Source organism: Mucilaginibacter sabulilitoris (assembly GCF_034262375.1).
Classification (GTDB): Bacteria; Bacteroidota; Bacteroidia; order Sphingobacteriales; family Sphingobacteriaceae; genus Mucilaginibacter; species Mucilaginibacter sabulilitoris.
Genome location: NZ_CP139558.1, coordinates 6,743,422 through 6,974,107 on the forward strand (window position 1 = coordinate 6,743,422; position 230,686 = coordinate 6,974,107).

A 230,686-nucleotide genomic window follows, 5' to 3' on the forward strand; every position below is an offset into this window, starting at 1 on the left:
GCACAATTTGATGCATACAATCAAAAAGACCCCAATACTTTTACCTGGGAAAAGATCGCCTATCCACAGGAGTATTTTTTAGCGCTCAAACTGTATGACTGGGTAAATAAACTTGACACCAATGCGAGCGAAGAACTGCTGCTGGCATCCCGGAGCCAGCACATTGGCCGCTGGGAAATACCCCGTGACACCTATCCCGTGGGCAGGGAAGCTTATTTAAAATGGCGTAAAGACCTGGCCCAGTACCATGCTGAAAAAGCCTCGGACGTCATGGAAACTGTTGGATATTCTCCTGAGCAAATAGCGAGGGCAAAGCAAATTATCCTCAAGCAAAAGATCAAGGTTGATCATGATGTACAAACCATGGAAAACGCCCTGTGCCTTGTTTTCCTACAATTTCAATATGAAGATTTTTATCCAAAATATGAACCGGATAAAGTGATCAATATCCTCAAAAAGTCACTCCTGAAAATGGATGCTCACGGACACCAGTTTGCTTTGAGGTTACCGTATTCTGAAACCGGACTGCATTATATACAAGAGGCCTTAAAATTGATAAGTTAGCATATCAACCAACGGTATATTAATACAGGAGCTTAAGTAACAATTTACCTGCAGTTTACAACTATAAGCTTTATATACAAACAATTAGGCGTTACAAACCTTTATTGTTAAATTATTATTATGCCAAAGTGGTTAAAAATAATACTGAAGGTTACAGGCGGCATTATAGCTTTGGTTATAGTTGCGTGTATTGTTATATCTGTTTATATAGCTTATAACAAGCAAAAAGTACTTAACCTTATCACTACCGAACTTAATAAAAACCTTAACGGCACACTCACCATTGGCAATATCGACCCCACATTTTTCAAGGGTTTCCCAGGTGTATCTATTGTGCTAAAAGATGTTATGATAAAGGATAAGCTTTGGGCTAATCACCGCCATACACTGCTCAACGCCAAAGAACTTTATGTTTCTGTAAACGCTATGGCGCTGCTCAAGGGCACAGTTGATATCAACAAAATTGAGATCAGTAATGCCGATATTGACTTGTTTACCGATAGTACCGGATATAGCAATACTGCTGTTTTTAAGGCTAAACCTAAAGACAATAACAAACCCGAAGATAAAAGCAGCTCAACTGCACAACTTAAACGCTTTGAATTAAGCAACGTGAATTTCACTGTAGACGACAGAAAGGCTTTTAAATTATTTAAGTTTCAGGCGCAGGATGTAAACGGTCGTATGGATTACCCTGCCACCGGCTGGAATGCTCATCTCAAGTTAAAAACCATGGTGAAAAGTTTTTCATTCAATACCCAAAAGGGAAGTTTTATGAAAGACAAACTACTTACAGGCCCGTTTGACATTAGGTATGATAGTAAAAGTAAACTTATTGTAGTGGCGCCCAATAAACTTGGCATTGGTGATGATACATTTACAATAGGCGCCAAATTTAACCTGGCTAAAGGCCCGGCAGATTTTACCATAAACATTGTAAATGATAAAATACTATGGACAAGCGCCGCTAACCTTTTAGCCCCCAATATTACCAAAAGCCTCAACATGTTTAACATTGATAACCCAATTGCTGTAACCTGTGACCTCAATGGTAGCTTTGCCGGTGGTGGCGATCCTCTAATTTTTGTTACCGCCAAAGTAAAAAACAATACCGTGACTACTCCGGGCGGCAAAATTGATGATTGCAGCTTTAACGGTATATTCTCCAATAATTATATTAATGGCAAAGGCTTAAATGACGACAACTCCATTATAAAACTGTATCATTTTAACGGAAAATACAAGCAAATCCCGTTTACTGTTGATACCGCATTTATAAACAACCTGAATGTTCCTGTGGCTACAGGTATATTTAAATCGCATTTTGATGTAGCAAAGCTTAACCCCGTAATTGGCGAACAGAGCCTTAAGTTTACCAAAGGCACTGCTGATCTTAAACTGGCTTATAAAGCTCCCCTGATAAATTTCAAGTTAAACAAACCAATACTAAGCGGAACTGTTAATATTAAAAATGCCGATGTAAGTTATTTACCACGTAACCTTCATTTTAAAAATACAGGTATCTCCCTGAAATTCGCAGGAAATGACCTGCTGATGAACAACATCCGTTTGCAAACAGGTAATAGTGTAGCCTATATGGAGGGCCGCGTAAACAATTTCTTAAACCTGTATTATACCGCTCCCGAAAAAATACTGATTACCTGGCAGATAAATAGTCCGCAACTGCATATAGCTGAATTTTTAGGTTTTTTGAACGCCCGCAAAAGCGATGCGCCGATAAGGAGTAAAAGCGGCAAGGTTAATTTACACAGCCAGCTCAATACCGCTTTTGACAAGGGTAAGGCCGAACTTCACCTCCGTGTAGCTAAAGTTTATTATAAAAAGTTTCTGGCTACAGATGCAACTGCCGATTTGCTACTGGCCGATAATAGCATACGGGTGCAAAATGTGCGCGTAAAACACGCGGGCGGGTCATTAAAGCTGGCCGGTAATATTATTCAGAAAGGTACCGTGAACACCTTTTTGCTCAACACCCAAATAGATAATGTAAATACCAGTAACTTTTTTTATTCATTTAATAACTTTGGCCTAAAAAGCTTTACTTATCAAAATTTAAAGGGCTTTCTTTCGGCGCAGGCTCACATTACGGGAAGTATAAATAATGAGGGCAACGTTGTGCCAAGGTCAATAAACGGGGTAACAACATTTGAGCTCAAAAAAGGCGCATTGGTTAATTTTTCGCCTATTCAAAGTGTAGGTAAATTCGCTTTCCCGTTCCGCGATCTGGAGAATATTACCTTTTCAAATCTTAAAGGCCAATTTAATATTAATGGCGATAAAATTGTGATCAGTCCTATGCAAATTAATTCAAACGTGCTTAATATGGATGTAGCAGGTGTGTACTCCCTGTCAAAAGGAACCAATATAGCGCTTGATATACCACTCAGAAATCCTAAAAAAGATACAGCCATAGTTGACCAAAATGAACGAAACAAAAAACGCATGCGCGGCATTGTATTGCATATATTAGCTACTGATGGCGAGGATGGTAAGATTAAAATAAAGTGGAACAAGAACCGACCGAAAAAGGAAAAACCAAGCACAGAAGTGGCTGATTCAAAACAATAAAAATGAACAAAAAAACAGCTTGTAAATACACGTATTTGTGACACAATAATGGCATAGAATTGCGTATCTTTGTGCATCCATTTAAGAGATCATATATTGATTAAACATTTATTGGTTATCAACACCACGCTTCGTACAGCATTAGCAACATTAGCCAGCCCTCGTAATTACTATTCCGGGTATTGAAAAATTTACTGAAGCAAAGTTTAATTTAATTTATTATTTAACATCGTCTGGTTAAACCAACCGGGCAAAATCTTATCGGACTGTTTAATAGCTTGAAAAAAATCTATTCAAAAAAATGAGACAACTTAAAATATCCCAATCCATTACCAACCGCGAGTCTCAGTCGCTTGAAAAGTATTTGCATGAAATAGGCAAGGTGGATTTAATTAGCGCGCAGGAAGAAGTGATCCTGGCACAAAAGATTCGTGAGGGCGACCAGGCAGCATTAGAAAGGTTAACAAAAACCAATCTTCGTTTTGTGGTGTCAGTAGCAAAACAATATCAAAACCAGGGCCTTACTTTAGGCGACCTTATAAACGAAGGAAACTTAGGATTAATTAAAGCAGCCAAACGTTTCGATGAAACCAAAGGGTTTAAATTTATTTCTTACGCTGTATGGTGGATCCGCCAGTCAATATTATCGGCTGTTGCTGAGCAATCACGTATTGTGCGCTTACCATTAAACCAGATAGGTTCATTAAGTAAGATACACAAAGCGGCTTCAAAATTAGAACAGGAATTTGAAAGGCAGCCAACACCTGAGGAACTGGCTGAAGACCTGGAAATTTCTGTTGATAAGATATCTGATTCGTTAAGCAACGCCGGTCGCCAGATTTCCATGGATGCTCCGTTTATTCAGGGCGAAGAAAATACACTACTTGACGTACTGCAAAGCACCGATGCTGCAACTGATACCGAACTGATGATGGATTCATTATCGCAGGAAATTAAACGCTCATTAGGTATCCTTGCCGAACGTGACCGCGAGGTTATCATTTTATTCTTTGGTTTGGGTGGTTATGCCGCACATTCATTAGAAGAAATTGGTGAGAAATTTAATCTTACCCGTGAGCGTGTACGCCAGTTAAAAGATAAAGCTTTGATGCGTTTGCGTCATAACTCAAAATCAAATCTGTTACAATCATATTTGAACTAAGTTACCTGCAGAGTGCAAACACTCTATATAATTAAAAGAGCCGGTGGTTAACCGAGGGCACTGAAAAAGTCCCGGAAAATCCGGCAAAAATGAAGGGGTTGTTCAATAAGCACGAACAACCCCTTTTCCTTGTCTTATAGGCCTACAAGTCTCATCGCCGAGTCGTATAAACGATTCTCAACGTATCAAATTGATTTTTTTAAGCCCTCCTTTTTACCTCACATATTAATTGGACTTTTTCAGTGCCCTCGGTTAACCACCGGCTCTTTTTTTGTGCCCGCTTTTACCTGGGAAAACATGAGCACAAAAAAAGCATCTGCACGCTGTGCAGATGCTTGTACGATTATAATAATAGTTATTTAACCTACTTTTACATTTACCGCATTTAAACCTTTTTTGCCTTGTTCTACATCGTAGGTAACACTGTCGTTTTCACGGATGGTGTCGATAAGGCCTGAGGCGTGTACAAAAACTTCGGCACCACCATTACTTGGTACGATAAACCCGAATCCTTTGCTTTCATTGAAAAATTTTACTGTTCCTTGCATTCTATATTTTATTTAATGAAGTAAAGGTACGGTTAAAAATCAACAATTAACTATAAATAAGGCAATTAAGTAATAAAATTAATTTCTACATCAAAAGCAGTCACATAAAAGACAGTCGAAAAACAACTCAGACACCCTTAGCATAAGCTATTTAGCATCAATGATAGTGTATAAAACACACGGTCTTATTTTCCAGATTTATTTCAATAAGTTATAAACTAATTAAAATAATGCTTAGCATTGTTATTATTTAGATTCATTATTAATTGAACCGTATCCTTGCCACTCTCATGCTCGCCGTTCACCTGTTTAACATAGGTGGTTACCTGCTGCTGAACCAATATCTGGTATATCGTTCAAATAAATTTGCAACAGAGCAAATTAGCCGTGGCAAATACGATGTTAATAATCTTATCCAAATAAAAATAAAGCAGCACCTGCCTCAAATTCACGACTGGCAAACGTATGTACGTGTATCGGGCCAAATTCAGTTTAATGGCCGTGCTTATAATTATGTTAAGCTCAGAATGACACGCGACACCATGTTTGTGCAATGTATACCTAATTATGAAACCACTCAGCTGCTAAACGAAAATATTATATGTGCAAAACAGACTAATGACATCCCTGTAAGTAAAAAGGCACATGAATCATCAGGCAAAAAAACCGGAGTTGATAACAAATACAGTTTTCCGATAGTTGATTATACCTTTTTCGCTACTGCTCCGCCTGTTGAAAAACCCTGCACTTTTATACAAATCAATATAAAAAACCCACCGGCTACTATAGCAGGCAGGCCTCCCGAATCTATTGCCTGATCCATCGTAATTATTAAACAGTCAAAAACCAACGCAGGCCGATAATATGCGTGTGCGTTGTGCAATGGATTATTATATCCCTATCATTTTATCAATTTAAAATCAATGAATAATTTTTATAAAATATTTCTGTTTGTGCTGTTTGCTTTAAGTACAGGCTACAGCTACGCACAACAACAAAGTGTTAAAGACACCTTACAGCTTGACAGTGTTATTGTTAAAGAAAACAGGCTCAAACACTTACCCAATGTTACCGGCACTTATATTTTTGCCGGCAAAAAAACGAATCTGCTATACCCTGATGCCGGCAAAGCTAATTTAGCTAACAACAATGCCCGCATGACACTTGCCAAAATACCGGGAGTTAATTCATGGGAAATGGATGGTGCTGGCCTGCAAATCAATATTGGCACGCGGGGTACCGATCCGCATCGTTCTATTGAGATGAACATGCGCCAAAACGGCTATAACACTAACTCCGATGTATTTGGATATCCTGAAAACCACTATAATGTACCGTTTCAGGCCATCAGCGAAATTCAATATGTACGGGGTTCCGCGGCATTGCAATTCGGCAGCCAGTTTGGGGGCATGATGAACTACAAAATTAAAGAAGGCGACAGCACCAAGGTATTTGGTTTTGAAACAGAACAAACCGGGGGTTCAAACAGGTTTTTTAACTCCTATAATGCTATTGGTGGCAAGGTTGGCAAGGTAAGCTATTATGCCTTTTACTCTGCCCGCAGTGGTGACGGCTGGCGACCAGATGCTGCATTTAACTACCGGGCCTATTATGCCAATATTAAATACCAGTTTAACAGCAAAGGCAGCATAGCCGTTCAGTTTTCACGGTCCGACTACCGGCAGCAAATTGCAGGTGGTTTAACCGATGCCCAGTTTGATGCCAATAATCGCCAGTCAACCCGTTTCCGTAATTTCTTCAATCCTGAAATAAACATCCCGGCCCTGTTGTTTAATTACGCTTTCAACAGCAATACCAGACTGGAGGTAACATCGCACGTATTGTTTGGCCAGCGTAATAGTGTGCAGTTTATTAATACACCCAACATTCCGGATACAGTTAATACCAGCTTAAAAACATACAACCCGCGCCAGGTTGACCGTGATTATTATGCAGGTTTTACTACCGAGGCCCGATTGCTGCATATTTATAAGCTGGGTACCTTAAACAGCACTTTTACCACCGGGGTAAGATATTTTGAAGAAACAACCAAACGCAGGCAAAAGGGTGTTGGCACCATTGGTACCGATTTTGACCTAAGCCTTGTGAAACCCTACGGAATTGATTTAAGATTACACAGTTTAAACTATGCAGCTTTTGCCGAAAATATATTCCAGATAACTCCGGAATTTACAGTAACACCGGGTGTACGATATGAGGTTATTAAAACCACCACTTCGGGTGTAATCAATAATGCCACCTTCCCTATTGGTTATAAAGGCAATCGCAATTACCCGCTTTTTGGTACTGGTTTACAATACCAGTTCAGTAATGGCAACCAGCTCTATGGCAATATTTCGCAGGCTTATCGCCCTTATTTATACGCGGCTGTTACTCCCGCCGATCAGCTTACTATTATTGACCCTAACATTAAGGATAGCCGTGGTTATGACATTGACCTGGGTTATCGCGGGCATATCAGCACCGTATTTAATTTTGATGTTAACGGCTTTTATGTACGCTACAATAACCGCGCGGGAACCTTAACCCAAACAGATGCCAATAATGTAACCCATTTATTTGCCACCAATATAGGCAACGCGGTAGCTAAAGGTGTTGAAGCTTACACAGAAGTGTCATTATTACGATCATTTAACGAGCATTCCGGCAGCGATATTCGTCTGTTTAACTCCCTTGCTTATACCCACGGTCGTTATATAAGCGGCTCTATCAATCAATCGGGCAAGAATATCAGCCTGAAAAACAACCAGACCGAAAATACTCCTGATTGGATAAACCGCACGGGCCTAACTGTTTTAAGCAATCATGTAAGCACTACTTTGCAATTTAGCTATACCAGCAAAAGTTTTAGCGATGCTAATAATACGATAGCCAACCCAACCGGAGCTACAGGTATTGTACCAGCCTACCATGTTTTTGACTGGGCTTTTAATTATACATTCCTCCGGAATTATCATATTAATGCCAATGTTAACAACCTGTTTAATGCCAAATACTTTACACGCAGGATCAATATGTACCCGGGCCCAGGTATTTTACCCGCCGATGGCCGAACATTTAGTATCGGTTTAGGAATGAAATTATAAATTAAAACGGCCTTTCAGTATATATTGAAAGGCCGTTTTATTTAGAAATAAAATTATTTAATGTGCTTTTTAACTACTTCCACCAATTTGCTGATGTCAAACGGTTTTCTTAAATAACCATCGGCATCCCCGGCTTCAGCAATTTCTTTTATATTACTAACTGCCGAAATTATGATCACAGGGATGTGTTGTGTCGCAGCATCACTTTTTAAAGCTTTGCTCAGCTGCTGCCCATTGGCATCGCTCGTCCAGTCAGAAAGCCAGTTATCCAGTAAAATCAGGTCTGGGTTAAAATCACTTATTCTTTTCAGGATCTTAGCGTCTTCTGAAGCAATAACCTCATAGTTCTCCTCTTCAAGCACATAAACAATACTTTCCCTGATGTCTTTATCATCCTCTATCACCAAAATTTTTTTAGCCATAAATCCTCAAGTTATAAGAACGGACCACAATTGAGGCCCGTTTAAACAAATAACATCCGGATTACTACCTTTTGTTTTGAAAAACAGGTATTTAGTAAAAAAATTACAGTGAAGTGGTCTTAACTATTATAGCAATTGCGGCAACGGGGTTCATAACTTTCCTTTTCGCCTAATAGTATTTTAGCATTATCAGGTACCAATCTGTATGAGTAAAGCGCAGGATTACCGCATTGAACACAAACAGCATGCAGTTTGGTAACTGATTCGGCAATAGCCATTACAGCCGGCATCGGTCCAAAAGGGCGGCCTTTAAAATCCATATCCAGGCCAGCAACAATTACACGTATACCTCTATTGGCCAGTATATTGCAAACTTCTGGAAGTTCGTTATCAAAAAACTGCGCTTCATCAATACCAATTACATGGGCGTCATTACTTAACAATAGTATGGCCGATGCGCTGTCGACAGGTGTTGAAGGAATAGAGTTGGCATTATGCGATACGAGGGCATCTTCTACGAAACGGGTATCAGCTTTTGGGCTAAAAATTTCCACTTTTAACCTGGCAATACGAGCCCGGTTAAGCCTCCTTATCAACTCTTCGGTCTTGCCCGAAAACATTGAGCCGCAGATTAACTCAATACTGCCGCCGAACTCACTTTTACGCTTAAAAACCTCCTCGCTATATACCATTTCTAACTTTTATGGAGGGCAAATATCAGAATTTAATCCTATTTTTGGCAAGCATTTTTCATAACATTGGAAGCCATGAAGCAAATGGATGTATTTAAAAAGATTGGTGGTATTTTAAAAGAGCTTAATGACCAATATGATTACCTCGAAGCTGAAAGCAGCGATTTAAATGAGCTTGAACTGGAGCTTTTTGTTGCCAACGCTCATTTTTTAAAAGACCATGCCGAAATATTGCGCAGGTTACACGAGCGTAGTGCACCAACCCATCAGGCTCCGCCTGCCGAAACACCTGAACCTGTTACCGAAAAAAGCAAACCCGAACCGCAAGACGGAAAAAAGACAGACTCTATTCATGAACAGCGCTATTTTGAGCCTGTGGTGCAACAGAAACTAACTACAGAAACCAAACTTGAACTAACGCAAGAAGCCGAGCCGCCAGTTCATGCTCCATATAATCCGGTTAAGACAGAGCCGCTTGTTCAGATAACCGAAGACCAGCAACCTGTGCCGCAAATTAACCTGGATACTGAAAAGACTGATGACTCCTATTCATTTGAACGTCAGGAACCCGAACTTGTAAAACAGGAACTGGAAATTGAAGACACAACTGATTGGGATGAAGATGGTGACCAATTTGAACAGGAAGAACTAACCGAGCAATTACCACCAATAACTGCCGAGAATCAAGGCATTGTCGAAACACCAGTTGAAGAGCCTGCTATACCAGAACCGGTTATAGCTAAGGCCGAGACCAATGGACAAGCTGATAATGAAGACAGAGTTTTAACAATCAACCAAAAAATATCTGCCTTAAAGGCCGAAAAGGAAAAGGCTGCAACAGCATCGCCTGCTAATGCCCTGCCTATTACCGATCTTAAATCGGCAATAAACCTCAACGATAAGCTATTATATATAAAAGATTTGTTTAACGGCTATAGCCTGGCTTACAGCGAAGCTATTGAAATAGTGAACCGCTTTAACTCCTTTGAAGAGGCTGAACGCTTTTTGAAAACTAATTATGTGGTAAAAAATAACTGGGATAGCAAACCCACAACCACCGAGAAATTTTATACACTTCTACGCCGCAGATATCCTGCAGGTTAAATAAACAAAGAAGCCGGACTATATAGGAGGGCACTGAAAAAGTCTAAATAGGCAAAACGGGGTTGAAAAATCAGTTTTTCAACCCCGTTTTTTGTATCTTGAAGTGTCAAAAGAAAGCCACTACAAGATGCTCGTTCAACAACAAAAGATCCATTTTAGCGCGTTTTTGGGCTTATATGAGCTGATCGTTCCTAAAGACAATCTTCTTCGGAAGATCAATGACCTGGTAGATTTTACATTTATCTATGAAGAACTGGTCAGCAAATATTGCATGACGAATGGCAGGACAGCTGAAAGTCCCGTGCGGATGTTCAAATATCTGTTGTTAAAAACGATCTATACGGTTTCAGATGTAGATGTTGTTGAGCGTTCGCAGTATGATATGTCTTTCAAATATTTCCTTGATATGTCGCCGGAAGAAGGAATTATCGATCCGAGTTCATTGACCAAGTTCAGAAAGCTGCGGCTAAAGGATAATGATCTGTTAAACCTGCTTATTGGTAAAACGGTGACCATAGCTATTGAAAAAGGGCTCATCCGCTCAAAATCCATTATTGTTGATGCTACCCATTCCCTGTCGAGATCCAACCCGTATTCAGCATTGGAAGTATTGCGGGAACGTTCAAAGTTACTCCGCAAAGCTGTTTATGCGATAGATGAAGATATGAAGGCAGGCATGCCCGAAAAGAACACAGCCGACGAATTGGAAAAAGAACTGGCTTATTGCAGTGCATTGGAAAAGTATATTGAAGCCGATCAACCGTTATGCCAGATACCTGCGGTAAAAGAAAAACTGAATCTATTGAAAGAGACAGTAGCAGATACTCAGGAGCACTATACGCTATCCAAAGACAAGGATGCTAAAACAGGCCATAAATCTGCAGATAGTTCCTTCTTTGGTTATAAGACGCATTTGGCGATGACGGAGGAACGGATTATTACCGCTGCGGTGGTCACTTCGGGAGAAAAAGGCGATGGGCCGGAACTTCCCAAGCTTCTGGAGATCAGTCAGAACAACGGCATTGAAGTAGAAAGGATCATCGGCGATTCGGCTTATTCAGGAAAAGAGAACCTTGCGTTAATGAACGGACAGGATATTAAGGTGGTAGCCAAACTAAACCCAACCATTACCCAGGGGTTTAGAAAAGAAGAAGATAAGTTCGATTATAACAAAGACGCTGATATGTTCGTTTGCCCTGCAGGGCATTTGTCCATACGAAAATCAAGACAGGGAAAAAAGAACGTTGGAACAAATCAGACAGACACGTATTACTTTGATGTTGAAAAATGCAAAATCTGCCCATTTAGGGAGGGGTGCTACAAACCTGGGGCAAAAACCAAGACCTATTCTGTAAGCATAAAGTCAGACCTGCACCAACAACAGATGGCTTTTCAGGAAACGACACAATATAAGGAAAGCATCAAACACAGGTATAAGATCGAAGCCAAAAACAGTGAACTAAAAAACGTTCATGGTTATGACCGGGCGATAGCTTATGGTATCGAAAACATGCAGATGCAGGGCGCATTGGCCATCTTTACTGTCAATCTGAAAAGGATCATCAAACTGATCGCCTAAAAAACAATAAAAAGAGGTATTTAGCCGTTTTTTGCACTCCCCAAACTCCTATAGGCCCGTATTATCCACATTAAATCACCCACACAAAAGCAATCAGAACAAAAAAGCGACCAAGTAAAAGTTGCCTTTTCTCTTGATCGCTTTTCGTAATTCGTTTTATTGCACTACTTTTTCAGTGCCCTCCTATATAGCCCGGCTTTTTTGTTTATTGTTTTAAGATCGTACTATTAGCTCAGACTATATTTTAGTTTATTGTTGTGGCTGCCTTGTTCTACAACTATACCTTTATCCAGTACGATGATCTTATCTGCATTATTAAGGGTGCTTGAGCGGTGGGTGATCACTATAACGGTTTTTTGGGCTGCCTTTAGTATTTCAATCATTCGTTGTACATGCTTTTCTGATACGGAATCAAGGGACGATGTGGCTTCGTCAAGGATAAGGATCTCCGGGTCACGGTATAATGCCCGCGCAATCGCTATGCGCTGTCTTTGTCCCCCTGATAGTGTGGTGCCATTTTCGCCAAGATAGGTTTGGAAGCCTTTTGGTAATGCTTCTATAAAACCAATCAGCCCAAGTTTAGAGGCAATATCGATTATCTTTTGCATATCCGGTTCAGCATCGCCAACGGCGATATTATCAATAACATTGCCCGCAAACAGATCAATTTGCTGTGGCACAACGGATATCATCTGGCGCAGAGATGAGTTCCTGATATATTTTAAATCATACTCCCCTATCCGCACATTACCTTTTTGTATCGGATAAATATTTTGGAGTATAGACATCAGCGTTGATTTACCTGAGCCGCTTTCGCCTACAATAGCCGTGAACTTACCTCTTTGGATTATCAAACTCAGATCTTCAAAAACGGGCACACGCGTTCCATACCTGAAAGAAACATTTTCAAAATATATATCGCCTATTTTATCGGGTGTAAGCTCAATCTGATTTTCGTCGCTTTCCCGTTCCAGATCCATAATTTCAAATAACCTGTCGGCGGCAATTACCGCGTCCTGTACGGTTTTATTCATGCCGATCAAGGTAGAAACCGGGCCGGTAAAATAACCAATCAATGTATAAAACGACAGCAATTCGCCGGGTGTAATTTGATTATCCATTACATAACCTGCACCAACCCAAAGCAAAACAATGGTTAACACACGTGAAACCAGCTCTGATGATGTGCCAGAAAAAACGGAATTTACGTTTGATTTATACCCGGTTTTCAATAACCTTATAAAACGGGTTTCCGTTTTTTCATCAGCGTGATCTTCCAGCCCAAAGCGTTTTATGGTACCTACCGCGTTTAAGCTTTCTACCAGCTGCGACTCCAACTCGGCCGAATCTTCCATCAGCTTCCGCTGCGCTTTTTTGTTGAGCTTATCGGTTATATAATAAATAAGCGAATACATGGGGATTACCGTAAGCATAATGAGGGCAAGCTTCCAGTAATAAGTAAACATCATGATAAATGAAAATACCACGATGAATATATTTACCAGGAAATTAATACTCACATCATTTAAAAAGGTGCGGATCTTCACGGCATCGTTAATCCTGGAAATGATCTCGCCTACCCGCATGGTATCAAAAAACTGCTGCGGTAATCTTAACAAATGTTTGTAATAACCTAATATAAGCTGGGCATCAATCATCTGCCCGGTTTTTAGGGTAAATATGGTTTTGGCTGTCCCGATAAATAGCTGAACCGCTAAAATAACCATCATTGCTACCCCCATAAGATTAAGCAAGTTTCGGTTACCGTCAACCAATACAAAATCAACCAGTTTTTGCACAAAAACAGAGGTGGACAAACCCAAAATGGTGTACACAACGGCACCAAACAAAGCCTGGAACAAAATGCTTTTATGCGGGCGTATCAGGTTCCAGAAACGCCCCTGTACCGATTTTTTTTGATTACCGGTTTCAAACTCATCAGATGGAAGCAACAACACCAGTGTACCGGTCCACTCTTTTTTAAACTCATCATGTGTTTTGCGTACCAACTGTCCGTCTACAGGGTCCATTACCTCAATAAACTTATCAGTTGCCTTATAAATTACCACATAATGCTGCAGGATATCTTTAATAACTACGTGTGCTATTGCGGGTTTAGGTATTTTAAATAAGCTATCAAAAGGCCCTTTCACACCTTTTGCATCGAAGCCCAACTTCTGGGCTGCTTCTACCATACCCAAAATATTAGTTCCTTTTTTATCTGTACCGGCAAGCTGCCTGATACGGGCTACCGCAAGGTCTAATTTATAATGTGATGAAACAGAGGCTAAACAAGCCGCGCCGCAATCCGTTATATCCCGCTGTTTTATTTTAATGCTCATTGCTTTTCATTATTTGCTTACATTAGGATTTACCCAGTCATCAACCTTATCATACAGTAATTGATATAAGCTGCGGTTGGTTACTTTAAAACGGGCGGTAAAATCCATCCCCTTTTTCAGATATCCTTTATAACCGTTTTTCAGCATCAGGTAGTTTTGCGCCAGTGTACATTTTACCTTAAATACAGGTTCGTTGTTATTTACAATAATGATGTCATCAGAAATATCGGTCACCTTGCCCATTACCAGGCCCCATTGATTGTAATTAAAAGCATCTATTTGAAAGCGTACCTCCTGCCCTTTTTTAACAAGCCCGATATCCGCGGGCCTGATATAACAAAAGGCGGTTAAATTAGAGTCGGGTGATATTTCGCCGATTTTTTGATTAGCAAATACATAGGCGCCGTTTTGCATGCCTGTAATGTTCTGTACCGAGCCATCAATTGGCGCCCTGAGTATATATTGTTTTTTTTGTTCGTCTAATTCCGCTTCCTGTCCGTTTAACTGGCGCAATTCATTCCTGTATCCATTGGCTTCGGTTTGCCATTGCGTTTTATATTTTGCCAGTACCATTAAGTACGCCGACTTGGCCTGATCATATTCAAACTTATATTTTTCGTACTCGGATATGGTGAGCACCTTATTTTTATACAGCTCATTGTAACGGTTAAAGGTACTTGCAGCCTGCCTTTTTGCTAAGGCTGCATTTTGCAATTCCTGTGCAAATTGCTGCCAGGAGGCATTATATTGGCCTGTTTGTAAACTTGGATTAGCCAAACCATTATTTATCCTACCTAAAAGCTCACTTATATCCCGCAGAAACTGGTTTATCTGGCTTACGCGGTTTTGGGCAAGCGCACTTTGCTGTTTTGGTACAGAGGCGTCAATTACCAGAATGGTATCGCCCTGTTTAATTTTTTGATTGTCGGCAAGTTTAAGCATGATTAACCTGCCGCTAACGGGTATGGTGAGCTCAGTTTTTTCAATAGATGATTGTAAAAGACCGCTGCCTTTTATACTGATGGGGGTTTTAATAAATGGCAGCGCCACAAAAGTTAATAGTATAGCTACAACCGTAACCAGGTAAATCAGCTGCGTGCGCATGCTGATTTGAGAACGGTAAACAATAGAAGTTTCAGAAATGGTGTCTGCCGAGTAGGTAAATAAAGCCATATATTAAATATTAAAATAGCCGTGACCCCAGGATTTTGGGATAACGGCTATCTTATAAATTTTTCTTATAAGCCTTGCAGCAATTGAAAAATAGCGCCTAACTGTTTAGTAAGGAAAGCACCGGTATCGTTCAATAAACCTGAAACAAGTTTAAAAACAGGCTCCAAATTAATATTGATAAAGATGTCGCCTAAGCCACCGCCGTTAACGTTGGTCATTTCGGCTGCGTTCATTTCCTGAACGCCAAGTTCTTTTAATTCTAAGTTTTTCATAATTATATTTTAAAAATTGAGTTTTTACTTTTTTCAGTTTTGCACAAACCCCTAATTAAATAGCCGTTGAGCCAACAGGCCAACGGCTATTTAACTTCTTCTTATAAGTTTTGAAGGGCTTTAACAATTAAGCCTAATTGAGCGCCAACAAAAGCAAAAGTTTCATTTACTGTTTGTTTAACTGCGTCAAGCAGAGGAGTAAGGTTTAAGCCTAATAAACCACCATCAACATTGGTCATTTCGGTAGTATTCATTTCCTGAACACCAAGTTCTTTTAATTCTAACTTTTTCATGTTAATATTTTTATACATTATTCCTTACTCTGTTAGGGCTTTTCAGGATACGCCCGGTAATTAGCCATACGGCCTGTAATAAATTAACAACGTAACCACAACATCGCCAAGCTGTCCGGCCATGTTAGCATATTAACCTGCAGGAAATACGGCGGTTACAGAAACTGTTTTGGGAAATAGTTAAATGGATTAGCTTAAAATAACTCCTACCAGTTTGTTAACTGTGTAACCAACAAAAGAAAGAGCATTGTTTGCCAAGATAGAAGTTGTGCCTACAACAGTAGCAAGCGTGTTAGAAAGCAGGTCGCCTAATAAACCTCCGCCTTCAACAGTAGTTAATTCGGTAGTATTCATTTCCTGAACACCAAGTTCTTTTAATTCTAACTTTTTCATGTTAATATTTTTATACATTATTCCTTACTCTGTTAAAGGCTTTTCAGGATACGCCTCGGTTCGGCCAAACGCTTAAAACAAATATAATATATAACAATAAATACTTAAACAATGCATCATAAGGAGAGAGGCTTTTGGCTGCAAAAATGATGTCCATATTAGCTAAAAACATGGTTTTTAGCTAAAAACGTACTTTTTGCCGGCCGTATTCAATTCATTCATTTTACTATCCGAAGAGTTTTGAGATACCTTATCAATTATTTAATAAAACAAATCAACAAAATGGAGGAGTGAAGAACAGCACGCCAAATCTGCTTTATAATTAACACAATTGTTGAAAACTCAATAGATTAACTTATATTATAATAAATTACCTGAAAGGAATTTAAAGATTTATGCGTTTTATTATCCACTTTTTGTAATTCGTAATATTACTTGATTATTATTAATATTAAAATAACTATATTTTAACACCTCATATATAACATAGGCAACAATAAGCTATCACTCTGTACAAATCTTATTCCGGAAATTATTTATAGGATATTATTAATATTATAAGTGCTGTTGTTTTATGAAATTGGACAGCTAATAACTAAACAATGCCCATTCGATTGGAGTCGAGCTTGACAAGGATAAACAACAGAATAGTAAAGCTAAGCAACGAAGAGCCACCATAACTTATGAAAGGTAGCGGGATACCTATTACCGGCATTAAGCCAATAGCCATAGCTATATTGATCACCACGTGAAAAAATAGTATCGATGCAACACCATAACCATATATACGCGAAAAAGGGGCACGCTGCCTTTCGGCTATCATTACAATACGCAATATTAAAAAAAGATATAGGCCCAATACAACTACAGAACCAGCAAAGCCCCATTCCTCGCCAATGGTGCAAAAAATAAAGTCGGTGCTTTGCTCAGGAACAAAAGCATATTTGGTTTGCGTTCCCTGTAGATAGCCTTTACCCCATAACCGACCCGAACCAATAGCTATTTTTGATTGATTCTGATTGTAGCCAACTCCCCTGTTATCTTTCGTAAGCCCGAGCACAATATCAATACGCGCCCTTTGATGCGATTTTAGTCCATGATTATACAGTGGCTTGGCTATTAATACAAACGCTATACTGATCACCGCGCCAGCAATTATTTTAAAAACAAGTGCGCGGTTCCTTTTAATAGTAATGGCAAACAGACCGGTTATTACAGCTATTACTGCAATAATATAAAGTTCATTAAAAACCTGTGAGGTTAGAAAAAGGGTGATGAGTATGCCTATAATTATCAAAAAGTATGAGGACAAACCTTCGCGATATAGAACAAAAATAAGTGAACAGAATACCAGTGTAGAGCCATCATCAGGTTGCAGCTTAATGAGCACCATAGGCAACAAAATGATACCGGCGGCTATCACAAATGATTTTACTTCGGTTACCTTTACGTTAACAGAGCTCAGGTACCTGGCAAGCAGCAAGCAGGTTGCAAACTTGGCAAATTCCGATGGCTGCAATCTAAAACCCCCGCCTATATTTATCCAGGCCTGGTTACCGCCCACATTACGGCCTATCAACAATACTAAAATGAGTAACAGTACGGTCACTACATAAAAAGCCGGGGCAAGTGCAGTTAGAAAACGATTTTCGAGCAATAATATAATGATAGCAATTACAATAGATACATTGATGTAGATAAACTGCTTGCCATAATTAGTAGATGCATCAATAATACTTGGATGACTTTCGTCAAATACTGCCGCATGAATATTAAACCAACCAATAACGCACAAGGCCAGATAAAGGAGTACCGTTAGCCAGTCAACATTAAAAAAGAAACTGCGTTGGTTACTCATGCTATTTAATAGTCCTCCTGCCTGCTAAAAAATCACCAAAACTACTTGATCTATTATTTTTCGCCGTTTTTGTTTGGGCCGCCTTCTTTATAGAATCGGCTTTGACTTTTTTTATCGAATCTATCCTTACGCTCCGGATACTATCCCTTCTACGCTCTTTTTGTAAATCGTGTTCATAAAGGCTCAGATCGGGCAGGCGATTGGCATTGGCAAAATAGTCAACAGTAATTCCTGATTCACGCGGGGTGATCTTACCTTTCAAATATTTTTCAACTATAAAACTGGCTATAGGGGCAGCCCAGTGCGCCCCTTCGCCAGAGTTTTCTACTACTACGGCTATCGCTATCTTCGGGTTTTCACGAGGCGCAAAGGCTACAAATACCGAGTTATCTTCGCCACGCGGGTTTTGCGCTGTCCCTGTTTTTCCGCACATCACAATATCAGGTATTTTTGATCTCCGGCCGGTACCATTATCAACTACGGCCTGCATACCGTCAATAACAGGTTCAAAATATTGCGGGTCTATCCCCACATAATTTTTTTCGGTATATTCTTTCTTAATAACGTTTTCTGCACCAATGGCTTTAATCAGGTGCGGCTTATAAAAAAAACCATGATTGGCGATAGTACACTCCAGGTTGGCCATTTGCAGCGGTGTGGCTAAAAGCTCACCCTGGCCAATGGCCAGCGGAACAATGGTGCTTGAGCGCCAGCCGCCTTTGTGGTAAATGTTGTCATAATGTAAAGGCGTTGGTACATTACCTCGGCCTTCGGCAGGCATGTCAAGATCTAATCTTGCGCCAAGACCAAACTTCATTACATTGGCCCGCCATGCATCAAAATTCGCCTCTGTCCGTTTCACTCCGTATCGGTCAACAATACGCTGAAAAACCATTGAGAAGTAACCGTTACATGATTCGGCCACAGCCCGGGCCATATTTACCGTACCGTGTGCTTCACCATGGTTACAATGTACAATTCGGTTGCCCGCCCGATAATTACCAGTGCAATAGAAAGTTTCATTAGGGTTGATGATGCCTTCCTGCAAGGCTATAAGCGCGCTTAAAGGCTTAAATGACGAACCCGGAGGATATTGAGCCTGGATAGGCCTTATAAAAAATGGCTTATATGGATCATTATACATTTTCGCCGCGTTATTGCCACGCTCCCGACCTACCATCAAATTAGGATCATAAGTAGGGCTGCTTACATAGCACAGAATTTCGCCGCTTGATGGCTCAATAGCCACAATACTGCCCAATTTGTTTTGCATCAACTTTTCGCCCAGTTTTTGCAGATCAATATCGAGCGATGAAGTAAGCCGTTCGCCTGAGCGGGCAACAGTATCAAAAGCGCCATTGGCATAAGACCCTTTTGGTACTCCCCGCGAATCGACCATCATGTTTTTCACACCACGCTGTCCGCGTAGAACTTCTTCATAGGCCTTTTCAACGCCGGTAACACCTATATAATCACCAGGACGATAATATCCGCCAGAGCGTTTAATATCACGATCCTGCGCCTCACCTATAAAACCCAAAAACTGCGCCGCTACCGAATCGGGATAAGTACGCACCGTACGGGGCTGAACATAAAAGCCGGGAAACTCAAATAACTTTTCCTGGAACGATGCATACAGTTCAACCGATAGTTGTTTTTCAAATATGGATTCGCGGTTTGGTGAGTACTTTACAGCCTTGGTAAACCGCTTGTCGAACCCGGGTTTATCAATACCTATCAATTTACAAAATGCAAGCGTATCAAAAGGTTTTACCTCCTTGGGATTAACGGTAATATCATATATAGGCTCATTCTGTACCAGTATTTTACCATTACGATCAAGTATAGGGCCGCGTGCTGGATACAATACAAACTGGCGGATAACATTTTTGCTTGCGTACAGCGCATAACGGTCATCAACTATCTGGATGTAGTAAAGCCTTGCCAGAAGCGCCAGAATTATAGTGATGAAAATACCTGTTACAACGTAGCGACGCTCAAAAAATTTGTTCATTTACGTTCTTTCCTTCTGAAAAATAGTAATCCCGAAACCAGCATCAAAAATACTGTAAATAATGAACTCAAAACCACGCGGCTTAGTGTGTACTGTATTTCTTGAAAACTAAAAACTTCTAAATTAAGCAGGAAAAAGTGATGAAACAAAGTAAGGATCAGGGCATAAGTAAAAAACCACCGGAAACCCATAATACTCAAAGTTGGCTCGGGTTCGTTATCAAATCCCTCTTTTTGTACGGTAATGCTGATAAATAATATACGCACCAACGCCAGCACAACACATGCCGCCGCATGCAAACCCGGTGTATCATAAAAAGCGTCGACCGTTAAACCGAGTACAAAGGACAGTATAAATAATAATATATTGGGAACCTCAAAAGGTAACAGTAAAATAAATAATATGTACAGGTACGGGGTAGACAGGTTATAAAAGGTTATGTTTTTTAATAAAAACACCTGCATAAAAACCAGCACTATAAACCTGATGGCATTAACTAAAATAGTCCTACTCATTTTTGTTTTGCACGGCCTCCAGTCCCGCCTGTTCTTGGGCAAATTTATTGTTTACCACATAAACATATTGCAGCTTGCTAAAATCAACGGCAAGCGCCACTTCCACATTAAGCAATAACCCACCACCTTTAGCATGCAAATTGGTTATTTTGCCAAACGGTATACCTGTTGGGAAAAGCGAATAACCCGATGTAACTACCATCTCGCCAAGTTTTGGCTGCGCATTATTTTGTATATCAATCAATAAACCCTTTGTAGGGTCAAGATCAGTACCCCATATAAATGAGCCAATTTCTTTATTATTAACCAGCATGGCGCTAAACCTCGTGTTTTTATGCAGCACCGATTGTACAATGGCCAGATGCTCAGAAACATCAATCACCTGTCCAACTACTCCAGCTCCGCAAATTACTCCCATATCTTTGGTTATGCCTTCTTTACTGCCCCTGTTTATAGTGATATAGTTACTGCGCCTGTTGGTAGAGTTATTAATCACTTTAGCAACAATGTAACTGTACTGCTGCTTGTAAACAGTATCTTTAACCTGGTGTTTCTCAATCGTATCTACATAACTGGATGATTTGAGCAGGCCACGGAGATAAGCGTTTTCCCGTGCCAGGCTGTCATTCACCTCTTTTAACGAAAGATAATCATTAAGCTGGCTTACCTGGGTAAACAACGTGCCGGTAACCTTATTGGTAGAGTTTATAAAAGTAGCCTTTTGAAAAGAATTGTATTTTATATAGATAAGCAGCGAACTTATCTCAAAAATCAGGAATAAAAAAAACGCGTTATACTTAGTGATAAAAATCAAGAGGTTACGCATTGGGATAGTGAGTTGTGAATGGTGAGTAGTGAGTAGTTAACAAGGAGTGTAAGTAACCATTCCCTATTAACTACTCACCACTCACTAAACTATTGCATTAAGAATTTAAAATTACCTATATTTTTAAGTGCGGTTCCTGTTCCGCGTACTACAGCGCGCAGCGGATCTTCGGCCACGTGAACGGGTAGTTTTGTTTTGGCTGCAACACGTTTATCAAGGCCACGTAACAAAGCACCGCCACCTGTTAAATAGATACCTGTTTGGTATATATCAGCCGAAAGCTCTGGTGGCGTAATTTCCAGTGCTTTTAAAATAGCTTCCTCAATTTTTGAAATGGATTTATCAAGACAGTGTGCAATTTCGGTATACGACACCATGATCTGTTTAGGTACACCAGTCATCAGGTCACGGCCCTGAACGGCAAAATCAGCCGGTGGATCTGCAAGCTCAGGCAACGCTGCACCTACCTCAATCTTAATTTTTTCGGCAGTACGATCGCCTATCATAATGTTATGCTGACGGCGGATATATTGTACAATATCTGAGTCGAAGTTATCACCCGCAACACGGATAGACTGGTCGCAAACAATACCCGACAGGGCTATAACGGCAATTTCGGTTGTACCGCCACCAATATCAATGATCATGTTGCCCATTGGTTCCTCCACATCAATACCAATACCTACCGCGGCAGCCATTGGTTCATGTATCAGGTAAACCTCTTTTGCTCCGGCAATCTCGGCCGAGTCGCGTACAGCGCGTTTCTCCACCTCGGTAATACCCGACGGGATACAGATTACCATACGAAGTGATGGGAAAAACCAGCCTTTACCCTGGTTTATCATTTTGATCATACCGCGTATCATGTGCTCAGCTGCGTTAAAGTCGGCAATTACACCATCCTTAAGCGGACGAACCGTACGGATATTGTCGTGGGTTTTACCCTCCATTTGCATAGCCTGCCGGCCAATGGCGATAACTTTATTGGTTGTTCTGTCGAACGCCACGATAGACGGTTCATCAACAACAACTTTATCATTATGTATAATGAGGGTATTTGCGGTACCTAAATCGATAGCGATTTCTTGTGTAAAAAAATTAAATAAACCCATCTGGTATGTCTTTCAAATAATCTGCAAAGTTTATAAAAATACGCTTAAAAAAACTACATAGTTGCAATTAAAAGCGTTAAAATTTCATATTTATTGTTAAGATAAGCTGATTAAATTGAATTATATTGATTAGGCTGATTGAATCATAAATCTGCTCATATTTTTCAGTCCCAAACTCACATAATCCAGCTCAATAAGCCCCTCTCAAGCTAAAATTTAATGTTTAAAATGACGAACACCGGTAGTAACCATTGAAATGTTTTTTTCATTACACATGGTTACAGACAGTTTGTCATTTATTGACCCACCTGGTTGCAGTATAGCAGTTATACCTGCTTCGGCAGCCAGCTCGGCACAATCCGGGAACGGAAAAAAGGCATCGGATGCCATTACCGCCCCTTTAAGATCAAAGCCAAAACTTTCGGCTTTTATAACAGCTTGCCTCAGCGCATCAACCCTTGATGTTTGGCCTACCCCGCTTGCCATTAACTGGTTGTTTTTAGCAAACACAATAGTATTTGATTTGGTATGCTTTACCACCTTGTTGGCGAAGAACAGATCATGCAGTTCATGCTCTGTTGGCTGCCTGTTGGTAACCGGAGTCATTTGAGCCGGACCTTCAATAACGGCATCTTTATCCTGCTCAATAACACCGTTCAATAAAGTTTTGAATTGTTTGGTTGGCAGAGCAACAGGCTGACGAACCAGGATAATGCGATTTTTCTTTTCCTGTAATATGCTAACGGCTTCATCGGTAAAAGCAGGGGCTATCAGCACTTCATAAAATATCTTGCTTATTTCGGTAGCTGTTTCAGCATCAATCTCCGCATTTGCGATAATTACACCGCCAAAGGCCGAAACCGGGTCACATGCAAGCGCATCTACCCAGGCTTCTTTAATAAAAGAACGAGAAGCGATACCACAGGCGTTAGTATGTTTTAATATCGCGATAGTTGGCTCGGTAAATTCATCAATAAGGGCAACCGCTGCGTCTACGTCAACCAAATTATTGTACGATAGTTCCTTACCATGCAGCTTGGTGAACATGGCATCCAGATCGCCATAAAATACACCACCCTGGTGCGGATTTTCGCCGTAGCGTAATACCTGGCTGCTTTGTATGCTTTGTTTAAACACCGGTAGCGGATCTTCCTGGTTAAAGTATTGGAATATGGCACTATCGTAATGTGAGGATATATTGAACGCTTTATGGGCAAATGAACGGCGTTGGGCAATAGTTGTAGCGCCTTCCTGTGTTTTCAGGATCTCTTCCAATGTACCGTAATCATTTTTTGAAGCCACGATCACAACGTCTTTAAAATTCTTGGCTGCTGCGCGGATCAGTGAAATACCGCCAATATCTATCTTTTCAATAATATCTTCTTCAGAAGCACCGGATTTTACAGTTTCTTCAAAAGGATAAAGGTCAACAATCACCAGGTCAATTTCAGGTATCTCATATTGCGCAATCTGCTCTTCATCGCTGCCAAAACCTCTGCGGGTTAAAATGCCACCAAATACCTTAGGGTGCAATGTTTTAACACGTCCGCCTAAAATAGACGGGTATGAGGTAAGGTCCTCAACAGGTATAACATCAACACCTAAATTGCGGATAAAGGTTTCGGTGCCACCGGTTGAATAGATCTTAACACCAAGGCGATTTAACTCCTGAATAATAGGCTCTAAATTATCTTTGTAATAAACGGAAATTAAAGCGTTTTTTATTTGAACAGACTGGCTCATGTACACGTATTTTTTTGAGCCGCAAAGGTAGTGATATTTAGTTAATTGATGATTAGATAATTGGAGATAGTTTTATAAAATAATGTAACTGTAGCGTAGCAGTGATGCTGTGCGTAATAATTAAAAACCAAATTTATGAAACACTTTATCCTCATTTTATTTGCAGCGGTTGCAATCCAAATTAGTGCCTGCAAAAAAGATAACAAAACAAAGGCCGACACTACCTTAACAGGCAAATGGAAGTTAGTACGGAACAAGATAAGCAGCGGCGGCCCCATGTATTGGGTAAAAGCTACCAATGTAAGTTACGCACTATTCAATACCGATGGAACATTGGACGGAACGGCTTTCAACGATTTTAAATTTTATACACTAAAAGATAGCGTAACCCTCACTTTAAACAAAGCAGATAAAACCGAATACGAAGATTACAGGTATAATATAAAAGGCGACTCGCTGACTATGAGTCCGCTTGGACCTGTGATTTGCATAGAAGGCTGTGCCATGCAGTTTATTAAAGAATAAAGAGTATGATTTTCTTTGATGGTGTTTTTGATATTAATACAATAAAAAAACTTATCACTAACTTCACCGCCCGAAATCATATACTCAAATTATGAAATTATTAGAAGGAAAAATCGCGCTTATAACCGGTGCATCAAAAGGTATAGGCCGTAAAATAGCAGAAAAGTTTGCCGAACACGGCGCCAATGTAGCTTTTACCTATTTATCATCAGTTGAAAAAGGCCAGGCCCTGGAACAGGAGCTGCAAAGCTTTGGCACACAGGTTAAGGGGTACCGTTCAGATGCATCTAAATTTGACGAAGCCGAGAAACTGATCAATGACATTGTAGCCGATTTTGGCAGCTTACATATAGTGGTTAACAACGCAGGTATTACCAAAGATGGTTTATTGATGCGCATGACCGAGGAAAACTGGGACGAAGTACTGGATGTGAACCTGAAATCGATATTTAACGTTACCAAGGCTGCTTCTAAAATCATGATGAAAAACCGCCAGGGGGTGTTCATTAACATGAGCTCAGTGGTAGGCGTTCAGGGTAATGCGGGGCAAGCTAATTATGCTGCTTCAAAAGCCGGTATTATTGGTTTTTCTAAATCGGTAGCTAAAGAGTTAGGCTCACGTAATATCCGCACCAACGTGGTAGCGCCTGGTTTTATCAAAACCGAAATGACCGAGGTGCTTGATCCTAAAGTGGTTGAGGGCTGGGAAGCTAATATCCCGCTTAAACGCGCTGGTCAGCCTGAGGATGTGGCCAATGCCTGCGTTTTCCTGGCATCAGATATGGGAAGCTACATCACCGGGCAGGTAATCCCTGTTGATGGCGGAATGCTTTAATTTAAGTTAAAATTCAAATACCCGATATTTGTCATCCTGAGCGATAGCGAAGGATCTTTTTGCAAACTATGCATATCGGCTAATAGATGCTTCACTCTGTTCAGCATGACAAATTAATATTTATAAAGACTTACGAAGTTTTAAAAACTTCGTAAGTCTGAAACGGTACACATACGGGGTGTTCGTTTCTTGAAATTGCGAACACCGCGAACACCCGCGAACGGGCACGAACAGTCGCGAACGCCACCGAACGGGCGCGAACACGACATATAATCACTTTTAAAAAATTCTCGAATAACATGGTTATTCCTTAGATTAGGAATAAGATAAATATCGATCTTTAATCCATGACAGGCCGGAACAAAATATCTCTTATAGCTATAATTGTAACTTTCCTTTCATGTTTTGTTATTAACAATAGCTTTGCTCAAAATAGCAAAAACACATGTAAAGGTAAACAGGATTCTATCCTTCATAAATTTGTTTATACAACAGTTGATATAATGCCGGAACCCCAAAACGGATTAAAAACTTTGAGTGATTCTCTAATGAAACACTTAAAATACCCCACCAATAAAGGAGATTTTCAAGGCAAAGTTATTATAGCATTCGTTATTGAACCTGATGGAAAAATTGATGGGCAAAGAGTAATTCGCAATCTTTTTGGAAGCGACTTCACTTTTAGCCAGCAACTCTTTAAAATTGTAAAGAGCTTTAAATGGGAACCCGGCTTATGCAAAGGCAAACCTGTACCAGTCCTGTATCCTCTCCCCATAAATATTGGTATTCAGGAATAGCAAACTTATTCCCCTCATTTCACAATAATTTCGCATTTTGCAGCTGAGCGTAAAACGTGTTACGTAATACTTACAACGTATAATAAAAATGTTTTCATTAACATGGGGTTCAGTTTCGGGATGGTGGGTACCTGTTTGCCTTATACTTGGTGTGCTGTACGCCTGGCTGCTGTACCGTCAACCCATAAATCTTGATAAACGTTTTCGGGTTGGGCTCGCAATCCTTCGCGCGGTTGTAGTATTTTTTATCGCTATGCTATTGGTTTCGCCGTTAATAAAAACGGTTAAATACACGCCTCAAAAACCATTGGTTTTAATTGCGCAGGACAATTCATCATCTGTTAACACTTTTAAATCTCCGGGTTTTAATGCCGCGAATTTTTTAAATGATCTGTCGCGTCTGAAACAACAGCTTGGCGATGAGTATGACGTGCAGGAGTTTAATTTCAGCAAGAACCTGAACAATGGCCTGTCCAACAAATTCACAGGCAAACAAACCGATATTGCCAATGCCCTGCGCCAGCTCAACAACCGTTTTGTAAACCAAAACATAGGTGCATTAATTTTAGCAACAGATGGTTTATACAACCAGGGGAACGATCCGCAGTACGAAGCCAAAAACATCAAAACCAGTATTTATACCATAGCCCTGGGCGACACCGTTGCCAAACGCGACCTGCTCATTGGCAACGTAAGCTATAACAAAACTGCCTTTTTGGGTAACGACTTTGAGATAGAAGTTTTGGCCACGGCCTACCAAAGCAAAGGCGAAAACATGCGGCTTACCGTTACCGAAAATGGCAAACAGGTACACACCCAAACCATTGCTGTCACATCCGGCGATTTTAAAAAAGCGGTCTCCATAAAGCTTACCGCCGATAAAAAAGGGCTACGGAAGTATAACATTAGCATTGCTCCCGTAAAAAACGAACTGTCGACCCAAAACAATACCGAAACTATTTATGTGGAAGTGCTTGATGCCCGTCAAAAAGTATTGGTGTTATACCAAAGTCCGCACCCCGATATTACAGTTATTAAACAGGCCATTGAAACTAATAAAAACTTTGAGGTAAAAACTGTTTTACTGCCCGATATGACCGGCACTAAACCTGCCGACTACAGCCTTATTGTGCTTTATCAAACATCAGCGGCAAGCTCGGCGGCTATAAAAAGTTTCATAACCAAAAGCAAAACACCTGTTTGGTACATCATAGGTTCGCAAAGCGATCTGCCTTCATTCAACACCGAACAAAACCTGGTAAAGATCAGTTCCGGGCGCACAGAATTGCAGGAGGTGTTCGCATTGCCCGATGCTGACTTTTCGGCTTTCACTTTATCCGATTCTTCAAGCAAAAAAATCGCGGCACTCCCTCCGCTCCTGGCTCCGTTTGGTAATTACGGTACATCGCCGGGCACGTCGGTTTTATTAAGGCAAAAAATAGGCGTGGTACCTACGGCCTATCCTTTACTGGCCTTTGGCGACGATGGCGGCAGGCGTACCGCTGTTTTAGCCGGTGAGGGGGTGTGGCGCTGGCAACTGGCCGAGTACCAGAACTATGGCAGCCGCAACGCTACCGACGAATTACTGAGCCAAACCGTGCAATATTTAACCGCCAATGCCAACCGCCAGCGTTTCAGGGTTTACCCCGCCCGCAATGTTTTTGATGAAGGGGAAAATGTGATCGTCAACGCCGAACTCTACAATGACGCGCTGGAGCTCATCAACACGCCCGATGTAAAGATCGACCTGAAAAATCAGGCAGGTAAAAACTATAGTTTCCTGTTTAGCCGGAGCGGACAAAGTTACCAGCTTGATGCCGGTGCATTGCCTGTAGGCGAATATACCTACACTGCTGTCACTAAAAACGGCACCCAGCAGTTTAAAGCCGGCGGACCATTAACCATAAAGCCCCTCAACCTCGAAACCCGCCAAAGCGCAGCCAACCACGGGCTGCTTAACACCATTGCTAAACAAAGCGGCGGTAAAACGCTATACCCCAACCAAATTAATCAGTTGTCCAACCTCATCCGTAAGAATGACAATATCAAAACCGTGGTTTATGAAGATAAACACTACAGCGATATCATCGACGTAAAATGGCTGTTTGCGCTGATATTATTACTCCTAACCGCCGAATGGTTTTTACGAAAACGCGAAGGGGAGATTTGAGAAAGGATACAAGAGTTAAGACATAAGAAACAAGAAGCATAGCCCCAAATCCATTTTTTAAAAATCAACTTCAGAATTTAGTTTACAATTAATTTCAATAAATTACAGGGGAAATTTGTGATAAAATTCAATGCATTCCTCCACCTTCAATAACCTGGCAAGCACTTCCGAAAAACATAAACTATTAGGGTTAGACCATCTTAGGGCGTTGGCTATTACCTATGTTTTATTATTTCATTATCAACTGTTCGGGCATCCCGATTGGGTTAACAGCGTTGGAGGTTTTGGATGGACCGGAGTAGACCTGTTTTTTGTTTTGAGCGGTTTTTTAATTGCCGGCCAACTTTTCGGCATTGTTAAAAAAGGCCGGGCTATTTCCATGAGGGAGTTTTTTATTAAACGCTTTTTCAGAATAATTCCGCCTTATTTGGTCGTACTTGGATTATATACATTCGTTCCGTTTTTACGCGAGCGTGAACACATGGCTTCGCTTTGGCGATACTTAACCTTTACGCTTAATTTCGGGTTGGATTTAAGAACTACCGGAACCTTTACCCATGCATGGTCCTTATGCGTTGAGGAGCAATTTTATTTGATATTGCCTTTAACATTTTGGGTGATAACTTATTTAAAAGCCGGCAAAAAAACTATTTACATTCTTCCGGGCATACTCGTCCTGGGTTTTATCGTAAGATATGCAAGCTGGCATTATTGGGTTCAACCGCATTTATCTGACGAGCATTTTGGCTCGATATGGCATACGTTTATTTATTACCCTACCTATTGTAGATTAGATGGATTGCTTATTGGAGTTGGCATTGCAGGTGCATATACTTTTTATCCGCGGGTAAAAGAATTGGCAAATAAGTATAGTAACCTATTAATGTTTTTGGGCTTAATAGTTTTAATAGCTGCATATTTTATTTGCAAACCTGAGAGCAGCTTTAATACCGGTATTTGGGGCTTTCCGGTTGTCTCCCTCGGATATGGAATTATCGTAGCCGCTATGGTATGCCCCTCCAATGTTCTTTTCAATCTCAAATCAATTATTACGGCTCAACTGGCAACACTATCTTACGGTATATACCTGTCACATAAGCTGGTGATAGCCTTTATGCAAAATGTGCTTGAAAAAACAGGAATAGCCAGAGACAGCAATCTGATGATGATGTTTTGCATAACAGGCAGTATTGCAGGCGCCTTAATTTTAAGGTATGTTATAGAAAAGCCATCACTAAAAATACGCGACAAAATATTAAACAAATGGAAGTATAATAAGACACATAAACCTGTTGAAACGGCTATATTATGATATCAGGCTTTAATTTTAACATCCACAAAAAAGCGATGAGTAAACTACCCATCGCTTCATATATCTTGTTTCCTGACTCTAAAAGTCTTGTCTCTCTCTTAAAGCCTATTTGTCTTTTTTCTCGTGTACTATTACAAAAACATCCTCATTATCTTTTTTCATGAGGTATTTTTCGCGGGCAAATTTCTCAAGTTGTTGGGGGTCTGAGGTTAATTCGTCAAGCTCTTTGTTAACCTGGTCAGTTTCCTTTTTATAAAAATCACGTTCCTTTTCAAGCTTGCTTACCTGTTTGCGATATTCATATTGAGAGAACAGATCGTTACGGTCAAAGAATATCATCCACACTAAAAAAGCCAGGGTAACCAAAAAAAATTTATTTTTTAAAAGGTTTATGAGGCGTTTCATTGATATGGGCTCTATAAATTTCATTTAAAACTATTTAATTTTTTTTAGTGGCACAAATATGCTTATTAACTTATTAACAATGAAGTTTTATTATTATTGCCGCTTACTCTTATTTATTCACATAAATTAAAATACAAAAAGGCAGCCTTATGAAGACTGCCTGTATATTTTATAAAGCGACTATAATAACTTAACGCCGGTTTCCGCCAGATGAACGGCTGGCACCACTCATACCGCTGTTACCGCCCGATTTATTGCCGCCTTCGGAACGTTTGTTGTTGCCACCGCCTGAACGGTTACTCCCGCCGGAGCGCCTGTTGCCGCCACCACCTCTACGAGATGACGAACCATTGCGCAGATTTGCATTGGCAGTACCTTTTTTAGCTGCCATACCGGCGGCTATAGCAGCCGGGCTAAGCGGATATGGATGTGCGTCTTCAACCGGGATTTCCTTGGCTATTAGCTTGTGTATATCCTTTAAAAATTCAAGTTCATCCTCATCGCAAAAAGAAAGCGCTATACCGTTTGCCCCAGCGCGACCTGTACGACCGATGCGGTGCACATACGTTTCCGGAATATTGGGTATTTCGTAATTAATAACGTGGGTAAGCTCATCAATATCAATACCACGGGCGGCAATATCTGTAGCTATAAGCACGCGAGTGGTGCGGTTTTTAAAGTTTGTTAAAGCCCGCTGACGCGCATTTTGTGATTTATTACCGTGAATGGCTTCTGCAGTAATGCCTACGCGCGTCAGGTCTTTCACCACTTTATCAGCGCCATGTTTGGTGCGGGTAAATACCAACACGGTTTTAATGTTCTTATCTTTTAATACGTGTATCAGCAACGATTTTTTATCGCTTTTATCTACATAAAAAATAGATTGCTGAATAGTATCAGCAGTTGAAGATACCGGAGTAACTTCTACCTTTTCCGGGTCGGTTAGTATGGTATCTGCCAGTTGTTGTATCTCTTTAGGCATAGTGGCCGAAAAGAAAAGCGTTTGCCTTTTTGCAGGCACTTTGGCTATGATCTTTTTAACATCATGAACAAAGCCCATATCCAGCATACGGTCAGCTTCGTCAAGCACCAGCATTTTAACATGCTCCAGGTGCACGTAGCGCTGGTTAACCAAATCGAGCAAACGGCCCGGGGTAGCTATCAAAATATCAACACCACGCCTTAAGGCATCAACCTGCGGGTTTTGTGATACCCCGCCAAAAATAACCAGGTTTTTCAAACCGGTATGCTTGCCATAAGCGGTAAAGCTTTCGGCAATCTGGATAGCCAGTTCGCGGGTTGGGGTTAATATTAATGCTTTAATTGTCTTTTGCTCTTTATGAGCAATTCTGTCTTGGTGCAATAGCTGCAATATGGGCAATGCAAAGGCGGCAGTTTTACCGGTTCCTGTTTGCGCACAGCCCAGCAGGTCCTGCCGTTGTAATATGATTGGGATGGCTTGTGCCTGTATTGGAGTAGGTGTGGTATATCCCTCAGTTTTTAAGGCCTTGAGTAAGGGCTCAATTAATTTTAAATTTTCGAATGACATGTATTGATTGTATGTATTGTGCTATCGCCAAAAGCATAAGCGGATCTGAAGAGTTTTCGGTGATCAAAACCGTAGGCGAATGAGTATTTTTTCTGCAAAGATATGTTTTTTATATCAGATGTGCAGATATGCAAATTTAGCTATACAAATAATGACAACAGGCAAATTAAACAGATACGTTTTCGGCCTTGCTTTTTTTCGATTTAATGTCTTTCATAAACGACTGGATCAACAATAAACCAACACCTATCATAATAGACACATCGGCTATGTTAAAAACCCCGGTTTGAAACCATTTATACTTAATAAGCATAAAATCGGTAACACTATTGTACACTATTCTGTCGTATAAATTGCCCATACCACCCGCCAGTACCAGGATTACACCGAGCACCGTAAGTTTAGGCAGATTGGTTTTTAAAATAATATAACCCAGTCCAAACAAGAGTACCGCAGCGGGCATCAGGGTAAGCAGCATAAACCGCCAGGGATTTACGAGCGAATCGCCCAGGCTTAAAAAGGCACCCGTGTTTTCGGTACGTGTTATCAGGTAATGGTAATTGTATTTAAAAGGAAGTATTTCTTCGTGATAATAAAAATTGTTGCGGATATAGTTTTTCGATATCCTATCCAACCCAATATCAACAACCAGGATCAGTAATATTACCAGTCCCCTCAAAACCTTCTTTTTGTTCATTAATATAATTTATGAGTAGTTATTGTGGAATAAGGTGGTTGCTAATGGTTTAATTATTGGGAATTTGTTGTTTGGGCGGCGGATACTGCCCCATAAAGCCTTTTTCAAGTTTGGTTTGCTCCCAGTTATCGGTATAGGCAGCCAGCCAGTAATCATATATTTCAAAATCAAATTCCAGGCTGGTATAGGGCTTTAAAAAGGTGGCATCAACAGGTTCAATCTGGTACATATCAAATATCGGATCGTCCTGATCAACCTCAAAGTAGTTTTGAAGTATAGAGAGTTCAATGGGTGCGAGATCATCCTGGCCGGCAAAGGAATCGTCGGTCTTATTAAAGTACTGTATCTCCCGCTTTAACCATTCCGGTTGTTTATTCCTGCTCATCTATACTTATTAAAAAAGAGCCACCTGTTTTATGCAGATGGCTCTTTCAGGGTTTTTAATTATTTTTTGTAGAATTTGAAATCCTTACCGATGAAACGGGCGTTGCTGCCCAGTTCTTCTTCAATACGCAATAACTGGTTGTATTTAGCGATCCTGTCTGAACGGGAAGCTGAACCGGTTTTGATCTGACCGCAATTTAAAGCTACAGCTAAATCGGCAATGGTTGCGTCTTCAGTTTCGCCAGAGCGGTGGCTCATTACCGAAGTAAAGCCATTAGTTTGTGCTAAAGTAACCGCATTGATGGTTTCAGTTAATGAACCAATCTGATTTACCTTAACCAGGATAGAGTTGGCAATACCTTCGCTTACGCCTCTTTGTAAACGTTTAGTGTTGGTAACAAACAAATCATCACCTACCAGCTGTACTTTGCTGCCAATTTTGTCAGTTAATATTTTCCAGCCATCCCAGTCATCCTCAGCCATACCGTCTTCAATTGAAATAACAGGATATTTCGCTACTAATTGGGCAAGGTAATCAGCTTGCTCGGCGCTGGTGCGGATAGCACCTTTATCACCTTCAAACTTGGTGTAGTCATATTTGCCGTCTTTGTAAAACTCAGAAGCCGCGCAGTCAAACGCGATGAAGATATCTTCACCTGGTTTGTAACCGGCTTTTTCAATTGCTTTTAAAATGGTTTCAACTGCGTCTTCAGTTCCTTCAAAAGTTGGAGCAAAGCCACCTTCGTCGCCCACTGCTGTTGAAAGACCGCGGTCATGCAGAATTTTTTTCAGGTTATGGAATACTTCTGTACCCCAGCGTAATGCTTCAGAAAAAGATGGTGCGCCAACCGGCATGATCATAAATTCCTGGAAAGCGATAGGAGCATCAGAGTGTGAACCACCGTTGATGATGTTCATCATTGGGATAGGCAAAGTGTTTGCGTTTACGCCACCAATGTAGCGATATAAAGGCTGGCGGCTCTCTTGCGCAGCAGCTTTAGCAACCGCTAAAGAAACACCTAAAATAGCGTTCGCGCCAAGTTTACCTTTATTTTCGGTACCATCAATTTCAATCATTAACGCGTCAATAGCATTTTGATCAAAAACATCAACACCTTTTAATTCAGGAGCTAAAACATCATTTACGTTGGCAACGGCTTTTAACACGCCCTTACCCATATATTTTGATTTATCGTTATCGCGAAGTTCAACGGCTTCGTGAACACCGGTTGATGCGCCAGATGGCACAGCAGCACGACCGAAAGCACCGTTTTCTGTTAATACCTCTACCTCAATAGTAGGGTTGCCGCGCGAATCTAAAATTTGGCGGGCATGTACGTCAATTATTAAGCTCATAGTTTATTGTCAGATATTTGTAATTTGTAAACCGCGGGCTAAGTTAATAGCAAAATCAAGAAATCGCAATTAGAATTTTGCATTTGTGATGATTATTAATCGGTTGTTGTTGGAACACGCTCGCTTTGACCGGCATTTTTGCGAATTATACGATACATTAACATAAGCATAATATTATTTTTACCACTGCTTTGTGTTGTTGTATAGTTACGCTGGTTTATCCAGCCTGCCTGTGCAATCCATTTTTTATCAAACTGGTAACCTAATGCCGCAGATATACGGTTACGTTCAAAATTTGGCGCCTTATTGTTAAAGAACACCTCGTCAAAGATGGAGATAAACCAGGTTTTAGCTACTATCTTCGTGTTATTCAGCGGAATAAACATATTTAACCTGTACCTGAAACGGTTGCGATAATCACCGTTAACCCATCGTTGCTCTACGCGGTAACGGTGTTCAAACTTAAGGCGGTACAGGAACTGGTTAACCGTCATCTGTTCCCACACCCTGAATTCATTGGTATTGGGACCGCTGCCCAGATCGGCGTAATCATAGGTATGGTAGGTACCTGTGCCTATTAAAGCGGTAAAATCTTTGTTAAGGTCATAACTCACGCCTGCCTTAGCTTCATAATACTGAAACTGCGTAAACGGTCCGTTAGTACGTACTTGTAGCTCGGAGTAGCCGCCCCATTTGTGGCTGCTGTCGCCGGGTAGCACCACTGTTGCGATGCCCCAGGTACCGGTTTTTGAATCCTGCGCTTTAGCTTTAAAAGCGCTTATTACCAACAAAATAAAAGCTAAAACTATAATATTGAAACTTCTGGACATGTTACAGGGGATTAACTGCGCAAATGTATTTCCCTAATATTACCTAAATGTTAATTTAATAATGTTTAATGTTACTATAATGTTAAGCATCTTGTTTTTTATCTCTGCCACTATTTAAGTCGACTGATTGAATAATCGTTCTTGTTTTTTAAACAAAGCCAGCAGTCCAAGTACCGGTCCTATGGCAAGAAACATATAAATATACCGGGCATTTTCTTCAGTTCGCAGTGCGTTAATTAACTGGATACTGATAATAGTAATAGCAAACCCTATACAATTTACGATGGTAAGTGCGGTACCCTTTGATTCTTCGGGCGCTCGCTGAGCAACAAGGGTCGAAAACATGGGTGAATCGGCTATGACTGCTAAGCTCCAGATAAAAAGGAACATTATAAATAATACAACCGAACTGTTAAGTAGCAATAAAGGAGAAATAACACAGCATACGCATGACAAAGACAGCGCTATAACAGCAGTCCGTTTTGCTCCCAGGCGCTGAGATATTAATCCGCTAAAAACACAGGAAACACTGCCTGCTACTATAATCAGGAATGATAGAAGCGAAACATTAAGACCACTGCCCGGGTGATGATTGTTATAAGTTGTTAATATTACCGGAACAAATACCCAAAAGGCATATAACTCCCACATATGCCCAAAATACCCAAACGCGGCTGCACGAAACCCGCCATTGCGGAAGCTTTTAAAAAACCCGTTTATGTTTATTTTTTGGCCCGGCTTACGATAAGGCCCATCAGGTACCGCAAAAAACATAGCCATGCCACCCGCGGCAGAAAGAACTGAGGTCGAGAAAATTACATAGCGCCACGGTAAACCGGTCATGACACTTTTCAAAAAATGGGGAAACGCCGTTCCGATGACCAGGGCGCCAACTAAAAAACCTAATGACTTGCCAAGCCCTTCCCGGTAATAATCTGAGGCTATTTTCATTCCGACAGGATAAATTCCGGCCAGGAAAAATCCGGTCAAAAAACGGAGCAACATTAGCACAGGTGTGTTAATTCCGTTGATGCTCACACCCAGATTTATCACCGCTGCTATTATAGCGCAGGAAAAGAATACCAGGGAAGGAGAAAACCTATCGGATATGCTAAATACAGCAAAAATTAGCGTTCCGGTAATAAACCCGGCCTGTACCGCGCTGGTAAGATAGGCCAGGTAAGTTGACTCCAGATGCAATTGCCTCGCAATATCGGTCATAACTGCATTCCCGGCAAACCAAAGTGAAGTGCAAAAAAATTGAGATATAACTATTACAGGTAAGATCCTGTTCATTTTCTTATACCTGGCTTATTAGAGAAAGGCATAACAATGATAGTTCACAAATATGGTAAATTCAAGCGCTTTTTTAGCCGGTGGAATTAATGCTCTTAATTCTTGATTCTATCCTCCTGATTCTATAGTTCTACTCCCACTTAAAGGTTTTAACCGCCACGGCGTATATAATAACAAACCATATCAGCAGTATAAGTAATTGGTGGGTAATATCACTCAAACCGGCGCCTTCAAAGGCTACTTTACGCATGGCATTGTTAAGGTGGGTTAGCGGCAGCACATTACTAATTCCCTGCAGCCATTTTGGGAAAGCCGTAACAGAAAAGAAAGTCCCAGATAATAAAAACTGGGGTAGGGTTATGATATTGGAAAGCGGCGGAACAGTACTCTCGTTTTTAGCAATACCGGAGATGGTAAATCCAAAACCCATAAAAATAATAAGCCCGATGGCCGAGAGCACCAGCATGTTGAGCACCGTGGTTACGCCGTGTATTAAGGTAAAACCAAACATGTAGTGCCCCACCAGTATAATAAATAACGAGCCTAATAATGAGAAAACAAGCCTGGCCAGGGTTTCTCCTAAAACAATACTGTAGCGCTTAACCGGCGTAGCAAAAAACCGTTTAATAACCAGCGTTAAGCGCAAGCTTAAAAAGACGAACGCCGTACCAAAAACGCCGCTGCTCAGCAGCGAGAAGCCCAACTGCCCCGGCAGTATAAAATCAATGTATTTGTATTCGCGGCCTTGAACGGTAGCCTCCCGCAATTCCGCCACAGGAGGTGCATCTATATGGGCATTATTATTAATGTTATAATAGATATTGCTGAGTACGGAACGCAGTATATTCCCTTTTTCGGCTGATGCCTTGGTGTATTGTACATTAATGGTAAAGGGTGGCCTGCTATTGTTTCTCTTAATGTTGATAATAGCATCAATACTTCCCTTTGACAGGTTACTGTTCATTTCCTCGGCCGACTGATCCGTCACCAAATTAACAACCTTTACATTTTTTAGCGCCTGATAAACCGGCCCCACGGTATCACACCCTTTTGCAACTCCAACATCTACCGTAACGCCACCACCACCAATATTGGCAAAAACAATAATAAATATAAGCGGAAAGGCGAGTGTAAATACCACCGCCGATGGGCTGCGCAGTATTGACCGGAAACTGGCTTTGGCAATGGCCAGAGTTGCGTTAGTGTTGCTGTATGGTTTTGGGTTCATTAGTTCAATTGTTTAGCCTCACCCCGGCCCTCTCCAAAGGAAAGGGGGTAAAGCCGTTCTTTAATTTGTATTTTGGGAAACGTCAACATATTTATAGCCCTCTCCTTTGGAGAGGGTTGGGTGAGGCACTACCCTTCCCGCCACTCTTTACCGGTGAGGTTGATAAATACATCCTCCAGGTTGGCCAGTTTAACCTGCTTTTTACGTTCAAAGCCTGAGGCTACCAGCTCGTCGATAAAATGATCGGGAGTATCAATACCGATGATATGGCCGCCGTCTACAAAGGCAACGCGGTCGCACAGTACTTCGGCTTCATCCATGTAGTGGGTGGTAATGACTACGGTGGTACCCAGGTCGCGGATCTCGCGGATCAAATCCCAGAGGTTACGGCGGGCCTGCGGGTCGAGGCCAGTGGTTGGCTCATCCAGGAAAATAATGCGCGGGTTATTAATTAATGTAGTGGCTATAGAAAATCGCTGCTTTTGCCCGCCCGAAAGATCCTTGTATTTGGCTTTTGCCTTATCGGTTAGTGCCACCTTTTCCAGCATTTCCATAGGGCTTTTGTCAATGCCGTATAAACCGGAGAAAAGCACAATCAGTTCGGAAAGGTTAAGGTTTGGATAATAGCCTGCCGCCTGCAACTGTACGCCAATCCGTTTTTTAATACTATCGGCATCGGTTTCAATATCAAAACCATCAACAACTATACGGCCCGAGGTTTTTTGGCGCAGGGTTTCAATAATTTCGAGGGTTGTGGTTTTACCTGCCCCGTTAGGACCAAGCAAACCAAAAATTTCGCCCTCATACACTTCAAAACTAATGCCTTTTACGGCTGCAAAATCGCCATAGTTTTTTACCAGGTCGGTTACAGTGATAATGGGTTGTTTTGTCATAGGGTAAAAATGCGTTACTATAATGAATTAACCATGAGTTTTTATCTGTATTGCAGAATTTTTACAACCCACATCATCGCAAATTGCTACTTCTTTTTGTGGGAGTGCTTAGCAACAGATAATTCGCTTTCAGATTTGAGCACTTTGCTGCCATCCTCCTGCTTAATTTCATAGGCAGGCTCATCTTTGCTGGCATTGCGTTTTACTTTTGCGCCTTTTATGGTTTTGGTAATGGGCTCTTTATGTTCTTTAACAATTTTGCCTTCGGCGGTTGATTTGCCCCACTTCCAGCTAACGGTATCTCCATTTTTCATAATAAAATAGGTTTGATGTACTGATATTAACAGGAGATACCGCATAATGATTTGATTTATATTATTTTATCAAATGACCGATGGAGTGCAGTATTGATTCGGCATGCTCGGCTGCCTTAATCAACAGATGAATAATTTGTACAGCAAGTAAAGTTTTCATGGCTTAATGTGATTTTATAGTTCAAATGTGCTAACAGAATAATTTTTTATGTAATGCTTTTAGGCGAAGCCGCCAAAACTTCCGGTAAACAGCCGGAAAATACCGATGAAATGCTCCGGCTTTAATGCAAGCTTTAACAACCATTGGTTTTAAATGCAACAGGCCTTTATCAGGTAAACAGGTTGGCCATTAATTGGGTAAAGAGTGGAGAATGCTCCTGTAAATAAACTATTAATGATATGATTGGAGTAGCTAAAGTTTTCATACTGATGTTGTTTTTTTATCAAAAATGCTTTGCAGGTCACGTCATTGAAAAACCTTTTTGATGAAGCTTCAGAAATTCTCGGTGAACGGCGGAAAACCGGGGATGAACGGTTTTTACCGGTTAATGGCTTTAGCGTAAATCAGGACTGTACGAGGTTTGGCATCCTAAACCTAAAATCGTATCATTGAATAATGAAGAAATTGTTATCAAACCTCACCTTTCAGGTTCTTGTCGCTATTGCTTTAGGTATCATCGTCGGGTTAAATTTTAAAGGCTTCGGACCAACCGCCGAAATTATCAGCAAAATGTTCATCAGCCTCATCACCATGCTTATTGCCCCCATTATATTTTTTACCATTGTATTGGGTATTGCCGGCATGAGCGATATGAAAAAGGTAGGGCGTGTAGGAGGCAAGGCTTTACTTTATTTTGAGGTGGTAACCACCTTCGCGCTGGTTATTGGCGTTACAGTGGCCAACATTATTGGTCCCGGCAAAGACTTTGTAAACCATACCGCTGTTGACACCAGTAAACTGGCTACCTACCAAAAAGCGGCCGAAGAAATGCACTGGGGCGACTTTTTCACCCATATTATACCTGCCAACGCTTTTGATGCATTTGCCAAGGGCGATATTTTACAGATACTGTTTTTTGCCATATTGTTCGGCTTTGGTTTGAGCCGCATGGGCGAAACCGGTCAATCAGTTATCCAGCTGTTTGATAAGCTGTCTAAAGTGTTTTTCAATATTATGCGTATTGTAATGAAGGTGGCCCCCATCGGCGCTTTTGGGGGGATGGCTTTTACCATCAGTAAATATGGCATCAAAACATTGCAGCCGCTGGCCTTGCTTATGGGCTCGGTTTACCTTACCATGTTCCTGTTCATTTTTGTGGTATTGAATATTATCTGCTACCTGTTTAAATTCAGCCTTTGGCAATACCTCAAGCATGTTAAGGAGGAAATATTGATCGTACTGGGTACATCTTCGTCAGAGTCGGCCCTGCCGGGGATGATGGATAAGCTGGAAAAGTTCGGCTGCTCTAAATCTGTTGTGGGGCTGGTGATCCCTACCGGGTATTCTTTTAATTTGGATGGCACCACCATTTACTTGTCAATGTCGGTAATATTTCTGGCGCAGGTTTTCCATATCCCCTTATCCATATATCAGGAGCTTACTATTATCGGCATCCTCATGATCACCTCCAAAGGTGCGGCGGGTGTTACCGGAAGCGGATTTATTGTGCTTACCAGCACGCTGGCAGCCATTAAAGTTATCCCGGTAGAAGGCGTGGCTATACTGCTTGGCGTTGACAGGTTTATGTCCGAAGCCCGGGCTATCACTAACGTAATTGGTAACGGCGTAGCCACAATCGTGATAGCCAAAAGCGAGAATGAATTTAAGCCCCCCGGCCCCCTGAAGGGTAATAGCCAATGAAAAGGTAGACAAAAATGAGGTATCAAGGTGTATTTGAACGCAGGCAAAGACTCACCCCGACATCGCTGCGCTTGTCGGCCCTCTCTTCAGCTTCGCCGGAAAGAGGGCAAAGAGTATAATAGTAATTTGCGACCTTCAAATCCCTCTTTGCGCCACAGGTGGAGGGTGGTCCAGCGAAGCGCAGATCGGGTGAGTCTCCGACATTGCGCGCAGGCAGGGAGGGTTCCATCTAAAGAATCACTAAACCCCTTCCTCCTCCTTCCCCAAGGAAGGAATCGCTCCGTGCCCAGCTTTTAAGTTATCAGCCAACCCAAAGCAGAAAAAGCGAAAGATCACAAAACCTTTCGCCTTTTACCTTTACCCTTTCACCTCTTTACAGCGTACAAATCACTTTCAATTTCTTATGGTAATCCGGGTTCAGCGGCTCGTTGGTTTGGGCCAGGCGCTGGGCGCCTACGTTGGCCGGGCAGGCAATGCCGTTAGGGCCATCATATATTAAACCCGGTTTTGAATCTACCAGTTCTTTGGGCACATATATCTGCGTGGTGGTTTGCTGGTATCCGTGCGGTATAAAGCGAATATAATAGCCATCAGGGTGTAACGACCATATACCCGACGGCACTTCCGGATCGGGCTGCGGAGCCAAACCGGCAATCATGGCGTACTTTTCCATTTCTTCATAAGAAGCATTACCTGACGCTGCCAGCTGGCGGATATTGTTCTCGGCTTCAAAAATACTTTGCGCGGCAGGCGGCAGCTGGCTTTTAGCCTTGTCCATCACACTGGCCGGCAATACGCCCAGGGCGCCGCCCTCCAGCATCAGCAACTCGTTTGGTGATAACAACCTGGTGGCGGTTAGTTTAATATCAGTACCAAAATCGGCAAATTTGGTGCGGGCAATTATCGCCCATAATAATATCTGTATACTGTGCTGATTAACCTCAGGATGTGTTTCGCCATGTTTTAATATCAATATCACCACGTCGCGCTTGGGGCCAATCACGGGTGCAAGCATATAGCCGTCGCCGCTGCTGGGGCCGCGGGTGCCGGCATGCAAACAATAGCTTTTATTGGTCATTTCGTAATAGCCGGCACATAGTTTATAAGCACCTTCAGGTGTCTTGGGTAAAAGATACAAAGGCTCAGGTGTCTGTCCGTCCATAAATGATGGTGGTTTGGAGCCGGTTTTATTTACATCTTTAAAGCTGGTGCTAATGGCCTGTGGCTGTTTCAGTATTTTGTTGAGTCCACCGCCCGACACCATATCGGAGCCTTTGTCCAGGAGTTTTTTTCCAAATCCGCCAAACTGCGCCTGCGCGGCCGGGGTACAAAACAGGCATATTATAAGCCATGCAATAAGGTTTTTGTTAATGTTTTTCATAGTAATAAGTAAGTAGTAGGTTGCTAATTTAATTAAAACAATGTAAATCAGCTAAACACAGCACGAACGTTTTTTGATTAATAAAAAGTCACTTTTCTGTTAACATATAAAATTATTGCCCCTTTAAGGGTTTAAGGGGTTTGACTTTTGCGCAAAAACTTTAGCTTTGCCGTACTAAACGAAAAAAGCCAATGAGTGTTCTCGTAAATAAAGATTCTAAAGTTATTGTACAGGGTTTTACAGGTAACGAAGGTACTTACCATGCTACACAAATGATTGAGTATGGAACCCAGTTGGTTGGTGGTGTTACGCCAGGCAAAGGTGGTCAGCGTCATTTAGACAGACCTGTTTTTAATACCGTTAAAGATGCGGTTAACCAAACAGGCGCCGATGTATCTATCATATTTGTACCTCCTGCTTTCGCGGCCGATGCTATTATGGAAGCTGCAGAAGCTGGTATAAAAGTTATTGTTTGTATCACCGAAGGTATCCCGACAAAGGATATGATTTTGGTAAAAGAATATTTAACCGATAAGGATGCGCGTCTTATTGGCCCTAACTGCCCGGGCATCATTACTGCCGATGAAAGCAAAATTGGCATTATGCCAGGCTTTATCTTTAAAAAAGGTAACGTAGGCGTGGTTTCAAAATCAGGAACTTTAACATATGAAGCGGTTGACCAGGTGGTTAAAGCCGGTTTAGGTATCACTACCGCTATTGGTATTGGTGGCGACCCTATCATTGGTACCCCTACCAAAGAGGCTGTTGAACTGTTAATGAACGACCCTGAAACCCATGGCATTATTATGATTGGCGAAATTGGCGGAGGCATGGAAGCCGATGCAGCTCGCTGGATCAAAGAAAACGGTACTAAACCGGTTGTAGGCTTTATTGCCGGCCAGACAGCGCCTCCGGGACGCCGTATGGGTCATGCCGGTGCTATTGTTGGTGGCGCTGATGATACAGCTGCCGCTAAAATGAAGATCATGCGCGAGTGTGGTATTCGTGTAGTTGAATCACCTGCCGAAATTGGCGCTGCCATGGCAGAGGAATTAGCTAAGTTGGTAAAAGCTTAATTTAAGGTAAAAAGCGAAAGGTTAAAGGCGAAAGGCTTTTAAAATATATAGATCCCGGTCAATTGGCCGGGATTTTTTTGTTAACTGCATGTTAGGTAGTTCCTATAAAAGCAGATCCTGTCTTTTTAAATCAGCATCTGCACATCTGAAATCCGCACATTTGCACATCTCCTCCCCTTGTCAAACCAGTGTAAATAAGCCTTTGGCAAACATTTAATGCGCCCGATTTGTCGTATATTTAAGTAAATAAATGGATCATTTTAATCATTAATTCACTAATTCAACAACTCAATAATTAATAAATGGAATATAACAAATTAACACCCGATGAAGAAAGGGTAATATTATACAAGGGAACTGAAAGACCATTTACCGGTGCATTGTTAGACAATAAAGCAGAAGGGTTATACCTGTGCAAACGCTGCGATGCGCCGCTTTACACTTCCGAATCGAAATTTGAATCGCATTGCGGCTGGCCGAGTTTTGACGACGAAATACCGGGCGCTGTAAAAAGGGTACCCGATGCTGATGGCAGACGTGTGGAAATTGTGTGCGCCAATTGCGGCGCACATCTGGGCCACGTGTTTGAAGGAGAATACATGACCCCTAAAAATATTCGCCATTGCGTAAACTCGGTATCAATGAAGTTTGTACCGGCTTCGGAGGTAAAATAAGGTTTGAAACATTAACAGATACCCGGATGAAAGATCATTCGTCCGGGTATTTTATTTTCCACATTGTCGGTTTGGAGATAATTTTCTGTCGGATTTAAAGGTTGATAATGGCGCTAAGTAAAGTGATTGTGGAGTTGGCAAAAATTGTCTGTGTTAAGTCAAGTAATTTATAATGTTAAATTATCGTTTTCTCCAAATATTTAATGGCCCGTTTTGACGTGAATATTTTAATTAACTGTAATCAAGTTCATTAATTTTTCTTTCACTATTAATTACTTGTACAAGTGTTGATAACTATGGGCTTTGTTAAAAACTAACACTAAAATCTTAAGGCCTCAAACATTAACTTTGTTTTATAAGGTATTCGAAAGACAGCAGGATGTGTTCCCTATCCTACATATAAAAACTTAGCTGTCAGTAAGTTACATACAAAAACAAGCAACGGGTCAAGCCGGTTGCTAAAACATCAAAGCTTTATTATTTAGTAAGGCTGGCTTTCGTGTCTGATGACATTAAGTAAAGGAAACGATAATATAAAATACAGGTATCTATGAAACAGGACGACGAAATATTACTGAGAGAGAACAAGGACAGATTTGTGATACTACCTATTAAGTATCCTGCCATTTGGGAAATGTACAAAAAAGCCGAAGCCAGCTTTTGGACTGCCGAAGAGATCGACCTTTCGGACGATATGAAGCATTGGGAAAATCTGAATTCGGGTGAAAAGCATTTTATTTCGCACATCCTGGCATTTTTTGCAGCGAGTGATGGTATTGTGAACGAAAACCTGGCCGTAAACTTCATGAGCGAAGTTCAGCTTCCTGAAGCCCGTTGCTTTTATGGTTTCCAGATCATGATGGAAAACATCCACTCAGAAACCTATGCCCTACTTATTGATACTTATATTAAAGACCCCGCCGAAAAGGACCGCTTGTTCCACGCTATTGATACCGTACCTTGTGTAGGGAAAAAAGCAGAGTGGGCACTGCGCTGGATAAACAACGGCAACTTTGCCGAGCGTTTGGTAGCTTTTGCCGCCGTTGAAGGTATTTTCTTCTCGGGCAGTTTTTGTTCTATATTCTGGCTTAAAAAACGTGGCCTGATGCCTGGGCTTACCTTCAGTAACGAGCTCATATCGCGCGATGAAGGTTCACACTGCGAATTTGCCTGCCTGCTGTACAAAATGCTTAAAAACAGGCTGAGTGCGGAGCAGGTTACCAAAATTATTACCGATGCGGTAGAAATTGAGAAAGAATTTGTTACCGATGCCCTGCCGGTTGCCCTGATAGGCATGAACGCCAAAATGATGAGCCAGTACATTGAGTTTGTAGCCGACAGGTGGCTTGGCGAACTGGGTTATGAAAAGCATTACGGCGCTACCAACCCGTTTGATTTTATGGAAATGATTTCATTACAGGGTAAAACCAACTTCTTTGAGAAACGCGTAGGCGACTATCAGAAAAGCGGCGTAATGAACACTGCCGAAAGCAAATCGTTCTCATTGGATGAAGACTTTTAAAAAACAGATTTGAGATATGGGATTTGAGATTTGAGATAGCAAATCAAAATCGAGTTAATCTCTAAATCCTACGAATCAAGGTTCAGACAAAGATAATTAACACTATATATACACAAGTTGGCCCGGGTATTGCTGCCTGTAACAACCACTAAATACTTTGAAAAATGCTCGTAGTAAAAAGAGACGGTAGAAAAGAGTCGGTAAAATTCGACAAGATCACAGCGCGTATTGAAAAACTGTGCTATGGGTTCAATTTAGTTGACCCTATTGATGTGGCAAAAAAGGTAATTGAAGGCTTATTTGACGGTGTAACCACCTCCGAGCTTGATAACCTTGCTGCCGAAACCGCGGCTTCGTTAACAACAAAGCATCCTGACTACGCTTTGCTGGCTTCACGCATAGCAGTATCAAACCTGCACAAAAACACCATCAAGTCGTTTTCAGAAACCATGCGTTTACTGCATGAGTATGTTGACCCTAAAACCGGCAAGGATGCTTCGTTAATTGCCGATGACGTTTGGGAAGTAATTGAGCAGAACGCCGAGTTACTGGACAGTACCATTATTTACGATCGCGACTTCGGTTTTGATTATTTCGGTTTTAAAACCCTTGAAAAATCATACCTGTTAAAAATAAACGGTAAAATAGCCGAGCGCCCGCAGCACCTGTTTATGCGCGTATCTGTTGGTATCCACAAAAACGACATCGACAGTGTTATTAAAACTTACCATTTAATGAGCGAGCGCTGGTTTACACACGCTACTCCTACTCTTTTTAACGCTGGTACACCAAAACCACAAATGTCATCATGCTTTTTATTAACCATGAAGGATGATAGCATCGACGGTATATACGATACTTTAAAACAAACCGCCAAAATATCACAAAGTGCAGGCGGTATTGGCTTAAGCATACACAATGTAAGGGCTACAGGCTCATACATCAGTGGTACAAACGGTACCAGCAACGGTATTATACCGATGTTGCGCGTGTTTAATGATACCGCCCGTTATGTTGACCAGGGCGGTGGTAAACGTAAAGGCGCCTTTGCTATTTACTTAGAGCCATGGCATGCTGATATTTTTGAATTCCTTGACCTGCGCAAAAATCATGGTAAGGAAGAAATGCGTGCCCGCGATTTGTTCTATGCCCTTTGGGTATCTGACCTGTTTATGCAGCGTGTAGAAGCCAATGAAGACTGGAGCCTGTTCTGTCCGCATGAAGCACCGGGGTTAGCTGATTGCTTCGGTGCTGAATTTGAGGCTTTGTATACCAAATACGAAAAAGAAGGCCGTGCGCGTAAGGTGATCAAAGCCCAGGACCTGTGGTTTGCTGTGTTAGATGCGCAGGTGGAAACCGGTACACCATATTTGTTATATAAAGATGCTGCCAACAGCAAATCGAACCAGCAGAATTTAGGTACTATAAAAAGCTCAAACCTTTGTACCGAAATTATGGAGTATACTGATGCCAATGAAATAGCTGTTTGTAATCTTGCTTCATTAGCATTGCCACGTTACGTTATTGATGGCACGTTTGATCATCAGAAATTATATGATGTAACTTACCAGGCTACTATTAACCTTAACCGTATTATTGATGGTAACTACTACCCGGTTGCCGAAGCGGAATATTCAAACTTAAGGCACCGCCCTATTGGTTTAGGTGTACAGGGATTGGCCGATGCGTTTATCCTGCTGCGTATGCCGTTTGAAAGCGAAGAGGCTAAACAACTGAACAAAGAGATATTTGAAACCATCTACTTTGCAGCCATGACCGCTTCAAAAGATCTGGCCATTGCCGAAGGTCCGTACGAAACATTTAAAGGTTCGCCGCTGTCAAAAGGTAAGTTCCAGTTTGATTTGTGGAATGTATCGCCGGCCAGCACCCGTTGGGATTGGGAAAACCTGCGCCTTGATGTAATGAACCATGGTGTGCGTAACTCCCTGTTAGTTGCTCCAATGCCAACTGCATCAACCTCACAAATACTGGGTAACAACGAGTGTTTTGAGCCGTATACCTCAAACATTTACACCCGCCGTGTATTGAGTGGTGAGTTTATTGTTGTAAACAAATACTTACTGCGCGATCTGGTTAACCTTGGCTTATGGACCCCGGCCATGAAAGACAAGATCATTTCAGCAAACGGATCGATCCAGGATATTGCCGAAATACCTGCCGATATCAAGGAACTGTACAAAACCGTTTGGGAAATAAAAATGCGTAACATTATTGACATGGCTGCCGACAGAGGCGCTTATGTTTGCCAGTCGCAGTCATTAAACTTGTTCATCAACTCGCCAAACGCGTCGAAATTGACTTCAATGCACTTCTACGCATGGAAAAAAGGTTTAAAAACCGGCATGTATTACCTGCGTACACAGGCCGCTTCGCAAGCTGTTAAGTTTACGGTTGAAAACCAGGGCGGTTCAAACATGGAACCGGTAATACCGTCAGTAGTTGATGCCGTGGCCGACGAAATACCTGCGGGCCCAAGCTGCTCAATGGAAGAAGGTTGCGTAACCTGCTCGGCGTAAGCTTTAGACTTTGGAACTATAGGACATTTGGACTATAGGATGAAGGACAAAAGACAAAGGACTCCATAGTCTAAAAGTCCATGAGCTGCGGTTCATGGACTTTTTTCATTAATGACATTTATATTTTATAAGTCATATCAACTTTAACTACTTTCGTTCATAACAATGCATACCAAACACGAGATCATCCGTTGCGAACGCTGCGAGGCCCCTTTTGAATGTAAAGCCAATTCATTCAGCAAGTGCCAGTGCAGCACTGTGCAGCTTACCCTCAACGAGGTGCAATACGTAAGCGAACTGTACGAGGGATGCCTGTGCGCCAACTGCCTGCTGGTTATTCAGCAGGAGTACAGGGAGAGCATGGGGTTGGCGTAGGTGTTTGTCTAAACCACGATTTCTCAGGATTTATGGATCAACATGATTTTTTTAGCTGCTTGCCGTGGAGATTCTCCCAGCGTCATCCCGAATTTATTTCGGGATCCCACAGTACAGGTAATCATCATGGTTTGCAGCATAACATGTGAGATGCTGAAACAAGTTCAGCATGACATTAAATATCCCCCATTAATCCTTTTCATCTTAATCAAGTCAAACATGTATAGTCTTTAATTAGACAGGTACACATTAATGATTATCACCATGAAAAAGAGATTTGCAGTATTCGCATTATTAATATTATCGGCAGTAACAATGTTTTCAAGCTGTTCGGTAAATGAAAGATATAGTTATAGTCACAGGCACCATCATGACAGGTACCGTAACGGATATAATAATGGCTATAACAACGGTTATGATCATGGCCATTATGACCGGGGTTATTAAGGTTTTTTGTAAGTGAGTTGATTTGATAAATGATGAAAGGGCGGTGAGTGATCACCGCTCTTTTTTGTTCGAGGCATTTATTTCACGACTTTGAATAATAATAAGTTATACATATTTCACCCTAAAAATCACACCTTTCACCCCGCTCTACCCACTCCCTCAACTCCTTATAAAAACTTTTTCGCGCAACCGCTTGTAAATCAAAAAATAGTAGCTACCTTTGCAGTCCTTAAAATAAGGATAAAACTGTAAATACAAAAAAGGAAAAATGCCTACTATTCAGCAATTAGTTAGAAAAGGTAGAGTAGCTCTGGTTGACAAGAGTAAGTCGCCAGCGTTGGACAGCTGTCCACAGCGAAGAGGCGTATGCACCCGTGTGTATACCACTACCCCTAAAAAACCAAACTCAGCAATGCGTAAAGTTGCCCGTGTGCGCTTAACCAACGGAAAAGAAGTAAATGCTTACATCCCGGGTGAAGGTCACAACTTACAGGAGCACTCAATCGTTTTGATCCGCGGTGGCCGTGTTAAGGATTTACCAGGTGTACGTTACCACATCATCCGTGGTGCTTTGGATACATCAGGTGTAGCCGGTCGTAACCAACGTCGTTCTAAATATGGTACTAAACGCCCTAAACCAGGACAAGCTGCTGCAGCCCCTGCAAAAGGTAAAAAGAAATAACTAAGGAGGATAGATAGCAATGAGAAAGTCAAAACCAAAAAAGAGAATTATCCTTCCTGATCCAAGGTTCAATGATACTTTGGTAACAAGGTTTGTTAACAACATGATGTATGACGGTAAAAAATCTACCGCGTACGCTATATTTTATAACGCAGTTGACATTGTTGAAAAGAAAACCAGCGAAAATGGTTTAGAAACCTGGAAAAAGGCTTTAAACAATGTAATGCCTGCTGTTGAAGTTAAAAGCCGCCGTGTAGGTGGTGCTAACTTCCAGGTGCCAACAGAAGTTCGTCCGGAGCGTAAAATTGCTTTGGGAATGAAATGGCTGATCAGCTATGCCCGTCGTCGTGGTGAAAAAACCATGATGGAGAAATTAGCCGGCGAGATCATCTCAGCAGCTAAAGGTGAAGGTGCAGCAGTGAAGAAAAAGGAAGATACGCACAAAATGGCCGAAGCCAACAAAGCGTTCTCACACTTTAGATTCTAATAAAAGGATTACACCGATTTAATATACGATTACACCGATTTTGTTATGATTGCAAAATCGGTGTAATCATTAAATAATCAGAGCAATCAAAAAAAACAAAGAATGTCAAGAGATCTAAGATATACAAGAAACATTGGTATTGCCGCGCACATTGATGCCGGTAAAACCACCACAACCGAACGTATCCTTTATTACGCTGGTGTTAGCCACAAAATTGGTGAGGTACACGAAGGTGCTGCAACAATGGACTGGATGGCACAGGAGCAGGAACGTGGTATTACTATCACTTCTGCGGCTACAACCGTAAACTGGAAATACAGAGGCCACAACTATCACATGAACATTATTGATACGCCAGGACACGTGGATTTTACCGTTGAGGTAAACCGCTCACTGCGTGTATTGGATGGTTTGGTGTTCCTTTTCAGCGCGGTTGATGGTGTTGAACCACAATCTGAAACCAACTGGAGGCTTGCCAACAACTATAACGTTGCCCGTATAGGTTTCGTTAATAAAATGGACCGTTCTGGTGCCGACTTTTTAAATGTTGTAAAACAGGTAAAAAGCATGTTAGGCAGCAATGCAGTTCCGTTGCAATTACCTATTGGTGCTGAAGAGCACTTTAAAGGTGTTGTTGACTTAATTAACTGGAGAGGTATTGTTTGGAATGAGCACGATAAAGGTATGACCTTTACTGAAGTGCCTATCCCTGAGGATATGATCGAGGAAGCAACCGAGTGGAGAGAAAAATTACTGGAATCAGTAGCTGAGTATGACGAAAGCCTGATGGAAAAATTCTTTGACGCTCCTGAAACAATTACTGAGCGCGAAGTATTGGACGCTTTACGTAAAGCTGTTTTAGATGCTAAGATTGTTCCTATGGTTTGCGGTTCATCTTTCAAAAACAAAGGTGTACAAACCATGCTTGACTACGTGATGGAATTATTGCCTTCACCAATGGACGTTGAAGGTATCATCGGTACTAACCCTGATACTGGCGAAGAAATCCTGCGTAAACCAGATGTTAAAGAACCATTTGCAGCTTTAGCGTTTAAAATCGCGACTGACCCATTTGTAGGTCGTTTGTGCTTTATCCGTGTCTATTCCGGTAACCTGGAAGCTGGTTCATATGTACACAACATGCGTTCTGACAACAAAGAGCGTATCAGCCGTATATTCCAAATGCACGCTAACAAGCAAAACCCTATCCCTAACGTAGGTGCAGGTGATATTGCTGCAGTAGTAGGCTTTAAGGATATTAAAACAGGTGATACCCTTTGCGACGAGAAACACCCGATCATTCTGGAGTCAATGAACTTCCCTGAGCCGGTTATCGGTTTAGCTATTGAGCCTAAAACTCAGGCCGACGTAGATAAATTAGGTATGGCTTTAGGTAAACTGGCTGAAGAAGATCCAACCTTCCGTGTAAACTCTGATGAAGAAACCGGCCAAACTGTAATTTCAGGTATGGGCGAGCTTCACCTGGATATCATCATGGACCGCTTAAAACGTGAGTTTAAAGTTGAGGTTAACCAGGGTGCTCCGCAAGTAGCTTACAAAGAATCTATCACAGGTACTGTACAACACCGCGAAACATACAAGAAACAAACCGGTGGTCGTGGTAAATTTGCCGATATACAAGTTATATTGTCACCAAATGACGAAGGTAAAGAAGGCTTACAGTTTGTGAACGAAATTAGCGGTGGTGCAATCCCTCGCGAGTTTATCCCATCTGTACAAAAAGGCTTTGAAGCTTCAATGGTAAACGGTGTATTGGCCGGCTATCCATTAACCAGCTTAAAAGTACGTTTAATTGATGGTTCGTTCCACGCGGTCGATTCAGACGCGCTATCTTTCGAGTTAGCTGCTAAGATGGCTTACCGTGAAGCGTTGCCAAAATGTAAACCGGTATTGCTTGAGCCGATCATGAAAATCGAGATTCTTACCCCTGAAGAAAATATGGGTGATGTTATCGGTGACATGAACCGTCGTCGTGGCCAGCTGTTAGGTATGGATTCACGTGCAGGTGCACAGGTTATTAAAGCTACTGTACCACTTTCTGAAATGTTTGGTTATGTAACGCAGTTACGTACCATCACATCAGGCCGTGCTACTTCAACCATGGAGTTTGATCACTATGCTGAAGCACCACGTAACGTACAGGACGAAGTAGTAGCCAAAGCAAAAGGCAAAAAAGCTGCTGCTAACGCGTAAATAAATCTTTGATTACACCGATATTTTTGTGATTTCACAGATTATCGGTGTAATTAATAAATAATCAACAGAATCACACCTAATAAATAGCTCTTAGGTTGATTAATTAAAAATCAGTGAAATCGCCTATAAATCGGTGAAATCACAAAAGTAAAATAACATGAGCCAAAGAATCAGGATCAAATTAAAATCTTACGATTACAACCTGGTAGACAAATCTGCCGAGAAGATCGTAAAAACAGTAAAGCCAACAGGCGCTGTAGTTAGCGGACCACTTCCGTTACCAACCGAGAAAAAAATCTTCACCGTATTACGTTCACCACACGTAAACAAAAAAGCACGTGAGCAATTCCAACTTTGCTCATACAAGCGCTTATTAGACATTTACAGCTCTAATTCAAAAACTGTAGATGCCCTGATGAAGCTTGAATTGCCAAGCGGTGTTGAAGTGGAAATCAAAGTTTGATAGACGCCCGGCCCACTGAAAGGTGTGGGACAACATAAAAAAACACCATCCACTTTCGGATGGTGTTTTTTTGTTTAACAAAGCGGGCTTGCGCGATTCCCTCCCTTGGGAGGGTGTAGGGAGGGGTTTCATCAGCCAGTGTTGTTTATCTTCGCCAATGTTGGTGTTGTCACCAACATTATACTTCATTGTTAAAGTTGTTGGTGACAACACCAACAACGGCAAAAAGATTATATTTAGGTATGCGAAATGGCGTATTCATATTATTTGTCCTACTATTGGGTTTGGGCTGTTCCCAAAAGCATAGAATTCATAAAACAGTCCAAGCCATAGTTAAATGTAAAAGCAACTGGCAATACTTTAATTTAGCCCGTCCAATTAAAGGAATAGTATTATTGCATACCAAAGGATATTGCGGATATGCTCACGTACATGCCAACACCATTATTATTACCAATAATGCCGACACTATACGTGTGGATGGACCGTGCTACACAACAAATACCAATACCTCAGATTCTGTACTCGTTAAACCTTATAAAACTGATCTTAAGGATGCAACAATAGGCGATCTCAAATATGATTGTACTATCAGGAAAACCTGTTATGGTATAATCACAAAAATCAAATAGCTCGCCAATGTTGGTGTTCTCACTAACATTATATTTCATAATTAAAGTTGTTGATGATAACACGACAACGGCGAAAGGGATCAGGATGAGGCCGGAGCTCAGGCTGACAGTCCACCACGGGAATGTCGTAATCGCACCTGTTCGGTGAAGTTCGCGACTCGCCAATGTTTGTGTTGTCACCAACGTTATACTTCATCGTTACAGTTGCCATAATCACTTGTGTGCTCAAATCTACAAAATACAAACAATTGATTATCAAGCGTTCACTAATGTTCATGGCGTCGTGAACATGAACATAACTTCTTAATGAGTTAAATTTCACTTCGAAGGGGCGTCAAATAGCTCGGCCAGTTTGCTGTTCAGCCCCTCTCCCCTCAGATCCTTAGCAACTATTTTCCCTGCGGGGTCAACCAGGAAATTAAAAGGCACACTGCGTACGCCATACTGCAGCGCTGCCATATTATCCCAGCCCTTAAGGTCAGATACCTGTGTCCAGGTTAGTTTATCATCGGCAATAGCTTTCGTCCATGCGTCCTTTTTGCCCTGATAATCAAGCGATACACCCAATACATTAAAACCCTTTTCTTTATACTTGTTGTAGGCGGCAACCAAATTGGGGTTTTCCTCGCGGCAGGGACCGCACCAGCTTGCCCAAAAATCAACCAATACATATTTGCCTTTAAAGTCCGATAATTTCACGGCTTTGCCATCGGGAGTATTTTGTGTAAAATCAATGGCAAAATCGCCAATCTTGTTTTTTGAAGATGAAGCCAGCAAAACAGGGATACTTTTCCCAATCTCCGTATTTTTCAATTGAGCCGAAAGATTATGATACGCCTCAGTTGCCGCTTCGGTGGTTTTGGCACCTGCTGCTCCCTGTTTTATAGTCAAAAGGCTCAGGTACGAATTTGGGTGTGTCTTAGCAAATTCCACTCCTACTACATTCAAATCCTCCATGTATTGCTTTTCCTTCATTATCATGGCCTGAACAGTTTGGCCGTCGCCTTTTTGAGCATCTGTTAACCCTGCATATTCTTTATCCAGTGCAACCAATTTATCTTCAACGGGCTTACGCAAAGCCATCCATTCGGAATTATCTTTATTAATAGGCGAACCAATAATCGTAATATGCTTAAGGGAATCTGCAGCTTCAAGGTTTATTTTACCGGCCTCCACATAAAACCGAAAGATGTCCAGTATCTCACCCTTAACGGCTTTATTTACCATTGGATTTTTGTTCAGATACAAGGATGCCTGAGCGGGATGAGTTAAAGCCCCCGTAAAATGAAAGCTACCGTTCTGCACACTGGCAGAGTCGCTCAGAATTTGATTATCCGGCTGGTAAAACAGGTAAACCTTATCTCCGCTCTTTAAACCTTTTACCTTACCATTGATATTAAAAGTTTGCTGCGCCATTACTGACATGGGCAGAAAGCAGATGAGGAGGCAAAGATTTTTCATCAGTATTTTTTTTAGTAAATATACTTTTTCCGCTTTAGTACAAAATTAAAAAGTAACATTGGCCGGCGGACCAATGTTACTTTTTAATATCAGATAACCAACATATCTGTTTACACAAGCATATTGGTTAATAGATTCTGGCTCAGAATGACCAAAGGAGGTATAAAAGCCCCCCTTTAGGGGACTGGGGGATTACATTTGCTGTGGCACGGCACTCATATCCATGTAAGCAAATTCCCACAGGTGGCCGTCAAGATCCTGGAAACCGTGCCCATACATCCAGCCGTAGTCCTGTTTCTCGTTTGGCACAGTGGCACCCGCGGCTACAGCCTTACGCACCATCTCATCAACCGCTTCCCGGCTATCTAATGAGATACAATTGATGGTTTCGGCTACCTGGGTAGCATCAGCGATCCCTTTTTTAATGAACGATTGAAAGAAAGGCTCGGTTAGCAGCATAAAAAATATGGTATCGCTGATAACCAATGATGCGCCCTGCTCATTGGTGAACTGCGGGTTAAAACTATAACCCAGACTGGTAAAAAATTCAATTGATTTGTTAAGGTCCTTAACCGGTAAGTTTACAAAAATTTGAGTTGCCATAATGTTTTTCGTTTTAATTTGTAATACAAACTTACAGGCATTTATAAAAACTCAGGAGCTGTAAAAGCGACAAATTAGAGGCAAATCAAGACAGTCGCTTATAAGCTACAAACCTATTTCTTTTTTGATCTTACCCGGCAACTTTTGGGCTATAAGGTTATATGATTGTTTAATATAAAACTCCCACTCCTGCCTGTTCAAGCAACCGATATCGGCAATATGAACCCATTTATACCTACCTATATAAGCTTGTGGCGAAAAGCACTCCTTTTGCAAGGTCTCCTCAAAATCCTCTTCCGGAACTTTTACCGAGGCGGTTGGTGGTACGCTGTCGGGCCCGGTAAACAGGAAGGTTTTGCCTCCCACATTAAAGCACAAATGATCACCAAGCTTAAGATCCTCGGTTACGCCAGGCAGCTGCATACAAATGGACTGTAAGTCTTCAATGGTCATAATTGTCACCCTTTATCTTTCTTATAAAGGCATATTGCCATGTTTTTTCCTCGGGTTATTCACCACCTTATTTTCGAGCATTTTAAAGGCCTGTATTAGCTTTATGCGTGTTTCGGCAGGTTCTATCACTTCATCAATAAAACCACGTTCAGCGGCCCGGTAAGGGTTAGCAAATGTATCAGAATACAGTTGTTCCATTTCCTTCCATTTAGCCTCCTTGTTCTCTGCGGTGCTTATCTCCCGTTTAAAAATAATTTCGGCCGCACCTTTGGCACCCATTACGGCAATCTCTGCGGTTGGCCATGCAAAATTCATATCAGCGCCGATGTGTTTAGAGTTCATCACATCGTAGGCCCCGCCGTAAGCCTTACGGGTAATTACCGTAATGCGGGGCACTGTGGCTTCACAAAAGGCATAAAGCAATTTGGCACCGTTGGTTATAATGGCGTTCCATTCCTGGTCGGTACCGGGTAAAAATCCGGGTACATCCTCAAACACCAGCAATGGTATATTAAAGCTGTCGCAAAAGCGCACAAAACGAGCCGCTTTGGTTGATGAATGAATGTCCAGTACCCCGGCCAAAAAGGCAGGCTGGTTGGCAACAATACCTATACTGCGCCCGGCAAGCCTGGCAAAGCCTACTACAATGTTCTCTGCAAAATCTTTATGAACTTCCAGGAAGGAACCTGCGTCAATAACATGGTCAATAATTTCGCGGATGTCATAGGGGGTTGAAGCATTTTCGGGCAACAGGGTATTTAACTCCGTTCTGAGTTCGTTTTGTATATCGTATGGTAAAGCCGGCGCCCGGTCTTCACAATTTTGCGGCATATAGCTTAGTAATGCTTTGATATTCTGTATTGCTGCTATTTCATTGGCACAGGCAAAATGGGTAACGCCAGATTTGGTAGCATGTGTTGTGGCACCGCCAAGTTCTTCGGAAGTTACTACCTCATGGGTTACTGTTTTTACCACGTTTGGGCCGGTTACAAACATATAGGAGGTATTCTCCACCATTAAAATAAAGTCGGTTATAGCCGGCGAGTAAACCGCACCGCCCGCGCAGGGGCCCATAATGGCCGATATTTGAGGTACCACTCCCGACGCCATGGTATTGCGGTAAAAGATATCGGCATAACCGCCTAACGATACAACCCCCTCCTGTATACGCGCACCGCCCGAGTCATTAAGGCCCACCACCGGCGCTCCATTCTTGATGGCAAGATCCATGATCTTGCAGATCTTTTCGGCATGGGTTTCAGACAGTGACCCTCCAAAAACGGTAAAGTCTTGCGAAAAAACATAAACCAACCGGCCATTTATGGTACCATAACCCGTAATTACGCCATCGCCCGGATATTTTTCCTTCTCCATTCCAAAGTCGGTTGAACGGTGAGCCACCAGCATCCCGATCTCCTGGAACGAACCTTCATCCATTAAAAAATGGAGACGCTCCCGCGCGGTAAGTTTTCCCTTTTTATGCTGACTTTCAATACGTAACGCGCCGCCGCCTTCAAACGCCTTTTGGCGCTTCTCCCTTAGTAATTCGAGCTTTTTATTCACAATTCAGGTTGTTTGTAATTGGTTAAAAATAGTAATTAAATTGTAAGATTAGCTTAAAACAATATTAGGATGCATTTTAAAATGTATTATTTATATATTTGTAATAATGAAGATCAGGAATTTTAAAATACTGATAGTGGCAATGTTTATGGGCGTCTTTCTTGTAAAGATGGCTATATCACTTGCGCCGGTATTTTTATATCTTGATAATAAAACCGTAAGCGCGGTTATACTTCAGCTTGAACAGGAGTCAAAAACAGAAAAAGACAATCCGGATAAGGATACTTTCAAGGAGAAAAAAGTCTTTGATGCCTATGATCTGCACAGTGTCGATTTTCTGACATTTATTGTAGAAACCAATGTGCTGCATAATAAAGAACACAACCTTTATAAACAGGTATATCATCCTGTAGTCCCAACGCCACCGCCCAACGTTTAAATGATTAACCGGATACTTCCCTATCCGGATGTTATCGCTTTACAATTCATTTAAATTTTCATTCAAATTATCGATCTTATGCAAATTAAGCAAGGTGGTATTGCTGTGGGCAATCTCAACCTGAAAAAATATTTTTTAACTAAAAACTTAAAAAAAGACCTTCCTTCAAGTATTGTTGTATTCCTGGTAGCATTGCCTTTATGCTTGGGCATAGCGCTGGCCTCGGGCGCCCCGTTATTTGCAGGGGTATTAACAGGAATAATTGGCGGTATTGTGGTAGGTTCCTTGAGTGGTTCACAGCTTAGCGTGGCCGGGCCCGCAGCCGGCTTAACCGTTATTGTGTTAAACGCCATAACCAGTCTGGGATCATACGAAACGTTTTTGCTCGCGATTTTACTGGCCGGTATTTTTCAGGTGTTGCTTGGCATATTAAAAGCAGGTACCATAGCTAACTATTTTCCATCGGCAGTTATTGAAGGTATGCTTGCAGCTATCGGTATTATACTCATCATGAAACAATTTCCGCATTCTGTTGGCTATGATGCTAATTTTGAAGGCGATGAGCGCTTTAGCCAAGCTGACGAGCACAATACTTTTTCGGGCATATTTCAGGCTCTTGGCAAAATCAATTACGGTGCTGTTATTATAGCCATTGTTTCTTTACTGTTGCTCATATACTGGCCCAGGTTTAAAAAACTGGCTATTGTACCTGCTCCATTATTAGTTGTTTTGGCTGGGGTTGGTTTAAGCTTTTTATTTACCGGCACCAGTCTCGGCTTACAGGATAAGCAATTTGTACACATTCCGATTGTAAACAGCAGCAGTGAATTTTTCGCGCTGTTTAAATCGGCCGATTTTGGTGCTATAGGTAATAAACAGGTTTGGATAACCGCCATTACCATTGCGATAGTGGCCAGCTTAGAAACCTTGCTTAGTTTAGAGGCTGTTGATAAGATCGACCCAATAAAACGCATATCGCCTACCAACCGCGAACTGGTAGCGCAGGGGATTGGCAATATTACCAGTGGCTTATTAGGCGGCCTGCCCATGACGGCTGTAATTGTACGTTCATCGGCCAATGTTAATGCAGGTGCACGTACCAAAATGAGCGCCATAACACATGGCTGCTTATTGCTGGTTGCATTACTGCTTATTCCGGTATTAATAAACCTGATCCCCTTATCATGTTTGGCAGCTATACTGCTCATGACAGGGTATAAGCTATGCCGTATCAGTTTATTTAAACACATGTGGACGCTTGGTTTAAACCAGTTTATTCCGTTTGTGGTAACTATTGTAGCTGTGGTACTAACTGATTTGCTGATAGGTGTTGGCATAGGTATGATGGTAGGCGTGTTTTACATACTGCGCACCAATTTACGCAACCCATATTTTTATCAGATAGTTAAAAATGGCGATAAAAAAGTGATCAGGATTAGGCTTGCCGAAGAGGTTTCCTTTTTAAATAAAGCCGCTATACAAATCACGTTGACCAGTTTGCCTAAGGGTGCCGACGTGATCATCGATGGCTCCAACTCCAGGTATATTGACCCTGATGTGATAGAGATCATCCAGAACTATAAGCACAATGCCTACACTAAAGGCATTATTGTGCAATTACATGAAGTAAAGGATAAGTACGACGTACCTCCTTTAAAAGAATTAATGTATAACCCTAACTAAGAAAAAGAACATGACACTCATAGATGATAAAAAAAACGGCAAACCCGTTATTGATACCAATAATTTAAAACTGGCTCAATCTGATAGCTATAACGCGTTATTACACGGCAACAGCCAATGGGTTGAACTTAAATTAAAAGAAGATTCGGACTACTTTAAGAAACTCGCCAAAGGCCAGAGCCCCCAGGTATTATGGATAGGCTGCTCAGACAGCCGTGTACCTGCCAATGAAGTAACCGGTACCAAACCGGGCGAAGTATTTGTACACCGCAACATTGCTAATGTAATTGTGCACTCAGACATGAACATGCTGAGCGTGCTTGATTACGCGGTCAACGTACTTAAAGTAAAACACGTTATTGTAGCCGGCCATTATGGCTGTGGTGGTGTTGCCGCCGCACTGAGCAACAAACAATTTGGCATTATTGATAACTGGCTGCGTCATATCAAGGATGTTTACCGCCTGCACAGTTATGAACTTGACCGCATAACCGACGAAACACAAAAACAAAATCGTTTGGTTGAGCTCAATGTAAGCGAGCAGGTATACAACCTGTGCAAAACTTCTATTATTCAAAATGCCTGGATGGAGCGTCATGATCTGGAAGTACATGGCTGGGTGATTGACCTCGGTACCGGCCTGATCAAGGATTTGAAGGTGAGCAGCAGCAGTCCGCATAATTTAGGTTATGTATATGAGCTGGATAGCGCTAATGCTGTAGCCCAGCATTAACAGCAATATCATATTTAAGGTCTCCCGGTGCTTAGGCACAGAGAGGTTTATGTTTGGTTTGCCCCGACTTGCGAAAGTGAGCGGGGCTTTTTTATTATACGTCAATTTGCAACCCTCGTAATTTTTATCTTATTTTTATCGTGCTGCAAAAAGCAAGGATATTTTATGCTGAGGAAATCGAAAGAAGCACGTACCCTGAAGGAAAACTTATTGCTGGCATCATCAACCGCTTTTGTTTCGGGCATAACCAATGTGGTTGGCATGATCGCTTTTCTTGCTTTCACTTCCAACATTACGGGTCATGTGGCCAACCTGGCTAAACATGTAGTTGAACAAAACTGGAACGAGATAGTAGTATTTGTTATATGGCTGCTCATGTTTTTTGCCGGGGCTTTTATATCAAACTTTATTATTAAATCACTGGAACATAAAAGCCGTTACCGGGCACATTCTATCCCCATTATTATCGAAATATTGCTGCTTTTGTTTGTGGCTATTTATGGACATAATTTCTATCAGGAAACCCAAACGGAACGCGAGGTAGTAATTGGGGTGATCATTTTTTCAATGGGGCTGCAGAATAGCCTGGTATCAATCATATCGGGTGGGTTAATCAAATCAACCCACTTAACGGGTTTGTTTACTGACCTCGGCGGCGACGTATCTGAATGGCTGCACCCCAAAGTAAGTAAAACCGAAACCATTAAAAATAAGATATACGTACGCCTTACCGTGCTTTCTTTTTATTTTTTGGGTGGCATTATGGGCGGCTACTTTTTTAATCTGTATAATTTTGCCATTTTTTATTTTATACCGTTAATTTTGCTTACCATTTTATATTACGATCTTTCGCCTGTTGCCCTGCATAGAATAAGCCGGATATTTTGGGCGGGCAAAAGCAGATCTGTTTAAAGTATTTAACAGCTTTTAAAAATATACCTATGTGTGCTAAAAAAGACATTCACGACACCAGCCATATCACCTACGAGGGTTTGCTGGATGGCAACAAACAATTTATTGAAAACGCCCTAAACAGCGATCCTGAGTTTTTCACTAAACTGGCCAACGGTCAAAGTCCGCCCATATTATGGATTGGCTGTGCCGACAGCCGTGTGCCGGCCAACCAGATCACCAACACCGCACCGGGCGAAATATTTGTACACCGCAACATTGCCAACATGGTTATCCACTCGGATATGAATATGCTTTCGGTATTGGATTACGCCGTAAATGTGTTAAAAGTTAAACATGTAATTGTAACCGGACATTATGGTTGTGGCGGCGTAATGGCAGCTATGAGCAATCAGCAGTATGGGCTTATTGATAACTGGTTGCGCCATATCAAGGACGTTTACCGTCTGCATGCCGAGGAATTGGATGCCATTAAAGATCCGCAAAAACGCACCGACCGTCTGGTTGAATATAATGTGATTGAAAACGTTTACAATCTTTGCAAAACCTCCATAGTTCAAAACGCCTGGACAAACGGACAGGAATTGGGGGTACATGGCTGGGTTTACAGCCTGAGCACGGGCTTAATAAGCGACATGAAAGTAAGCACCCATAACAATGAGAATATGGATAACGTGTTTAAGTTTAAATAAAGCCCCCCGACCCCCTAAAGGGGGAGGGTAAAAGCAAAGTTCCTTTTTTTCCTTAAAATACTTTAAACTAAAAGAGCGATGAATATTACCTATTCATCGCTCTTTTTTATCGAAAGATTTTTACCCTCCCCCTTTAGGGGGTCAGGGGCTTATACTTCTTTACTCAAAAACGGATACCTGTAATCCTTCGGCGGATCAAAGGTTTCTTTAATGGTACGCGGCGATACCCAACGCAGCAGGTTGATCATTGAACCGGCCTTGTCATTGGTACCCGATCCCCTGGCACCACCAAATGGCTGCTGACCAACTACCGCGCCGGTTGGTTTATCATTAATATAAAAGTTTCCGGCCGCATTGCGTAAACGGTGAGTTGCCTCAGCAATAGCATATCGGTCCTGTGAGATAATAGAGCCTGTAAGCGCGTAGATAGATGTTTTATCTACTATATCAATTACCTCATCAAATTTGGCATCCTCGTATACATAAATAGTCAATACCGGGCCAAAAAGCTCCTCGCACATGGTTACATAGTACGGATCATCTACTTTTAATACCGTAGGCTCTACAAACCAGCCCTGGGTTTTATCATAGTGGCCACCGGCTACAACTTCAACACCTTCATCGCCTTTGGCTGCATCAATGTATTTGGCCAGTTTATCAAAGGATACCTCGGTAATCACAGCATTGATAAAATTTTCAAAATTCTCCACCGGACCCATTTTAAACGAAGCGATATCGCGCTGCATGTTTGCTTTTACAGCAGGCCATAAAGAGGCAGGTATATAAGCTCTTGAAGCAGCAGAACATTTTTGTCCCTGATATTCAAAAGCGCCGCGAACAAGGGCTGTGCTCACTACATCGGCATCAGCGCTTGGGTGCGCAAGTACAAAGTCTTTACCCCCGGTTTCCCCGACAATGCGCGGATAAGTTTTATATTTATGGATATTGGTGCCAATAGTTTGCCAGATGTTCTGGAACACTTTGGTAGAGCCTGTAAAATGAATCCCTGCAAAATCAGGGTGATTAAATATTACCTCACCTGCTATAGGGCCGTCAACATAAATCAGGTTAATAACACCATCAGGTACGCCGGCTTCTTTAAACACCTGCATCAGTACATTTGCAGCATAAATTTGCGGATAGGCAGGTTTCCAAACCACCACATTACCCATCATGGCGGCGGACGTTGGCAGGTTGCCCGCTATAGCAGTAAAGTTAAATGGCGTAAGCGCGAAAATAAACCCTTCCAACGGGCGCTGTTCTACACGGTTCCATACACCTTTACCCGATATTGGGGGTTGCTGCTGGTAAATTTCGGTCATGTACTGCACATTGAAGCGCAAAAAGTCTATCAGCTCACATGCCGAATCTATCTCGGCCTGATACGCGTTTTTTGACTGACCGAGCATGGTTGCCGCATTCACTTTGGCTCGATATGGGCCGGCAAGCAGATCAGCAGCCTTTAAAAATATAGCAGCACGCTGTTCCCAGGGTAAATTTTCCCAGTTGGCCTTAGCAGCCAGCGCTGCGTCAATAGCAGCCGTAACATGGCTTGCATCACCTTCAGAAAACGTAGCCAGTAAATGTTTATGATCATGAGGCGGACGAATTTCGAGCTTGTTGCCGGTACGTACTTCTTTGTCGCCAATGTACATAGGTATGTCCAGTTGTTGCGCACGGGCCTGCTCTAAAGCGGCCTTAAGTGCTGCACGTTCCGCGCTGCGCGGGCCATAGTTTAAAACAGGCTCGTTTTGCGGTACCGGAACATTAAAAAATCCTTTAAGCATAGATGGTAATTTATGTTGCCGCAAAGATACGTTTTTTGCAGGGACGGGTAAATTAAGGGAATGTCAAAATGTAAGGTGGAAAATTTGAGTATCAATAGCTGAATTTGCATATCGCAGAGCGCTCAATTGCCGCTGGGGCTGTTACTTTGTCTTGATACAAAAGTAACCAAAAGATCAAGACAAAAAAAGCTTCCGCCCACAAGCAAAACACCCTGGCCCGCTTTTTGTCAGGCCTTTACCCGCTTTTTGATTTGCTATCGTTTTTCTAAAGATAATGCTCGGTGCAGCTCGCTTCGGGTGAAATCAGGCAGAACGATGGTGGCCCGAGGGTGGTAAAAGGCATAGCAAGTTTTTGCTGAAGCGTTGGTTGTGTGGGAACGAAGTGGGGCAAAATAATTGCAGCCTGTGGTTCTGGCGGATTTGCAGGGCAAAGGCCATGTGCGGCAAAGAAGCCTAAAAGAAAAAAGCATTTTTGTTACTTTTGTTGCGACAAAAGTAAAAGACCTCAGCGGCCATCGCTGTAATTATCCTATGATCGATATTGAACAAATACGCCCTGAACTTACCTGGCGACTACGGCAAAAGGTTTTGTACCCAGAACAAAAGTTGTACGAAATGGAAATGGACGAAGATAATGACGGTCTGCATTTTGCCGCTTTTAAAGATAACTTCATCGTTGCCGTAATATCTTTATTTGCTAAAGGCGATGATTATCAGTTCCGCAAGTTTGCGGTGGATGAAAGCTTGCAGGGCATGGGGATAGGTACGCAGGTTTTGGATCACGTTACCGCTTTTGCAAAAACAAACGGCGCTAAACGGTTATGGTGTAACGCGAGGTTGTCGGCTATTGAATTTTATCTTAAAGCTGGTTTCACACACACCGGCAATTTTTTCACCCGGCACGGGTTCTATTACGAAATTCTCGAAAAAGACCTTACTCTTTAATCAGCGCGGCAATAATTATAGTAGCGTAATCATTCTGCTGTTTTTGGTTTGATAGTTTAGCCAGGGCCAGGGCCTCATCAATATCTCCCTGAGCTTCGTAAACCACGGCCATATTGTAGGCAGCCCGACTGGCCAGCTTAGGATCAGGCCCGTCAATCAACGGGTTTAATATTTTATATGCCAGATCAAACCTGCCTGTCAAAATCTGCTTCACCCCTGCCGAAAGCTGTTCACCCTGGCTATAAAGCGGTCTTTGATTAGTTATGGTATAGGGCAAATAATCTTTTAGGGCATCCAGAGCGGCGTAGCGGGCAACAGCATTGATCGAATATCCAAATCGCCCATCCTGGGGTTCTTCAGCTGTGCCTTTCAGCTTTTTAAAATAAACGCCGTTGCTCTCATACAAAGTGAAATTCACCATTGCTTTAGTACTGTAATAGGCTACTTGCGCATTTCCATCATATTGTACATTGTCGAGTACGAGGCCTGCATTAAAATCATTGATAGTTAAAACATAATTTGCTTTATAGGTAGCAGCAAGTTGCTTAACAGAATCGGGATTGGTATTAAAGGGTATAGAATCTATCAGGCTGGTAACCTTAACACCGGGCAATAGCTTTAATTCTTTTTCGGCTCCGGCTACTGCAGTATACGCGGCGGCTTTAAGCGCCACAAGCTTCCTTTTGTTGATTTTCGTTGAATCGAAAGCTATTTTATTAACCAGCAAAATGTGGGCGGTATCCTGGTTAAACACCAGTTTAGGAGCATAATCAACAGGTACGGTTGCATATTGAATAACAGTACAGGAAGTTAAACAGGCAACAAATAATATACAAATAAGCTTAAACAGTTTCACAGTGGTGGAGTAAATTATGGATAAGTGTAAAATTACAAAACAACAATGAAATTGAAATGAATATTAATGTGTCATTAATGTAAAACTTACAGTTAATCACAACTAATTAATCAAGTGCCCCAAATTTTACATATTTCAAAAAAAAACGCTATTGCTGTAACATTAGTATTAAATTAATAATAAAAACGCAGTTTTGTTTCAAATATGACAGCTTATTTTAGGGGTTTACCATCAACTTTATTATATTTGCTTATTGCATATATAAATAGTTTACTAAATAAACATGGCTAAAAAAAAATCTGACGCCTCACCGCATATTTCTGTTGTAAACAAAAAATCACTTTCTTTTTTTGAAAAATATATCAATAACCCCTCACCTACCGGTTTTGAATGGAAAGGTCAGGAGTTATGGCTTGATTATATAAAGCCTTACATCGACGATCATTATGTAGATAATTACGGTACAGCGGTTGGTATTATTAACCCAAAGGCCGATTACAAGGTGGTTATTGAGGCGCATGCTGACGAAATATCATGGTTTGTGAATTATATTACTAATGATGGTTTAATATACGTAATACGCAACGGCGGATCAGATCACCAGATAGCCCCTTCAAAACGGGTAAACATACACACCGATAAAGGCGTTGTAAAAGCTGTTTTTGGCTGGCCTGCTATCCATACCCGTTTAGGCGGCGAAAAGGAAGAGGCACCTACCTTAAAAAACATTTTCCTGGATTGCGGCTGCACCTCAAAAGATGAGGTTGAGCAATTAGGCATTCATGTAGGTTGTGTAATTACTTATGAAGATGAATTCATGATTCTTAACAATCGTTATTATGTTGGCCGTGCGCTTGATAACCGCGCAGGTGGTTTCATGATAGCCGAGGTTGCCCGCTTACTTAAAGAAAACAAAGTAAAGTTACCTTTTGGCCTGTACATAGTTAACGCGGTACAGGAAGAGATAGGTTTGCGTGGCGCCGAAATGATAGCCCACAAAATAAAACCAAACGTAGCTATAGTAACAGATGTTACTCATGATACACAAACCCCAATGATCAACAAAATTACCCAGGGCGATCTGGCCTGTGGTAAGGGTCCGGTAGTATCTTATGCGCCGGCCGTTCAAAATAACCTGAATAAATTACTTATCGATGCCGCGCAAAAGGCAAACATTCCTTTTCAACGCCAGGCATCGTCACGATCAACAGGCACCGATACCGATGCCTTCGCCTACTCCAATGATGGTGTACCATCAGCGCTTATATCATTACCATTGCGGTACATGCACACTACCGTAGAGATGATACATAAAGAAGATGTTGATAATGTAATACGCCTTATTTATGAGTCCTTATTAAACATCAAGGCAGGACAGGATTTCAGGTATATCAAATAATCAGGCGTTTTCGGCTAAAACAATTTTGGCTTCAGATCATTCCTATAGAAAATTTATGTAAAAGCATATAGTTATTATCAAGTACCCCCAACATATATCTATGAAACCAACACTTCTTATTTTGGCCGCCGGAATGGCCAGCCGTTATGGCAGCATGAAACAGGTTGATGGCTTTGGCCCCAACGGAGAAACTATTATCGATTATTCTATTTACGACGCTATAAAAGCCGGCTTTGGCAAAGTAAGCTTTATTATCCGCGAAGAATTTGCTGATAGCTTTAAAGCTATTTTTGAACCCAAGCTTAAGGGCCGAATCGAAACAGACTACATCTTTCAAAGTTTTGATCTTAAACCTTTTGGTATTGATAAAACCATAGAACGCGCCAAACCCTGGGGAACTGCTCATGCGGTACTTGCCGCCCGCAACCAGGTAAATGAGCCTTTTTGCGTTATCAACGCTGATGACTTTTATGGATACGATTCATTTGAGAAAATGGCTAAGTTTTTAACTACCGAAGTTGCTGACGATACATACTCGCTGATAGGTTACCAGATTGACAGGACCTTGTCTGACTATGGTTCTGTATCGCGCGGTGTTTGTAAGGTTGATGATAATGGCAACATGGTTGAAATTAACGAGCGTACTGAGGTTTACTTTAAGGAAGACGGTAGCGTAGCTTATAAAGACGCTACAGGCGAACATCCTTTACCAAATGATACCCGTGTATCTATGAATTTCTGGGGCTTTACACCGGCTATATTTAAACAAAGCTTGCCGATGTTCCAGCAGTTTGTTGAGGCTAATGAAAGCAACCCGAAATCGGAGTTCTTTATTCCGCTGGCTGCGGATGAATTGATCAAATCTGGCGAGGCTGCGTTTAAGGTTATTCCTACCGGTTCAAAATGGTTTGGTGTAACTTATAAAGAAGACAAACCTATTGTACAAAAAAGCATATCAGATCTGGTAGCCAATGGCACCTATCCTGAAAAACTTTGGGACTAACAATAACCTATATAAAACAAGAAGAAGCCGTCTCATAAGTCAATTATGAGGCGGTTTTTTTATTTAGAGCGATTTAGATAAGCTATTAGGGAAGGCGGACTGTGTTGGTTTGTTCTGTTTTTTGGATTGGTTCAGCTGTCTTTGGGGAGATAAAAGCCTTTTTCTCAGGCTTTCCATTTTCTGAGGTTATGAGCGATGGATAATAACCCTATTTCTACCTCTGTTTTGGACATTCCTTTCAACAGGAATCGTCTGAAACCATGATTGTGCTTCAGTTGTGCGAATACCGGCTCCACATCGGCGGGTCTTCGTTTTCGGTATTTGATGCCCTGTTCTGTATTCAATCTTTCCGTCGCTGCCTGTTTATGTTTTCTCAGACTGTGGTTGATCTCGACGATCCGGTTGCCGGGGTTTTGGTGGCATACGCCCCGCATCGGACAGCCTTCACAGTTCTGCGCCTGATAGCGGCTGATCAACTGCAGAAAACCTGAAGAAGTTATCCGCTGACCGTCGCCAACATGGTGCATGCGCTGGCCCATCGGGCAGGTGAGATAATTCTCCGCTTCGTTATAATGCAGACTATCGTTACTGAATGCTTTGATACCTTCTTTTTGTTCCTTGTCGAACGTATTGTATTTGATATAAGCTTCAATACCTTTTTGCTGCAGCACACCATAGTTCTCGTCCGAGCCGTAACCTGCATCGGCAACTATCGCTTTGGGCAGTTCTTTATAAAGGGATTCGTACTGTTCGATATGTGATGGTAGCGTTTGGTAATCGGTCGGGGTCTGGTGCAGCGTGTAATTGAGAATGAACTGCTCTTGGGTGGAGATCTGTAGGTTATAAGCAGGCTTGAGTTGCCCATTCAGCATATGATCTTCTTTCATCCGCATGAACGTGGCATCCGGGTCCGTCTTTGACATACTGTTACGCCCAGCCAATAACTTTTCCTGTTCATCATATTTGGCCAGGTTCTCCGGCCAATGCTTTTTTGCATAGTTCAGCTTTTGTTTTACTTTCCCCGCCACGTCTTCCTTATCCTCCAATGCCGCGTTGATCTTTGAGATCGTTTCTTTCACTTTCTCAGGGTTGATCTCGCTGTATTCCAGCGGTGCGGTGTCTTTGAGTTCTTCAGCAGCAATACTTTGCGCATAGCCCCATAACTCATCAAGCTGGGCTTTCATCTTCTCTTTACTGTTCTTTATGCTTTTACCCCATACAAAAGTGTACTTGTTCGCCACCGATTCGATCTTGGTGCCATCAGTGAAAATGGCCTCCTTCAATGATACAATTCCTTCCTGTTGTAATAAAAGAACGATCTGTGAGAATATCTGCTTTAGTACCCCTGATAGCTTTTCACTGCGAAAACGGTTGATGGTATTGTGGTCGGGCTTTTTCATGCCCAATAACCACATGAAGTGAACGTTCTGGGCCGCCTGCTCCTCCAGTTTACGTGAGGAATAGGTATTGGTCAGATAACCATAAACCAGCAGTTTCAGCATCAGCCGGGGATGAAAACTCGACGCGCCGCCGCCTTTGTACTTCCGGTTGAGTGGCTTGACATCGACCGCGTCAACCACCTGTTTAACTATCCGTACCGGATGACCTGCCGGTACCAATTCTTCCAGTTTATACGGTAAAAACGTTAACTGGTCCGGATCATATTCCTTAAAGACTACCTTGCCTCCCATGCCTTTAAGATACACAAAAAACCGCCCCATATTTGACTTATGAGACGGCTTCTTCTTGTTTTATATAGTACGTTAATCAATTAGTCAATAAAGAAAAATGCTTTTTGATCATATTCCTTATACACATGTACCTTCTTTTTAACAATCTCGTTGTTTGCGGTAACTTCAATTGTATAGTCACCATTATCAAGGTTGGTAAAAACATACCCTTTTGCTGCATTGGCTTTATTAGGTAAAAAATCCTTTATCAGGATATTTCTTTCATTATCGTAAATCATCACATAAGGGTTACATTTTTCTGTTTTTACAACGTTTATATAAACGCCACGGTCCTTAAGCATTGATGATAGCATTATACTGTTTTTAGCGCTTACTGTATCGTTTTTAATTTTGGCAGGTGTTGTGGCGAAAGCGCTCAGGCTTAGTAAGAGAAATAATGCCGAAAGTTTAATTGAGTTTTTCATGATATTTAATTAAAAAATGCTGCTGAATTAGTTTTTTTTTATTCAAAGCAATAGCATTTTTAAATGCAAAAAAAATCAATTATACCACCCATCTATAATCATAGACAAAGCTGGTTTACTAATCGTCAAACCTCAAAAACAGCTAATAATCAGTAATTTAAGGCATTAATAGTTCAATCAGGGCTGTTTGTGGGGTAATTTAGGCTATTCGTCGAATATGAAGGCAAATTTGAGTGGCAGCATCGCGCAATTAGAGGAATAGAGACACACCCAAAATTGTTAGAAAATTAAGATGCCATTGGGTGTAAAAAAGCCTCTTCTACGCCATGATTTCAGCTCATAAAAAAGCCCGGTACAGAAAATCCTGACCGGGCTTTTTATTATTAAAATAACACTTATTATTTTGTATCGTCTTTTACTTCTTCAAAGTCAACATCGGTTACCGTGTCGCCTTGATCCTGCGGACCTGCACCTGGGGCACCTTCTGCACCTGGCTGACCTCCCGCTTCGGCAGAGGCTTTATACATCTCTTCAGATGCGGTAGCCCATGCGGCATTCAGTTCAGTTTGAGCAGTTTCAATGTCGGCTAAGTTTTTAGATGCATAAGCATCTTTCAACTTTTTCAGACCATCTTCGATGGGTCCTTTTTTATCGGCCGAAATTTTGTCACCGTATTCTTTCAGTTGTTTTTCTGTCGAAAAGATCAGGGCATCGGCAGCGTTCAGTTTTTCAACTTCTTCTTTTGCCTTTTGATCCGCGTCAGCATTTGCTTCAGCCTCGTCCTTCATCTTTTTGATCTCGGCATCAGTTAAGCCAGATGAAGCCTCGATACGGATTTTTTGCTCTTTACCGGTTGCTTTATCTTTTGCAGATACATGTAATATACCGTTGGCATCAATATCAAAAGTTACTTCAATTTGAGGCACACCGCGAGGTGCTGGTGGTATACCATCCAAATGGAAACGGCCTATAGTACGGTTACCCGCAGCCATTGGGCGCTCACCTTGTAGTATGTGGATCTCAACTGATGGCTGGCTATCGCTGGCGGTTGAGAACGTTTCTGATTTTTTGGTTGGGATAGTTGTGTTTGACTCAATTAATTTAGTCATTACACCACCCATAGTTTCAATACCTAGTGAAAGCGGGGTAACATCTAACAACAACACATCTTTAACCTCACCGGTTAATACGCCACCTTGAATAGCAGCACCAATTGCTACAACCTCATCTGGGTTAACACCTTTTGAAGGTGCTTTGCCAAAGAATTTTTGTACAGCTTCCTGTATAGCAGGAATACGTGTTGAACCACCTACCAGGATCACTTCGTCGATATCTGAAGTACTGTAACCGGCATTTTTTAAAGCTGTCTTACAAGGCTCAATAGTACGTTTGATTAAGCTATCAGCAAGTTGCTCAAATTTAGCACGTGTTAAAGTTTTAACTAAGTGCTTTGGCATACCATCGGCAGCTGTGATATATGGTAAATTAACTTCTGTTTGAGCTGAGCTTGATAATTCAATTTTAGCTTTTTCAGCAGATTCTTTTAAGCGTTGTAAAGCCATTGGATCTTTACGCAGATCAATACCTTCGTCACTTTTAAATTCATCAGCCAACCAGTCAATAATTACCTGGTCAAAGTCATCACCACCTAAGTGAGTATCACCATCGGTTGATTTCACTTCAAATACGCCATCACCTAATTCAAGGATTGATACGTCATGTGTACCACCACCGCAGTCAAACACGGCAATTTTCATATCCTTGTGCGCTTTGTCAAAGCCATAAGCTAAGGCAGCAGCAGTCGGTTCGTTAATGATACGGCGTACTTTTAAACCAGCAATTTCACCGGCTTCTTTTGTAGCCTGACGTTGTGCATCATTAAAATAAGCTGGTACGGTAATAACCGCTTCAGTAACTTCGGTACCTAAAAAGTCTTCAGCTGTTTTCTTCATTTTCTGAAGTATCATTGCTGAAATTTCTTGCGGAGTGTATTTACGGTCGCCAATTTCAACACGCGGGGTGTTATTGTCGCCTTTTACTACCTTGTAAGGTACGCGGGCAGCTTCACTGGTAACTTCGTTAAACTGGTTACCCATAAAGCGTTTGATAGAAGAAATAGTTTTTGTAGGATTAGTGATAGCCTGACGTTTAGCCGGATCACCAACTTTACGCTCGCCGTTATCAATAAACGCTACAACGGATGGCGTAGTACGTTTGCCCTCGCTGTTGGCTATAACTACAGGCTCATTACCTTCCATTACAGCTACGCAGGAGTTTGTTGTTCCTAAGTCGATTCCAATTATTTTAGACATATGATTGTGTTTTCTTGATTTAATATGTTTACTAACAACAGCTATTTATCAACGTTTGTGCCAATATGCATTTGGCAGGATTATAGTCAGGATGTCAAATATTGCGTCAGAAAAAACAATCGTATTGGTGACAGGTTGGCAGAATTTGACCTAATGCCAAGGGGTGTAGCTATTGGAGATGGTAAGGAGATATTACCTGCCAATGATTTGAAACAGTATAAAATAACTGCTGCTATGCAAAGCATCATTATTGCCCTAAAACAGGCTTACAAATGATGCGTAAGCCTGTTTCATATTTTATGCAATCTATTTAGAAGCCTCCATAAGAGGGCTTTGATCGTAATAAGAAATTTCGACCATTATTTTCCCGTCCTTATTGAACTCATCAAACTGAACCAGGTGAAATGTAGCCGTCTTTTTTGTTTTCTTATTAACTGCGGTCACCTTCCACCATGATTGTACGGTAAACGGATCTTTATCATATTCTAATGCATCGGGGTAACCAACTTTAACTACTTTTATTTGTTCCCATTTATCGGCAATGTCTGCCCAACCTTTTTTCTGATCAGCAAGGGAGATCTTTGTAGGGCTTGATGGATCATAAAATTTAGCTGTGTCAGCATAAAGTTTATATAACCCCTCCCAGTCCTGCTTTATAAATAGATCAGTTGAGTTGTTAACGATAGTAATGTAAGGGTGTTCTTTGTAAATAGTGCCATTCTTTAAAACATTTTGAGCTAATGTGGTACCGGCAAACAATGTAAATACCAGGATTAAAAGATTTTTCATGTTTTCTAAAATTTTAGGGGTTAAGATTAGATACATATTTCTATTAAATTTAATCAATATCTCAGAATTACATCTTTACAATTTACTGGCTATAAGACCATTACAATACACAATATCATTTCCTTTTATGTAAAACCCATAACAAAAACAGGAATAAGCTGCGAAATAGTTAATCTTTAAATTTAACAACACACCCTTGCCCGGTAACAAAACCAAGATTACCTTAAGTTGTAAAGTTTGGCAGATGATCTACAGCATGGTAGATAAAAAAGTACGGTCACAAAAAAAACGCGCTGATCAAATGACCAGGGCGTTTCTTTATAAAGCAGAGAATAGTTTAAATTATTCTCCTTTTTCTGCGTTCTCTTCGTTTTCCGGAGTTGCAGGAGCTTCTGCAGCTGGAGTTTCGGTGGCTTCGGCAACTGGTGCTTCGGCTTTAACTTCTTCAACAACTTCTGCTTCTTCAGCAGGTGCAGCAACTTCTTTAGCGGCAGCTGGCGCAGCAGCCTTAGCTTTTGATGAACCACCACGACGACGAGTTGATTTTTTAGCTGCAGCTGCAGTATCAGCACCGTAAACAGTGTTGTAATCAACTAATTCAATGATTGCCATCTCAGCGTTATCGCCTAAACGGTTTTCTAACTTAACAATACGGGTGTAACCACCTGGACGGTTAGCTATTTTCTCGGCAATTTCGCGGAACAGGATAGTAGTAGCATCCTTGTCTTGCAGGTAGCTAAATACTGTACGACGAGAGTGCGTAGTATCGTTTTTTGATTTTGTTAATAAAGGCTCAACATAACCGCGTAAAACTTTTGCTTTTGCTAATGTTGTAGTGATACGCTTGTGTAAAATAAGCGAAGTTGCCATGTTAGCCAGCATCGCTTTGCGGTGGCTGGTAGTACGGCCTAAGTGATTGTTTTTGTTTCCGTGTCTCATTGTTATTAAATTATTTCACGTGCATACCGTCCGGCGATTAACTCAAGCCTTCGGAATTATGCTTTCGCTCATTATTAGTTGTGAGTTTTAAGTGATAAGTAGTGAGTTTAAACTCTAAAAACTAACTACCTTTATTAATTGGATTAAGTTCAGAGGTTGAGAAAAACTCAACACTCAGAACTCAAAACTTTTTAAATTATTCTTCGTCTAACTTAAATTTAGACAGATTCATACCAAAAGATAAACCTTTTGATTTAACCAGGTCCTGGATTTCAGTTAATGACTTTTTACCAAAGTTTCTGAACTTCAGCATATCGGCAACATCGTACGATACTAAATCGGCCAGGCTGCGAATATCAGCAGCTTTAAGGCAATTCAATGCACGTACAGAAAGGTCAAGATCAACCAGTTCAGTTTTCAGGATCTTGCGCATGTGCAGGATTTCCTCGTCAACCTCTTTGGTTTCTTCTTTAGCTTGTGCTTCAAGCATCATGTTCTCATCGCTGAACAGCATAAAGTGCTGAATAAGTATCTTAGCAGCTTCTTTTAATGCGTCTTCAGGGTGAATTGAGCCATCGGTAGCAATATCCAGAACTAATTTTTCATAGTCGGTTTTTTGCTCAACACGATAGTTTTCAATGGTATATTTTACGTTTTTTATAGGCGTAAAGATGGAATCAATGGCAATTACACCAACGTTCGCATCCGGGTTTTTATTTTCCTCGCTCGGAACATAACCACGGCCTTTGCCAACAGTAAGCTCTATTTCAAGCGTTACTGATGAATCCATGTTACAGATAACCAGATCAGGGTTTAAAACAGTAAAGTTATTAGAGAATTTAGTAATATCTCCAGCTTTAAAAGCGTCCTGGCCATTTATTATAACAAATATCTTTTCGTTATCGCCAGACTCACCTGTTTTTTTGAAACGAACTTGTTTAAGGTTCAAAATGATCTCGGTAACATCTTCAACAACTCCTTTTATGGTTGAAAACTCATGCGTAACTCCTGAAAAACGTACAGAAGTAATGGCATAACCTTCGAGTGATGAAAGTAAGATACGACGCAGAGCATTACCAATGGTTACACCGAAGCCTGGTTCTAACGGACGAAACTCAAACGTACCATCAAAATCGTTTGCTTTCTGCATGATAACCTTGTCTGGTTTTTGAAATGCTAAAATTGCCATTTATATCCTTTGTTTATTGTTTACTAATTGAATTGATTTAAACCACGAAAATGATTGACATAAAATGCCAACCATCCCATGGATAATTATCGTTATTATTTTGAGTACAACTCGACGATTAGGTTTTCCTTAATGTTTTCAGGGATCTCATCGCGGTTAGGATAGTTCAGGAATTTACCTGTTAAGGCATTAGCATCCCATTCTAACCAGCTGTATTTGTTGATTCTTCTTCCGGCTACAGATGTAGTAATAGCTTCTAATGATTTAGATTTTTCACGTACTGAAATCACATCACCAGCTTTTAAAGCATAAGAAGCAATGTTTACAACAGCTCCGTTTACGTTAATGTGTTTGTGATTTACCAGCTGACGTGCTGCCGAACGTGTAGGAGCAATACCTAAACGATAAACAGCGTTATCTAAACGGGCCTCTAAAAATTTCAACAGGTTTTCGCCTGTGATACCTTCTTTGGCTGATGCACGGTGAAATAAGTTTTCGAACTGACGCTCTAATACACCATAAGTATATTTAACTTTTTGTTTCTCCTGCAACTGAGTTGAATACTCAGATTGTTTTCCACGACGTTTGGAAGCACCGTGCATTCCTGGTGGATAATTTTTACGTTCTAACGCTTTATCCGGACCGAAGATCGGCTCACGGAAACGGCGTGCAATTTTGGATTTTGGACCTGTATATCTTGCCATTTTTGTGTGTTCTTAAAGTATCAGGCAACCTGTAGCTGCTGAATCTTAGCTTTAAAAAATCTGTTAATTAAACTCTTCTTCTTTTTGACGGACGGCAACCATTGTGTGGAAGCGGTGTAATGTCTTTTATTGTAGTAACTTCAATACCTGCAGTTTGTAAAGTACGGATAGCTGACTCACGACCGGCACCCGGGCCTTTTACAAATACTTCAACTTTACGTAAGCCTAAATCATAAGCAACTTTACCACAATCGGCGGCAGCTTGTGAAGCAGCGTAAGGAGTATTCTTTTTTGAACCTTTAAAGCCCATTTTACCAGCTGAAGACCATGATACAGCCTGACCGGTTTTGTTGGTTAGGGTTATAATAATGTTGTTAAAAGTTGCATTGATGTGTGCTTCGCCAACTGGCTCAACGATAACAATACGCTTTTTGGTAACTTTTTTAGTTTTAGCCATTTTTTTAATTATTGAGTTAGTGGATTACTTAGTTAGTGAATAACTCGGACCCATTAACTGTTTTTATAATTTTCTGTTCCTAACAACTACCGGGCTATCACACAGGTGCAGCCCTTCAGTCGTTAATCAATTATTATTTAGTAGCTTTCTTTTTGTTAGCAACTGTTTTACGTTTTCCTTTACGGGTACGTGAATTGTTTTTAGTACGCTGACCACGTAATGGTAAACCTTTACGGTGACGTGTACCACGGTAACAACCTATATCCATTAAACGTTTGATGTTAAGTTGTACTTCTGAACGAAGTGAACCTTCCACCTTGATTTGATCGTTAATGATTGTACGGATTGAGGTTAACTGCTCATCAGTCCAGTCTTGAACTTTTGTGTTAAAATCAATACCAGCTTCAGTCAAAATTCTTTGAGCTGTTGAGCGGCCGATGCCGTAAATGTAGGTAAGTCCAATCTCACCTCTTTTGTTTTTCGGTAAATCTATACCTGAAATCCTTGCCATATTTATTGTTTGTTTTTTAGATGATAACCGAACGGCGGGCCACCGTTGTACGGATTATCACAATTTTTTAATTATCCCTGACGCTGTTTGTATTTAGGATTCTTTTTGTTAATAACATAAAGTTTCCCGTTACGGCGAATGATCTTGCAATCAGCGCTGCGTTTTTTAATGGATGCTCTAACTTTCATCTCTTTGTTTATTTATATCTATAAGTTATTCTACCCTTTGTTAAATCATACGGACTCATTTCCAGTTTCACTCTGTCGCCAGGTAAAATTTTGATGTAGTGCATACGCATTTTACCGGATATATGCGCAATAATCTCATGGCCGTTCTCCAGTTCAACTCTGAACATAGCATTTGATAATGCCTCCCTAATTGTACCGTCTTGCTCAATCGAAGATTGTTTAGCCATATTTTATTGATTATTACTTAATTATCCGCCCTAAAACCGGGATGCAAAATTAATAAAAATTTATTTAATTATTATTTTTTTCTTTCAAAACATTATCAACATATTCAAACGTCGATAAAATGTCTGGTTTACCCTTACCTACCGCTACGGTATGCTCATAATGAGCAGATGGTTTTTTATCAACTGTTGATACGGTCCATCCATCATCCCAGAACTTAACACCGGCACGGCCAGCGTTAATCATAGGTTCAATGGCTATCACCATGCCTTCTTCCAGTTTAATTCCTGCCCCGCGTTTGCCATAGTTAGGTACTTCGGGCTTTTCGTGAAGCTTAACACCTACACCATGCCCTACAAGTTCCTTTACTACACCAAAGCCATTTTTTTCTGCGTGTTCCTGTATAGCGTAACCTATATCGCCTATGCGCATGCCTACCACAGCCTTTTCAACACCTAAGTAAAGACACTCCTTGGTTACCCTCATCAGTTTCTTAACGATGTCACTTACTTCACCTATAGCGAAAGTATAGGCAGAGTCGCCTACAAAGCCGTTTAACGTAGCCCCACAATCAACTGATACCAGATCACCTTCAACAAGGGTATAGTTTCCGGGAAAACCATGTACCACCTGATCATTCAACGAAATGCAAAGGGAATAAGGGAAACCGCCATAGTTTAAAAAAGTAGGAATCCCGCCATTGTCGCGTATAAAGGTTTCAGCAAGTCTGTCGAGTTCTATAGTAGTAACACCAGGTCCAATCACTTTGGCTACCTCTGCATGTGTGCGGGATACCAGTAAGGCGCTTTCTCTGATGAGCTCTATTTCTTCGGCAGACTTGTAAAGAATTTTTGACATGCTTAAAATTAGATAGCCGTCGGAGTAGTGCCAGCAGCAGCAGGCATTGCTGTACGACCTTTAATTCGTCCGGTTTTCATTAAACCATCATAATGACGCATCAACAGGTGGCTTTCAATTTGTTGCAGGGTATCCAAAACAACACCAACCAGGATGATCAGTGACGTACCACCAAAGAATCTTGCGAAAATAGGTGAAACGCCAACCAAACTTACGATGGCCGGAATGATTGCTACAATAGCCAGGAATATTGATCCAGGTAAAGTTATTCTGGATATTACACCATCAATAAACTCAGCGGTTGAGCGGCCTGGTTTAATGCCTGGTATAAAACCACCGTTCTTTTTCATATCATCAGCCATTTGGTTAGGATTAACCGTAATAGCCGTATAGAAATAAGTAAACAGGATGATCAATATACCAAACAGCAGGTTATGCTCCCATGAGTTGTAGTTTGACAATGCAATCAAAATACCATTTGATGCCGCATTCGGAAAAAACTGTTGCACTGTTTGCGGTATGAACATTAAGGCCTGGGCAAATATGATTGGCATTACACCGGCAGCGTTTACCTTTAAAGGAATATACTGACGAACGCCGCCATATTGCTTGTTGCCTACTATACGTTTTGCATACTGCACAGCTACTTTACGAGTACCCTGTACAATAAGTATAGTAAACATTACCACACCAATAAGTGCCACAATTTCAACTATGAAGGTAACCAAACCACCTGTACCGGTAGTGCGTGACTGAAACTCAGTTAAGAATGCACCTGGTAACTGGGCAATAATACCCACCATAATTATTAACGATATACCGTTACCAATTCCTTTATCTGTAATTTTCTCGCCCAGCCACATTACAAATAATGTACCTGCGGTTAAAACTATAGTAGTTAATATGGTAAATACCGGATCACCAATTAAACGGGCATCAGGGCCAATTTGCGAACGCACATAACCTATGGCCTGTAACGCTGTAATACCTATGGTTAGGTAGCGGGTCCATTGGTTAATTTTGTTACGGCCACTTTCACCTTCTTTTTGAAGTTTGGTAAAATAAGGTACCGCGATACCCAGCAGTTGCACCACAATTGAAGCCGAAATGTAAGGCATTACGCCCAACGCAAAAATAGAGGCACGTGAAAACGAGCCCCCTGCAAACATATTCAGCAATCCTACTAATCCTTCTGCCTTTTGGTCTGATATTGATGTAGGGTTAACACCGGGCAAAACCACGAATGAACCTACGCGATATATTAAAAGAAATAAGAGTGTGTTAATAATACGCACTCTCAGATCTTCAATTTTCCAGATATTGGATAATGTGGTGAAAAATTTCTTCATTGAAACTTACAGCTTAACTATGGTACCACCAACTGCTTCGATAGCTTTTTGAGCTGTAGCAGTAAATGCATGTGCTTTAACTTCTAATTTGGCTTTCAGTTCGCCACGGCCCAGAATTTTAACCAGGTCGTTACGTGATACCAAACCGTGTTCTTTCAGGATATCAAAATCAACTGCCGCAAGCGAGAATTTTTCAACTAACTCTTGCAGTACATCCAAATTAACACCTGTATACTCTACACGGTTAGGGTTTTTGAAGCCTACCTTTGGCACACGGCGCTGTAAAGGCATCTGACCGCCTTCAAAGCCTACCTTGGTGCTGGTACCTGAACGTGAACCGGCGCCTTTGTGACCACGGGTTGACGTACCGCCACGGCCAGAACCTGTACCACGGCCAATTCTTTTTCTATTTTTAGTAGAACCTTCTGCAGGTTTTAAATTACTTAAATTCATGATATTAAATATTTTCTACCGCTACCAGGTGATTAACTTTTCTAACCATACCAACTATAGCAGGCGTAGCTTCAACTTCTACGCTGTGGTTAATTTTACGCAAGCCTAAGGCTTCGATTGTCTTTTTTTGGCGCTCACTTCTGTCGATCACGCTCTTAATCTGTGTAATTTTGATTTTGGTCATGACTGATTATCCGTTAAATACTTTACCTAAACTAACGCCACGCTGTTGTGCTACAGTATGCGCATCACGTAATTGTGATAATGCAGAAACCGTTGCCTTAACCACGTTGTGTGGATTTGATGAACCTTTTGATTTTGCCAATACATTGTGGATACCGGCAGACTCTAATACTGCACGCATCGCACCACCAGCAATAACACCGGTACCATTAGCAGCTGGTTTAATAAAAACAAAACCACCGCTAAACTTACCAATTTGCTCATGAGGTATAGTTCCGTTCAAGATAGGGACTTTTACCAGGTTCTTTTTAGCATCATCAATGCCTTTTGCAATTGCTTCGGTAACTTCTTTTGCTTTACCTAAGCCATAACCTACAACACCGTTCTCGTCACCTACTACCACAATGGCAGAGAAACTGAAGGTACGGCCGCCTTTGGTTACTTTGGCAACACGTTGTATGCTTACCAAGCGGTCTTTTAATTCGATCTCGCTTGTTTTTACTCTTTTTATGTTGATTGTTGACATTTCTCTTTTCGATTAAAAGTTTAAACCACCTTCACGTGCACCTTCGGCCAGTGATTTAACACGACCATGGTACAGATAACCGTTCCTGTCGAAAACCACATCTTTAATACCTGCAGCGATAGCTTTCTGAGCTACCAGTTTACCTACGGCTACTGACTGATCAGATTTTGTGCCATCGGCGGTAAAGTCTTTTGACAAAGATGAAGCCGATACGATAGTTTTACCGGTTAAATCGTCAATGATCTGCGCGTAAATTCCTTTGTTACTTCTGTAAACGGACAGGCGGGGACGCTCTGTTGACCCTGAAAGGCGTTTTCTGATGCCTTTTTTAATCCTGTCTCTTCTTGATAATTTAGCTCCCATGACGATTATTTTTTAGATGCTGATTTACCTGCTTTTCTTCTCAATACTTCGCCTACAAACTTGATACCTTTACCTTTGTAAGGTTCTGGTGCACGTAATGAACGTATTTTTGCAGCTACCTGACCGATAAGTTGTTTATCGATTGATTCCAGAATGATGGTTGGGTTTTTACCCTTATCAGCAGTGGTTGTAACTTTAATTTCTTTTGGCAATTCAAATACATAGTGGTGAGAGTAACCCAACACTAAATCTAAAGTATTACCTGTATTGGTAGCACGGTAACCTACACCAACTAATTCTTGCTGTACTTTGTAACCTTCAGTTACACCTACTACCATGTTATTTAAAAGCGCGCGGTATAAACCGTGTAACGCTTTATGACGTTTTTGTTCAGACGGGCGTTGAACTAACAACTGGCCATCTTCCTGTGCAATGGTGATATCGCTATCAACCGCTTGCTGCAACTCACCTTTAGGGCCTTTTACAGTAACAACATTTTCTGCTGATACGGTAATAGTTACTCCTGCTGGCAGTGCTATCGGTGCTTTTCCTACTCTTGACATTGCTTAATTTCTCCTATTAATAAACGTAGCATAAAACTTCGCCACCTACATTTTGCTGACGGGCCTCTTTATCGGTCATTACACCTTTTGAAGTCGACAGGATAGCGATACCTAAACCATTTAATACTCTTGGCATGTTTGATGTGCCTGCGTATTTCCTCAAACCTGGTTTACTGATGCGCTGAATGCTACGGATAGCAGAAATTTTAGTTATCGGGTGGTACTTTAAAGCAACTTTAATGCTGCCTTGCGGACCAACTTCCTCAAACTTGTAATTGGCAATGTAACCTTTGTCGAAAAGCACTTTCGTGATTTCCTTTTTCAGATTTGATGCAGGAATTTCAACAACCCTATGGTTGGCTTTAATAGCATTCCTTACTCTTGTAAGATAATCTGCGATTGGATCTGTATTCATTTTATTGTGTTATGATAGTGGTTTCCTTTCCGTAACATCCGGAACGACCTGCCATCGGTTAATTCTTTTTAAAAAGCAAAGCGCAAAAGTAAAAATTCAAAACGTAATAAATAGTGTTTCGAATTTTTACTTTTGAACATTGATATTTTTTACCAGCTTGCTTTCTTTACTCCTGGTATTTTGCCTGCTAATGCCATATCACGGAATGTAACACGTGAAATGCCAAACTGGCGCATATAACCACGAGGGCGGCCGGTTAATTTACAACGGTTATGTAATTTTACCGGAGATGAAGCTTTAGGCAATTTATCTAAGCCAACATAATCGCCGGCTTCTTTAAGGGCTGCTCTTTTCTCTGCGTATTTAGCAACCAATTTAGCGCGTTTAATTTCACGTGCTTTTACACCTTCTTTAGCCATTGCTATTTTGATTTTTAAATGGTAATCCAAATTGTTTCAACAATTCCAATGCTTCCACATCATTTGTTGCCGAGGTTACAAAGGTAATATCCATACCTTGAATTTTATTGATCTTGTCAATATTTATCTCAGGGAATATAATTTGCTCTGTTATACCTAAAGTATAGTTACCTCTTCCGTCAAAACCTTTATCGTTGATGCCTTTGAAGTCACGGATACGTGGCAGGGCAACTGCGATTAAACGATCTAAAAACTCATACATTGTATTATCACGTAAGGTAACACGTACGCCTACCGGCATGTTTTTACGCAATTTAAAGTTTGAGATATCTTTTTTAGATTTTGAAGATACCGCTTGCTGACCAGTGATGGTGGTTAACTCAAGGATAGTGTTTTCGATCAATTTCTTGTCGGTTGTAGCACCACCTACACCTTGGTTAATGGCAATTTTTTCAAGCTTAGGAACCTGCATTACGCTTTTGTACTGAAATTTGTCTTTCAGTGCGGTACGTATCTCGTCCTTATATTTTGATTTTAATCTTGGTACGTAAGTCATTACTTAATTTCCTCCCCTGATTTTTTTGCTACCCTTACTAATTTGCCGGCATCGTTTTTCTTACGGCCAACACGGGTTGTATTACCTGTTTTAGGATCAACCAGCATTAGGTTTGAAATATGTATAGCAGCTTCCTGTTTAACAATTCCGCCATTTGGATTAGCAGCGTTTGGTTTTGTATGTTTTGATACCATATTGGCACCTTCAACAATTGCGCGGCCTTTATCTACTATTACTTCAACAATTTTACCTTGTGTTCCTTTTGAATCACCGGCAATAACTTTTACCAAATCACCTTTACGGATCTTTAATTTGGTTGGTTGTGCGTGTTTTTTCTTTTCCATGTTACAATACCTCCGGTGCTAATGATACAATTTTCATAAATTGTTTCTCACGCAGTTCTCTTGCAACTGGGCCAAAGATACGTGTGCCTCTTGGCTCATCCTGGTTATTTAACAAAACTGCTGCGTTATCGTCGAAACGGATGTATGAACCATCTTTTCTACGGATCTCTTTTTTGGTGCGTACTACTACGGCTTTTGATACTGTACCTTTTTTAACGTTACCTGATGGTAAAGCGCTTTTTACGGTTACTACTATCTTATCGCCGATTGAGGCATACCTTTTTCCGGTACCGCCCAATACACGGATCACTAAAACTTCTTTAGCTCCGCTGTTATCGGCTACATTTAATCTTGATTCCTGTTGTACCATCTTATTTAGCCCTTTCTATAATTTGAACTAATCTCCAGTTTTTGCTTTTGCTCAACGGGCGTGTTTCCATAATCAATACAGTATCACCAATACCACAGGTATTTTCTTCGTCGTGAGCCATGAATTTGGTAGTTTTCTTTACGAATTTACCGTAGATAGGGTGTTTCACTTTACGCTCCACAGCCACTACGATAGATTTTTGCATTTTATTGCTAACTACCAAACCGGTACGTGTTTTTCTTAAATTTCTTTCCATTTTTCTGAACGCTTAAAAAATTAATTGTTTTCAGAAGCTGACGCAGCTTTGCGCTTTGTTAATTCAGTATTTAACCGAGCAATGTCCTTACGTACTTTTGTTATACGGGTTGGATTCTCAATAGCTGACACTGCATGGGCAAATTTAAGTTTGGTTAGGCTGTTTCTTTCCTCTCCTATTCTTGCAACCAATTCTTCAGTTGATAGCTCCAAAATTTCTGAGTTCTTCATTTTCTTTTGTTATTTGTTGTTGTTGGCAGTTTAAACGCTGTATTGTTTTTTTTGATGGGTGAGAGTTCGGCATCTAACTTCACAACATTAAAACTTTACAACTTTTCAACTAACTCTTCATTTATGCTTCTACGTAATCCCTACGTACTATAAATCTGGTTTGTACCGGAAGTTTTTGAGCTGCAAGGCGTAAGGCCTCTTTAGCAACGTCCAAAGGCACGCCTTCGGCTTCAAAAATGATCCTTCCGGGGCGTACTACCGCAACCCAGTATTCAGGAGCACCTTTACCTTTACCCATACGTACCTCTGCTGGTTTTTTGGTTACAGGCTTGTCAGGGAATATCCTGATCCATACCTGGCCTTCACGTTTCATAAAACGTGTTACAGCGATACGTGCAGCCTCGATCTGGCGGCTGGTAATCCAGGCCGCTTCGAGTGATTTTATACCGAAAGATCCGAATGAAAGTTCTGCACCACGGGTGGCTAAACCTTTCATCCTGCCTTTTTGCATCTTTCTGAACTTCGTTCTTTTTGGCTGTAGCATTTTCTTAAGCTTTTATATCGTTACGATATCTTTCTTCTACTTTAATTATTATCTCTTTCCCGGGCCACCTGGACGGTTACCACCGCCTGGGCGATTTCCACCCTGACCACCCGGACGGTTACCACCGCCACGAGGACCATTGTTGCCACCCGGACCACCACGACGGTCACCGCCTGGTTTCCTGTCGCCTCTGCGCTCGCCGCCACGTTCACCACCGCGTTGGTTGTCACGTCCGCCGAATGCCGGAGCACCGTCTGGACGACCACCTTTACCGCTGTTGCTGCTTGTGCCGCCAATGTTTGGAGACAAATCACGTTTTCCGTAAACTTCGCCTTTGCAGATCCATACTTTAACACCTATTTTACCATAAGTAGTTAATGCTTCTGCCAGTGCATAGTCAATATCGGCACGGAAAGTATGCAAAGGAATTCTTCCTTCTTTATATTGTTCGCTACGTGCCATCTCGGCACCGCCTAAACGGCCTGATGTCATTACTTTAATTCCTTCAGCACCCATTCTCATGGTTGAAGCAATTGTTGTTTTCATGGCACGGCGGAAAGAGATACGTGCTTCCAGTTGTTTCGCGATACCTTCTGCTACTAACTGAGCATCAAGTTCCGGACGCTTGATCTCGAATATGTTAATCTGAACTTCTTTTTTGGTAAGTTTCTTTAACTCTTCTTTGATCTTGTCAACTTCCTGGCCACCTTTACCTATCACAATACCCGGACGGGCAGTGTGGATAGTTACGGTAATGCGTTTTAAAGTACGTTCAATTACCACTTTTGATACACCACCTTTAGCAATACGAGCTGAAAGGTATTTGCGGATCTTTTCGTCTTCAACTAATTTGTCGGAGTAGTTGTTGCCACCGAACCAATTAGAATCCCAACCTCTGATGATTCCTAATCTGTTACCTATTGGATGTGCTTTCTGTCCCATTTCAAATTAATTGTTATCGTTTTTACTATCCACAATCAGTGTTACGTGGTTTGAACGTTTACGGATACGGTATCCTCTTCCTTGCGGAGCAGGACGTAACCTTTTTAGCTGACGACCGCCACCTACTGAAACTTCTTTCACAAATAAAGCGCTGTCTTCAACACGTTTACCTTCGTTTTTTGCTTCCCAGTTTTTGATGGCTGATAACAAAAGTTTCTCTACACGAATAGCAGCTTCCTTGTTAGTATATTTTAATATGTACAACGCTTTCTCAACGTTTTCACCACGGATCAGATCAACCACCAAACGCATTTTGCGTGGTGAAGTTGGACAGTCCTGTAATTTAGCAACTGAAGCTCCGCCAACCTGGGCTTTTGCAGCTTCTTTTTGTTGCCTGATCAATACAGACTTTTTAATTTTTGTTGTTGCTTCCATTGCCTGTTATTTTTTCTTTTCTGCGTGACCGCGGAATGTACGGGTTGGAGCAAATTCTCCCAACTTGTGACCAACCATGTTTTCTGTTACGTACACAGGGATAAACTTGTTACCGTTGTGTACTGCGAATGTGTGACCAACGAAATCAGGAGAGATCATGGAACGACGTGACCATGTTTTTACAACTGATTTTTTGCTTGATTCATTCAAGGTAAGAACTTTTCTTTCCAGGTTATGATCAATATAAGGTCCTTTTTTAATTGAACGTGCCATTATTTTTTCCTTCTTTCAATGATATAACGATCCGACCCTTTTTTCTTGTCACGGGTTTTGTAGCCTTTAGCTAACAAACCTTTACGTGAGCGTGGATGACCACCTGAGGCTCTACCCTCACCACCACCCATAGGGTGATCTACCGGGTTCATGGCAACACCACGAACACGCGGCCTGCGGCCTAACCAGCGTTTGCGACCTGCTTTACCTAATACCGCGTTTGCTTTTTCACCATTTGAAACGGTACCGATAGTTGCCAAACAAGTTGACAGTATCATACGTGTTTCGCCTGAAGGCAATTTGATGATAGCATATTTACCATCGCGTGCTGAAAGCTGAGCATAAGTACCAGCGCTGCGGGCAATAACACCACCCTGGCCTGGGTTTAACTCAATATTGTGAATGATAGAACCTAACGGGATGTTTTTCAAAGGCATGGTATTACCAACCTCTGGAGCAGCGCTCTCGCCAGATACAACTACCATACCAACTGTTAAGCCTTCCGGAGCTATCATATAACGTTTTTCACCATCAACAAAATGTAACAGTGCTATACGTGCAGAACGGTTAGGATCATACTCAATAGTTGCAACTTTTGCCGGGATATCAAACTTATTACGTTTAAAATCGATCAATCTGTATGACTGCTTATGACCACCACCTAAGTAGCGCATGGTCATTTTACCGCTGTTATTACGTCCGCCCGATCTTTTGTTGGCTGCTACAACCAACGATTTTTCAGGAACGTTTGTTGTAATATCTGAGTTAGATACATCAACTCTGAAACGGGTACCCGGAGTAACCGGTTTAAATCTCTTTACTGCCATCTCTTATATTATATATTGCTGTAAAAATCAATTGTTTCGCCGTCCTTTAACGTAATGATCGCTTTTTTGTAAGTAGCTGAGCGGCCTTGTACGGCGCCTGCCTTAGTGTTGCGAGTTTTAAGTTTGCCGACGTATTTCATAGTGTTTACCGCCGTAACGTTAACACCATACATTGCCTCAATGGCGCCTTTAATCTGAATTTTGTTTGCTCTGTGATCAACTTTGAAAGCATAACGGTTAAGTTTCTCGGTTAATTGAGTTACTTTTTCAGTAAGTAGGGGTTTCTTTAAAATTTCCATAATTACTTAAGCTAATGCTTCCTCCAAAGTTTTTACAGCGCCTGTAGTTAATAACAGTTTGCCAGCATTTAACACATCATAAGTGTTTAACTGCTCAACTGAAATAACCTTAGTTTTCTTCAGGTTTCTGCTTGATAAATACACATTGTTATTTTCGGCGCCCGCAATTACCAATAATGTTTTATCATTAGTAACATTCAGGTCGGCCTGCATTTTAATGTAGTTTTTAGTTTTGATGGTATCAAAATTAAAATCTTCCAATACTAAAATGTTGTTATCTTTTGCTTTGTATGATAAAGCTGATTTACGGGCAAGTGATTTAAGTTTCTTGTTTAATTTGAAACTGTAATCGCGTGGTTGCGGGCCAAAAACACGGCCACCACCGTTAAACAACGGAGACTTTACGCTACCGGCACGGGCACCACCTGTACCTTTTTGTTTATATAATTTGCGGGTTGAACCTGCAATTTCATTACGCTGTTTTGCTTTGTGTGTACCCTGACGCTGGTTAGCTAAAAACTGCTTAACATCAAGATAGATAGCGTGATCATTTGGCTCAATACCGAAAACCGACTCAGGAAGCTGCACCTTGGCACCTGTTTCTTTACCTGATACGTTTAATACGTTAACTTCCATCTTATTTATCCACTATTACGAATGAACCCTTAGCTCCGGGGATGGAACCTTTAACAACTAACAGATTCTGCTCGGCGTAAACTTTCACAACTTGTAAGTTTTGAATTTTTACACGACCATTTCCGGTTTGACCCGCCATACGCATACCTTTAAATACACGAGATGGCCATGATGACGCACCTAAGGAACCTGGCGCACGTAAACGATTGTGCTGACCGTGAGTTTGCATACCCACACCACCAAAACCGTGACGTTTTACCACACCCTGAAATCCTTTACCTTTTGAGGTACCAACCACATCCACATAATCGCCAACTTCAAAGATCTCCACAGTGATGCTATCACCTAAGTTTTTTTGATCTTCGAAAGTTTTGAATTCAACCAGTTTACGCTTTGGAGCAGTACCGGCTTTTTGGAAGTGACCTTTTAAAGGACCTGAGGTGTTTTTTTCCTTTTTGTCGCCATATGCCAGCTGTACAGCAGCATACCCGTCTGTATCTACAGACTTAACTTGTGTTACCACGCAAGGGCCAGCTTCGATTACTGTGCAGGGAATATTCTTCCCTGTTTCGTCGAAAATGCTGGTCATTCCTACTTTTTTACCAATAATTCCTGACATTTCTTTAATTTGTTTGTGCCCATCGAAGCAGTAGGGCTTCGTTCAAGGCATATTATTCCCCCCGAAAGGGACGGCAAAGATAGAAATTTTGTATTAACTCTCAAATAGTTAGTGAATTATTTTTTAATATTTTTCCACAGCAGTTTTTAACAGCGCGTTTACCGGTATTTAGCTGGGGGCTAAGCGCTTTAATTATTTATTAAAAAATATTGCAATAAGCCGTCAATAACAATACACTCGTATGGCGCAGGTTCTAAAATATTGCCGGCTTTTTTTTCCGCCTCAGGCTAAATATTTTTTTAAATTTATCTCATGAAACCTTATTACATTCTGTTTATTGCCCTGCTTATTTCGGGATTAAGTTTTGCCCGTCCTGTTTTTAATACCGATACCGCAAAAAAGGCCCGGTTCGAAAATACTTATACAAGCATCGAATCTGTGCCCGAATACCCGGGAGGTATAACGGCCTTTGTTAACTATATCAGCCAAAACGTAAAATATCCGGATATTGCCCGTTTAATTGGCATCAACGGCAAGGTTGTTGTATCGTTTATAATAGATACAACCGGCAAGGTAACGGAAGTTATCCCACAAAACTGCATTGGCGCAGGTTGTGAAGCAGAAGCCGTAAATGTGTTGCAGAACTCAACACGCTGGAAACCTGGTGTACAAAACAGCCGCCCGGTGCGTGTACAATATTCTATTCCCATTAGTTTCACTATAGAAAAAGGCGCTGTACAGATCAGCCAGCTAAAAGCTTCAAACTATGGGTTTATTTTTGAAATAACAGGTAAGCGTTATACCATAGATGAAGCTGAGCAGTTATTGGGTAAGTCATTTCCATCTGACCAGGTGGAAATTGCGGAACCTTATTACGACAGTGACCATGAAATGAAATTTCAGATGCCAGAAAAAAATGGTGTGTACTTATTGAAAATGAAATTTTAATAATGTAATTCCTAATTCAAACATATAATTTATTATACCTATAGCTGCTTTCATAATGAGAATGTTCCTTGCCGTTCTGCTCCTTACCATATTTACCAATTCCAAGCTTCAGGCACAGGCCCCCACAGTAGTTAACAACTTTATCAAAACCGTATATATAAATGGCCACGATAGCCTGCCTTATCGCCTTTTATATCCGGCTAACTATAATCCTCATAAGAAATACCCGCTTATACTTTTCCTGCATGGTGCAGGCGAACGCGGATCCGACAATGAAAAACAACTGGCAGTCATGCCTAAGGTTCTAACAGATTCATTGGGGCGTAAAAAATATGCGTGTTTCATTTTGGCCCCTCAATGCACAAGGAATGATGTTTGGGTTAAATTTCCCAATTTTCCTAAAATTCTTCAGGCTACCGATGCCCCTACCCCAAGCGCCCGTAAAACTTTTGAATTATTAGATTCATTAATGTCGCAATTACCGCTCGACAAAAGGCGGATTTATATTACCGGGTATTCGATGGGTGGCGAGGGCACGTTTGACTTTTTAATCCGTCGGCCCGGCTTATTTGCAGCTGCGGCCCCTGTATGTTCGGTATCTGATACATCAAAAGCCAAACTGATAAGCAAAATACCAATATGGGCTTTCCACGGCGATCAGGATGATGTTAATGATGTAAAATATTCGCGAATGATGATCACCTGCCTTAAAAAGCATGGTAGTTCAGCTAAATATACGGAGTACCCGGGAGTTAAACATAACAGTTGGAGAAACGCCTATACCGAGCCGGAACTGTTTAAATGGATGTTTGCACAAAAATTGCACGATTAGTTATTACAGTAATCTGGCTTGAGTTATTAAGTTACCGATGCCCCCGCCTATTTTTTGATAACAATAGTGATGTCCTTTGAATAATCTACCGGGACATTCTTATTCACCTTCACCCGGCTCAAAGAAAGCGAGACACCGCAATCGGTAGTTGTACTTGTAATAGTACTGATCAACGTATCGGTTTTCAGACCTTTAATTTTCACGAAACAAGTATCGGCCGTTTTGCCTTGCGGAATGGTATACACAAAATGATCAACACTACCTGAGTTTAGGTGATCTGGGGGAGAAAGGATATTTATTTTATTTAGTTTATCCCTGAACTCAACACTGATATCACTTAACGAATACTGCGGGCTGGCAGAAAAGAAAAGGTCATTCCCATTATTTTTATCAACCACCTGAAATTTAAAGGCCGGTTGTATCAATGCCACAGGTAAACAGCCTGATTTTTCCTTATTTTTTGAGCAGGACACGCAGGTTAATAAAAGGAGCAGCCCCACAAGGTATTGGTTTAAGTTTTTCATATGCTAATTATAAATCAGTGTGATAAAATCAGGGCCAAATCTTATTACCGTTACGCGTACAACCAATCAAATGCTACATCAACTTGTTTAAATTATAAGCTATTTCTTGTCGGAGATATAGATAAATAAAAATTGGACAGATTGTACCATTGATTTTCTTATATTGTAATTTCACAATGCCCTGATATATGAAGATTATAACCCAGACATTATTAACAGACCTTCAAAAGGAAAGCGTCTGCAAGTTATGGAATGAAGAATATCCCCGAAACCTACAATACAAAACTATATCAGAATTTGACGGGTATTTAAATGAACTTTCAGAGAAGAAGCATTACCTGTTAATTACCGAGCAAGAAATTATGGCAGCATGGGCCGTTACATTTAAACGTGATAATGAAAAATGGTTTGCGATAATAATAAATAGCACGCTTCATGGAAGGGGGTATGGAACTGCAATTCTGAACGAAATTAAAAAAGAAGAGCAACATTTAGCCGGATGGGTAATAGATCACGAAAAAGATTTAAAGGTAAATGGAGATAAATATCACTCGCCATTAACTTTCTATACAAAAAACAACTTCAATATCCTTCCGGATAGCCGTATTGAATCCGAAAAAATTTCAGCGGTAAAAATTTCTTGGGAGAAAGAATAAATAATTTACATCTGCATATTGGTGAACAGATTGCATTTTTTACCCGGCAATTACTCCATCATCAGCCTTCTGATCAGCTCGGCGCTTTGTTTTTTACCTTCTTCCAGTCGGCCATTAAAAAAGGCCTGCACTTCGTTAAAATGTTTTTTGTAGCCTTCCATATCGCCATAACCTATAATTGATGACCACTCCCGCACGGCCGAATGAAACTCCAGATCGTCGCCCCGTATGGTTTTATCATACAACGCGGTTTCTAATGATTCTTCCAACAGGTCCTCGTTCTTGAACAGGTATTCAGCAATTCCCAAACGCAGGCGGAAGGGCGGCGTTTGACATATAAGGTTATCATAAGGGTTTACGCCCAGATGGTACCAGGCATCTACCATGCTCAAGATGCTTAAATGCGAATTTGGCTTTTGTTGCTCGGGCTTTTGCGACAACGAAAATTCTTTCATTACGCTATCGTTAAGCATTATAGACTTACGGCTTTCATGAAATACAAAATCGCGGGCACGGTACAAGCGCTCCCTGAACGCTTTGGCTTCTTCCTTAATCATCAGCTTAAATAGTTCCGATTCCGATTCGGCATAGCGTTTAACCTGTTGCTTAGCATAAGGGTTTAATATGGCCAGGCCCGCGTAAACGTGCGCCTTGTAACCAAAAATGCGCAGGGTGGTTAATATTTTCACATTATCTATGCCACCTATATAAGATGCATTTTCCCACGGGAAAAACCCGGCCGATTTCCATGCGGTACCCATACTTTCAAAACCAACATGGGTTACGGCCTGTGTATCAGCTACAATTTTATCATGCTCGTGATAGTCGGCAATTTCCACAATATTGCTCCCTATGGCCGTAAACAGGTCAAACATACGCTGGTAGGCATCGGCATTTGTACGATGTGGTATCAGGATAAGGGTTTGCCCTTCGGGTTCAAAACCAGGCCCATGCATGCCATGAAAGGTAATGATCTGCGCATCGGCAGGCAGGTATTTTTCAAAGGTAGTTATCTCCGGGTGTTTTACCGAGGTTTGGCCGGCCACAATAGCGCCGTACTTTGTTAATGGTCCACATTCGGCTACCACCTGCTCCATTTTATCAGCTTCTACTGAGTAAATGATCAGGTCGTTAATGCGCGCCACCTCCTTTCCGCTATCCATTATAGTTATTTTATATGGGGCCAGCTCCTCTTCCAGCCGACCGCGGTTCGCCGGTAAATCGCACCCACAAACCGTATAGCCCGCTTTTGCGAAAGCCTTGGCGTACAAACGCCCCATATCGCCCAAACCAATAATACCTATATTCATGCCGCTAATATAACCATGAGTATCAAAATTACGTATGAAACCTTTACATTAGCCCCTGTAAACCCCGGGATATTATAATAAAAACTAATAAAATCCTGTTTTGTTAATATATAGATACCTAATTTTACATTTGATGAACAAGCGCTTTTTATTCAGTATTTGTGTTTTAATGATCGTTTTTTTGAGCAACGCTACCCTGGCATTTGCACAGGACAGTGCTGAAAAAGCCGGCAGCAAACCTACTACTATAAAACCTGCAGCACCTGCTAATCCATCTTATTATACACAACCCAAAGCTACCAAAGCAGATTCGGCATTAGTTAAGGATAAATCACTTAACGGCCAGTATAAATACCTGCTTAGTAAGTTATACCACTACCAGGAGCCCCTGGCTTCGGCCTTATGGAAAAATATGCGCGACACGTTAAATACCGAACGCCGCAAACTTAAAGAAGCCCAGGCGCAGCTTTCCACACAAACCAAAGATATAAGCAGTCTCAAAGCTGATGTGAGCACCAAGGATCAGACGATTTCCGAATCAAATGCCAAGCGCGACCAGATAAGCCTTTTAGGGATCCCACTTACCAAAGCTTCCTATAATTTGCTTATGTGGGGATTGGTTATCGCGTTTGGAGCAATTGCCGCTATAGTTATAGCACGCTCTGGCGCACACAGCCGCGAGGCCAAATACCGCATTAAGCTTTACGAAGAGCTTGATGAAGAGTACAAAACCTACAAATCAAAGGCCAACGAAAAAGAAAAGAAACTGGCACGCGAACTGCAAACCGAACGCAACAAGCTCGACGAGCTTTTAGGCCGGGGCTAATCTTCACACTAAACTTTCATCTGTTATCATCCCGAATTTCTGGTGCAAAGCTGTATTATCAACCCTGCTTTAAAGGTTTTGATATACTTGATGTGCAATATTTTGCCGGTGATCAACTGTCTGCATTATCAGAAACCGTATAATAAAAAGCCAGATAGAATTGCTTTATCAAAGGATAACATCAGGTGATATGAGCGTTTGGGGTGATTAATTACTGCAGGCTTTTTCCTGTGACCGGAAGACTTGGTAGTGAACGCTGCCCTGGCGGCAGGGCCATAAATTTCTTATACGAGTCGTTAATGTACACCGTTAGCGACTCGCCATTGTTATTTTTCAGGAATGCGTAGGTTGGCCTATAAAGGGTCATAAAGTTTTCAAGTTCCTGGCCGCGCAGCGGTACCAGGCTTTGTACATAGGTAACAGTAAATACCTCATCAACATGCCTTTCTTCTTCCTCGTGTTTAAAGTATTTTTTTAGGCGGCGAGCATCACGGGCATCTTTGCTGAACCATGACGATGGTGATAAGGGATACACCTTGCTCCTGGTGTAAACCTCCGGATATTCTTTGTGCGCATCAAACGATTGCCTTGTTGAGGTGATATCAACCTGGCGCAGGGCTATGGTTTTGGTAACCATTTGTATCCTTGCCGGGGCCAGGGTTGTTACATATAAAGTATCAGATACATAACCTGGTGATTCAAATATCAATGTATGCCCGGTTTCGGTATTTATAGCAAAATTACCATCATCATCACTAATGGTGATTTGCTTTTTGTTGTTACCGTCCCTTATGAAAACGTTTGGCAACCGGACATTTTTGCCCGACTCATAAACGGTACCTTTTAACACATTTTGGGCATTCGCGGTAAACGCTGTAAACAGGGCGAAAATTAATATAAGATATTTAGGTTTCATGGGCAGATCAATTAAGCTGTAAATTAAACCTATTTTTTGCAATAATGGTTTTGAATTTAACACTTTTAAGCGCAGTTTCTGCAATTAATGACAAAAAAGTGAGGCAATTTGAGCGTTAATTGATCCAACTAACATATGAGCAAAAAAAAACGCCCCATGATTATCATGAGGCGATGTGTAAATAATATAGATATACTGTCCCGGTACCGGTTTGATAAATTAATACCTATTTACTTTAAAGTCAGATACAGCGCCACTCATGTGGATGTATATTTTATTTTTTGCCGCTTCAAAACCCGGGGTTTCGTAAAGGCTATCGTCTTTCTTATCAAAACCTTCAAACGCGCTCGATGACAGGCCCGAGTTTGTACGGATGCTGCAGGCCGCATCTTTCGGAACACTCAGTTTTACCTCTGATACACCGGTTGAAACTTCAACATTGGTGCTTGGCTGGGGATTGCCCAGCTTTACCTCAAACGATGCGGCACCTCCCTTTAAAGTTAAGTTTTTAATTTTAAATTTACTAAGGTCAAAATCAAGTTTTGTTGCTCCTGTCTCCACATTGATATCCCAAACGGGGTTAGGGTTTAGTTTGATATTGGCCAGGTTTGATTTATTATCGTCCGAATCAAAATGCCAACCCTTATTGTTTTTCATTTTAAGGTTTAATACATAAACCGAATCTTCTTTTGTGGAGTTAAACTCGTACTTGCCATAAAACTCTTTGGTTTCGGCTTTAAAAAGCTGGCTGGTGGTATCATTTAAGGTATAGGTGGTGCCACCGCCGCTAACATTAAGGCGCGCCAATTTGGCATCGGGCGTATACTCTTTATTAAAAATGCTGCTCCCTTCTATTTTAACCACGCCATGATCGGTATTGGTGCTGTCGCTGTCGTCATCATTATTATCGTTGTCCTTATCATCATTATAATGGAAGGTATAAGCGCCGGGCCAAAAACTATACTTTTCAAAATGCCCGAATAATAACAAACCGAAACCCAGAACCACCACTCCCAGTTTTAAAATAGTAGCCCATGCCGATCTGTTATTGGCAAAAACTAAATTAACGCCACCCATAATCAAAAATATGGGCCACAGGTGGATGACATTCATCCAGTGAAAGTCGATATAATCAAAGTTATTTAGCAGGAATATGGCTCCTATGCATACAAGGATGGCACCCGGAACTAATTTATCGTTTCTCATCTCAATATTCTTTTAAGTATTATGAAAAGTACTTTACAGGACTTTGTATAAGCGCCTATTATTATACAGTTGGTGGATTATCTTTTGCGCTATCATCATTCTTGGTAAAGCTTTCGTCTTTATTCAGGGTATCATCTTTAATCTCTTCTTTAGTATCGGCATTTTGCCAGTTTTCCCGTTCCCAGGGTTTTCTTCTGTTTCCGGAAGCCATAATGGCAAAACCTACAATCACCAAAATTGCAGGCCACAACTTGCCCAGGTGCCATAGCCTGAATATATGTAATTCATGAAGCAGGAAAGACCCGCCAATAAATATCAATATTACGCCAATAATAAGCCCGGCATTAGTTGCTCCTTGTTTTTTAACCGGACTTCCCGGCATTGGGGGTACATTACCGGTAAACGGATTAAAGGGCTCCTGCGGCGGCACCCTATAATCAACATGAGGGTTAAAAGGGCTGTAATCCTTTCTGGGCAACACTATCCATAAAACTATATAAACCATGAAGCCGGTACCCATAAATATAAACGTAAGCAAAAACAAGGCACGTACTATAGCAATGTCCATATCGAAATAGTCGGCCAGGCCTGCGCAAACACCGCCTAAAACCTTTCGGTGTTCATCGCGATAAAGTTTCTTTTCCATAATTTATAAGTGTTAATTTATGGTTCAAATGTGCTAACAACATTGCTTTTAGCGTAATACTTTTAGGTGAATATAACCAAACTTTCGGTAAAGTACCTGAAAACACCGACGAACGAATGCGCTTTTAGCCCATTATTTTTTATACACCGGTAAAAACAAATCGCATTGTTCCGTCAGGCAGCTAAATGAGCTGCAAGCCACATAAATGAGCGCGATGTTTCTATAAATAAATTATCCCGAATTGTTTATTATAACTGGCCCGGTGCAGGTTTAATGATTATTTCGTCTACATTGGCGCCGGGGCTCATTTTGTATATGTTGATAATTGCCGATGCAATATCTTCCGGCAATACCATGGTGTCCTTATCAACAACCGCGTCTTTCCAGGAATCTGTTAACGTGGAGCCCGGAATTATGGCAGTTACTTTTACACCGTGTTCCTGCATTTCGAGCCTCATCACTTTTGTCAGCCCTAACAGCGCATATTTGGTTACACTGTATGCGCCGGCCTGGGCTATAGGGTTTAAGGAAGCTACAGAGCATATATTAAAAAAGTGCCCTTTACGTGCGGCTATCATGGTTTTACCAAAATATCGGTATAGTTCATAAGTTGGCATGAGGTTGGTATTTACCTGTTTTTCAAACACCTCATCGCTCTCGTTCAATATACTTGCGGGTATAAACATACCCAGGCTGTTTACAATTACATCAATAAAGCCCAATTCATGCTCGGCATCAGCAGCAAATTTTAGCAGTTCGGCTTTTTTACTGCCATCGGTTACCTGCGTAAAAACTTTAATTTCAGGATTGATATCAAGCAGCTCTTCTTTAAATTTTAATAATTCTTTCTCATTCCGTGAACAAATTGCCACGTTTATTCCTTCATTAGCAAAGGAAATAGAAATTGCACGGCCCATGCCTTTTGTTGCGCCTGTAATAAGAGCGTTCTTCATAATGGTGATACTGTGTGTTTTTATAATTATTCTTTTTTAAAACAGCCCCAAAAAAATGGAGCTGATTTTTTTTGATGCGGGTTGAAGCTTTATTTGGCCAATTTACGTATGCAGTAATAAATAAGCTTATAAAAATGCATATTTATATAATCATTCAATAATAGCGACGGTTAAAGCTTAATTTAAAAATGTAATTTTAGCCACTTTTTAATACTTAACAATGTTCCAAAGTTTAGGAAAATACATACTTCTGCTGCGGTTAAGCTTCAGAAAGCCTGAAAAGTTTAGTGTTTACTGGAAAGAGGTAATGCGCGAGATGGTTTCGGTGGGTATAGGCTCACTGGGCATCATTGCCGTTATTTCGGTATTCATAGGTGCTGTAGCAACCATACAAACCGCGTTTCAGCTCGTGAGCGACTTTATTCCGAAAACAATTGTCGGCGGCATCACCCGCGATTCAACCATCCTGGAATTTAGCCCCACTATTTCGGCATTGGTGCTGGCAGGTCGTGTAGGTTCAAGCATGGCGTCGCAAATTGGCACCATGCGCGTAACCGAACAGATCGACGCTTTGGAAATCATGGGTGTTAACGCTCCCGGCTATTTGATATCGCCCAAAATTATAGCCGGTGTAAGCATGGTCCCTTTATTGGTTATTGTATCGGTAATTTTAGGTTTAACGGGCGGTTACATAGCCTGTGCCGCATCAAACGATGTTTCAACAGCCGATTATGTAACCGGTTTAACAGATGGGTTTAACCCGCTTATTGTTACCGTTTGCGCTGTTAAAGCTATATTCTTCGGATTCATTATTACTTCTATCTGCTCATATCAGGGCTTTTATACCAACGGTGGGTCGCTTGAAGTTGGGCAGTCGGCAACACGCGGCGTTGTTTGGAGCTGTATCATGATACTATTCGTGGACCTGATCATTTCACGCCTGCTACTATGATTGAAATTAAAGACATCTACAAAACATTTGGCGATAACGAAGTACTGAAAGGTATAAGCGCAATTTTTAAACCCGGCAAAAATAACCTGATCATCGGCGGTTCCGGATCTGGCAAAACCACCCTGCTTAAATGTATTGTTGGTTTACATGACCCAACCAAAGGCGACGTGATTTTTGATGGCGAAAACTTTACTGACATGGATTTTGAACAACGGGTTCCTATCCGAACCAAAATCGGGATGCTTTTTCAAAACTCGGCCTTGTTTGACTCTATGACAGTTGAAGAGAACATTATGTTCCCACTTAACCTGTTCACCACCCAGTCAAAAGCCGAAAAACTCGACCGGGCCAATTTTTGCCTGGAACGGGTTAATCTTGCCGGTAAAAATAAACTATATCCATCCGAACTATCGGGCGGCATGAAAAAACGCGTAGGGATTGCCCGCGCCATATCCATGCAACCAAAATACCTGTTTGTGGATGAACCCAACTCGGGCCTCGATCCAAAAACTTCTATTCTGATTGATGAACTTATCAATGAGCTTACCGAAGAGTATGAAATAACAACTGTAGTGGTTACGCATGATATGAACTCCGTAATGGGTATTGGCGATCATATTTTGTTTTTACATCAAGGTAAAAAATGGTGGGAAGGCAGCAACAAAGAAATTGCCCACACCGATAACCAGGAACTGAACGACTTTGTATTTGCCAGTAAATTTATGCAGGCAGCAAAAGCTAAGCTTTGATTGGTGACGGGGAGCGAGGTTCGAGTGACCAGATTATCTGCGGCGTAAAGGATTTTGTTATATTTGCGCCGTTTAAGTCCGGCCACCGGCATCACGCACCCCGAAGCAGAAAAAAAGATGATCCAACTATTAACCCCAACGCACTGGAAAGATTACGAGCTGATTGATTGCGGCGATTTTGAAAAGCTGGAGCGCTTTGGCAATATTATACTTATAAGGCCCGAACCGCAGGCGGTTTGGAGCAAGCAATTGCCCCCATCTGAATGGCAGCGTTTACACCATATTAAATTTAAGGGCCGCTCTGCAACCGCGGGCGACTGGATAAAGAAAGACCAGAAAACACCCGACCGCTGGCATATTGAATACAAAAACAAGGATGCTGCCATTAAGTTCAGACTGGGGCTAACGTCATTTAAACATCTTGGTATTTTCCCGGAACAGGCCGTTAACTGGGACTACATTACCCAAAACATTAAAAAGTTTAAAACCCCGCAACCCAAAGTGCTTAACCTGTTTGCCTATACCGGCGGCGCATCGTTAATTGCACAGGCAGCAGGCGCCGATACCACGCACGTTGATTCGATAAAACAGGTGGTTACCTGGGCCAACGAAAACCAGGAAATATCCGGTTTGAGCAACATTCGCTGGGTAGTTGAAGACGCTCTAAAGTTTGTGAAACGTGAGCTGAAGCGTGGCAAAAAATATAACGGCATTATTCTTGATCCACCCGCTTATGGCAACGGTCCTAACGGTGAAAAGTGGAAATTGGAAGACAATATCAACGAAATGATGGCCGATGTAATTCAGCTGCTTGACCCTGAAGAGCATTTCCTGATCCTGAATACATACTCACTTGGTTTTTCATCAGTAATTATTGAAAACCTTATTAAAAGCGCTTTCCCTAAAGTGCAGAACCTGGAAATTGGGGAGCTTTACCTGCAAGCTACCGCCGGATCTAAACTACCGCTCGGCGTTTTCGGAAAATTCTTTAAAACAAGTTCATAGTTTAAGTATGGTTAAAAGGCTGTTTTATACTTTACTAATGCTGCTTGTGTGCGGTGTTTGTTATGGTCAGCAGCATTTTGACATCATCCTTAAAAACGGTAAAATAATTGATGGCGCCGGCAATCCGTGGTTTTACGGCGATATAGGTATTAATAAAGATAAGATTGTAAGCATAGGCGATCTTTCTAAAAGCAAAGCCGATAAAACCATTGATGCTACCAGTTTAATTATTGCTCCCGGTTTTATTGATGTGCATACCCACATTGAGGGCGATGAAAAGAAAACCCCCAGTGCCGATAACTTTATTTATGATGGTGTTACTACCGTAATTACCGGTAATTGCGGAAGCTCCAACATCAATATAGCCCAATATTTTAAACAACTGGAAAGCATTAAGCTATCGGTAAACGTGGCCACCCTCATAGGCCATAACGATGTACGCGAGGCTGTTTTAGGCAAAGCCGCTGTAACGCCCAATGAAAAACAGCTGCAAAAAATGCAGGCCATTGTAGAGCAGGCCATGCGAGATGGCGCAGTAGGTTTTTCAACCGGTTTAATTTACACGCCCGGTTTGTACTCCAAAACGCCCGAGGTTGTTGCCCTGGCAAAGGCAGCCGCCAAATACCATGGGGTTTATACCTCGCACATGCGTAACGAAACGGATAAAATATTTGATGCCATTGCCGAGGCTATTGATATTGGCAGACAAGCCAATATACCGGTAGAGATATCGCATTTTAAGGTTGGTTTACCCAACTGGAACTGCTCGGCCGATATGATAGCCATGGTTGAAAAGGCAAGGCAGGAAGGTTTGGATGTAACGGTTGACCAATACCCCTACACAGCCAGCAGCACCACTTTAAATGTACTACTGCCCGACTGGCTGCAGGATGGCGGTCATGACTCGGTGTTGAAACGATTGAACAACCCGCTCATCCATCAAAAGGTGGTTGCCGAAATGATAACGGATATGAAAAGGCGTACCCGTGAGCATTTTGATTATGCGGTGGTGGCCCATTGCGATGGCGATCCATCTATCAACGGAAAAAACATTATGCAGATCAATATTGATAAAGGTCGCCCGTCAACCATCCCCAATGAAATTGAAACCATTTTAAATATCACCAAAATTGGCAGCGCCTCAATGGTATTTCATGGATTAAATGAGGTTGATGTAGAACGCATACTGCAATACCCGCTTACTATGGTCGCGTCCGATTCAGGCATCCGTTTATTTGGCGCCGGGGTACCGCATCCGCGCGGTTATGGCAGCAATGCCCGAGTGCTGGCTTATTATGTACGTGAAAAAAATATTATCAGGCTTGAGGACGCGGTGCGGAAAATGACCTCACTGCCCGCACAAAAATTCCACCTTACCAACCGGGGCTTATTACAGCCCGGTATGTTTGCAGATATTGTTATCTTTGACGCCAACACGGTTAAGGACCAGTCGACCTTTGAACATCCCCACGCCTATTCAACAGGGTTTAAGTATGTTTTGGTAAACGGGAATATAACTGTTGATAATTTTAAACACATTGGTACCAGAAAAGGTGTTATTTTGCACGGCCCCGGATATCAACAGAAATAATTAATAATTAACAAGTTAGAGCGCACTATTAACCCGGCGAATAAAACACGCAAATTATCTCACCATTATAATGAAACATTTTTTCCTTTCGGCTTCGGTCCTTTTATTATCCATTACGCTTCTTACCAATTGCAATCAAAGTAACAGTGCCAGCAAGCCAGGCAGTAAAGAAACAGCAAAGGCTGATTCGGCCAAAGGCGAAACTGAAGACACGCTTAGCGAAGTAAAATCAAGCTATCCTCCTTTGGATAAAAAGCTTTATGATTCTTTACTGGTATTTAATGCCCATGGCGATACTACCGGCAGATGGCCGGTTAAAAATACGCCATACCCTTTAAACGGCGCTATTTTACCGTTTAAACGTGTGGTAGCTTTTTATGGTAACCTATACTCCAAAAGGATGGGTATTTTAGGCGAACTACCACCAAATGAAATGCTGGCCAAATTAAAAGGTGAAGTAAAACATTGGGAAAAAGCCGATCCGAAAACACCGGTACAGCCTGCGTTGCATTATATTGCTGTAGTGGCCCAGGGCGATGGAGGTAAAGATGGCAAATTCCGTTACCGCATGCCGTTTAAACAGATTGACAGCGTTTTGGTACTGGCTAAAAAAGCTCATGCTATTGTATTTTTAGATGTGCAGGTAGCCCTGAGCAATATACAGGCTGAGTTACCATTGCTTGAAAAATACCTGGCCATGCCACAGGTACACTTTGGAATGGACCCTGAGTTTTCGATGAAAGATGGTACCAAACCCGGTAAAAAAATAGGCACCTATGATGCTGCCGATGTTAACTATGTATCTGGTTACTTAGCCGGTCTGGTTAAAAAACACAACCTGCCCCCCAAAATTTTAGTGGTACACCGCTTTACCAAAAAGATGGTTACCAACTATAAGAACATCAAACTACGGAAAGAGGTACAAGTAGTAATGGATATGGACGGATGGGGCGAGCCCGATCTGAAAACCGGTACTTACCGTTACTTTATAAACCAGGAGCCGGTTCAGTTCACAGGCTTTAAGCTATTCTATAAAAACGACATTAAAAAGAAACCATTCCACATGCTAACGCCTGAGGAGGTTTTATCAAGATACAAACCATATCCTATTTATATACAGTACCAATAAGTAGTTTTGAGTTAGGAGTGATGAGTTTTGAGTTTTTGCCTGCGGGTAATACTCCAGACTCATCACTTTTGCGTTAACAGAAACTCAAAACTCATCACTTAAAACTCGTTACTCAAATGATCAAGTGGGGAATAATAGGTTGCGGGCGCATTGCCCATAGGTTTATGCAGGGCCTTCATGACGTGGCCGATACCAGATTGGTATCGTCATGGTCAAGACGGCCCTTTACCGTTAATGCCTTTGTTGAACAATATGGTGGTATAGCCTGTGACAGTGTTGATGAGCTGCTGGCCAGCGATATTGACGCGGTTTACATTGCCACCCTGCCCGATAGCCATGCTGCTTACAGCATAACAGCATTAAAAGCTGGTAAACATGTACTTTGCGAGAAACCGGTAACCGTAAACCTGCCCGAACTGGAACAAGTGATTACTGTGGCCAAAGATTGCAATCTGCTTTTTATGGAAGGCATGAAACCGGCATTTTATCCATTATATCTCCATTTAAAAGAACATTTGGCTCTTGACCCTATTGGCCCGGCGGGTTATGTGCGTGCAGAATCCTCGGTAGCTGATTGCCCGCCCGAACACCCTAACTATAACCTTGAACTGGCAGGCGGCGGGCTTATGCAGATTGGTATATATGAAGCCTTTTTAGCTGTAGACTGGCTTGGAGAATTGCAGGATGTACAGGCCATGGGTCGGTTTGGCCAAACCGGGATAGATATGTTTACCGTATTTCAAACACTGCATACCGGGGGCTATTCCCAACTCTATGCCGGTTTTGACCTGCACGGCAAAGGCGACGCATTGATAGCAGGTCCGCTGGGCCATATCACCATCCATAAAAACTGGTGGAATCCCGCTCGAGCGACCATTAACTATCTTGATGGCCGTACCGTTGAACTTGATGAACCATTTACAGCTGGGGGCTTAAACTACGAGATAGCGCATTTTTGTAACCTGGTAAAATCGGGCCAAACAGAAAGCCCTATCATCAGCCATCAAATGTCGAAACAAATGATAGATCTTATTGACAGGGCCCGCGCGGAGATAGGATTAAAGTTTCCTTCCGAAAAATAAAATATTTTACAGTTTATTAGAATTAAGCACCGGATTTTGGCTGGCGTTAACCTGGTAGGTGTAAATAGCGTTTTGCGCATCAACCTCCACTATACGGTATCCTTTATACTCAGTTCCCCAATCCCCGCCAATGTGCGAGTCAAAGAAATGCGGGAATTTGTTGCCTGTATAACGTATGCCATCCAACAGGTGATCATGCCCGTGGAAAGTGGCTTTCACATTTGGATAGCTGTGCAGCAGATCGATAGTCTCCGGGCAATCGACAAAGAAGTCGTCCTTTTGCCATTTATAAGGCGCGATGTGTAATATCACAAAAACTATCTTTTTATTGGCAAACTTATCAAGTGATGCTTTAATAAAAGTATTATCAGGGCAAAGGTAAGTTCCTTTGGTATCGGCGGTATTAGCCAGCACAAAGCCAATGTCGCCAAACTCTACGGTGTATTTATCTTCGTAACCAAAGTTCTTTTGCCAAACGGTAGCATCAGCAAAATCATGATTCCCCGGAATGGTGTGGTATGGAACGCTTAGCTTATCCAGGTATTTGGATTTTATTTCGGGCAGCAGGTCTGGGCGGTTATGCACCAGGTCGCCGTTAACAATTACCATGTCCAGATGATTTTGAGCGTGATCGGCATTCAGCCATTTAACCATGTTACCAGTATTCAGTGCATAGTCTGTTCCCGGTTGTCCGTAATGAATATCAGATGCCAGTGCAAAACGAAGTTTTGGTTTGGCTTTGCTATAGCGCTGGTAATCATTATTAACGTTTGCAAAAGTGTTAACAGCAGGCAACAAGGTTAAAGCTGCAATACCGGTTAAGCCGGCCCCAATAAATTCTCTGCGGGTAGTCATGTAGTAATTTTTCCGTAAAGTTAAGATGAAGGTGTTAAATCAGGGTTAAGGGTGGATGGATAATTGGAATAATATCCTCACAAAAATTGTCATCCTGAGGTACGAAGGATCTATTGCTGATAGAAAGGGTTCATGAATAGATTCTTCGCTCCGCTCAGAATGACAGGTTGGTTTGTAATCTTCTACCTCAGCCCTCTCCCCTTTAAATACTTCACCAACGCCGCCGGATGATCGGTTTGTAAGCCGGTTAAGCCTATGACCAATGCTTTGTCCCAGTCTGCGGGGCCTTCACCCGCGCTTTGGATATCGGGCCAAACAGGTATGTTTTTGTCTGCTGCAAATTTCACCATTCCTGCATCGTACTGTTTGTAGGTGCCGTCCAGGATATCAGGTTGGTATTTATTAATAAAATCGTCCATTCCTGCTACGGTTTTGACGCTATCGGGCAGACTGAGCATCAGGGGCATTTTGGGGGCAGCTTTACGCCAGCCCTCGAACTGTTCGGTACTGTTAATGTAAACAAGCACCTGCTTTTCCATACCATGCTGTTTTATCATTTGGTAAGCCAGTATCGGATCAGCTGCCTTAAAATCAAGATAGATATTGATCTTATTTTTACACAGCTTTAATATCTGCTTAAATGTAGGTATCCGATGAATTTCTGTTGATGCAGTGTCCTTGCTTTTTACCCTTAAGTGTTCAAGTTCCGCGAGGGTTAGGTCCTTAACCAGGCCGCTGCCGTTGGTCATTCGGTTAACGCTGGCATCATGCATGCTGATCAGTTCGCCATCCTTTGTGGTTCGCAGGTCTATCTCTACATAATCGGCCTCATTTTTTACGGCTTCCTGATAAGCGGCAAGTGTATTTTCGGGGTATACCACGTGATCGCCCCGATGGGCCGCTATTATAAATTTATGCTTTGATACAGGAGCAGGGTTGGTTACATAAGCATCCAACCCTGCAAATAAGGCAATTGCTGCTATTATTGCTAAGCGCATTATCTTAAAATTAAGCCTATAATTATTTACCCATAACGCTCCCTATAGCGTCACCAACTTCATGGCCCGCCGCTGCCTTAAAATCGAACCCTAACAATTTAGCTATGGTTTGGGCAAGCTGTTTGTGATATGTGGTTACGTCTGATTTCATTTCGCCCGAAGCAGGTGTATCGGGACCTAAAACAGCAAACCAGGTTTGCTCTGAATGAAGTACGTCTTTACCATGATCACGCCATTTTATAAAGGGCTCATCTCCCCTGCCATGGTCGCAGGTAACAATAAGGGTGGTCTTGTTTTTATAAGCCGGATCGGTTTGTACAAACTGCCATAGTTGTTTGATGTAATCGTCTTCCTGGCGAATGCGGTCCAGATAAAATTTATAATTTCCGGCATGTGCCATATCATCAGGTTCGTCAAAAGCTACATAAAACGCGCGTGGTTTAAACTGCTTCATATAAGTTTTTGCAAACTCAAATGTTAAATAATCAATACGGGTGGAGTCGCCCAGGAAATGAGGACCTTCGTTTTGTATCTCATTTAAAAATGTTAAACGGTCATTAATACCGGGTACGGTCAGCTTCATGTAACCAGAGTTGTTAATTATACCTGAGCGCGGTGTGTTCAGGATCTGCGTAAACCGTTCCCATGACGAAAAAGCAGCCACTTTGTGTTCGAAGCCCTTTTGCTTATTCAAAAACTCCAACACATTCATATTGGGATTGGTGATCGCATCGTTAGTGTTCATCCTCGGGTCAGGAAACCCAGTCATGATTTCGTTATAGCCGGGATATGAAAAATGATACGGATTGGCTACTTCATCTTTACTGCCTTTATCGCGGTTGCCATATAACTGCCCCTGCTGTACCAGTGCCGACCAAAAAAAAGGCATCAGCATTTTGCGGCGTTCATCGGCCGATGACGCCCAATAATTTTTGCGCACTTCTTCTTTGTCATTTGTTTCTTTTGAATCGATCAGCACCGAATCGGCGCCTCTGAAAACTTCCTGCCAGCGTAAGCCATCGATGGTTACAATAATTACATTTTCGGTTTTATGCTGCTGGGCAAATAATACTGAAAACGTACCGGCAAGCATGAGCGTTAAAATTATTTTTTTCATAGCTTTTTTGTTTAACCCGACAAAGGCTTCCCGGTGTACCGGGAAGCCTTATCAAAATTTAGTTTTAGTTTGTTATTGCAGTATCCACATTTTGCCGTTTATATCATCCTTGCCCCCAAACTGGCTGGCTAATGCTTTATTATAATTATCAGCATTTACAGTTCTTTCTGATGTTGGGTACTCAAAACGCAGCGCTATACGGCTACCATTACCTGTACCCGGGCCGGTTGTAAAATCAGGCACCCCGGTACGGCGGTAAGTAAAGTATGATTCTAAACCCGAATGACGGAACAACGCCAGGTACCTTTGCTGTAATATTTGAGTACGGCCTGTAGCGCCGCCGGCATATTTTACCAAAGGCTGTGCATAATAGGTATTCCAGTTTACGTTGACCTGGTAAGTGTTATAACTGGTTTGATCAGTAGTACCTTTTGTTGCGCCCGGACGATAAAAGTATACGGTAAATGTACCGGTGCCTGTAGGTATGGTATAAGAATCAAAAGATGCCTGTATACCTTTAACGTAATATGCTTCGGCATCGCCTGATGCCCAGCCCAGGTTAATACCTTCGGCAATATTAAACATCAGCTCGGCATAACCTATTTGTACGCTTGGTTCACCAGTATAGGTTGAATAAAAATGCTTGCGGTTTAAAAACGAGTAACGTTGCAAAGTGGCGTTATTGTACATTACACCAAGGTCAAGCCCCGCATCGGCACCAACAAATGAATTAAAATCGGTAGGGCTTTGCTTTAAGGTATCTACCCTGTAACGCGAAGGCTCGGCAGTAACAAATACCCTTGGATCTTTCAATTGAGTAAGCAGGCCAACATAAGTAGCCGACATGTTTTGCCTTGAACCATTTTGCCCAAAATTGTTCGGGTTTGTAGGGTAATAGTTGTTTGGCGAAACGAAAGTGTATTGCAGGTTATCGGCATTGTTAGCCATCAATGGATATTTGGTTGGATTACCAATGATATTGGCGAATTGCGTTTTAACATCAATATCAGCTGTTTTTTTGCTTAAAGCTATTAACAACCTGATACGGAAGGTATTCACTGTTTTTTGCCATTTTGAAAGATCATTGTTAAAGTAAATATCGTTGGTTAATGATGAGCCCACACCAGAACCTCCAACAGTTGGATCTTTGATCAGTTGGGTAAGATCAGCGTTAGCACTTTCGAGCCACGCAAATGCCTGTACCATAACCGCCTTTTGGGTATCATATGCAGGGGTTAAGTTGTCAAGACCTTTTAACGCTTCGGTCATCGGGATATCGCCTTCTTCCAAACTCATTTTAGTGAAAAAATAAGCCCTAAAAAATTTACCTAATGCTTCATAAGGGTTAACAGCCGCACCGCCCGAGGCTGCTGCCTGTTTTTCCATATCCAGTACATTTTTAATAGTACTGTAATAATTGTCGCCACCGTTGGCTAACGCGTCATAACGATTATTTCCGTAATAATCATAGTTATACAGGTAGTACTGGCAATAGATCTCATTATTGGTTTGAGGGAGATCGGCGATTTTATTCAATATACCGTTAAATAACAGCGACGCCGGAACCGTGCTGGGCACGTTATTGTTTTGGGTTAGCTCCTGAAAGCTCTTTTTACAACCTGTTACTGCCAATACCATAAATACTGGCAGCATATAGTTAACAAATATCTTTTTCATAATTATTCAATTTTTAATTAGAATGATACATTTAAGTTGACACCATAGCTACGTACTGTTGGCGACTGCAAAACAGTGCTTGAGGTGGCATAATTGTACTGATCTAAATCCACATCCTTAAAGCGTTTGTCACCATAGAAGTATAATAAGTTGCGGCCATACACAGATACCGATGCTCTTTTGATAAATGATCTATCCAACCATGCTTTCGGGAAGTCATAACCCAGGGTTACCTCGCGCAGTTTAGAGAATGTTTTGCTCATCAGGTTCGACTCGTCAACATTATAATACTTACTTACATAATCCTGTACCAAAGCAGTTTGCTTGTTAGGTGAATATTGCAGCGCACTATAATTTGATATTTTACCGGTCACCGGATCGTAGTTTATAGAAGTTCCGTTTGATACGGTTACACCTTCGCCAACATAGCTGCCGTTATAACCTGATTTACCAAAGTTTTGCCAGTCTTTATAACGGGCATCACCCAGAGCGCCGGTAGCGGTTTCAATGTTTGAACCACCACGCATGGTTTTGTTGTGCATATAATCAATAATAACACCACCAACTGAGCCATCAAACTGGAAACCAAGGTTAAAGTTTTTGTAGCGTACTTTGTTGGCTATACTCCATTGATATTTGGCGTTCTCGTTACCCAGGTATTGCGAAACCGGTAACGCTAAAGGTTTACCAGCATCGTCATTAATGATCTTTCCATCCGGGGTTCTTGCAAAGGCGGTACCGTATAATTTATCGGTACGGTCGCCTTGTTTAAAGAACTGCTTGTAAATGCCTTGCCCTGCAGGTAGTTCTTCGTAAACATCTTTAAAGGTTGATACGTTAACCAAGATATTCCAGGTAAAGCCGCCTAAGTTTTTAATTGGCGTACCTTCTAATGAACCCTCATAACCAGTTTTTTTAGTTTTCAAGGCGTTCAGGTATAAAGTAGTATAACCAGAAGCTGTTGATATACTGTTAGCTAATATCTGCGGACCATCAATATACTGAAAAGCTGTACCCGAAAAACCTAAACGGTTCTGTAAAAATTTAATATCAAAACCTTCCTCGTAGTTTACACGGGTAGAGGTTTTTATACCTGGCTGATACAGGAAGTCGGAAGCAGAAGCGGCAGGCTGGCTGTTATAAGGCTTGCCGGTTAAGTAAAACGGATTAAGCTGGTAACTTGGACCGTTATAAGGCGAGTTATAAGTACTACCGTAACCCAGCGGGTTTAAAAACAAGGGGTTATCATTAGGGTTGCTGGTAGTAGTTTGACCAGCGAATGCAGAAATAGCATTAAAAGGAGCCGGACCAATGGTTGGGCTTGAGGCATCAGATTTTACTGTAGAGTATGAAGCCCTTGCCTTTAAGAAAGATATAACTTCAGGCAGCTTAATATAGTCAGAAATTACCGTTGCTGCTGATATACTTGGATAATAATAAGTAGTTACATTTTGGAAAGCAGATGATTTATCAACACGACCGGTACTTGATAAGGTAGCATATTTACCAAAAGTTGCATCCAACGAATAATAACCGCTTAGTACACGTTGCTGTGAGCTGAAAGCAGTTGACTGTACAGCGTTCCTGGAGTTAGCAAAAGTGTAAATCTCAGGTACGTTCAAATAATCTGTCGATGTCCAGCTGGAGTTATAACTAAAGCTGCGCAGGTTTGAACCTACCAAACCTGATAAATTCAGGAAGTTTTTGATAGTGTAGTTATAGTTAACCAACAACTCGGTGTTGTTATCAAACAGATTGCGGCGGTCTTCGCGATAGTCACCCTGATTACCTTCACGACCATAAGGGTGTGCCGAAAACGGCAGGTCCTCTGTACGTAATATGTTGTAGGTATTGATCTGCGAGCGTAAGGTAGCATTCAGGTTATCATTGATCTTGTAGTTACCAGATAAATAACCGTATAAATCATTTTTGTAATGGCCCCTTGTCCATTTTTCGGTTAATAAATAAGGGTTATGGTAACGGGTATATTCGGCAAATACAGATTGTACACCTTCTTTACCTGGCTGCCAGATGGCTTTAATATCAGGTGCGTTAATATCCCAGTCAGCTCCGGTCCATACAGCTATATTATAGATAATACTGTTAGGTCCGTATTGAACGTCAGGGAAATTATCCGTTGATTGCCTGTTGAAATCAACATTAGCTTCAAATTTCCAGCGGGAAGTTGGGGTAAATGAAGCGTAAAAATTAGCGTTGGCTATATCAAGGTATTGTGATGGGATATAGCTGGTTTGATGTTGCTGTGAAAACGAAAAACGTGTTACGTAGGTATCGCCAACAGAACCTAATGAAATGTTGTTATTGGTTTGATAACCTGTTTTCAAAAAGTTTTTCAGATTGTCTTTACCACGAGCCGTGTATGGAGTGGCCTGACGTACACCATTAATAACAGGGCTGTCATACTGCGGTATTAACTGACCCGCGAAATAAGGTCCCCAAACGTCATAATCACTATCTACACCACCTGGTGCACCACCCTTACCATCAACAAAGGTATAAAAAGTGTTTTCACCCGCACCAAACGAATTTTGTGTACGAGGGAAAGCCAGGAAACCGGTATTAATTACCGTACTGCTGTTTATATCAACTGTTAGGCCTTTTTTGTTTTTTTCACCTTTTTTAGTGGTGATTAAAATAGCACCATTCTGTGCACGGCTACCATATAGCGCGGCAGCAGCAGGACCTTTTAGCACGGTATATGTTTCAATATCATCAGGACTGATGTTATAGGTATCGGTATTGATCGGGAAACCGTCAACAACGTATAAGGTTACCGAGTTACCCCTTATTAATACTGATGGGTTACCAAGCAACTCGGCCGATGGCCCTACTGATAAACCAGCCACTTTACCTGTTAAGCCGGTGATAGGGTTAGGGTCGCGGGCAGTAGTTACATCAGCGCCACTAACGGCCTGTAGCGCGTAACCAATGCGCCGGGTTTCTTTTTTAACACCAAGAGCGGTTACCACAACTTCGTTAAGGGCTTTACTGTCGCCACGCAGACTTACGTTTAATATAGCATTATCGCCAACAACTACTGTTTGCGGAGCAAAGCCAACAAAGGTAAAAACAAGTGTTTGACCAACGCTGGCAGTAATGCTGTAGCGGCCATCCACATCAGTGACAGTACCTTTTGTTTGATCTTTAATTCTTACACTCACACCTGGGAGCGGAAGGCGGTTTTCATCGGTAACTCTACCGCTTATTTTGGTTTGTCCAAATAAAATAGATGGAGCAATACAAAATAACAAAACCGTTATAAGGGTTTTTAAATTCTGGTAAAACTTGTTCATCTGCTGAAATTTAAGAGTGAAATGGAAGATTGTTTCATTCAGCAATACTAAACTTTGTTTATTATTAGTAAACTAATTTAGTATTAAGCTATGCTTAATCTTCTGTTCACCCTGTGTTAAGCAGGCGAATTTTGTAACGGGATAATTACATATACCTTACAAAAATTTAATACGGAGAAATTAACTGTTTACCAGTTGTAAATGAGTAAGCGCTATTAACTTTAAATGATCAATATTATTTACGGGGACATTCATCTCTTTGGCCATATCGTCCCAATACCGCAGCCTGATAATAAGCTCAGCATCCGGATCAAGCTCAAAATCGGCCGCCTCTTCTTCGGTCATCACACCGCCTTGAAACGCCAGTGTAGCTTTGCTGGCATCCGACAGGCGATTATAATATTCCGGATATTTATAAGTAAGGTATCTTTTGGCTATTACATGGCCCTGCACCAGGTGAGCAACGCGTTCTGAAAAGCCACGTTCAAGCAAGTAGTCGGCTCCCAATTGTTCATGGTCAACGTTGCCCATGCCATCCATACTTTCGGTTTCGTCCGCATCGGCGCATAAATGCCCTATATCATGAAAAAAAGCTGCCAGTACCACTTCATCATCATAACCTTCGGCCTGGGCCAAAGCTGCAGCTTGCGACATGTGTTCTAATTGTGAAACAGGTTCGCCTATATAATCTTCATCACCAAATTTTTCGTATAGCGAAAAAATTTCGTTCACAACGGCTTGCGGATTATATAAAGAAAATGACATGACTTAATTTTTTTAGATTTTTTACAAATAAAGAGTATGCAGATTATGCAAATATTAATTGTTTATGAAATATCCCTCCAAACCACCAAAGCTTAACATTGAATTATACGGTCAACATGCCTAAAGATTCCTAAGTAACAAAAAAATCATTTTGTATAGATTTGCTTATTAATTACTTTGCGCCCCTTAATTGGGTAACATATAATATAATGGAAGAAGATATACTGATACAGATCAGTAACCGTATAAAAGAACGTCGCCGCGAAAAAAACATTACCGTACAGGAACTGGCCGCAAGAGCCAATGTAAGCAAAGGACTGATATCGCAAATTGAAAATAGCCGCACCATTCCTTCGCTCATGGTACTTATTGACATTATTAAATCATTGGAGATTGACCTCAATGAGTTTTTTAAGGATATCCGTTCCAAAAGTGATCATTTACCCGTTTTAATAAAACGAAAAAATGAATATGAACATTTTGAAAAGGAACATGCTGTTGGCTTTCACTACCAACGGATATTTACCCAATCAATAGCTCATTCTACAATTGATATAGTAATACTGGAGCTGGAGCCCGATGCCATTCGCCCATTGGTAGAGACCGAAGCTTTCGAGTATAAATATGTGCTACAAGGCGAAGTAGAATACCAGTTTAATGATGACAAGGTAATCCTGCACCAGGGCGACTCCATGCTGTTTGATGGTCGCATATCCCATACCCCAAAAAATCTGGGCAAAACCAATGCAAGCATGCTTGTTATTTACTTTTTTGAGGAAAAAAAATAGTTTTTTTCTGGCTTTTATGGTAGAGACGCAATACTTGCGTCTCTACATTATACTCAAGCACCCTCTCTTAACCCAACCTTAACACAAATTTAGTTTGGTATTAATAAATAAAGTTTAGTATTGCTAAACATTTTTTATTGATATTATGGCCATTAAATTAGTAGTATTTGATATAGCCGGCACTACGGTTAAAGACGATCATGAAGTAAGTAAGGCATTCCAGGCTGCCTTGAAAAAGTACAATTATACCGTTGAACTCGACAAGATAAACCCTTTAATGGGTTATGAAAAAAATCTTGCTATAAAGCAGATGCTGCAACTTCATGAAACTGATGCTGATAAAATAACTACTGAACTGGTAAGCGATATTCATAAAGAGTTTGTACACCAGATGATCGGCTTTTATCAGCACGAACCGGGTATTGAGCCATTACCAAATGTTGAAGAAACCTTTGCAAACTTGCGTACGCTTGGTGTAAAGGTTGGCATCAATACCGGCTTTTCACGCGATATTGCCGATACCGTTATCACCCGCCTGCAATGGCGCGAAAGAGGGCTTATTGATCATGTGATAGGCTCTGACGAGGTGGAGCTTGGTCGCCCGCATCCATACATGATTCAAAAAATGATGGCGGATGGCGGCATTACTGATCCTTTAGAGGTTGCCAAAGTTGGCGATACCGAGGTTGATGTACGCGAAGGCCAAAATGCAGGTTGTAAATATGTTATAGGCGTAACCACCGGCATATTTACCCGTACCGAGCTGGAAAGCTACAACCCGACTCATATTATTGATGATATAGCGCAGGTTATCGACATCATAAAGCAGTAACAGCTATGAACCTGATGCATCGGCTACGCGCCAAAGTGGCCAAATGGCCATACGCGCTGTTATCAGTAATGGCTGCGGTGGCGGCATTTGGTTTATACACATCCATGTATGCCTTTCGCAAGGCGTTTGCGGCGGGCACCTTTACCGGGCAGCAATATTTGCATATTGATTATAAGGTTTGGCTGGTAATAGCCCAGGTAGTTGGTTATACTTTTAGTAAGTTTTACGGCATCCGGTTTATAGCCGAAGTAAACAGCAAAAACAGGGCACGCTATATTTTAACGCTCATTGGCATTGCCTGGCTGGCGCTGCTGGCATTTGCATTGGTACCGGCGCCATATAATATCATTTTCCTGTTCATCAACGGCTTTCCGCTGGGGCTGATATGGGGATTGGTTTTTGGTTACCTGGAAGGCCGTCGCTCAACTGAATTTATGGCCGCGGTGTTGTCGATCAGTTTAATATTCGCCTCAGGATTTGTTAAGACTGTTGGGCGTACGTTGCTTACCGTTTTTCATGTAAATGAATACCACATGCCCTTTTTAACAGGAGCTATATTTGTATTGCCCCTCCTGTTGTTTGTTTTTTGTATGGAGCTGATGCCCGCCCCTACTGCCGAAGATAAACAACAACGGTCAGAACGAAGCCCCATGAACGCTACCGAGCGCAGGCAGTTCCTGATCAGGTTTTTACCGGGCATTATTCTTACTATTATCATTTATGTATTCCTTACCATTATGCGCGATGTACGTGATAATTTTGAGGTAGAAATTTGGGCAGATCTCGGGGTCAAAAGCAACAGCATTTATACCAATATTGATTCTGTCATATCCATCATTGTGCTCATAGCTATGAGCCTGCTCATTCTCGTTAAAAAGAACTTAAGGGCCTTCAGTATTATCCATTTGTTAATAATTGGCGGCTGTGTGCTGGTTGGCATTTCTACCATACTGTTCAACCTGAAACTAATAAGTCCTGTAAGCTGGATGACCATGGCCGGGCTTGGGCTTTACCTTGGCTATGTACCTTACAACGCCATATTTTTTGAGCGGATGATAGCAACATTTCATTACCGCAGCAACGTGGGCTTTATCATGTATGTGGCCGATTCAATGGGTTACCTGGGCAGTGTAAGTATTTTACTGGTAAAAGAGCTGGGCCGACCAAACATTAGCTGGGGTAACTTTTTTAAAGAAGGCGTAATGGCTGTAGCCGTTGTTGGCGGCATTTGCGGGTTGTTGTCACTCATTTATTTTCTACAAAGCGCGGGGGGAAGTCGAAATTCAAAATTAAAAAGTCAAAATTCAAAAAAAAGCGATCCGGAAACTGATGATCTGATAACATCATTAACCTGATCATATTTACTACATGAATCAAGATCAATCAATGAACTCCCTCTTTAGAGGGCAAGGAGGCTCTGCAATAATCGTAGGTGCGGGCATTGTAGGCCTTGCTACCGCCCGCGCTTTAGCCATCCGCGGTTATAAGGTAACTGTATTTGAGCGCAACGAACGCGCTGTTGGAGCTTCCATCCGTAATTTTGGGATGGTATGGCCTATTGGGCAAGCTACCGGGCCTATGTTTGACCGGGCTATGCTATCACGCAGCATTTGGAAAACCATTTGCACGGAAGCGGGTATCTGGCATAATGAGGTCGGCTCCCTGCACCTGGCTTACCATGATGATGAATTGCAAGTAATACAGGAATACGTAGAGGTTAATCATATCTTTCGTGACTGCGCACTGCTAAACCCTACCCAAACACTTGATAAATCGCCGGCGGTAAATGCCAATGGTTTAAAAGGTGCCTTATGGAGTGGTGAAGACATGATCATAGAATCGCGCGAGGCTGTGGGACAAGTAGCCAAATATCTGGCCGATAAATATGGGGTGCAATTTCACTGGAATACTGCTATCACCCGCATTGAACATCCTAAAGTAATATCGGGCAACCAAAGCTGGCAGGCCGATGAAATATTTGTTTGCAGCGGTGCCGATTTTGAAACGCTTTATCCGGAGCTGTTTGCAGAAACGCAGATTACCAAATGCAAGCTGCAAATGATGCGTCTCACCACGCAGCCAGATGGCTGGCGTATAGGACCATCGTTATGCGGGGGATTGTCCATGATTCATTACCCCGGCTTTCAGGCGGCAGCTTCATTGCCGGAATTGCGTAAACGTTACGAAGAGCAATACGCCACGCATTTAAAATGGGGCATCCATGTAATGGTTTCGCAAAATGGCAACGGAGAGCTGACCATCGGCGACTCGCACGAGTATGGCTTAGTTCATGATCCTTTCGATAAGGCATTTATTAATAATTTAATAACGGAATACTTACATACTTTCGCCACTTTTAAAGACTGGCAGTTGCTGCAGTCATGGCATGGCATTTACCCTAAAATGACTAACGGAGCTACCGAACTGATTGTTGATATTGAACCAGGTGTAACCGTTATAAATGGCATAGGTGGCAACGGCATGACACTCTCCTTCGGTCTATGCGAAGAAGTTATCGCCAAAAGAACCCGGCAATATTTATAGGCGGTAGTTGATAATTTACAGATGATAGCATAAATTGCAAGGCAACCAAATATAAGAGCTAAAACTCAGAACTCATTACCCACTACTTATAACACATGTTGGATACCAGGAGAAATTTCATTAAAAAAGCAGCCCTGCTAACAGGTGCAGCCGGGATTGTTAATATTTTGCCAGAGTCAATACAAAAAGCGATGGCCATTAATCCGGCTCCGGGTAGTACCTTTCTTGACGCCGAACATATTGTTATACTGATGCAGGAAAACCGCTCTTTTGACCATACCTATGGCACCCTGAAAGGGGTACGGGGCTTTAATGATCCAAGAGCGATAGATCTGCCAAATAAAAATAAGGTATGGCTACAATCAAACGATAAAGGCGAAACTTATGCGCCTTTCCGTCTGGATATTAAAGGCACCAAAGCTACCTGGATGTCATCATTACCGCATTCCTGGGCCAACCAGGTAAATGCCCGTAACGATGGTAAATACGACCAATGGCTTAATGTAAAACACTCCGGTAACAAAGAGTATGCGCACATGCCGCTTACTATGGGTCATTATAACCGTGAAGATATTCCTTTTTATTATGCCCTTGCCGATGCCTTTACTGTATGCGATCAGAATTTCTGTTCATCACTTACCGGCACTACACCTAACAGGTTGTTTTTCTGGAGCGGTACTATCCGCGCAGAACAGCATGAAAACTCGCAGGCCAATGTATGGAATGACGACTCGGATTTTGGTACGTTGAAATGGACAACCTTCCCCGAACGCCTCGAAGCTGCCGGCATACCCTGGAAGGTTTATCAGAACGAAATTTCTGTTGATACAGGATTACAGGGCGAATATGATGCATGGTTATCAAATTTTACAGATAATCCGCTGGAATTTTTTGACCAGTATCATGTTAAATTGTATGATAAGCACATCGCTCATCTTCAAAAAAGATCAACCGCACTACCTGAAGAAATAGCAGACCTTGAAAAACAGATAACAGCCCTACCGGCAGGCGATGCAAAAGCCGCTCCGCTTCAAAAACAGTTAAAGCAAAAGAAACGCGACCTGGAAAACACCAACAAGGAAATGGCCAGTCTTGATCCGGGTAAATTCGCGACACTATCGCAATTAGAAAAAAACCTGCACCAAAAAGGATTGGCTATTAACTCCAACGATCCACATTACCGTGAGCTCGAAAATCTCAAATATGATGATAACGGCACTCCGCGCGAATTACTGGTACCCAAAGGCGATGTACTGCACCAATTCCGCGCCGATGTAAAAAGTGGACAATTACCTACCGTTTCGTGGCTTGTCGCACCTGAAAATTTCTCAGACCATCCGGGAGCGGCATGGTACGGCGCCTGGTATGTATCTGAGGTGATGGATATCCTGACGCAGAATCCAGAGGTTTGGAAAAAAACCATTTTTATATTGGCCTACGATGAAAACGATGGCTACTTTGACCATGTGCCGCCTTTTGTAGTACCCCATTCCAAAAAACCGGGCACCGGGTTAACTTCTAAAGGTATTGATACCAGCGTTGAATTTGTAACACTTGAACAGGAAAAAGCCCGTAACAACTTCCCCGAAGTGTATGACCGTGAAAGTTCCATCGGTTTAGGTTACCGCGTACCGCTGGTTATTGCCTCGCCATGGAGTAAGGGTGGGTGGGTTAACTCGGAAGTGTTTGACCATACTTCAACCCTGCAGTTCCTTGAAAAATTTCTCAGTCATAAAAGCGGGAAGCAAGTTACTGAACCCAACATAAGTACCTGGAGGCGCACCATCTGCGGCGACCTAACCAGCGTTTTCAGGCCGTACAATGGCGAGAAGATACCCAACCCTGAATTTGTAGTAAAAGACGCGTTTGTAGAAAGTATCCATAAAGCCAAATTCAAAAAGCTTCCCAGTAATTATAAATTACTAACTGCTGACGAGATTGCGCAAATTAATAAGGCTCCACATTCGTCCCCTTACATGCCGCAGCAGGAAAAAGGGATTAAACCCTCATCGGCACTACCCTACCAGCTATATGCAGATGGTAAGTTAAGCGCTGATAAAAAATCGTTTGAAATAAAATTTACTGCAGATAACAAGGTGTTTGGCTCAAACACCGCCGGGGCGCCATTTAATGTTTACGCACCGGGTAAATACGCCAGCTTTAATGATCTACAGCAGATGGAGCCTTTACGCACATGGGCTTATGCCCTTACCGCAGGCGATAGCCTTACGGATAACTGGCCGATACAGGAGTTTGAAAATGGTGAGTACCATCTACGCGTATATGGCCCCAATGGTTTTTTCCGTGAATATAAAGGTGATGCAGCCGATCCGCTGATTGATGTGGCCTGCGAATATGAACATAATTCCGCCAATAAACTCACCGGTAACATCGCCTTAAAACTGGTTAATGGCGACAACAAAGCGCACACCATCGAAATAATTGATCACGCTTATAAAGCCAACAACCATCAAAAGGCAGTAAGTGCCAAGGCGCAAAGTTCCCTGGTACTTAACCTGGCTAAAAGCCATGGTTGGTACGATTTCAGCATAAAGATGACCGGCAGCCAAACGTTCGAAAAACGCTACGCCGGCCGCGTAGAAACCGGACAGCATAGCTTCACTGATCCACTGATGGGGAGAGTGGTCTAAATCTGATCTGATTGGTGTATAAAAACAAAGTGGGTATGCATGCCCGTTTTGTCTTTATATAAATGTGTCATTCGTTCGGAATGACAAGCTTTAGCACTACTTTTTATCTCCCAAAATAACCCATCGGTTCACGGTATTAAACTGTCCTTCAATACAAACTTTGTAAAATTTAGATGGGATGCTTTTTACATCCAGCAAAACGTGTTCATTACCTGTGGGTACTTCAGCCAGTAATTTATAATCATCGGGTTTACCTTCCTTAAAATTATTGGCAGCAGCTACCCATATTTTTACTTTACCGTTGGCATCCAAAGCTTTCCAGCTTACATCCAGTGCGCCCTGTACAAAATTAGCCTGCGGTTCAGCAACGGATACAGCGCCTATCAACGATATTCCATCCATTTCACGTCTTTGGGCTGCGGGTACTTTTACATTTAAAAAGTTATTGATCGATGGCGTAATATCCACAATACCAGGATAGTAATATTTCGCGTAGTTATTTAACGGTTTATAACTGGTAACCATCCAGGTAGAACGCTGACGGGTGCTTTGACCTCCATGGTCTTTACCATTTTGCTCACCACGACCATGATCTGTGGTAACGAATATGAGCCAGTCTTCCTTAAAATTTTTCTCACGGTATTGAATAGCCTGCCAGATGCGGCCAACCTGGGCGTCCATTTTTTCGATGGCGTCATAATATTGCGGACTATCGCCAAATGCATGTCCCATATCATCCGTATACTCCAGGTAAACCCATGACAAATCAGGCGCTTTATCTTTAATACAAGCTGCTGCGGATGAAGCCACCTGCTCATCTATCCGGTGCATATAATCTCCGGCCTTATCATGCGGAAATTTTACGGTGTCTAATTCATATCCATCATAAGCATAATCCGGGTGGATATTACCGGCCTGCGGCAGCTTATCTCCAATAAGTTTGGTACGATTATCAGTCCAGCTCGAAAAAACAGCGGTTTTTCTGTCAGGATAAGCATTCTTAAACATCCGGAAAATGTTCCAGTAATTATAATTGGGAGCTTTAATATCGTTACCCCAAACATTGTGTTTGTTTACCCAGGTTGCAGTAAGTAAGCTATTATAGCCATTGGCCGATATGGTTGGCGTTTGAGAATATCCGCCCTTTTCGCCGCCAACATGCGCGCGCAAATAAGTTCCCTGCTTTGCAATCAGTTTTAAGTTGGGGGTATTCAATTTTTCAATTACATCGGCAGGGATGCCATCAGCAATAATAAAAATGGCTTTTTTTATACGTGTTTGCGCATTTACGCTAAAAGTTGCCGCTGACAGCAATACAATTACGGTTAGTTTTATTGGGTTTCTCATTATTAATAATACAAGTTGTACAAGGTACTAAACTACCGTGTTTTAAAAATTACGGCGTTAATAAATTGTTATGTTTTTGCCTTAGATGGCCCACTCCAAAGGAGGCGATGTTTAAAAATCACAAACAAAAATCCCCTCTTTTGGCGAAGATTACTACATGAGGGCTTCGCCGTTTAGGTGAGGCTCTTAAATCTGTTTATATTTGCTTCCGCTTACCCAGGCTTATTTTACATATGGATCAACCGGACACTGCTGCTAATCAAACAAAATGGCTTTACCTGTTTATTGGTATGGCAATTATAATAAACTTTAGCAGTTTGTTTATCACCATTATCGGACCCGACGGCAACCTATATGCCGTTATTGCCAAAAACATGGTTCAGCGTAATAACTATGCAGATCTGTTTGCCTGGAGGAGCGACTGGCTTGATAAACCTCACTTTCCGTTTTGGGTTACGGCCTTGTTTTTTAAATGTTTCGGCTTTACCACCTGGGCCTATAAATTGCCGGGTGTTTTATTTATGATGATGGGCGCTGTTTATACCTATCATTTTGCTAAGCATCTATACAATAAGCAAATAGCCGTGTGGGCTGTACTGATATTACTTACGGCCCAGCATTTTGTATTGTCAAGCAATGATGTACGTGCCGAGCCGTATTTAACCGGGCTCATTATCGCCGCGGTATATCACTTTTATAAAGCACATACCCGGAATAATTTCTGGCAATTGCTGCTGGCCAGCCTGTTTACTGCCTGCGCCATCATGACCAAAGGCATGTTCGCGCTTATTACCATTGGTGGGGCTGTTGTTGGCCATTTATTAATTACCCGACAATGGAAGCAGCTTTTTCACTGGCGTTGGCTGCTGGCTACCTTACTGATACTGGTATTTATTATGCCCGAAATATGGTGTTTATATAAACAATTTGATCTGCACCCTGAGAAACTGGTATTTGGCCGTCATGGTGTATCGGGTGTTAAATTCTTTTTCTGGGATAGCCAATTTGGGCGGTTCTTTAATACCGGCCCTATTAAAGGGCACGGCGATCCGTCGTTTTTTATACATACAACCTTGTGGGCCTTTTTGCCCTGGTCGCTGTTATTATTTGCTGCCATATTCTGGTTTATTAAAAAAGGCATCAAAAATGTACAGGCACAGGAGTGGTATTGTATATGCGGATCAATGCTTACCTTCCTCCTTTTTTCGGCATCAAAATTTCAGCTGCCGCATTATATTGTAATTGTATTCCCGTTTTTTGCCATTATCACAGCGCAATACCTCTACCAATTAACATCAGCAAAAAGCGTTAAGACAGTCCACAGTGCTCAAATAATAGTTGTTTCACTAATGCTGATGGTGATAGCCGCGCTTCAATACTTCTACCAGCCCGAAACTTTAAACTGGTTCACCGGACTCATCATTTTAACCCCCTTAATCCTGTTGCTCTTTTTGCCGGCCAAAATAGCCACGGGTATGCAGCGAATTATATTTTTTACTTTATTGGCTGCGTTTTCTGTCGATCTTTATCTCAACCTCTGCTTTTATCCTTCACTATTGCATTACCAGGCGGGCAGCGAAGCAGCCATGTGGATCAATAAAAATAATCCGCAAAAACTCCCGGTTTACATTGCCAACGGCATGTTCCATGATGATATGAACTTTTACCTGGATGCCCATGTCACCGAAATTAATCCGGATGGTACAGCCAGTATACCCCGGCCATTCTTAATTTATACCAATCCTGATGTAGTGCATAATTTTGCGGTTAAAGGCTGGCAATGCCAGGTGCTTAAAACCTTTAAAAGCTATCCGGTAACGCGCCTTAAACCGACTTTTTTAAACAAAGCTACCCGCGCTAAAGAATTGGGGGAACAGCAGGTTGTACTATTAACCCCGCCGGCGTCATCAGGTAGATTATAAAACATGCTTTAATTGTGGGGTGCTGAAACAAGTTCAGGATGACAGTTTTTAAAATTCGATCCTCTCTCAATGCAGCACCTTTCGTCGTTCTCTTTTTACCGGAGTTAGATAATTATTGTCGGCCAGCCAGTCGGCCATACGCTGAGGCCAGGTATTGATTGATTTCAATTTGGAACGGTTACCCATATTAAAGCCATGATTACCCTGCGCATATAAGTGCATTTCTACAGGTATTTTGGCCTCACGATATCTTTCCAGCAATTTCACAACCGATAATGAACAGCAAGGATCATCATTCGCGGCCAGTAAAAATATAGGTGGTGCGTCGGCAGGCAATACATCAGGAATGTAAAGGGGACCAGGATAGATCTGTATCAGGAAGTTCGGACGGGCGTTCAACCTGTCTACCGGGTCGGGTGCATTCTGATCACCCCTCTCCGGGCCATAGGCTACCATATCAACCACTTCACCTCCTGCCGAAAAGCCCATCATGCCTATGCGATTAGTATCCAGCCCATATTCGGTGGCTTTACTACGCACCAGCCGCATAGCACGGTAACCATCCTGTTTAGCATGAACATCAATTTTATAAGGCGATAACGTATCACGCCCTAATCGATATTTCAATACAAAAACGGTTACGCCCAAATCACTTAAATACTTAGCCGGCTCAATCCCTTCGGCAGTGAAAACCAGCAGACGGTGCCCACCGCCTGGGCATACCACTATTGCCGCGCCGTTGGCCTTACCGGCAGGCGGCGTAAATACTGTAAGCGAAGGATTATGGATGTTTTTAACCCAGTAATCTTTGGCCTGTTCAGGCTCATTGCGGCGGCTCTCAAAGCCAGGCGCGCCATTTGGCCAAAGCGGTATCACAACAGGCATATCCTGCGCCACTACAGCAGTGGGTAAACACAACAACAGTAGGTACAGATAGCTCTTTAGGTGGTTTATCATGTAATATGGGTTGATAAAATGACGGCGTAATTACCTTAAACTATTATGGATTTGGTATGTTTAATTATTGTTTCAGGCACGAATACCTGCCACAATATCTACAACTAAAATAGCGAAATCACATGGCAAATTTCCAGGAAATTATAGCATCAGAAACACCTGTACTGGTTGACTTTTCGGCCGAGTGGTGCGGCCCTTGTAAAATGATGCCACCCATACTTCAGGATGTAAAACACGCACTCGGGGATAAGGTAAAGATCCTTAAAATAGACATTGATAAAAACCCTTCGGCAGCCAGCGCATATCGCATACAAAGTGTACCAACGCTCATGATCTTTCAAAAAGGGCAAACCAAATGGAGACAAAGCGGTGTGGTGCAAGCCAGGCAATTACAGCAGGCAGTTGAGCAGTTTATATAATCGGCCTCACCCCGGCCCTCTCCAAAGAAGAGGGAGCTAAAAACAACATGCATGGTAAGTACTCTCCTTTGGAGAGGATTAGGTGAGGCATATACTATGTTTGTAACTTTAACGTATTAATAATTAAAGCAATATACTATGGCAACCATCGAAAGTATCCAGAACGCATACGTTGATTATGTATTAACCGAAGGCGTACAACCTAAATCGGTTTACATTTTTGCCAAACAAAACGAAATGACCGAGGCTGAATTTTACCAGTTCTTTGGTTCGTTTGAGGCGGTTGAACAAAATATCTGGGCCGATTTTGCAAGGAAAACCCTGACCGAGATCCGTTCACAGGAGGTTTGGGTTCAATACTCTGCCCGCGAAAAGGCGCTGTCATTTTTTTACGGCTTTTTTGAGTTATTAAAAGGCAGCCGTAGCTTTGCCATATACACCATTAATAAACAGCCAAAAGGCTTTACTACCCCACGTGTTTTTGAGCAACTGAAAGACATTTATGAAAACTTTGCCGATGAGATACTAAAAGAAGGTATTGAATCTGCAGAGCTTAGCGACCGCAAATTTTTCAGTAAGCGATACAAAGATGCCCTTTGGGTGCAGTTTGTATTTGTACTTAACTTTTGGGTAAATGATAATTCGGCCGGATTTGAAAAAACCGACGAAGCCATTGAAAAAGGCGTTAACGTAACGTTCGATCTGTTTCAGCGCTCCCCCATTGATAATCTGTTTGAGTATGGAAAGTTCCTGGTTAAAAATGGCGGCATAAAAGATAAGATGGGATTTTAATATTATGACAGATAGCAAAAAAATCACTCCCGATGGGGATGGTTTAGAGAGAACACCCGAACAAAATAGTATTCCTACCACCAAAGTTCAGCGTTCGGCAAAATTCATTACAACCGGCGTTAAAATCGGCGGCAATTATATTAAGCATTACTCTAAAAAACTCTTCAATCCGGGCTTAGACCGGTCAGAACTGAATGAGGATAATGCGGCAGACATTTACCAGTCATTAAGCGAACTAAAAGGCAGCGCCCTCAAAGTAGCGCAAATGCTTAGTATGGATAAAAACCTGCTGCCGCAGGCTTACGTCGATAAATTCACCCAGTCGCAATACAACGCGCCGCCGCTTTCCGGGCCACTTATTGTACAAACATTTAAAAAATACTTTGGCAAAAATCCCGATCAGATATTCGATAAATTCAATATCCGCTCTACCAATGCCGCATCCATAGGCCAGGTGCACCAAGCCGAACTAAAAGGTAAAAAGCTGGCCATCAAAATACAATATCCTGGTGTGGGCGATTCCATATCATCGGACCTTAAGCTGATAAAACCTTTCGCATTTCGCATGCTGGGAATGAGCGAAAAGGAACTGGACATTTATATGCGCGAGGTTGAAGAGCGCCTGCTGGAAGAAACAGATTATGAGCTGGAAGTTCGCCGGTCTATTGAATTTTCCAATGCCTGCGCCAATTTAAACAATGTAGTTTTCCCTGAATATTATCCGGAACTATCCAGCAAACGCATCATAACAATGGACTGGCTCGAGGGAAAGCACCTGCGTGAGTTTCTGGCTACCAATCCATCGCAGGAGTTGCGCAACCAGATTGGGCAAGCCCTTTGGGATTTTTACAATTTTCAGCAGCATGAGTTGCGCGCCGTACATGCCGACCCGCATCCTGGTAATTTTATGATTACTCCCGATGGTAAACTTGGTGTGATAGATTTTGGCTGTATTAAAGAAATGCCCGAAGATTTTTATTATCCCTTCTTCTCGCTCACCTCGACTAATCTACTGGATAATAAACAAGAAACGATCAAAGCTTTCCACCAACTGGATATGATCCACAAGGATGATACCCCATCACAGGTTGAATTTTATTATACCCAGTATAAAGAGATGATTGAGCTGTTTGCCATGCCTTACATTAATAATCATTTTGATTTTAGCGAGACGGCCTTTTTTGACCAGCTTTACAAATTTGGCGAGCGACTATCAAAAATGCCCGAGTTTAAACAAGCCCGTGGCGTAAAACATTTTATATACGTAAACCGCACCAACTTTGGCCTGTACAATATACTACACGAACTAAAGGCCGATGTAAAAACGGATACCTTTAAGCCCCATGTGGTGTTGGAGTATTAAATTACGTTCACAAGCCCCTTTTTTGTCATTCTGAGCGACAGCGAAGAATCTATTGGGCGTCATCCACAAAAAGGTAATCAGCAAATAATAATTCCCTAAAAACATATTATAAGGCTGGATGAGTATTTTAAAACACCCGGCCTTTTTTGTTGTTCCACATAACATGAGAGTGTTACTTGCTGGTGCTAATGGTTACATAGGTACGCGCCTTATCCCAATTTTGTTGGAGAAAGGCCATGATGTTGTTTGCCTGGTACGTGATAAGAGACGCTTTCATGAACACAGCGAATTTAGCGATCGCGTTAGCCTGGTAACCGGCGATCTGCTGCGGGAAGCAAGCATAGAAGCTTTTCCCAAAGATATTGATGCGGCTTACTACCTGGTTCACTCCATGGCGCAAACACATGATTTTGCCGCACTGGAAGCTTTATCAGCGTATAACTTTGTGCACGCGCTTGATAAAACCAATTGCCGCCAAACCATTTTTTTAAGCGGCATCAGCAATGCTGATAACCTTTCTAAACACCTGGAATCGCGCAAGCATGTAGAAGAAGTATTGAAAGAAGGCCATTCGGCGCTTACCGTTTTAAGAGCGGCCATCATCATTGGCTCGGGTAGCGCCTCATTCGAGATCATCCGCGACCTTACCGAAAAGTTACCTGTAATGACCGTTCCTCGCTGGGTAAATACCTGTTGTCAGCCTATAGCCATTCGCGATGTATTGGGCTACCTGGAGGGTGTAATGCTCAACGAAAAAACATTTAACCGCGCTTTTGATATTGGCGGGCCGGACATTTTAAGCTTTAAGCAAATGATGCTTACTTATGCCAAGGTGCGTAAGCTTAAAAGACATATTATCACTATCCCCTTCCTGTCGCCAAGAATATCATCATACTGGCTTTATTTTGTTACTTCCGTGAGCTATACCCTGGCGCAAAGCCTGGTGAACAGCATGAAGAATGAAACTATTATGCATGATCATGCCATTGATGATGTTGTGCAACGGCAGTGCGTTACCTATGAGGAAGCGTTAAACCTGGCCTTTGTTAAAATTGAGCAAAACTCCATAGTTTCCAGTTGGAAAGACGCGCTGAACAATGGCTATCTAAACTCGGGCTTTATGGACCAGATAAAGGTACCTCAGAACGGCACATTAGAGTACAAGGTTAAAATGCCTTTTGAACGCGGCAGCGATGAGGTGTTCACCAACTTCATGTCGATAGGCGGCAACCGTGGCTGGTACTACTGGGACTGGATCTGGAATATCCGTGGTTTTCTGGATAAAATATTTGGCGGTGTAGGTTCAAGGCGCGGTCGTACCAGCAGCATCAACATTTCCCCCGGAGATGTAATTGACTTTTGGCGGGTATTACTGGCCGATAAACAAGGCAAGCGCCTGCTGCTGTATGCTGAAATGAAACTGCCGGGTGAGGCCTGGCTGGAGTTTAAAATAATTGAGCGCAACGGGCAAAAAAAGCTAAGCCAGGTAGCTACCTTTAGGCCCAACGGCGTGTGGGGCCGCTTGTACTGGTATGCCATGTGGCCGTTTCACTTGTTTATTTTTAACGGTATGGCCCGTGAAATTGTACATTACGGCGAGGGAGTATAATTGTTCACTTGTTCATAGTTTATTGGTACTTAGCGAACTGTGTTTCCTAACCCTGACAAAACAAATTACCAATGAACTAATGAACTAATGAACGAGTAAACCAATGAACCATAAAAACAAATGAACATATTAATAACAGGTGGATCGGGTTTATTGGGCAGGCAGCTTACCAGGGCCTTGTTAGGTAAGGGGTACACAGTAAGTCACTTAAGCCGTAAGCAGGGCAATAATCCGCAGGTAAAAACCTATGTATGGGATGTTCATAAAGGCATTATTGATGAGCATTGCATAGATGGAATTGATACCATAGTACACCTGGCAGGCGCCGGCATAGCCGATAAACGCTGGACCGAAAGCCGTAAAAAAGAATTGATCAATAGCCGTACCGAATCGATTAGGTTAATATACAATCTGCTTAAAAAAAAGGAACACCAGGTAACCTCTGTTATATCGGCATCGGGCATTGGTTACTATAGTAACCGTGGCGATGAGCTGGTGACAGAATCAAGTCCGCCGTTAAATGATTTTATTTCACGTTGCTGTATAGAATGGGAAAATGCCGTTGATGAAGGCGGGCAACTTGGCCTGCGTACATTGAAATTTCGCACAGGAGTGGTGCTTGACAAAGATGGCGGGGCATTACCCCAACTGGCCTTACCGGTAAAGCTATATGTAGGTTCGCCAATAGGCAATGGCAAACAGTGGATACCCTGGATACACTGGTTCGATGTATTAAACATGTACTTGTTCGGTATCGAAAACAAGGGGCTCAAAGGCGTTTACAATATGGTGGCCCCCAACCCGGTTACCAATAAGCAATTAACGCAGGCCATAGCCAAACAACTGCATAAGCCTTTATGGGCACCCAATGTGCCCACATTTGTACTTAAACTGATGTTAGGCGAAATGAGCACCATCGTTTTAACTGGGACAAAGGTATCAGCACAGAAAATTCAGGATGCGGGCTTTAACTTTAAATTCACTGAAGTAGCTACAGCGTTAAATGAAATTTATGGATAATAAAATTCCTGTAACTATTTTCTGGTTTCGCCGTGATTTACGTTTACATGATAACGCGGGGCTATATCATGCCCTAAAAAGCGGGAACCCTGTGCTCCCATTATTTATTTTTGACCGGGAAATTTTAGATGAACTGGAAGATAAGGACGATGCCCGTGTAACCTTCATTTACCAAACTATTGAACAGCTAAGTAAAGAACTCCATAAACATGGCAGCAGCCTACTGGTAATTTACGACAAAGCCGAACACGCCTGGAACAACATCATCAAAACGCATCACATTACCTCGGTTTATACAAACCATGATTACGAGCCCTATGCCACCAGGCGCGATAACGCCGTAAAAGAAAAACTCAGCAAGCATCATATCGAATTTAAAACCTTTAAGGATCAGGTAATATTTGAAAAGAACGAAGTTGTTAAAGATGATGGTAAGCCTTATACAGTTTATACCCCTTATCAACGTAAATGGTATAGTGTGCTTAAGCCATTTTACCTGAAAGCCTATCCTACAGAAAAATATTTAACGAATCTGGTTAAAACCAAATCTTTGCCATTGCCTACTTTAAAAGAAATGGGGTTTGAAAAAAGCGACATGCATTTCCCCGATCAGGAATATAAAAGTGTAATCAGTAATTATAAAGAGAAAAGGGATTTCCCGGCTATCGGAGGCACATCACGCATCGGAATGCATTTACGCTGTGGTACCGTAAGCATCAGGGAACTGGCCAAAACGGCTCATGCCAGTCATGATAAAACCTGGCTAAACGAACTGATATGGCGTGAGTTTTATATGATGATACTGCACCACTTCCCCAAAACAATGGACCATGCGTTCCGGCCGGAGTACGACCATATAAAATGGGTGAATGACGAAAAGCAATTTAAAGCCTGGTGCGAAGGGAAAACAGGATATCCCATTGTAGATGCCGGCATGCGCGAGCTAAATGCTACAGGATTTATGCATAACCGTGTACGCATGATTGTAGCCAGCTTTTTAAGTAAAGACCTGCTGATTGACTGGCGCTGGGGCGAACATTATTTTGCCCGCAAACTGCTTGATTATGAAATGGCAAGCAACGTAGGCGGCTGGCAATGGGCGGCCGGCTCCGGAACGGATGCTGCCCCATACTTCCGCATATTTAATCCGGATGCGCAAACCAAGAAGTTTGACCCGGACCTGCAATACATAAAAAAATGGGTTCCGGAATATGCCGACTTTGGCCAATATCCGAAACCCATTATTGATCATGCCTTTGCGCGAGATCGCTGTTTAAAAGCCTTTAAAGCGGCACTGGCTAAATAATTATGGATTGGTAACCGTTCCTATTGTTAGATCTGTAAAGTGCAATACGGCATTAGCCCCTATAGTGATAGAACCTGTATTAGGATCGGAACCACCAATTTTGCCATAGCCTAATCTTGAAGGTATAAAAATGGAAATTACTGCACCTGAAGTAAGGCCTTTTGTTGCTTCCTGAAATCCAACAACGACACGATCAGTGGTAAATGTCAGTGGAGAACCGGCAGTAGGACCTGCATCAAAAACAGCCTCATTTAAAAATTTACCTGAATACGCGCTTACCTGATAAGATGATGATTGATCAATAATATCTCCTGTTCCAGAACCGGGCGTTGTTATTTTATAATACAGTCCATTACCTCTGCCTGACGTGATGTGGGTATAACCGGTAAGGCTGTTTCTTTTCATATAATCGTTGATCAGATAATCATCATAAGCATCTACAGAAGAAACCACATTAATATAATAGTCAAGGCACTGGTTACCTGCTATACGCGTGTTTACATTGCTTGAGCTACCGGAGCCAAATCCGTTTACACCGTAAGCCATGCGCGATGGGATGAGTATCCTCGCCCTTGTACCTTTATATTTAACAAGGTCATGTATTGCAGATTGTAATCCTCTGGGCAAACCGTTATTGGTTATATGCCCCAGCAAACCGCTAAAGTGGTTCAAGTTAAGGGTATCTACGTTGGTATATTTACCGTCAAATGATTTCAATGTAAATACAAACGCTAAACTATCAGGGTAATCCATCGGAGTAGCACGGGTGGTATCTCCCTGCGAAAGTATTTCATAATATATACCTGTTGTATCCCCGACAGCTGGGTTACGCTTCATATTGGTGAGCCCATTAGCTTTTATATAGTTCTGAATCTGGATATCGTCATATTGTTTAATATCCGGATCATTATTGTTTTTGCGGCAGGATATTAAGCCTATAGTGGTAATTAATAAAAGCGTAAAAATTGTTTGTTTCATTTAAATCTATTTGTTTTTTCAGTTAAACAAGATTATTTGATCCCGCTCTCCTGCATTTGTTCTTTTATCTGCCGGCTGTTAGTTTGTCACATTATACAAATCTATGTGAAAATCAAGTACCGAATTTTTAGGCAAACTTATCGCATCCTGGTCAAATGGCCCGTAAGCATAGCGCGAGGGCACAAGCAACCTTATTTTTCCATTCTTTTTTATCAATGGTATCCCCAATTGCCAGCCTCTTATTACGTTGCCTAATGCAAATGAAGGATGAAAATTATCTGTTTTTGCTATAATACTGTCCTTACCCAATATTTGCGCAGTATACCCTACTGTAACCTGTGTTGAATTGGTAAACAGATCGTTACCTGCACCTTCTTCACCCGGTTTAATAACATAAAAAACTCCCGTTGTATCTATACGCTTGGCACTCACATCGGTGTGGGCTGCTAAATAATCGCTGATAATTTTATCATCAATTGCGGCCTGTTCCCTGTATGCTATCATAGGATCGGTCGTTTTTTTACAGGCAGTAAAACCACATGCAAAAACCAATAACACTAACAGTATCCTGTTCATTTTCAAAAGGCAAATTTATTCTTTTAAAACAGAAAAACGGCAGCTTAACACTTTTTAACAATTAATAAAAGCATGAAAGCACCATTACCCTGTACTCAGGGCCTAATTTTCTGAATAAAACGTTCAATTTTGAGTAAAAGTGTTCAATGGTTCATTAGTTTATTGGCTGCGTGGGGACAACCGGATTACTGGGAGAACAACCATTGCGATAGGATCAGGGTTTATAATTGAGCGTAAGCTTATTTATTTTTTTGAGCATATCAGTAAGGTACTGCTTATCGGCCTCGCTGATATGAGCGTCAAGGTAATTATTGAACTGCTTTACAACAGCGCGGGCCAAATGGCGCTTTTCTTTACCCAATTCGGTTAAATAAATTTTAACAGATCGCTTATCGCCCTGGTTTGACTCCCGGTATATCAACCCGCTTTTCTCCAACTGGCTCAGCATCCTTGATAAGCTGGTTGATTTAAGCCCCAATAAAGCCGCAGCCTGTGAAACTGTGGTCCCTTCCTTCTCGTCGATATTGATGAGCAGATAGCCTATTGATTGCGTAATGCCAAACTCGGTAACCAGCTGATTATACCTGTTGGCAACGGTTTGCCAAACTATTTTCAAAAAATAGTCGATGGTTTCCTGATGTTTAACACTATTTTGCATGCATACCAAACGTAAGAAATGGTTATCGATTACACAAGGGGGAAATAGTTTTGAGTTTTAAGTTTCATACTCATTACTCAAAACTCAAAAACCCAGCTTCGTATCATCTCCTCTTGGGTCAGCGCCCCCTTCATAATACCCTTGTGGTGTTTTCAAGATGGCATCTACGCGGCCTATACCACCTTTGTTTGTTATTTTATAGCCCTTGCTTTGCAGCCTGGTAACAGTTACACTATCCAATGCACCGGTTTCAGTTTCCACATCATCGGGTAGCCATTGGTGGTGAAATCGCTTGGAAGCGACAGCCTGCTGCATGCTTTGGTTAAATTCTATAACATTAACAATCGTTTGAAAAACCGATGTTATAATGGTCGATCCTCCGGGTGTACCCACTACCATGAATAGTTTGCCATCCTTTTCAACAATGGTGGGCGTCATACACGATAACATGCGTTTACCGGGCTGTATACTATTTGCTTTACCTCCCACAAGGCCATACATATTGGGCACACCAGGTTTCGAGCTAAAATCATCCATCTCGTTATTGAGTAAAAAACCTGCGCCCTGTACAAAAATCCGGGAACCAAAAGTATCGTTGAGCGTAGTGGTTATGGAAACTGCGTTGCCCTCGCTATCAACAATAGAATAATGTGTGGTTTGGTCGCTCTCATAACCAACAAAACTACCAGGTTGAATGCTGGTGCTTTGTGTGGCAGCGTCCCAGCTAAAATTATTCATACGCGCGGTGATGTAAACAGGGTTTAATAAACTATCAACCGGTACTTTGAAAAAATCGGGATCGCCCAGGTATTTGGAACGATCTGCATATACCCGGCGTTCGGCCTCTACCATTAACCTCACTGTCGAGTCTTGATTATAGCCCCATCTTTTTAACGGATATTTTTCAACAGATTTAAGCAGCTGCACCAAGGCTATTCCTCCGCTCGAAGGTGGTGGCATGGTGATGATCTTGTAGTCTTTGTAATTCCCAATGATAGCTTTACGCCAAACGGAGTGATAGTTTTGCAGATCGGTTTTTGAAATAAGCCCGTCACCGCTCTTCATTTCGGCAACTAACTGGTCGGCCACAATGCCTTCATAAAACCCGGCCCGGCCCTTATCACGTATCTGCTCCAGTGTTTTGGCCAAATCCTGCTGTATTAAAATATCACCCTCCTGCCATTCCCCTTCTTTTATCAAATAGCTTTTTCCGGCATTTAACTTTTTAAACTGTGCAGCGGTACGGTTTAAATCGGAAGCAAGATGTTTGGTTATTTTAAAGCCTTTACCTGCCAAATCAATAGCGGGCTGTAGTAGGTCGGCCCATTTTAGTTTGCCATATTTTTCATGCGCCTGTACCATGCCATCAACAGACCCCGGCACGCCCGATGCCTTATGAGTATACAGGCTCATATCAGGTATAACATGACCTGTCGAATCAAGATACATATCAACGCTGGCCGCAGCGGGGCTCATTTCCCTGAAGTCGAGCGTATTGTTTTCGCCAGTTTTTGAGCGGTAGACCATAAAGCCACCACCACCTATGTTTCCGGCCTCGGGCAGCGTAACAGCAAGGGCAAATTGTACAGCTACCGCCGCGTCTACGGCATTGCCTCCTTGTTTTAGTATTTCAAGCCCTACCTGAGCGGCATCAGGATAGGCACATACCACCATCCCGTTGCGAAATTGTGTGTTGCTATTTACACCCAGCCGTTTTTGAACACAGCTAACGGGAATAAAAAAGAATAGTATTAAAAGAAATTTTAAGTAGTTGCTTTTCTTTATGTTAAGGTTACCCATCGAATTAGAAATATATTCCTGAACTAATTTAGCCTATTTGAATACATAAATTCAATATTGCCATTCATTATTTAAGGCTGAAAATCAAGCTGATAAAAATTTCAGGATAGAGTTTTTCGATTAAAATGCCATAAAATTTCAAATCTGCCGTTTATTTGCAGGAAACATATAAGTTAAGACACCGTTACCGGTGTGTAAATTTATATATAGGTATATATGATTAAACCCCTTACTCAAAATCTCTACATGAAAAAATTAGCGTACATTTTATTTTTCTCAATTTCGTTCTTATTAATAGGTAAACGCTCTCAGGCACAGGATTATCAAACAGCTGTAGGACTAAAATTCGGCGCTTATGAAATAGGCCCAGCTATTAAATATTTTATGGATAAAGGTACCGCGCTCGAAGGCATTATCGGTATCCGCGATCATGGTGTGGTAATTACTGGTTTATATGAAATACATCAACAGGCCTTTAACGTTGATAACCTGAATTTTTATTACGGCTTCGGCGGTCACATAGGGTCGGTTGGCAGCGGGTATTACAAACGTATTGGCGGCGATGACGAATATTATAACGGCAAACATATTTTATTAGGAGCCGATGCCACGTTGGGCCTTGAATATTTGATACCCAACTCACCAATAGCCGTAAGTCTTGACCTTAACCCCAGGGTTGAACTGGCAAGGGGACCGTTTTTTGATATTGCGCCGGGTTTAGGCTTAAAATACACTTTTTAGTAAAGCCTTCCCGATTTTCGCCGCATGGCGAAATGAGTTTTAAAATAAAAAGTCTCCTCATATGGGAGACTTACTTATTTAAGAGCGTTTAATAAAATTATCTGTTGATAATTATTTTGTGGGCATACACCTTTTGGCCCAGTAATACTTTCAGTACATATACACCCGGAAGCCGATTGGTAACATCTATCACTTTACTAAAATTGCCTTGAGGTATACTTTGTTCATCTAAATAAACAGTTTGGCCTGACGGATTTACCAGCGATAGCTTTAAGTCGCCCGCGGTTTTAGCATTAAATACAACATTAAGCTGGCTGCTTGCCGGAACCGGGAACGTGGTCAATCCAATTTCTGTGTCCTTGCCTGCATTTTCTACCGTTCGGGCATAGGTATACACGTCAGATATGGCTACACAACCGCTTGCCAAAGTATCTGCAACCTGGTAGTTTCCACTTTGCAAAGGGTCATACGTTGCCCCTATGGCCCCTTTTATAACATTACCATTCAATAACCACTGATTGCCCGTAGCAAAGTTTGATTTTAAAGTGTTTGCAGTTTGTGTAATTACAGGTTTCGCTAAAGTAACTGCCTGCCTGCCGGCTGATTTACAGCCTGAGCTCTGCACTTTTATATCATAAAAATAATAATAAAAGTTCTTGTAATATGCAGTATCTGCAGCATCATCAGAAACTGCGTTGTTGCCTGTTATACTAAACACATCGCCAATTTTAAAGGGATATCCTTTAACGCCGCCATTACTGCGAAAAATAGTGGCATTATCTTCAAACTCTACAGATATGGCATAATCACCTGCTGCGGGTAATTGCAGGTTGAGGTCGTACACCTTGCCGGGGTCAGTAATATCATCCGTTTGTGCTCCAGCCTGGGGATTGGCCCGGGTAGCCTTTGCATCAATGGTGGTAGTCGATACCGTTTGTCCGTTAGCGTTATTTACATTAAAAGTTATTTTACCGGCATTACCTATATATAAGCGCGCACTTTTAATAACTACCGGTATTTTTGTACTCACATTTACCGATGGTGTAAATTGATTATAGCCTCCTGCTGTAAAAATACTTTTTGTGGCAGGTCCAACAGATCCTTCAAAATCATTAATACCGGCATAAAAGGTATTATTTACAGGTGCCTTTGACGTAAAAGCCGGCGAACCCGCAGCAACAGGGATGGCATCGTTGATGTTTTGATACCAAAGCAATGTACCATCACCGGTGCCCGATAGCAGATATTGTTTACTATCGGTACAATAATAAGCACTAAGTGTACCAATAGCTGCAGGCGTATTGATTACTATGGTAGCCGATATGGTATTATTAGTACTAACCGGATCGCTGGCTAAATTACTGGTGCCTGTTATGGTATAAGTAGCACCGGCCACAGCGTTAAACTTTTGATCGAAAGTGAAATTGGCTTCTGCCTGGGGTTGTAACGTGCTGGTATAAGTTTCAGAATAAGTAGTTTTTGTATTATCAGGAGCGGTGATGGTAACCGTAACCGGTATGTTAGTTATCGGAGCACTGCCAAAATTCTTAAGCCTGATGGTAACCGGCGTTGTTGCAGAGCATGAACCGCTTGAACCGGGATTAACAATAGCTACTACCCCCGCATCAATACTGGTTTGTAAAAACTGCACGCCATAGTCCTGCGTTTCGCCTTTACTATAGCTGCCGCAGGCTTTTATACTTGCCGTGTCACTTGTTTCTGTTAATACCACCCGCATTAAGCTATAGTTTCCGGGGATTACCGAACCTGGTACCTTTATATTGTGAGTACATGTTCCGGTACCATTAACAATGCTGGTTGTTGCCGCTAACTCGTCATTATCAAAAATACCGTTACCGTTCCAGTCAATAAACACTTTAGCGGCTTTATTAAAATTACCCCCGCACGTGCCCAATGTAATAGTGAGCGGATAGGTTTTAGCCTGCTCCAGCTGAATGGTTAAATTGGTATAATCTGAATAACTTTTACAACCTGCTGTTGGTGTATTGTTGATATTTGACAGTTTCAGATTATTGATGCGCGAATCGGCATTGGATAATGGCGCCGATGCGCAGTAGGCAGTTCCTCCGGCGCCCGTAACAATAAGCGAGTAAGGTTGTGAGCCCGATTTTAACGTTCCCTTATGCGACACTGTGATAGTATAAGCTTTGCCGGGAACGGTATTGGGGATATAAACCTGTTCTATATTATCCCTGAAGTTGTCGCCCTTAGTTGCAGGCGATGCCGGGCTATTTGGATTTAACACCCAGGGTGTATATGTGGTTGTGCCGTCACTGATCCTGATGTCGAGATCGTTGATCAATTTTGGGGTACGGCTGTTTATAACACCATCGGTGGTAGCTGTAGCTTCAGGATCGGTCCATGATATAGTTGCCGCCAGCACATTATTGCCCGATGCCACTACATTAAAGGTTTGTTGCTGACCTTGCTGTAAATTTTTTTCGTTGATGAGGCTTTTTGTACCATTATCAGTTATGGCTTGTGCCGCGTTTTTGGTATTCAGCACGCCCCATCCATAAACATAATCCGGACCAACATTACCCGCATCAAACGCGGTTTGGCATACCAGGCCTTTTAAGGTGGCGGCAAGCATAAAATTGCCCCCGTTTTTTTGAGCGTAATATTCTTGCAATAAGTATAGCGACCCAGTTATGTTAGGTGCAGCCATTGAGGTACCCGAAAGGGTAAGGTATGCTGTAGGGTTATCAACCCCTACAGATAGTACATTCACCCCGTTACCAACAATATCAGGCTTAATACGCCCATCGTCAGTAGGCCCCCAACCGCTAAAAAACGCGCTGCTTACATCCTGTCTGTTCCTTGGGCCAAAAGGTAAGGGATTTATCGCCCCAACCGTAAGTATGTTTTTAGCATTACCCGTTGTACTGATGATGTCGTATCCGCCGTTATCACTGATACCAGCCTTACGGGCGCCTTTATTAACAATTGTTTGATCCGTTCGACTTTTATAACCATAGTAAGTTTCACCCAACGCCGGCCCATTAACGGAGCGACTATTACCCGCGGATTCAACAATAAGGTAATAGGGCGCGTTATAGGCTATCTTATCCCATGCCTGCGCACGTGTATCATAAAAACCAAAGGTGTAATCAACCGAATCACCGGGCAAGCCAAACCACTCCCAGCGATTATCGGCATCATTAAAATTCCATCCAGCCTCATCGCCGTAAGAATGATTAGACAATAACAAACCCGAAGCAGCCTCGCTCATTTCGCCTATATCGTTATCAAAATCATATGATTGCAGGGTGGCCGCATTAAAAGCCATACCCTTCGCGGGCGCATACACACCTTTTGCTATCATGGTGCCTGCTACATGTGTGCTGTGGTCAAGTATAGAAGCTGCATCCTCATTGATTATATTTTTGCCGACAAACTCCTGGTGCCCCGCGTATACCGCGCCGCCATCCCATATCGCTAATTTGTTATTTAAAAAAGTGCTGGAACCCGATAGGCTAAGGCCAAGTGACCCGCCGGGCTGTACTGCGTTGGTATTGGTAGTAGCTGCAGATATAGCATTATTATGGGTGATGAGATATACCGGAAAGCCAAGGTTATTTACTCCCTGCAAAGATATCAGGTTACCGTTTTTTGAACGGCGTTGCACCCGCCACCCGCGGTTTGCAGCCAGGGCCAGTGCCTTTTTACGGCTGGCTTGGTATAAATTTCTTGATTGATTGGAAAAACTAACTAAAGCGGCCCGCTTATCTTCACTAACGAGGGGCTGCTGTGCAAAGGTTTGGGCTGCTGTACACAGCAATAAAAGGCAAACAGAAATTGCTGTGTAAAGTTTATTCATGGCCCTGAAATATAGGCATTTTTATAGATACCTAAATCTATAAATATTCCATTATTTATTAAGCCTGTGTAGTAAACTGTGCAAATTATGTTCAGGAATGTAAACTATGAAAGGTACTTGCCCACTATAGGCATTCTGCGGCCCATACCAAAAGCCTTGGGCGAAACCCGGAGGATTGGCGGGGTTTGGTAACGCTTATGCTCGGCCAGGTTTATAAGCCTGATCACCCTGCGAACGGTTTGTTCATCATAACCCATTTTTATGATCTCAGCTGATGAGCAGCGGTTTTCAATATATTCGGCCAGTATCTTATCCAAAATATCATACTCCGGTAATGAGTCGGTATCCTTTTGATCGGGTCTTAACTCAGCCGATGGAGGTTTAATAATGGAATTAATTGGGATGATCTCCTTGTCGCGGTTAATGTAACGGGCGAGTTCAAAAACCTGCGTTTTATATACATCTCCTATTACAGATATGCCGCCACACATATCACCGTATAAAGTACCATAACCTACGGCTGCTTCGCTTTTATTGCTGGTATTCAACAATATATAGCCAAACTTATTACACATGGCCATCAGCAATATTGCCCTGCTGCGCGATTGGATGTTCTCTTCGGCTATGTTAAACGGCAGGTTGTTAAACTGTGGGTGCAGCGCTTTTTCAATTGCCTCGGTAATATTTTTAATGGCGATGGTTTCGCTTTTGCAGCCCAGATTTTTCACCAGGTCTTCGGCATCCTTGAGAGAGTGGTCACTCGAGAAACGGGAAGGCAGCAATACTGCCATTACATTCTGTGGGCCCAAAGTCTCAGCAGCCAAAGCACACACTACCGCCGAATCGATACCGCCTGATAAACCCAGTATAGCCTGCTTGAAACCTGATTTATAAAAGTAATCGCGGATACCTAACAAAATAGCCTGATGTATTTGCTCAATATCAGCTGGGCGCTCGGCTTTAAGTGTTGAGGGATGCTCAAAACTAATGCTTGCATCAGCATTAAACGTGTAGTAAGCCATATTCTCTTCAAAATAGGGCAGTTCATCTATCAGTTTGCCGGTATTATCAAACACCAGCGATCCACCATCAAATATCAGTTCGGTTTGAGCACCAACCTGGTTTACATATAGCAAAGGCAATTTATACCGACTGGCATTATCGCTTAAAATAGCAATCCGCGTTTCATCATGATTGTAAGCAAAAGGCGATGCCGCTATATTGATCATTATATCAGGCTGCTGATGGATCAGGCTATCCATAGGCCGGGTTACATACAGCGGATTTTCAATAGTGTTCCACAGATCCTCGCAAATGGTAAGCGCAATTTTTTTCCCTTTAAACTCAATACAGCTAAACTCGGTTGAAGGCTCAAAATAACGGTACTCATCAAATACATCATAATTTGGCAGCAGCGCTTTGTTTACTACGGCCTTTACCTTACCATCTTCAATAAAATAAGCCGAGTTGCTCAGGTCCTTACCTTCATCTTTATGATTAAAGGTAGGCAGACCAATAATGCAGGCTATGTCAATACATTCAGTAGCTATTTTTTTTGCAGCTTCATCGCAAAGGCCAATAAACTCATCAAATTCCAGGAAATCGCGTGCGGGGTAACCGCTAACACATAACTCGGCAAACACTACCAGGTCGGCGCCATTTTGCTTTGCTTTATATATATGATCAATAATTTTTGCAGTATTCGATTCGAAGTTACCTATATGATAGTTGAGCTGGGCTAATGCGATTTTCATGAATGGTATAGTAACGTATTAATGCAAATAAAAATTATTTTTGCTCAAAGGATAAAGATGACAGCTACCCCGAATAGAGCAAAGCAAATTTACTTAATTTTTTCTATCGCCCTGATATTAGCGTCATGCGGACGCAACAAAAAAGTTGATGTAAGCAATATTAATGTCGAGGTAAAAATTGAACGTTTTGACCGCGACTTTGATGCCATGCGCAGCAAATCTATGGGCATACAGGCTGCTTACCTGCAACAACAATATGGAATTTTTTACGGTGATTTTATAAACCACATATTACAAGCTGGTACTGTTAATGATACGGCCTATTTCAAAACCCTGCGAGAGGTTTTTAAGGGCAAGGCTTATACCGACCTGAAACATGACATAGATGCGGCCTATCCCAACATGGACGCGCAGAACGCCAGCCTTACTGAGGCCTTTAAATACATTAAATATTACTACCCTCAGAAAAAACTGCCTAAGGTATATGCTTATTTTTCGGGCTTCCAGGCACAAACCTCTATTGGCGACGGATATTTTGCCGTTGGGCTCGATCTTTTCCTGGGTGCCAACTCCAGGTTTTACCCTGCCCTTACCAATACCTTCCCGCATTATTTGTCGCGCCATTTTACACCGGAAAATATTACGCCTCGCGTGGTTGAAGGCATTGCCCGTGAGGATATGTTCCCCGAAGATGATAATGACCGCTCATTACTGGCCAAGATGGTTTATAACGGCAAGATCATGTATTTTATGGACCGCATATTACCTGATGTTGCCGATACCACCAAAATAGGTTATACCCCCGAACAGCTAAAATGGTGCAATGATTTTGAGGCTAAAATATGGGGGTATTTCCTGGAAGAAAACCTGCTGTACGAAACCGACTATCCTAAAATTCAGAAATTCCTTACCGAGGCCCCATTTACCCCGGGCCTGGGTGAAAAAAATGAATCGGCTCCTAAACTGGCTATATGGACAGGATGGCAAATTGTGCGCCAGTATATGGATAAACATCCCGAAGTTACCCTGCCCCAGCTCATGGCCGAAAAGGATGCTCAAAAAATCCTGAACCTTTCAAGGTACAGGCCTAAGTAGAAGCCCCCCTGCTCCCTAAAGGGGAGCTTTAATTTGGATTTTGGATTTTCTCACTTTTAATTCAACTCCCCTTTAGGGGCAAAGGACATAAAAAAAGCGCTCGGGGATTACCGGAACGCTTTGGTATATCTTGAAATATTATAATTAGCTGATGATCCTGAAAACACTTCTTAAGCCAATAGCCACACCCAAAACCAATAAGATATTAGCGATCCATGAAAAATAGGTTGAATTTTCATCACCCGCAAAACGGATGAAAACACCTGTTATGCCTATGGCGATAGCTACAACCAATATTTTATAATGTTTCTCTGAATTAGCATTTTGCATTGACTCCATGGTACTGTTATTTAATGTTTGGCAAAAATAGAAATGTTTACCGAAAATGCTATCATATTTTTATGATTTTATCACAACAGGCAGTGCCGGGTTGTTCCTCTTATAAAAACGGATCAGCAGCCAGGTACCTATACCTGCCAAAATGAATATTCTATCAAGACTATAAGTGCTCGGAAGCTGGAATTCAGGACGTTGAAATGGAGGTGAAAAAGCTAACGTGTTCACGTTCATAACCGCGTGAACAACCGTGAACATAAATGAACAATTGATAATCAGACAATTGCATTTTTAGCAAAATGATATAGCAGATTTTATAAAATTCCTTGGTTGGGAGACAGCGCTGCTTGCTTTCGTCCTAAAATTTAGGTGTTAGAGAAAAAAATAAAAAAACATTTAATCAAAAAAAAGCCTGGTTACTTGCATAACCGGGCTTTTAAATATTATAATATCAGGATTAAACTCCTAACAATAATCTTGCGGGATCTTCCAGTAATTGTTTTACACGTACCAGGAAGCTTACCGATTCGCGGCCATCAATGATACGGTGGTCATAAGATAATGCCAGGTACATCATTGGGCGAATTACTACTTGTCCGTTTATGGCAACAGGGCGTTCAATAATATTGTGCATACCCAATATGGCCGATTGCGGCGAATTGATGATTGGGGTTGACATCATAGAACCAAACACACCACCATTGGTGATAGTGAAGGTACCGCCGGTCATTTCAGGAATGGTTAATTTGTTTTCGCGGGCTTTACCTGCTAAAACAACAATTTCCTTTTCAATTTCGGCAAGGCTCATGCTATCCGCATTGCGGATTACCGGCACTACTAAACCTTTAGGTGCTGATACAGCGATTGAAATATCAGCAAAGTTACTGTATACCACTTCTTCGCCTTCAATACGGGCGCCAACGGCTGGCCAGTCTTTCAACGCTTCGGTAACTGCTTTGGTAAAGAACGACATGAAGCCTAAACCTACGCCATGTTTTTCTTTAAATTTATCTTTGTACTTGCCGCGCAGTTCCATGATGGGTTGCATGTCAACCTCGTTAAAGGTAGTTAGCATGGCCGTTTCATTTTTAACAGATACCAAACGTTTGGCAACTGTTTTACGCAGCGAAGTCATTTTCTCACGTTTCTCGCTTCTTTCACCGACGATAGCAGGTGCAGCAACAGGAGTTGCTGTAGCCGCTTGTGCAGTAGCTGCAGGCTTAGCTGCCGGTGCTTGCGCGCCGAGTGCATCGCCTTTAGTAATGCGACCGTCAACACCGGTACCATTTACTGATTTTGGATCAACACCTTTTTCTGCCAGTATTTTTGCGGCAGCCGGTGATGGAGTACCTGATGCATATGTTACAGCACCATCTGTAGTAGTTGCAGCCCCGCCACGTGGCGATTCATCTGTAGCGCTGACAACAGCTGGCGTTACCGGAGTAGCTTGTACAGCAGCGCCGGCACCTTCAATGGTACAAACAACCGCGCCAATTGGCAACACATCGCCTTCTTTAGCTAAAGTTTTCAAAACACCGGCTTTTTCGGCAGTAAGTTCAAAAGTTGCTTTGTCTGATTCCAGTTCGGCAATGGCTTCATCCATTTCAACGGTATCGCCATCCTTTTTAATCCAGCTTGATAAAGTAACTTCTGTTATTGATTCGCCTACCGGCGGTACTTTAATTTCTATTGATCCGTCACCTGCAGCAGGTGCGGGGGCCGAGGCAGCAACAGGCGCCGGAGCCGGAGCATTGGCAACAACGTCAGGCTGTGGCTGAGCGGCCGGGGCGCTTTCTTTCGCAGGGGCCGCTGCTCCTGCGCCTTCTTCAATATTGGCAACAACAGCGCCAATAGCTAAAGTATCACCTTCTTTGGCAAGAATTTGTAAAGTACCGGCCTTTTCTGCGGTAAGCTCAAAAGTAGCTTTGTCCGATTCTAATTCGGCAATAACCTCATCCATTTCCACGTGATCGCCATCCTTCTTTTTCCAGCCTGATAGGGTTACTTCTGTTATCGATTCGCCTACCGGCGGAACTTTGATCGCTAAACTCATATTTTAGTTTTGTAGATTTAATATTTTATAGTTGCGGGTTGCCTGTTGCGAGGTTCGTGTAAAACAGTTACTGATTTAACGCCCGCACCCCGAAACCCGTCACTGGCAACAGAACTTAATCTGCTCCGGCATCAGCCATTTTTTTTGTTGTCTTTTTTATTACTTCTTTTACAGTTTTACCTGCAGGTGCTTCAAATGCTTTTGAAACAATGTAAGCTTGTTGAGCGGCATGCTGTTTGGCAAAGCCTGTAGCTGTACTGCTGCCCTCAATCCTGGAGATCACGTTCAGGCGCACAATTTTATCATTGTGGAACTTGCGGCATATATAAGGCCATGCGCCCATATTCTCAGGTTCTTCCTGTACCCAGATAAACTCAGTAGCTTTATCGTATTTAGCTTTAATCTTCAGTATTTGTGTAACAGGTGTAGGGTATAATTGTTCAACACGAACAATGGCCACATCTTTGCGTTTATCGGCTTGCTGTTTTTCCAGCAGGTCATAATATACTTTACCGGTACAAAGCAGTACGCGTTTTACTTTTTTAACATCGGCATAGGTATCGTCAATCAGCTCGTGGAATTTACCATTGGTAAACTCTTCAATCCCAGATACACATTTAGGACTGCGCAGCAAACTTTTGGGTGTAAAAATAATCAGCGGCTTACGGAAATCGCGGTGCATTTGCCTGCGTAAAATATGGAAAAAGTTGGCCGGGGTGGTACAATTGGCTACCTGGATATTGTCATCAGCACAAAGTTCCAGAAAACGCTCCACACGGGCCGATGAATGCTCCGGACCTTGCCCTTCGTAACCATGCGGCAATAGCATCACCAATCCGTTACCACGCTGCCATTTAGTTTCGGCACTGGCAATATACTGGTCAACAATGATTTGGGCTCCGTTAAAGAAATCGCCAAACTGGGCTTCCCATATAGTTAAAGCGTTAGGATTAGCAAGCGCATAACCGTATTCAAAACCTAAAACCCCATATTCAGATAATAAAGAGTTGTATATACTCAATTTAGCCTCGGTATCAATAGTAGCCAGCGGTGTATATTCATCTTCAGATTCGGCAAGGGTTAATACCGCGTGACGATGGGAGAAAGTACCACGTTTAACGTCTTCACCGCTTAACCTTACCGGGTAACCATCTTTTAACAATGTACCATAGGCAAGCAATTCGGCCATGGCCCAGTCAAAAACCTGGGTTTCGTTAACCATGATCTTACGATCTTCAAAAAGTTTTTCAATTTTTTTGAAAAACTCCATGTTCGGCGGCAAAGTGGTTAGTTTGTTGCCAATTTCGACAATCTCTTCTTTTGGTACCGAGGTATCAACCACCGAAACCAATTCTTTATGACTTGCCAAGTGCAATCCACTCCAGGCACCCTCAAACATGGCTATAGTTTCAGTAAACCTGTCTTCAGATTTAGATTCATCAAGCTTTTGCTGCAACTCATCGCGGAAGGTTTTTTCTATTGATTTAAGTAAGCCCGCGTCAATGCTGCCTTCATCTACCAGTTTCTGGTTATAAATTTTTAGCGGATTTGGGTGCGCTTCAATAGCTTTATATAATAACGGCTGGGTGAATTTTGGTTCATCGGCTTCGTTATGACCATAACGGCGGTAACATAAAATATCAATAAACACGTCCTCGTTAAACACCTGGCGGTATTCCATTGCCAGGTTAGCTACATAGGCTAAAGCTTCCACATCATCGCCATTTACGTGAAACACAGGCGAAAGCACAGTTTTAGCTACATCGGTACAATAGGTACTTGAACGGGCGTCTTTATAATTGGTGGTAAAACCTATCTGGTTATTAATAACCAGGTGAATGGTACCACCTGTACGGTAGCCATCCAGTTTTTCCATTTGTAAAACTTCGTAAACAATTCCCTGGCCTGCAACAGAAGCATCACCATGAATTAATATCGGCGCTATCTTAGAATGATCGCCGTTGTATTTAAAATCGATCTTTGAGCGGGTGATCCCTTCTACTACCGGGTCAACAGCTTCCAGGTGCGATGGATTAGGACAAAGGCTCAGGTGAACTTTTTTTCCGTTTGATGTTTCCACATCGGTTGAAAAGCCCAGATGATATTTAACGTCGCCGCCAAATGGTGATTCGGAATCAAAGTTTTTACCCTCAAACTCAGAGAACACCTCTTTGTAGGTTTTCTCCATAATGTTGGTAAGCACGTTTAACCGGCCGCGATGGGCCATGCCTATAATAAATTCCTCAATACCCAAATCGGCGCCTTTTTTAATTACCGAGTCAAGAGATGGGATCAACGCCTCGGCACCTTCCAATGAGAAACGTTTCTGGCCCAGGAACTTGGTACCTAAAAAGTTTTCAAAGGTTACTGCCTCGTTGAGCTTGTTCAGCATCAGCTTTTTTTCGTCAATGGTGAACGACGCTGTGTTGCGCTGGCTTTCCATACGCTCCTCAAACCACTTGATCTTGATAGGGTTGCGGATGTATTTATACTCGGCGCCAATGGCACGGCAATAGGTATCTTCCAGCAGCTGACGTATATCGCGTAAGGTGGCGGCCCCTAAACCAACTTCAACACCTGCGTTAAATACGGTATCCATATCGGCTTCGCTTAAGCCAAATGTTTCCAGCTCTTTACCGGGATAATAATGACGGCGCTCACGTACCGGGTTTGTTTTGGCAAACAGGTGACCACGTGACCGGTACCCATCAATCATGTTGAGCACGTTGATTTCTTTTAAAAAGTGGTCGGGCGTTTTGTCGCCCGCATTTGGCGCGACGCTACCGGCTACCGCCTGGTTATCCCTGCCAAAATCAAAGCCTTCAAAAAATTTCTGCCAGCCAAAATCCACTGATTCGGGATTTTCTTTGTAACTGTCGTATAAGGTATTAATGTAGTCCGCGTTGCCGCTATTTATATAATTGAGACGATCCATGAGAAACTGATCTTTAAAACGGTACAAAAGTAAGCATATAGGCTTATATACTTCATAATTAATTGTAAAGAAATTTGCATCAGGCTAATATTCTGCCAATAACTGGTAAAATAGTATAATAGCACAATTTATAGAGCCATAAAACTCCAAATAGTTTAACAGGAATAAATAAAAAGGGGTAATCTATGCATGCATCAGATCGCCGGCTTCATCATGCGGAGAGTGCTGCCAGGTGGTCACAAAATCGCTTGCCATATCTTTAGGTTGCATGGCTGCAATAGTATATTTACTTTCTTTAGCATCGTTAACGCCGGCAATAAATGCCCAGTTGCCCCAGTTGCTGGCCGGTGAATAATCTATCAGCTTTTCTTCAAAATAAGCAGCCCCACGGGTCCAGTCGGCATGAAGGTCATGTACCAGGTAAGTGGCTACTATTTGTCTGCACTGGCTGCATATGTAGCCCGTAGCGTTAAGTTCATGCATACAGGCATCAATAAACGGAACACCTGTTTCGCCATTGGCCCACTTATTAAATTCGAGTTCATTGGTGGCCAATGCCTGCGTTTCTTCCTCGGCGGTTTTAGCCTTGATAAACTTTTGTCCGTGTTTTTTAAACATGAACCTGAAATAATCACGCCAAAGCAATTCCAGTTTTAGCATACCGGCACTTTGCGCGGAGTTATCCTGATGATGTTTAACTATTTCCCAATAAACCTGACGTGGCGATATACAACCCACTGCCAGCCATGGCGATAACTTTGAAGAATTACCAGAGTTGCCGTTACGCTGGTTTTTAGGTTTAACAACCTGCTCGCTTTGCGAAAAATATTTATGCAGCTGCACTAAGGCAGCGGTTTCGCCACCTTGAAAATGATTAGTGGCACGCTCGTCATCAACCGGTTCATCTAAACCCAATTGCTTCAGGGTAGGTAATTCGCCGGCATCAGTAATTTCAGGGGTTATAATACTTTCGGGAGTAGGTACACAGGGGCGAACATTACTGTCGCGCTCTACTTTCTTTTTAAATACCGCGAAGCTATCAGGAATATCCTTGATCGGAAAGGGAAGATCTTCTTTATGATACATTGTATGACCGATAAAGTGTTTCAGGTTAAGCTTCAATTTCCACAAGGCCGCCTCCACCTCTTCAGATATGCCCGTTTCTTCGTAAGCCACTTCCCGGTGATGATATACCTCATTCACCTGGTACTCTTCGGCAAGCTGTAGCAATATCTCGGCAGGGTGCCCGGTCCTGATGATTAGTTCGGCACCATAGCCTTGCAGATTCTTACGCAAATCTGCTACTGCCTCTAACAGGAAACGGGCCCTGAAACTCCCGGTTTTCGGAGTGCCCGACCCGGTACGTTGAAAATAATAAGGATCAAAACAATATACTGGTAATACTCTATCAGCTTTACGAACAGCCTCTAACAAAATTTCGTTATCGTGTATCCGCAAGTCATTTCTAAACCAAACCAATATTGTCTTTTCGCTCATAGTTAAACAGGGTGTTAACTCAACTTAATGCAGAGCACAAATTTGCAATTTATTTGTGTCCTAAACACACTTTAATGCAATTTTTGACATCGTCTCAACATTTTTACTGTTTTTCAGACAGTTTTAACGGCCTTTAACTAATGGGATTCCTATCAGTTAAAAGCCCTGTTTCAACAGATAAATATAAGGTATATTAATAAAAATACAATATATCCTTATTTATCGGTTTTTATTTTGGCCCGGATAATCGAGTCTTTCTGCGCCGCACTAAGCTTGTAATTAAACTGAGACAATGCGCCTTCAAAATCACCGTACGACGGATTAGGTATTACAATATATTTATTTCCAAAGTCTTTTTGCAGTTTTTGTGTTGCTGCTGTGCGGCTTTCCTCAGATGGATGATTATCATATAACATATCAAAATCGGGCAGGTTGTCACCGCAGAGTAACAGCACGTTATGTGTTTTTAGCACTTCCAGCCTGCGCTCTTCCTTACTTGAACTGCTTTGTTTTAGCAGCAGGTGCTCATCGTTAGTATTAGGTAAACCATACCGCTGCAAATTATACAATGTTGCAGCGCGTTCGTTCTCGTTACGGTTGGTAATATAAAAAATGGTAACCCCTTTTGATGCGGCGTATTTTAAAAACGCGGGAGCACCGGGTACAGTATCGGCAATACCTTTATCTGTCCACTGCTTCCAGCTTTTATCGTCATAATCTAAATTTTGCAGGGCGCGTTTAGCGTCGTACGGACTATTATCAAGCACCGTTTCATCAATGTCGGTAATAATGGCGAGTGGTTTGTTGCTTACCTGTTTTACACCTTGGTCAACGCGCTGCCTTGCTATATTATAGGCCTGAAAACATAAAGCCTTGTATTCGGCAGCCCTTTGCTGCCATAACGAAGCCCAAACCTTACCATCATTGCTGATATCGGTGTTAGAACCTGCAGCCGATGCTGTGGTGGTGGTAGTTGTTGTTGTTGATATTTTTTTTGCTGATGAGCAGGCGCCAAGAATTAAAAGGGCCGGTAAGAGATAATTATAGTTTATTTTCATTTTTTTAGAATAGCCCGGTAGATGCCATGCTGAACCTGCTTCAGCACCCCACATACCGGGTGTACAATACGCCGGTGCCTTTTTGAGATTCCGAAATAAATTCGGGATGTCTTCAGACCTTACAGCAGTTCGGGTTTAATTTTGTCTTTAAACTCCTTGGCAAATTTATTCAGTTTTGGCTGGATAACAAATGCGCAGTACGACTTATTAGGATTATCAATAAAATAGTTTTGGTGATATGCTTCTGCAGCGTAAAACTCGCAAGCCGGAGTAACTTGGGTAACTATAGGATCGTGATAAATTTTTTCATCGGTGAGCTTTTTGATCATGGCTTCTGACGCCCGTTTTTGTTCATCGTTATAATAAAATATAGCGGAGCGGTATTGTGTTCCAACGTCGTTACCCTGACGGTTTAAGGTAGTAGGGTTATGTGTTTTAAAGAAAACCAGTAGCAACTCATCAAAAGAAATTACATCAGCATCATACTCCAGATGTATTACTTCGGCATGACCTGTAATACCCGTACAAACCTGCTCATAAGTAGGATTGGTAATTTTGCCACCCATAAAACCCGATGTAACTGATGTTACACCTTTAAGTGACTGAAATACAGCTTCGGTGCACCAAAAGCAACCGTTGCCAAATGTTATTTTTTGGATGTTCATGGTAATTATTAACGAAAATAATACCGATTTGGTTTAAAGGGATTAATGTCATTTTTGAATATGTCAATTAAATTACTAAATTAGTATCTCACGTCCATTTAAACCTTAAATTCATGAAAATTGCTGTATTAATTGCCCGCATTTTGCTGGGCCTTATCTTTATCGTATTCAGCCTGAATTTCTTCTTTAATTTTATACCCATGCCCAAACCTGTCATGTCAGAAAAAGCACAGGCTTTTAGCGGCGGGCTATATGGTTCAGGTTATTTTTTTCAGTATTTGAAAATTATTGAATTGATAAGCGGGCTAGCCATTTTATTTAATCGGTATACTGCATTTTTCCTGCTCGTATTGTTCCCCGTTTCGGTCAATATTTTCCTGTTTCATTCTATTCTGGCCCCTGCGGGAGTACCTATAGCAGCTACTATTATTATATTACACCTGTTTTTGTGTTTTGCTTACCGTAAATATTATTCAAGCTTATTTACGGCAGTTCCTACTTTATAATCAAGCCTTATTTCAATAAAAAACGCCCGCGAGCATGCTCGCGGGCGTTTTTGCTTTAGCAGGATTAAAAAGTCTACTTCACTATTACATAAATATTTATAATTTAGTGTTAAATACACATTTAATCCTAAATTACCAGTTATGCCCCTTATCAAACTCGCTTTACCAAAAACCGGTAAATTATTGTACCTGATTTTTATAGCTACGTTTTTTAGTTTACAGGGTTTTGCACAGCAAGCCCGGCAAAAACTCGATTTTGATAAAGGCTGGCGTTTTAATTTAGGCGACGCCGGTAATGCTCAAAATCCTGCCCTGAATGAAGCAGGCTGGCGCACACTTAACTTACCGCACGACTGGAGCGTTGAGGGTAAATTCAGTAAAGACAACCCGGCCACGGCCGAAGGCGGCGCCCTGCCGGGCGGTATTGGCTGGTACCGCAAAACATTTACCATTCCAGCCGATTCAAAAAACAAACTGGTTTATATTGATTTTGACGGTGTTTACCAAAAAAGTGATGTGTGGATAAACGGGCACCACCTGGGTTTCAGGCCAAACGGTTATATATCTTTCCGATACGAGCTTACACCTTACTTAAACTTTGGCGGTAAAAATGTAATTGCGGTTAAGGTTGATAACTCCGTACAGCCAAACTCCCGCTGGTACTCCGGCTCGGGCATCTACAGGAATGTGTGGCTGGTTACTACCAATAAAATCGCCATCGATCATTGGGGTACTTATGTGACTACCAGCGATATAGACGAAACATCGGCAAAAGTTAATCTAAAAATCAGCGTAAAAAACAAAGCAGGTTCAAATGAGCCGCTTGTTTTAAAAGCATCAATTTATGATGCTGCCGGTAAAGTTGTGTCGGCCGTAAGTACAAGCGCCACAAACACCAATTTACAGGATACATTATTTGAAACATCTTTCAAGTTTACCCTTAAATCGCCCCAGTTATGGTCGGTAGAAAGACCCTATTTATATAAAGTGGTTACGCAGATTATCAACGGCAGAAATGTGATTGACGAATATACCACTCCCCTGGGCATCCGCTATTTTAATTTCGACGCTGATAAAGGGTTCTCCTTAAATGGTAAATCCATGAAAATCCTGGGCGTATGTAATCATCACGATCTGGGCTCATTGGGTGCCGCAATCAATACCCGTGCTTTAGAACGCCAGTTGCAGATATTAAAAGCGATGGGCTGTAACGGCATCCGCACCTCGCATAATCCTCCCGCGCCAGAACTGCTTGATCTTTGTGACAAAATGGGCTTTATTGTAATGGATGAAGCGTTTGACTGCTGGGACTGGAAAAAGGCTAAATATGATTATCACCTGTTTTTTAAAGAATGGCACAAACGCGACCTGGAAGATCAGATCCTGCGCGACCGCAACCACCCCAGCGTGATGATATGGAGCATTGGTAATGAGATACCGCAACAAGGCGATACCAGTACATTAAGGATTGCTCCTGAACTCGCCGCCATTGTTCACAACCTTGATAATACAAGACCAATAACTACGGCCAATAATCGCCCCGATAGTACTAATAAGATCATCAAATCGGGTGCTATTGACCTCGTTGGTTATAATTATCACGAATTTGACTATGCCAAATTTCACGACCGCTATCCCGGCAAAAAATTCATCGCTACTGAAACCACCTCGGGTCTGGAAACACGCGGTTACTATGATATGCCATCGGACAGTATCAGGATATGGCCCGAAAGATGGGATAAGCCATTTACCCGGCCGGGCAACAATGTTTCGGCGTATGATAATGTGCGCCCGCCATGGGGATCAACCCACGAGGCCACCTGGAAAGTGATGAAAAAATACGATTTCCTGTCGGGCATGTTTGTCTGGACCGGTTTTGATTATTTAGGTGAACCAACCCCTTACAGCTGGCCATCGCGCAGTTCATATTTTGGCATTGTTGATTTGGCGGGCTTTCCTAAGGACGTATACTATATGTATCAAAGCGAATGGACCGATAAACCGGTGCTCCATATTTTTCCGCACTGGAACTGGCAAGCCGGAAAAACAGTTGATGTTTGGGCCTATTATAATAATGCCGATGAAGTGGAGCTTTTCCTGAATGACAAATCATTAGGCACCAAAAAGAAAACCGGCGATGATTTGCATATCATGTGGCGAGTAAAATTTGAACCAGGTACACTAAAAGCAATATCGCGTAAGGATGGCAAGGTTGTTTTAACACGCGAAATACACACCGCCGGACCTGCTGCCAAAATTGTGCTTGTTGCCGATCGTAACCTGATCAACGCAGATGGTAAGGACCTGTCATTCATTACCGTAAAAATCATGGATAAAGATGGCAACATATTACCCGATGCCAACAACCTGGTCAATTTTAAAATTAACGGTGAAGCATTTATAGCCAGCGTTGATAACGGCGATCCGGTTAGTCATGATTCTTTTAAGGTAAATTACCGCAAAGCTTTCCATGGTTTGGCTCTTGCCATTGTACAGGCAAAAGACAAGGCCGGTAACATCAAGTTTACAGCTACGTCAAAAGGGTTGCAAAGCGCATCGATGGTTATAAAAAGTAAATAATGGGATTATAAAACAGATGACGTCATCCTGAACTTGTTTCAGGATCTCACAGGGCTGGTTAAAACTTGCTTGTGAGGTGCCGAAACAAGTTCGGCATGACTTTAGTTTAGCAGTCCCTACTTTTTTAGTATCCCCTTTTCTACGCTGTCGTCAATCAATGTTTTGGCAAAATCCCATAAGGTTTTTGAGCCATGCTCAATAACGCTTTTCTTTTGTACCACCTGATCATATTTCACGTTATGCTCCTGCCAGGTGCCGCCGTTGTTTGATACATTTTGCAGCAGGGGTTCCAGTCTGTCCATAGCACGGGCAAATTTAGCCTCGGCTGTTTCGCCGGCCTCAAACTCCTCCCACACGGCAATTAACTCTTCGGCTTGCTCTGGTGGTAACAGCCCGAAGATCCTTTCAGCCGCTTTGCGCTCCGCCTCTGTATTGGTGTGGCTTATGGCCGTATCGTATAAAAAAACATCTCCTGCATCTATTTCAACCACATCATGTATCAGCAGCATTTTAACAACTTTCAGCGTATCAATGGGTTCGTTGGCATGCTGGGCCAAAATAATGGCCATCATGGCTAAATGCCAGCTGTGCTCGGCATCGTTTTCATTTCGGTCGCTATTAAAAAGGCGGGTTTTACGCTGGATGTATTTTACCTTGTCTATTTCGTGGATGAAGGCCACTTGTTTTTGCAGATGCTCAAAATTCATGTTATGTATGTTAAGCACTACAAATATACCATTAATAAAGAAACAGGATGTTGCTTACTTTGTTAAGCCATTAAGATAAAAACAAATAATGTTATCACGGGCTTAATATAGCAATCTATCCGTATTAACAATAATACTCAGATACTCAATAACCTAAAGTGATTGCTTAAATATTACTGCCCTGCAATGGCATAAGTTGTATTTATTTCAGGAAAAAATCCTGTAACTTGGATGCATATAATTAATTATTGAATAATTGCCGCTGACCTATGACCGTAATAGAAAACGAATATTTAAAAGTAGCCATTGACCTTAAAGGTGCGCAGCTCAGTTCATTTTTTAATAAGCAAACCAATACCGAACACCTTTGGCAGGCCGACCCAAATGTTTGGCCCTGGCATGCCCCTAACCTGTTCCCGGTAGTGGGCGGCTTAATTAATAACCAGCTTTTGGTTAACGGCGAGGCCTACGAAATGGGAAGACATGGCTTTGCAAGACAATCGGAATTTATTTTGCTCGAAGCTGATGAAGTATCGGCAAGTTTCTCACTTCCGCACTGTGAAAAAACATTGCAAGTTTATCCTTATAAATTTGATTTCCAGGTTTTGTACACGCTTATTGATAATTCATTGCGAATAACCTACAAGGTGATCAATTTGGATAAAAAAACAATTTACTTTTCTGTTGGCGGTCACCCTGCTTTTAATGTACCTTTTAACAAAGGCGAAAAGTATGAAGATTATTACCTGGAATTTGAAACCGACGAACATTTAGAAGCGCAAATGTTATCATCAGGAGGTTTTTTTACCGGCGAAACACACCCGGTACTTACACCCGGCAATAAATTATATTTAACACGCCAATTGTTTGATGCCGATGCGCTTGTTTTTAAACAACTAAATTCAAGAATGGTAAGTATTAAAAGCAATAAGCACGATCAGTCATTATCAATAGAGTTTCCTCATTTTAATTACCTTGGTTTATGGGCCAAACCAGGGGCCGATTTTGTATGTATTGAACCCTGGCTGGGATGCGCCGATACCGAGGGACACCAGGTAAATATTGATAAAAAAGAAGCTATACAATCCCTGCATGCCGGCCATGTTTTTGAGGCCCCATACTTTGTAAGTGTTTAGGCAGGGTTTTTGTAATATATAATTACATAGCAATAAAACATTTTAATAATTTTTTAACTTACCATATTTAAACAATAACACTTATAAAATAATTACTATGAAAAAGAAAATCTATTTAATCGCCCTTACTATGCTGCTTTCAGTTGGTGCATTTAACAGTTACGCGTCAACTGTTACCGATGGCGCTTTAACTGCGCTAACCAAAGAGCAAATAGCCACCATGACCACCGAGCAGAAACAAGCCCGTGTTGAAGAAATTAAAACCAGGGTGAACGAAATAAAAGCCATGAAAAAATCTGAGCTTACTAAGGAAGAACGCAAGGAATTGCGTACCGAGCTCAAAGGCTTAAAACACGAAGCAAACGCTTTAGGTGGTGGCGGTGTTTACCTTTCTGTAGGCGCCATTATCATTATTATTTTAGTACTGATCCTGATACTGTAAGTAAATTATACTTTACAATTCAACAAAAAGGCACTTAATAAGTGCCTTTTTTCGTTAGTTAGCATGATGTCATCAGAACCTACCAAACGATTCTCAAACCGGGTAAACGATTATGTTAAATACCGCCCGGGTTATCCTGCCGAAGTAATAAGTACGCTGCAACAAGAGTGTGGCTTAAACCAGAATAGTATTATAGCCGATATTGGTGCAGGTACAGGTATCTTTACCGCCTTGCTTTTAACACAAGGCTATAAAGTTTATGCCGTTGAACCCAATGGCGATATGCGCCAGTCGGCCATAGAGCAATTGGGGGGCAATGAAAATTTTATACCTGTAATTGGAACTGCCGAGGCCACAACATTGCCCGACAGTAGTATTAACCTTGTAGTTTGCGCGCAGGCTTTTCATTGGTTTAGCAATAGTAATACGCGTGCTGAATTTAACCGGATACTGGTTAAAGATGGTTACGTTGCCTTAATATGGAATAACCGGCTTGCCAATGCGGATGAGTTTGCTACTGAATACGATGCGCTTTTAAAACTGGATAGTATTGACTACAATAAAGTAAACCACCAGAACATTAGGGACATTGATTTTAAAGGCTTTTTCAGGGATGGTAATTATAAGGTGATCAGGTTCCCCAATCTACAGGTTTTTGATGAAGACGGATTGATAGGCCGGGCTTATTCATCATCATACGTACCTGCAAAAGATACCGACGCGGGTAAAGCTTTTTTGAAACCTTTGAAAGAACTCTTTGAAAAACATAATAAAAATGGCAAGGTAAATTTCCATTATCAAACAGAAATCTACCTTGGCCGGGTTTAATATTTATTGTTAGAACAGTCCTAACTGACCTTTATCATCCATCTCGATATCATCGGGATTGGTGATCTCAAAATCTACCTTTTTGTGTGTTTCTTTGGGTGGTTCTTCCGGTTTTTCCAGTTCCTCGGCAGAAGATTCTACAGGCTCAGGTTTAGTTTCCTCTGGTTCAACTTGTTTTGTTACCGGCTCAGCTTGCTTTTGTTTTATTGGTTCAGGTTTTGCCGGTTCTGTCGTCCCCTCTTCTTCATCGGCAGATTGATCGATCTGTTCATCTATACTTGCCTCATCTTCTTCTGTTATTTCAGGTTCAGCATCAACAGGTTCTTCAGCGCTGTCTGCCAGCAATTCAACAGATCTTACCGGAAACTGCGACAGGCGGTTACCCATAGCCTTCATACCTTTTACATCTATCAGTTCGGCCAGGTTAATTTCTATGGTTTCGGGGGTTTGGTCTTTACCTTTCAGTTGAACCACACTTACCTGCGGAGCTTCATTTGCTATCAGTATCAATTTTGAACCGGGTTCTTCACTAATAATGCTTACCTGTTTGCCCAGCGCTACATTTTCAAATGAGAAGCGCTTCACCATATAGTTTTTCGATTTACCATCGAGGTGGATAACCGAATAAACCTTTTTAGGATCGTACTTCTCAATCCTGATCATTTTATCATCAAAATGATTATTTAGGTCAAAACTGGTGAGTTCGTAAATACCATTACTCAATACGTTTAGTATACGATCATCGCCATCAAATTCGCCCAGATATTTACCACGGCTATCGGCATTCAGGCGTTTTAAAATATCATCATACCAAATTTTCCTACCAGCCAGTGTTGATATACCCTTGGTTTTAAGAATGATCTTTTTAACCGGGTATTTGGTAATGATGTTACCCATTGAGCCGCGGCCCTTAATGGCCAGCATGGCAAAATCTTCGTCAAACTGCAGTTTCTTTAATTTGGAATGTGGTTTAAGCTGCACGTTCACCACCTCGGCCTCTCCATTTGGATTGGCGCTAAAATAAAGTACTCGGGTACCTTTTGTACCTTTGGTTAAATCGTATTCCTTATCGCGGGTTACCCCCACTACCGAGAAACGTTTAATATAACTGATACCGCTTGTACCGTCTTTATAGATCATGTTATACACCGTACGCTCATCATTCTTTTTAAATACGGCCACATGTATAATTTCCTTACCCACAAAAACTTTATCCTGTACCTTGGTAATGATGCAGCGTCCATCAGCGCGGAAAACAATGATCTCGTCGATATCAGAGCAATCGCCTACCAGTTCATCTTTCTTAAGGCCGCTTCCAATAAAACCATCCTCCCGGTTAACATATAGTTTTACGTTGGCCAGGGCAACCTGCGAGGCTTCAACCCTGTCAAAAGTGCGCAGCTCGGTTTTACGGCCACGATCTTTACCATACTTTTCCTTCAGTTTTTCAAACCAGGCAATGGTATAATCGGTAAGGTGTTTAAGGTGATGTTTAACTTGTTTTATTTCGTTTTCAAGCGTTTTCATCAGCTCATCTGCTTTTTTAACATCAAAGCGGGTGATGCTGCTCATTGGCTTGTCAATCAGTTTTTTATAGTCATCGGGTAATATCTCCCGGTAAAACTGCGGAAAGAAAGGCTCGAACAAACGGTTCAGTACTTCCAATACGGTTTCAAAATTACCCGAGCCTTCATAGTCGGGATTTTTGTACATCCCCTCCTGTATAAATATTTTCAATAACGAACTGAAGAAGATCTTTTCCATCAGTTCCTTTAGCTTGATCTCCAGTTCCTGTTTTAACAGATCTTTTGTAAAAAAGGTACTTTCACTCAGCATGTCGTTCACGCTCATGAAGCGTGGCTTATCATCCTGTATTACGCAGGTATTGGGCGAAATAGACACCTCACAGTCTGTAAAGGCGTACAGCGCGTCGATAGTTACATCGGGCGATATGCCGGGTGCCAGGTGAATAATGATCTCGACATTCTGAGCGGTATTATCCTCAATTTTTTTAATCTTGATCTTGCCCTTATCATTGGCCGATATCACACTATCAATTAAACTGCCGGTAGTAGTAGTGAACGGGATTTCGGTAATAGCAAGTATTTTTTTGTCACGCTCCACAATTTTAGCGCGTACCCTCACCTTTCCTCCCCGTTGCCCCTCGTTGTATAATGAGGCATCGGCCATACCACCTGTAGGGAAATCGGGTAGTAAATTGGGCCGTTCACCTTTTAGTACAGCTATAGATGCGTCAATCAGCTCAATAAAGTTATGCGGCAATATTTTAGTAGCCAAACCCACCGCTATACCTTCGGCTCCCTGTGCCAGCAACAAAGGGAACTTTACCGGAAGCGTAATAGGCTCTTTGTTACGGCCATCATAACTGGCCTGCCAAACGGTGGTATCGGCATTAAAAACAACATCCAATGCAAATTTCGACAGGCGCGCCTCAATGTAACGCGGAGCCGCGGCCGAGTCGCCGGTTACCGGGTCGCCCCAGTTTCCCTGGCAGTCAATCAGCAGGTTTTTTTGCCCTATTTGTACCATGGCATCACCAATGGATGCATCACCATGCGGGTGATACTTCATGGTATTACCTATAACGTTGGCCGCTTTGTTAAAACGCCCATCATCCATCTCCTTCAGCGAGTGCAGGATACGGCGTTGCACCGGTTTTAAACCGTCATTTATATGCGGTACGGCACGGTCAAGAATTACGTAAGAGGCATAATCAAGAAACCAGTTTTCATATAACCCGTCGAGTGAGGTAACATTATGTAATTTTTCTTCATTATTGGCGGGTATATCGTTTTGATTCAGATCTTCACTCATTATATGCTAAAAACTAAAAGACTTTTGGATGGGTAAAGATAAAAAATAATGCGTGGATGTGCGGAGGGGCAGTTTTACACATTTTATATTTTGTTAACAGCCGCTCAGGGTTTCAGGTCAAGATCATTACAGATAAACAGGTTATAATTGCTATCGATATTTAACACTTTGCCTTCCAGCACACTTTGACCGGCACTTGCGGGGTTATTGCCATGCCCGAATGGCCAGCTGCCACTTGTATCTGTAATTTTTATCCCGGCGGTGCCCGCCAGGTTTAGTCCAAAATCGGTACAGTTATTTTTATTGAGGTTATACTTTTTCTGATCGTAATCCTTTATCACCTGTAATATTTTTCTAAACTTTCTTTCGGATATGAACTTGCCAACGGTTTCGTCCCAGCCATGCAGCTCATCATCTTTGAAAACCGATTTTGTAGTTGGGAACAATGGCGTGGCCGACAAAAAATGATCTTTTTTGGGATAAAAACCAAACGATCTTGATACCGATGTAGAATCGGCATTATACTTAATCAACGTTATGAAGGTGTGCCCCACCTTACTCAGCTTCACAAAAATTTTTCGCTTGCCGGAAACGGGCTGCGATATATGGATCAGCAGTGCATAAGCCATCGCCTTTTTACCATCATCAAAGGGATCGGTAATATTACATACCTCTTCGGGCTTTGATTTTATTTCATGACCAGTATAAGCATAGTTATTAGTATCGGCAGTTAATAGTATCTGTTCATCACGATTATTAATAGTCAGCAAACGGTTTACCGAGGTGTCTGTACGGGTATTTAGCAATGCTATTGAGGTATCCTGAGGCGGCGTATTATAATAGTTGCTCAGCGTTACGGTATCTGTTATATGAATATCATTGTTCCCATCGCTCTGCAATGTTTTAAAGTAACACTTCATGGCAAGAGGGTACATTTTAAGCCGGGCAAATATATTGGCCAGATGGAAATAAAATTTGTGGCTCCGTTTCTTTTCAGTTGTTACGCTTTTATACCTGCCTTCTTTAAAAAGGTTTACAACAGGTTTAATCGCGTGTTTTTTTCCGTCAGCATCAAGATCGGCTACCTTTTCAAAATAGACATCTTCATCAAACGCGTCGGCATTAGCCTCGTTATCAGCAGGAATACCGGCCTTTTCAAAATTATTTGCGGTAATAGAAACGTTGCGTAGCCTTGCCGAATCTGTTTGCCCGGATGCATACTTAACAACAGGCTGCTCCTGGGCATAAAGCGGTAACTGAAACGATAGCGATATAATAGTGCTATAACCTATCCATCGTAATAATGCGTTCATTTAATTGTGGGTTTGGTTGAGCAAAATGGTTATTAAAACAAAAAGCCCCTCAAAATACTGAAAGGCTCAACAACAAATATTGATCTGCATTTTTTTATGTCGTTGCCTTTATAATAAACCCATTACTACAACACTTAACGTTACAGGCAGTATTAAAGGTATGGACAGCAAATGAAATCATATTAATACAAACATATAAAAAATAGTCTACAAATTTAGTAGTTATTTATTCAAAGAAATTTGTACACTTGTTCATCACTCATTTTAATTCATGAATACTTACGCTTTAATTACCGGGGCAAGCAAAGGCATAGGCCGTTCCATAGCAATGTTACTTGCCAAAAAAGGGTACCCGGTTTTACTGGTTGCCCGTGCCGAAGACGAGCTAAAAGCGCTGGCCCAGGAAATTACCGCGCTTTATAAAGTACAGGCAAACTGGTTGGCTGTTGACCTTTCTACGAATGATGCCGCTCAAAAAGTACGTCAATGGAGTACCGAGAATTCATACCCCGTGTCCATACTGGTTAATAATGCGGGGTATGGCATTTGGGGTAATTTTGAAAGTGTGGATATAAACGGACAGCTAAACATGATCTGCCTGAATATAAATGCATTAATAAAGCTTACTCACCTTTTTATAAGCGAACTAAAACAACAGCCACAAGCCTATATTTTAAATGTATGCAGTACCGCCGCTTACCAGGCGGTACCAACGCTGGCAGTATACTCGGCAACAAAGGCTTTTGTATTATCATTTAGCCGGGCATTACGTTACGAACTGAAAGATTCAACAGTATCTGTGAGCTGCCTGAGCCCCGGACCAACCGATACAGGCTTTGCACATCGTGCCGGTCTGGACGCGCTGGCCGACCTTGCTGCCAAGTTCAATATGCAACCTGCGGAGGTAGCAGCCCTTGGGCTTAAAGGCATGTTTAATAAAAAAGCTGAGATTATTCCCGGCTTTTTAAATAAGCTTTCTGTAGGTGCCGCGCGACATTTGCCTAAAGCGCTTATTGAGAAAATAGGTGGCGATCTGTATAAAAGCAAATAGATTTTCACCCTCCATAAAATATTTTTCATAATTATTTGTTTTTCAAAATCATTTACTACATTTGTATTGTCTATTAAATCTATAGAATATATATAATTAAATAATTGACAACTCACATACATACCAATAGCGCACTGATGCGAATGCCTTTCCCTAAAAAGGTGATGGTTTGTTGTTGTTGATATTTTATTACTCCAAAGCATTTCTGCAAATACAATTACCCGCTATAGCATAGCCGGGCTGCTCTCAATCATTATTTACTGTTTATAATTCTTCAAATGAGTACTGCATATAAAAAATTTATTTTAGGCAATAAGCTTACCGCCGAACAACATCAGTTTTTTAACGAGCATGGTTTTATTCACTTTAAAAACTTCATAACACCCGAAACCGTTAGCGCTATCACCAAAGCATCGGAGCAGGTTCAGGACAAATGGATCAAGAACGAGGTGGCCAAGGTTAATGGCGTACCTATTAAATATGGTAAGGATTTAAACGGCGAACGCATAGTACAAAGGTTCGCGTTCATTAACCAGCATCACCCGGTGTTTTCAGAGTTTATCCAGGATCCGCGCTTTAATACTTTACTTGACCTCATTGGCTCAGGGGCAAGACTGGGAACCGATGAAAAAGACGGTATGGTGTTTAACCATTATGTAAACAGCGAAAATAGTAGCTTTACCAAAATGGGCTGGCACACCGATGGTTTGCGCGATATTTTTCATGGCCAGAAACTAAACCCAATGCTTAATGTGGGTATACACCTGAGCACCCTGAAACCAGAAAATGGAGGACTGCGCATACTACCCGGCACCCACAAACAGGGTCTTTACCAAATGCTGTTTAAAAAGAAATACTTTTTAGATAATGATGCCGATGAAAACGAACTGGCCATTACCCCCCAGGCCGGCGATCTTACTATACACGATGGTCGCCTTTGGCACCGTGTAGCACAATCGACGGTAATTGGTGAGGCCAGCAGGCGTAGGGTAATATACATTCCTATAATTGCGGGTAAGTATGCACCCAAAGACGCTGATAGCCCTACTGTGTTTTATCAAAAATTTGCCGGCTTAGTTAAATAAATAAGATGCTTATACTTTTATTATTCAGCTATTTGGCACGTACAGGAAAACTTGCTCCGATACAAAAAATGTTTATTCGGTTTAAATATTATTATAAAGGCAGACGCGCTGCATTCGTGCGTATTTAAGGTTAAATAAATAATATGAAAAAACTCATTATTTTAATCTACTAAATAGATGGATTTAATAGATTAATATTATATTTGCAGCAGATGGTTTGTAAATGGTGGTTCATTTTATAACTGTGTCGCAGGCGCTGGTTCGGCAGCACGAGGATGGTTCGACTCCATCCCCTGCATCTCTCCTCTCTCATATTTATGTTTTATAATTGGTTAAAATCAGAGTTCCTGCCCATCAGGAGCTCTTTTTTATTGATAGCCCTTTAAATTAACAGTTTCATAAAAATATATTTACTTATTAAAAAAATTTAAAAAGTGCTTTAAATTGAATTTAAGTTTTATTAAGTTTGTAACAATAATGTACAACATATTATTCAACGGAATTTACTTTAATCTCATGTCGGTGAGATCGAAAAGGTTTTGTTAATTGGTTTGATAAAAATCCTCGCCTCGGTGGGGGTTTTTTGTATAGTGATCTTTTTAATTCAACATATAGTATAAAACACAGGTTCTTAGAAAATTATGGCCCGATTAAATTTATTGGAAGAGACCCGGTACGAGAAGCTGCCGGTAAGCGTTTATGATAACCAGCAGGTGGCATCCGTGGCGGTGGCCGCAAGGATTGCTGCTTTGATCCGCAGCAAACAAAGCAAGGGACAAAAAGCCGTTTTAGGTTTGGCTACCGGCGTTACCCCCATTGGCGTGTATGCCGAACTGGTGCGGTTGCATCAACAAGAGGGCTTGTCTTTTCGGGATGTGATCACTTTCAACCTCGATGAGTATTATCCCATGAAGCCCGATGCGGCCCAAAGCTATGTCACCTTCATGTACGAGAACCTGTTCAGCCATGTGGATATTGATAAGGCTAATGTGCACATACCCGATGGTACCCTGGAACAGGATGCCGTGGCGGCTTTCTGCCTCGAATATGAGCACAAGATCGAAGCTCTCGGCGGCCTCGACCTCCAGATCTTAGGGATCGGCCGTACCGGTCACATCGGGTTCAACGAGCCGGGCTCTGCACCCAATTCGGGTACCCGCCTGGTGACTTTGGATGATTTGACCCGCAATGATGCTTCCCGTGATTTTGGCGGTAAGGCCAATGTGCCTACCAAGGCCATCACCATGGGTATCGGCACCATCTTCAAGGCCCGCGAGATCATCCTGATGGCCTGGAGCAAAAAGAAGGCCCCTATCATCAAGAAAGCCGTGGAGGGCGAAATGTCGGGCGATGTTCCGGCTACTTACCTGCAGCTGTCCGATAACGTGGAGTTTGTACTGGATGAGGCCGCCGCTTCCGAGCTCACCCGCTTTGATACGCCATGGTTAGTAAAAGACTGTTCCTGGGATGACAAGGTTTTAAAGAAGAAAGCCGTGATCTGGCTGGCCGATACCATCGGCAAGCCGGTACTGAAGCTCACCGAGGAGGATTACAACAACCATGGTATGGCGCAGTTAGCCGTAGAGCAGGGGCCGGTGTACAATATCAACATTGATATTTTTAATAAGATACAGCATACCATTACCGGATGGCCGGGTGGCAAGCCCGATGCGGATGATTCGCAGCGCCCGGAAAGGGCTTTACCAGCCAAGAAGCGTTCCATCATCTTTTCTCCACACCCGGATGATGATGTGATCTCCATGGGGGGTACGTTTATCCGTTTGGTGGATCAAGGACATGATGTACATGTGGCTTACCAGACTTCGGGCAATACCGCCGTGTGGGATGATGATGTATTGCGGTACATGGAGTTTGCCATTGACTTTACCAACAGCATTGGTGAGGACACCGGTCACCTAAAAAAACTATACGAGGAAATGAGGGCTTTCTTCCCGCAGAAACAGCCCAACCAGATCGATACCCAGGAGATCCGCAACGTGAAAGGGTTTATCCGCAAGACCGAGGCCATCTCGGGGGCCCGTTACGCGGGGTTGCATGATGACCATATCCATTTTATGGCCCTGCCTTTTTACGAAACGGGTAAAACCAAAAAGAATGCCGTGGGCGAGGAGGATATCCTGCTGACCATCGAACTGCTGCAACAGGTGAAACCCCAGCAGATCTTTGCGGCCGGTGATTTTGCTGATCCGAACGGCACGCATTTGGTATGCTTTAAAATTATCCTGGCTGCTTTGGACCGTCTGAAGGGCAAGGAGGCCTGGGTGGAGGATTGCTGGCTCTGGATGTACCGCGGGGCATGGCATGAGTTTGAAACTTATGAGATTGAGATGGCCGTGCCTTTATCTCCCCAGGAGGTCATCCGCAAGCGCAATGCCATCTTCAAGCACCAGTCGCAAAAGGATCGTCCCGTGTTCCCGGGTGATGATGCCCGTGAGTTCTGGGTGCGCGCCGAGGACCGTACCCGTGACACCGCTCAGCGCTATGACCGCCTTGGCCTCGCTGAATATGAGGCCATGGAAGCGTTTGTAAGATATCGGTTTTAAAAGTTATACGTTGTACGTAATGCGTTGTACGTAAAAGAAGCCGTCTCATAAGTCAATTATGAGGCGGTTTTTTTATTTAGAGCGATTTAGATAAGCTATTAGGGAAGGCGGACTGTGTTGGTTTGTTCTGTTTTTTGGATTGGTTCAGCTGTCTTTGGGGAGATAAAAGCCTTTTTCTCAGGCTTTCCATTTTCTGAGGTTATGAGCGATGGATAATAACCCTATTTCTACCTCTGTTTTGGACATTCCTTTCAACAGGAATCGTCTGAAACCATGATTGTGCTTCAGTTGTGCGAATACCGGTTCCACATCGGCGGGTCTTCGTTTTCGGTATTTGATGCCCTGTTCTGTATTCAATCTTTCCGTCGCTGCCTGTTTATGTTTTCTCAGACTGTGGTTGATCTCGACGATCCGGTTGCCGGGGTTTTGGTGGCATACGCCCCGCATCGGACAGCCTTCACAGTTCTGCGCCTGATAGCGGCTGATCAACTGCAGAAAACCTGAAGAAGTTATCCGCTGACCGTCGCCAACATGGTGCATGCGCTGGCCCATCGGGCAGGTTAGATAGTTATCCGCTTCGTTATAATGCAGACTATCGTTACTGAATGCTTTGATACCTTCTTTTTGTTCCTTGTCGAACGTATTGTATTTGATATAAGCTTCAATACCTTTTTGCTGCAGCACACCATAGTTCTCGTCCGAGCCGTAACCTGCATCGGCAACGACGGCTTTTGGCTGTTCTTTATAAAGGGATTCGTACTGTTCGATATGTGATGGTAGCGTTTGGTAATCGGTCGGGGTCTGGTGCAGCGTGTAATTGAGAATGAACTGCTCTTGGGTGGAGATCTGCAGGTTATAAGCAGGCTTGAGTTGCCCATTCAGCATATGGTCTTCTTTCATCCGCATGAACGTGGCATCCGGGTCCGTCTTTGACATACTGTTACGCCCAGCCAATAACTTTTCCTGTTCATCATATTTGGCCAGGTTCTCCGGCCAATGCTTTTTTGCATAGTTCAGCTTTTGTTTTACTTTCCCCGCCACGTCTTCCTTATCCTCCAATGCCGCGTTGATCTTTGAGATCGTTTCTTTCACTTTCTCAGGGTTGATCTCGCTGTATTCCAGCGGTGCGGTGTCTTTGAGTTCTTCAGCAGCAATACTTTGCGCATAGCCCCATAACTCATCAAGCTGGGCTTTCATCTTCTCTTTACTGTTCTTTATGCTTTTACCCCATACAAAAGTGTACTTGTTCGCCACCGATTCGATCTTGGTGCCATCAGTGAAAACGGCCTCCTTCAATGATACAATTCCTTCCTGTTGTAATAAAAGAACGATCTGTGAGAATATCTGCTTTAGTACCCCTGATAGCTTTTCACTGCGAAAACGGTTGATGGTATTGTGGTCGGGCTTTTTCATGCCCAATAACCACATGAAGTGAACGTTCTGTGCCGCCTGGTCTTCCAGTTTACGTGATGAATACGTATTGGTCAGATAACCATAAACCAGCAGTTTCAGCATCAGCCGGGGATGAAAACTCGACGCGCCGCCGCCTTTGTACTTCCGGTTGAGTGGCTTGACATCGACCGCGTCAACCACCTGTTTAACTATCCGTACCGGATGACCCGCCGGTACCAATTCTTCCAGTTTATACGGTAAAAACGTTAACTGGTCCGGATCATATTCCTTAAAGACTACCTTGCCTCCCATGCCTTTAAGATACACAAAAAACCGCCCCATATTTGACTTATGAGACGGCTCCTTTTGTTTTCACCAATTTGTCATCCTGAGGAACGAAGGATCTATTCACAAACATGAAGTCGCTTAACAGATTCTTCGTTCCTACCCATGACATAATAATTTAAGCAGGCACAAGTTTCATATTTAATTCAAGGGCGAGTCTTTCTAATCGCCTTTGTTTCTGTTCTTTAAGAATGTTCTCATACGAGTGAAGGCCCTTCTCTACAAAGTCGGCGCCTTTTACGATTAAACGCCAGTATTGAGCAGCCAGTTTTCTGGCTGTAGCTTTAATAGCTATCGCGGGGCCTTTTCTACCCCTTAATCTTCTTGCAAATGAACCCCAGCCGATATACTTGCTGTTCAATAATCCATGGGCCATCTGTTTGAATATTTGCCCAACGGTCGGCTTACCCTTGCTTTTACTTTTGTTTTTCTTTCCTGAACGGTCATGCCCCGGCGATAAACCAAGCCAACTGGTGAAATGTTTTTCACTTGGCCATCGGCTAAGATCCGAACCTACCTCTGTGTATAACTGTAACCAGTTGTAATCTGTAATACCCGGGAGTTTGGTCGCGTCTTTACCATCAAATATCTTCAACAAGTGATCCCCCAGATTATCGATATTAGGTTGGTTGTGACGGATCGCTTTGCGTTTCCCGCCGCTTATTCCCGGCGGTAGGCTCTTGTCCCTGTTGATCCGCTGTAAAACACGATCAATCTGACTGTCGCATTCCTGTATCTGACCCTGATAAAAACCATAGCCCTTATAGGCCTGACCCAAGGCAAAAAGCCCCTGGGCTGTATAATGGCCCTGCAAGGCCTTCAATAGTTCTTCTCCTTTATTCTCCCTGATCTTTTTATGGCACAGTGAAAACAACTTATCAGGATCACGCTCACCCTGCAGTATCGCATCGATCAACGCCATGCCGCTTACTCCATGGACCTGGCTTAATACCTCCGGCAAACGGATATTCATTTCTATCAGTGCCTTCTGCATGTGTTGAACATGCATGGCCGCACTCCGAAGGTGATCCTCCCGAAGACGCTGATAACTACGCAATTCTTTGATATGCCCCTCTGAAACATAACAGCGGTTCAGTAAACCATAGCTATGCAACTGCTGTATCCACTGGCAATCCTTTACATCTGTTTTTCTGCCTGGTAACTGCCGTGTCTGCCGACCGTCAACAAGCCACACATCTAATCCCGCATCCAAAAGAATATCATAAAGCACATACCAGTAAACTCCTGTCGCTTCCATGGCTACCGTACTTACTTTATGCTCCAATAAATAATGCTTAAGTGATACCAGATCACTGGTGAAAGTTTCAAACGAACGAACCGGCTGACTTTCAAGCCCCACGAATAGCTTACGGGCGCCTATATCTATGCCCGCTGCATGAAAATGCATCTTTTCCATCCTTATAATCTTTTTTAAGAAGCCGTGCCCGAAGGAGTTTAAAGAAAAGACAGGCTACCCATCGGACAAATCACTCTTGTAAGGATCGTACCATACCTTCAGACTCTATGCTTCAGAACCATACTCAGCAACAGGCAATAAGCACTATAACTTGATCGGACACACTGCACGGCTCAGCAAAGCTATGTCATTTCTCCTTCAGAGGCCAAGGATTTAATCACTCAGAATGACACACAGCTTTTGTTTATCTCCCCTTTAGGGGTTGGGGCTTACAATCCTATTCTCCCGTTCACCAGTTCAATGATTTCCGTTTCCAACGCAATAACCTTGCGTTCAATTTCATTGCCCTTGTAAATAATATCTACTACAAAATCTTTGTCCTTATATCCCGAAGCGTTGACCTTTACATTCATAAAGGCACCAAGTACAGCGGTTCGGGCACAGAGTGCCGCTACACCAGCATCGGTCACAGAATTAGGGTTGCCAATTTCAACCATCGCTTTAATTACTTCCATGCTGTTTAACGCGGCCTGCATCACCTTGAAAGGGATTTCGATAGCGTATTTAGTGGCCTCCTGAATGGCCTTGTCCCTTGTGGATTTCTCCTCATCGGTAGATTTTGGCAGGCTAAAAGATTCCATGATACGATTAAACGCCAGGGTATCCAGATCAACCAAACCAAGCAGCTCATCTTTATAACCCTGTGCCTTTTCGGCCCAGGTACTAAATTCTTCCCAACGGCTATCCCAACCTTTTTTGTGCGAACTCAGATTAGCCACCATACCGGCCAATGAAGCGCCCAATGCACCTACATAAGCAGAGATTGAACCCCCGCCCGGCGCAGGACTTTCGCTGGCTGTTTCATCGGCAAAATCGGTGAGGCTCATGCTTACCAGTTTGCTGGTGGCTTTATCTTTTAATAAATATTCAATAATACGCTCCTCCGGAATAAATGGCCCAAGCTCATCCAGTCCCATTGATTTGATGGCGATTTTGATAAGTTCTTTTTCGCTTACGCCTACAGATCGTTGCTGCTTACGCAGAAAATATTTACCCGCATCAAGCATAGCCTTAAGCGGGATCAAACCTACCAGTTCACTGCCGGTTACGCGGATGCCACGCTCGTTGGCTTTGGCGCAAACTTCATCGAACGCTTTATGTACCGGGGTTACTTCAATATTGGTAAGGTTCATGGATATTTGTGCCACGCCGTATTCTTCAATATACCAGCCAATAGCCTTTACCGCCTTTAATGAACCCGGTATTGTTTTAGCTTTGCCATTTTCATCGGTAACAATTTTTCCGGTCGCCGGATCGCCCTCACGCAGGGTACGGCCCGCTTCGCGTACATCAAAGGCAATAGCGTTGGCCCTGCGGGTTGATGTAGTATTGAGGTTTACATTATAAGCTACCAGGAAATCACGTGCACCAATAACTGTGGCACCGCGCTTTGCATCATTTTCGGCCGGACCAAAATCTGGCGCCCATTCCGGCAGTTTAATCTTCTTAAAAAACCCTTCATACTCTCCTGCTCTGATCACCGACAAATTGCTGCGGCTTTTGTTGGGCTGGGCCCGCTCGTATAAATAAACCGGGATCTGCAATTCTTCCCCAACCCGTTTAGCCAACTGGCGCGCATATTCAGCGGTTTCTTCCATACTGATATTACTGATCGGTATCAGCGGACAAACATCTGTTGCACCCATCCGCGGATGCTCACCTTTTTGCTTGCTCATATCAATTAGTTCACCGGCTTTTTTTATTGCGCGAAAAGCGGCTTCAATAACCCTTTTGGGCTCTCCCACAAATGTTACAACAGTGCGGTTAGTGGCCTTACCGGGATCGACATTCAGCAGGCGAACACCTTCTACAGATTCCACTTCATTGGCGATCTGTTTAATGACATCAAGGTTTACTCCTTCGCTAAAATTGGGTACGCATTCTATTAGTTGTTGGCTCATTGGTTCAGTAGTTTATTTGTTCATTGGTTTTGGGTAACAAGATATAATCAGCGAAATCATAATAATCTTAATAAATCAGCGGTCGTCCACACCTTATCCGGCTTCAGTTTCCCTTGCTGGTATAATATTTCGCGGTAATCATCGCATGGGTAGGCCTGCATATCTGCAAGTTTACCTTTGGTCAGGATACCGCGGTCATTTAGTTTTAGTGCCGATGCGGCCCTGAAGGTTAAACCTGCAAATACCTCAGCAGCGCACAGCTTTTCGGATGCAGCCATTACTGCGGCCTGCATCAATAAATCGCCCATCGGGGCCGAGCCGGGGTTCCAGTCGCTGGCAATGGCGAGGCAGGCTCCGGCATCCAGCAATTTACGGGCAGGCGCGTAAACCATGCCCAAACCCAACGACGCACCGGATAAAGTTACAGCAACTGTGTCTGATTTTGCCAGCATATTTATTTCATAATCGGTACTGGCCTCCAGGTGATCGGCAGAAACAGCCCTTGCTTTGATAGCCGTTTCGCTGCCCCCTGTAGTGAATTGATCGGCATGAACCGTTACCTCAAAACCCATCTGTTTGGCTTTGGCGAGGTAATTTAAGGCATCACTCGTATTGAAAGCGCTCTCTTCAACAAATATATCCACACGGTTTGCAAGGCGCTGTTGTTTAATAACCGGCAGCAAATTTTGTAAAATATGGTTCAGATATTCCTGGTGCATACCATTAAAATCTTTAGGCAGCATGTGTGCGGCAAGGCAGGTGGGGATGAGAGTGGTATGGGTTTTATCTGCCGCTGCTTTGATGGCCTTTAGCTGTTTTAGTTCAGCATCAATGCTTAACCCGTAGCCACTTTTAATTTCGATAGTAGTTACCCCTTCGGCCAAATGACGTTGTATGCGTTTTAATAGCAGCTCTGTTAGCGTGGCCTCATCAGCAGCACGGGTTTGGGTAACCGAATCCCAGATACCGCCGCCGGCTTTGGCGATTTCCAGGTAGGTTTTACCCGCAGTACGCAGCGCATAATCCTTTGCCCGGCTGCCTGCGAAACAGATGTGGGTATGGCAGTCGACAAAGCCAGGCAACACTACATGATCACCGGTTATTTCTTCTATTTGGGCCGATGGGTTTGCTGATCTTAGTTGCTCAAAATCCCCCACAGCGGCAATCAGTCCGTCCTCAACCAATACCCCTCCCTGCGGGATGATATGTAATTGTTCATCCTTCAAAGCGCCCTTTAACGAGAGTTCTGTAAGCGGCAGTATTTGTGTGAACGGACCTATCAGTTTTTTCATTTTGCATGTATATTTCAATGGCTGTCATGCTGAGCTTGTCGAAGCATGGTGGGCAGGCTTCTGCGCGCAATCCTTCGACAGGTTCAGGATGACAGTACTAATTGAGTTCACTTTATCCCGAATAACCAGGTGTTCGTTTTTTGAAGTGCGAACACCGCGAACACTTACGAACACGACTTGTTTTTTAATAATTATGTCATTGCGAGCGATAGCGTGGCAATCTCTTTACGACAAGTAATTAACCTTGTCTGTCCGAATTACATAGGGAGATTGCTTCGTTCCCCGCAATGACATGTCTTTTTTTAGAACTATGGCTGTCATCCTGAGCTTGTCGAAGCACGGTGGGCAGGCCACTCCGCGCGATCCTTCGACAAGCTCAGGATGATAGGCTCGTTACGATTTAATGCCTCTGCTTACCTACCACACCTTCAACCCAAATTTATCAGCCCATTCTTGTGCCTTGTCGTAACCGGCGTCGGCATGGCGGAAGATACCCATCGCGGGATCGTTATGTAAAACACGTTTGAGGCAGGTGGCCGCTCTTTCGGTACCATCGGCCAATACCACCATGCCCGCGTGCTGCGAATAGCCCATGCCTACCCCACCTCCATGATGGAACGAGATCCACGTGGCTCCGCCCGCCGCGTTGGCCATGAGGTTGAGCAACGGCCAGTCGGATACCGCGTCCGAGCCATCCTTCATCGCTTCCGTTTCGCGGTTTGGTGATGCTACCGAGCCGCAATCTAAATGATCGCGACCGATCACTATCGGGCCTTTTACTTTGCCTGTTTTTACCAGTTCGTTAAACAATAACCCGGCTTTTTCCCTCTCGCCCAGGCCCAGCCAGCAGATACGTGCGGGCAATCCCTGAAAGGAAATTTTTTCCTGCGCATTTTTCAGCCATTTGATCAGGGGTTTATCTTCCGGAAACAGTTCCATCAGCGCCTTGTCTGTCGTATAAATATCTTCCGGATCGCCGGATAGGGCCACCCACCTGAACGGTCCTTTACCTTCGCAAAAAAGCGGACGGATATAGGCTGGTGTAAATCCCGGGAAGTTGAACGCATCGGGTTCGCCACCTTGTTTGGCAAACTCGCGCAGGTTGTTGCCGTAGTCAAAAGTAACGGCCCCCTTGTTTTGCAGCTGCAACATCAGGCCCACATGCCGGGCCATGCTTTTGAGCGATAACCTTTTATACTCAACCGCATCCTTTTTACGGAGTTCTGCTGCCTGGGCCAATGATAAACCATTAGGGATATACCCATTTAGCGGGTCGTGTGCCGATGTTTGGTCAGTTAATATATCAGGGATAATATTGTCTTTTAGCAAATGCTCCAGCAAATCGCCGGCATCGCTTACGAGGCCAACCGACAGTGTTTGTTTTTTGGCGATAGCTTCCTTTACCCAGGCAATCGCCTCGTCGTAAGAGTGGGTCATCCTGTCGATGTATTGTGTATCCACTCGTTTTTGAATGCGAGTGGCATCAACATCAGCACCTAAAAAAACGCCGCCTGCCATGGTTGCGGCCAGTGGCTGAGCGCCACCCATTCCGCCTAAACCGGCACTTATTATGAGCTTGCCGGTTAAATCTCCATTAAAATGCTGGTTGCCGCATTCCACAAAGGTTTCGTAAGTGCCCTGTAAAATGCCCTGTGTACCGATGTATATCCAGCTGCCTGCCGTCATCTGGCCATACATCATCAGCCCTTTGGCACGCAGTTCGTTAAAATGCTCCCAGTTAGCCCAGGCCGGTACCAGGTTGCTGTTGGCTATTAATACGCGCGGTGCCTCCGGGTGACTTCGGATTACACCCACCGGCTTTCCCGACTGGATCAGCAGTGAATGATATTCATCGAGCTCCAGCAGCAGTTCAATAATTTTCCGAAGCGATTCCGGGTTGCGGGCTGCCTGGCCGATGCCGCCGTACACTACGAGTTCGTCGGGGTTTTCGGCAACCTGGCCGTCAAGATTGTTGAGCAGCATGCGTAGCGGCGCTTCTGTTTGCCAGCTTTTGGCATGCAGCTGTATGCCGCGCGGCGCTTTATACAACGGGTGACTGGCGTAGGTTTTAATAAATTCCGAACTCGTCATGGCTGAGATTTATATGGTTGCTGATGGCCGCTTCATCGGCTGTTGCCAGAATGGAGCCATCGGTAATTATTTGATGTAAACTGTTAATATCGTCGGCAAAAACACGGTCGTCCTGTATGTGGGGCACGTGTTGACGTACTTTGGCGTGTATAGCCTCAATAACCGGAGTTGATTTGAGCGGTCGTCTGAAATCGACCGCTTGCGCTGCGTACAGTAACTCAATAGCCTGTATATATTCCAGGTTATCGATCACCTGGTGCAGCTTTCGTCCGCTCACTGAGCCCATGGATACGTGGTCTTCCTGCCCTAAGGAGGTGGGCACACTATCGGCGCTGGCCGGGAAACACAGGGTTTTATTCTCTGTGACCAAAGCAGCCGTAGTGTACTGTGGAATCATTAAACCAGAGTTTAGCCCGGCATTATGGGTAAGCAGTTTGGGCAGGCCATAGCGCCCCTCGCTCATGAGGTAGCAGCGGCGGTCGGCAATATTGCCCAGCTCAGCCGCGGCAACGGTGGCATAATCAAGCGGCAAGGCCAACGGCTGGCCGTGAAAATTGCCCCCGCTAATGGTATCATCGGCATTAAAAATTACCGGATTATCGGTTACAGAATTGAGTTCAATTTCCGTTAGCTCTTTAAGATGGAGCCAGGCATTACGGGATGCGCCATGCACCTGCGGCATACACCGTAATGAATATGGATCCTGTACGCGGTCGCAGTTTACGTGCGATGAATTGATCTCGGAGCCGTTCAATAAAGTAAACAAACGACCGGCCACATGCTTTGTCCCCTTAAACGGGCGAATTGCATGCAGGCGCGCGTCAAACGGCCTGGCCGAACCCATCAATCCTTCTAACGAAAGTGCACCAATCAAATCGGCACGGTCAAGGGCATCGTTTAACCTTTGAACAGCCTTTACGGCAAAGGCGAGTATAAATTGTGTACCATTAATTAAGGCAAGTCCTTCCTTAGGCCCTAATACTAACGGTTGCAGGTTATTTTTTTTTAATAGTTCGCCGGCAGCAAGGGCTTCGCCCTTTTCATATACCTTACCTAAACCAATCAGCGGCAAAAACAGGTGCGACAATGGCGCCAGATCGCCGGAAGCCCCAACCGAACCTTTCGGGAACTATAGGAATGATGTCGTTATCAATATGCCAAATGATGCGCTCCAGGGTTTCGGGAGCAACACCCGAGTAGCCCTGCGCCAAAGCCTGCACTTTGGTGATGAGCATGAGCTTGGCAATTTCCTGCGAAATGGGGTTGCCTACCCCTACGCTATGGCTTTTAAGTATATTGCTTTGCAGCAGGCTGGTATCTTCTTCAGAAATGCGCGTATCGCACAACGGACCAAAGCCGGTATTTATACCATAAACCGGATGATGCGCGTGAACGATCTTTTCGACCTCGCGCCACGAAGCCCGGATGGCCCTATTGGCATCTGCATTAATGATACCCTTTGTTTTGCCCGAAGCTATATCCAGGCAAATACCAATGGTTAAATGATCGGTACCATAATTAAATATATTATTCATGGCGGGCAAGGTTTGATTGTTTACTAATGTTACGACTGATGCGATTAGCCAGCGGATAGGTTTGCAGCGCACTTTCAAGTGCGGTAATAGCCGGCAATAATTCCTTACAACCCAATTCGCTGTTCATCATCTCGTTCATGGAAGTATCAACAGCCTCCCAAACAGGCTTTATCCGGGTAAGTAATTCCCTTCCCTTATCGGTAAAGGTTACCTGTTGCTTACGGCCGTCTTTTGCGTTGGTAGTAGTGGTTAGTAAGCTTTTCTGTTTAAGATTGGTGATCAATTGACTGGCAGCAGGGTGGCTTATCTCTATCTGCTCGCTGAGTTCTTTTATTGACAAGGTGTTATGCTGCGACAACAAATAAAAAACCGGGAACCAGCTGGCTTCAAACTCGATACCCTCCTGCTGATAAGCACGGTTAATCTCGGACAAAAAAGACTCGCTGATGCGCCTTAACCGACTGCCCAAAACCAGGTATCCTAAACGCTTGTATAAATTCATGATGCAATTTATATAAGTACTTATATAATTGCAAGTTTTTGATGCAGGATATTTTAAAAAACGCCATTACAGCAAATACTTACTATAAAAATATTTGCACAAATGTTGATATAATGGTAAATACGAAGCCGCCTGCTAAAACTTAAAGCTCAAATGCGGGCCGGTTATGAGTATTTTAAACAGATCTGTTTTTTTACAATACCCTCCAGTACCGACCTGAAGATTACCGGCTTTAAACATGTAAATGATTGATATCCCTTTCCCAAAACAATAGGAGGAAAAGCGCATAAAAAAAGCAGACAATGTATTAACATAAATAGTTTTTATATTAACGGTTTATATTGCCAATTTTTACACTGTCTATTCCCCATGATTTAATCAATGATTCACGCATAGCATGGGCCAATTGATAGGTTGATTGCCGAGTAGGTGAAGCAAAACTATCAATGTTTTCAGCTTTAGCAATAGCCATCATCCCACCTTCTATACTCTTTTCCTCTATTAAACTTAATTCTCCCCAATAAAGCTCAGCAAAACGTTTTGTTGCGTTAATAACCTCTGCCTCCGTGTGCTGGGTTTTGGAAGCTAAAATTGATGCATTATATAGTGCATCCAAATACAACTTTTGCCTTAGCTCGAGAAATGGCTTCGCGGCTTCAATTTTCCTTGACTCCGCATCAATTTTGCTCAGTTCTACTTCCTTTTTTCTTGATTCGGCTTCTTTTTCTTTAGCCCTGCTAAATTCCATTACGCTGATAACTATGCCTAAAACTATACTTATTGTAGAGATGACATTGGCGATTGTTTTAAACGTTTCAGATTTGTCCATAAGTAATAAATTAAATGATTAATTAATAAAATTAGCTCTTGCTTATTTACTGTAGTGATTATTCATTCCCGTATAAAACAAGTATTACTTACTATTCCCTTGCCTTCTTCTGCTCCCTTAACATCATTCCATAATCCATTCTGCGTAGCATGGCGTTTATGGTGGCTGCTATGCGGTTGGCACGGGTTTGATCGGCTTTGGCGCTGTCAATCCATTTTATAAAGTAACCACGGTGGCTTTCGCTAAGGCTGTGGAAAAACTCGCCGGCTTCAGGTTCAAATTCAAAACATTCCAGGAGATCGGCAGGTATAATGTATTTAAAATCGTCATCGGGTTCTAAACATACGTGCAGCATGGCGCCACGGTGTTTGCGCAGGGCCTTGCAGATCTCCCTTTTTAGTGCCATAATAAAATTACCCCCGCCTATGGGCATCAGGGCCATTCCGGCAACAGCCAGCGCATCCAGCTTTCCTTTTACCCTGAACGACTTCTTATTACCGGGTTTCATCTGCTGCGCTACATCGGCCGGAATTTCGATATAGGTCCAGCCCGTTTTTTCGCCCTGTTCGCCAAATTGTAAAATAATGGTATCAAATTCAACCATTCAGCCGCTTTATTATATTTCTATTGTTAAGTATTTAAAAAAAGACCCAATATGTTAAATATTCGTTAAATCATCAAAATAATTAACATTAATTGTAACGTAAGGCATGGTGCCGGTGTCTTAAGAGTATAAAATTAATTAATAATACACAACCTTAATACCAATCCAAATGAAAACTTTAAAATCAATAGTACTCGGCTTAGCTTTATTAATAGTTTGCGGCGTTGCCAAAGCTAACATATATACCGACGGAGAAAACTTAACCCAGGATTACGCTATCAGCACTTATATTGACGCCATGACCCATGGCAAATTAAAAGGGCTGAATGAGGTGTTAGACTCAGATGTTAAATTCAGTATGTTACGTGGCAAAACAGTGTTGAACTTTACCAGAAATGAAATGCTGGAATCGTTAAATGCCTCTAAAAATGTAGAACAGGAATGCACCACCACCACATCGGTTGTTGAAAGCAATGAAGCAATGGCTGTTATAAAAGTTGATATGCAATTTCAAGGCTTTTTACGCTCCAATATGGTAACTGTTACCAATACCGGTAAAGGCTGGAAAATAACCAACGTTTACAGCATTTTTAAATAAGTTTAGTTTTAGTTTAGTGTTAAATATGTAAGTAGAGAGCCCCGCGATGCGGGGCTTTTTATTTAGTTTATTTTTAGTGTAACGTATTGAAAATAAACGTTGTCTTATAGATATACAACTTAAATGATATCTAAACAACGAAAATATGAAAACATTAAAATTAATAATATCCGGCATTGCTTTGCTGATAGTATGTAATACCGCAAAAGCAGACATCTATGAAGATGGTGAAAATTTAACAAGAACCTACGCTATTAATACCTATGTTGATGCCGTGACCCGCGGTAAGCTGCAGGGATTAAATGATGTGGTAGATCAAAATGCAAAATTCAGTTTGCTAAGCGGCAAAAAAATCCTGAGCTATACCAGAGATCAGGTATTTGAATCATTAAGACTCATTAAAAATATTGAGGAAGATTGTACCACCAGCACATCAATTATGGAAAGCAACAATGATATAGCCGTTGTAAAGGTTGACATGCAATTTGATAAGTTTGTACGCAGTAACTATGTAACCATTGCCAACACTGGCAAAGGTTGGAAAATCACTAATGTTTACAGTGTTTTTAAACAGCTTTAGTTTAGCGTTAAATATAAAACAGAAAAAGCCCCGCGTTGCGGGGCTTTTTCTGTTTTAGTTTACCAATGGCTGCAATACGGATTGCCATTTATCATACCCTTTAGGGTTGAGGTGCAGGTAATCTTTTTTAAACAACGAAGAATCGGGCAGCGATGTGCCGGGTTTATTGGTAACGGTAACCAGGTCAACAAAATGACTTTGAGGTTTATTTTGCATCCAGGCTTTAATAAGTTCATTGGCCTTTGCAACGGTTCCGTAATATTTGGCCCTTACCGGGCTTGGTTTTATAGACAGGAAGTAGATCTCGGCCTGGGGTAACTGCTCATGAATCATTGTCCACAGTTTACCAAATTCATTAGATACATAGACGGCCGACCTGCCAGCGGATATATCATTGTCGCCGGCGTAGATAAATATTTTACGCGGATGATACGGAAAAAGAATATAAGGTGTGTAATATTCAACCACTTGTTGCAACAGGCAGCCGCCAACCCCACGTTTAATAATAGGCTTATCGGGAAACCGCTGCTCCAGATCGCTCCATAAACGGATGGAGGAACTTCCAATAAACAGTATACCGTTTGGTTTTGGAAAGTTTAAGCTGTCCTGGTGCTTAAAAGCCTTTATCTCGTTTTCAAACGGAAAACCTTGCTGGGCAAATACATGTGCTGCAAAAGCGCAACCAATAAAAATTAAAAGCAGTTTTAGTTTCATATTAAGTAATTAATCGTTCTTCAAAAAATAAAAAAGGGAGCTGATTTTCAATGCCTTTTATCACCCATACAGGACCGCCCCCCGCATATAACAAGATCTTGATAGGGCTGTTTTGTTTTTTTTCAACTTCGGCCAGTACCTGCAAACATGAACCGCAGGAGGTAACCGGTTTGGTAAGCATAAACTCGTCTGTTTGAGCGGTTATGGCCATAGCTTCAACAGGATCATCGGGGTGGTTGGCGCCCCAGTAAAACAAGGCTACCCGCTCTGCACAAAGCCCCGACGGATAAGCCACATTTTCCTGGTTACTGCCGTAGATGATTTTACCGCTTTGCAGCCGCAGGGCGGCACCTACCCTGAATTTTGAATATGGTGAATGGGAATTTTTTAAAGCGTTGGCCGCCTCCAGGCACAGATCATAATCGGCGGTGTCCAGATCTTTCAGCGAATCATATTCGTCAAAAGCAATTTTTATCTCATGGTTAATCATAACAAATCCCCCACATAAAAAGCGGGGGAAACAAGATAAGGCTTAATTCTTAAACTTCCAAAATTTGGCTGTAGAGACGCATGTGATGTGTCTCTACGCAAATAAAATCGTGGTAATCAATTAATCGTATAAACTCGGGTTCAGACGGCTTACACTGCAACCGGCAGGGTTAAGCTTTCGGCCTCTTCGGCAATAAGCGGGTTAATGCTTTCGTCATCCTTTTCAACCCGCAGGTTATTAACGATGTGCAGCTGACGGCTTGGCGTATTTTTACCCATAAAATATTCAAGCAGACCTTTGATGTTGGCATCCTTCAATATCACCGGATCAAGACGCATATCTTTACCTATAAACAACCCAAATTCATCGGGTGATATTTCGCCCAAACCTTTAAAGCGGGTTATTTCGGGTTTGTTGCCCAGTTTGGCAATAGCGTTTTTACGTTCTTCATCGCTGTAGCAATAAATGGTTTCCTTTTTATTACGAACACGAAACAAGGGTGTTTGCAGGATAGATACGTGACCGGCCTTTACCAGGTCGGGGAAGAACTGCAAAAAGAAGGTCATGAGCAACAGGCGAATGTGCATGCCATCCACATCGGCATCGGTAGCTATTACGATGTTGTTGTAACGCAGTGCATCCAAACCATCCTCAATATTAAGCGCGTGCTGTAGCAGGTTAAATTCTTCGTTTTCATAAACCACCTTTTTGGTTAGCCCGTAGCAATTAAGCGGCTTACCTTTCAGGCTAAACACGGCCTGGGTCATTACATCGCGCGATTTGGTGATCGATCCGCTGGCTGAGTCACCTTCCGTAATAAACAGAGTAGTATCCTGGCGGCGTTCGTGTGTATCTTCAAAATGCAGTTTACAATCGCGCAGTTTGCGGTTATGGAGCGATGCTTTTTTGGCGCGCTCATTGGCCAGCTTTTTAATACCGGCAATATCCTTACGTTCGCGTTCTGACTGCAGGATGCGTTTTTCTAAAGCATCTTTTACAGCCGGATTTTTGTGCAGATAATTATCCAGTTCCTTTTTAACGAAGTCGTTGATAAAAGTACGCACCGATGGCCCTTCCGGACCAATATTTTGCGACCCCAGCTTGGTTTTGGTTTGCGATTCAAATACCGGCTCCTGTACCTTAATGGCAATAGCAGCTACGATAGAGGCGCGGATATCTGAAGCGTCGTACTCCTTTTTGTAAAACTCGCGCACGGTTTTCACAACTGCTTCGCGAAAGGCCGCCTGGTGCGTACCGCCCTGGGTGGTGTTTTGCCCATTTACAAAGGAGTAATATTCTTCGCCATAAGCCTGGCCGTGGGTCATGGCTATCTCAATATCCTCGCCCTTAAGGTGGATGATAGGATAGCGCAGTGTTTCTACATCGGTATTACGGGTCAGCAAGTCATAAAGACCGCGCTCCGAAAGATATTTTTGTCCGTTAAAGTTAATGGTGAGGCCAGAGTTCAGGAACACGTAGTTCCAGATCATGCTTTCAACAAACTCTGGTATAAAGCGGTAATGCCTGAAAATGGTATCGTCGGGAATAAAGTTTATAGCAGTACCGTTGCGCTGTGTGGTTTCCTTTTCGGCTTCGTCGCGTACCAGTTCACCTTTGGCAAATTCGGCCAGTTTGGTACGTCCATCACGGTATGACTGAACCACAAATGTGTTCGACAACGCGTTAACCGCCTTGGTACCCACCCCGTTTAACCCAACCGATTTTTGAAAGGCCTTGCTATCATATTTACCACCGGTATTAATTTTTGATACGCAATCAATCACTTTGCCCAAAGGTATCCCGCGGCCATAATCGCGCACGGCTACTTTCTGGTCGCTCATATTTACCTCAATGGTTTTACCCGATCCCATTACAAACTCATCAATAGAGTTATCAATGATCTCTTTCAACAATACATATACACCATCATCGTAAGCCGAGCCATCGCCCAGTTTACCAATGTACATACCGGGGCGTAAACGGATGTGTTCTTTCCAATCCAGCGAGCGGATACTATCTTCACTATAATTAACTGCGTCTGCCATTTATAAAGTAGATTTTTAAAAACTGGTGCCAACATGCACCAAATGCAAAAATATAGTTTCGGTTCTGAACTTATGGTTCAAAACTGTCAACTTATTAACATTATGTTATCAGGATTTAAATTTCAGGCAATTAGTAGCCCTGTCAATATTCTTAAAAAACTCGGGGTCTTTTTCGTTGGTAAAACAAACCATCATAATGGTGCCCGTATGGTTACGCTGAAGTGTAATGAGCAGGGCGTATTTGTAATGCTTGGTAGCGGGCAGGTCGAGCAGGTTAAGCAGGTATGATTTTCCCGCGTCGGCGTTGTAGCGGTCAAGCACGTTCTGGGGCATATTGCGTACAAAATAATTCCTGTCGCCTGTAAAAGCTGTGGCATGCGCCTTACCCATATCCAGGTATAATGAATCGGGATTTGCAAGTTGTTTATCGCTATCATTTTGCGACCGCTCATAACTGGCCCAGTTTTCTTTTTGTGATTTTACCTGGAACCATACTTCAAAATCCTTACCCGGCATTTCCATCGCATAGTCGAAAGAAAAATCCTCATTATTTACGGCGGCAATCTCCCTAAAACCTTTTGGAAAGGTAAAACTAACACTGGCCTGGGCCAGAAGCACTGAAAACTCTTTATACTGATCGCTAATACGGTTTGTATTTTTAACCTGTACCTGAGTAGCCTTCTTTTTAATGTGAGTATGCCGATGAGGCTTTACCTGTGCGCCTCCGTTAGTAATACAAAACAAAAGCACAAGCTGCAGTAATATCCACTTAGTTTGTTTAACAATAGCTTTCATTTTCAGAGAAAATACAAAGTGCTTTAAAGTAACCTAATAAAGGTAGAAATACAAATCAAAACTAATTAAAAATTTAATGAAATGAACAAAACGCCTTATCCGGTTGTTACTGGTCATCTCTCAGTATACGTAAACGTATTATTAACTTATTTATTTAGTTTTTTTGCAAATATCATCAATAAAAATCATTTGTATTCGTATTATCGGCGCTTGTTTATACCTTTATTTGATACATACGTAAAATCTAATGGATATACAGTAATTAGTAAAATTTTTGTTATATCATTTGGGGTTGTTACCATAATATACAAAACATGAAATACGAAGATATCCCGCTTATAAATAACGAGGCCATCCATAACTTTGAGCTTACCGTTGATGGTGTACGTTCATTTATCGATTACAAAAAAAGAGGTGAGATCATATACCTGATACATACCGAAGTACCGGAAGAAATGGAAGGCAAGGGCATAGCCGCGGCCCTTGTTGAAAAAACATTTGCTTACCTGGAACAGCACAATTTAAAAATGGTTCCCCTTTGTACCTACATACAAACCTACCTGAAACGTCACCCCGAATGGAACAAGCTGCGGGCGGTATTTGATTGATAAAGGGAATATTATTTTTGCGCCAATCTTAGCGTTGTTGGAAGCAGTAAAAAAAGCTGTCATTTCGAGGAGGAACGGCGAGACATCTTATACGCCCGGCAAATTTACGCGGCATACCGTATAAGATTTCTCTTTCGCACAACGCTCCTTCCGGCCCGTTGCTCTACCGAAATGACAAGTTTTTATATTTAGTACGGCGATGTACTTACAGCTGTCCACCCGCCATCTACCACTATGTTTTGCCCGGTGATATGGTTTGCCTGCGGCGATACCAGGAACAATACGGCAGCCGCCACATCCTGTACAGTAGCTGGCCGCCCCATGGGCGTAATGCGCGACCAAGTATCCTGATAACCAGCATCTTCCATGGTTCGTTCGGTTAAAGTGGCACCCGGAGCTACCGTGTTAACCGTAATTTGGTAGGGCGACAGCTCAATCACCAAACTTTTAGCCAGCATTTCGAGCCCGGCCTTGGTCATGCCATAGGCCGCAAGATCCTTATGTGCCTGGTGCCCCGTTACCGACGACATGAACAGGATACTCCCGCCGCTTTTTTGCTGTATAATTTGCTTTGCCGCACGCTGGGCCAAAAAGAAACTGCCCTGCAAATTGAGGTTCATTACGCTTTGCAGCGATTGGACCGGGTACTCCAAAAAATCACCAAAAAGCGTGATGCCCGCGTTGGCTATAGCTATGGTGAGCATACCAAAGTGCTGCACGGCGGTATCAACCATTTGCTGTATAAAATTTATATCGGCGGCATCACCGGCCAAAGCAATACAATTACCGCCAAGTTTACAAATAGCATCGGCCGCTTTGGCAACAAGTTCCGCGCTTACATCATTAATAAGTACCGCCGCGCCTTGTTGGGCAATTTGTTTGGCAATTTCAAAACCTATACCCTGCCCCGCTCCTGTTACTATAGCTACCTGCCCGGTAAAATTATTAGCTGTCATATTTTATTTAGGTTGATATTTTAGTTGTTGTTAGTGATTCGGCTCACCCGACCATCGCTGCGCTTGGCCACCCTCTCTCCGCCTTAGGCGCAAAAGAGGGTATTTTTAAAATGTCATTGCGAAGAGGAGCGACGAAGCAACCTCGAACTATTTATGTCTCCTCTGGAATGTACGCGATTGCCTCGTCCCTCGCAATGACATGGTTTATCTCTTTCCCTTCGCCCTCTTTCCAGCGGAGCTGAAAAGAGTACCGACCAGCGAAGTGCAGTCGTGGTGAGTGGACTCAATCAATAATTCAATAACTCAATAATTCAATAATTAATCAATGCGAATCCCGCACTACCTCGCTTCCCGACCCGCCTTTTAAAAAGTCAAAATCGGCGCCAAGGTGAGCCTGCTCTACATGGGTTTGGTATAAATGCACATAGCCACGTTTTGCAATATTGGTATGCAATGTTAGTCGCTCTTTTCTGGCAGCAATTTCCTTATCGCTTACATCAAGGTGCAGGGTTCCGGCATAGACATCAAGATTGATGATATCGCCATCCTGCACAATAGCCAGCGTGCCCCCAACGGCAGCCTCGGGCGATACATGCAGCACCACCGTACCAAAACCCGTACCGCTCATACGCCCGTCAGATATCCTTACCATATCGCGCACGCCCTTATCCAGCAGCTTTTTGGGGATGGCCATATTGCCTACCTCGGGCATACCCGGGTAACCTTTGGGGCCAACATTTTTCAACACCAACACATTGGTTTCGTCAACCTCCAGGTTAGGGTCGTTTATTTTATTTTTATAATCTTCAATATCTTCAAATACAACGGCGCGCCCAGTGTGGATCATCAGTTCGGTACTTGCCGCCGATGGTTTCATTACCGCACCGTTCTCGCATAAGTTGCCCTTCAGCACCACTATACCTGCCACCTCATTAAAAGGCTTTTTCCAGGTGGCTATCAGGTCGCGGTTAAAACATTCGCTGCTCTCATAGTTATGGCTCATCGGTTTACCGCTTACGGTAATAGTGTCGCCATGTAATACGTCGCGCAGTTCTTTCATTAGCGCGGGCAGGCCGCCTGCGTAATAAAAATCTTCCATAAAATACTGTCCTGATGGCTGCAGGTTGGCCAGCAGCGGGATCTTTTTAGCGATAGTATTAAAATCGTCCATATTCAGGTCGACCCCGATACGGGCAGCAATGGCCAGCAAATGAATAATAAAATTGGTTGACCCGCCGATGGCCGCGTTAACGCTGATGGCATTTTCAAAAGCTTGCGGGGTAAGTATGTCCGATAGTTTCAAATCTTCCCGAACCATATCCACAATACGGTTGCCCGATAAATGGGCCAGCACCTTGCGGCGTGAATCGGCAGCGGGGATAGCAGCATTTTCTGCCAGCGACAAACCCAGCGACTCCACCATACAAGCCATCGTAGAAGCCGTGCCCATTACCGCGCAATGGCCGCGGCTGCGGGCCATACAGGCTTCGGCGGTGTACAGGTCTTCATCGCTCATATGCCCTGCGCGGTTATCTTCCGAAAACCGCCATATATCAGAGGTGCCAATGTCGTGCCCCCGGTACTTGCCGGTAAGCATTGCCCCGCCCGATACCACAATAGTAGGTATATCTACACTGCAGGCACCCATAATGAGCGCTGGTGTTGTTTTGTCGCACCCGCAAAGCAGCACTACGCCATCAATAGGGTTGGCCCGGATAGATTCTTCCACATCCATGCTCACCAGGTTGCGGTACAGCATGGCGGTAGGTTTTATCAGTGTTTCGCCCAATGACATTACGGGAAATTCAACCGGGTAGCCACCTGCTTCATAAATACCGTTCTTTACCGATTCGGCCAGTTCCCTAAAATGCGCGTTACAGGGCGTCAGTTCCGACCATGTGTTACAAATACCTATAACCGGTTTACCCTGCAACTGGTGCGCGGGTATGCCCTGGTTTTTCATCCAGGCCCTGTATATAAAACCATCTTTGCCCGTTTTTCCAAACCAGCCCCTGCTCCTTAGTGGTTTATCGCTCATAAATTATTGGTGTTTGAAGGTTCAATAAGCAAATATATATTTCTGTAAATCGTTTCAGATATAGATTACGTAGATAAGAAAAATTTATTTCCTCATAAACCCTTTCCCGTTGACTATAAAGTACAGATAGCAATGATGAGAGGAAAATCAATTCCGTTTATCAATATATTTTATATACTGGTTTTTACATATATTGCATTACCAAAAGCAATCCTACTTATCTAACTGATCATGACCAAATACCTTTTGACCTTGCTATTGATGACAAGCCTGAGTTGCTTTGGGCAGGATTATAAGGCACAGTTAGCCAAACACCGGGAAGGCTATATGAATGATTTCCTGAAAGATGATCGCTCTCCCCTAAAAAAAGACGATTTGCAATTTCTCCGCTTTTACGATGTCGACAGCACTTACCAGGTTACCGCCACCGCCGAGGTTTTAATGAATCAGTCGGCTTTTGTAATGCCTGTATTTAGCGGCACGGCGAAAGAATATGAGCGTTATGCCATTATCAAGTTCACATTAAAAGGCAAGCCTATTCAGCTTACGCTATATAAAAGCATAGCGCTGTCAAAAAATCCGTTATATGCCGATTATCTTTTTTTGCCCTTTACCGATGACACCAACGGAACACTCACTTACGGCGGAGGCAGATATATCGATCTGCGCACGGGCGACATCAAAAATGGTTCGGTAATAATAGATTTTAATAAAGCCTACAACCCATACTGCGCTTACAGCGGCGGCTACTCCTGCCCCAAACCACCCGACGAAAACCGCGTAAATATGGATGTGGAAGCCGGAGAAAAAATATTTGCAGGCAAAAAAAAGCATTAATTTATTATTAGCGGGAATCTGATGGAATTTCTACTTAAACAAATATCGCAGCTAGCTATTAAATTAGGGGATGTTACATTTACCGATGAACAGATCAAATCTGATTGGCTGGGAAATGCTCCGGCTTCGGCGACAGAAATAAAACTCGCGGAAGACAGGTTAGGCGTAGAATTGCCGCAGGACTATAAAGATTTCCTGTTGGTAACCAATGGATTTTCAGCTCCTAACGATATAGAGCCAACCTTTGAGCATGTTAGCAACATTGATTTTTTAAAAAATATAGACAGCGATTTAATTAATATTTGGAGCGAGGTGGAATTGGTGGAAATAGGTAAAGAGTTAGCCAAAAGTATAGTAATCGCCGGTATTAACGAGGAACAGTACTTTTTGCTGATCCCGCCAGATTCGGCCGGCGAAAAATGGAAGTATTGGAAATTTGCGTCATGGCATCCGGGCGAACATCCCTATAGAAACTTAGAAAGCTACTTCAGGTCGGTTTCTCATTTTATAAGAGATATGGTTTCAAAGGGATAAAGCCGAAGTAAGCCCATTTATGGCGTTCAAAATCAATGCCCTTTCCCCCAATTTTTATTCCTGCAAAAAATCCTTTTCAAATTAAAAAAAGTACGTTATATTCACATTTTCAAAGCAAGTGTTTTCCGTACACTAATTATAAACCAAAATACTGATGTTCAATATGATCAAAAATTTACCCCACGCTATCGCTAAAAAATTACAATCGATTGCGATGATAGCATCACTCTCGGTTTTTTGCCTGTCAATGCAGGCTTCCGCCACAGTAAAATCATACAAAAAAAGCACAGATGGCGTTACTTTTTCTTTAGATAAAGGCCTGATGAAAGTACTGGTTCGCCGGGCTGATATTATTGAAGTGAAGTACACCATATTTAACGTTTTTGAAACCAAACCTTCATTGGTGGTTAACAACAGCTGGAAAGTGCCAACTGCCTACCAGGTTGCCGAAAATAAAAGCGAAGTGATCATTACCACCACTAAATTAAAGGTGAGGGTAAACAAAGCTACCAACGCCATTACCTATACCGATTTAAAAGGCACGGTTATTACTGCTGAAGACAGCGACAATAAAACCATTACCCCGGCTACCATTGCCGGCATCAGTACCTATAATGTGAGCACACAGTTCAACTCTCCGGAAAACGAAGGCTTGTTTGGACTGGGCTGCCACCCGCTCGATTCTTTATCCATCAATTATAAAGGCCGTAACCAGGAGTTGCTGATCAAATACCTTACCGGTGCTATTCCTGTATTACTATCGACAAAAGGTTATGGTTTGCTTTGGGACAACTACTCAGCCTCTAATTTTTATGGAGCCGAAGCTGGCAACACCAAATTCAAATACGTATCCGAAAGCGGCAAGCAGGTTGATTATTATTTTTTCTACGGACCAAATTTCGATCATATCATCGACCTATACCGTACCGCTACAGGCCGCGCGCCGATGTTTGCTAAATGGGCTTTCGGCTTGTTCCAGTCGCAAGACAGGTATTTGAGCGAAGATGAGATCATCGGCGTTAAAGACAATTACCGCAATAACCACATCCCGGTTGACGTAATTGTGCAGGACTGGTATTACTGGGATCCGCTGCCTATCGGTTCGCATGTGATGAAACCCGAGCGTTATCCTCACCCAAAACAAATGGTTGATGAGCTGCACAAAGCCAACATCCACGCCATGATATCTATATGGCCGGTATTCGGCAAAGGTACTCCCAACTACGACGCGCTGGAAAAAATGGGCGGCCTGACCGATATAACCTGGGACAACGTAGTTACCCATACCTTTGATACTTATTATGACGCCCACAACCCCAAAGCCCGCGAGCTTTACTGGGACCAGGCCCGCGATAGCCTCATTAAACGTTATGGCTGGGATGCCTGGTGGATTGACCAGTGCGAACCAGACAACGGCGCCCTGCAGGATGCCCGTCGCCAAAGCAATTTCAGCATAGGTAAGGGTATTGATTATTTTAACACGTACTCGTTACAGCATACCAAAGGCGTTTACGAAGGCTGGCGCAGGGATATTCCGGGCAAAAGAGCTTTCTTTTTGGTAAGGCAGTCATTCGCCGGCGAGCAGCGCAATGCTTCAACCTTATGGTCGGGAGATATTGAGTGTACATTTAAAGATTTTAAGAACCAGGTGCCACAGGGTATTAATGCCTGCGCGTCGGGCTTGCCGTACTGGACGTCAGACATCGGCGGCTACCACTTCCACTGGAAACCTGCCGACTGGTCGCAGCCCGACAAGAGGGAACTGTTTACCCGCTGGTTCCAGTTTGGTACATTCAGCCCTATCTTCCGTATTCATGGCAAAGGTGAACGTGCCCTGTTCAGCAAAAACTGGGATGATAAAACCAAGGCTATTCTGCTCAATTTTGATAAATTGCGTTACCGCCTGCTGCCATACATTTATTCGCTGGCAGGCCGCGTAACTACCGATAACTATACCATTATGCGTTCATTGGCTTTCGACTTCAGGAACGACAGCAAGGTTTACGGCATACCAGATCAGTACATGTTCGGTCCGGCATTTATGGTAAACCCGGTTACCGAACAGTTATATACATCGGCCGATGCAGATAAAAAAGCCAAGGCCCGCCAGGTGTACTTACCTGCCGCCAGTAAATGGTACGATTTCTGGACAGGGGAACTGCTTGACGGCGGAAAAACCATCAGCGCGGCCGCGCCAATTGATATTTTACCGCTGTATGTAAAAGCAGGTTCCATTATACCAATGGGCCCCCACATGGAATATGCTACCGAAAAACCGGCCGACAATATCGAGTTGCGTATTTATCCCGGTGCCGATGGTTCATTCAAGTTCTACGAAGATGAGAACGATAATTATAATTACGAAAAAGGCCAGTATGCCACGTTCAACATCAACTGGAATGATAAAACCCGTAAGCTCAGCATATCCGACACTAAAGGCAAATTTCCCGGAATGCTTAAAAACCGCACGTTCAATATCGTGATGGTAAAAGGCTCGCACGGAGCCAATGTAGAAGTAACCGACAAGGCCGATAAGGTAGTGAAGTACTCAGGCAAAGCGTTGGCTGTTAGTTTGTAATCATGAAAAAGAACTAACAGCTTAAAGAAGCTGGTATGCTCTGTCAGGAGCTACCTGTTTGTATCCATAAATTAAACACGAGTTTTTGCTCCGTAGATGCAACCTACATCTTAAGATTAAAGGGTAGCCTCTACGACGCATAACAAAATTGACATTGCTTTGCTACAAATGGGTAGCTCCTACGGAGCACAGAATGCCGAATGAGTTTGGGCAATTTGTCACAAATATTAAAAAATATAAACCAATATTTTTAAAGAAGCTGGTGTGCTCCGTCAGGAGCTACCTGTTTGTAGCCAAAAATTAAACACGAGTTTTTGCTCCGTAGGTGCAACCCTTAATCATGTGTCACAGAAATATTATAAAGGATGATAATTTGTTTCAGACACCATTGGTCTATATTTATTACCTTGCCTTTGAGTAAATCGATTTAACAAAACCAAATTATAAAGCATTAATCTTGAACCCTACTTATACCCCATCGCCAGGAAAAATATTAATGCTGCTGGCTTTATTCTTACTTTCCTTTCAGGCAAACGCTCAAAAAAAGAACGCCGGGTATCAGTATCACATCCGCAAGGCTGCCGGCCCAATTACCATTGATGGGATAATGGAAGATACCTGGCTTAAAGCAGACTCAGCAAGTAATTTTTTCATGGTGCTGCCTATGGATACCAGCCGGGCCAAAGTACAAACCCAGGTGCGCATGACTTATGATAACAACAACATTTATATCATCGCGATATGCTACACTAATGGCCCGGGGCAATACATGGTAGAGTCGATGAAGCGCGATTTCAACTTTGTAAAGAACGACAACTTTATATTTTTCCTTGACCCTTTTGATACCCGTACCGATGGGTTCAGCTTTGGGGCCAATGCCGCAGGCGGCCAGTGGGACGGCACCATGTACGAGGGCGGCAAGGTTGACCTGAGCTGGGACAACAAATGGGTATCGGTAGTAAAAAATTATCCGGACAAATGGATATTTGAAGCCGCCATTCCGTTTAAAACCATCCGTTACAAAAAGGGTGTTGGCGTATGGGGCATTAACTTTAGCCGTAACGATCTTAAATCTTCCGAAAAATCAAGCTGGACACCTATTCCGAGGCAGTTCCCTACCGCGTCGCTCGCTTATACCGGTTCGCTTGTGTGGGATGAATTACCGCCCGAGGCAGGCACCAACATTTCGCTTATCCCCTATGCGCTGGCCGGTGTTTCAAAAGATTACCAGGCCAAAACCGGGGTAGCCTGGCGTAAGGAAATTGGTGGCGACGCTAAAATTGGTCTTACCTCGTCTTTAAATCTCGACCTTACCGTGAACCCCGATTTTTCGCAGGTAGATGTGGATCAGCAGGTGGTTAATTTAAATCGTTACGAATTGTTCTTCCCCGAAAAGCGCCAGTTCTTTTTAGAAAACGGCGATTTGTTTGCAAATTTTGGGTATACCGATATCAGGCCATTTTTTTCCCGGCGTATCGGATTAAATGCCCCCATCAGGTTTGGGGGAAGGCTTACGGGTAAGCTGGATAAAGACTGGCGCGTGGGCCTTATGGATATACAAACCGGCGAATCAGATGTTGCCTCCAGTCCGGCCGAAAACTTTGGCGTGCTCACCCTGCAGCGCCGTGTGTTCGCGCGTTCCAATATTGGCTTTATGTTTATTAATAAAGATGCCACGGGCTCGGCAACACCGGGTAACCAGTACAATCGCAATATAGGTGTGGAGTATAATCTGGCATCGTCAAACAACCTGTTAACGGGTAAACTGATGGGAATAAAATCATTTACCCCGGGCTTAAAAGGACATGACCTGGTGGCGGCCGGACACATACAATACCTCAGTAAATACTGGACCATGTATATCCAGGATCAATATGTGGGCAAAAATTACACCGCCGGAGTAGGTTATGTGCCGCGTGTTGGTTATAATAAGATCAGTCCGCTGTTGTTACATAACTTCTTCCCAAAATCGGGCGGTATTTTAAGTCACGGTGTACAGATCATGTCGAACTATTACTTCGACGAAAACTTTAAACGCACGGATAATGAGAGTACACTTTCGTACCTCATTACCATGCGCAACCGCAGCACATTCACATTATCGGCGGTTGATACTTACATTAAGCTGCTTGTACCTTTTGATCCTACCAATACAGGTAAAACGCCGCTACCCATTGGCACACGAAACCACTGGAATACCATAGACGCGCAATTTGTATCAAAACCACAGGCCCTGTTCACTTACCTTACGGAGGTAGCTTATGGGGGATATTACCAAAGCGGCAGTAAAACAAGCGTTACAGCACAGCTGGGTTACCGTTTTCAGCCTTATGTAAATATTGCGGTTAATACTTCGTACAATGATCTGCGCCTGCCACAGCCTTACGGCAATACCAATTTCTGGCTCGTTGGCCCGCGAACCGATATTACTATAAGTAACAAGCTCTATTTTACGACCTACGTGCAATATAACGGTCAGGTTAAAAACATCAATACCAATATCCGTATGCAATGGCGCTACCAACCAGCATCAGACTTTTTTATTGTTTACGGCGACAACTCGACCCCATCCCCATTCATGGTTAAAAACCGTCAACTGGTTGTGAAGTGGACGTATTGGTGTAATTTGTAATCGAGCAGTAAGTTCTCACTTAATAAAACTAACACCACGCGTCATTGCGAGGAACGAAGCAATCTATATGCTGTACAGGGCGGTAATGCAAGGCGTATACCCGCTCTTGGCCGCGGGAGGGCCAGTTACTTTTGTCGCCACAAAAGTAACTAGACCGAGCGAAGCGAGATAATGAGCACCAAAAAACAAAAATAACTGCGAATAACGGCTTTCAGCAGAGAGGCTTCTTTGCCGCACAAGGCCTTTACCCTGCAAAGCAGACAGAACCACAGGCTGCAATTATTTTGCTCCACTTCGTTCGCACAGGCCTCTCCATAGCAAAAACTTGCAATGCCCTGCCATCACACAGTCCATCATGTTCTGTCCGCTTTCACCCGAAGCTTATCTGCTGACGGGAAGAATAATGTAAATGAGAAATGATTGATACGCAAATACCACCTTGTTTTACAAGTTAAAACACATATTTTTGGGCTCTACCTATCAAACCATGTTAAAGAGTTATACTACCCTTTTTTTTGTTTTAGCTGCTGCTATAACTGCCGGGGCACAAACTAAAAGATCATCTGCAAAAAAAGATACTGTTACCCATTTGCAAACGGTTACTGTTAAAGGTTATCTTAGCGAGCAACCCGTAATCAGCGTACCTGCCTCGGTAAGCGTGCTCGGTGCTGCGCAGTTAAAATTACAGCCCGATAATTCATTTGTAAGTGCACTAAACACTGTTCCGGGGGTACGGGCTGAGGAACGTTCGCCGGGTAGTTACCGTTTGTCTATCAGGGGGAGTTTGTTGCGTTCGCCTTTTGGGGTGCGCGATGTGAAAATATATTTTGACGATATCCCCCTCACCGATGCCGGGGGCAATACCTATTTAAATTCTATTGATATCTCGGGTGTACCCGGTGTCGAGATTTTGAAAGGCCCCGATGGAAGTTTGTTTGGCGCCAACTCCGGCGGGGTAATGTTGTTGAGCTCCACCAACAAATACGCCGATAGCAGTTATCACTCGGTTGGCATCAACACCGGTTCGTACGGACTTTTTCATGAAAAGGCCAATATACAGCAGCAGTTCGGCAAAAACCTGCTTAACGTTAACCAAAGCTACCAGGCTTACCAGGGCTACAGGCAAAACAGCAATATGAGCCGTAACTATGTTCAGGTGGCCGATAAATGGAACTACAGCGGCAAAAACGAACTGCGTTTTCTGGGCTTATATTCTGATCTTACTTATCAAACGCCGGGTGGGTTAACGCTTGCACAAGCCGCCGCCGATCCGCGCCAGGCCAGGCAACCAACGCCCGTTGTTCCCGGTGCCCTTCAGCAACATATTGGCATTACGACTACCATGTACCTGGGCGGACTGGTTAATGAATACCATTTCAGTAACCGTTTCCGCAACGTGCTGGCAGTTTTTGGCAATCACGTTGATTTTGCCAATCCCTTTATTACCAATTTTGAGCAGCGCAGCGAAAACACCTACGGTTTCCGTACTTATTTTGAACTGGCCGGTTTACCACAGGAAAACATTAACTGGAAGGTTAACCTCGGTATGGAGTGGCAGCAAACCAATTCGCGCATCAGCAACTATGGCAATAACAGGGGCGTAAAAGATACCACGCAAACCAGCGACGATATACACAGCAACCAGCATTTCATATTTGCCCGTTACTCGGCCGACATTTATAAACGCCTGCACCTGGAAGCTGCATTGAGCCTCAACTGGTACGAGTATGATTTCAAAAATCTTTACCCTTTAAACCAAACCGATTTTACCAATCGCAATTTTACGCCGCAGCTAATGCCAAGACTGGCGCTGAGCTACCAGTTTATGGATAATTTTATCTGGCGCGCATCGGTAAGCCGGGGATACTCTACCCCTACAACGGCCGAAGTAAGGCCGACTGATAATATTGTAAACACCGGCCTACAGGCCCAATACGGCTGGAACTATGAAACCGGCTTTCGCCTGCGCAACCAGGACGAAACCATGTTCCTGGATGTATCTGCCTTTTATTACCGAATTAACAACGCTATTGTACGCCGTTTAAATGCCGATGAAACCGAACATTACATCAATGCAGGCGGCACCAACCAGCCTGGGGTGGAGTTGTCGTTTACCGACTGGCTCATTCATCCCAACACCAATCATTTTGTACGGGGCTTGCAGTTTAATGAATCGTTCACGTTCAGCAAATTCAAGTTCAGGGATTATGCCGATGCCACCACCAGTTACTCAGGCAATGCCTTAACAGGCGTACCGCAGCAGGTTTTTGTAAGCAGTTTACAGATCAGGTTCCCACAATATATCTCGTTGTTCGCGCAGCATAATTATACTTCAAAAATCCCGCTGAATGATGGCAATACCGTTTATGCCAAATCATATAACCTGCTGCAGGCCAAAGTAAGCTGGCAGCCAACCATAGGCCACAGAACGCACCTCGAAATTTATGCCGGCGCCGAAAATATCCTGAATCAAAAATACAGTCTGGGTAATGACCTTAATGCTGTTGGAAACCGTTATTATAACCCATCACCATTAAGGAATTATACTGTTGGGATGGGAATTAGTTTTTAGTTTTGAGTAGTAAGTGATGAGTTTGAGTTTAAAAAATGATTTAATCTTATTCATAACCAGATTCACAAATTATCATTAAAGAAGAAGTCTGCAACCTAAATCTTGCAGACTTCTTCTGCTATAATGAACTCTTTACTCAAAACGCATCACTTACTACTCAAAACTCCTAACACCTACGGATTCAAATTATTGCTTCCACCTTCGGCTACGTTACTGCCACGGCCTTTAACGTCAAAGACGCGGAACTTGATCACGCCGCCTTTGTAGTTTACCGGGGCTGTGTATAACTTACTTTTATCGTCAGGATCTTTACCGTTGGTAGTATAGCGAATGCTTAATCCCGGAAATTCTACATTGCTCAGGTATTTGCCATCCTGCAGACTGATGCCCGGTTTAGGGATACGGTAATTGAACCCGCCATCATAATAGCTTAACCGGGGAAGCTCACGTTTACCCAGCACATTTAAAAAGCCCGACCAGGCCTGCTGGTATCCCTGCTGTGCTTTAACCGGATCGGTTTCAGTAGCCCATTTAGGGTCAGCAGCCCAGGCACGTTCGGCCAGGGCCAGCAAACGCGGGAAGATCATGTAATCCATGCGCTCGGTACTTTTAACGGTTTCGGCCCATAGTGCGCCTTGCAAGCCCACTATATTGCTTTTACCATAGTCCGTAAGACGTTGCTTGCCTATAAATAATGAACGGTTAATAGGGTTACCATTTTTATCAACATCGGCATTTTTAAAGTAATCAAAAGGGATAAATGAGTAAAATTTATCGATACCTAAAAAGGCGCCCCAGTAATAACCCGGTTCATCAAATGACTTATAATTAGCCATGTCAAAATACAAGTTGGTAACGCAGGTAAGCACTACCTTATACCCGGCATTGGCTAAACGATAGGCCAGGTCTTCCTGTCCGTCGCCTAAAACATTGTTCCACACATCTGCCTGCAGGTGTTCATTTGTAAAGTCGGGATTAGGTACATAGGCAAGTTTGCCATCAAGTGTGGTTTTGCGCAGGGCCATTTCTTCCCAGCCAGAAAGGCGCAGTCCTTTGGCTTTTAATATTTGGTTTACATGGCCATAAAAGTAATACCATAAATCGTTGGTGCCTTGTATCTCGGGGTGGGTTGCTTTCAGGGCCAGATACGCAGGGGATTTTTCCCAAACATGTGCGGGTACTTCATCGCCACCAAAATGGATGGTTTGCAAAGGCGCGCCGGCTTCTTTATAAGTAGTAATGATATCGTTAACCACAGTCTCTACAAAATTATAGGTAGATGGCAGCGCCACATCAATCACGTTATCATTCCAATATTGTACTGAGCGATACTCCGATTCATCTTTCAGATCGCGCAGGAGATGTTTTTCCGCTTCAGCCTTTTTACCTTCAGCCATCAGGCGGTCATACCGGGCATCCATGGCTTTAATAGGCGCGCGGGCATGGCCAGGAGTTTCGATCTCGGGAATCACAGTAATGTGTCTGTCGGTAGCGTATCTTAATATCTCTATGTATTCAGCCTTCGTATAAAACCCGGTACCCACAGTATTATTTACATCCGGTCCTGAACCGTGCGATGGTGGTAAAAAATGCTTACTATCCAATGTATGGCCGCGTCTGCTCCCAACGGAAGTCAGCTCTGGTAATGATGGAATTTCTAAACGCCAGCCCTCATCATCAGTCAAGTGCAGGTGCAGGGTGTTCAGTTTATACAGGCTCATGGCCTCCAGCAATTTCAACACCTGTTTTTTTGGCTGAAAGTTACGGGCCACGTCAAGCATTACAGCACGGTAACCAAAACGGGGAGCATCTTGAACATCAACACAAGGTATTTGAACAGATTTTGGCGTTTTTACAAATGCTGTTGCCGGTATCAGTGATTTTAAAGATTGTATACCATAAAAAGCTCCGGTAGCAGTTGAAGCGTTAATGGTGATATTTTTCGGTGTAACCTTCAGTTCGTATCCTTCGGGAGCTATGCCACTTACTTTGGTTAAATTAATAACCGAAGCATTGTTTTTGGTATCAACCAGTTGTTTGCCCAGTAAACTACTTATAATTTCTTTAAGTTGAGCCGCTTCTCTGGCAAAATCATTATCAGCAATAACAGTGGTTTTATCATCCAGATTGAAAGTTCCGCTTGTTTCCTGATAACTTAGCGGTGTAGGGAAAACTTTTGTCAACTGCCCGGCAGGAATATCAGCAATGGTTTTATTGCGATCGAAAACAATCTCTGGCGTTACCAGGCCTTGGTATGTAGGCTTATACGGCTCAATAGTGAAAGAGGTGATGGAATATCCTTTGTCGGGCTGCGCGTCCCAAACCATATAGATACCTTCGGGCGCATCGGTAACGTTTACCACCGGATCGTCATTGATATACTCAATACGGGTAGATGCGCCGGGCTTTAGCTCTTTAAAACCATCTGTCGGGGTAATGCTATACAAATCGCCGTTTACCTGGTTTATTTTAGCGTTGCCGGTTACCGCGTTTTCGGTAAAGCCGCGGCCCGAGTTAAAATAGAATTTCCAGCCACCGGCAGGCAGCACATCATGCCCGGTATTAGTGATTATTAACGCGGTTAATGATTGGTTTTTATTCTGATAATTATTATCAACCACCTGCCAGGTCATGCGCAGATCGGACACTTTAAACTTAATTTCGTCGGTAACAGTAAAGGCGGTGCTCATGAAAACGGCAGCCACCAGCATCATGGTAAAAATTTTGCGCATTGTAAACAGGGGTTTAATAATTAACAGTCAGGTAAATATAACCTAACATTTTATTATTTAAAATGAAAGTGACACTTTTTAAATAATTTTAAGAAGATATTAACTCACCCGGTCATTGCGAGAAACCTCACCCAACCCTCTCCAAAGGAGAGGGCTTTAAAAATGCTTTTTAAAGTCTCCCTCTTGGGGGAGATTTAGAGGGGCTTCTTGCAATGACGCTGTCAAAATTTTAAAACCCTCTTTGCACCGCAGGTGTAGGAGGGTCGAACATCGAAGTGTAGTCCGGGTGAGTCGTCAGGAACTATACCCCAAACCTGATCCAGCCTTCGCCCTCATAACCAAAAGCAAACTGTTTTGGGCGGAGGATCTCGGCCAGTATCTCAATAGAATCAACTATACGCGGACCAGGGCGGTTAAAGAACTGGTTGCCGTCAACTATAAATAGCTGGTTGTTTTTTACTGCCCTCATATCGGCAAAACCGGGGAGCTCCAGCAGCAGGTTAATCTCTTTCATGGTGCGCTCTATGGAGAAACCGCAGGGCATTACCACTATAAACTCAGGATCTTGTACACGAATATCCTCCCATTGCACATAAGGGGAGTGTTTGCCATCCTGCGCAACCAATATGGGCGTACCGCCCGCAATGCTTACCAGCCCGGGAACCCAGTTGCCCGAAACCATCATGGGCTCCAGCCACTCAATACAGGCAACGGTTGGACGGCTTTCGCTGTATTTCAGCTTATGTTTAATAATATCAACGCGTTCTATCAGGCGTTCCAGCAGGTCGGCGCCAGCTTCGGGAACATCCAGCGCATTGGCGATGGTGGTAATATCGGCAAAAATATCTTCGAGGCTGTTGGGTTGCAAGGAAACAATGTGTGCTTTTTTATCCAGGTAATCATCAAGCGCCAGCTCTACATCGGCTAATGACACGGCACAAACCTCACATTGGTCCTGCGTAATTACTACATCGGGGGCCAGTTCTTTTATCTGCTCACGTTTTACGGTATATACTGATAAGGCATCGGCCAGTATCTCTTTTACCCGCACATCAATTTCGGCGCTGCCCAGGTTATCCGGGAAATTAGCCTCTGTACAAACGGGTAAATGTTTTACGGATGCCGGGTAATCGCACTCATGTGAGCGGCCTACCAGGTTAATTTCGAGCCCTAGGGCACAAACTATTTCGGTTGCGGATGGCAGTAAAGAAACTATTTTATCAGTTGGCATGTTACGAATCGGATGTAAGCACAGATGTGCGGATTTCGGATGTGCAAATGTGCAGATGATTTTTTTGATGTGCAAATGCGGGCGGATGTGCAGATTTCAAATGTGCAGATATGCAGATGATACTTTTGATATATAAATTCTTTGGTAGTTGGAGAGATCTAAAAATTTGCACATCTGCACATTTACAGATCTAACTACATCTGCACATGCAAAATCCGCACATCTATAATTTGCACATCTGCATATTTACAACTTATCTTTGCGCCAATGATATTCCTAACCTTTTTTATAGGGCTTATCGCCAACTTTATTGGCTACATCCCTCCCGGAAACATCAACCTTACTTTAATACAGATCACTATAAACCGTGGCATAAAAGAAGCTATTCGTTTTATTATAGCTTTTTCATGCGTTGAATTCTTTTTCACGTACTTTATTATGCACGCGGCCCGGTGGCTTTCGGGCGAGCTCAGGTTAGCCGTTGTTATTGACTGGATCATGGTGATTTTGTTTGGTGTTTTAGGCACAATCACCTGGATACACCGTAAAAAACCACCAGAAACCAATTACTCTGAACACGCAAGCATTAAATACGGAATACTGCTCGGTTTTTTAAACCCTATGCAGGTACCTTTCTGGATGGTAACAGGCACCTACCTTATTACCCACGAATGGATATTAGACGGCCGGGTAGCCCTGGTTATATTCAGTATCGGTTCGGCGGCGGGCGCCTTTCTGTGTCTGTTTCTATATGCCAAATTTGCTAAGTATATACAAGAAAAGTTTGCCCTGAGTACCCGCTTTATCAATACGGGTATTGCTATCCTGTTTTTTGCTTTCGCGGCGTATCATGTGGTAAAACAGATCTATTTATCGTTTTTTAAGTAGTAACGGTTCACACAACCTTTTCATCCTGAGGCACGAAGGATCTGTTGGCAAACCGCGCTTGATACAGAAGATACTTCACTGCGTTCAGCATGACAAGTTAAAATTAAGAGATTGATTTCCGGAAGGGTTTCCGGTAATTATACCTTTGCTTTTCTACTACTTATTATTACTTTAACGCCATGCATAATCCTCAAGAAAATCCCTGGAAAATAACATCAGAAAAACTTATTTATAATAACCCGTGGATAAGCGTAACAGAGTACCAGGTGATCAACCCTTCGAGTAACCCGGGTATTTATGGTACGGTTCATTTTAAAAATGTGGCCATTGGTGTTATCCCGCTTGATGATGATCTGAATACTTACCTGGTGGGCCAATTCCGTTTTGCTCTAAATCAGTATAGCTGGGAAATTCCCGAAGGGGGCGGCCCTGAAGGTACCGATCCACTGGAGTCGGCCAAGCGTGAGCTGCTGGAAGAAACCGGTCTTAAGGCTACTCAGTGGACGGAAATACAACGTATGCACCTCAGTAATTCGGTAAGCGACGAGTTAAGCATTATTTACCTTGCACGTGGTCTAACCCAGTTTGAAGCCGAACCGGAAGATACCGAACAACTGATAATGCATAAAGTCCCTTTTGCCGAGGTATATCGCATGGTTTGTGATGGCGAGATAACCGACTCAGTTACTGTAGCCGCCGTACTTAAAGTACAATTGCTTTTGTTAGAAAACCGTTTATAAAAATATTCCTTTACCTAAAAAAACCTAAATTTGCCGGTCGATGAAAAAGTTTTTAGGCTACATTTTGTCCCCGCTTGCTATTGCAGTATTTTTTTTGGCGCTGCTCATTTTTCACCCCATACAATGGGTATGTTACCGCATGTTCGGCTATACGGCACATAAAAGGGCTGTTGACATTTTAAACCTTTGCTTACTAAGCAGCGTTTACGTGCTGGGCAATACCGTTACATTTATTAATAAACAAAATCTGCCTGTTGGCCGCCCTATTATATTTTTGGCCAATCATCAAAGTTTGCTAGATATACCTCCCCTTATCTGGTACCTACGTAAATACCATGCTAAATTTATTTCAAAAGTGGAGCTTACCAAAGGCATCCCGTCTATCTCCTATAACTTAAAATATGGAGGCGGCGCTAATATCGACCGTAAAGACTCACGCCAATCCGTTGCCGAAATTATTAAGCTTGCCAACCGCATGAAAGAAAATAAGTGGTCGGCAGTGATATTTCCCGAGGGCACACGTTCAAAAAACGGCGAGGTAAGGAGTTTCCAGGTGGGCGGTATTGCTACCATATTAAAAAAATGCCCGGAAGCCCTGCTGGTACCCATCGCCATTAAAGACTCCTGGAAAATGATACGTTACGGCTTATATCCCCTAAATACATTTACCCCCATGACCTGGGAAGTACTGAGCCCTATCGAGCCCGGTAAAGCCCCAATTGAAGACCTGGTACTCGAAGCCGAAAACCAGATCAGGGCCGCGTTATCTTAAATTCGGGTTGCGGAATTTCAATCGAGTGACGATTATTGTCCAGCGTACAGTGTAGTAAACCGCCATTTTTTAACTGAATATTCGCAGATTTCGGCCTGTTTAACAATACCCGGGTAACTTCAGCGTACAAAAAATCGTTTTGTCCTTCAATCCGATGAATCGTCGTTCAGACTAACAAAATCTGGCAATCCCCCCATCCCATAAATCAAGTTTAACCACCGATCTCTCAACTTGTTAATAATCAGTTAAATGTTAACAAATAAATCACATGTTATTTACGTTAATATGGAACGTTATCGCTTATTTTTATAGACCCATAAAAAGGTCAGCAAAAATTTACCCAAAAACAAATTTTATGACCTGGAGAAAATTCAGCGGAGAGGTGATCCAATCACCCATTATGGAAGCGGTTGAGCGGGCAATTGAACGCGAAGCGGCCCTCGGCAACAAACTCAAAGTATGTATTGGCACAGATTCGCAGGTGAAAGGAACTATTACCGACTTTGCAACCGTAATTGTTTTTTTACGGGAGCAGCGCGGCGGTTTTATGTTTATTCACCAGGAAAAAACAGCACAAAAAATGAGCATAAAAGAACGTATGCTGAGTGAGGTGCAAAAATCTATCGACATTGCCTATAAGCTGTGCGATCTGCTCGACTTGTACGATGTTGACCTGGAAGTACATGCCGATATTAATACCAACCCAATGTTTAAATCAAACCAGGCGCTGCATGAGGCCATGGGTTATATTTTAAGCATGGGCTTTGTATTTAAGGCCAAACCCGAAGCCTTTGCCAGTTCATATTGCGCCAATAAAATAGTGCAGTAAGTAGCAAAAAAAGCTTAGGGTGTATTTATATTTGATTTTTCCTATAAAAAATCAAATGTGCTATGTCACCACTAATTGAAATCAACGATCCGGCTTTGTCCGGCGCGAATACCATTCTTATCGATGCCCGGGCCGGGCAAGACTCCTATCAGCGTTACCTTGCTGGTCATTTAAAAAACGCGGCTTTTGTTGATCTGGACAAAGATCTGGCCGCCCCCGTAACCGACGCCTCCAAAGGCGGAAGGCACCCATTACCCAGTATTGATGATTTTGCCAACTTATTAGGCAAATTAGGCATTACGCCCCAGAGCCATGTGCTGGTTTATGATGATAAAGCAGGCGCATTTGGCGGCGCACGTTTTTGGTGGATGATGAGGGCTATAGGCCATACCAGTGTGCAGGTTTTAAACGGTGGACTAAAAGCTGCTGTTGATGCCGGTGTGGAGTTAAGTACCGATGCTTACACGCCGACACCTGTAAGCCCATACCCTGTTACCGGTGATTTCAGTGACACCGTTGATATTTACGAAACCAGCTTAGCGGCACATGACGAAAACCGCCTGGTGATAGATGTGCGCGAATCGCCTCGTTACCAGGGACAAACCGAGCCTATCGACCTGATTGCCGGCCATATACCGGGTGCACTTAACCTGCCCTATACTTATAATTTGGATGCCAATGGTAAATACCTACCCGCGGAAACGCTGCGAAAAATTTACGAAGACACCATTGGCGGTGTAACGTATAACGAGGTTATTGTACACTGCGGCTCGGGTGTTACAGCCTGCCACACGCTGCTGGGCATGGATTACGCGGGCATCAGCGGACCAAAACTATATGTTGGTTCGTGGAGTGAATGGTCGCGCCGCCATTTGCCCATTGGTACTACTAAACGATAGACCGACTTTATTTAAAACAATACCCGCCGTGGTTTGTCAGCATTTTGATGAAGATATATACATTAAAAAAATCTCAGGTTATACCCATAAGCCTGGATAAGGCCTGGGATTTTTTCACTTCGCCGTTAAACCTGGCTCAAATAACCCCTCCGAATATGAGCTTTGTGGTAACATCCGATCAAACCACCGACACCAAGGTGTACGCGGGCATGATCATTACCTACAAGATTTCGCCGCTTTTGGGTATAAAAATGGACTGGATGACGGAGATAACCCACGTTGCCGAAAAGGACTATTTTGTTGACGAGCAACGCTTCGGCCCCTATGCCCTATGGCACCACCAGCACCATTTTAAGGAAGTTGAGAGCGGTGTGCTTATGAACGATATTTTACACTATGCCATCCCCTACGGCCCTATTGGAAGGTTAAGCAACAGTATTTTTGTGGGGAATAAAGTAAAGCAGATATTTGAGTTTCGCGAAAAGGCTATTGAGCAATTGTTTGGGGTTTATAGATAACCAGTAGTCCGTCATGCCGAACTTGTCTTTATTAGACTTAGTTTTAAAAACCTAAGTCTAAGAGCAATAATTATGAAAGGCCTGTCACCCTGCTTGTCGAAGGGTCGAGCGCAGGGGCCTGCCCACTATGCTTCGACGGCGCTCAGCATGACAGCCTTTTTTTTAAATGATATAATATCTCTCCTCGTACTTAGTCGAGATGACGATTAGAATGGGTTTACCCTCTTTGCGCCGAAGGCGAAGAGGGTCGCCCAGCGAAGCGATGCCGGGGTGAGTCTTTGGCCACCAAGTGGGATGCCGAAACAAGTTCGACATGACTTCGACGGCTGCGGCTTTTTGCCTTAAGCTTTGAGCTTTATGCTCCCGTTTAAAACAACCCAAAAGTATCTCTCATCCAGTGCCCGTCCTCTTCCAGGAATGATTTGGGCACTTCGTGTCCAAGGTCCTTAAATATCCTGATGCGGCCATATTTTGACGGAATGTTGTTATAAAAGGCAAATTCATTCGCTGGCGGTGCCAGCGGGTCAAGCAAACCTATTCCCACTAGTATGGGCGATTTGATAGTTGGGGCAAAGTTCTTGATATCGAAATAATCAAGGTTATCCAGAATCTTGGGGAAACTTAAGCCCGGCTTATTGTCCACGTACTTTTTAATATCGTTCATGGGCCAGTCGGCTACTCCAACAAGGTTACGGATGTCGCCAAGTATGGGATTCTGGGCCGATACCAACTTAACCCGGCTATCAAGGCTTGCCAGCGCTACTGCCAAAAAACCTCCCATACTGCCGCCTGATATTTCAATCCGCTCGGGGTCAAGATCCGGGCGCGAGCATATAAAATCGATAGTACGCACACAATCCATAATAGCGCCGCGCAGTACGTATTTGTTTTTATCCTCAATGTTTAGGGTAATATAATCTTCTCTTTTTGTGTGTATCACATCGCGGCTGTTGCCTTGCCCCCGTACGTTAATGGTAAGAATCGCCAGGTCTTCATCTTCGCCAAGCATGGGTTTCAGGTCAACCTGGTAACCCGGTAAACCTACAAACACCGGGAAGCGGCGGCTCTTGCTGCTTCCTTTTGGTATGGTAAGCCAGCCCCGCACGGTAATATTATCGAGCGATTTCATTTCGAACAAGAAAACACGACGGTTATCTTTTTCCAGTTCGGGTTTTTCAGTTACCTTATAGTTGGGTTCAACGGCTGCCAGCTCGGTTTTAGCAGTTTGCCAAAAGCTGTCAAAATCTGCCGGGCGGGGGTTGCCAGAGCGGATCTCCTTCGGTCTGATGCCAAAAGCCCGGCGGGTGGTATCATCATAATCAGAAACATTGATCATGAAGTTTATTTTGTAAAACCCGGGCTTCATAGCCGGAACGGTAAAATGATAGCTGTTGCTGCTGTTTTTTGAAATTTTAACACTTACCGAATCCTTAGCAACAGGCTTGCCTGCAGGGGTAGTAACCACATAGGCCACCCGCCCTTCCTGATCGGTATGGTAGGTATTTTTTACTTCAAAAGTATAACTGGCATTTGAGTTAAAAATCCCATCGTCGCTATGTGCTATGAGATTGGTAACAACTTCTTCATCATCGTCTTTTGGTTGCGTATGTAATGGTTTAGGATGAGGCTTTGTGTTGCCAGCCATAGCTTTCATATTACCAATAACAAAAGCGCTAATCAGCAGTATAAGAAGAAGATATTTAAATTTGTTTACCGTTTTTATCATCACAAAATATGGATAAAGGGACTATTTAGTGTCTATATGATAATTTAATGATGCTGTAATGCTACTGCCGGCACCTGTATTTCTGCCCGTAATAAATGTGCCGCCGGTTAAAAACATCGCCACCTTTTTGCTGAACGAATGTCCGTAGCTTAATGATACCTGGTTAAAGGCAAAGTTTTTACTGGTATTAGGATTAGGAGAAAACGCCTTATTATTACTGCTCACATAAAAACCACCGACACTAACTGATAACTGCTCCCGGAACTTTTTATCAAGCGTGATGCCGTAGGTGGCGTTGTACCTGTCCTGAAAAACCGATTCATAACCAAAATATTCGCGCACGCCGTTTTCCAGTATGAAATAGCTGTTTTTGCCAAACAGGTGACCGCTGCCCGCGAAAGCCAGCCGCAGTTCCGCTCCTTTTTGGTTATAACCCAGGGCCAGGTTGGTGTACATAGGTATAATAGCCGTGGCTTGTAAGCTAAAATAGTATTTGTAATTAATGTTGGCCAGGTAATACCTGATACCTATTTCGGCATCGCCAAAGCCCGAATCTTTGTAATCGCCGGTATTGTCCTTGTAAGTGTTGTACGCGTAAGGCATTAATGCCGATAAAGTAAAACGCCTGCTGAGACCATATTCGGCATATAAGGAAGTGCTTAAGGAAGAGAAACGTCCATTATCAGGAAAAGGTCCTTTTACACTGTGCGAGTCCCACTGTTTATTGGCAAAAAAGTAACTTACCGATGGCGATAAGGTAAGCCTGCCCGGCCTAACCGGAAAGCCCCCGCCGGCATAGCTTTTACTTTGCGCTGCTATTATCAGCACCAGAGCAGCAAACAGGAATTTGTAAAAAGTACTTTTAAAGATCATAGTTAAAACCTCTGTATCTCCTCTAACAAGGGAAATTCTATTATTTTCTAAGCTCCCCTTGCAATTAAAGCCCGCTCCAACGGGGAAGGTTGGGTGGGTTTATTCTAATACCGTGCCGTAATCAGGGTATGCGGAATTTCTCGCGTACCCAAACGTTTTGAAACATGAAATAGTTAAAATCTACCTCATGTGTGGAATTTGGTACACACACAAACTCCTTGTTAGTACTGCTTATATGGTTAAAAAGCGCCATGCTGCAGCGAGGCGGGCAAAACTGATCGAGCAAGCCAATACCCATCAGCACCGGGCATTTGATCATTGGTGCAAAGTTTTGCGGATCATAGTAATCAAACGTATCATAAAACTGCTCCCAGGTAAATGCTGGGTGTTGATTTTTATACTGCCTGAACATTTTAAACGGCACCACCTGCTCTTTATATGACGCCGATATGGTGTAGTTATCCCGTATATCAGCATACAGGGGCACCTGCATGGTGAGTACTTTAACCCGGCTATCCAAAGCAGCGGTAACTACCGCCAGTGCGCCGCCCTGGCTGCCGCCTTCTACAAATATTTTAGAGGTATCGATACCCAGATTGGGGTGCGAGTATAAAAAGTCGAGCCCGCGCAGGCAGTCCATGTATACACCGCGGTATATGTATTTATTTTTATCCTCAATATGCGTGGTGCTGTAGTTATCAGTATTAATGTGCACCACATCCTTACTGTTGCCATTACCGCGAACGTTGAGGTCAAAAGCAATATAGTCGTCATTGTCCATGTTGGGTTTAAGCTCCACTACATAGCCGGGTACACGGTAATGCACCGGAAACTTGCGGCCATCGGTAGGCACCACCATCCAGCCGCGGATCAGCAGGTTTTCGTACGACTTCATCTCGACCGAGTAAACCTTTTTGTATTTGGTAGACAGATCGGGCCGGAAAATAACCTTGTATTGCGGACTTACCTTAGCCAGCTGCATACGGGTTTCTTTCCAGAAACTGTCAAAATCATCGGGCTTATGCAGCTTAGAAGTAATGGCTTCGGGATTTACGCCAAAAACTTTGCGAACAGTATCGTCATAGGCCGACAGGTTGAACATAAAATTGATGCGGTAAAAACCTGCAGCCTTAGGCGCTATCCTTACCGTCAGGCTTTTGGAACCATTTGCCCCTACCGAAAAATCGGAAGAGTTTTCGAAGATCTTTTTACCTTCATCTGTTGTAACGATATAAGAGAATTTACCCTCTTGCTTTTGGCGGTATTTGTTTTTAACACTTAACCTATAGCTCACCTCTTCTCCGGCTTTAAATAAGCCATTTTTATTGGCGGGTTTGGCATCCAGTATCACTTCGCCCTCATCCTCATTTTGCTGCAGGCATAAAGCATTAGCTTTATAGGCAAATGCGGTCATGAGCGTAACCAAAACCACAAAACCGGTATTTTTTAAATATGTATTGATGTTGCGCATCTTGATATTATATTTTGATAATAGCTAAAACAGAACCACCATAACCTACGCCCGTATTTTTACCAAAGGGCGTGTAATACCCGCCAATAAAAGTGGAAAGCCGTCGCGAAAACTGATGACCATAGTTTAACGATGGTTTAAAAAAGGCATAGTCGCGGGAGTTATTGATGTTGGGGTTAAACGCTTTGTTAGAGCTGAACGAGCGGAAAAATAACAGTTCCAGGCTCAGTTGGTCATGACGACTTATCGGGTAGCCCACAGTACCGCCAAAGCTCAGCTGGTCGGGCCCCTGTATATCAAAATATCTGCGGTAGGCTATCTCTGTATTAAAATATCCCTTGCTCGCTATGGCTTTCGGCAGATTACCGCAATACATGAGCTTAAGCTCTGCCCCGAAATTCCCCAAACCCAAATCTGCCGCAGGATCAAATTTACGGTACAGCGGCGCTATGCCCGATACCTGAATCGAAAGAAACCGCACATAATTAAAATTAACCAGGTTATAGCTCAGGCCCATATACAGATCGCCAGGACCGGAGTTGGTTACCGTGCCGTTGGTAAATTTATTCTGTACATAAACATAGGGTACGCTGGCAATAAGATCCAGCCGGCGCGAAATGCCATAACCCATATACAGATTAGCCGAATAGGAGGTAAAACCGGTTCCCGTTTGGCCTTTTACTATTTTGCCGTTATTATCAAACCTGTCGGTTTGGTGGTACAGGAACATGGATGGGATAACAATATCGCGGTACTTGCCAATGGGCCATCCGGCGTATGCTTTATAAGGGGTTATAAAACCCGCCAAAAACAAAATGCATAAACAGGATAGTATATTTTTTTTCATTAGTTAGGTATAGGTCTTTATCGTTATTAAGCTGTTCTTAAACAATTGACTTGCTGTGTGTTGGTTTAGGTTTATATTTAACTAAAAAGTTTGAGCGGCGTATGTAATGGTTAAGCGGCTCTTCAATCAGTTTGAATAAGGTTACAGATATAATATTTAATACGATAAACGCGTACAAGAGGTTCAGACTATCGTACTCAAAAGGTGAGTGCCAGTCTACCCCCCATTTGTCATAAAGTTCAAAAACATAATCATTTAACCAGTTAAAGCTGTTATGCATCAGGTTGTATATCCAACCCAAGTGAATGAGGTAAAAAATGTAAGAGCTTTTACCCAGCAGCTCAATAAAGGGCAATGTCAGGAATTTTTTAAACAAAGTGGTTTCGGTAAGTATGCCGTAAAAGAAAAGGGCCACCGCTATACATAAAAAGTAATTATTAACGATGATGCCTACCGGGCTCTCCACCCCCGCGGCCCAACCTTTGGGAATTGGCTGCAGCGCCATCACAAATACACAAACAAATATGAGCAGGAAACCGGTGTAGGTATAGTTAACCTTATTGGTACGTGTAAAGCCTTTTTTAAGTACATAGCGGGCCAACTGCATCCCCACAAAAAACTCAAAGCAACGCCCAAAAAACGTAAACAGCATTACAAGCGTAAAATTTCCAAAAAAGCCATGCCAGCTAACGTGACTAAAAATAAAGTAGAGCAAAATACCGGCAATCGTAATAACAACCGGCTGTATATAAAACTTACCATAACGCTTGGCAATTAAAAATATAATGGGCGCCGAAAAGTAAAAACATTCCTCCACCGTTAGCGACCAGCCCTGAGCTATGCCAGTATCCCAAAACTGGTAAAAAAAGCCGCGCACAAACGTAACGTTCATGAGTAGTAGCGCAACCGGGTGTTCGTACCCTTTGGTTATGCTTTGATCTTTGGTGATGAAATAATATATAAAGGCAGCAACGGTAAGTAAAAAGTACATGGGATAAATGCGGGCCACCCTGTTTTTGAGGTACTGCATAAACCAATCTTTACTTAAACCATGAAAGTTATTATAATACCTGAAGGTGATCAGGAAGCCCGAAAGCACAAAGAAAATACTCACGCCGATGTGGAATTCACCAAAAAAGCGTTGCACAATGTGAGGAAAACTTTCATCAAAAATATAGGCGAAATGCGAAATAAATACCAGGTAAGCGGCCATTGCCCGTACACCGGTTAAAGCAGGAATGTAGTTTTGTTGGGCTCGCTGTGACAAAGTAGCTATAAATTTAACTATTAAACCAATATTTTTCAACTATTGGTTTACAAAACTAATACCAAAACCTCTCCCCGGCCCTCTCCAAAGGAGAGGGAGTTAACAACCTGCATTTCAAAGTCCTCTCCTTTGGAGAGGATTAGGTGAGGCTTGATCCCTGCACTACGCCGCGGCTGAGTATCTTTTGATCAATGTAATATTGGATCTCTGATTTTTTGAGTCCCCAGTTGGGGGCAATCAGCAGTTCGCGGTCGCTCAGGCCGAAGAGGCGCTGGATCACGATATCGGGGCGCACGCGTGGTAATAGTTCGCACAGAAAATCGGCATACTCATCAATGCTGAAAACCTTAAAAGGCTCACGCTTGTATTTTACGCCCATTACCGAACCTTCTACAATGTGCAGGTGATGGAATTTTACGAATTTAATTTGCGGGAAACGGTTGATCTCATCGGCATACTTCAGCATCATATCGTGTGTTTCCCAGGGGAAACCGAATATGGTATGCACACAAATATCAAGTTTGGAATTTTGTACCAGGTTAAGGGCTTTTACCAGCTCTTCATGACTACAGCCCCGGTTAATCTGGGCCAGGGTATCGTTGTAGATCGACTCCATACCCATTTCCAGGTCTACATCAAAGCGGTCGGTATAGCTCTCGAGCAGGGCTACCTTCTCCATATCGATACAATCGGGGCGGGTACCTACGCTGAGGCCAACAATATCTTCGGTACCATAGCTCAGCGCCTCGTCGTACATCATTTTTAAATAATGCGCAGGGGCGTAGGTATTGGTATTGGGCTGAAAGTAAATAATGAATTTATCGGCCTTGTTGCCTTTGCGGGCGCGCTCCATACCCTCTATTACCTGCTGGCGCACGGTTGGCGCGTTGCGGCTTACCGATGGGGTAAACGAATCGACATTGCAATAGGTGCAGCCGCCATAACCTTTGGAGCCATCGCGATTGGGGCAGGTAAAGCCGCCATCAACAATAACCTTAAACACCCGCTGCCCTTTATATTTTTCGCGCAGCCACGGGCCATAATTGTTATAGCCCTTTTCCCATACCGCTGTTGTTGATCCTGTTACCTGCATTTGCCGCAAAGATACGGAATTGAATTGATGTGCAAACGCGCGGAGTTGTATCCGTGAAAGCCATGTCTCACTTTACGTTTTTTTAATTATCCTCCTCGGCGGGTGATTGATTGGGGTCTTTGGGTGAAATTTCTATGCTGGCTCCTGATGTACCGCTAATATTGGTATTATCGCCCTTAACGTTCAGCTGCGGCATCGATTTTTTAGAGGTTATTCCCGGACTTAATAAATTAAAACAATAGCCCACCAGTGTACCTATAAAGAATATCAATACCTGCCTCGCGGTTTCCACATTATTAGGCGGAATAGTAACAAAGGTTATTAAAAAACAATAAACGATTACCGCACCTATTACACAAGCGCACAAAGTAAATAGTTTATCCCAATGATTATTATCGTCCTGAATATCTTTTCGTGAAAAAGGCATAGTAATAAGTTTATAGTATATAATTAGTAACCAGTACTTAATGCAATTTAATTTTAATTAATTTCAGTTGCAATAAGGTAAACAAATTGCAAAATGAGTTTACAATTTGTTTACATAAGCTGTAAAGTGCCGGCCGCTTAAATCACGAAAATCAAAAGCAGGCTATTTAAATAACTTATTTGAGCTGCATTTTTCTGATGGTGCTGGTGTTAAGATCACTAAAGTAAAGCGTATTTTCATCCTTAGAAAGTGCCAGCCGTTCCGCAAAAATATCGGCGGTGGAGCCAGTACCGTCCCGCCCATCATGATAGACAAGACTCGGGCCAGCCAGAAACTTATGCACCCCATCGGCAATACATTTAATTTGCCCGCTTTCGGCCAGGTACAGGGTACGGCTATCTCTTGACGAAACTATATTATAGATCTCGTTAAAAACCATGTCCCTATAAATACGGCTAAAAACGCCCGATGAGCTTAGTTTATATAGCCTTGTATGGTTTATAACAACATACTTTACACCATTATAACCAGGGTAAAAATCAAGAATGTCAAAATCGTGTCTGTCGGCCTCATCAATGGCGTTTACATCTAAAGTAAGCGGCGAAGTACCTAACAACCCGGTAACATCATTAATATAAAACTTCTTTAGGTAAGCCTTAAGATCAAGTCTGTTATTTACCACTTTCGTATCAACTTCTGCCGTCCAGAAAAAATTACCAGAGGGGTCCCGTTCTATATCCGTTTGGACTGAATTGGCTGGATGACCGGGTCTTAAAACCGTACCATCGGGTTTTACAATCCAAACATCATTGGCAATAATATTCAGTGTGCCGTCTTTAGCTACCCTTATTGTAAATGGGCCATCAATAGGAGTGCCATCAGGTGCATTGGGAATATTTACGGTGGTTACCGAATTATCAGATAATAATATTTTTCGTACTTTATCATTGTTAGTATCGGCAACATACAAATAACCATCTTCAGATAAATCAATACCGATTGGCCAGTTAAACAGGGCTTGTTTACCCGGACCGTCGGCATACCCAAGATGAAATGGCTGGCCCGCTATGGTTGTTATTTTGAGGCTGTTCGGGCTGGCGGCCGACGCCAGGGACGGGGCCGATCCAGAAGCGATTTGATCGGTTTCTGTAACTGTTGGCGTTACCTCATTTTCATTTTTTTTACAAGAAGTAATAATTACCATACTGCTGATGAGCAATATAGTCCAGGTAAATTTTTTCATGATAATTTATGTTTGGTTTATTTAACTATTACTAAATTTAGCCTTATGCCAATTAAGAATATTATACCGTATTAATATGTTACCATATTGTATAATATTAACATAACCTACTTCTATTGAGGATATTGCCCCCTATAATTGTCGCGGTTGCCCCTGTCATTAAAGCCATTTTTACTGTAGGTTTGTTTATATAACAACAGCTTTATTAAATAACTAAAATTATGATACTCAATAATAAAAATGCGATCATATACGGCGCAGGTGGTTCATTGGGTGGCGCTGTGGCCAAAGCCCTCGCCGCTTCGGGTGCCAGGGTATTTTTAACCGGGCGCAATATCGCCCCGGTACAACAAGTGGCCGACGAGATACTGGCCGCCGGGGGGAGCGCGGAAACAGCCGTTGTAGACGCACTGAACGAAGCAGCGATAAAACAGCATCTCAACAGCGTAGTGGTGCAGACCGGTACGGTTGATATCATATTCAATGCCATTGGGGTTGATGTGATACAGAATATTCCACTGGTTGACTTGCCTGTGGATGATTTTGTGCGCCCGGTAACCGTTACCCTGCAAACCCAGTTTTTAACCGCAGCAGCAGCCGGTAAGGTAATGATGAAGCAGGGATCGGGTGTCATCTTATCGCTCACGGCAACGCCCGGCGGCATAGGCTATCCGTATACAGGCGGCTTCGCGGCAGCCTGTTGCGCGCTCGAGTGTTTTTCGTGCAACCTTGCCTCGGAGCTGGGCGTGTATGGTGTGCGGGTGGTGAACATGCGCTCAGGAGGTTCGCCCGATTCACGGGTATTTAAAACGGCTATCGATACCCAGCCCGAAGTAATGGCGCCCATCATGCAGAAAATGAAAAACGACACGATGCTCAAAAGCATGCCCCTCATGGCCGATATAGCCAACCTGGCCGTATTCCTGGTATCGGACATGGCCGCCAAAATAACCGGCGTTACTATTGATATTACCTGCGGCACCACCGCCGCGCTGAATTATCGCGCGGTGGCTAATGCGGAGGATTCAAGGCATACGATATAGTGAAATATTGGAGATTAATAACCTAATATGAGAAACAAGAGAAAGATTTTTTTTGCGCATAGTGCGGGTGAGCAAGACGGGAAAGGAAAAGGCAGTTTTGACCTGGTTGCTCATTTACGCGCCGCTTTAGGCGAAGATTATGAAGTACTTTTCCCTGTGGTAAATGAGCCGGACAGCCCCGCCTACCACCATTGGAAAACCATGCTCGACCATGAATTTAGTAAAACCCACGAGCCGGTTATTTTGGTGGGCCATTCCCTGGGTGGTTCGGTGCTGCTTAAATATCTGTCGGAAGAGCAAACCAACCTGCATATTGAAGGGATGTTCCTCGTGGCCACGCCCCAATGGAACAAAGATGGTTGGGATATGAGCGAATGGGCCGTTAAAAAAGATTTTACAAAACGTTTACCCCCGGTACGGGAGTATTACTTTTATCATTGCCTTGAGGATCCCATTGTTTCCATTGAACATTTGTTGTTTTACCGCAAGGTTTTTAAAAATGCAATTTTCAGGGAGCTGCCTTGCAAGGACCATGGCTTCTCAAACGGGTTGAAGGAATTAGCCGACGATATCCGCCTGACCACCGGCGATAATTAATCAAATAAAAGCGGTAAAAACATAAGCCATACAAGTGTTGCCTGCAAACCATTAATTTTATTGTATGTTACTGTGTTACAACTAACTGCAATAGACATGGAAGAAGAACAAATACGCGAAGCCCTGAATGCACACTGGCGCGCTTCCGCTGCGGGCGATGTAAATGCCGAACATGATATTTACCATGACGATGCCATCTGTGATTATCCCCAATCGGGCGAGCGAATCCTGGGGCGGGCCAATCTGCAGGCCCTGCGCAGCCATCACCCCGGTAAACCGGCAGGTTTTAACGTGAGACGGATTGTAGGCAATGGCAATCTCTGGATCACCGAATACACCATCACCTATCAGGGGAAACCAGCCTACACGGTAAGTATTATGGAATTTCACGATGGCAAAGTAGTGCTTGAAACACAGTATTTTGCCGATCCCTTTGAGGCGCCCGCCTGGCGAAGCCAGTGGGTTACGCAGATCACATAACGCTTACCCCAGCGGGGAGCAGCAGACCGATTACTTTTCCCGTTATTCTTTCTCCTCCGGTCCGCAGAGTAAATCCATTAACAGGTTTACCGGTACCGCATTTTCATCGCCATTAACGGTGGTAACGCTGTTGCCAAAAATATCATTAACAGTTTTTATAGATACCTGCTGTCCATCTTGATCAGTTATAACTTGCTCCTTAGTTCCAAAAATATCAGTTGATGTTTTTATAGTCCTGGTGGTTTGCCGGTGGCTGTTAGAAATTGTTATGGTCTCAACGTGAAATATGTCCCTGGATTTCGTGATATAACCGATGGGTTCCCAATTGGCGCCGGTCACTTCTTTGGTTTCGACACCAAATACATCTGTCGACGTTTTTATGCTCAAAATTCTATGTCTGTTCCCGTCCTCAACCTCCACAATTTTGTTCCCGAAAACATCGGTCGACCTTTTGATGTATTGTATAAGCCTGCCATCAGGTCCGGTTATGCTTTTTATTTTATTTCCAAAAACATCGGTTTCATTTTTTATAGTAACTGCAGGTCGGCCGCTTTGGTCAGAAACCTCCACAATCCTGTTCCCGAAAATATCGGTTGACCTTTTGACAGACTGTACCGGCTGGCCGTTCGGTCCAGTGATAGTTTTTATCTTACTCCCAAAAATGTCGATCTCATTTTTTATAGTAGTGGTTGGCCGGCCATTTTCGTCAGTAACCTCCATGATCTTGTTGCCGAAAATATCGGTTGATCTTTTTATGGATTGTATCCGTTCGCCATTTGGCCCAGTGATGGTTTTTATTTTGCTGCCAAACACATCAGTAGATGTTGTGATTACGCCAACAGTAGCCCCGCCGGCATTTTTGTAAGTTTCAATGGTATCTCCAAAAACGTTTACCGTTTTTGATACGCTGTATGTTTGAGCGCCGGCAGCTACGGCACCTGTTAAAAAAGCCAGCAGAAAAAATAGTTTCATATGGATAAGTGTAAGGCTAATGATATTTATATTATGATGTAAATATCACCACAAGGTTTAGTGGTTGGGTGTTATTTATTTGCTTGTCGGTTGTGACCTAAGGAAGACTCGAACTCTCAACGGCCAACCTCGCCCCAAGACAGCTTCTTATAATTCCATAGCTTCATACAAAGCAACTACATCATACACAATATCGCAAGCAGTCGAACGATTTTAATATATTGTAGCGTTTGGTATCATAGTTGCGTTATATTATTTATACGCTTGCATTTATAAACCTATAAACAAAAATCACTATGAAGTTATTTAACGACTGTATAGCCGTTATAGCCTGCCTGGTCATAACGGGTTGCCATAAAGATAAAAATAACGACACCATGAAACAATTAACCATTGCCGATGTCGGCAGCACAGCCTCCGTTACCATGGGCGAAACCATCTCTTTAACCTTGGGCAACCCCGGCGATGGTGGTTACCATTTTAACGACCCTGAGTACAAAACTTCGGTATTAACATTGGTGAGCCATACGCACCAAAATGGATCGGATAAAACCGGCGATTTTGGTAACGATACCTGGAACTTTACCGCCAAAGCAAGCGGCACCACAACCCTCGAAGTTACCGCCAGCCGAAGCACACAGAATGCTCAGAGAGTATCAGTGTTTGCTAATGAGATTACGGTAAAATAAAAAGCTTTTTTAATGGGATTGTGTACTTACAGGAGCAGGAAAACACTCAAAAATTAATCTAAGTTTTTTACAACTTCTTCCGATATTCTTGCTTCCAGCTTTTGCTTATAAATTACACCAACGGTATGTTTCCCTTTATCCAATACCGGCAGAAAATAATTAAGTTTAATTGGGTAGTCGTCAGGTATATCACGATAGCTTCTTAACAATTTACGATATGCGTCGATAATGGTATCATTTTCGGAAACATAATCAGCAATGGCACTTGGGAATGCTTTGTTTATTTCTTCATCATTATTTAAGGTGTCGGTTAACAGCTTAATCTTATCGCTCTTATTTCCATTATCATCCTTAAAAACTGAAAGAGGTATGATATAATTAAATTTTCCATTGTTAACTATTTCTATAAATTTCAAATTCCTTAGCCGGTTTAAATATTCGGTAATAGTATATTCGAAATATTTCTCAGGATCATTTTCTAACAGATAGCTAAATTGCAATAATGTATATTTATCATTTTTGGGATTATTTGCATCTACATCTGCAAGAATGCCCTTTTTAATAGACCTTATAGTTTCTATTTCGGGCACTTTTTCTATTAAACCCGACAAGGGTAACTCTTTCTTTAAATTGGCCTCCAGCTCCACACCTAAACCTTTGAAAGTTTTGATATAGCCGCCCAAAAAAAGTGACAATAACAAAGGCACTCCTGCAACAATAAGCCACTTCACATCCAAATCTAAAAAGGGATAATGCTTCCATCTAAAATATAAGAACAACGCAATTAAGGCGGCAGATAAAATTGCCCCCGAAAGCAAAGCGGTATGTTTCCTCAAAAAATCCAAAAACATAGTATTCATTTTTATATAAACATAACTAAATAATTTTATATCTTATTGATAATAAATTATTTAGTTAAAATTTTTGAAAAATAGAATTGGGCGCTTGATGCTATTGGAAGGCTCTCGATTGTGGTAGTGTGTGCGTAGCTTTACAAATATCACATACTTAGCATGCGGTCACAAGCGGGATGCTTGTGGGAGTGCAGATTTTTTGAGGTGCAGGGACCAGAGGCACAAGTAACCCAGCCCTTTTGCCATTGCTGCATAGTTGCGCCAGAAATAGTAATCCGGGTTATTTATGAGATTGTTCGCGACTTGCTTAAAATGCCTGATGAACTGATTTGCTTGCAGGCAATATAAATACGATCCAGATCCTGCATGGTTAGCTCAGAATGCAGGGATAATCTTAACAAGGGCCGTTTTCTGGCAGTGGCGGGCCTGCAAAACGGCGATCCAAAAACCCCGTGGCTTTCCATAGCATCCCGCAGCTTAATAGTTTCCCATTCTGAATTTGTTTTTAACGCGATAATCTGTGATCTGCTCTCCTCCACATCGAAACCTAGTGATAACAATTGCTCTTTAAGCAGCAAACTGTTCCATCTCAGTTTTGTCCTTCTTATATCTCCAACAGCGGCAGAGGATATTAAATCAAGCACCATATTTAATCCGGCAATATCAACCAGCGTTAACGCCGAACTAAAAATATGGGGTTTTGATGATACGCCAAACGGATCTGAAAAATAACGCGGGCAAAGTATTAATCCCGCGCGCCCGGCAAATGCTTTGGCCAAACTCGCCGTCCTGAACATCACCTTATCAGTTAAACCCAGTTCGCAAACCAAACCTTTACCCTGAGGGCCATGAGTTCCTATTGAATGCGATTCATCAACAATTATGATACAACCTGCCGCATGAGCCAGATTTACCATTTCAACCAGCGGACAAATACTGCCGTTTGTACTGTAAACAGCATCCAGCATCAATATGCCTGGTCCAAACTGCCTGATCTTATTTTCCAGATGCTCCACACTATTATGCAGAAATGGTATAACATGCCCGTTCCCTAACCTGGCGCCGTCCCAAAGGCTCATGTGCGCCATCATATCAACGTACACCGGGGTTTCTGTACTTTCAGTAAGCGTTTGTAAAAGCCCCAGATTAGCGGCGTAACCCGATTGGCAAAGGATGGCCTCCTCCGAATCAAAAAACCCTGCAAATCTTTTTTCTGTTACCGATTGCGGATTTTCGCCATGCAAAAACGTAGCCGACATCAGCGGAACACTGATATTCGCCCGCAGGGCTTCTACCTGTGCAAGGATAACCTCATCATGATTAGCAAGAAACAAATAATCATTACTTGTAAGGATCAGGGCGTTTTTATCCGGAATTAAGCCCCGGAGCACATGCTTGCCGTTCCATTCTTCGCCAACCCTGTTAACATAAAAAGAGGCTATTTTTTTTTGCAGAAAATCCGGAAACTGATTGTAAGCAATATTGTTCAGGTGGTTCATAGATATGATTTTAATATATTATTTACATCAAAATATACCCAAATGTAAATAATTAAAAATTAATAAATATTAACGAATAATTAATTTACAGTACAAAATATCGCAATTACTACCATTGCATCGCAATTGTTACATTGTTAATTATATCACCGTTTATAAATAATATTATCAGTTTTACCTGAAAAAATAAGCGGCGATAGCTAAATATGTGCGCAGAGAAACTCAAGCCGGCCGCTATTGCAAGGCATAGGCTGTGTGACACCTCACATTGGCGTAAAACCGGAATGGCTATCCAACTTTATTATGCATGCATAGCATTTACTTCCAAACCAATTATTAAATTTGCTACACAACCAATTATCGTCCGCATGGAAAGCATTGCCCCTTATAAGTCACGCTACAAAATACGCTTTGTAACAGCCGCTTCGCTGTTTGACGGGCACGATGCCACCATCAACATTATGCGCCGCATACTGCAAAGCAGCGGGGCCGAGGTGATACACCTGGGTCACAACCGCTCGGTGGACGAGGTGGTGAACTGCGCCATCCAGGAAGATGTGCAGGGGATTGCCCTCACCAGCTATCAGGGTGGTCACCTCGAATACTTCAAATACATGCACGATCTGCTGGCCGAACGCGGGGCGGGCCACATCAAAATATTCGGGGGCGGTGGCGGCGTGTTCCTCCCTCATGAAATTGACGAACTCCAGGCATATGGCATCGCCCGCATCTACTCGCCCGACGATGGCCGCACCATGGGACTGCAGGGTATGATAAACGATATGCTTACACAATGCGATTATCCCACCGTTACCCAGCTCAACGGCGAGGCGACCAAACTACAGCAGAAAGAGCCGGCAGCTATAGCCCGGCTTATTAGCTGGGCAGAGAACACCCCACCCAAACCCTCCCCAAAGGAGAGGGCTTTTGAAAAGCCAAATGATCAGAAAGTCTCCCCTTCCGGGGGCGATTTAGAGGGGGTCGTGCTCGGCATCACCGGTACTGGCGGTTCTGGCAAATCGTCGCTGGTTGATGAAATTGTACGCCGTTTTCTGCTGGCTACCGATAAAACACTGGCTATTATCTCCGTAGACCCATCCAAGCGCAAAACCGGCGGGGCACTCCTTGGCGACCGTATCCGCATGAACGCAATTAATAACCCGCGGGTGTATATGCGCTCGCTGGCCACGCGGCAGGCCAACCTGGCCCTGTCAAAACACGTGCAGGAGAGTATTGATATATGTAAAACTGCCGAGTTCGATCTCATCATTGTAGAAACCTCGGGCATCGGCCAGTCGGACACCATGATCACCGACTACTGCGATGTTTCCCTCTATGTGATGACACCCGAATTTGGCGCCGCTACCCAGCTCGAAAAGATAGACATGCTCGACTTTGCCGACCTCGTGGCCCTCAACAAATACGACAAACGCGGCGCCCTCGATGCCCTGCGCGATGTACGCAAGCAATACAAACGCAATCACCAACTGTTTACCGCTAATGATGATGACCTGCCAGTGTACGGCACTATGGCTTCGCAGTTTAATGACCCAGGTATGAATACGCTGTTCGCCGCCATCATGAAAACCATCAAAGCCAAAACCGGGGTGGATTTATTGGAACGGGGTTCGGGGAGTGTGGAACGGGTGCCGGCAGGTGAAGAACCCGAGAAAATATACATCATCCCCCCCGACCGTAACCGCTACCTAGCCGAAATTGCCGAAAGCAGCAAGGCTTACGATGAGTGGGTGAACGAGCAATGTAAAATTGCCCAACAGTTATTCCAGGTAAATGGAGTGATGGAATTGATGGGCCTCACCCCGGCTCTCTCCAAAGGAGAGGGAGTACAGAAAGTCGCCCCCATTGGGGGAGATTTAGAGGGGGTTCTTAAAGCTCTCCAAGCCCAGTTTCACCCCGACTGCAAACGACTGCTACGCGAATGGCCCGAAACCGTTAAGAAATACAAGGCCGAAAACTTTATTTATAAAGTACGCGATAAGGAGATTAAACAACCCCTGTATTATACCTCGCTGTCGCAATTGCAGATACCCAAAATAGCGCTACCCCGGTACCAAGCCTGGGGCGATGTACTGCGCTGGCTGCTTACTGAGAACGTTCCGGGCGAGTTCCCTTACGCTGCGGGGGTGTTTCCGCTGAAACGTGAGGGCGAAGACCCTACCCGCATGTTTGCCGGCGAGGGCGGGCCCGAGCGCACCAATAAGCGTTTTCATTATGTGTCGCTCGGTCAGCCAGCGCACCGGTTATCTACCGCCTTTGATTCGGTTACCCTCTATGGTGAAGACCCACACATACGCCCCGATATTTATGGTAAAATAGGCAACTCCGGCGTAAGCATCGCCACGCTTGATGACGCTAAAAAACTATATTCCGGATTCGACCTGTGTGACGCGTCCACCTCCGTATCTATGACTATCAACGGCCCGGCCCCGATGCTGCTTGGCTTTTTCATGAACGCCGCTATTGACCAGCAATGCGAAAAATATATTACCGAGCATAAACTGGAACATTTGGTGGAAGCAAAGTTTAAAGAGTTATATAATGATAGGGGGTTGGAGCGGCCGAAGTATAATGGCCTCACCCCGGCCCTCTCCAAAGGAGAGAGAGTAGTTTTGCAAATCGAAGGAGTTAAAAAAAGAGGTTACGAAACTGCTGATCCTGCTTTGTGGGGGGCTTTACCCACCGGCAACAACGGCTTAGGCTTAATGTTATTAGGTTTAACCGGCGATCAGGTATTGCCTGCTGATGTTTATGAAAAGATAAAAGCGTATGCCATATCAACCGTTCGGGGTACGGTACAGGCCGATATCCTGAAGGAAGATCAGGCGCAAAACACCTGCATTTTCTCTACCGAATTTGCCCTGCGCATGATGGGCGATATGCAGCAGTATTTTATCAGCGAAAAGGTCCGTAATTTTTATTCGGTATCTATATCGGGCTATCACATCGCTGAGGCTGGTGCCAATCCTATTACTCAACTGGCCTTTACGCTGGCAAACGGTTTTACTTACGTAGAATATTATTTGAGCAGGGGGATGCATATCGACGACTTCGCGCCTAACCTGTCGTTCTTTTTTAGTAACGGTATCGACCCGGAATATTCTGTAATTGGCCGCGTGGCCCGCCGCATCTGGGCAAAGGCCATTAAAAATAAATACAAAGGGAACGACCGCTCGCAAAAACTCAAATATCATATCCAAACCAGCGGCCGGTCATTGCATGCGCAGGAGATTGATTTTAACGATATCCGCACCACGCTGCAGGCACTTTATGCTATTTATGATAACTGCAATTCGCTGCATACCAATGCGTATGATGAGGCCATTACTACCCCTACAGAAGAATCGGTACGCCGGGCTATGGCGATACAGCTTATCATTAACCGTGAGTTGGGCCTTGCCAAAAATGAAAACCCGATACAGGGCGCTTTCATTATTGAAGAACTGACCGACCTGGTAGAGCAAGCCGTTCTTACCGAATTTAAGGCGCTGAATGACCGTGGTGGCGTACTGGGCGCCATGGAAACCATGTACCAGCGCGGTAAGATACAGGAGGAATCATTGTATTATGAAACCCTGAAACATAACGGCGAATACCCTATTGTAGGTGTTAACACATTTCTCAACAAAAAAGGTTCGCCAACTATTGTACCGGGTGAGGTGATCCGCGCCACTGAAGACGAAAAACAATACCAGATAGCCACGTTGGAGGCATTCCAGCACCGCAACCAGGAGCATATTGCTCAGCGGTTGAAAGAGCTGCAGCACACAGCCATCTCAGGTGGCAATATTTTTGAAAGCCTGATGGAAGTATGCAAATATTGCTCTTTAGGACAGATTAGTCACGCGCTTTATGAGGTTGGCGGGCAGTACAGAAGGAATATGTAGAGCCCCCCGGTCCCGTGAGGGGGTGTTGTTAAAAAGGGAGAAACGGGTTAAACAGATTTACTGATTAGCCTTTTCACCGCCTTTCCGCAATCCTAACAATCCCAGCAATCCAAACAATCCTAAAAGGCCCCAGTTGTTGTGGCTATCTGTCGATGCTGGCTGTTCGGTGGGTTTTGATACCTCTGCGGCCGAAGCAGATCTTACGCTTGAGTCGCCCGCGGCTACCGAGCCATTGCTATCGGCGAGGGTACCGGTGCCTGTTCCTGATACTGTAGCTGCTCCGGGTGCCCCCTGGCTGGAGCCGTTGCCTGCACCTGCTCCGTTTGGTTTAGTGGTTGATGATGTATCCGTTTTAACCGATTGCGCCATTACCGGGGTAACGGCGCCAAGTAATGTACTTATGGCCAGTACATGTACTATTGTTTTTAATGCTTTCATTTTATAGGTTTTGATGTAGTTATAAAATAACAATAGCTATGCCACTGATTAAATCCGCTTTCCTGGCAAGAAGTATTTTCAATCAATATTTTAAATTGGATAACTCCTCCCATTAAAATATAGCGCTGGAAATATAAATTTGCTGTATGCAACCTCAACACCAGGAAGACCAAACTTTTACCAAAATTATTGCCGACCAGATAACCGGACATAACCGAACCTATGAGAACTGCAGATTTATCAACTGCGATTTTTCCTATGCTAATTTGTATAGTCTTGTTTTTACCGATTGCACATTTGAGGATTGCAACCTGTCACTCGCCGATGTAAGTAGTGCGGGCTTTCAAAACATCAACTTTATACATTGTAAGCTAAGCGGCGTAAATTTTAGCAAAAGCATTGATTTTTTGTTCGAGGTGCATTTTGAAAACTGCATACTGGATAATGCCGTTTTCTACAAAAAGAAGAACAAAAAATCCCGGTTCAGCGATTGTTCCATGGTAGAGACCGATTTTACAGAGTGCGACCTCACTGATACCAAATTCATTAACTGTAACCTTAACCGGGCATTTTTTAGCCGAACCATACTCAAGGGCGCCGATTTGCGTACGTCATATAATTTCACCATCGATCCGGATGATAACCAGCTCAAAAAAGCGCAGTTTTCGGTTCATGGTCTGCCCGGCTTGCTCAGTAAATATGATATTAAGATTGAAGGATAATATTTTGACTATTTATTTAGTTATATTTATTATTCGATAAACCTTATGCAAAAAATCACATTGCTTGCTGGATTAATATTTTTTATACTTAGTGCATCTGCACAAGATAATAAATCGGTTTGCGACAAAATAAACAACCTGAATACGGCTATACTTAACGGGCAAATCAAGCGGCCTGACGCGGCTAAACAATTCAAAACCCTGATCAATCAATTACGGCAAAACAGGCACGTACCTGAAGCATTAGATGGATGGGTATTCCCGCTCCGCAAATATAATTACCATGCTATTGGCGGCAACGGGAGCGGCTATTCTGATAAAGGTTACCATTACCTGGATGGAAATAAACACTCGGCCCACCCTGCCCACGATATTTTTATAAATGATAAAAATCAGGATTGTTTAGACGATAAATCAAGTAAGCCGGTTGATGTACTCGCCGTTGATTATGGTATTGTGATTGCCTGCTCAAACGAATGGGAACCAACCAGTGGTTTGCGCGGAGGTAAATATATATGGATAAATGACAACTATGGTCAGCTTATTTATTATGCCCATAACCAGGCCATCTTTGTAAAGCCAGGAGACGAAGTAAAAGCAGGTCAGACAATTGCCAGGGTCGGTCGTACCGGCTACAATGCTTACAAAAAACGATCCCCTACGCATTTACATTTTTCGGCATTTAAGTTAGTTGATGATCTACCCGTGCCTTACAACCCTTATGAACAACTAAAAAAGGCGAAAACATTATGAAAGGTTTACTCCTGCTTACTTTATCAGTATTGCTTATTGCGCCGGCAAAAACCGACAATGTTTTGACCCGCTTTAAAATACCCGCCGGCTATCACCGCTTAACGGCTGCACCGGGTAGTTTTGGTAACTGGCTTCAAACCTTGCCGCTTAAGCCCGCAGGAACCCCTGCACGCACCTACAAAGGCAATGTTGCCAGTACCGAGAGCTATACCGCTGGTATTGTTGATATGAGCATAGGCAATCAGGATTTGCAACAATGCGCCGATGCCGTGATGCGCTTGCGTGGCGAATATCTTTATCAACAAAAAAACTATAAAGCCATCAGCTTTAATTTTACGAGCGGGTTCCGTTGCGATTTTGCCCATTATGCGGATGGTTACAGGTATAGCAATGATCACTGGGTTTTAAAAGCTAAAAAAGATTACAGCTATCCTAACTTTTTGCGTTACATGAATCTGGTATTCAGCTATGCTGGTACGCTGTCATTGCAAAAAGAGTTAAAACCGGTTCAGGATATATCAGCAATTAAAGCGGGGGATGTTTTTATAAAGGGCGGCTCTCCCGGGCATTGTTTTGCAGTCATGGACGTTATAGAAAATGCACAGCACCACAAAAAATTTCTGCTGGCTCAAAGTTATATGCCAGCTCAAAATATACAGATATTGCAGTATTTCGGCGATCCATGGTTTAGCGCCGATATAGCTTCGGGTATTCCTTATGCCGAATTGATTAAGCCAGCATATCTGAAACGCTTTAATTAAGCGTTTTGTAGGCTTATCTCTACACTACATCATCATATTTATAACTCATAAACCCGGGTAAATTTCAGGATCTAAACTTCAAACTGACAGTCGGTTAACGGCTTTTAGAAAGCCGGGATATATTAAAAGGCATGGTGATTGTCCATCTATTGATAATAAACAAAAGGATAATCACCATGAGGATATAGCAATTGACGGATTCCAGCTTTTTATCATTACCCTGCTGCTATTGTTTGTAGTGCTCAGCATCATGGGTTTAGCCGGTCGGTTTGACTATTGGACAACCCGTTTCACCCGCCACACCAGGCATATGACCAGCAGAGTCCGCGGCTACTTTGATCGCAAACTCAAACGTGAACAGCTCCGCCACGACAGATAGCACAGTCCTATCTTTTTTCTACCCTGTCATAAAATCCGCCGAAAGAGTTCAGCTTCACCCCATCTTCCCTGAAAAAATCGCCGGGGAAACCAAGTTCAATGGCGCTGGCATCACTAAGTCTTTTCAGTTGATCTTCGCTTAGGGTAACATCAACGGTTTTCAGGTTATCCAGCAGTTGATCAACTTTGGTAGCGCCTACTATCGGGATACATGAAAAACCCTGCTGGCGGGTCCAATTTAGGGCTACATGACTTTCAGATACGCCCAGTTCAGCCGCTATGTCCATAACTACCTTAGTAATGGCTTCGCTGCGCGCGTCCAGTCTTTTGCTTTCGGGTTTTATCCTGCCTTTATCGCCTTTTAAATATTTACCGGTAAGCGCCCCGCCGGCCAATGGCGCCCAGGGCGTAACCGTCATACCGAAATGTTTGGCCATCGGTATCAGCTCCCGCTCGGCAGTACGGGCCAATAGGCTGTATTCTACCTGTAGAGCGATGAACTGGCTCCAGCCCATAAATTCAGCCAGTGTATTCCCTTTAGCTATTACCCAGGCCGGTGTATCACTAATAGCGGCATAAGTAACCTTGCCTTGTTTTATCAAATCGTCCATGGCGCGCATTACTTCATCAATCGGCGTAATATCATCCCAGATGTGCAGGTATAAAACATCAATAAAATCAGTCTTTAAACGCTTCAGGCTTTCCTCCACACTGCGCATCATGTTTTTGCGGTTATTGCCCGATGCGTTAGGGTTGGTCATATTATCCTTTAAAGTATATTTAGTAGCCAGTACAAAATAATCACGGTCATGATTGCTCATGTATTCGCCTATTATTTTTTCGCTGGTACCCAGTTTATAAATATTGGCCGTATCTAAAAAATTGCCGCCGGCATTGGCGTAGGCATCCATGATGGAAAAACTGGTATCCTTATCAGCCCCCCACCCGGCTTCGGTACCGAAACCCATAGTTCCTAAACATAATTCTGAAACTTTAAGGCCCGAGCGGCCAAGTAATTTGTAATTCATACAGGTAGTATTTAATGATCCTTTTCAACAATGTCATTGCGAGGAAGCCCCTCTAAATCTCCCCCAAAGGAGGAGACTTTAAAAATATTCTAAAGCCCTCTCCCCTGGAGAGGGTTGGGTGAGGTTCCCTGCAATGGCACGGTTTGTTTAACAAACAATATTAACTATTGCTTTGTAATATTAAACATACAAATGTATTATCATGAAAATTATAACCCTGCATACAGCAATTAACATAACTGAACTTTACAGTATCCTGCAACAAAAGGTTAACCCGCTTTTTCATGAGCAAAAACAAAGCGATATTAATTTCACTATAACCCGTAAGGATGATGTCATCGAGATTTCGCAGCCCGAAATGTATGAGGGTGTTCTGTTCAGTATTGTTATTAAAGGAACTGAATTACACATAACCCGCAATGAGCATTATGTTGATGATGTAAACTCACTCACTGTTGAATCCATCCTTAACGACCTGTTTAATGGCCTCTCCCGGAATCAAGGTACCGATCTGGTGCAGGAAGGCTAAAAGATTTGAAATATAATTTTTAGCTTTAACATAAAATCTGCCTGTTATGCCTAAAAATTATTGCCTCCTCATCTTGCTTTTATTAGCGGCGTTTACAACCCAAGCTCAAAAAAAAACCGACGTAAAGGGTTACCCTATAATTATTAATCGCGACACGCTTTTTACATTTTATGCCGGGCAAGGTTTGTTTGAGCCTGCGGAGCGGGCCGCCATTGTAACTAAACGTATTGAGGGCCTGGTTAACCGCATTGATTTTAACGCCGACTCCCTTACCTTAAAAAACGACACTGCTGTTTCGGTAATTGCATACAACTCGCAAATTATACTGGCTGTAAATAATAAAGACGCTACATTTTCTGAACTCCCCCGCGCCCAACTGGCAGCCAGCTATCTGGATATACTGAAAAAAAAGCTGGGTAATTATTTTACTACCAATAACACCAAACAAATGGTCATTAATATCCTGCAGGCCATAGCGGTGGTTATTCTTGTTATTGCTTTAATCTGGGCGTTAAATAAGGGCTCCAGGTGGGTAAAGCTAAGAGTATTAAGGACGTGGGAAAATCGTATGGACAAACTGGCGGCACAGGGCGCCCCGGTTAAGTATGCCAAGCGCCTGTTGCCGCTTATCACCAGTTTATTGCGTATAGCCCGGTTTATATTGATCATTATTGTGGTTTACCTGGCACTACCGGTGCTGTTCTTTATTTTTCCATCGTCAAAGCCAATTGCATCGCAGCTGCTGAGTTATGTGGTAAATCCGTTTAAAAGCATATTGCTGGCCCTTGTGCATTATATACCCAACCTGCTTACCATTGCCGTTATTTATGTGGTAACACGGTATATTGTAAAACTGGTGAAATTTATAGCCAATGAAATTGCATTGGGAGCCATCACCATTAACAGCTTTTACCCGGAGTGGGCCATGCCTACCTACAATATTATCAGGGTGCTTTTATACGCATTTATGTTTGTTGTGATATTTCCATATCTGCCCGGTTCCGATTCAAAAATATTTCAGGGAGTGACCGTTTTTTTAGGGGTATTATTTTCGCTTGGATCTTCGTCGGCCATATCTAATATGGTAGCTGGCATTGTGCTTACGTATATGCGGCCGTATAAAGTTGGCGACCGTATTAAGGTAGGTGATGCCATGGGCGATGTAGTTGAAAAAAACCTGCTGGTAACCCGCCTGCGTACCATTAAAAACGAAGACATTACCATACCCAATGGCACCATATTAAGCGGGCATACCACCAATTACAGCACAGTGGCCAAAACCATGGGCCTCATATTAAATACCACAGTTACCATTGGTTACGATGTGCCCTGGCAAACAGTACATAACCTGCTTATCAGCGCGGCCGAAGCCACTGAGGGCGTATCAACCGAGCAAAAGCCTTTTGTGCTGCAAACAGCGCTTAATGATTTTAATGTAAGCTACCAGGTAAACGCCTATACCCCGCTATCAAACCAAATGGCAGGCGTTTATTCCCGGCTGCACCAAAACATACAGGATAAATTTAACGAAGCCGGGGTAGAGATCATGTCGCCGCATTATACTGCATTGCGGGATGGCAACCATATACAGATACCCGCGGATTATGTACCGGAAGACTATAAAAAGCCGGGGTTTAAGGTGGAGGGGGAATAAATAAACAGATTATAAAAAACATGTCATTGCGAGCGATAGCGTGGCAATCTCAAGCTATACAGGGAGACACTTGCATAGGTCGCGATTGCTTCGTCGTTCCTCCTCGCAATGACATTAAGGAGGTGTACACGACACATAAAAGATCCTTCGCCCCCGCTCAGGATGACAAGTTTGTTATTTTTCCTAAAACAAAAGAGGCGCAGATGATGCGCCTCTTTTCTATATTTTAACCAAGAAGTCTATCCGTTTATCCAACTGAACTTGTACTCCAGCATGGGGTTTTTCATCCGCTCGGCAACACGCAGTAAACGTGTTGGCAGGTTCATGATATAATCACGTGCTTTTTCTCCGGCTTCGTTAAGGTCGGTAGCACTTTCAATGTGCCAGTCTTCAATCAGTTCTTTTAGTATATCTACATAGTCAATAGCGGTGTAGATACCCAGGCGTTGGGCAGCATCCGTAAAATGACCAAAGGTTTGACCAATTTTCAAACCTACTTCACGTAAAAAGTGTGCAGGCATCACAATCTTTTTGCGCATCATATCTTCAAAGGCTATCATGGCTTCGCTTGGGTCAACTTCAAATATCTTTTCGATAAAGTATTTGTAAGCCTTGGCATGACGCGCCTCATCGCCGGCAATAACACCGCACATTTTTGACAGCAGGGTATCGCCATCTTTTTTGGCCTGTGAAGCCACACGTCTGTGCGATACATTGGTAGCCAGCTCCTGGAACGATGTATATATAAAGTTGCGGTAAGGATCGGTACCGGTACCAATATCAAAGCCATCGGCTATGAGGTACTGGGTTGATACTTCCATCATGCGCATGTTAACACGGCCAGACAGGTACAGATATTTGTTTAACAGGTCACCGTGACGGTTCTCTTCGGCAGTCCAGTGACGGGTCCATTTCATCCAACCGCCTTCTTCATCTTTTGAAACGCCTTCAACCATGGTAAGCCATGATTCGTAAGTTGGCAGGGCTTCTTCTGTTATAGTATCACCAATTAAAACTGCAATAAGGTCATAGCTTAAGCCCTGGGCGCTTTCCTGCAATTCTTTAATTTCGCTGAAAAAAGAATCTCTTGTAGAATCGGGTAAAAAATCAGACGGTTGCCATATTGTATCAACAGGTTTTAAATATTCGAACATTTTTTCGAGCATAAATTGCTCAATATGTCCCATTACCTCCCGACGTTTTTCTTCAAAAAATTTCATAACAGAATATTACTCAACAAAGGTAATCAATTAAAAATTATTAACATTATTTCATTTTGCAGCGCTATAGCCTATGGCATCACGCATACAGGCCGATAGTGATTTAACAGATGGCTTACCCGTAAATATAGAAAAGGAACTGTTATAATCCCAAAGCATACCAGGTATATTTAATTTTTTAAGCGCAACCCTCACGGCCTTAATATACCTGCAGCGGCTGCCAGGATCGGCGTATTTATTATACACCCCATACTCGCCGCATATAATGGGTACCCCATACTTATCTGCCCAGTTTTTTACTATCCGCAGCTTATCAT

At 42.6% G+C, this 230,686-nt stretch carries 213 protein-coding genes and 1 pseudogene (2 of these 214 running past the window's edge); 89 read left to right on the plus strand and 125 right to left on the minus strand.

Annotated features, from left to right (window positions below):
- From SNE25_RS28385 to SNE25_RS28395, 3 genes are all read left to right on the plus strand, one after another.
- Positions 1 to 564, plus strand: the 3' portion of a protein-coding gene (locus SNE25_RS28385; RefSeq protein WP_321562393.1) for a DUF4202 domain-containing protein. 24 nt of this gene lie to the left of the window's left edge; only the last 564 of its 588 coding nucleotides appear in the window; its start codon lies beyond the left edge, outside the window; it ends in the stop codon at positions 562 to 564.
- 120 nt (positions 565 to 684) lie between these two features.
- Positions 685 to 3,153, plus strand: coding sequence for an AsmA family protein (locus tag SNE25_RS28390; protein WP_321562394.1), 2,469 nt, complete (start codon positions 685 to 687; stop codon positions 3,151 to 3,153).
- A 301-nt stretch (positions 3,154 to 3,454) separates the two neighbouring features.
- On the plus strand, positions 3,455 to 4,315 hold the full coding sequence (locus SNE25_RS28395; protein WP_321562395.1) for a sigma-70 family RNA polymerase sigma factor: 861 nt from the start codon (positions 3,455 to 3,457) through the stop codon (positions 4,313 to 4,315).
- Positions 4,316 to 4,674: 359 nt separating this feature from the next.
- Here the strand turns inward: SNE25_RS28395 and SNE25_RS28400 are convergent, their stop codons facing one another.
- Positions 4,675 to 4,863 carry a cold-shock protein gene (locus tag SNE25_RS28400; RefSeq protein ID WP_321562396.1) on the minus strand — a complete coding sequence of 63 codons (189 nt, stop codon included), beginning with the start codon at positions 4,861 to 4,863 and terminating at the stop codon, positions 4,675 to 4,677.
- Positions 4,864 to 5,129: 266 nt separating this feature from the next.
- On the opposite strand from SNE25_RS28400, the gene SNE25_RS28405 reads away from it, so the two are divergent.
- Both SNE25_RS28405 and SNE25_RS28410 read left to right on the plus strand, forming a co-directional pair.
- Positions 5,130 to 5,681, plus strand: a complete 552-nt coding sequence (locus SNE25_RS28405; protein ID WP_321562397.1) for a hypothetical protein — start codon at positions 5,130 to 5,132, stop codon at positions 5,679 to 5,681.
- 105 nt (positions 5,682 to 5,786) lie between these two features.
- Positions 5,787 to 7,970: a TonB-dependent receptor family protein gene (locus SNE25_RS28410; RefSeq protein WP_321562398.1), complete on the plus strand. Its 2,184-nt coding sequence runs from the start codon at positions 5,787 to 5,789 to the stop codon at positions 7,968 to 7,970.
- 53 nt (positions 7,971 to 8,023) lie between these two features.
- Here SNE25_RS28410 and SNE25_RS28415 read toward each other — a convergent pair whose 3' ends face one another.
- Together SNE25_RS28415 and SNE25_RS28420 are read right to left on the minus strand one after the other, a co-directional pair.
- On the minus strand, positions 8,024 to 8,392 hold the full coding sequence (locus tag SNE25_RS28415) for a response regulator (RefSeq protein WP_321562399.1): 369 nt from the start codon (positions 8,390 to 8,392) through the stop codon (positions 8,024 to 8,026).
- A gap of 119 nt (positions 8,393 to 8,511) precedes the next feature.
- A complete protein-coding gene (locus tag SNE25_RS28420; protein ID WP_321562400.1) occupies positions 8,512 to 9,084 on the minus strand; it encodes a thymidine kinase in 573 nt (190 codons plus the stop codon).
- A 75-nt stretch (positions 9,085 to 9,159) separates the two neighbouring features.
- On the opposite strand from SNE25_RS28420, the gene SNE25_RS28425 reads away from it, so the two are divergent.
- Together SNE25_RS28425 and SNE25_RS28430 are read left to right on the plus strand one after the other, a co-directional pair.
- The gene (locus SNE25_RS28425) at positions 9,160 to 10,188 is read left to right on the plus strand and encodes a class I SAM-dependent methyltransferase (protein ID WP_321562401.1); all 1,029 of its coding nucleotides are present in this window, start codon (positions 9,160 to 9,162) and stop codon (positions 10,186 to 10,188) included.
- A gap of 127 nt (positions 10,189 to 10,315) precedes the next feature.
- Positions 10,316 to 11,767 (plus strand): IS1182 family transposase, encoded by a 1,452-nt coding sequence (locus SNE25_RS28430; protein ID WP_321562402.1) that lies wholly within the window; start codon positions 10,316 to 10,318, stop codon positions 11,765 to 11,767.
- Between the two features lie 227 nt (positions 11,768 to 11,994).
- On the opposite strand, the gene SNE25_RS28435 is transcribed toward SNE25_RS28430, so the two are convergent.
- The 11 genes from SNE25_RS28435 to purH all read right to left on the minus strand — a co-directional run bounded on the left by SNE25_RS28435 (position 11,995) and on the right by purH (position 24,308).
- A complete protein-coding gene (locus SNE25_RS28435) occupies positions 11,995 to 14,109 on the minus strand; it encodes a peptidase domain-containing ABC transporter (RefSeq protein WP_321562403.1) in 2,115 nt (704 codons plus the stop codon).
- A gap of 9 nt (positions 14,110 to 14,118) precedes the next feature.
- A complete protein-coding gene (locus tag SNE25_RS28440) occupies positions 14,119 to 15,282 on the minus strand; it encodes an HlyD family secretion protein (protein WP_321562404.1) in 1,164 nt (387 codons plus the stop codon).
- Between the two features lie 65 nt (positions 15,283 to 15,347).
- Complete coding sequence (locus SNE25_RS28445; protein WP_321562405.1) at positions 15,348 to 15,554, minus strand: hypothetical protein; 207 nt, start codon at positions 15,552 to 15,554, stop codon at positions 15,348 to 15,350.
- Between the two features lie 101 nt (positions 15,555 to 15,655).
- Positions 15,656 to 15,847, minus strand: coding sequence for a hypothetical protein (locus SNE25_RS28450; RefSeq protein ID WP_321562406.1), 192 nt, complete (start codon positions 15,845 to 15,847; stop codon positions 15,656 to 15,658).
- 189 nt (positions 15,848 to 16,036) lie between these two features.
- Positions 16,037 to 16,240, minus strand: a complete 204-nt coding sequence (locus tag SNE25_RS28455; protein ID WP_321562407.1) for a hypothetical protein — start codon at positions 16,238 to 16,240, stop codon at positions 16,037 to 16,039.
- Positions 16,241 to 16,835: 595 nt separating this feature from the next.
- Complete coding sequence (rodA, locus tag SNE25_RS28460; protein ID WP_321562408.1) at positions 16,836 to 18,098, minus strand: rod shape-determining protein RodA; 1,263 nt, start codon at positions 18,096 to 18,098, stop codon at positions 16,836 to 16,838.
- A gap of 1 nt (position 18,099) precedes the next feature.
- Entirely contained in the window at positions 18,100 to 20,112 is a 2,013-nt protein-coding gene (gene mrdA / locus SNE25_RS28465) for a penicillin-binding protein 2 (RefSeq protein ID WP_321562409.1), read from the minus strand.
- On the minus strand, positions 20,109 to 20,627 hold the full coding sequence (locus SNE25_RS28470) for a rod shape-determining protein MreD (RefSeq protein WP_321562410.1): 519 nt from the start codon (positions 20,625 to 20,627) through the stop codon (positions 20,109 to 20,111). The genes mrdA and SNE25_RS28470 overlap by 4 nt, the downstream gene beginning before the upstream one ends.
- Positions 20,620 to 21,453 (minus strand): rod shape-determining protein MreC, encoded by an 834-nt coding sequence (mreC, locus tag SNE25_RS28475; protein WP_321562411.1) that lies wholly within the window; start codon positions 21,451 to 21,453, stop codon positions 20,620 to 20,622. The genes SNE25_RS28470 and mreC overlap by 8 nt, the downstream gene beginning before the upstream one ends.
- A gap of 89 nt (positions 21,454 to 21,542) precedes the next feature.
- Positions 21,543 to 22,565: a rod shape-determining protein gene (locus tag SNE25_RS28480; RefSeq protein ID WP_090651245.1), complete on the minus strand. Its 1,023-nt coding sequence runs from the start codon at positions 22,563 to 22,565 to the stop codon at positions 21,543 to 21,545.
- A gap of 216 nt (positions 22,566 to 22,781) precedes the next feature.
- Positions 22,782 to 24,308: a bifunctional phosphoribosylaminoimidazolecarboxamide formyltransferase/IMP cyclohydrolase gene (gene purH / locus SNE25_RS28485; RefSeq protein ID WP_321562412.1), complete on the minus strand. Its 1,527-nt coding sequence runs from the start codon at positions 24,306 to 24,308 to the stop codon at positions 22,782 to 22,784.
- Positions 24,309 to 24,443: 135 nt separating this feature from the next.
- Between purH and SNE25_RS28490 the strand changes: the two genes are divergently transcribed.
- The 5 genes from SNE25_RS28490 to SNE25_RS28510 all read left to right on the plus strand — a co-directional run bounded on the left by SNE25_RS28490 (position 24,444) and on the right by SNE25_RS28510 (position 29,947).
- Positions 24,444 to 24,833 carry a hypothetical protein gene (locus SNE25_RS28490; RefSeq protein WP_321562413.1) on the plus strand — a complete coding sequence of 130 codons (390 nt, stop codon included), beginning with the start codon at positions 24,444 to 24,446 and terminating at the stop codon, positions 24,831 to 24,833.
- A gap of 91 nt (positions 24,834 to 24,924) precedes the next feature.
- Entirely contained in the window at positions 24,925 to 25,668 is a 744-nt protein-coding gene (fabG, locus tag SNE25_RS28495; RefSeq protein ID WP_321562414.1) for a 3-oxoacyl-[acyl-carrier-protein] reductase, read from the plus strand.
- 347 nt (positions 25,669 to 26,015) lie between these two features.
- Positions 26,016 to 26,465: an energy transducer TonB gene (locus tag SNE25_RS28500; RefSeq protein ID WP_321562415.1), complete on the plus strand. Its 450-nt coding sequence runs from the start codon at positions 26,016 to 26,018 to the stop codon at positions 26,463 to 26,465.
- A gap of 88 nt (positions 26,466 to 26,553) precedes the next feature.
- Complete coding sequence (locus tag SNE25_RS28505) at positions 26,554 to 28,635, plus strand: vWA domain-containing protein (protein ID WP_321562416.1); 2,082 nt, start codon at positions 26,554 to 26,556, stop codon at positions 28,633 to 28,635.
- 130 nt (positions 28,636 to 28,765) lie between these two features.
- Entirely contained in the window at positions 28,766 to 29,947 is a 1,182-nt protein-coding gene (locus tag SNE25_RS28510; RefSeq protein WP_321562417.1) for an acyltransferase family protein, read from the plus strand.
- 105 nt (positions 29,948 to 30,052) lie between these two features.
- Here the strand turns inward: SNE25_RS28510 and SNE25_RS28515 are convergent, their stop codons facing one another.
- The 10 genes from SNE25_RS28515 to SNE25_RS28560 form a co-directional block, all read right to left on the minus strand.
- On the minus strand, positions 30,053 to 30,352 hold the full coding sequence (locus SNE25_RS28515; RefSeq protein ID WP_321566261.1) for an FtsB family cell division protein: 300 nt from the start codon (positions 30,350 to 30,352) through the stop codon (positions 30,053 to 30,055).
- A gap of 190 nt (positions 30,353 to 30,542) precedes the next feature.
- A complete protein-coding gene (locus SNE25_RS28520; RefSeq protein WP_321562418.1) occupies positions 30,543 to 31,901 on the minus strand; it encodes a DEAD/DEAH box helicase in 1,359 nt (452 codons plus the stop codon).
- A 166-nt stretch (positions 31,902 to 32,067) separates the two neighbouring features.
- Entirely contained in the window at positions 32,068 to 32,598 is a 531-nt protein-coding gene (gene lspA, locus SNE25_RS28525) for a signal peptidase II (RefSeq protein ID WP_321562419.1), read from the minus strand.
- A 49-nt stretch (positions 32,599 to 32,647) separates the two neighbouring features.
- Positions 32,648 to 32,983 carry a DUF7683 domain-containing protein gene (locus tag SNE25_RS28530; RefSeq protein WP_321562420.1) on the minus strand — a complete coding sequence of 112 codons (336 nt, stop codon included), beginning with the start codon at positions 32,981 to 32,983 and terminating at the stop codon, positions 32,648 to 32,650.
- Positions 32,984 to 33,042: 59 nt separating this feature from the next.
- Positions 33,043 to 34,338 carry a phosphopyruvate hydratase gene (gene eno / locus SNE25_RS28535; RefSeq protein WP_321562421.1) on the minus strand — a complete coding sequence of 432 codons (1,296 nt, stop codon included), beginning with the start codon at positions 34,336 to 34,338 and terminating at the stop codon, positions 33,043 to 33,045.
- Positions 34,339 to 34,433: 95 nt separating this feature from the next.
- Positions 34,434 to 35,168, minus strand: a complete 735-nt coding sequence (locus tag SNE25_RS28540) for a DUF2490 domain-containing protein (protein WP_321562422.1) — start codon at positions 35,166 to 35,168, stop codon at positions 34,434 to 34,436.
- Positions 35,169 to 35,282: 114 nt separating this feature from the next.
- The gene (locus tag SNE25_RS28545; protein WP_321562423.1) at positions 35,283 to 36,464 is read right to left on the minus strand and encodes an MFS transporter; all 1,182 of its coding nucleotides are present in this window, start codon (positions 36,462 to 36,464) and stop codon (positions 35,283 to 35,285) included.
- 130 nt (positions 36,465 to 36,594) lie between these two features.
- Positions 36,595 to 37,692, minus strand: coding sequence for an ABC transporter permease (locus tag SNE25_RS28550; protein ID WP_321562424.1), 1,098 nt, complete (start codon positions 37,690 to 37,692; stop codon positions 36,595 to 36,597).
- Between the two features lie 128 nt (positions 37,693 to 37,820).
- Positions 37,821 to 38,585, minus strand: coding sequence for an ABC transporter ATP-binding protein (locus tag SNE25_RS28555; RefSeq protein WP_321562425.1), 765 nt, complete (start codon positions 38,583 to 38,585; stop codon positions 37,821 to 37,823).
- Between the two features lie 86 nt (positions 38,586 to 38,671).
- Entirely contained in the window at positions 38,672 to 38,899 is a 228-nt protein-coding gene (locus SNE25_RS28560) for a hypervirulence associated TUDOR domain-containing protein (protein WP_321562426.1), read from the minus strand.
- A gap of 616 nt (positions 38,900 to 39,515) precedes the next feature.
- Between SNE25_RS28560 and dctA the strand changes: the two genes are divergently transcribed.
- On the plus strand, positions 39,516 to 40,760 hold the full coding sequence (dctA, locus tag SNE25_RS28565; protein WP_321562427.1) for a C4-dicarboxylate transporter DctA: 1,245 nt from the start codon (positions 39,516 to 39,518) through the stop codon (positions 40,758 to 40,760).
- A gap of 373 nt (positions 40,761 to 41,133) precedes the next feature.
- Here dctA and SNE25_RS28570 read toward each other — a convergent pair whose 3' ends face one another.
- The gene (locus SNE25_RS28570; protein WP_321562428.1) at positions 41,134 to 42,141 is read right to left on the minus strand and encodes a hypothetical protein; all 1,008 of its coding nucleotides are present in this window, start codon (positions 42,139 to 42,141) and stop codon (positions 41,134 to 41,136) included.
- Between the two features lie 191 nt (positions 42,142 to 42,332).
- On the opposite strand from SNE25_RS28570, the gene sucD reads away from it, so the two are divergent.
- From sucD to SNE25_RS28625, 11 genes are all read left to right on the plus strand, one after another.
- A complete protein-coding gene (gene sucD, locus SNE25_RS28575) occupies positions 42,333 to 43,217 on the plus strand; it encodes a succinate--CoA ligase subunit alpha (RefSeq protein WP_321562429.1) in 885 nt (294 codons plus the stop codon).
- Positions 43,218 to 43,519: 302 nt separating this feature from the next.
- Positions 43,520 to 43,891, plus strand: a complete 372-nt coding sequence (locus tag SNE25_RS28580) for a methionine-R-sulfoxide reductase (RefSeq protein ID WP_321562430.1) — start codon at positions 43,520 to 43,522, stop codon at positions 43,889 to 43,891.
- A gap of 550 nt (positions 43,892 to 44,441) precedes the next feature.
- Positions 44,442 to 45,413 (plus strand): ribonucleoside-diphosphate reductase small subunit, encoded by a 972-nt coding sequence (locus SNE25_RS28585; RefSeq protein ID WP_321562431.1) that lies wholly within the window; start codon positions 44,442 to 44,444, stop codon positions 45,411 to 45,413.
- 164 nt (positions 45,414 to 45,577) lie between these two features.
- The gene (locus tag SNE25_RS28590) at positions 45,578 to 47,950 is read left to right on the plus strand and encodes a ribonucleoside-diphosphate reductase subunit alpha (RefSeq protein ID WP_321562432.1); all 2,373 of its coding nucleotides are present in this window, start codon (positions 45,578 to 45,580) and stop codon (positions 47,948 to 47,950) included.
- 165 nt (positions 47,951 to 48,115) lie between these two features.
- Entirely contained in the window at positions 48,116 to 48,325 is a 210-nt protein-coding gene (locus tag SNE25_RS28595) for a cysteine-rich CWC family protein (protein WP_321562433.1), read from the plus strand.
- 264 nt (positions 48,326 to 48,589) lie between these two features.
- The gene (locus tag SNE25_RS28600) at positions 48,590 to 48,772 is read left to right on the plus strand and encodes a hypothetical protein (RefSeq protein WP_321562434.1); all 183 of its coding nucleotides are present in this window, start codon (positions 48,590 to 48,592) and stop codon (positions 48,770 to 48,772) included.
- Between the two features lie 268 nt (positions 48,773 to 49,040).
- Entirely contained in the window at positions 49,041 to 49,454 is a 414-nt protein-coding gene (gene rpsL / locus SNE25_RS28605) for a 30S ribosomal protein S12 (protein WP_002993550.1), read from the plus strand.
- A gap of 19 nt (positions 49,455 to 49,473) precedes the next feature.
- The gene (gene rpsG / locus SNE25_RS28610; RefSeq protein WP_321562435.1) at positions 49,474 to 49,941 is read left to right on the plus strand and encodes a 30S ribosomal protein S7; all 468 of its coding nucleotides are present in this window, start codon (positions 49,474 to 49,476) and stop codon (positions 49,939 to 49,941) included.
- A gap of 102 nt (positions 49,942 to 50,043) precedes the next feature.
- Positions 50,044 to 52,155 (plus strand): elongation factor G, encoded by a 2,112-nt coding sequence (gene fusA / locus SNE25_RS28615; protein WP_321562436.1) that lies wholly within the window; start codon positions 50,044 to 50,046, stop codon positions 52,153 to 52,155.
- A gap of 160 nt (positions 52,156 to 52,315) precedes the next feature.
- A complete protein-coding gene (rpsJ, locus tag SNE25_RS28620) occupies positions 52,316 to 52,621 on the plus strand; it encodes a 30S ribosomal protein S10 (RefSeq protein ID WP_022830652.1) in 306 nt (101 codons plus the stop codon).
- 395 nt (positions 52,622 to 53,016) lie between these two features.
- A complete protein-coding gene (locus tag SNE25_RS28625) occupies positions 53,017 to 53,253 on the plus strand; it encodes a hypothetical protein (RefSeq protein ID WP_321562437.1) in 237 nt (78 codons plus the stop codon).
- A gap of 318 nt (positions 53,254 to 53,571) precedes the next feature.
- Here the strand turns inward: SNE25_RS28625 and SNE25_RS28630 are convergent, their stop codons facing one another.
- The 4 genes from SNE25_RS28630 to SNE25_RS28645 all read right to left on the minus strand — a co-directional run bounded on the left by SNE25_RS28630 (position 53,572) and on the right by SNE25_RS28645 (position 57,333).
- Complete coding sequence (locus SNE25_RS28630; RefSeq protein ID WP_321562438.1) at positions 53,572 to 54,714, minus strand: TlpA disulfide reductase family protein; 1,143 nt, start codon at positions 54,712 to 54,714, stop codon at positions 53,572 to 53,574.
- Between the two features lie 192 nt (positions 54,715 to 54,906).
- Complete coding sequence (locus SNE25_RS28635; protein WP_321562439.1) at positions 54,907 to 55,317, minus strand: VOC family protein; 411 nt, start codon at positions 55,315 to 55,317, stop codon at positions 54,907 to 54,909.
- A 105-nt stretch (positions 55,318 to 55,422) separates the two neighbouring features.
- Positions 55,423 to 55,770: an MmcQ/YjbR family DNA-binding protein gene (locus SNE25_RS28640; protein ID WP_321562440.1), complete on the minus strand. Its 348-nt coding sequence runs from the start codon at positions 55,768 to 55,770 to the stop codon at positions 55,423 to 55,425.
- Positions 55,771 to 55,791: 21 nt separating this feature from the next.
- Positions 55,792 to 57,333, minus strand: coding sequence for an acyl-CoA carboxylase subunit beta (locus SNE25_RS28645; RefSeq protein WP_321562441.1), 1,542 nt, complete (start codon positions 57,331 to 57,333; stop codon positions 55,792 to 55,794).
- A 106-nt stretch (positions 57,334 to 57,439) separates the two neighbouring features.
- Here SNE25_RS28645 and SNE25_RS28650 point away from each other — a divergent pair, with 106 nt between their 5' ends.
- The 5 genes from SNE25_RS28650 (at position 57,440) to can (ending at position 61,792) form a co-directional block, all read left to right on the plus strand.
- Entirely contained in the window at positions 57,440 to 57,772 is a 333-nt protein-coding gene (locus SNE25_RS28650) for a hypothetical protein (RefSeq protein ID WP_321562442.1), read from the plus strand.
- A gap of 78 nt (positions 57,773 to 57,850) precedes the next feature.
- The gene (locus SNE25_RS28655) at positions 57,851 to 59,455 is read left to right on the plus strand and encodes a SulP family inorganic anion transporter (RefSeq protein WP_321562443.1); all 1,605 of its coding nucleotides are present in this window, start codon (positions 57,851 to 57,853) and stop codon (positions 59,453 to 59,455) included.
- A 10-nt stretch (positions 59,456 to 59,465) separates the two neighbouring features.
- Complete coding sequence (locus tag SNE25_RS28660) at positions 59,466 to 60,188, plus strand: carbonic anhydrase (RefSeq protein ID WP_321562444.1); 723 nt, start codon at positions 59,466 to 59,468, stop codon at positions 60,186 to 60,188.
- A 165-nt stretch (positions 60,189 to 60,353) separates the two neighbouring features.
- Complete coding sequence (locus SNE25_RS28665; protein WP_321562445.1) at positions 60,354 to 61,100, plus strand: YoaK family protein; 747 nt, start codon at positions 60,354 to 60,356, stop codon at positions 61,098 to 61,100.
- 29 nt (positions 61,101 to 61,129) lie between these two features.
- Complete coding sequence (gene can / locus SNE25_RS28670; RefSeq protein ID WP_321562446.1) at positions 61,130 to 61,792, plus strand: carbonate dehydratase; 663 nt, start codon at positions 61,130 to 61,132, stop codon at positions 61,790 to 61,792.
- A gap of 149 nt (positions 61,793 to 61,941) precedes the next feature.
- Here can and pruA read toward each other — a convergent pair whose 3' ends face one another.
- The gene (gene pruA / locus SNE25_RS28675; protein WP_321562447.1) at positions 61,942 to 63,579 is read right to left on the minus strand and encodes an L-glutamate gamma-semialdehyde dehydrogenase; all 1,638 of its coding nucleotides are present in this window, start codon (positions 63,577 to 63,579) and stop codon (positions 61,942 to 61,944) included.
- 531 nt (positions 63,580 to 64,110) lie between these two features.
- On the opposite strand from pruA, the gene SNE25_RS28680 reads away from it, so the two are divergent.
- Positions 64,111 to 64,524, plus strand: a complete 414-nt coding sequence (locus SNE25_RS28680; RefSeq protein WP_321562448.1) for a GNAT family N-acetyltransferase — start codon at positions 64,111 to 64,113, stop codon at positions 64,522 to 64,524.
- Here SNE25_RS28680 and SNE25_RS28685 read toward each other — a convergent pair.
- Entirely contained in the window at positions 64,514 to 65,380 is an 867-nt protein-coding gene (locus SNE25_RS28685; protein WP_321562449.1) for a DUF6340 family protein, read from the minus strand. The genes SNE25_RS28680 and SNE25_RS28685 overlap by 11 nt on opposite strands.
- 283 nt (positions 65,381 to 65,663) lie before the next feature.
- Here SNE25_RS28685 and SNE25_RS28690 point away from each other — a divergent pair, with 283 nt between their 5' ends.
- Together SNE25_RS28690 and SNE25_RS28695 are read left to right on the plus strand one after the other, a co-directional pair.
- Positions 65,664 to 66,779 (plus strand): M42 family metallopeptidase, encoded by a 1,116-nt coding sequence (locus tag SNE25_RS28690; RefSeq protein ID WP_321562450.1) that lies wholly within the window; start codon positions 65,664 to 65,666, stop codon positions 66,777 to 66,779.
- Between the two features lie 100 nt (positions 66,780 to 66,879).
- A complete protein-coding gene (locus SNE25_RS28695) occupies positions 66,880 to 67,782 on the plus strand; it encodes a nucleotidyltransferase family protein (protein ID WP_321562451.1) in 903 nt (300 codons plus the stop codon).
- A 164-nt stretch (positions 67,783 to 67,946) separates the two neighbouring features.
- Here the strand turns inward: SNE25_RS28695 and SNE25_RS28700 are convergent, their stop codons facing one another.
- From SNE25_RS28700 to dnaK, 3 genes are all read right to left on the minus strand, one after another.
- Entirely contained in the window at positions 67,947 to 69,473 is a 1,527-nt protein-coding gene (locus tag SNE25_RS28700; protein ID WP_321566262.1) for an IS1182 family transposase, read from the minus strand.
- Between the two features lie 80 nt (positions 69,474 to 69,553).
- Positions 69,554 to 69,937, minus strand: a complete 384-nt coding sequence (locus SNE25_RS28705) for a hypothetical protein (RefSeq protein ID WP_321562452.1) — start codon at positions 69,935 to 69,937, stop codon at positions 69,554 to 69,556.
- A gap of 398 nt (positions 69,938 to 70,335) precedes the next feature.
- Positions 70,336 to 72,273 (minus strand): molecular chaperone DnaK, encoded by a 1,938-nt coding sequence (gene dnaK / locus SNE25_RS28710; protein WP_321566263.1) that lies wholly within the window; start codon positions 72,271 to 72,273, stop codon positions 70,336 to 70,338.
- Here dnaK and SNE25_RS28715 point away from each other — a divergent pair, their 5' ends adjacent.
- On the plus strand, positions 72,274 to 72,525 hold the full coding sequence (locus tag SNE25_RS28715) for a hypothetical protein (RefSeq protein WP_321562453.1): 252 nt from the start codon (positions 72,274 to 72,276) through the stop codon (positions 72,523 to 72,525).
- Between the two features lie 30 nt (positions 72,526 to 72,555).
- Here SNE25_RS28715 and SNE25_RS28720 read toward each other — a convergent pair whose 3' ends face one another.
- The 30 genes from SNE25_RS28720 to rplC form a co-directional block, all read right to left on the minus strand.
- Positions 72,556 to 73,038 carry a nuclear transport factor 2 family protein gene (locus SNE25_RS28720; protein WP_321562454.1) on the minus strand — a complete coding sequence of 161 codons (483 nt, stop codon included), beginning with the start codon at positions 73,036 to 73,038 and terminating at the stop codon, positions 72,556 to 72,558.
- Positions 73,039 to 73,380: 342 nt separating this feature from the next.
- Complete coding sequence (rplQ, locus tag SNE25_RS28725; protein ID WP_321562455.1) at positions 73,381 to 73,977, minus strand: 50S ribosomal protein L17; 597 nt, start codon at positions 73,975 to 73,977, stop codon at positions 73,381 to 73,383.
- 196 nt (positions 73,978 to 74,173) lie between these two features.
- Positions 74,174 to 75,166, minus strand: coding sequence for a DNA-directed RNA polymerase subunit alpha (locus tag SNE25_RS28730; RefSeq protein ID WP_321562456.1), 993 nt, complete (start codon positions 75,164 to 75,166; stop codon positions 74,174 to 74,176).
- 95 nt (positions 75,167 to 75,261) lie between these two features.
- Entirely contained in the window at positions 75,262 to 75,870 is a 609-nt protein-coding gene (gene rpsD / locus SNE25_RS28735; protein WP_076377381.1) for a 30S ribosomal protein S4, read from the minus strand.
- A 67-nt stretch (positions 75,871 to 75,937) separates the two neighbouring features.
- Positions 75,938 to 76,327: a 30S ribosomal protein S11 gene (gene rpsK, locus SNE25_RS28740; protein ID WP_321562457.1), complete on the minus strand. Its 390-nt coding sequence runs from the start codon at positions 76,325 to 76,327 to the stop codon at positions 75,938 to 75,940.
- Between the two features lie 133 nt (positions 76,328 to 76,460).
- Positions 76,461 to 76,838, minus strand: coding sequence for a 30S ribosomal protein S13 (rpsM, locus tag SNE25_RS28745; RefSeq protein WP_321562458.1), 378 nt, complete (start codon positions 76,836 to 76,838; stop codon positions 76,461 to 76,463).
- Positions 76,839 to 76,909: 71 nt separating this feature from the next.
- On the minus strand, positions 76,910 to 77,026 hold the full coding sequence (rpmJ, locus tag SNE25_RS28750; protein WP_074487407.1) for a 50S ribosomal protein L36: 117 nt from the start codon (positions 77,024 to 77,026) through the stop codon (positions 76,910 to 76,912).
- An 8-nt stretch (positions 77,027 to 77,034) separates the two neighbouring features.
- On the minus strand, positions 77,035 to 77,253 hold the full coding sequence (gene infA, locus SNE25_RS28755; RefSeq protein WP_022833270.1) for a translation initiation factor IF-1: 219 nt from the start codon (positions 77,251 to 77,253) through the stop codon (positions 77,035 to 77,037).
- Between the two features lie 64 nt (positions 77,254 to 77,317).
- A complete protein-coding gene (gene map, locus SNE25_RS28760; protein WP_321562459.1) occupies positions 77,318 to 78,109 on the minus strand; it encodes a type I methionyl aminopeptidase in 792 nt (263 codons plus the stop codon).
- A gap of 8 nt (positions 78,110 to 78,117) precedes the next feature.
- Complete coding sequence (gene secY / locus SNE25_RS28765) at positions 78,118 to 79,458, minus strand: preprotein translocase subunit SecY (protein WP_321562460.1); 1,341 nt, start codon at positions 79,456 to 79,458, stop codon at positions 78,118 to 78,120.
- A gap of 6 nt (positions 79,459 to 79,464) precedes the next feature.
- Positions 79,465 to 79,911, minus strand: a complete 447-nt coding sequence (gene rplO, locus SNE25_RS28770) for a 50S ribosomal protein L15 (RefSeq protein WP_321562461.1) — start codon at positions 79,909 to 79,911, stop codon at positions 79,465 to 79,467.
- Between the two features lie 4 nt (positions 79,912 to 79,915).
- Positions 79,916 to 80,095 (minus strand): 50S ribosomal protein L30, encoded by a 180-nt coding sequence (gene rpmD, locus SNE25_RS28775; protein WP_321562462.1) that lies wholly within the window; start codon positions 80,093 to 80,095, stop codon positions 79,916 to 79,918.
- A 6-nt stretch (positions 80,096 to 80,101) separates the two neighbouring features.
- Complete coding sequence (gene rpsE, locus SNE25_RS28780) at positions 80,102 to 80,620, minus strand: 30S ribosomal protein S5 (protein ID WP_407666967.1); 519 nt, start codon at positions 80,618 to 80,620, stop codon at positions 80,102 to 80,104.
- 12 nt (positions 80,621 to 80,632) lie between these two features.
- Complete coding sequence (gene rplR / locus SNE25_RS28785; RefSeq protein ID WP_090643423.1) at positions 80,633 to 80,983, minus strand: 50S ribosomal protein L18; 351 nt, start codon at positions 80,981 to 80,983, stop codon at positions 80,633 to 80,635.
- Between the two features lie 5 nt (positions 80,984 to 80,988).
- Positions 80,989 to 81,546, minus strand: a complete 558-nt coding sequence (gene rplF / locus SNE25_RS28790) for a 50S ribosomal protein L6 (protein WP_321562463.1) — start codon at positions 81,544 to 81,546, stop codon at positions 80,989 to 80,991.
- 16 nt (positions 81,547 to 81,562) lie between these two features.
- Positions 81,563 to 81,961 carry a 30S ribosomal protein S8 gene (gene rpsH, locus SNE25_RS28795; protein WP_166095868.1) on the minus strand — a complete coding sequence of 133 codons (399 nt, stop codon included), beginning with the start codon at positions 81,959 to 81,961 and terminating at the stop codon, positions 81,563 to 81,565.
- A 149-nt stretch (positions 81,962 to 82,110) separates the two neighbouring features.
- A complete protein-coding gene (gene rpsN / locus SNE25_RS28800) occupies positions 82,111 to 82,380 on the minus strand; it encodes a 30S ribosomal protein S14 (protein ID WP_321562464.1) in 270 nt (89 codons plus the stop codon).
- Positions 82,373 to 82,936 (minus strand): 50S ribosomal protein L5, encoded by a 564-nt coding sequence (gene rplE / locus SNE25_RS28805; RefSeq protein ID WP_321562465.1) that lies wholly within the window; start codon positions 82,934 to 82,936, stop codon positions 82,373 to 82,375. Before rplE ends, rpsN begins: the two co-directional genes overlap by 8 nt.
- Positions 82,936 to 83,280, minus strand: coding sequence for a 50S ribosomal protein L24 (gene rplX, locus SNE25_RS28810; protein WP_321562466.1), 345 nt, complete (start codon positions 83,278 to 83,280; stop codon positions 82,936 to 82,938). The genes rplE and rplX overlap by 1 nt, the downstream gene beginning before the upstream one ends.
- Position 83,281: 1 nt before the next feature.
- Positions 83,282 to 83,650, minus strand: coding sequence for a 50S ribosomal protein L14 (gene rplN, locus SNE25_RS28815; protein WP_073405786.1), 369 nt, complete (start codon positions 83,648 to 83,650; stop codon positions 83,282 to 83,284).
- Position 83,651: 1 nt separating this feature from the next.
- Complete coding sequence (gene rpsQ / locus SNE25_RS28820) at positions 83,652 to 83,906, minus strand: 30S ribosomal protein S17 (protein WP_310090841.1); 255 nt, start codon at positions 83,904 to 83,906, stop codon at positions 83,652 to 83,654.
- Positions 83,907 to 83,926: 20 nt separating this feature from the next.
- Positions 83,927 to 84,136 carry a 50S ribosomal protein L29 gene (rpmC, locus tag SNE25_RS28825; protein WP_321562467.1) on the minus strand — a complete coding sequence of 70 codons (210 nt, stop codon included), beginning with the start codon at positions 84,134 to 84,136 and terminating at the stop codon, positions 83,927 to 83,929.
- 121 nt (positions 84,137 to 84,257) lie between these two features.
- Positions 84,258 to 84,680, minus strand: coding sequence for a 50S ribosomal protein L16 (gene rplP, locus SNE25_RS28830; protein WP_076377413.1), 423 nt, complete (start codon positions 84,678 to 84,680; stop codon positions 84,258 to 84,260).
- 48 nt (positions 84,681 to 84,728) lie between these two features.
- Entirely contained in the window at positions 84,729 to 85,622 is an 894-nt protein-coding gene (gene rpsC, locus SNE25_RS28835) for a 30S ribosomal protein S3 (protein ID WP_321562468.1), read from the minus strand.
- Positions 85,623 to 85,628: 6 nt separating this feature from the next.
- Positions 85,629 to 86,057 carry a 50S ribosomal protein L22 gene (gene rplV, locus SNE25_RS28840; RefSeq protein ID WP_172337928.1) on the minus strand — a complete coding sequence of 143 codons (429 nt, stop codon included), beginning with the start codon at positions 86,055 to 86,057 and terminating at the stop codon, positions 85,629 to 85,631.
- 6 nt (positions 86,058 to 86,063) lie between these two features.
- A complete protein-coding gene (gene rpsS / locus SNE25_RS28845) occupies positions 86,064 to 86,330 on the minus strand; it encodes a 30S ribosomal protein S19 (protein WP_076377419.1) in 267 nt (88 codons plus the stop codon).
- Positions 86,330 to 87,157 carry a 50S ribosomal protein L2 gene (gene rplB / locus SNE25_RS28850; protein ID WP_321562469.1) on the minus strand — a complete coding sequence of 276 codons (828 nt, stop codon included), beginning with the start codon at positions 87,155 to 87,157 and terminating at the stop codon, positions 86,330 to 86,332. Before rplB ends, rpsS begins: the two co-directional genes overlap by 1 nt.
- 8 nt (positions 87,158 to 87,165) lie before the next feature.
- Positions 87,166 to 87,456, minus strand: a complete 291-nt coding sequence (gene rplW / locus SNE25_RS28855) for a 50S ribosomal protein L23 (RefSeq protein WP_166095882.1) — start codon at positions 87,454 to 87,456, stop codon at positions 87,166 to 87,168.
- A 6-nt stretch (positions 87,457 to 87,462) separates the two neighbouring features.
- Positions 87,463 to 88,092 (minus strand): 50S ribosomal protein L4, encoded by a 630-nt coding sequence (rplD, locus tag SNE25_RS28860; RefSeq protein WP_321562470.1) that lies wholly within the window; start codon positions 88,090 to 88,092, stop codon positions 87,463 to 87,465.
- A 1-nt stretch (position 88,093) separates the two neighbouring features.
- Entirely contained in the window at positions 88,094 to 88,711 is a 618-nt protein-coding gene (gene rplC / locus SNE25_RS28865; protein ID WP_321562471.1) for a 50S ribosomal protein L3, read from the minus strand.
- A gap of 312 nt (positions 88,712 to 89,023) precedes the next feature.
- Here rplC and SNE25_RS28870 point away from each other — a divergent pair, with 312 nt between their 5' ends.
- Together SNE25_RS28870 and SNE25_RS28875 are read left to right on the plus strand one after the other, a co-directional pair.
- Positions 89,024 to 89,659: an energy transducer TonB gene (locus SNE25_RS28870; RefSeq protein WP_321562472.1), complete on the plus strand. Its 636-nt coding sequence runs from the start codon at positions 89,024 to 89,026 to the stop codon at positions 89,657 to 89,659.
- A 55-nt stretch (positions 89,660 to 89,714) separates the two neighbouring features.
- Positions 89,715 to 90,491, plus strand: coding sequence for a carboxylesterase family protein (locus SNE25_RS28875; RefSeq protein ID WP_321562473.1), 777 nt, complete (start codon positions 89,715 to 89,717; stop codon positions 90,489 to 90,491).
- A 47-nt stretch (positions 90,492 to 90,538) separates the two neighbouring features.
- On the opposite strand, the gene SNE25_RS28880 is transcribed toward SNE25_RS28875, so the two are convergent.
- The gene (locus tag SNE25_RS28880) at positions 90,539 to 91,015 is read right to left on the minus strand and encodes a hypothetical protein (RefSeq protein WP_321562474.1); all 477 of its coding nucleotides are present in this window, start codon (positions 91,013 to 91,015) and stop codon (positions 90,539 to 90,541) included.
- A gap of 188 nt (positions 91,016 to 91,203) precedes the next feature.
- Between SNE25_RS28880 and SNE25_RS28885 the strand changes: the two genes are divergently transcribed.
- Entirely contained in the window at positions 91,204 to 91,671 is a 468-nt protein-coding gene (locus tag SNE25_RS28885; RefSeq protein WP_321562475.1) for an N-acetyltransferase, read from the plus strand.
- 50 nt (positions 91,672 to 91,721) lie between these two features.
- Here the strand turns inward: SNE25_RS28885 and SNE25_RS28890 are convergent, their stop codons facing one another.
- Positions 91,722 to 92,981 carry a prephenate dehydrogenase gene (locus SNE25_RS28890; protein ID WP_321562476.1) on the minus strand — a complete coding sequence of 420 codons (1,260 nt, stop codon included), beginning with the start codon at positions 92,979 to 92,981 and terminating at the stop codon, positions 91,722 to 91,724.
- 133 nt (positions 92,982 to 93,114) lie between these two features.
- On the opposite strand from SNE25_RS28890, the gene SNE25_RS28895 reads away from it, so the two are divergent.
- Positions 93,115 to 93,807 (plus strand): hypothetical protein, encoded by a 693-nt coding sequence (locus SNE25_RS28895; RefSeq protein ID WP_321562477.1) that lies wholly within the window; start codon positions 93,115 to 93,117, stop codon positions 93,805 to 93,807.
- A gap of 211 nt (positions 93,808 to 94,018) precedes the next feature.
- On the opposite strand, the gene SNE25_RS28900 is transcribed toward SNE25_RS28895, so the two are convergent.
- The 4 genes from SNE25_RS28900 to SNE25_RS28915 all read right to left on the minus strand — a co-directional run bounded on the left by SNE25_RS28900 (position 94,019) and on the right by SNE25_RS28915 (position 97,528).
- On the minus strand, positions 94,019 to 94,723 hold the full coding sequence (locus tag SNE25_RS28900; protein ID WP_321562478.1) for a peptidase associated/transthyretin-like domain-containing protein: 705 nt from the start codon (positions 94,721 to 94,723) through the stop codon (positions 94,019 to 94,021).
- 219 nt (positions 94,724 to 94,942) lie between these two features.
- Positions 94,943 to 95,929 carry a LiaI-LiaF-like domain-containing protein gene (locus tag SNE25_RS28905; RefSeq protein ID WP_321562479.1) on the minus strand — a complete coding sequence of 329 codons (987 nt, stop codon included), beginning with the start codon at positions 95,927 to 95,929 and terminating at the stop codon, positions 94,943 to 94,945.
- Between the two features lie 61 nt (positions 95,930 to 95,990).
- A complete protein-coding gene (locus tag SNE25_RS28910; RefSeq protein WP_321562480.1) occupies positions 95,991 to 96,575 on the minus strand; it encodes a PspC domain-containing protein in 585 nt (194 codons plus the stop codon).
- A 248-nt stretch (positions 96,576 to 96,823) separates the two neighbouring features.
- Positions 96,824 to 97,528 (minus strand): SDR family oxidoreductase, encoded by a 705-nt coding sequence (locus SNE25_RS28915; protein ID WP_321562481.1) that lies wholly within the window; start codon positions 97,526 to 97,528, stop codon positions 96,824 to 96,826.
- A gap of 220 nt (positions 97,529 to 97,748) precedes the next feature.
- Here SNE25_RS28915 and SNE25_RS28920 point away from each other — a divergent pair, with 220 nt between their 5' ends.
- The 6 genes from SNE25_RS28920 to SNE25_RS28945 all read left to right on the plus strand — a co-directional run bounded on the left by SNE25_RS28920 (position 97,749) and on the right by SNE25_RS28945 (position 104,036).
- Complete coding sequence (locus SNE25_RS28920; protein WP_321562482.1) at positions 97,749 to 98,480, plus strand: MlaE family ABC transporter permease; 732 nt, start codon at positions 97,749 to 97,751, stop codon at positions 98,478 to 98,480.
- Positions 98,477 to 99,229, plus strand: coding sequence for an ABC transporter ATP-binding protein (locus SNE25_RS28925; RefSeq protein ID WP_321562483.1), 753 nt, complete (start codon positions 98,477 to 98,479; stop codon positions 99,227 to 99,229). Before SNE25_RS28920 ends, SNE25_RS28925 begins: the two co-directional genes overlap by 4 nt.
- 117 nt (positions 99,230 to 99,346) lie before the next feature.
- On the plus strand, positions 99,347 to 100,234 hold the full coding sequence (locus tag SNE25_RS28930; protein WP_321562484.1) for a class I SAM-dependent methyltransferase: 888 nt from the start codon (positions 99,347 to 99,349) through the stop codon (positions 100,232 to 100,234).
- Positions 100,235 to 100,241: 7 nt separating this feature from the next.
- Positions 100,242 to 101,825 (plus strand): N-acyl-D-amino-acid deacylase family protein, encoded by a 1,584-nt coding sequence (locus tag SNE25_RS28935; RefSeq protein ID WP_321562485.1) that lies wholly within the window; start codon positions 100,242 to 100,244, stop codon positions 101,823 to 101,825.
- Between the two features lie 70 nt (positions 101,826 to 101,895).
- Positions 101,896 to 102,954, plus strand: a complete 1,059-nt coding sequence (locus SNE25_RS28940; RefSeq protein ID WP_321562486.1) for a hypothetical protein — start codon at positions 101,896 to 101,898, stop codon at positions 102,952 to 102,954.
- 116 nt (positions 102,955 to 103,070) lie between these two features.
- A complete protein-coding gene (locus SNE25_RS28945) occupies positions 103,071 to 104,036 on the plus strand; it encodes a Gfo/Idh/MocA family protein (protein ID WP_321562487.1) in 966 nt (321 codons plus the stop codon).
- Between the two features lie 6 nt (positions 104,037 to 104,042).
- On the opposite strand, the gene SNE25_RS28950 is transcribed toward SNE25_RS28945, so the two are convergent.
- From SNE25_RS28950 to SNE25_RS28975, 6 genes are all read right to left on the minus strand, one after another.
- On the minus strand, positions 104,043 to 104,891 hold the full coding sequence (locus SNE25_RS28950) for a metallophosphoesterase family protein (RefSeq protein ID WP_321562488.1): 849 nt from the start codon (positions 104,889 to 104,891) through the stop codon (positions 104,043 to 104,045).
- A gap of 182 nt (positions 104,892 to 105,073) precedes the next feature.
- Positions 105,074 to 105,889: a glycerophosphodiester phosphodiesterase family protein gene (locus SNE25_RS28955; protein WP_321562489.1), complete on the minus strand. Its 816-nt coding sequence runs from the start codon at positions 105,887 to 105,889 to the stop codon at positions 105,074 to 105,076.
- A 22-nt stretch (positions 105,890 to 105,911) separates the two neighbouring features.
- Positions 105,912 to 107,006, minus strand: a complete 1,095-nt coding sequence (locus tag SNE25_RS28960; RefSeq protein ID WP_321562490.1) for an alkaline phosphatase family protein — start codon at positions 107,004 to 107,006, stop codon at positions 105,912 to 105,914.
- A 72-nt stretch (positions 107,007 to 107,078) separates the two neighbouring features.
- The gene (locus SNE25_RS28965; RefSeq protein WP_321562491.1) at positions 107,079 to 108,683 is read right to left on the minus strand and encodes a SusD/RagB family nutrient-binding outer membrane lipoprotein; all 1,605 of its coding nucleotides are present in this window, start codon (positions 108,681 to 108,683) and stop codon (positions 107,079 to 107,081) included.
- 17 nt (positions 108,684 to 108,700) lie between these two features.
- Positions 108,701 to 111,997 (minus strand): SusC/RagA family TonB-linked outer membrane protein, encoded by a 3,297-nt coding sequence (locus SNE25_RS28970; RefSeq protein ID WP_321562492.1) that lies wholly within the window; start codon positions 111,995 to 111,997, stop codon positions 108,701 to 108,703.
- A gap of 180 nt (positions 111,998 to 112,177) precedes the next feature.
- Positions 112,178 to 112,762, minus strand: coding sequence for a phosphonate degradation HD-domain oxygenase (locus SNE25_RS28975; protein WP_321562493.1), 585 nt, complete (start codon positions 112,760 to 112,762; stop codon positions 112,178 to 112,180).
- A gap of 209 nt (positions 112,763 to 112,971) precedes the next feature.
- Here SNE25_RS28975 and SNE25_RS28980 point away from each other — a divergent pair, with 209 nt between their 5' ends.
- From SNE25_RS28980 to SNE25_RS29000, 5 genes are all read left to right on the plus strand, one after another.
- Positions 112,972 to 113,550, plus strand: coding sequence for a helix-turn-helix domain-containing protein (locus SNE25_RS28980; protein WP_321562494.1), 579 nt, complete (start codon positions 112,972 to 112,974; stop codon positions 113,548 to 113,550).
- Between the two features lie 145 nt (positions 113,551 to 113,695).
- On the plus strand, positions 113,696 to 114,382 hold the full coding sequence (locus SNE25_RS28985; RefSeq protein WP_321562495.1) for an HAD hydrolase-like protein: 687 nt from the start codon (positions 113,696 to 113,698) through the stop codon (positions 114,380 to 114,382).
- A gap of 5 nt (positions 114,383 to 114,387) precedes the next feature.
- A complete protein-coding gene (locus tag SNE25_RS28990) occupies positions 114,388 to 115,737 on the plus strand; it encodes a DUF5690 family protein (RefSeq protein ID WP_321562496.1) in 1,350 nt (449 codons plus the stop codon).
- A gap of 13 nt (positions 115,738 to 115,750) precedes the next feature.
- On the plus strand, positions 115,751 to 116,926 hold the full coding sequence (locus SNE25_RS28995; RefSeq protein WP_321562497.1) for a TIGR03364 family FAD-dependent oxidoreductase: 1,176 nt from the start codon (positions 115,751 to 115,753) through the stop codon (positions 116,924 to 116,926).
- 98 nt (positions 116,927 to 117,024) lie between these two features.
- A complete protein-coding gene (locus SNE25_RS29000) occupies positions 117,025 to 119,577 on the plus strand; it encodes a phosphocholine-specific phospholipase C (RefSeq protein ID WP_321566265.1) in 2,553 nt (850 codons plus the stop codon).
- Positions 119,578 to 119,673: 96 nt separating this feature from the next.
- Here SNE25_RS29000 and SNE25_RS29005 read toward each other — a convergent pair whose 3' ends face one another.
- The gene (locus SNE25_RS29005) at positions 119,674 to 120,924 is read right to left on the minus strand and encodes an alkaline phosphatase family protein (protein WP_321562498.1); all 1,251 of its coding nucleotides are present in this window, start codon (positions 120,922 to 120,924) and stop codon (positions 119,674 to 119,676) included.
- A gap of 233 nt (positions 120,925 to 121,157) precedes the next feature.
- On the opposite strand from SNE25_RS29005, the gene SNE25_RS29010 reads away from it, so the two are divergent.
- On the plus strand, positions 121,158 to 122,846 hold the full coding sequence (locus SNE25_RS29010; protein ID WP_321562499.1) for an ArnT family glycosyltransferase: 1,689 nt from the start codon (positions 121,158 to 121,160) through the stop codon (positions 122,844 to 122,846).
- Between the two features lie 66 nt (positions 122,847 to 122,912).
- Here the strand turns inward: SNE25_RS29010 and SNE25_RS29015 are convergent, their stop codons facing one another.
- Entirely contained in the window at positions 122,913 to 123,803 is an 891-nt protein-coding gene (locus tag SNE25_RS29015) for an alpha/beta hydrolase (protein ID WP_321562500.1), read from the minus strand.
- Between the two features lie 122 nt (positions 123,804 to 123,925).
- Here SNE25_RS29015 and trxA point away from each other — a divergent pair, with 122 nt between their 5' ends.
- The 6 genes from trxA (at position 123,926) to SNE25_RS29045 (ending at position 130,312) form a co-directional block, all read left to right on the plus strand.
- Positions 123,926 to 124,222: a thioredoxin gene (gene trxA, locus SNE25_RS29020; RefSeq protein ID WP_321562501.1), complete on the plus strand. Its 297-nt coding sequence runs from the start codon at positions 123,926 to 123,928 to the stop codon at positions 124,220 to 124,222.
- A gap of 138 nt (positions 124,223 to 124,360) precedes the next feature.
- A complete protein-coding gene (locus SNE25_RS29025) occupies positions 124,361 to 125,014 on the plus strand; it encodes a TetR family transcriptional regulator C-terminal domain-containing protein (protein ID WP_321562502.1) in 654 nt (217 codons plus the stop codon).
- A 4-nt stretch (positions 125,015 to 125,018) separates the two neighbouring features.
- The gene (locus SNE25_RS29030; protein ID WP_321562503.1) at positions 125,019 to 126,377 is read left to right on the plus strand and encodes an ABC1 kinase family protein; all 1,359 of its coding nucleotides are present in this window, start codon (positions 125,019 to 125,021) and stop codon (positions 126,375 to 126,377) included.
- 118 nt (positions 126,378 to 126,495) lie between these two features.
- The gene (locus SNE25_RS29035; RefSeq protein WP_321562504.1) at positions 126,496 to 127,986 is read left to right on the plus strand and encodes an SDR family oxidoreductase; all 1,491 of its coding nucleotides are present in this window, start codon (positions 126,496 to 126,498) and stop codon (positions 127,984 to 127,986) included.
- A gap of 120 nt (positions 127,987 to 128,106) precedes the next feature.
- Entirely contained in the window at positions 128,107 to 129,006 is a 900-nt protein-coding gene (locus SNE25_RS29040; protein WP_321562505.1) for a TIGR01777 family oxidoreductase, read from the plus strand.
- Positions 128,999 to 130,312 carry a cryptochrome/photolyase family protein gene (locus tag SNE25_RS29045; RefSeq protein WP_321562506.1) on the plus strand — a complete coding sequence of 438 codons (1,314 nt, stop codon included), beginning with the start codon at positions 128,999 to 129,001 and terminating at the stop codon, positions 130,310 to 130,312. Before SNE25_RS29040 ends, SNE25_RS29045 begins: the two co-directional genes overlap by 8 nt.
- Here SNE25_RS29045 and SNE25_RS29050 read toward each other — a convergent pair whose 3' ends face one another.
- From SNE25_RS29050 to ggt, 4 genes are all read right to left on the minus strand, one after another.
- The gene (locus SNE25_RS29050) at positions 130,313 to 131,290 is read right to left on the minus strand and encodes an FKBP-type peptidyl-prolyl cis-trans isomerase (RefSeq protein WP_321562507.1); all 978 of its coding nucleotides are present in this window, start codon (positions 131,288 to 131,290) and stop codon (positions 130,313 to 130,315) included. It abuts the gene before it with no gap.
- Positions 131,291 to 131,368: 78 nt separating this feature from the next.
- On the minus strand, positions 131,369 to 131,866 hold the full coding sequence (locus tag SNE25_RS29055) for an FKBP-type peptidyl-prolyl cis-trans isomerase (protein WP_321562508.1): 498 nt from the start codon (positions 131,864 to 131,866) through the stop codon (positions 131,369 to 131,371).
- A gap of 214 nt (positions 131,867 to 132,080) precedes the next feature.
- Positions 132,081 to 132,524: a MarR family winged helix-turn-helix transcriptional regulator gene (locus SNE25_RS29060; RefSeq protein ID WP_321562509.1), complete on the minus strand. Its 444-nt coding sequence runs from the start codon at positions 132,522 to 132,524 to the stop codon at positions 132,081 to 132,083.
- 84 nt (positions 132,525 to 132,608) lie between these two features.
- The gene (gene ggt / locus SNE25_RS29065; RefSeq protein WP_321562510.1) at positions 132,609 to 134,324 is read right to left on the minus strand and encodes a gamma-glutamyltransferase; all 1,716 of its coding nucleotides are present in this window, start codon (positions 134,322 to 134,324) and stop codon (positions 132,609 to 132,611) included.
- A gap of 246 nt (positions 134,325 to 134,570) precedes the next feature.
- Between ggt and SNE25_RS29070 the strand changes: the two genes are divergently transcribed.
- The gene (locus tag SNE25_RS29070; RefSeq protein ID WP_321562511.1) at positions 134,571 to 135,065 is read left to right on the plus strand and encodes a hypothetical protein; all 495 of its coding nucleotides are present in this window, start codon (positions 134,571 to 134,573) and stop codon (positions 135,063 to 135,065) included.
- A 97-nt stretch (positions 135,066 to 135,162) separates the two neighbouring features.
- On the opposite strand, the gene SNE25_RS29075 is transcribed toward SNE25_RS29070, so the two are convergent.
- Together SNE25_RS29075 and SNE25_RS29080 are read right to left on the minus strand one after the other, a co-directional pair.
- Positions 135,163 to 138,906 carry a S8 family serine peptidase gene (locus SNE25_RS29075; protein ID WP_321562512.1) on the minus strand — a complete coding sequence of 1,248 codons (3,744 nt, stop codon included), beginning with the start codon at positions 138,904 to 138,906 and terminating at the stop codon, positions 135,163 to 135,165.
- A gap of 104 nt (positions 138,907 to 139,010) precedes the next feature.
- Positions 139,011 to 140,660, minus strand: a complete 1,650-nt coding sequence (locus tag SNE25_RS29080) for an NAD+ synthase (RefSeq protein WP_321562513.1) — start codon at positions 140,658 to 140,660, stop codon at positions 139,011 to 139,013.
- A gap of 57 nt (positions 140,661 to 140,717) precedes the next feature.
- Here SNE25_RS29080 and gldB point away from each other — a divergent pair, with 57 nt between their 5' ends.
- Positions 140,718 to 141,755 carry a gliding motility lipoprotein GldB gene (gldB, locus tag SNE25_RS29085; RefSeq protein WP_321562514.1) on the plus strand — a complete coding sequence of 346 codons (1,038 nt, stop codon included), beginning with the start codon at positions 140,718 to 140,720 and terminating at the stop codon, positions 141,753 to 141,755.
- 144 nt (positions 141,756 to 141,899) lie between these two features.
- Here the strand turns inward: gldB and SNE25_RS29090 are convergent, their stop codons facing one another.
- The 6 genes from SNE25_RS29090 to msrA form a co-directional block, all read right to left on the minus strand.
- Positions 141,900 to 142,094, minus strand: coding sequence for a hypothetical protein (locus SNE25_RS29090; RefSeq protein ID WP_321562515.1), 195 nt, complete (start codon positions 142,092 to 142,094; stop codon positions 141,900 to 141,902).
- A 454-nt stretch (positions 142,095 to 142,548) separates the two neighbouring features.
- Positions 142,549 to 144,144 (minus strand): 2-oxoglutarate dehydrogenase complex dihydrolipoyllysine-residue succinyltransferase, encoded by a 1,596-nt coding sequence (odhB, locus tag SNE25_RS29095; RefSeq protein ID WP_321562516.1) that lies wholly within the window; start codon positions 144,142 to 144,144, stop codon positions 142,549 to 142,551.
- A 115-nt stretch (positions 144,145 to 144,259) separates the two neighbouring features.
- A complete protein-coding gene (locus SNE25_RS29100; RefSeq protein WP_321562517.1) occupies positions 144,260 to 147,079 on the minus strand; it encodes a 2-oxoglutarate dehydrogenase E1 component in 2,820 nt (939 codons plus the stop codon).
- Positions 147,080 to 147,262: 183 nt separating this feature from the next.
- The gene (locus SNE25_RS29105) at positions 147,263 to 148,576 is read right to left on the minus strand and encodes a DASH family cryptochrome (RefSeq protein ID WP_321562518.1); all 1,314 of its coding nucleotides are present in this window, start codon (positions 148,574 to 148,576) and stop codon (positions 147,263 to 147,265) included.
- Between the two features lie 215 nt (positions 148,577 to 148,791).
- Positions 148,792 to 149,634, minus strand: coding sequence for a 5'-nucleotidase, lipoprotein e(P4) family (locus tag SNE25_RS29110; protein WP_321562519.1), 843 nt, complete (start codon positions 149,632 to 149,634; stop codon positions 148,792 to 148,794).
- Positions 149,635 to 149,753: 119 nt separating this feature from the next.
- Positions 149,754 to 150,299 (minus strand): peptide-methionine (S)-S-oxide reductase MsrA, encoded by a 546-nt coding sequence (gene msrA / locus SNE25_RS29115; protein ID WP_321562520.1) that lies wholly within the window; start codon positions 150,297 to 150,299, stop codon positions 149,754 to 149,756.
- 113 nt (positions 150,300 to 150,412) lie between these two features.
- Here msrA and SNE25_RS29120 point away from each other — a divergent pair, with 113 nt between their 5' ends.
- On the plus strand, positions 150,413 to 150,805 hold the full coding sequence (locus SNE25_RS29120) for a DoxX family membrane protein (protein WP_321562521.1): 393 nt from the start codon (positions 150,413 to 150,415) through the stop codon (positions 150,803 to 150,805).
- A gap of 141 nt (positions 150,806 to 150,946) precedes the next feature.
- The gene (gene galB, locus SNE25_RS29125) at positions 150,947 to 153,385 is read left to right on the plus strand and encodes a beta-galactosidase GalB (RefSeq protein WP_321562522.1); all 2,439 of its coding nucleotides are present in this window, start codon (positions 150,947 to 150,949) and stop codon (positions 153,383 to 153,385) included.
- 116 nt (positions 153,386 to 153,501) lie between these two features.
- On the opposite strand, the gene SNE25_RS29130 is transcribed toward galB, so the two are convergent.
- Positions 153,502 to 154,092: an HD domain-containing protein gene (locus SNE25_RS29130; RefSeq protein WP_321562523.1), complete on the minus strand. Its 591-nt coding sequence runs from the start codon at positions 154,090 to 154,092 to the stop codon at positions 153,502 to 153,504.
- A 269-nt stretch (positions 154,093 to 154,361) separates the two neighbouring features.
- On the opposite strand from SNE25_RS29130, the gene SNE25_RS29135 reads away from it, so the two are divergent.
- The 3 genes from SNE25_RS29135 (at position 154,362) to SNE25_RS29145 (ending at position 156,498) form a co-directional block, all read left to right on the plus strand.
- Positions 154,362 to 155,228 carry an aldose 1-epimerase family protein gene (locus tag SNE25_RS29135; protein WP_321562524.1) on the plus strand — a complete coding sequence of 289 codons (867 nt, stop codon included), beginning with the start codon at positions 154,362 to 154,364 and terminating at the stop codon, positions 155,226 to 155,228.
- A 97-nt stretch (positions 155,229 to 155,325) separates the two neighbouring features.
- Positions 155,326 to 155,670, plus strand: coding sequence for a hypothetical protein (locus SNE25_RS29140; protein WP_321562525.1), 345 nt, complete (start codon positions 155,326 to 155,328; stop codon positions 155,668 to 155,670).
- 63 nt (positions 155,671 to 155,733) lie between these two features.
- A complete protein-coding gene (locus tag SNE25_RS29145; RefSeq protein ID WP_321562526.1) occupies positions 155,734 to 156,498 on the plus strand; it encodes a class I SAM-dependent methyltransferase in 765 nt (254 codons plus the stop codon).
- A gap of 9 nt (positions 156,499 to 156,507) precedes the next feature.
- On the opposite strand, the gene SNE25_RS29150 is transcribed toward SNE25_RS29145, so the two are convergent.
- Positions 156,508 to 159,333 carry a DNA gyrase/topoisomerase IV subunit A gene (locus tag SNE25_RS29150; protein ID WP_321562527.1) on the minus strand — a complete coding sequence of 942 codons (2,826 nt, stop codon included), beginning with the start codon at positions 159,331 to 159,333 and terminating at the stop codon, positions 156,508 to 156,510.
- Positions 159,334 to 159,437: 104 nt separating this feature from the next.
- On the minus strand, positions 159,438 to 160,646 hold the full coding sequence (locus tag SNE25_RS29155; protein WP_321562528.1) for a hypothetical protein: 1,209 nt from the start codon (positions 160,644 to 160,646) through the stop codon (positions 159,438 to 159,440).
- 271 nt (positions 160,647 to 160,917) lie between these two features.
- On the opposite strand from SNE25_RS29155, the gene SNE25_RS29160 reads away from it, so the two are divergent.
- The 3 genes from SNE25_RS29160 (at position 160,918) to nagB (ending at position 165,346) form a co-directional block, all read left to right on the plus strand.
- Positions 160,918 to 161,697: an SDR family NAD(P)-dependent oxidoreductase gene (locus SNE25_RS29160; RefSeq protein ID WP_321562529.1), complete on the plus strand. Its 780-nt coding sequence runs from the start codon at positions 160,918 to 160,920 to the stop codon at positions 161,695 to 161,697.
- 278 nt (positions 161,698 to 161,975) lie between these two features.
- A complete protein-coding gene (locus tag SNE25_RS29165) occupies positions 161,976 to 162,782 on the plus strand; it encodes a phytanoyl-CoA dioxygenase family protein (protein WP_321562530.1) in 807 nt (268 codons plus the stop codon).
- 641 nt (positions 162,783 to 163,423) lie between these two features.
- Positions 163,424 to 165,346, plus strand: coding sequence for a glucosamine-6-phosphate deaminase (nagB, locus tag SNE25_RS29170; protein ID WP_321562531.1), 1,923 nt, complete (start codon positions 163,424 to 163,426; stop codon positions 165,344 to 165,346).
- A 177-nt stretch (positions 165,347 to 165,523) separates the two neighbouring features.
- Here the strand turns inward: nagB and SNE25_RS29175 are convergent, their stop codons facing one another.
- The 9 genes and pseudogenes from SNE25_RS29175 to SNE25_RS29220 all read right to left on the minus strand — a co-directional run bounded on the left by SNE25_RS29175 (position 165,524) and on the right by SNE25_RS29220 (position 177,314).
- Entirely contained in the window at positions 165,524 to 167,050 is a 1,527-nt protein-coding gene (locus SNE25_RS29175) for an IS1182 family transposase (protein WP_321566266.1), read from the minus strand.
- A gap of 151 nt (positions 167,051 to 167,201) precedes the next feature.
- Entirely contained in the window at positions 167,202 to 168,500 is a 1,299-nt protein-coding gene (locus tag SNE25_RS29180; protein ID WP_321562532.1) for an IS110 family RNA-guided transposase, read from the minus strand.
- 269 nt (positions 168,501 to 168,769) lie between these two features.
- Entirely contained in the window at positions 168,770 to 170,461 is a 1,692-nt protein-coding gene (gene ftcD / locus SNE25_RS29185; protein WP_321562533.1) for a glutamate formimidoyltransferase, read from the minus strand.
- A 56-nt stretch (positions 170,462 to 170,517) separates the two neighbouring features.
- Entirely contained in the window at positions 170,518 to 171,753 is a 1,236-nt protein-coding gene (gene hutI / locus SNE25_RS29190) for an imidazolonepropionase (RefSeq protein ID WP_321562534.1), read from the minus strand.
- A 417-nt stretch (positions 171,754 to 172,170) separates the two neighbouring features.
- Positions 172,171 to 173,844 carry a urocanate hydratase gene (hutU, locus tag SNE25_RS29195; protein WP_321562535.1) on the minus strand — a complete coding sequence of 558 codons (1,674 nt, stop codon included), beginning with the start codon at positions 173,842 to 173,844 and terminating at the stop codon, positions 172,171 to 172,173.
- A pseudogene (gene hutH, locus SNE25_RS29200) lies at positions 173,822 to 175,379 on the minus strand (histidine ammonia-lyase). The gene hutU and the pseudogene hutH overlap by 23 nt, the downstream one beginning before the upstream one ends.
- Entirely contained in the window at positions 175,372 to 175,881 is a 510-nt protein-coding gene (locus SNE25_RS29210) for a MarR family winged helix-turn-helix transcriptional regulator (RefSeq protein WP_321562538.1), read from the minus strand. The pseudogene hutH and the gene SNE25_RS29210 overlap by 8 nt, the downstream one beginning before the upstream one ends.
- Before the next feature lie 328 nt (positions 175,882 to 176,209).
- Positions 176,210 to 176,710, minus strand: coding sequence for a hypothetical protein (locus SNE25_RS29215; protein WP_321562539.1), 501 nt, complete (start codon positions 176,708 to 176,710; stop codon positions 176,210 to 176,212).
- Between the two features lie 91 nt (positions 176,711 to 176,801).
- Positions 176,802 to 177,314, minus strand: a complete 513-nt coding sequence (locus SNE25_RS29220) for a YdeI/OmpD-associated family protein (protein ID WP_321562540.1) — start codon at positions 177,312 to 177,314, stop codon at positions 176,802 to 176,804.
- 169 nt (positions 177,315 to 177,483) lie between these two features.
- On the opposite strand from SNE25_RS29220, the gene SNE25_RS29225 reads away from it, so the two are divergent.
- Together SNE25_RS29225 and SNE25_RS29230 are read left to right on the plus strand one after the other, a co-directional pair.
- Positions 177,484 to 177,912: a nuclear transport factor 2 family protein gene (locus tag SNE25_RS29225; protein WP_321562541.1), complete on the plus strand. Its 429-nt coding sequence runs from the start codon at positions 177,484 to 177,486 to the stop codon at positions 177,910 to 177,912.
- A gap of 145 nt (positions 177,913 to 178,057) precedes the next feature.
- A complete protein-coding gene (locus tag SNE25_RS29230) occupies positions 178,058 to 178,492 on the plus strand; it encodes a nuclear transport factor 2 family protein (protein WP_321562542.1) in 435 nt (144 codons plus the stop codon).
- A 54-nt stretch (positions 178,493 to 178,546) separates the two neighbouring features.
- Here SNE25_RS29230 and SNE25_RS29235 read toward each other — a convergent pair whose 3' ends face one another.
- The 4 genes from SNE25_RS29235 to SNE25_RS29250 form a co-directional block, all read right to left on the minus strand.
- A complete protein-coding gene (locus SNE25_RS29235; protein WP_321562543.1) occupies positions 178,547 to 179,206 on the minus strand; it encodes a GDSL-type esterase/lipase family protein in 660 nt (219 codons plus the stop codon).
- A gap of 1 nt (position 179,207) precedes the next feature.
- On the minus strand, positions 179,208 to 179,696 hold the full coding sequence (locus SNE25_RS29240) for a cytidine deaminase (RefSeq protein WP_321562544.1): 489 nt from the start codon (positions 179,694 to 179,696) through the stop codon (positions 179,208 to 179,210).
- A gap of 149 nt (positions 179,697 to 179,845) precedes the next feature.
- Positions 179,846 to 181,741, minus strand: coding sequence for a DNA topoisomerase IV subunit B (locus tag SNE25_RS29245; protein WP_321562545.1), 1,896 nt, complete (start codon positions 181,739 to 181,741; stop codon positions 179,846 to 179,848).
- Between the two features lie 108 nt (positions 181,742 to 181,849).
- The gene (locus tag SNE25_RS29250) at positions 181,850 to 182,536 is read right to left on the minus strand and encodes a hypothetical protein (RefSeq protein WP_321562546.1); all 687 of its coding nucleotides are present in this window, start codon (positions 182,534 to 182,536) and stop codon (positions 181,850 to 181,852) included.
- Positions 182,537 to 182,850: 314 nt separating this feature from the next.
- Here SNE25_RS29250 and SNE25_RS29255 point away from each other — a divergent pair, with 314 nt between their 5' ends.
- Positions 182,851 to 183,144: a GNAT family N-acetyltransferase gene (locus SNE25_RS29255; RefSeq protein WP_321562547.1), complete on the plus strand. Its 294-nt coding sequence runs from the start codon at positions 182,851 to 182,853 to the stop codon at positions 183,142 to 183,144.
- Positions 183,145 to 183,332: 188 nt separating this feature from the next.
- Here SNE25_RS29255 and SNE25_RS29260 read toward each other — a convergent pair whose 3' ends face one another.
- The gene (locus SNE25_RS29260) at positions 183,333 to 184,100 is read right to left on the minus strand and encodes an SDR family NAD(P)-dependent oxidoreductase (protein ID WP_321562548.1); all 768 of its coding nucleotides are present in this window, start codon (positions 184,098 to 184,100) and stop codon (positions 183,333 to 183,335) included.
- Positions 184,101 to 184,422: 322 nt separating this feature from the next.
- Entirely contained in the window at positions 184,423 to 186,138 is a 1,716-nt protein-coding gene (locus SNE25_RS29265; RefSeq protein ID WP_321562549.1) for an IlvD/Edd family dehydratase, read from the minus strand.
- Positions 186,139 to 186,369: 231 nt separating this feature from the next.
- Here SNE25_RS29265 and SNE25_RS29270 point away from each other — a divergent pair, with 231 nt between their 5' ends.
- From SNE25_RS29270 to SNE25_RS29290, 5 genes are all read left to right on the plus strand, one after another.
- Entirely contained in the window at positions 186,370 to 186,975 is a 606-nt protein-coding gene (locus SNE25_RS29270) for a DUF1684 domain-containing protein (protein ID WP_321562550.1), read from the plus strand.
- Between the two features lie 21 nt (positions 186,976 to 186,996).
- Positions 186,997 to 187,509 carry an SMI1/KNR4 family protein gene (locus tag SNE25_RS29275; protein WP_321562551.1) on the plus strand — a complete coding sequence of 171 codons (513 nt, stop codon included), beginning with the start codon at positions 186,997 to 186,999 and terminating at the stop codon, positions 187,507 to 187,509.
- 214 nt (positions 187,510 to 187,723) lie between these two features.
- Entirely contained in the window at positions 187,724 to 190,087 is a 2,364-nt protein-coding gene (locus tag SNE25_RS29280) for a glycoside hydrolase family 31 protein (protein WP_321562552.1), read from the plus strand.
- 457 nt (positions 190,088 to 190,544) lie between these two features.
- Positions 190,545 to 192,719, plus strand: coding sequence for a carbohydrate binding family 9 domain-containing protein (locus SNE25_RS29285; protein ID WP_321562553.1), 2,175 nt, complete (start codon positions 190,545 to 190,547; stop codon positions 192,717 to 192,719).
- A gap of 487 nt (positions 192,720 to 193,206) precedes the next feature.
- The gene (locus SNE25_RS29290) at positions 193,207 to 195,291 is read left to right on the plus strand and encodes a TonB-dependent receptor (protein WP_321562554.1); all 2,085 of its coding nucleotides are present in this window, start codon (positions 193,207 to 193,209) and stop codon (positions 195,289 to 195,291) included.
- Between the two features lie 173 nt (positions 195,292 to 195,464).
- On the opposite strand, the gene SNE25_RS29295 is transcribed toward SNE25_RS29290, so the two are convergent.
- Together SNE25_RS29295 and SNE25_RS29300 are read right to left on the minus strand one after the other, a co-directional pair.
- The gene (locus tag SNE25_RS29295) at positions 195,465 to 198,023 is read right to left on the minus strand and encodes a family 20 glycosylhydrolase (RefSeq protein ID WP_321562555.1); all 2,559 of its coding nucleotides are present in this window, start codon (positions 198,021 to 198,023) and stop codon (positions 195,465 to 195,467) included.
- A gap of 301 nt (positions 198,024 to 198,324) precedes the next feature.
- On the minus strand, positions 198,325 to 199,254 hold the full coding sequence (locus SNE25_RS29300) for a cobalamin-binding protein (protein ID WP_321562556.1): 930 nt from the start codon (positions 199,252 to 199,254) through the stop codon (positions 198,325 to 198,327).
- Between the two features lie 267 nt (positions 199,255 to 199,521).
- On the opposite strand from SNE25_RS29300, the gene SNE25_RS29305 reads away from it, so the two are divergent.
- The 6 genes from SNE25_RS29305 (at position 199,522) to SNE25_RS29330 (ending at position 203,900) form a co-directional block, all read left to right on the plus strand.
- The gene (locus SNE25_RS29305) at positions 199,522 to 200,142 is read left to right on the plus strand and encodes a LysE family transporter (RefSeq protein WP_321562557.1); all 621 of its coding nucleotides are present in this window, start codon (positions 199,522 to 199,524) and stop codon (positions 200,140 to 200,142) included.
- Between the two features lie 179 nt (positions 200,143 to 200,321).
- Positions 200,322 to 200,882 carry an NUDIX hydrolase gene (locus tag SNE25_RS29310; protein ID WP_321562558.1) on the plus strand — a complete coding sequence of 187 codons (561 nt, stop codon included), beginning with the start codon at positions 200,322 to 200,324 and terminating at the stop codon, positions 200,880 to 200,882.
- A 40-nt stretch (positions 200,883 to 200,922) separates the two neighbouring features.
- Positions 200,923 to 201,654, plus strand: coding sequence for a lysophospholipid acyltransferase family protein (locus SNE25_RS29315; RefSeq protein WP_321562559.1), 732 nt, complete (start codon positions 200,923 to 200,925; stop codon positions 201,652 to 201,654).
- A 355-nt stretch (positions 201,655 to 202,009) separates the two neighbouring features.
- Positions 202,010 to 202,483: a ribonuclease H-like YkuK family protein gene (locus tag SNE25_RS29320; RefSeq protein ID WP_321562560.1), complete on the plus strand. Its 474-nt coding sequence runs from the start codon at positions 202,010 to 202,012 to the stop codon at positions 202,481 to 202,483.
- Positions 202,484 to 202,545: 62 nt separating this feature from the next.
- Positions 202,546 to 203,382, plus strand: a complete 837-nt coding sequence (locus SNE25_RS29325) for a sulfurtransferase (RefSeq protein WP_321562561.1) — start codon at positions 202,546 to 202,548, stop codon at positions 203,380 to 203,382.
- Between the two features lie 47 nt (positions 203,383 to 203,429).
- Positions 203,430 to 203,900 (plus strand): SRPBCC family protein, encoded by a 471-nt coding sequence (locus tag SNE25_RS29330; protein WP_321562562.1) that lies wholly within the window; start codon positions 203,430 to 203,432, stop codon positions 203,898 to 203,900.
- Between the two features lie 367 nt (positions 203,901 to 204,267).
- Here the strand turns inward: SNE25_RS29330 and SNE25_RS29335 are convergent, their stop codons facing one another.
- The 8 genes from SNE25_RS29335 to SNE25_RS29370 form a co-directional block, all read right to left on the minus strand.
- Positions 204,268 to 205,626, minus strand: a complete 1,359-nt coding sequence (locus SNE25_RS29335) for an acetylxylan esterase (protein ID WP_321562563.1) — start codon at positions 205,624 to 205,626, stop codon at positions 204,268 to 204,270.
- Between the two features lie 21 nt (positions 205,627 to 205,647).
- Positions 205,648 to 206,499, minus strand: coding sequence for a hypothetical protein (locus SNE25_RS29340; RefSeq protein WP_321562564.1), 852 nt, complete (start codon positions 206,497 to 206,499; stop codon positions 205,648 to 205,650).
- A 121-nt stretch (positions 206,500 to 206,620) separates the two neighbouring features.
- Complete coding sequence (locus SNE25_RS29345) at positions 206,621 to 207,970, minus strand: acetylxylan esterase (RefSeq protein WP_321562565.1); 1,350 nt, start codon at positions 207,968 to 207,970, stop codon at positions 206,621 to 206,623.
- 7 nt (positions 207,971 to 207,977) lie between these two features.
- The gene (locus SNE25_RS29350) at positions 207,978 to 208,817 is read right to left on the minus strand and encodes a hypothetical protein (protein ID WP_321562566.1); all 840 of its coding nucleotides are present in this window, start codon (positions 208,815 to 208,817) and stop codon (positions 207,978 to 207,980) included.
- Positions 208,818 to 208,854: 37 nt separating this feature from the next.
- Positions 208,855 to 210,084, minus strand: a complete 1,230-nt coding sequence (locus SNE25_RS29355; RefSeq protein ID WP_321562567.1) for an acyltransferase family protein — start codon at positions 210,082 to 210,084, stop codon at positions 208,855 to 208,857.
- Between the two features lie 139 nt (positions 210,085 to 210,223).
- Positions 210,224 to 211,177 (minus strand): TIGR01212 family radical SAM protein, encoded by a 954-nt coding sequence (locus SNE25_RS29360; protein ID WP_321562568.1) that lies wholly within the window; start codon positions 211,175 to 211,177, stop codon positions 210,224 to 210,226.
- A gap of 82 nt (positions 211,178 to 211,259) precedes the next feature.
- Positions 211,260 to 211,604 carry a hypothetical protein gene (locus tag SNE25_RS29365; protein WP_321562569.1) on the minus strand — a complete coding sequence of 115 codons (345 nt, stop codon included), beginning with the start codon at positions 211,602 to 211,604 and terminating at the stop codon, positions 211,260 to 211,262.
- 175 nt (positions 211,605 to 211,779) lie between these two features.
- Positions 211,780 to 212,847, minus strand: a complete 1,068-nt coding sequence (locus tag SNE25_RS29370; RefSeq protein WP_321562570.1) for an NHL repeat-containing protein — start codon at positions 212,845 to 212,847, stop codon at positions 211,780 to 211,782.
- A gap of 221 nt (positions 212,848 to 213,068) precedes the next feature.
- Here SNE25_RS29370 and SNE25_RS29375 point away from each other — a divergent pair, with 221 nt between their 5' ends.
- From SNE25_RS29375 to SNE25_RS29385, 3 genes are all read left to right on the plus strand, one after another.
- Complete coding sequence (locus SNE25_RS29375) at positions 213,069 to 213,890, plus strand: SDR family NAD(P)-dependent oxidoreductase (protein ID WP_321562571.1); 822 nt, start codon at positions 213,069 to 213,071, stop codon at positions 213,888 to 213,890.
- A gap of 27 nt (positions 213,891 to 213,917) precedes the next feature.
- Entirely contained in the window at positions 213,918 to 214,487 is a 570-nt protein-coding gene (locus tag SNE25_RS29380) for an alpha/beta fold hydrolase (RefSeq protein WP_321562572.1), read from the plus strand.
- A 96-nt stretch (positions 214,488 to 214,583) separates the two neighbouring features.
- The gene (locus SNE25_RS29385) at positions 214,584 to 214,967 is read left to right on the plus strand and encodes a nuclear transport factor 2 family protein (protein ID WP_321562573.1); all 384 of its coding nucleotides are present in this window, start codon (positions 214,584 to 214,586) and stop codon (positions 214,965 to 214,967) included.
- A 42-nt stretch (positions 214,968 to 215,009) separates the two neighbouring features.
- On the opposite strand, the gene SNE25_RS29390 is transcribed toward SNE25_RS29385, so the two are convergent.
- The gene (locus SNE25_RS29390) at positions 215,010 to 215,939 is read right to left on the minus strand and encodes a hypothetical protein (protein ID WP_321562574.1); all 930 of its coding nucleotides are present in this window, start codon (positions 215,937 to 215,939) and stop codon (positions 215,010 to 215,012) included.
- 296 nt (positions 215,940 to 216,235) lie between these two features.
- Between SNE25_RS29390 and SNE25_RS29395 the strand changes: the two genes are divergently transcribed.
- Positions 216,236 to 216,628 carry a protease inhibitor I42 family protein gene (locus SNE25_RS29395; protein WP_321562575.1) on the plus strand — a complete coding sequence of 131 codons (393 nt, stop codon included), beginning with the start codon at positions 216,236 to 216,238 and terminating at the stop codon, positions 216,626 to 216,628.
- Positions 216,629 to 216,681: 53 nt separating this feature from the next.
- On the opposite strand, the gene SNE25_RS29400 is transcribed toward SNE25_RS29395, so the two are convergent.
- Positions 216,682 to 217,488 (minus strand): hypothetical protein, encoded by an 807-nt coding sequence (locus SNE25_RS29400; protein ID WP_321562576.1) that lies wholly within the window; start codon positions 217,486 to 217,488, stop codon positions 216,682 to 216,684.
- Positions 217,489 to 217,766: 278 nt separating this feature from the next.
- Positions 217,767 to 218,981 (minus strand): alpha-hydroxyketone-type quorum-sensing autoinducer synthase, encoded by a 1,215-nt coding sequence (gene cqsA, locus SNE25_RS29405; RefSeq protein ID WP_321562577.1) that lies wholly within the window; start codon positions 218,979 to 218,981, stop codon positions 217,767 to 217,769.
- A gap of 368 nt (positions 218,982 to 219,349) precedes the next feature.
- Between cqsA and SNE25_RS29410 the strand changes: the two genes are divergently transcribed.
- Positions 219,350 to 222,886: a methylmalonyl-CoA mutase family protein gene (locus SNE25_RS29410; protein ID WP_407667060.1), complete on the plus strand. Its 3,537-nt coding sequence runs from the start codon at positions 219,350 to 219,352 to the stop codon at positions 222,884 to 222,886.
- A gap of 57 nt (positions 222,887 to 222,943) precedes the next feature.
- Here the strand turns inward: SNE25_RS29410 and SNE25_RS29415 are convergent, their stop codons facing one another.
- Positions 222,944 to 223,324: a WGxxGxxG family protein gene (locus tag SNE25_RS29415; RefSeq protein ID WP_321562579.1), complete on the minus strand. Its 381-nt coding sequence runs from the start codon at positions 223,322 to 223,324 to the stop codon at positions 222,944 to 222,946.
- 146 nt (positions 223,325 to 223,470) lie between these two features.
- Between SNE25_RS29415 and SNE25_RS29420 the strand changes: the two genes are divergently transcribed.
- The 3 genes from SNE25_RS29420 to SNE25_RS29430 are packed head-to-tail and all read left to right on the plus strand — an operon-like array spanning position 223,471 to position 225,560.
- Positions 223,471 to 224,046, plus strand: a complete 576-nt coding sequence (locus tag SNE25_RS29420) for a pentapeptide repeat-containing protein (protein ID WP_321562580.1) — start codon at positions 223,471 to 223,473, stop codon at positions 224,044 to 224,046.
- A 45-nt stretch (positions 224,047 to 224,091) separates the two neighbouring features.
- Positions 224,092 to 224,799, plus strand: coding sequence for a M23 family metallopeptidase (locus SNE25_RS29425; protein WP_321562581.1), 708 nt, complete (start codon positions 224,092 to 224,094; stop codon positions 224,797 to 224,799).
- Positions 224,796 to 225,560: a DUF4846 domain-containing protein gene (locus SNE25_RS29430; protein WP_321562582.1), complete on the plus strand. Its 765-nt coding sequence runs from the start codon at positions 224,796 to 224,798 to the stop codon at positions 225,558 to 225,560. The genes SNE25_RS29425 and SNE25_RS29430 overlap by 4 nt, the downstream gene beginning before the upstream one ends.
- Positions 225,561 to 225,946: 386 nt before the next feature.
- On the opposite strand, the gene SNE25_RS29435 is transcribed toward SNE25_RS29430, so the two are convergent.
- Positions 225,947 to 226,966: an aldo/keto reductase gene (locus SNE25_RS29435; protein ID WP_321562583.1), complete on the minus strand. Its 1,020-nt coding sequence runs from the start codon at positions 226,964 to 226,966 to the stop codon at positions 225,947 to 225,949.
- Positions 226,967 to 227,168: 202 nt separating this feature from the next.
- Here SNE25_RS29435 and SNE25_RS29440 point away from each other — a divergent pair, with 202 nt between their 5' ends.
- Together SNE25_RS29440 and SNE25_RS29445 are read left to right on the plus strand one after the other, a co-directional pair.
- Complete coding sequence (locus SNE25_RS29440; RefSeq protein ID WP_321562584.1) at positions 227,169 to 227,495, plus strand: hypothetical protein; 327 nt, start codon at positions 227,169 to 227,171, stop codon at positions 227,493 to 227,495.
- Between the two features lie 46 nt (positions 227,496 to 227,541).
- Positions 227,542 to 229,149, plus strand: a complete 1,608-nt coding sequence (locus tag SNE25_RS29445; protein WP_321562585.1) for a mechanosensitive ion channel family protein — start codon at positions 227,542 to 227,544, stop codon at positions 229,147 to 229,149.
- 239 nt (positions 229,150 to 229,388) lie between these two features.
- Here the strand turns inward: SNE25_RS29445 and SNE25_RS29450 are convergent, their stop codons facing one another.
- Positions 229,389 to 230,369, minus strand: a complete 981-nt coding sequence (locus SNE25_RS29450) for an acyl-ACP desaturase (RefSeq protein ID WP_321562586.1) — start codon at positions 230,367 to 230,369, stop codon at positions 229,389 to 229,391.
- 51 nt (positions 230,370 to 230,420) lie between these two features.
- Positions 230,421 to 230,686 carry the 3' end of a glycoside hydrolase family 5 protein gene (locus SNE25_RS29455; protein ID WP_321562587.1) on the minus strand. Its footprint extends 826 nt past the window's final position, so only the last 266 of its 1,092 coding nucleotides appear in the window; its start codon lies beyond the right edge, outside the window; its stop codon occupies positions 230,421 to 230,423.

Bases quoted from the DNA above. Each gene is read 5' to 3' on its own strand.
- SNE25_RS29375 (WP_321562571.1), top strand. From the start codon at position 213,069: ATGATACTCAATAATAAAAATGCGATCATATACGGCGCAGGTGGTTCA.
- SNE25_RS29365 (WP_321562569.1), bottom strand. From the start codon at position 211,604: ATGCCTTTTTCACGAAAAGATATTCAGGACGATAATAATCATTGGGAT.
- SNE25_RS28700 (WP_321566262.1), bottom strand. From the start codon at position 69,473: ATGGGAGGCAAGGTAGTCTTTAAGGAATATGATCCGGACCAGTTAACG.
- SNE25_RS28650 (WP_321562442.1), top strand. From the start codon at position 57,440: ATGAAGATCAGGAATTTTAAAATACTGATAGTGGCAATGTTTATGGGC.
- SNE25_RS29110 (WP_321562519.1), bottom strand. From the start codon at position 149,634: ATGAAAATAAACTATAATTATCTCTTACCGGCCCTTTTAATTCTTGGC.
- SNE25_RS29160 (WP_321562529.1), top strand. From the start codon at position 160,918: ATGAATACTTACGCTTTAATTACCGGGGCAAGCAAAGGCATAGGCCGT.
- SNE25_RS28905 (WP_321562479.1), bottom strand. From the start codon at position 95,929: ATGAGAAACGATAAATTAGTTCCGGGTGCCATCCTTGTATGCATAGGA.
- rpsQ (WP_310090841.1), bottom strand. From the start codon at position 83,906: ATGGAAAGAAATTTAAGAAAAACACGTACCGGTTTGGTAGTTAGCAAT.
- SNE25_RS29280 (WP_321562552.1), top strand. From the start codon at position 187,724: ATGATAGCATCACTCTCGGTTTTTTGCCTGTCAATGCAGGCTTCCGCC.
- rpsJ (WP_022830652.1), top strand. From the start codon at position 52,316: ATGAGCCAAAGAATCAGGATCAAATTAAAATCTTACGATTACAACCTG.
- SNE25_RS29240 (WP_321562544.1), bottom strand. From the start codon at position 179,696: ATGATTAACCATGAGATAAAAATTGCTTTTGACGAATATGATTCGCTG.
- rplR (WP_090643423.1), bottom strand. From the start codon at position 80,983: ATGGGAGCTAAATTATCAAGAAGAGACAGGATTAAAAAAGGCATCAGA.
- SNE25_RS28955 (WP_321562489.1), bottom strand. From the start codon at position 105,889: ATGCGCTTAGCAATAATAGCAGCAATTGCCTTATTTGCAGGGTTGGAT.
- SNE25_RS28395 (WP_321562395.1), top strand. From the start codon at position 3,455: ATGAGACAACTTAAAATATCCCAATCCATTACCAACCGCGAGTCTCAG.
- SNE25_RS29415 (WP_321562579.1), bottom strand. From the start codon at position 223,324: ATGAAAGCATTAAAAACAATAGTACATGTACTGGCCATAAGTACATTA.
- SNE25_RS29035 (WP_321562504.1), top strand. From the start codon at position 126,496: ATGAGTATTTTAAAACACCCGGCCTTTTTTGTTGTTCCACATAACATG.
- SNE25_RS28580 (WP_321562430.1), top strand. From the start codon at position 43,520: ATGGAATATAACAAATTAACACCCGATGAAGAAAGGGTAATATTATAC.
- SNE25_RS29210 (WP_321562538.1), bottom strand. From the start codon at position 175,881: ATGAATTTATACAAGCGTTTAGGATACCTGGTTTTGGGCAGTCGGTTA.
- SNE25_RS29335 (WP_321562563.1), bottom strand. From the start codon at position 205,626: ATGATAAAAACGGTAAACAAATTTAAATATCTTCTTCTTATACTGCTG.
- rplN (WP_073405786.1), bottom strand. From the start codon at position 83,650: ATGGTACAACAGGAATCAAGATTAAATGTAGCCGATAACAGCGGAGCT.
- SNE25_RS29130 (WP_321562523.1), bottom strand. From the start codon at position 154,092: ATGAATTTTGAGCATCTGCAAAAACAAGTGGCCTTCATCCACGAAATA.
- SNE25_RS29295 (WP_321562555.1), bottom strand. From the start codon at position 198,023: ATGCGCAAAATTTTTACCATGATGCTGGTGGCTGCCGTTTTCATGAGC.
- SNE25_RS28550 (WP_321562424.1), bottom strand. From the start codon at position 37,692: ATGAACCCAAAACCATACAGCAACACTAACGCAACTCTGGCCATTGCC.
- rplB (WP_321562469.1), bottom strand. From the start codon at position 87,157: ATGGCAGTAAAGAGATTTAAACCGGTTACTCCGGGTACCCGTTTCAGA.
- eno (WP_321562421.1), bottom strand. From the start codon at position 34,338: ATGAGCTTAATAATTGACGTACATGCCCGCCAAATTTTAGATTCGCGC.
- ggt (WP_321562510.1), bottom strand. From the start codon at position 134,324: ATGGGTAACCTTAACATAAAGAAAAGCAACTACTTAAAATTTCTTTTA.
- SNE25_RS29140 (WP_321562525.1), top strand. From the start codon at position 155,326: ATGAAAAAGAAAATCTATTTAATCGCCCTTACTATGCTGCTTTCAGTT.
- SNE25_RS28450 (WP_321562406.1), bottom strand. From the start codon at position 15,847: ATGAAAAAGTTAGAATTAAAAGAACTTGGTGTTCAGGAAATGAATACT.
- SNE25_RS29080 (WP_321562513.1), bottom strand. From the start codon at position 140,660: ATGAAAATCGCATTAGCCCAGCTCAACTATCATATAGGTAACTTCGAA.
- SNE25_RS29090 (WP_321562515.1), bottom strand. From the start codon at position 142,094: ATGGAGTCAATGCAAAATGCTAATTCAGAGAAACATTATAAAATATTG.
- SNE25_RS28900 (WP_321562478.1), bottom strand. From the start codon at position 94,723: ATGAAACCTAAATATCTTATATTAATTTTCGCCCTGTTTACAGCGTTT.
- SNE25_RS28935 (WP_321562485.1), top strand. From the start codon at position 100,242: ATGGTTAAAAGGCTGTTTTATACTTTACTAATGCTGCTTGTGTGCGGT.
- SNE25_RS28570 (WP_321562428.1), bottom strand. From the start codon at position 42,141: ATGAAAAACATTAACAAAAACCTTATTGCATGGCTTATAATATGCCTG.
- SNE25_RS29410 (WP_407667060.1), top strand. From the start codon at position 219,350: ATGGAAAGCATTGCCCCTTATAAGTCACGCTACAAAATACGCTTTGTA.
- SNE25_RS29040 (WP_321562505.1), top strand. From the start codon at position 128,107: ATGAACATATTAATAACAGGTGGATCGGGTTTATTGGGCAGGCAGCTT.
- rpsK (WP_321562457.1), bottom strand. From the start codon at position 76,327: ATGGCTAAAACTAAAAAAGTTACCAAAAAGCGTATTGTTATCGTTGAG.
- rpsM (WP_321562458.1), bottom strand. From the start codon at position 76,838: ATGGCAAGGATTTCAGGTATAGATTTACCGAAAAACAAAAGAGGTGAG.
- SNE25_RS29070 (WP_321562511.1), top strand. From the start codon at position 134,571: ATGAAAAAATTAGCGTACATTTTATTTTTCTCAATTTCGTTCTTATTA.
- SNE25_RS29320 (WP_321562560.1), top strand. From the start codon at position 202,010: ATGACCTGGAGAAAATTCAGCGGAGAGGTGATCCAATCACCCATTATG.
- SNE25_RS28415 (WP_321562399.1), bottom strand. From the start codon at position 8,392: ATGGCTAAAAAAATTTTGGTGATAGAGGATGATAAAGACATCAGGGAA.
- SNE25_RS28895 (WP_321562477.1), top strand. From the start codon at position 93,115: ATGAACAAGCGCTTTTTATTCAGTATTTGTGTTTTAATGATCGTTTTT.
- SNE25_RS29275 (WP_321562551.1), top strand. From the start codon at position 186,997: ATGGAATTTCTACTTAAACAAATATCGCAGCTAGCTATTAAATTAGGG.
- SNE25_RS29390 (WP_321562574.1), bottom strand. From the start codon at position 215,939: ATGAAACTATTTTTTCTGCTGGCTTTTTTAACAGGTGCCGTAGCTGCC.
- SNE25_RS28995 (WP_321562497.1), top strand. From the start codon at position 115,751: ATGAATCAAGATCAATCAATGAACTCCCTCTTTAGAGGGCAAGGAGGC.
- SNE25_RS29055 (WP_321562508.1), bottom strand. From the start codon at position 131,866: ATGAACAGGATACTGTTAGTGTTATTGGTTTTTGCATGTGGTTTTACT.
- SNE25_RS28950 (WP_321562488.1), bottom strand. From the start codon at position 104,891: ATGACTACCCGCAGAGAATTTATTGGGGCCGGCTTAACCGGTATTGCA.
- SNE25_RS28720 (WP_321562454.1), bottom strand. From the start codon at position 73,038: ATGAAAAATCTTTTAATCCTGGTATTTACATTGTTTGCCGGTACCACA.
- hutI (WP_321562534.1), bottom strand. From the start codon at position 171,753: ATGAAAAAACTGATAGGTCCGTTCACACAAATACTGCCGCTTACAGAA.
- secY (WP_321562460.1), bottom strand. From the start codon at position 79,458: ATGAAGAAATTTTTCACCACATTATCCAATATCTGGAAAATTGAAGAT.
- SNE25_RS29250 (WP_321562546.1), bottom strand. From the start codon at position 182,536: ATGAAAGCTATTGTTAAACAAACTAAGTGGATATTACTGCAGCTTGTG.
- SNE25_RS28425 (WP_321562401.1), top strand. From the start codon at position 9,160: ATGAAGCAAATGGATGTATTTAAAAAGATTGGTGGTATTTTAAAAGAG.
- SNE25_RS29315 (WP_321562559.1), top strand. From the start codon at position 200,923: ATGAAAAAGTTTTTAGGCTACATTTTGTCCCCGCTTGCTATTGCAGTA.
- SNE25_RS28980 (WP_321562494.1), top strand. From the start codon at position 112,972: ATGGAAGAAGATATACTGATACAGATCAGTAACCGTATAAAAGAACGT.
- SNE25_RS29450 (WP_321562586.1), bottom strand. From the start codon at position 230,369: ATGAAATTTTTTGAAGAAAAACGTCGGGAGGTAATGGGACATATTGAG.
- msrA (WP_321562520.1), bottom strand. From the start codon at position 150,299: ATGAACATCCAAAAAATAACATTTGGCAACGGTTGCTTTTGGTGCACC.
- SNE25_RS28680 (WP_321562448.1), top strand. From the start codon at position 64,111: ATGATCGATATTGAACAAATACGCCCTGAACTTACCTGGCGACTACGG.
- SNE25_RS29395 (WP_321562575.1), top strand. From the start codon at position 216,236: ATGAAGTTATTTAACGACTGTATAGCCGTTATAGCCTGCCTGGTCATA.
- SNE25_RS28590 (WP_321562432.1), top strand. From the start codon at position 45,578: ATGCTCGTAGTAAAAAGAGACGGTAGAAAAGAGTCGGTAAAATTCGAC.
- rplV (WP_172337928.1), bottom strand. From the start codon at position 86,057: ATGGAAGCAACAACAAAAATTAAAAAGTCTGTATTGATCAGGCAACAA.
- SNE25_RS29235 (WP_321562543.1), bottom strand. From the start codon at position 179,206: ATGAAACTAAAACTGCTTTTAATTTTTATTGGTTGCGCTTTTGCAGCA.
- SNE25_RS28515 (WP_321566261.1), bottom strand. From the start codon at position 30,352: ATGAAACGCCTCATAAACCTTTTAAAAAATAAATTTTTTTTGGTTACC.
- ftcD (WP_321562533.1), bottom strand. From the start codon at position 170,461: ATGAGCCAACAACTAATAGAATGCGTACCCAATTTTAGCGAAGGAGTA.
- odhB (WP_321562516.1), bottom strand. From the start codon at position 144,144: ATGAGTTTAGCGATCAAAGTTCCGCCGGTAGGCGAATCGATAACAGAA.
- gldB (WP_321562514.1), top strand. From the start codon at position 140,718: ATGACAGCTACCCCGAATAGAGCAAAGCAAATTTACTTAATTTTTTCT.
- rpsE (WP_407666967.1), bottom strand. From the start codon at position 80,620: ATGTCAACAATCAACATAAAAAGAGTAAAAACAAGCGAGATCGAATTA.
- SNE25_RS29305 (WP_321562557.1), top strand. From the start codon at position 199,522: ATGATATTCCTAACCTTTTTTATAGGGCTTATCGCCAACTTTATTGGC.
- SNE25_RS28920 (WP_321562482.1), top strand. From the start codon at position 97,749: ATGTTCCAAAGTTTAGGAAAATACATACTTCTGCTGCGGTTAAGCTTC.
- SNE25_RS28660 (WP_321562444.1), top strand. From the start codon at position 59,466: ATGACACTCATAGATGATAAAAAAAACGGCAAACCCGTTATTGATACC.
- SNE25_RS29060 (WP_321562509.1), bottom strand. From the start codon at position 132,524: ATGCAAAATAGTGTTAAACATCAGGAAACCATCGACTATTTTTTGAAA.
- rpsH (WP_166095868.1), bottom strand. From the start codon at position 81,961: ATGAATACAGATCCAATCGCAGATTATCTTACAAGAGTAAGGAATGCT.
- SNE25_RS28500 (WP_321562415.1), top strand. From the start codon at position 26,016: ATGACAGGCCGGAACAAAATATCTCTTATAGCTATAATTGTAACTTTC.
- SNE25_RS29265 (WP_321562549.1), bottom strand. From the start codon at position 186,138: ATGAGCGATAAACCACTAAGGAGCAGGGGCTGGTTTGGAAAAACGGGC.
- SNE25_RS29245 (WP_321562545.1), bottom strand. From the start codon at position 181,741: ATGGCAGACGCAGTTAATTATAGTGAAGATAGTATCCGCTCGCTGGAT.
- galB (WP_321562522.1), top strand. From the start codon at position 150,947: ATGCCCCTTATCAAACTCGCTTTACCAAAAACCGGTAAATTATTGTAC.
- SNE25_RS28470 (WP_321562410.1), bottom strand. From the start codon at position 20,627: ATGAGTAGGACTATTTTAGTTAATGCCATCAGGTTTATAGTGCTGGTT.
- lspA (WP_321562419.1), bottom strand. From the start codon at position 32,598: ATGAACAAAAAGAAGGTTTTGAGGGGACTGGTAATATTACTGATCCTG.
- mreC (WP_321562411.1), bottom strand. From the start codon at position 21,453: ATGCGTAACCTCTTGATTTTTATCACTAAGTATAACGCGTTTTTTTTA.
- SNE25_RS28910 (WP_321562480.1), bottom strand. From the start codon at position 96,575: ATGGAAAAGAAACTTTATCGCGATGAACACCGAAAGGTTTTAGGCGGT.
- SNE25_RS28715 (WP_321562453.1), top strand. From the start codon at position 72,274: ATGTTTACTAACAACAGCTATTTATCAACGTTTGTGCCAATATGCATT.
- SNE25_RS28445 (WP_321562405.1), bottom strand. From the start codon at position 15,554: ATGAAAAACTTAGAATTAAAAGAACTTGGCGTTCAGGAAATGAACGCA.
- SNE25_RS29440 (WP_321562584.1), top strand. From the start codon at position 227,169: ATGAAAATTATAACCCTGCATACAGCAATTAACATAACTGAACTTTAC.
- SNE25_RS29445 (WP_321562585.1), top strand. From the start codon at position 227,542: ATGCCTAAAAATTATTGCCTCCTCATCTTGCTTTTATTAGCGGCGTTT.
- map (WP_321562459.1), bottom strand. From the start codon at position 78,109: ATGTCAAAAATTCTTTACAAGTCTGCCGAAGAAATAGAGCTCATCAGA.
- SNE25_RS28540 (WP_321562422.1), bottom strand. From the start codon at position 35,168: ATGTCCAGAAGTTTCAATATTATAGTTTTAGCTTTTATTTTGTTGGTA.
- SNE25_RS28945 (WP_321562487.1), top strand. From the start codon at position 103,071: ATGATCAAGTGGGGAATAATAGGTTGCGGGCGCATTGCCCATAGGTTT.
- SNE25_RS28480 (WP_090651245.1), bottom strand. From the start codon at position 22,565: ATGGGTTTATTTAATTTTTTTACACAAGAAATCGCTATCGATTTAGGT.
- SNE25_RS29300 (WP_321562556.1), bottom strand. From the start codon at position 199,254: ATGCCAACTGATAAAATAGTTTCTTTACTGCCATCCGCAACCGAAATA.
- SNE25_RS28705 (WP_321562452.1), bottom strand. From the start codon at position 69,937: ATGAAAAACTCAATTAAACTTTCGGCATTATTTCTCTTACTAAGCCTG.
- SNE25_RS29155 (WP_321562528.1), bottom strand. From the start codon at position 160,646: ATGAACGCATTATTACGATGGATAGGTTATAGCACTATTATATCGCTA.
- rpsN (WP_321562464.1), bottom strand. From the start codon at position 82,380: ATGGCTAAAGAAGGTGTAAAAGCACGTGAAATTAAACGCGCTAAATTG.
- purH (WP_321562412.1), bottom strand. From the start codon at position 24,308: ATGAGCCAGTCTGTTCAAATAAAAAACGCTTTAATTTCCGTTTATTAC.
- SNE25_RS28915 (WP_321562481.1), bottom strand. From the start codon at position 97,528: ATGAAGAACGCTCTTATTACAGGCGCAACAAAAGGCATGGGCCGTGCA.
- fusA (WP_321562436.1), top strand. From the start codon at position 50,044: ATGTCAAGAGATCTAAGATATACAAGAAACATTGGTATTGCCGCGCAC.
- SNE25_RS28990 (WP_321562496.1), top strand. From the start codon at position 114,388: ATGAACCTGATGCATCGGCTACGCGCCAAAGTGGCCAAATGGCCATAC.
- SNE25_RS28490 (WP_321562413.1), top strand. From the start codon at position 24,444: ATGAAACACTTTATCCTCATTTTATTTGCAGCGGTTGCAATCCAAATT.
- SNE25_RS29150 (WP_321562527.1), bottom strand. From the start codon at position 159,333: ATGAGTGAAGATCTGAATCAAAACGATATACCCGCCAATAATGAAGAA.
- SNE25_RS29430 (WP_321562582.1), top strand. From the start codon at position 224,796: ATGAAAGGTTTACTCCTGCTTACTTTATCAGTATTGCTTATTGCGCCG.
- rpsG (WP_321562435.1), top strand. From the start codon at position 49,474: ATGAGAAAGTCAAAACCAAAAAAGAGAATTATCCTTCCTGATCCAAGG.
- rpsS (WP_076377419.1), bottom strand. From the start codon at position 86,330: ATGGCACGTTCAATTAAAAAAGGACCTTATATTGATCATAACCTGGAA.
- rplW (WP_166095882.1), bottom strand. From the start codon at position 87,456: ATGGAAATTTTAAAGAAACCCCTACTTACTGAAAAAGTAACTCAATTA.
- SNE25_RS28665 (WP_321562445.1), top strand. From the start codon at position 60,354: ATGCTGAGGAAATCGAAAGAAGCACGTACCCTGAAGGAAAACTTATTG.
- rplO (WP_321562461.1), bottom strand. From the start codon at position 79,911: ATGAATTTAAGTAATTTAAAACCTGCAGAAGGTTCTACTAAAAATAGA.
- rplD (WP_321562470.1), bottom strand. From the start codon at position 88,092: ATGGAAGTTAACGTATTAAACGTATCAGGTAAAGAAACAGGTGCCAAG.
- SNE25_RS29010 (WP_321562499.1), top strand. From the start codon at position 121,158: ATGGATCAACCGGACACTGCTGCTAATCAAACAAAATGGCTTTACCTG.
- SNE25_RS28600 (WP_321562434.1), top strand. From the start codon at position 48,590: ATGAAAAAGAGATTTGCAGTATTCGCATTATTAATATTATCGGCAGTA.
- SNE25_RS28970 (WP_321562492.1), bottom strand. From the start codon at position 111,997: ATGAACAAGTTTTACCAGAATTTAAAAACCCTTATAACGGTTTTGTTA.
- hutU (WP_321562535.1), bottom strand. From the start codon at position 173,844: ATGACGAGTTCGGAATTTATTAAAACCTACGCCAGTCACCCGTTGTAT.
- SNE25_RS29005 (WP_321562498.1), bottom strand. From the start codon at position 120,924: ATGAGAAACCCAATAAAACTAACCGTAATTGTATTGCTGTCAGCGGCA.
- rplC (WP_321562471.1), bottom strand. From the start codon at position 88,711: ATGTCAGGAATTATTGGTAAAAAAGTAGGAATGACCAGCATTTTCGAC.
- SNE25_RS28435 (WP_321562403.1), bottom strand. From the start codon at position 14,109: ATGAGCATTAAAATAAAACAGCGGGATATAACGGATTGCGGCGCGGCT.
- SNE25_RS28595 (WP_321562433.1), top strand. From the start codon at position 48,116: ATGCATACCAAACACGAGATCATCCGTTGCGAACGCTGCGAGGCCCCT.
- SNE25_RS29015 (WP_321562500.1), bottom strand. From the start codon at position 123,803: ATGATAAACCACCTAAAGAGCTATCTGTACCTACTGTTGTTGTGTTTA.
- SNE25_RS28505 (WP_321562416.1), top strand. From the start codon at position 26,554: ATGTTTTCATTAACATGGGGTTCAGTTTCGGGATGGTGGGTACCTGTT.
- SNE25_RS29225 (WP_321562541.1), top strand. From the start codon at position 177,484: ATGAAAACTTTAAAATCAATAGTACTCGGCTTAGCTTTATTAATAGTT.
- rodA (WP_321562408.1), bottom strand. From the start codon at position 18,098: ATGAGTAACCAACGCAGTTTCTTTTTTAATGTTGACTGGCTAACGGTA.
- SNE25_RS28410 (WP_321562398.1), top strand. From the start codon at position 5,787: ATGAATAATTTTTATAAAATATTTCTGTTTGTGCTGTTTGCTTTAAGT.
- SNE25_RS29350 (WP_321562566.1), bottom strand. From the start codon at position 208,817: ATGAAAAAAAATATACTATCCTGTTTATGCATTTTGTTTTTGGCGGGT.
- SNE25_RS28390 (WP_321562394.1), top strand. From the start codon at position 685: ATGCCAAAGTGGTTAAAAATAATACTGAAGGTTACAGGCGGCATTATA.
- trxA (WP_321562501.1), top strand. From the start codon at position 123,926: ATGGCAAATTTCCAGGAAATTATAGCATCAGAAACACCTGTACTGGTT.
- SNE25_RS29360 (WP_321562568.1), bottom strand. From the start codon at position 211,177: ATGCAGGTAACAGGATCAACAACAGCGGTATGGGAAAAGGGCTATAAC.
- sucD (WP_321562429.1), top strand. From the start codon at position 42,333: ATGAGTGTTCTCGTAAATAAAGATTCTAAAGTTATTGTACAGGGTTTT.
- rpmD (WP_321562462.1), bottom strand. From the start codon at position 80,095: ATGACCAAAATCAAAATTACACAGATTAAGAGCGTGATCGACAGAAGT.
- cqsA (WP_321562577.1), bottom strand. From the start codon at position 218,981: ATGAACCACCTGAACAATATTGCTTACAATCAGTTTCCGGATTTTCTG.
- SNE25_RS28975 (WP_321562493.1), bottom strand. From the start codon at position 112,762: ATGTCATTTTCTTTATATAATCCGCAAGCCGTTGTGAACGAAATTTTT.
- SNE25_RS28440 (WP_321562404.1), bottom strand. From the start codon at position 15,282: ATGGCTTTATTTACCTACTCGGCAGACACCATTTCTGAAACTTCTATT.
- SNE25_RS28695 (WP_321562451.1), top strand. From the start codon at position 66,880: ATGAAACCAACACTTCTTATTTTGGCCGCCGGAATGGCCAGCCGTTAT.
- SNE25_RS28880 (WP_321562474.1), bottom strand. From the start codon at position 91,015: ATGAAAAACTTAAACCAATACCTTGTGGGGCTGCTCCTTTTATTAACC.
- SNE25_RS29135 (WP_321562524.1), top strand. From the start codon at position 154,362: ATGACCGTAATAGAAAACGAATATTTAAAAGTAGCCATTGACCTTAAA.
- SNE25_RS29420 (WP_321562580.1), top strand. From the start codon at position 223,471: ATGCAACCTCAACACCAGGAAGACCAAACTTTTACCAAAATTATTGCC.
- SNE25_RS29145 (WP_321562526.1), top strand. From the start codon at position 155,734: ATGATGTCATCAGAACCTACCAAACGATTCTCAAACCGGGTAAACGAT.
- SNE25_RS29310 (WP_321562558.1), top strand. From the start codon at position 200,322: ATGCATAATCCTCAAGAAAATCCCTGGAAAATAACATCAGAAAAACTT.
- mrdA (WP_321562409.1), bottom strand. From the start codon at position 20,112: ATGAACAAATTTTTTGAGCGTCGCTACGTTGTAACAGGTATTTTCATC.
- SNE25_RS28985 (WP_321562495.1), top strand. From the start codon at position 113,696: ATGGCCATTAAATTAGTAGTATTTGATATAGCCGGCACTACGGTTAAA.
- SNE25_RS29030 (WP_321562503.1), top strand. From the start codon at position 125,019: ATGACAGATAGCAAAAAAATCACTCCCGATGGGGATGGTTTAGAGAGA.
- SNE25_RS29175 (WP_321566266.1), bottom strand. From the start codon at position 167,050: ATGGGAGGCAAGGTAGTCTTTAAGGAATATGATCCGGACCAGTTAACG.
- SNE25_RS29425 (WP_321562581.1), top strand. From the start codon at position 224,092: ATGCAAAAAATCACATTGCTTGCTGGATTAATATTTTTTATACTTAGT.
- SNE25_RS29345 (WP_321562565.1), bottom strand. From the start codon at position 207,970: ATGCGCAACATCAATACATATTTAAAAAATACCGGTTTTGTGGTTTTG.
- SNE25_RS28930 (WP_321562484.1), top strand. From the start codon at position 99,347: ATGATCCAACTATTAACCCCAACGCACTGGAAAGATTACGAGCTGATT.
- SNE25_RS28870 (WP_321562472.1), top strand. From the start codon at position 89,024: ATGAAACCTTATTACATTCTGTTTATTGCCCTGCTTATTTCGGGATTA.
- SNE25_RS29120 (WP_321562521.1), top strand. From the start codon at position 150,413: ATGAAAATTGCTGTATTAATTGCCCGCATTTTGCTGGGCCTTATCTTT.
- SNE25_RS29165 (WP_321562530.1), top strand. From the start codon at position 161,976: ATGAGTACTGCATATAAAAAATTTATTTTAGGCAATAAGCTTACCGCC.
- nagB (WP_321562531.1), top strand. From the start codon at position 163,424: ATGGCCCGATTAAATTTATTGGAAGAGACCCGGTACGAGAAGCTGCCG.
- SNE25_RS28885 (WP_321562475.1), top strand. From the start codon at position 91,204: ATGAAGATTATAACCCAGACATTATTAACAGACCTTCAAAAGGAAAGC.
- SNE25_RS29380 (WP_321562572.1), top strand. From the start codon at position 213,918: ATGAGAAACAAGAGAAAGATTTTTTTTGCGCATAGTGCGGGTGAGCAA.
- rplX (WP_321562466.1), bottom strand. From the start codon at position 83,280: ATGGAAAAGAAAAAACACGCACAACCAACCAAATTAAAGATCCGTAAA.
- rpsD (WP_076377381.1), bottom strand. From the start codon at position 75,870: ATGGCAAGATATACAGGTCCAAAATCCAAAATTGCACGCCGTTTCCGT.
- rplE (WP_321562465.1), bottom strand. From the start codon at position 82,936: ATGACTTACGTACCAAGATTAAAATCAAAATATAAGGACGAGATACGT.
- rplF (WP_321562463.1), bottom strand. From the start codon at position 81,546: ATGTCAAGAGTAGGAAAAGCACCGATAGCACTGCCAGCAGGAGTAACT.
- SNE25_RS28400 (WP_321562396.1), bottom strand. From the start codon at position 4,863: ATGCAAGGAACAGTAAAATTTTTCAATGAAAGCAAAGGATTCGGGTTT.
- SNE25_RS28430 (WP_321562402.1), top strand. From the start codon at position 10,316: ATGCTCGTTCAACAACAAAAGATCCATTTTAGCGCGTTTTTGGGCTTA.
- SNE25_RS29385 (WP_321562573.1), top strand. From the start codon at position 214,584: ATGGAAGAAGAACAAATACGCGAAGCCCTGAATGCACACTGGCGCGCT.
- rpmJ (WP_074487407.1), bottom strand. From the start codon at position 77,026: ATGAAAGTTAGAGCATCCATTAAAAAACGCAGCGCTGATTGCAAGATC.
- SNE25_RS29025 (WP_321562502.1), top strand. From the start codon at position 124,361: ATGGCAACCATCGAAAGTATCCAGAACGCATACGTTGATTATGTATTA.
- SNE25_RS28640 (WP_321562440.1), bottom strand. From the start codon at position 55,770: ATGACCATTGAAGACTTACAGTCCATTTGTATGCAGCTGCCTGGCGTA.
- SNE25_RS29105 (WP_321562518.1), bottom strand. From the start codon at position 148,576: ATGAGCGAAAAGACAATATTGGTTTGGTTTAGAAATGACTTGCGGATA.
- SNE25_RS28965 (WP_321562491.1), bottom strand. From the start codon at position 108,683: ATGAAAAAGATATTTGTTAACTATATGCTGCCAGTATTTATGGTATTG.
- SNE25_RS28875 (WP_321562473.1), top strand. From the start codon at position 89,715: ATGAGAATGTTCCTTGCCGTTCTGCTCCTTACCATATTTACCAATTCC.
- SNE25_RS29370 (WP_321562570.1), bottom strand. From the start codon at position 212,847: ATGAAAAAATTTACCTGGACTATATTGCTCATCAGCAGTATGGTAATT.
- SNE25_RS29435 (WP_321562583.1), bottom strand. From the start codon at position 226,966: ATGAATTACAAATTACTTGGCCGCTCGGGCCTTAAAGTTTCAGAATTA.
- SNE25_RS28455 (WP_321562407.1), bottom strand. From the start codon at position 16,240: ATGAAAAAGTTAGAATTAAAAGAACTTGGTGTTCAGGAAATGAATACT.
- SNE25_RS28420 (WP_321562400.1), bottom strand. From the start codon at position 9,084: ATGGTATATAGCGAGGAGGTTTTTAAGCGTAAAAGTGAGTTCGGCGGC.
- SNE25_RS29340 (WP_321562564.1), bottom strand. From the start codon at position 206,499: ATGATCTTTAAAAGTACTTTTTACAAATTCCTGTTTGCTGCTCTGGTG.
- SNE25_RS28730 (WP_321562456.1), bottom strand. From the start codon at position 75,166: ATGGCAATTTTAGCATTTCAAAAACCAGACAAGGTTATCATGCAGAAA.
- infA (WP_022833270.1), bottom strand. From the start codon at position 77,253: ATGGCTAAACAATCTTCGATTGAGCAAGACGGTACAATTAGGGAGGCA.
- rpsL (WP_002993550.1), top strand. From the start codon at position 49,041: ATGCCTACTATTCAGCAATTAGTTAGAAAAGGTAGAGTAGCTCTGGTT.
- SNE25_RS28555 (WP_321562425.1), bottom strand. From the start codon at position 38,585: ATGACAAAACAACCCATTATCACTGTAACCGACCTGGTAAAAAACTAT.
- SNE25_RS28635 (WP_321562439.1), bottom strand. From the start codon at position 55,317: ATGGCAACTCAAATTTTTGTAAACTTACCGGTTAAGGACCTTAACAAA.
- SNE25_RS29230 (WP_321562542.1), top strand. From the start codon at position 178,058: ATGAAAACATTAAAATTAATAATATCCGGCATTGCTTTGCTGATAGTA.
- SNE25_RS28545 (WP_321562423.1), bottom strand. From the start codon at position 36,464: ATGAACAGGATCTTACCTGTAATAGTTATATCTCAATTTTTTTGCACT.
- SNE25_RS29100 (WP_321562517.1), bottom strand. From the start codon at position 147,079: ATGGATCGTCTCAATTATATAAATAGCGGCAACGCGGACTACATTAAT.
- SNE25_RS29255 (WP_321562547.1), top strand. From the start codon at position 182,851: ATGAAATACGAAGATATCCCGCTTATAAATAACGAGGCCATCCATAAC.
- SNE25_RS29075 (WP_321562512.1), bottom strand. From the start codon at position 138,906: ATGAATAAACTTTACACAGCAATTTCTGTTTGCCTTTTATTGCTGTGT.
- rplP (WP_076377413.1), bottom strand. From the start codon at position 84,680: ATGCTACAGCCAAAAAGAACGAAGTTCAGAAAGATGCAAAAAGGCAGG.
- SNE25_RS29260 (WP_321562548.1), bottom strand. From the start codon at position 184,100: ATGACAGCTAATAATTTTACCGGGCAGGTAGCTATAGTAACAGGAGCG.
- SNE25_RS29330 (WP_321562562.1), top strand. From the start codon at position 203,430: ATGAAGATATATACATTAAAAAAATCTCAGGTTATACCCATAAGCCTG.
- SNE25_RS28585 (WP_321562431.1), top strand. From the start codon at position 44,442: ATGAAACAGGACGACGAAATATTACTGAGAGAGAACAAGGACAGATTT.
- SNE25_RS29180 (WP_321562532.1), bottom strand. From the start codon at position 168,500: ATGGAAAAGATGCATTTTCATGCAGCGGGCATAGATATAGGCGCCCGT.
- fabG (WP_321562414.1), top strand. From the start codon at position 24,925: ATGAAATTATTAGAAGGAAAAATCGCGCTTATAACCGGTGCATCAAAA.
- SNE25_RS28890 (WP_321562476.1), bottom strand. From the start codon at position 92,981: ATGAATATAGGTATTATTGGTTTGGGCGATATGGGGCGTTTGTACGCC.
- rplQ (WP_321562455.1), bottom strand. From the start codon at position 73,977: ATGAGACACGGAAACAAAAACAATCACTTAGGCCGTACTACCAGCCAC.
- SNE25_RS28925 (WP_321562483.1), top strand. From the start codon at position 98,477: ATGATTGAAATTAAAGACATCTACAAAACATTTGGCGATAACGAAGTA.
- pruA (WP_321562447.1), bottom strand. From the start codon at position 63,579: ATGCTTAAAGGATTTTTTAATGTTCCGGTACCGCAAAACGAGCCTGTT.
- dctA (WP_321562427.1), top strand. From the start codon at position 39,516: ATGAAGAAATTGTTATCAAACCTCACCTTTCAGGTTCTTGTCGCTATT.
- SNE25_RS28690 (WP_321562450.1), top strand. From the start codon at position 65,664: ATGGCTAAAAAAAAATCTGACGCCTCACCGCATATTTCTGTTGTAAAC.
- SNE25_RS29220 (WP_321562540.1), bottom strand. From the start codon at position 177,314: ATGGTTGAATTTGATACCATTATTTTACAATTTGGCGAACAGGGCGAA.
- SNE25_RS28940 (WP_321562486.1), top strand. From the start codon at position 101,896: ATGAAACATTTTTTCCTTTCGGCTTCGGTCCTTTTATTATCCATTACG.
- SNE25_RS29290 (WP_321562554.1), top strand. From the start codon at position 193,207: ATGTTAAAGAGTTATACTACCCTTTTTTTTGTTTTAGCTGCTGCTATA.
- SNE25_RS28960 (WP_321562490.1), bottom strand. From the start codon at position 107,006: ATGAAAAAAATAATTTTAACGCTCATGCTTGCCGGTACGTTTTCAGTA.
- SNE25_RS28520 (WP_321562418.1), bottom strand. From the start codon at position 31,901: ATGTCATTCGAAAATTTAAAATTAATTGAGCCCTTACTCAAGGCCTTA.
- SNE25_RS28560 (WP_321562426.1), bottom strand. From the start codon at position 38,899: ATGAAAAATGGAGATACCGTTAGCTGGAAGTGGGGCAAATCAACCGCC.
- SNE25_RS29045 (WP_321562506.1), top strand. From the start codon at position 128,999: ATGGATAATAAAATTCCTGTAACTATTTTCTGGTTTCGCCGTGATTTA.
- SNE25_RS29270 (WP_321562550.1), top strand. From the start codon at position 186,370: ATGACCAAATACCTTTTGACCTTGCTATTGATGACAAGCCTGAGTTGC.
- SNE25_RS29215 (WP_321562539.1), bottom strand. From the start codon at position 176,710: ATGGACAAATCTGAAACGTTTAAAACAATCGCCAATGTCATCTCTACA.
- SNE25_RS28630 (WP_321562438.1), bottom strand. From the start codon at position 54,714: ATGAAAAATCTTTGCCTCCTCATCTGCTTTCTGCCCATGTCAGTAATG.
- rpmC (WP_321562467.1), bottom strand. From the start codon at position 84,136: ATGAAGAACTCAGAAATTTTGGAGCTATCAACTGAAGAATTGGTTGCA.
- SNE25_RS29325 (WP_321562561.1), top strand. From the start codon at position 202,546: ATGTCACCACTAATTGAAATCAACGATCCGGCTTTGTCCGGCGCGAAT.
- SNE25_RS29400 (WP_321562576.1), bottom strand. From the start codon at position 217,488: ATGAATACTATGTTTTTGGATTTTTTGAGGAAACATACCGCTTTGCTT.
- SNE25_RS28510 (WP_321562417.1), top strand. From the start codon at position 28,766: ATGCATTCCTCCACCTTCAATAACCTGGCAAGCACTTCCGAAAAACAT.
- SNE25_RS28530 (WP_321562420.1), bottom strand. From the start codon at position 32,983: ATGAGCAGGAATAAACAACCGGAATGGTTAAAGCGGGAGATACAGTAC.
- SNE25_RS28655 (WP_321562443.1), top strand. From the start codon at position 57,851: ATGCAAATTAAGCAAGGTGGTATTGCTGTGGGCAATCTCAACCTGAAA.
- SNE25_RS29050 (WP_321562507.1), bottom strand. From the start codon at position 131,290: ATGAAACAAACAATTTTTACGCTTTTATTAATTACCACTATAGGCTTA.
- rpsC (WP_321562468.1), bottom strand. From the start codon at position 85,622: ATGGGACAGAAAGCACATCCAATAGGTAACAGATTAGGAATCATCAGA.
- can (WP_321562446.1), top strand. From the start codon at position 61,130: ATGTGTGCTAAAAAAGACATTCACGACACCAGCCATATCACCTACGAG.